This window comes from Gilliamella sp. B3172 (assembly GCF_026536465.1).
Classification (GTDB): domain Bacteria; phylum Pseudomonadota; class Gammaproteobacteria; order Enterobacterales; family Orbaceae; genus Gilliamella.
This window is the reverse complement of sequence record NZ_JAFNOA010000001.1, coordinates 1-230,686: the sequence shown is the minus strand read 5'-3', so window position 1 is coordinate 230,686 and position 230,686 is coordinate 1. Positions and strand designations below refer to the sequence as shown.

At 36.6% G+C, this 230,686-nt stretch carries 199 protein-coding genes, 5 tRNA genes, 1 rRNA gene and 1 pseudogene; 56 read left to right on the top strand and 150 right to left on the bottom strand.

All coding sequences use genetic code 11. The features are described 5' to 3' along the window. Positions 1-32 precede the first annotated feature (32 nt). The 3 genes from focA to J3U37_RS01025 form a co-directional block, all read right to left on the bottom strand. Positions 33-881, bottom strand: a complete 849-nt coding sequence (focA, locus tag J3U37_RS01035) for a formate transporter FocA (RefSeq protein WP_267372997.1) — start codon at positions 879-881, stop codon at positions 33-35. A gap of 200 nt (positions 882-1,081) precedes the next feature. After that, complete coding sequence (mltC, locus tag J3U37_RS01030; RefSeq protein WP_220217987.1) at positions 1,082-2,152, bottom strand: membrane-bound lytic murein transglycosylase MltC; 1,071 nt, start codon at positions 2,150-2,152, stop codon at positions 1,082-1,084. Positions 2,153-2,160: 8 nt separating this feature from the next. Continuing rightward, a complete protein-coding gene (locus J3U37_RS01025) occupies positions 2,161-2,430 on the bottom strand; it encodes an oxidative damage protection protein (RefSeq protein ID WP_220217988.1) in 270 nt (89 codons plus the stop codon). A 217-nt stretch (positions 2,431-2,647) separates the two neighbouring features. On the opposite strand from J3U37_RS01025, the gene argD reads away from it, so the two are divergent. The 3 genes from argD (at position 2,648) to J3U37_RS01010 (ending at position 5,537) form a co-directional block, all read left to right on the top strand. After that, a complete protein-coding gene (gene argD, locus J3U37_RS01020) occupies positions 2,648-3,859 on the top strand; it encodes a bifunctional acetylornithine/succinyldiaminopimelate transaminase (protein ID WP_267329949.1) in 1,212 nt (403 codons plus the stop codon). 67 nt (positions 3,860-3,926) lie between these two features. Then, entirely contained in the window at positions 3,927-4,538 is a 612-nt protein-coding gene (gene yihA, locus J3U37_RS01015; RefSeq protein ID WP_065562307.1) for a ribosome biogenesis GTP-binding protein YihA/YsxC, read from the top strand. A gap of 12 nt (positions 4,539-4,550) precedes the next feature. Then, a complete protein-coding gene (locus J3U37_RS01010) occupies positions 4,551-5,537 on the top strand; it encodes a serine/threonine protein kinase (RefSeq protein ID WP_267372996.1) in 987 nt (328 codons plus the stop codon). Positions 5,538-5,626: 89 nt separating this feature from the next. On the opposite strand, the gene J3U37_RS01005 is transcribed toward J3U37_RS01010, so the two are convergent. The 10 genes from J3U37_RS01005 to J3U37_RS00960 all read right to left on the bottom strand — a co-directional run bounded on the left by J3U37_RS01005 (position 5,627) and on the right by J3U37_RS00960 (position 13,577). Beyond that, positions 5,627-5,923 carry a GIY-YIG nuclease family protein gene (locus tag J3U37_RS01005; RefSeq protein ID WP_267372995.1) on the bottom strand — a complete coding sequence of 99 codons (297 nt, stop codon included), beginning with the start codon at positions 5,921-5,923 and terminating at the stop codon, positions 5,627-5,629. Between the two features lie 83 nt (positions 5,924-6,006). Next, positions 6,007-6,642, bottom strand: coding sequence for a histidine phosphatase family protein (locus J3U37_RS01000; RefSeq protein ID WP_267329946.1), 636 nt, complete (start codon positions 6,640-6,642; stop codon positions 6,007-6,009). Positions 6,643-6,656: 14 nt separating this feature from the next. After that, the gene (locus J3U37_RS00995; RefSeq protein WP_267372994.1) at positions 6,657-7,028 is read right to left on the bottom strand and encodes a hypothetical protein; all 372 of its coding nucleotides are present in this window, start codon (positions 7,026-7,028) and stop codon (positions 6,657-6,659) included. Between the two features lie 82 nt (positions 7,029-7,110). Then, positions 7,111-8,145, bottom strand: coding sequence for a zinc-dependent dehydrogenase (locus J3U37_RS00990; RefSeq protein ID WP_267372993.1), 1,035 nt, complete (start codon positions 8,143-8,145; stop codon positions 7,111-7,113). Then, the gene (locus J3U37_RS00985; RefSeq protein WP_267372992.1) at positions 8,123-9,655 is read right to left on the bottom strand and encodes an FGGY-family carbohydrate kinase; all 1,533 of its coding nucleotides are present in this window, start codon (positions 9,653-9,655) and stop codon (positions 8,123-8,125) included. Before J3U37_RS00985 ends, J3U37_RS00990 begins: the two co-directional genes overlap by 23 nt. A gap of 200 nt (positions 9,656-9,855) precedes the next feature. After that, positions 9,856-11,202 (bottom strand): PTS galactitol transporter subunit IIC, encoded by a 1,347-nt coding sequence (locus J3U37_RS00980; RefSeq protein WP_267330052.1) that lies wholly within the window; start codon positions 11,200-11,202, stop codon positions 9,856-9,858. A gap of 2 nt (positions 11,203-11,204) precedes the next feature. After that, positions 11,205-11,492, bottom strand: a complete 288-nt coding sequence (locus J3U37_RS00975) for a PTS sugar transporter subunit IIB (RefSeq protein WP_220217996.1) — start codon at positions 11,490-11,492, stop codon at positions 11,205-11,207. An 11-nt stretch (positions 11,493-11,503) separates the two neighbouring features. Continuing rightward, positions 11,504-11,962, bottom strand: coding sequence for a PTS sugar transporter subunit IIA (locus J3U37_RS00970; RefSeq protein ID WP_267329942.1), 459 nt, complete (start codon positions 11,960-11,962; stop codon positions 11,504-11,506). 22 nt (positions 11,963-11,984) lie between these two features. Beyond that, positions 11,985-12,833, bottom strand: a complete 849-nt coding sequence (locus J3U37_RS00965) for a class II aldolase (RefSeq protein WP_267372991.1) — start codon at positions 12,831-12,833, stop codon at positions 11,985-11,987. Positions 12,834-12,842: 9 nt separating this feature from the next. After that, positions 12,843-13,577 carry a GntR family transcriptional regulator gene (locus J3U37_RS00960; protein WP_267330050.1) on the bottom strand — a complete coding sequence of 245 codons (735 nt, stop codon included), beginning with the start codon at positions 13,575-13,577 and terminating at the stop codon, positions 12,843-12,845. 529 nt (positions 13,578-14,106) lie between these two features. On the opposite strand from J3U37_RS00960, the gene J3U37_RS00955 reads away from it, so the two are divergent. The 8 genes and pseudogenes from J3U37_RS00955 (at position 14,107) to J3U37_RS00915 (ending at position 22,567) form a co-directional block, all read left to right on the top strand. Then, positions 14,107-14,811, top strand: coding sequence for a lipopolysaccharide core heptose(II) kinase RfaY (locus tag J3U37_RS00955; RefSeq protein WP_220218000.1), 705 nt, complete (start codon positions 14,107-14,109; stop codon positions 14,809-14,811). 190 nt (positions 14,812-15,001) lie between these two features. Next, complete coding sequence (locus J3U37_RS00950) at positions 15,002-15,586, top strand: hypothetical protein (RefSeq protein WP_220218001.1); 585 nt, start codon at positions 15,002-15,004, stop codon at positions 15,584-15,586. A 99-nt stretch (positions 15,587-15,685) separates the two neighbouring features. Continuing rightward, the gene (locus tag J3U37_RS00945) at positions 15,686-16,129 is read left to right on the top strand and encodes a hypothetical protein (protein ID WP_267372990.1); all 444 of its coding nucleotides are present in this window, start codon (positions 15,686-15,688) and stop codon (positions 16,127-16,129) included. A gap of 235 nt (positions 16,130-16,364) precedes the next feature. Next, positions 16,365-16,808, top strand: a complete 444-nt coding sequence (locus J3U37_RS00940; RefSeq protein ID WP_220218003.1) for a hypothetical protein — start codon at positions 16,365-16,367, stop codon at positions 16,806-16,808. Positions 16,809-17,622: 814 nt separating this feature from the next. After that, entirely contained in the window at positions 17,623-18,918 is a 1,296-nt protein-coding gene (locus J3U37_RS00935; protein ID WP_220218004.1) for a 2-hydroxycarboxylate transporter family protein, read from the top strand. Positions 18,919-19,002: 84 nt separating this feature from the next. Then, positions 19,003-20,158: pseudogene (locus tag J3U37_RS00930) on the top strand (NAD(P)-dependent malic enzyme). Positions 20,159-20,277: 119 nt separating this feature from the next. Next, complete coding sequence (gene dcuS / locus J3U37_RS00920; protein ID WP_267372987.1) at positions 20,278-21,918, top strand: DcuS/MalK family sensor histidine kinase; 1,641 nt, start codon at positions 20,278-20,280, stop codon at positions 21,916-21,918. Next, positions 21,896-22,567, top strand: a complete 672-nt coding sequence (locus J3U37_RS00915) for a response regulator (RefSeq protein WP_267372986.1) — start codon at positions 21,896-21,898, stop codon at positions 22,565-22,567. Before dcuS ends, J3U37_RS00915 begins: the two co-directional genes overlap by 23 nt. Positions 22,568-22,678: 111 nt before the next feature. Here the strand turns inward: J3U37_RS00915 and yfbR are convergent, their stop codons facing one another. The 21 genes from yfbR to J3U37_RS00810 form a co-directional block, all read right to left on the bottom strand. Then, the gene (gene yfbR / locus J3U37_RS00910) at positions 22,679-23,269 is read right to left on the bottom strand and encodes a 5'-deoxynucleotidase (RefSeq protein WP_220218008.1); all 591 of its coding nucleotides are present in this window, start codon (positions 23,267-23,269) and stop codon (positions 22,679-22,681) included. A gap of 79 nt (positions 23,270-23,348) precedes the next feature. Further along, positions 23,349-24,263, bottom strand: coding sequence for a UDP-3-O-acyl-N-acetylglucosamine deacetylase (gene lpxC / locus J3U37_RS00905; protein ID WP_220218009.1), 915 nt, complete (start codon positions 24,261-24,263; stop codon positions 23,349-23,351). A 65-nt stretch (positions 24,264-24,328) separates the two neighbouring features. Beyond that, on the bottom strand, positions 24,329-25,456 hold the full coding sequence (gene ftsZ / locus J3U37_RS00900) for a cell division protein FtsZ (protein ID WP_370634068.1): 1,128 nt from the start codon (positions 25,454-25,456) through the stop codon (positions 24,329-24,331). Between the two features lie 92 nt (positions 25,457-25,548). Continuing rightward, positions 25,549-26,802 carry a cell division protein FtsA gene (ftsA, locus tag J3U37_RS00895; RefSeq protein WP_220218011.1) on the bottom strand — a complete coding sequence of 418 codons (1,254 nt, stop codon included), beginning with the start codon at positions 26,800-26,802 and terminating at the stop codon, positions 25,549-25,551. A 21-nt stretch (positions 26,803-26,823) separates the two neighbouring features. After that, complete coding sequence (locus J3U37_RS00890; protein ID WP_220218012.1) at positions 26,824-27,657, bottom strand: FtsQ-type POTRA domain-containing protein; 834 nt, start codon at positions 27,655-27,657, stop codon at positions 26,824-26,826. A gap of 14 nt (positions 27,658-27,671) precedes the next feature. Then, positions 27,672-28,580 carry a D-alanine--D-alanine ligase gene (locus J3U37_RS00885; protein ID WP_267329936.1) on the bottom strand — a complete coding sequence of 303 codons (909 nt, stop codon included), beginning with the start codon at positions 28,578-28,580 and terminating at the stop codon, positions 27,672-27,674. Between the two features lie 2 nt (positions 28,581-28,582). Then, positions 28,583-30,031, bottom strand: a complete 1,449-nt coding sequence (murC, locus tag J3U37_RS00880) for a UDP-N-acetylmuramate--L-alanine ligase (RefSeq protein WP_366518667.1) — start codon at positions 30,029-30,031, stop codon at positions 28,583-28,585. Between the two features lie 169 nt (positions 30,032-30,200). Further along, positions 30,201-31,253, bottom strand: a complete 1,053-nt coding sequence (gene murG, locus J3U37_RS00875; RefSeq protein WP_220218014.1) for an undecaprenyldiphospho-muramoylpentapeptide beta-N-acetylglucosaminyltransferase — start codon at positions 31,251-31,253, stop codon at positions 30,201-30,203. Further along, positions 31,253-32,404 (bottom strand): cell division protein FtsW, encoded by a 1,152-nt coding sequence (gene ftsW / locus J3U37_RS00870; protein ID WP_267329935.1) that lies wholly within the window; start codon positions 32,402-32,404, stop codon positions 31,253-31,255. The genes murG and ftsW overlap by 1 nt, the downstream gene beginning before the upstream one ends. Next, positions 32,401-33,735, bottom strand: coding sequence for a UDP-N-acetylmuramoyl-L-alanine--D-glutamate ligase (gene murD, locus J3U37_RS00865; RefSeq protein WP_267372985.1), 1,335 nt, complete (start codon positions 33,733-33,735; stop codon positions 32,401-32,403). Before murD ends, ftsW begins: the two co-directional genes overlap by 4 nt. A 24-nt stretch (positions 33,736-33,759) precedes the next feature. Then, positions 33,760-34,842: a phospho-N-acetylmuramoyl-pentapeptide-transferase gene (gene mraY / locus J3U37_RS00860; protein ID WP_267372984.1), complete on the bottom strand. Its 1,083-nt coding sequence runs from the start codon at positions 34,840-34,842 to the stop codon at positions 33,760-33,762. Positions 34,843-34,864: 22 nt separating this feature from the next. Continuing rightward, complete coding sequence (murF, locus tag J3U37_RS00855) at positions 34,865-36,220, bottom strand: UDP-N-acetylmuramoyl-tripeptide--D-alanyl-D-alanine ligase (RefSeq protein WP_267372983.1); 1,356 nt, start codon at positions 36,218-36,220, stop codon at positions 34,865-34,867. Then, positions 36,217-37,770: a UDP-N-acetylmuramoyl-L-alanyl-D-glutamate--2,6-diaminopimelate ligase gene (gene murE, locus J3U37_RS00850; RefSeq protein ID WP_220218019.1), complete on the bottom strand. Its 1,554-nt coding sequence runs from the start codon at positions 37,768-37,770 to the stop codon at positions 36,217-36,219. The genes murF and murE overlap by 4 nt, the downstream gene beginning before the upstream one ends. Positions 37,771-37,782: 12 nt before the next feature. Further along, positions 37,783-39,555, bottom strand: a complete 1,773-nt coding sequence (ftsI, locus tag J3U37_RS00845) for a peptidoglycan glycosyltransferase FtsI (RefSeq protein WP_267372982.1) — start codon at positions 39,553-39,555, stop codon at positions 37,783-37,785. Next, complete coding sequence (gene ftsL, locus J3U37_RS00840; RefSeq protein WP_220218021.1) at positions 39,555-39,917, bottom strand: cell division protein FtsL; 363 nt, start codon at positions 39,915-39,917, stop codon at positions 39,555-39,557. Before ftsL ends, ftsI begins: the two co-directional genes overlap by 1 nt. Next, entirely contained in the window at positions 39,907-40,845 is a 939-nt protein-coding gene (gene rsmH / locus J3U37_RS00835) for a 16S rRNA (cytosine(1402)-N(4))-methyltransferase RsmH (protein ID WP_267372981.1), read from the bottom strand. The genes ftsL and rsmH overlap by 11 nt, the downstream gene beginning before the upstream one ends. A gap of 15 nt (positions 40,846-40,860) precedes the next feature. Then, positions 40,861-41,307: a division/cell wall cluster transcriptional repressor MraZ gene (mraZ, locus tag J3U37_RS00830; protein ID WP_220218022.1), complete on the bottom strand. Its 447-nt coding sequence runs from the start codon at positions 41,305-41,307 to the stop codon at positions 40,861-40,863. Positions 41,308-41,678: 371 nt separating this feature from the next. Next, positions 41,679-42,377: a 6-phosphogluconolactonase gene (pgl, locus tag J3U37_RS00825; protein ID WP_220218023.1), complete on the bottom strand. Its 699-nt coding sequence runs from the start codon at positions 42,375-42,377 to the stop codon at positions 41,679-41,681. Between the two features lie 12 nt (positions 42,378-42,389). After that, entirely contained in the window at positions 42,390-43,850 is a 1,461-nt protein-coding gene (gene zwf / locus J3U37_RS00820) for a glucose-6-phosphate dehydrogenase (protein WP_220218024.1), read from the bottom strand. 182 nt (positions 43,851-44,032) lie between these two features. Then, the gene (gene rplY, locus J3U37_RS00815; RefSeq protein WP_220218025.1) at positions 44,033-44,317 is read right to left on the bottom strand and encodes a 50S ribosomal protein L25; all 285 of its coding nucleotides are present in this window, start codon (positions 44,315-44,317) and stop codon (positions 44,033-44,035) included. Between the two features lie 186 nt (positions 44,318-44,503). Further along, the gene (locus tag J3U37_RS00810) at positions 44,504-45,376 is read right to left on the bottom strand and encodes a D-hexose-6-phosphate mutarotase (protein ID WP_267329929.1); all 873 of its coding nucleotides are present in this window, start codon (positions 45,374-45,376) and stop codon (positions 44,504-44,506) included. Between the two features lie 203 nt (positions 45,377-45,579). On the opposite strand from J3U37_RS00810, the gene hemW reads away from it, so the two are divergent. Beyond that, entirely contained in the window at positions 45,580-46,713 is a 1,134-nt protein-coding gene (hemW, locus tag J3U37_RS00805) for a radical SAM family heme chaperone HemW (RefSeq protein WP_267372980.1), read from the top strand. A 241-nt stretch (positions 46,714-46,954) separates the two neighbouring features. Here hemW and J3U37_RS00800 read toward each other — a convergent pair whose 3' ends face one another. Both J3U37_RS00800 and J3U37_RS00795 read right to left on the bottom strand, forming a co-directional pair. Continuing rightward, complete coding sequence (locus J3U37_RS00800) at positions 46,955-47,920, bottom strand: sugar kinase (protein WP_220218028.1); 966 nt, start codon at positions 47,918-47,920, stop codon at positions 46,955-46,957. Position 47,921: 1 nt separating this feature from the next. Further along, a complete protein-coding gene (locus tag J3U37_RS00795; protein ID WP_267372979.1) occupies positions 47,922-48,746 on the bottom strand; it encodes a DeoR/GlpR family DNA-binding transcription regulator in 825 nt (274 codons plus the stop codon). A gap of 333 nt (positions 48,747-49,079) precedes the next feature. Here J3U37_RS00795 and J3U37_RS00790 point away from each other — a divergent pair, with 333 nt between their 5' ends. The 4 genes from J3U37_RS00790 (at position 49,080) to J3U37_RS00775 (ending at position 52,785) form a co-directional block, all read left to right on the top strand. Then, on the top strand, positions 49,080-49,934 hold the full coding sequence (locus tag J3U37_RS00790; RefSeq protein WP_220218030.1) for a tagatose bisphosphate family class II aldolase: 855 nt from the start codon (positions 49,080-49,082) through the stop codon (positions 49,932-49,934). A gap of 8 nt (positions 49,935-49,942) precedes the next feature. Beyond that, the gene (locus J3U37_RS00785; protein WP_267372978.1) at positions 49,943-50,866 is read left to right on the top strand and encodes a 1-phosphofructokinase family hexose kinase; all 924 of its coding nucleotides are present in this window, start codon (positions 49,943-49,945) and stop codon (positions 50,864-50,866) included. 11 nt (positions 50,867-50,877) lie between these two features. Continuing rightward, the gene (locus tag J3U37_RS00780) at positions 50,878-52,281 is read left to right on the top strand and encodes a PTS fructose transporter subunit IIC (protein ID WP_267372977.1); all 1,404 of its coding nucleotides are present in this window, start codon (positions 50,878-50,880) and stop codon (positions 52,279-52,281) included. Between the two features lie 66 nt (positions 52,282-52,347). After that, positions 52,348-52,785, top strand: a complete 438-nt coding sequence (locus J3U37_RS00775) for a PTS sugar transporter subunit IIA (RefSeq protein WP_267329926.1) — start codon at positions 52,348-52,350, stop codon at positions 52,783-52,785. A gap of 156 nt (positions 52,786-52,941) precedes the next feature. On the opposite strand, the gene ribD is transcribed toward J3U37_RS00775, so the two are convergent. From ribD to rpsU, 13 genes are all read right to left on the bottom strand, one after another. Further along, a complete protein-coding gene (gene ribD, locus J3U37_RS00770; RefSeq protein ID WP_267372976.1) occupies positions 52,942-54,048 on the bottom strand; it encodes a bifunctional diaminohydroxyphosphoribosylaminopyrimidine deaminase/5-amino-6-(5-phosphoribosylamino)uracil reductase RibD in 1,107 nt (368 codons plus the stop codon). A 17-nt stretch (positions 54,049-54,065) separates the two neighbouring features. Continuing rightward, positions 54,066-54,518 (bottom strand): transcriptional regulator NrdR, encoded by a 453-nt coding sequence (nrdR, locus tag J3U37_RS00765; RefSeq protein ID WP_220218035.1) that lies wholly within the window; start codon positions 54,516-54,518, stop codon positions 54,066-54,068. A gap of 163 nt (positions 54,519-54,681) precedes the next feature. Then, complete coding sequence (gene thrC, locus J3U37_RS00760) at positions 54,682-55,971, bottom strand: threonine synthase (RefSeq protein ID WP_267329924.1); 1,290 nt, start codon at positions 55,969-55,971, stop codon at positions 54,682-54,684. 112 nt (positions 55,972-56,083) lie between these two features. Further along, complete coding sequence (gene thrB, locus J3U37_RS00755) at positions 56,084-57,022, bottom strand: homoserine kinase (protein ID WP_220218037.1); 939 nt, start codon at positions 57,020-57,022, stop codon at positions 56,084-56,086. Continuing rightward, positions 57,023-59,479 (bottom strand): bifunctional aspartate kinase/homoserine dehydrogenase I, encoded by a 2,457-nt coding sequence (gene thrA / locus J3U37_RS00750; protein WP_220218038.1) that lies wholly within the window; start codon positions 59,477-59,479, stop codon positions 57,023-57,025. Positions 59,480-59,770: 291 nt separating this feature from the next. Next, complete coding sequence (locus J3U37_RS00745; protein ID WP_220218039.1) at positions 59,771-60,100, bottom strand: hypothetical protein; 330 nt, start codon at positions 60,098-60,100, stop codon at positions 59,771-59,773. 146 nt (positions 60,101-60,246) lie between these two features. Continuing rightward, positions 60,247-60,999, bottom strand: a complete 753-nt coding sequence (locus J3U37_RS00740; protein ID WP_220218040.1) for an SDR family NAD(P)-dependent oxidoreductase — start codon at positions 60,997-60,999, stop codon at positions 60,247-60,249. 178 nt (positions 61,000-61,177) lie between these two features. Continuing rightward, complete coding sequence (uspA, locus tag J3U37_RS00735; RefSeq protein WP_220218041.1) at positions 61,178-61,630, bottom strand: universal stress protein UspA; 453 nt, start codon at positions 61,628-61,630, stop codon at positions 61,178-61,180. A 66-nt stretch (positions 61,631-61,696) separates the two neighbouring features. Next, entirely contained in the window at positions 61,697-63,211 is a 1,515-nt protein-coding gene (pitA, locus tag J3U37_RS00730; protein ID WP_220218042.1) for an inorganic phosphate transporter PitA, read from the bottom strand. A gap of 68 nt (positions 63,212-63,279) precedes the next feature. Next, positions 63,280-64,251 carry a bile acid:sodium symporter family protein gene (locus J3U37_RS00725; RefSeq protein WP_267329923.1) on the bottom strand — a complete coding sequence of 324 codons (972 nt, stop codon included), beginning with the start codon at positions 64,249-64,251 and terminating at the stop codon, positions 63,280-63,282. A gap of 64 nt (positions 64,252-64,315) precedes the next feature. Next, positions 64,316-66,154 (bottom strand): RNA polymerase sigma factor RpoD, encoded by a 1,839-nt coding sequence (gene rpoD / locus J3U37_RS00720; RefSeq protein WP_267329922.1) that lies wholly within the window; start codon positions 66,152-66,154, stop codon positions 64,316-64,318. An 83-nt stretch (positions 66,155-66,237) separates the two neighbouring features. After that, positions 66,238-68,019 (bottom strand): DNA primase, encoded by a 1,782-nt coding sequence (dnaG, locus tag J3U37_RS00715; RefSeq protein ID WP_220218045.1) that lies wholly within the window; start codon positions 68,017-68,019, stop codon positions 66,238-66,240. A gap of 134 nt (positions 68,020-68,153) precedes the next feature. Further along, complete coding sequence (gene rpsU, locus J3U37_RS00710) at positions 68,154-68,369, bottom strand: 30S ribosomal protein S21 (RefSeq protein ID WP_024495180.1); 216 nt, start codon at positions 68,367-68,369, stop codon at positions 68,154-68,156. Between the two features lie 183 nt (positions 68,370-68,552). Between rpsU and hemB the strand changes: the two genes are divergently transcribed. The 3 genes from hemB to J3U37_RS00695 all read left to right on the top strand — a co-directional run bounded on the left by hemB (position 68,553) and on the right by J3U37_RS00695 (position 71,638). Continuing rightward, on the top strand, positions 68,553-69,563 hold the full coding sequence (gene hemB / locus J3U37_RS00705) for a porphobilinogen synthase (RefSeq protein WP_267329921.1): 1,011 nt from the start codon (positions 68,553-68,555) through the stop codon (positions 69,561-69,563). A gap of 306 nt (positions 69,564-69,869) precedes the next feature. Then, a complete protein-coding gene (locus J3U37_RS00700) occupies positions 69,870-70,640 on the top strand; it encodes a hypothetical protein (protein WP_267372975.1) in 771 nt (256 codons plus the stop codon). 101 nt (positions 70,641-70,741) lie between these two features. Beyond that, a complete protein-coding gene (locus J3U37_RS00695; RefSeq protein WP_220218048.1) occupies positions 70,742-71,638 on the top strand; it encodes a hypothetical protein in 897 nt (298 codons plus the stop codon). Between the two features lie 31 nt (positions 71,639-71,669). Here the strand turns inward: J3U37_RS00695 and nudC are convergent, their stop codons facing one another. The 6 genes from nudC to epmB form a co-directional block, all read right to left on the bottom strand. Then, entirely contained in the window at positions 71,670-72,473 is an 804-nt protein-coding gene (gene nudC, locus J3U37_RS00690; RefSeq protein ID WP_220218049.1) for an NAD(+) diphosphatase, read from the bottom strand. Between the two features lie 66 nt (positions 72,474-72,539). Beyond that, positions 72,540-74,168 (bottom strand): membrane protein insertase YidC, encoded by a 1,629-nt coding sequence (gene yidC, locus J3U37_RS00685; RefSeq protein WP_220218050.1) that lies wholly within the window; start codon positions 74,166-74,168, stop codon positions 72,540-72,542. Further along, positions 74,168-74,410, bottom strand: coding sequence for a membrane protein insertion efficiency factor YidD (gene yidD, locus J3U37_RS00680; protein ID WP_267373211.1), 243 nt, complete (start codon positions 74,408-74,410; stop codon positions 74,168-74,170). The genes yidC and yidD overlap by 1 nt, the downstream gene beginning before the upstream one ends. 47 nt (positions 74,411-74,457) lie before the next feature. Further along, on the bottom strand, positions 74,458-74,814 hold the full coding sequence (gene rnpA / locus J3U37_RS00675; protein ID WP_255556127.1) for a ribonuclease P protein component: 357 nt from the start codon (positions 74,812-74,814) through the stop codon (positions 74,458-74,460). 11 nt (positions 74,815-74,825) lie between these two features. After that, positions 74,826-74,966, bottom strand: a complete 141-nt coding sequence (rpmH, locus tag J3U37_RS00670; RefSeq protein WP_034944344.1) for a 50S ribosomal protein L34 — start codon at positions 74,964-74,966, stop codon at positions 74,826-74,828. Positions 74,967-75,270: 304 nt separating this feature from the next. Beyond that, positions 75,271-76,296: an EF-P beta-lysylation protein EpmB gene (gene epmB / locus J3U37_RS00665; RefSeq protein ID WP_267372974.1), complete on the bottom strand. Its 1,026-nt coding sequence runs from the start codon at positions 76,294-76,296 to the stop codon at positions 75,271-75,273. Positions 76,297-76,328: 32 nt separating this feature from the next. Between epmB and efp the strand changes: the two genes are divergently transcribed. Beyond that, on the top strand, positions 76,329-76,895 hold the full coding sequence (efp, locus tag J3U37_RS00660; RefSeq protein ID WP_034882790.1) for an elongation factor P: 567 nt from the start codon (positions 76,329-76,331) through the stop codon (positions 76,893-76,895). Between the two features lie 114 nt (positions 76,896-77,009). Here the strand turns inward: efp and trmL are convergent, their stop codons facing one another. The 4 genes from trmL to thiI all read right to left on the bottom strand — a co-directional run bounded on the left by trmL (position 77,010) and on the right by thiI (position 81,215). Next, positions 77,010-77,495, bottom strand: coding sequence for a tRNA (uridine(34)/cytosine(34)/5-carboxymethylaminomethyluridine(34)-2'-O)-methyltransferase TrmL (gene trmL, locus J3U37_RS00655; RefSeq protein ID WP_324170073.1), 486 nt, complete (start codon positions 77,493-77,495; stop codon positions 77,010-77,012). 19 nt (positions 77,496-77,514) lie between these two features. Continuing rightward, positions 77,515-78,891 (bottom strand): envelope stress sensor histidine kinase CpxA, encoded by a 1,377-nt coding sequence (gene cpxA / locus J3U37_RS00650; protein WP_267373207.1) that lies wholly within the window; start codon positions 78,889-78,891, stop codon positions 77,515-77,517. Between the two features lie 38 nt (positions 78,892-78,929). Further along, positions 78,930-79,640 (bottom strand): response regulator, encoded by a 711-nt coding sequence (locus tag J3U37_RS00645; RefSeq protein WP_220218055.1) that lies wholly within the window; start codon positions 79,638-79,640, stop codon positions 78,930-78,932. A gap of 126 nt (positions 79,641-79,766) precedes the next feature. Beyond that, positions 79,767-81,215, bottom strand: coding sequence for a tRNA uracil 4-sulfurtransferase ThiI (gene thiI, locus J3U37_RS00640; RefSeq protein WP_220218056.1), 1,449 nt, complete (start codon positions 81,213-81,215; stop codon positions 79,767-79,769). Between the two features lie 177 nt (positions 81,216-81,392). Between thiI and secG the strand changes: the two genes are divergently transcribed. From secG to J3U37_RS00620, 4 genes are all read left to right on the top strand, one after another. Further along, positions 81,393-81,767, top strand: a complete 375-nt coding sequence (gene secG / locus J3U37_RS00635; RefSeq protein WP_220218057.1) for a preprotein translocase subunit SecG — start codon at positions 81,393-81,395, stop codon at positions 81,765-81,767. A gap of 8 nt (positions 81,768-81,775) precedes the next feature. Further along, positions 81,776-81,860 (top strand) — tRNA-Leu (locus J3U37_RS00630). A gap of 609 nt (positions 81,861-82,469) precedes the next feature. Then, positions 82,470-82,730: an EexN family lipoprotein gene (locus J3U37_RS00625; protein WP_267329916.1), complete on the top strand. Its 261-nt coding sequence runs from the start codon at positions 82,470-82,472 to the stop codon at positions 82,728-82,730. Between the two features lie 198 nt (positions 82,731-82,928). Then, positions 82,929-83,300 (top strand): hypothetical protein, encoded by a 372-nt coding sequence (locus J3U37_RS00620; protein WP_267372973.1) that lies wholly within the window; start codon positions 82,929-82,931, stop codon positions 83,298-83,300. A 295-nt stretch (positions 83,301-83,595) separates the two neighbouring features. Here the strand turns inward: J3U37_RS00620 and J3U37_RS00615 are convergent, their stop codons facing one another. The 10 genes from J3U37_RS00615 to mukF form a co-directional block, all read right to left on the bottom strand. Continuing rightward, complete coding sequence (locus J3U37_RS00615; RefSeq protein ID WP_267372972.1) at positions 83,596-84,834, bottom strand: hypothetical protein; 1,239 nt, start codon at positions 84,832-84,834, stop codon at positions 83,596-83,598. Further along, positions 84,834-85,106, bottom strand: a complete 273-nt coding sequence (locus J3U37_RS00610) for a PAAR domain-containing protein (protein ID WP_220218061.1) — start codon at positions 85,104-85,106, stop codon at positions 84,834-84,836. The genes J3U37_RS00615 and J3U37_RS00610 overlap by 1 nt, the downstream gene beginning before the upstream one ends. Before the next feature lie 23 nt (positions 85,107-85,129). Then, positions 85,130-85,951 (bottom strand): DUF6708 domain-containing protein, encoded by an 822-nt coding sequence (locus J3U37_RS00605; RefSeq protein WP_220218062.1) that lies wholly within the window; start codon positions 85,949-85,951, stop codon positions 85,130-85,132. Beyond that, positions 85,951-86,784, bottom strand: a complete 834-nt coding sequence (locus tag J3U37_RS00600) for a DUF6708 domain-containing protein (RefSeq protein ID WP_267372971.1) — start codon at positions 86,782-86,784, stop codon at positions 85,951-85,953. The genes J3U37_RS00605 and J3U37_RS00600 overlap by 1 nt, the downstream gene beginning before the upstream one ends. A gap of 25 nt (positions 86,785-86,809) precedes the next feature. After that, a complete protein-coding gene (locus tag J3U37_RS00595) occupies positions 86,810-90,496 on the bottom strand; it encodes a toxin VasX (protein WP_267372970.1) in 3,687 nt (1,228 codons plus the stop codon). Between the two features lie 15 nt (positions 90,497-90,511). After that, a complete protein-coding gene (locus J3U37_RS00590) occupies positions 90,512-91,393 on the bottom strand; it encodes a hypothetical protein (protein ID WP_267372969.1) in 882 nt (293 codons plus the stop codon). After that, entirely contained in the window at positions 91,393-93,804 is a 2,412-nt protein-coding gene (locus J3U37_RS00585) for a type VI secretion system Vgr family protein (RefSeq protein WP_267372968.1), read from the bottom strand. Before J3U37_RS00585 ends, J3U37_RS00590 begins: the two co-directional genes overlap by 1 nt. Before the next feature lie 799 nt (positions 93,805-94,603). After that, positions 94,604-99,022, bottom strand: coding sequence for a chromosome partition protein MukB (mukB, locus tag J3U37_RS00580; RefSeq protein WP_267372967.1), 4,419 nt, complete (start codon positions 99,020-99,022; stop codon positions 94,604-94,606). A 2-nt stretch (positions 99,023-99,024) separates the two neighbouring features. Further along, entirely contained in the window at positions 99,025-99,753 is a 729-nt protein-coding gene (gene mukE / locus J3U37_RS00575; RefSeq protein WP_416379969.1) for a chromosome partition protein MukE, read from the bottom strand. Between the two features lie 43 nt (positions 99,754-99,796). Beyond that, the gene (gene mukF / locus J3U37_RS00570; RefSeq protein WP_267372965.1) at positions 99,797-101,119 is read right to left on the bottom strand and encodes a chromosome partition protein MukF; all 1,323 of its coding nucleotides are present in this window, start codon (positions 101,117-101,119) and stop codon (positions 99,797-99,799) included. Positions 101,120-101,513: 394 nt separating this feature from the next. On the opposite strand from mukF, the gene J3U37_RS00565 reads away from it, so the two are divergent. Further along, positions 101,514-102,236 (top strand): DUF4198 domain-containing protein, encoded by a 723-nt coding sequence (locus tag J3U37_RS00565; RefSeq protein ID WP_267372964.1) that lies wholly within the window; start codon positions 101,514-101,516, stop codon positions 102,234-102,236. A 67-nt stretch (positions 102,237-102,303) separates the two neighbouring features. On the opposite strand, the gene J3U37_RS00560 is transcribed toward J3U37_RS00565, so the two are convergent. From J3U37_RS00560 to rbsK, 3 genes are read right to left on the bottom strand one after another with little or no spacing between them, the layout of a single operon-like run. Further along, positions 102,304-103,692 (bottom strand): MFS transporter, encoded by a 1,389-nt coding sequence (locus J3U37_RS00560; protein ID WP_267372963.1) that lies wholly within the window; start codon positions 103,690-103,692, stop codon positions 102,304-102,306. After that, on the bottom strand, positions 103,689-104,645 hold the full coding sequence (locus J3U37_RS00555; RefSeq protein WP_267329907.1) for a nucleoside hydrolase: 957 nt from the start codon (positions 104,643-104,645) through the stop codon (positions 103,689-103,691). Before J3U37_RS00555 ends, J3U37_RS00560 begins: the two co-directional genes overlap by 4 nt. A gap of 21 nt (positions 104,646-104,666) precedes the next feature. Further along, entirely contained in the window at positions 104,667-105,860 is a 1,194-nt protein-coding gene (gene rbsK, locus J3U37_RS00550; RefSeq protein ID WP_267329906.1) for a ribokinase, read from the bottom strand. A gap of 364 nt (positions 105,861-106,224) precedes the next feature. Here rbsK and J3U37_RS00545 point away from each other — a divergent pair, with 364 nt between their 5' ends. After that, positions 106,225-107,757, top strand: coding sequence for a Re/Si-specific NAD(P)(+) transhydrogenase subunit alpha (locus tag J3U37_RS00545; RefSeq protein ID WP_267372962.1), 1,533 nt, complete (start codon positions 106,225-106,227; stop codon positions 107,755-107,757). A 15-nt stretch (positions 107,758-107,772) separates the two neighbouring features. Continuing rightward, complete coding sequence (gene pntB, locus J3U37_RS00540; protein ID WP_220218075.1) at positions 107,773-109,161, top strand: Re/Si-specific NAD(P)(+) transhydrogenase subunit beta; 1,389 nt, start codon at positions 107,773-107,775, stop codon at positions 109,159-109,161. A gap of 369 nt (positions 109,162-109,530) precedes the next feature. On the opposite strand, the gene fabR is transcribed toward pntB, so the two are convergent. Next, positions 109,531-110,175 carry an HTH-type transcriptional repressor FabR gene (fabR, locus tag J3U37_RS00535; protein ID WP_220218076.1) on the bottom strand — a complete coding sequence of 215 codons (645 nt, stop codon included), beginning with the start codon at positions 110,173-110,175 and terminating at the stop codon, positions 109,531-109,533. Between the two features lie 28 nt (positions 110,176-110,203). Next, positions 110,204-111,133 (bottom strand): DNA-binding transcriptional regulator OxyR, encoded by a 930-nt coding sequence (oxyR, locus tag J3U37_RS00530; protein WP_220218077.1) that lies wholly within the window; start codon positions 111,131-111,133, stop codon positions 110,204-110,206. Between the two features lie 418 nt (positions 111,134-111,551). Between oxyR and pcnB the strand changes: the two genes are divergently transcribed. The 6 genes from pcnB (at position 111,552) to sppA (ending at position 120,166) form a co-directional block, all read left to right on the top strand. Further along, a complete protein-coding gene (gene pcnB, locus J3U37_RS00525) occupies positions 111,552-112,880 on the top strand; it encodes a polynucleotide adenylyltransferase PcnB (protein WP_324170080.1) in 1,329 nt (442 codons plus the stop codon). Between the two features lie 75 nt (positions 112,881-112,955). Continuing rightward, positions 112,956-115,304: an LPS assembly protein LptD gene (gene lptD / locus J3U37_RS00520; protein ID WP_220218078.1), complete on the top strand. Its 2,349-nt coding sequence runs from the start codon at positions 112,956-112,958 to the stop codon at positions 115,302-115,304. An 88-nt stretch (positions 115,305-115,392) separates the two neighbouring features. Further along, positions 115,393-116,706 carry a peptidylprolyl isomerase SurA gene (surA, locus tag J3U37_RS00515; protein WP_220218079.1) on the top strand — a complete coding sequence of 438 codons (1,314 nt, stop codon included), beginning with the start codon at positions 115,393-115,395 and terminating at the stop codon, positions 116,704-116,706. Continuing rightward, the gene (gene rsmA, locus J3U37_RS00510) at positions 116,699-117,496 is read left to right on the top strand and encodes a 16S rRNA (adenine(1518)-N(6)/adenine(1519)-N(6))-dimethyltransferase RsmA (protein ID WP_267372961.1); all 798 of its coding nucleotides are present in this window, start codon (positions 116,699-116,701) and stop codon (positions 117,494-117,496) included. Before surA ends, rsmA begins: the two co-directional genes overlap by 8 nt. A gap of 4 nt (positions 117,497-117,500) precedes the next feature. Beyond that, entirely contained in the window at positions 117,501-118,319 is an 819-nt protein-coding gene (apaH, locus tag J3U37_RS00505; RefSeq protein ID WP_220218081.1) for a bis(5'-nucleosyl)-tetraphosphatase (symmetrical) ApaH, read from the top strand. A 29-nt stretch (positions 118,320-118,348) separates the two neighbouring features. Then, positions 118,349-120,166, top strand: a complete 1,818-nt coding sequence (gene sppA, locus J3U37_RS00500; protein ID WP_220218082.1) for a signal peptide peptidase SppA — start codon at positions 118,349-118,351, stop codon at positions 120,164-120,166. Between the two features lie 38 nt (positions 120,167-120,204). Here the strand turns inward: sppA and J3U37_RS00495 are convergent, their stop codons facing one another. From J3U37_RS00495 to moaC, 5 genes are all read right to left on the bottom strand, one after another. Beyond that, positions 120,205-122,034 carry a sulfatase-like hydrolase/transferase gene (locus J3U37_RS00495; RefSeq protein WP_267372960.1) on the bottom strand — a complete coding sequence of 610 codons (1,830 nt, stop codon included), beginning with the start codon at positions 122,032-122,034 and terminating at the stop codon, positions 120,205-120,207. Between the two features lie 179 nt (positions 122,035-122,213). Next, complete coding sequence (locus J3U37_RS00490; RefSeq protein ID WP_220218084.1) at positions 122,214-122,942, bottom strand: Bax inhibitor-1/YccA family protein; 729 nt, start codon at positions 122,940-122,942, stop codon at positions 122,214-122,216. Between the two features lie 56 nt (positions 122,943-122,998). Further along, a complete protein-coding gene (gene moaE / locus J3U37_RS00485) occupies positions 122,999-123,442 on the bottom strand; it encodes a molybdopterin synthase catalytic subunit MoaE (RefSeq protein WP_267372959.1) in 444 nt (147 codons plus the stop codon). Between the two features lie 4 nt (positions 123,443-123,446). Beyond that, complete coding sequence (gene moaD / locus J3U37_RS00480) at positions 123,447-123,692, bottom strand: molybdopterin synthase sulfur carrier subunit (protein ID WP_220218086.1); 246 nt, start codon at positions 123,690-123,692, stop codon at positions 123,447-123,449. Positions 123,693-123,709: 17 nt separating this feature from the next. Continuing rightward, on the bottom strand, positions 123,710-124,189 hold the full coding sequence (moaC, locus tag J3U37_RS00475; protein ID WP_220218087.1) for a cyclic pyranopterin monophosphate synthase MoaC: 480 nt from the start codon (positions 124,187-124,189) through the stop codon (positions 123,710-123,712). Between the two features lie 244 nt (positions 124,190-124,433). Here moaC and priA point away from each other — a divergent pair, with 244 nt between their 5' ends. After that, positions 124,434-126,602, top strand: a complete 2,169-nt coding sequence (priA, locus tag J3U37_RS00470) for a primosomal protein N' (protein WP_267372958.1) — start codon at positions 124,434-124,436, stop codon at positions 126,600-126,602. A gap of 43 nt (positions 126,603-126,645) precedes the next feature. Here priA and J3U37_RS00465 read toward each other — a convergent pair whose 3' ends face one another. The 21 genes from J3U37_RS00465 to accD all read right to left on the bottom strand — a co-directional run bounded on the left by J3U37_RS00465 (position 126,646) and on the right by accD (position 152,433). After that, a complete protein-coding gene (locus J3U37_RS00465; RefSeq protein WP_267372957.1) occupies positions 126,646-126,951 on the bottom strand; it encodes a ComEA family DNA-binding protein in 306 nt (101 codons plus the stop codon). A 162-nt stretch (positions 126,952-127,113) separates the two neighbouring features. Continuing rightward, positions 127,114-128,967 (bottom strand): SurA N-terminal domain-containing protein, encoded by a 1,854-nt coding sequence (locus tag J3U37_RS00460; RefSeq protein WP_267372956.1) that lies wholly within the window; start codon positions 128,965-128,967, stop codon positions 127,114-127,116. Between the two features lie 136 nt (positions 128,968-129,103). Next, on the bottom strand, positions 129,104-131,539 hold the full coding sequence (lon, locus tag J3U37_RS00455) for an endopeptidase La (protein WP_267372955.1): 2,436 nt from the start codon (positions 131,537-131,539) through the stop codon (positions 129,104-129,106). A gap of 186 nt (positions 131,540-131,725) precedes the next feature. Further along, complete coding sequence (clpX, locus tag J3U37_RS00450; RefSeq protein ID WP_267334956.1) at positions 131,726-133,000, bottom strand: ATP-dependent protease ATP-binding subunit ClpX; 1,275 nt, start codon at positions 132,998-133,000, stop codon at positions 131,726-131,728. Positions 133,001-133,010: 10 nt separating this feature from the next. Beyond that, positions 133,011-133,613 carry an ATP-dependent Clp endopeptidase proteolytic subunit ClpP gene (gene clpP, locus J3U37_RS00445; RefSeq protein ID WP_324099773.1) on the bottom strand — a complete coding sequence of 201 codons (603 nt, stop codon included), beginning with the start codon at positions 133,611-133,613 and terminating at the stop codon, positions 133,011-133,013. A 92-nt stretch (positions 133,614-133,705) separates the two neighbouring features. Beyond that, positions 133,706-135,007, bottom strand: coding sequence for a trigger factor (gene tig / locus J3U37_RS00440; RefSeq protein WP_267372954.1), 1,302 nt, complete (start codon positions 135,005-135,007; stop codon positions 133,706-133,708). A 108-nt stretch (positions 135,008-135,115) separates the two neighbouring features. Then, positions 135,116-136,144: a UDP-3-O-(3-hydroxymyristoyl)glucosamine N-acyltransferase gene (gene lpxD / locus J3U37_RS00435; RefSeq protein ID WP_220218094.1), complete on the bottom strand. Its 1,029-nt coding sequence runs from the start codon at positions 136,142-136,144 to the stop codon at positions 135,116-135,118. Continuing rightward, positions 136,144-136,632: an OmpH family outer membrane protein gene (locus J3U37_RS00430; RefSeq protein ID WP_220218095.1), complete on the bottom strand. Its 489-nt coding sequence runs from the start codon at positions 136,630-136,632 to the stop codon at positions 136,144-136,146. The genes lpxD and J3U37_RS00430 overlap by 1 nt, the downstream gene beginning before the upstream one ends. Positions 136,633-136,673: 41 nt before the next feature. Continuing rightward, positions 136,674-139,094 (bottom strand): outer membrane protein assembly factor BamA, encoded by a 2,421-nt coding sequence (gene bamA / locus J3U37_RS00425; protein WP_267372953.1) that lies wholly within the window; start codon positions 139,092-139,094, stop codon positions 136,674-136,676. A gap of 25 nt (positions 139,095-139,119) precedes the next feature. Further along, a complete protein-coding gene (rseP, locus tag J3U37_RS00420) occupies positions 139,120-140,442 on the bottom strand; it encodes an RIP metalloprotease RseP (RefSeq protein WP_267329895.1) in 1,323 nt (440 codons plus the stop codon). 13 nt (positions 140,443-140,455) lie between these two features. Beyond that, on the bottom strand, positions 140,456-141,298 hold the full coding sequence (locus J3U37_RS00415; protein ID WP_267372952.1) for a phosphatidate cytidylyltransferase: 843 nt from the start codon (positions 141,296-141,298) through the stop codon (positions 140,456-140,458). Beyond that, entirely contained in the window at positions 141,292-142,023 is a 732-nt protein-coding gene (locus J3U37_RS00410; protein WP_267334952.1) for an isoprenyl transferase, read from the bottom strand. Before J3U37_RS00410 ends, J3U37_RS00415 begins: the two co-directional genes overlap by 7 nt. Before the next feature lie 59 nt (positions 142,024-142,082). Next, positions 142,083-142,715 carry a cAMP-activated global transcriptional regulator CRP gene (gene crp, locus J3U37_RS00405; protein WP_220219656.1) on the bottom strand — a complete coding sequence of 211 codons (633 nt, stop codon included), beginning with the start codon at positions 142,713-142,715 and terminating at the stop codon, positions 142,083-142,085. 87 nt (positions 142,716-142,802) lie between these two features. Further along, positions 142,803-143,009 (bottom strand): YheU family protein, encoded by a 207-nt coding sequence (locus J3U37_RS00400; protein ID WP_220219657.1) that lies wholly within the window; start codon positions 143,007-143,009, stop codon positions 142,803-142,805. A 259-nt stretch (positions 143,010-143,268) separates the two neighbouring features. Continuing rightward, positions 143,269-144,306, bottom strand: a complete 1,038-nt coding sequence (locus J3U37_RS00395; protein ID WP_220218100.1) for a hypothetical protein — start codon at positions 144,304-144,306, stop codon at positions 143,269-143,271. A 118-nt stretch (positions 144,307-144,424) separates the two neighbouring features. Then, positions 144,425-147,115 (bottom strand): inverse autotransporter beta domain-containing protein, encoded by a 2,691-nt coding sequence (locus J3U37_RS00390; RefSeq protein ID WP_267372951.1) that lies wholly within the window; start codon positions 147,113-147,115, stop codon positions 144,425-144,427. Between the two features lie 461 nt (positions 147,116-147,576). Next, positions 147,577-149,094: an amidophosphoribosyltransferase gene (purF, locus tag J3U37_RS00385; RefSeq protein WP_220218102.1), complete on the bottom strand. Its 1,518-nt coding sequence runs from the start codon at positions 149,092-149,094 to the stop codon at positions 147,577-147,579. A 17-nt stretch (positions 149,095-149,111) separates the two neighbouring features. Further along, a complete protein-coding gene (locus J3U37_RS00380) occupies positions 149,112-149,597 on the bottom strand; it encodes a CvpA family protein (protein WP_366518669.1) in 486 nt (161 codons plus the stop codon). A 76-nt stretch (positions 149,598-149,673) separates the two neighbouring features. Further along, positions 149,674-150,249, bottom strand: a complete 576-nt coding sequence (locus J3U37_RS00375) for an SPOR domain-containing protein (protein WP_220218104.1) — start codon at positions 150,247-150,249, stop codon at positions 149,674-149,676. 12 nt (positions 150,250-150,261) lie between these two features. Beyond that, positions 150,262-151,536, bottom strand: a complete 1,275-nt coding sequence (folC, locus tag J3U37_RS00370; RefSeq protein ID WP_267372950.1) for a bifunctional tetrahydrofolate synthase/dihydrofolate synthase — start codon at positions 151,534-151,536, stop codon at positions 150,262-150,264. 6 nt (positions 151,537-151,542) lie between these two features. Beyond that, positions 151,543-152,433, bottom strand: a complete 891-nt coding sequence (gene accD / locus J3U37_RS00365) for an acetyl-CoA carboxylase, carboxyltransferase subunit beta (protein WP_220218106.1) — start codon at positions 152,431-152,433, stop codon at positions 151,543-151,545. A gap of 293 nt (positions 152,434-152,726) precedes the next feature. Here accD and tmaR point away from each other — a divergent pair, with 293 nt between their 5' ends. Continuing rightward, the gene (tmaR, locus tag J3U37_RS00360; RefSeq protein WP_220218107.1) at positions 152,727-153,047 is read left to right on the top strand and encodes a PTS system regulator TmaR; all 321 of its coding nucleotides are present in this window, start codon (positions 152,727-152,729) and stop codon (positions 153,045-153,047) included. Between the two features lie 61 nt (positions 153,048-153,108). Here tmaR and yciH read toward each other — a convergent pair whose 3' ends face one another. From yciH to tmk, 7 genes are read right to left on the bottom strand one after another with little or no spacing between them, the layout of a single operon-like run. Then, a complete protein-coding gene (gene yciH, locus J3U37_RS00355) occupies positions 153,109-153,429 on the bottom strand; it encodes a stress response translation initiation inhibitor YciH (RefSeq protein ID WP_220218108.1) in 321 nt (106 codons plus the stop codon). Between the two features lie 7 nt (positions 153,430-153,436). Then, positions 153,437-154,141 (bottom strand): orotidine-5'-phosphate decarboxylase, encoded by a 705-nt coding sequence (gene pyrF / locus J3U37_RS00350; RefSeq protein WP_267372949.1) that lies wholly within the window; start codon positions 154,139-154,141, stop codon positions 153,437-153,439. Positions 154,142-154,169: 28 nt separating this feature from the next. Next, a complete protein-coding gene (locus J3U37_RS00345; protein ID WP_267372948.1) occupies positions 154,170-155,345 on the bottom strand; it encodes an SGNH/GDSL hydrolase family protein in 1,176 nt (391 codons plus the stop codon). Beyond that, positions 155,338-156,894 carry a GDSL-type esterase/lipase family protein gene (locus tag J3U37_RS00340; RefSeq protein ID WP_267372947.1) on the bottom strand — a complete coding sequence of 519 codons (1,557 nt, stop codon included), beginning with the start codon at positions 156,892-156,894 and terminating at the stop codon, positions 155,338-155,340. The genes J3U37_RS00345 and J3U37_RS00340 overlap by 8 nt, the downstream gene beginning before the upstream one ends. A gap of 18 nt (positions 156,895-156,912) precedes the next feature. Next, positions 156,913-158,313 (bottom strand): MBOAT family O-acyltransferase, encoded by a 1,401-nt coding sequence (locus tag J3U37_RS00335; protein ID WP_220218112.1) that lies wholly within the window; start codon positions 158,311-158,313, stop codon positions 156,913-156,915. A 52-nt stretch (positions 158,314-158,365) separates the two neighbouring features. Further along, positions 158,366-159,364 (bottom strand): DNA polymerase III subunit delta', encoded by a 999-nt coding sequence (gene holB, locus J3U37_RS00330; RefSeq protein WP_220218113.1) that lies wholly within the window; start codon positions 159,362-159,364, stop codon positions 158,366-158,368. After that, positions 159,361-160,002, bottom strand: coding sequence for a dTMP kinase (gene tmk / locus J3U37_RS00325; protein WP_220218114.1), 642 nt, complete (start codon positions 160,000-160,002; stop codon positions 159,361-159,363). The genes holB and tmk overlap by 4 nt, the downstream gene beginning before the upstream one ends. 342 nt (positions 160,003-160,344) lie before the next feature. On the opposite strand from tmk, the gene J3U37_RS00320 reads away from it, so the two are divergent. Both J3U37_RS00320 and frdD read left to right on the top strand, forming a co-directional pair. Then, complete coding sequence (locus J3U37_RS00320; RefSeq protein WP_267372946.1) at positions 160,345-160,767, top strand: hypothetical protein; 423 nt, start codon at positions 160,345-160,347, stop codon at positions 160,765-160,767. 15 nt (positions 160,768-160,782) lie between these two features. Beyond that, the gene (frdD, locus tag J3U37_RS00315; protein ID WP_267372945.1) at positions 160,783-161,139 is read left to right on the top strand and encodes a fumarate reductase subunit FrdD; all 357 of its coding nucleotides are present in this window, start codon (positions 160,783-160,785) and stop codon (positions 161,137-161,139) included. A gap of 67 nt (positions 161,140-161,206) precedes the next feature. Here frdD and J3U37_RS00310 read toward each other — a convergent pair whose 3' ends face one another. The 5 genes from J3U37_RS00310 to J3U37_RS00290 form a co-directional block, all read right to left on the bottom strand. After that, positions 161,207-162,046, bottom strand: a complete 840-nt coding sequence (locus tag J3U37_RS00310; RefSeq protein ID WP_267334933.1) for a hypothetical protein — start codon at positions 162,044-162,046, stop codon at positions 161,207-161,209. A 64-nt stretch (positions 162,047-162,110) separates the two neighbouring features. After that, positions 162,111-163,835, bottom strand: coding sequence for a microcin C ABC transporter ATP-binding protein YejF (gene yejF / locus J3U37_RS00305; RefSeq protein WP_267372944.1), 1,725 nt, complete (start codon positions 163,833-163,835; stop codon positions 162,111-162,113). Next, on the bottom strand, positions 163,835-164,863 hold the full coding sequence (locus tag J3U37_RS00300) for an ABC transporter permease (protein ID WP_220218119.1): 1,029 nt from the start codon (positions 164,861-164,863) through the stop codon (positions 163,835-163,837). Before J3U37_RS00300 ends, yejF begins: the two co-directional genes overlap by 1 nt. Next, complete coding sequence (locus J3U37_RS00295) at positions 164,863-165,951, bottom strand: microcin C ABC transporter permease YejB (protein ID WP_267372943.1); 1,089 nt, start codon at positions 165,949-165,951, stop codon at positions 164,863-164,865. Before J3U37_RS00295 ends, J3U37_RS00300 begins: the two co-directional genes overlap by 1 nt. 1 nt (position 165,952) lies before the next feature. Beyond that, the gene (locus J3U37_RS00290; protein WP_267372942.1) at positions 165,953-167,905 is read right to left on the bottom strand and encodes an extracellular solute-binding protein; all 1,953 of its coding nucleotides are present in this window, start codon (positions 167,903-167,905) and stop codon (positions 165,953-165,955) included. Between the two features lie 926 nt (positions 167,906-168,831). Between J3U37_RS00290 and J3U37_RS00285 the strand changes: the two genes are divergently transcribed. From J3U37_RS00285 to J3U37_RS00270, 4 genes are all read left to right on the top strand, one after another. Then, a complete protein-coding gene (locus J3U37_RS00285) occupies positions 168,832-168,987 on the top strand; it encodes a hypothetical protein (protein ID WP_267372941.1) in 156 nt (51 codons plus the stop codon). Between the two features lie 161 nt (positions 168,988-169,148). Then, positions 169,149-169,985: a DUF6708 domain-containing protein gene (locus J3U37_RS00280; RefSeq protein ID WP_267372940.1), complete on the top strand. Its 837-nt coding sequence runs from the start codon at positions 169,149-169,151 to the stop codon at positions 169,983-169,985. 48 nt (positions 169,986-170,033) lie between these two features. After that, positions 170,034-170,858, top strand: coding sequence for a DUF6708 domain-containing protein (locus tag J3U37_RS00275; RefSeq protein ID WP_267372939.1), 825 nt, complete (start codon positions 170,034-170,036; stop codon positions 170,856-170,858). A 203-nt stretch (positions 170,859-171,061) separates the two neighbouring features. Continuing rightward, positions 171,062-171,205, top strand: coding sequence for a hypothetical protein (locus J3U37_RS00270; RefSeq protein WP_267372938.1), 144 nt, complete (start codon positions 171,062-171,064; stop codon positions 171,203-171,205). Positions 171,206-171,270: 65 nt separating this feature from the next. On the opposite strand, the gene J3U37_RS00265 is transcribed toward J3U37_RS00270, so the two are convergent. The 9 genes from J3U37_RS00265 to J3U37_RS00225 form a co-directional block, all read right to left on the bottom strand. Continuing rightward, positions 171,271-171,346, bottom strand: a tRNA-Ala gene (locus J3U37_RS00265). A gap of 125 nt (positions 171,347-171,471) precedes the next feature. Next, positions 171,472-172,470 carry a protein translocase subunit SecF gene (secF, locus tag J3U37_RS00260; protein WP_220218136.1) on the bottom strand — a complete coding sequence of 333 codons (999 nt, stop codon included), beginning with the start codon at positions 172,468-172,470 and terminating at the stop codon, positions 171,472-171,474. 9 nt (positions 172,471-172,479) lie between these two features. Next, the gene (gene secD / locus J3U37_RS00255) at positions 172,480-174,336 is read right to left on the bottom strand and encodes a protein translocase subunit SecD (protein ID WP_267329868.1); all 1,857 of its coding nucleotides are present in this window, start codon (positions 174,334-174,336) and stop codon (positions 172,480-172,482) included. Between the two features lie 60 nt (positions 174,337-174,396). Beyond that, complete coding sequence (gene yajC / locus J3U37_RS00250) at positions 174,397-174,729, bottom strand: preprotein translocase subunit YajC (protein WP_220218138.1); 333 nt, start codon at positions 174,727-174,729, stop codon at positions 174,397-174,399. 190 nt (positions 174,730-174,919) lie between these two features. Next, positions 174,920-176,812 (bottom strand): NADH-quinone oxidoreductase subunit N, encoded by a 1,893-nt coding sequence (locus tag J3U37_RS00245; protein WP_267372937.1) that lies wholly within the window; start codon positions 176,810-176,812, stop codon positions 174,920-174,922. 6 nt (positions 176,813-176,818) lie between these two features. After that, a complete protein-coding gene (locus J3U37_RS00240; protein ID WP_220218140.1) occupies positions 176,819-178,363 on the bottom strand; it encodes a complex I subunit 4 family protein in 1,545 nt (514 codons plus the stop codon). A gap of 17 nt (positions 178,364-178,380) precedes the next feature. After that, a complete protein-coding gene (locus J3U37_RS00235; RefSeq protein ID WP_220218141.1) occupies positions 178,381-180,228 on the bottom strand; it encodes an NADH-quinone oxidoreductase subunit L in 1,848 nt (615 codons plus the stop codon). Beyond that, the gene (gene nuoK, locus J3U37_RS00230; protein WP_220218142.1) at positions 180,225-180,527 is read right to left on the bottom strand and encodes an NADH-quinone oxidoreductase subunit NuoK; all 303 of its coding nucleotides are present in this window, start codon (positions 180,525-180,527) and stop codon (positions 180,225-180,227) included. Before nuoK ends, J3U37_RS00235 begins: the two co-directional genes overlap by 4 nt. Before the next feature lies 1 nt (position 180,528). Next, positions 180,529-181,020: an NADH-quinone oxidoreductase subunit J gene (locus tag J3U37_RS00225; protein WP_267372936.1), complete on the bottom strand. Its 492-nt coding sequence runs from the start codon at positions 181,018-181,020 to the stop codon at positions 180,529-180,531. A 349-nt stretch (positions 181,021-181,369) separates the two neighbouring features. Between J3U37_RS00225 and ppc the strand changes: the two genes are divergently transcribed. After that, positions 181,370-184,012 (top strand): phosphoenolpyruvate carboxylase, encoded by a 2,643-nt coding sequence (ppc, locus tag J3U37_RS00220; RefSeq protein ID WP_220218144.1) that lies wholly within the window; start codon positions 181,370-181,372, stop codon positions 184,010-184,012. Between the two features lie 36 nt (positions 184,013-184,048). On the opposite strand, the gene J3U37_RS00215 is transcribed toward ppc, so the two are convergent. The 5 genes from J3U37_RS00215 to aspS all read right to left on the bottom strand — a co-directional run bounded on the left by J3U37_RS00215 (position 184,049) and on the right by aspS (position 189,529). Further along, positions 184,049-185,110: a tetratricopeptide repeat protein gene (locus tag J3U37_RS00215; RefSeq protein WP_220218145.1), complete on the bottom strand. Its 1,062-nt coding sequence runs from the start codon at positions 185,108-185,110 to the stop codon at positions 184,049-184,051. Positions 185,111-185,337: 227 nt separating this feature from the next. Then, the gene (gene ubiD / locus J3U37_RS00210) at positions 185,338-186,801 is read right to left on the bottom strand and encodes a 4-hydroxy-3-polyprenylbenzoate decarboxylase (RefSeq protein WP_267334900.1); all 1,464 of its coding nucleotides are present in this window, start codon (positions 186,799-186,801) and stop codon (positions 185,338-185,340) included. A gap of 77 nt (positions 186,802-186,878) precedes the next feature. Then, positions 186,879-187,298, bottom strand: a complete 420-nt coding sequence (locus tag J3U37_RS00205; protein ID WP_267334898.1) for a hypothetical protein — start codon at positions 187,296-187,298, stop codon at positions 186,879-186,881. Further along, positions 187,285-187,761, bottom strand: a complete 477-nt coding sequence (gene nudB / locus J3U37_RS00200; RefSeq protein ID WP_267329861.1) for a dihydroneopterin triphosphate diphosphatase — start codon at positions 187,759-187,761, stop codon at positions 187,285-187,287. The genes J3U37_RS00205 and nudB overlap by 14 nt, the downstream gene beginning before the upstream one ends. A gap of 10 nt (positions 187,762-187,771) precedes the next feature. Then, positions 187,772-189,529 (bottom strand): aspartate--tRNA ligase, encoded by a 1,758-nt coding sequence (aspS, locus tag J3U37_RS00195; protein ID WP_267372935.1) that lies wholly within the window; start codon positions 189,527-189,529, stop codon positions 187,772-187,774. A 286-nt stretch (positions 189,530-189,815) separates the two neighbouring features. Here aspS and J3U37_RS00190 point away from each other — a divergent pair, with 286 nt between their 5' ends. The 6 genes from J3U37_RS00190 to dusC all read left to right on the top strand — a co-directional run bounded on the left by J3U37_RS00190 (position 189,816) and on the right by dusC (position 194,800). Next, positions 189,816-190,361: a cysteine hydrolase family protein gene (locus J3U37_RS00190; RefSeq protein ID WP_220218149.1), complete on the top strand. Its 546-nt coding sequence runs from the start codon at positions 189,816-189,818 to the stop codon at positions 190,359-190,361. A 52-nt stretch (positions 190,362-190,413) separates the two neighbouring features. Continuing rightward, positions 190,414-191,199: a DUF3100 domain-containing protein gene (locus J3U37_RS00185; RefSeq protein ID WP_267334894.1), complete on the top strand. Its 786-nt coding sequence runs from the start codon at positions 190,414-190,416 to the stop codon at positions 191,197-191,199. Between the two features lie 2 nt (positions 191,200-191,201). Continuing rightward, positions 191,202-191,651, top strand: a complete 450-nt coding sequence (locus tag J3U37_RS00180) for a hypothetical protein (RefSeq protein ID WP_267372934.1) — start codon at positions 191,202-191,204, stop codon at positions 191,649-191,651. Between the two features lie 20 nt (positions 191,652-191,671). Beyond that, positions 191,672-192,991 (top strand): amidohydrolase, encoded by a 1,320-nt coding sequence (locus J3U37_RS00175; protein ID WP_220218152.1) that lies wholly within the window; start codon positions 191,672-191,674, stop codon positions 192,989-192,991. A 76-nt stretch (positions 192,992-193,067) separates the two neighbouring features. Further along, on the top strand, positions 193,068-193,841 hold the full coding sequence (locus J3U37_RS00170; protein WP_220218153.1) for a molybdopterin-synthase adenylyltransferase MoeB: 774 nt from the start codon (positions 193,068-193,070) through the stop codon (positions 193,839-193,841). Further along, positions 193,838-194,800: a tRNA dihydrouridine(16) synthase DusC gene (gene dusC, locus J3U37_RS00165; protein WP_267372933.1), complete on the top strand. Its 963-nt coding sequence runs from the start codon at positions 193,838-193,840 to the stop codon at positions 194,798-194,800. The genes J3U37_RS00170 and dusC overlap by 4 nt, the downstream gene beginning before the upstream one ends. On the opposite strand, the gene J3U37_RS00160 is transcribed toward dusC, so the two are convergent. From J3U37_RS00160 to J3U37_RS00135, 6 genes are all read right to left on the bottom strand, one after another. Beyond that, positions 194,789-195,784: a hypothetical protein gene (locus J3U37_RS00160; RefSeq protein ID WP_267334886.1), complete on the bottom strand. Its 996-nt coding sequence runs from the start codon at positions 195,782-195,784 to the stop codon at positions 194,789-194,791. The two genes, dusC and J3U37_RS00160, sit on opposite strands and share 12 nt — an antisense overlap. Before the next feature lie 320 nt (positions 195,785-196,104). Continuing rightward, positions 196,105-196,995 (bottom strand): L-ribulose-5-phosphate 3-epimerase, encoded by an 891-nt coding sequence (locus J3U37_RS00155; protein WP_267372932.1) that lies wholly within the window; start codon positions 196,993-196,995, stop codon positions 196,105-196,107. Between the two features lie 68 nt (positions 196,996-197,063). Continuing rightward, a complete protein-coding gene (locus tag J3U37_RS00150) occupies positions 197,064-197,708 on the bottom strand; it encodes a 3-keto-L-gulonate-6-phosphate decarboxylase UlaD (RefSeq protein WP_220218157.1) in 645 nt (214 codons plus the stop codon). A 19-nt stretch (positions 197,709-197,727) separates the two neighbouring features. Then, positions 197,728-198,420, bottom strand: coding sequence for an L-ribulose-5-phosphate 4-epimerase (locus J3U37_RS00145; protein WP_220218158.1), 693 nt, complete (start codon positions 198,418-198,420; stop codon positions 197,728-197,730). A gap of 3 nt (positions 198,421-198,423) precedes the next feature. Beyond that, positions 198,424-198,897 (bottom strand): PTS sugar transporter subunit IIA, encoded by a 474-nt coding sequence (locus J3U37_RS00140; protein WP_220218159.1) that lies wholly within the window; start codon positions 198,895-198,897, stop codon positions 198,424-198,426. 21 nt (positions 198,898-198,918) lie between these two features. After that, positions 198,919-200,685: a PTS ascorbate-specific subunit IIBC gene (locus J3U37_RS00135; RefSeq protein ID WP_220218160.1), complete on the bottom strand. Its 1,767-nt coding sequence runs from the start codon at positions 200,683-200,685 to the stop codon at positions 198,919-198,921. A 448-nt stretch (positions 200,686-201,133) separates the two neighbouring features. On the opposite strand from J3U37_RS00135, the gene ulaR reads away from it, so the two are divergent. After that, positions 201,134-201,895 (top strand): HTH-type transcriptional regulator UlaR, encoded by a 762-nt coding sequence (ulaR, locus tag J3U37_RS00130; protein ID WP_267372931.1) that lies wholly within the window; start codon positions 201,134-201,136, stop codon positions 201,893-201,895. A gap of 25 nt (positions 201,896-201,920) precedes the next feature. Then, on the top strand, positions 201,921-202,988 hold the full coding sequence (gene ulaG / locus J3U37_RS00125) for an L-ascorbate 6-phosphate lactonase (protein ID WP_267329851.1): 1,068 nt from the start codon (positions 201,921-201,923) through the stop codon (positions 202,986-202,988). Between the two features lie 798 nt (positions 202,989-203,786). On the opposite strand, the gene J3U37_RS00120 is transcribed toward ulaG, so the two are convergent. After that, a complete protein-coding gene (locus J3U37_RS00120; RefSeq protein WP_267372930.1) occupies positions 203,787-203,984 on the bottom strand; it encodes a hypothetical protein in 198 nt (65 codons plus the stop codon). Positions 203,985-204,651: 667 nt separating this feature from the next. Here J3U37_RS00120 and J3U37_RS00115 point away from each other — a divergent pair. After that, positions 204,652-204,816 carry a hypothetical protein gene (locus J3U37_RS00115; protein ID WP_267372929.1) on the top strand — a complete coding sequence of 55 codons (165 nt, stop codon included), beginning with the start codon at positions 204,652-204,654 and terminating at the stop codon, positions 204,814-204,816. A 99-nt stretch (positions 204,817-204,915) separates the two neighbouring features. On the opposite strand, the gene murJ is transcribed toward J3U37_RS00115, so the two are convergent. From murJ to J3U37_RS00095, 4 genes are all read right to left on the bottom strand, one after another. After that, a complete protein-coding gene (murJ, locus tag J3U37_RS00110) occupies positions 204,916-206,454 on the bottom strand; it encodes a murein biosynthesis integral membrane protein MurJ (RefSeq protein ID WP_220218164.1) in 1,539 nt (512 codons plus the stop codon). A 139-nt stretch (positions 206,455-206,593) separates the two neighbouring features. Further along, complete coding sequence (locus J3U37_RS00105; RefSeq protein WP_267329019.1) at positions 206,594-207,949, bottom strand: citrate/2-methylcitrate synthase; 1,356 nt, start codon at positions 207,947-207,949, stop codon at positions 206,594-206,596. Between the two features lie 19 nt (positions 207,950-207,968). Beyond that, positions 207,969-209,231, bottom strand: a complete 1,263-nt coding sequence (gene icd / locus J3U37_RS00100; RefSeq protein ID WP_267372928.1) for an NADP-dependent isocitrate dehydrogenase — start codon at positions 209,229-209,231, stop codon at positions 207,969-207,971. Between the two features lie 20 nt (positions 209,232-209,251). Then, complete coding sequence (locus tag J3U37_RS00095) at positions 209,252-211,522, bottom strand: aconitate hydratase (protein ID WP_267372927.1); 2,271 nt, start codon at positions 211,520-211,522, stop codon at positions 209,252-209,254. Between the two features lie 410 nt (positions 211,523-211,932). Between J3U37_RS00095 and J3U37_RS00090 the strand changes: the two genes are divergently transcribed. Together J3U37_RS00090 and pepT are read left to right on the top strand one after the other, a co-directional pair. After that, positions 211,933-213,492 carry an AbgT family transporter gene (locus tag J3U37_RS00090; protein WP_267372926.1) on the top strand — a complete coding sequence of 520 codons (1,560 nt, stop codon included), beginning with the start codon at positions 211,933-211,935 and terminating at the stop codon, positions 213,490-213,492. Positions 213,493-213,517: 25 nt separating this feature from the next. After that, a complete protein-coding gene (gene pepT / locus J3U37_RS00085; RefSeq protein ID WP_267329022.1) occupies positions 213,518-214,750 on the top strand; it encodes a peptidase T in 1,233 nt (410 codons plus the stop codon). 127 nt (positions 214,751-214,877) lie between these two features. On the opposite strand, the gene J3U37_RS00080 is transcribed toward pepT, so the two are convergent. From J3U37_RS00080 to znuA, 9 genes are all read right to left on the bottom strand, one after another. After that, on the bottom strand, positions 214,878-216,995 hold the full coding sequence (locus J3U37_RS00080; RefSeq protein ID WP_267372925.1) for a TonB-dependent receptor: 2,118 nt from the start codon (positions 216,993-216,995) through the stop codon (positions 214,878-214,880). Positions 216,996-217,346: 351 nt separating this feature from the next. Continuing rightward, positions 217,347-217,422 (bottom strand) — tRNA-Lys (locus J3U37_RS00075). A gap of 134 nt (positions 217,423-217,556) precedes the next feature. Then, positions 217,557-218,291 carry a tol-pal system protein YbgF gene (gene ybgF / locus J3U37_RS00070; protein ID WP_267336522.1) on the bottom strand — a complete coding sequence of 245 codons (735 nt, stop codon included), beginning with the start codon at positions 218,289-218,291 and terminating at the stop codon, positions 217,557-217,559. A 62-nt stretch (positions 218,292-218,353) separates the two neighbouring features. After that, the gene (gene pal, locus J3U37_RS00065; RefSeq protein ID WP_220218172.1) at positions 218,354-218,836 is read right to left on the bottom strand and encodes a peptidoglycan-associated lipoprotein Pal; all 483 of its coding nucleotides are present in this window, start codon (positions 218,834-218,836) and stop codon (positions 218,354-218,356) included. A gap of 159 nt (positions 218,837-218,995) precedes the next feature. Further along, positions 218,996-220,303 (bottom strand): Tol-Pal system beta propeller repeat protein TolB, encoded by a 1,308-nt coding sequence (gene tolB / locus J3U37_RS00060; protein ID WP_416379968.1) that lies wholly within the window; start codon positions 220,301-220,303, stop codon positions 218,996-218,998. A gap of 435 nt (positions 220,304-220,738) precedes the next feature. Beyond that, positions 220,739-221,548, bottom strand: coding sequence for a bifunctional DNA-formamidopyrimidine glycosylase/DNA-(apurinic or apyrimidinic site) lyase (mutM, locus tag J3U37_RS00055; protein WP_267372923.1), 810 nt, complete (start codon positions 221,546-221,548; stop codon positions 220,739-220,741). Positions 221,549-221,558: 10 nt separating this feature from the next. Continuing rightward, on the bottom strand, positions 221,559-223,886 hold the full coding sequence (mrcB, locus tag J3U37_RS00050; protein ID WP_267372922.1) for a bifunctional glycosyl transferase/transpeptidase: 2,328 nt from the start codon (positions 223,884-223,886) through the stop codon (positions 221,559-221,561). 121 nt (positions 223,887-224,007) lie between these two features. Then, positions 224,008-225,369, bottom strand: coding sequence for a murein DD-endopeptidase MepM (mepM, locus tag J3U37_RS00045; protein WP_267329026.1), 1,362 nt, complete (start codon positions 225,367-225,369; stop codon positions 224,008-224,010). 28 nt (positions 225,370-225,397) lie between these two features. Continuing rightward, on the bottom strand, positions 225,398-226,357 hold the full coding sequence (gene znuA / locus J3U37_RS00040; protein ID WP_267372921.1) for a zinc ABC transporter substrate-binding protein ZnuA: 960 nt from the start codon (positions 226,355-226,357) through the stop codon (positions 225,398-225,400). A 94-nt stretch (positions 226,358-226,451) separates the two neighbouring features. Between znuA and znuC the strand changes: the two genes are divergently transcribed. The 3 genes from znuC (at position 226,452) to J3U37_RS00025 (ending at position 229,684) form a co-directional block, all read left to right on the top strand. After that, on the top strand, positions 226,452-227,234 hold the full coding sequence (gene znuC, locus J3U37_RS00035; RefSeq protein ID WP_220218178.1) for a zinc ABC transporter ATP-binding protein ZnuC: 783 nt from the start codon (positions 226,452-226,454) through the stop codon (positions 227,232-227,234). Continuing rightward, on the top strand, positions 227,227-228,030 hold the full coding sequence (gene znuB, locus J3U37_RS00030; RefSeq protein WP_267372920.1) for a zinc ABC transporter permease subunit ZnuB: 804 nt from the start codon (positions 227,227-227,229) through the stop codon (positions 228,028-228,030). Before znuC ends, znuB begins: the two co-directional genes overlap by 8 nt. Positions 228,031-228,160: 130 nt before the next feature. Beyond that, positions 228,161-229,684 (top strand): YifB family Mg chelatase-like AAA ATPase, encoded by a 1,524-nt coding sequence (locus J3U37_RS00025; protein WP_267329030.1) that lies wholly within the window; start codon positions 228,161-228,163, stop codon positions 229,682-229,684. Positions 229,685-229,688: 4 nt separating this feature from the next. Here the strand turns inward: J3U37_RS00025 and J3U37_RS00020 are convergent, their stop codons facing one another. The 4 genes from J3U37_RS00020 to rrf all read right to left on the bottom strand — a co-directional run bounded on the left by J3U37_RS00020 (position 229,689) and on the right by rrf (position 230,473). After that, positions 229,689-230,027, bottom strand: coding sequence for a DUF413 domain-containing protein (locus tag J3U37_RS00020; RefSeq protein WP_220218181.1), 339 nt, complete (start codon positions 230,025-230,027; stop codon positions 229,689-229,691). A 134-nt stretch (positions 230,028-230,161) separates the two neighbouring features. After that, a tRNA-Trp gene (locus J3U37_RS00015) sits at positions 230,162-230,237 on the bottom strand. A 9-nt stretch (positions 230,238-230,246) separates the two neighbouring features. Continuing rightward, positions 230,247-230,323: transfer RNA gene (locus J3U37_RS00010), tRNA-Asp, on the bottom strand. Positions 230,324-230,357: 34 nt separating this feature from the next. Beyond that, positions 230,358-230,473 (bottom strand): 5S ribosomal RNA (gene rrf / locus J3U37_RS00005). Positions 230,474-230,686 lie beyond the last annotated feature (213 nt).

Sequence of the window (230,686 nt, the reverse complement as noted above, 5' to 3'; positions counted from 1 at the left end):
TCTACTCATACATAAGGGCAGATATTATAAAATCAATGTGGCTTACGTAAATATAAAGCCCAATAAGGTAGCGCTACTGCTAAACCACCCAAAATATTCCCGATTGTCACAGGAATTAAATTATTCAATATAAAATGCTCAACTGTTAATTCTTTAAACGCATCGGGTGAAACGCCAACTGCCGTCCAAAACTCAGGAGAAGCAAAATTATTAATCACAATACCCATAGGGATCATAAACATATTGGCAATACTATGTTCAAAACCACTTGCAACAAACATCGCCACCGGTAATACCATGATTAACATCTTATCTAATAAACTGCGACCAGCATAGCTCATCCAAGCCGCTAAACACACCATTAAATTAGCAAGTAAGCCCAGAAATACGGCCTCAACAAATGTGTGATGTAATTTATGATCAGCGGTCTGTAGTACATTCAAGCCCCACAATCCATTAGCTACCATATACTGTCCGGAAAACCAGATAACTGCAACAAACAGTATAGCACCAATAAAGTTACCAATATACACAAAAATCCAATTGCGTATCATTTTAAACCAACTGACTTTGCGCGTCATTCTCGGCAAAATTGTCAGTACGGTAGAAGTAAAAAGATCAGCGCCACAACAAACAACAAGCATCAGTCCTAACGAGAAACAGATACCACCAACCAATTTTGCTAAACCAAAAGCAACGGTTGCCGTTCCGGTTGTAACAGTGATATAAAAAACAAAAGCGATTGAAATGAAAACACCGGCAATGATGGCTGAAAGAATTGTGCTACTAGGGTGTTTATTTACTTTGTAATTGCCAATCTCTTCGGCAATTTGGGTCATTTGTGCGGGAGATAACGAGTCCACAAGCTTATCATTACTCAAGTTGACATCCTCAAAAAAACTAGGGTTTTATGAGACGCATAGTATACTCAAAATTTGAAGCAGATCACGTTTTTTTTGTTAAAAAACTTTAAAACTTAAAAAAACATTGTGAGAGCGAAAATCAAGGCTCAACCGCATAACCACCTTATCTAACCATGATTAGGGAAGATAAAATGGCTTACGGCGATTACTAGCAAAGATTATCTATTGTCGAGTATCTTACTGACTTTTATTAAATAGTTACGTGACTCTTGAGATACGTGCGATGTTACCAGTTTTCGATACACTTGTTGTGGGGTCATTGAGTTAATTATATTAATAGCCTCATTACGATCACTTGAGAAAGTTCTTAATACACTTCCTGCACCACCATTGTAAGATGTGATCATGGCATATCTTAATGAGATAGGATTATTAATACCGGCTAAATATTTCGTTTTCAGCAATGACAAATAAGCTGTTCCCATATCAACATTATTACGAGGGTCAAGTAAATATTGTCGGCTCGGTTCACCCGATTTACCCCGTAACTTGAAGATATCACGACCAGCGGTATGTTGTTGAACTTGCATAAGCCCTAGCGCATCAGTTCGACTTACCGCAAATGGGTTAAATGCTGATTCAACTTCCATAATAGCTAAAATTAATCGCTCATCAATTAAGTAGCGGTTAGAAGCTTGAGTGACAAGCGGTAGGAATTTTCGAGCACGTTGGTTGATATGGTTGGGAACGAGTTTAATTTCAACGTAAGTGATTCTATGTGAACCGGAGTTACGGGTTTTCATGTTATTGCTTATCAGATAATCAGCAAAACTATTGGCTCGCCCGCTCCAACGTATTGGTTGGCGATCTTGGTCTAATACCTGATTATATAAAAAGGGTTCTTCTGATAAATCTTGGCTAACTTTATCTCGTCGAATAATCTCGACCGGTTCAGGCATCAATAGTGTTGAGACAATTGCCTCTTTTAAATTAATTTCCGGCGTATCGGATAACGTTTCAATGGTAATAACGCCGGAAACAAAGTTAATATGCACCCGTGTTCTTAAATTATCTTCATATTGCACATAATCTTTGGGCCCGGCAATAAGCACTTCTTTTGGTCCCCAAATCTGTTCTATATTATTCGCATATTGACTTATTAAGATATTAAATGCATTGGTATCTTTAACATAATAATCTTCATCTTCTTTCTTTGAATTAGGACCGGGACAAGCGGTTAAAAGACTTACTGTTACCAGCAGTGTAATAATTTTTATTTTATTTTTCATGTTAGCTCTCAATGTTCTGGTTTATACCCATCAATAACGACATCTTCACCTTCAAATAAAAACTTAACCATTTCAGATTCAATTTTTTTACGATGCTCAGCATTCATCATATTAAGTTTGTTTTCGTTAATTAACATTGTTTGTTTTTTAAGCCATTCTTGCCAAGCTGTTTTGGAAATCTCATTGTAGATACGTTTACCAAGCTCACCAGGATAGAGCTGAAAGTCTAAGCCTTCGGCATCTTTTTTTAAATAATGACAATAAATAATACGACTCATATTTAATCCTGTTTTAGAAACTATTATTTGTTAAGCGCTGATTATAACCGAAAATAAATCGAGAAAAGAATAAAATTATTTAATATCTCAATTTATACCGAATCGTTACATAAATGAATTTTAATTCAAAATAAATGAATAAATATTTACTTTACACCCTTATAAAAAGGCATAAAATAGAATAAAAAGGCTTAAAACAGAATATAAGGACTGAATAATGCAATCCAATGTGACTCGAGAATTATTTGATAAAGTGATATTACCCGTTTATGCTCCTGCTCAATTTATTCCGGTAAAAGGAAGTGGTAGTCGTGTTTGGGATCAAAATGGCGAAGAGTATATTGATTTTGCCGGTGGCATTGCAGTTAACGCTTTGGGGCACTGTCATCCACGATTGATTAAAGCTCTACAACAACAAAGTGAAAAGTTATGGCATGTTAGCAATGTGTTTACTAACGAACCGGCTTTAAGTTTAGCCAAAAAGCTTATCGATAATACCTTTGCTGATCGTGTTTTTTTTGCTAACTCAGGTGCCGAAGCCAATGAAGCAGCTTTCAAATTGGCTCGTTATTATGCCACGCAAAAATACAGTCCTTATAAAACCAAAATCATCGCTTTCAATCAGTCTTTTCATGGGCGAACTTTTTTTACTGTTTCAGTCGGTGGGCAGGCTAAATATTCCGACGGTTTTGGACCCAAACCGGCAGATATTATCCATGTACCTTTTAATGATCTTGATGCAGTTAAAGCGGTTATGGATGATCATACTTGTGCAGTTGTACTGGAACCGGTACAAGGTGAAGGAGGTTTAAGTTCAGCAACAACTGAATTTTTAACCGGCGTTCGAGCGTTATGCGATGAATATAAAGCGCTACTGGTATTTGATGAAGTGCAGTGCGGAATGGGACGAACCGGCAGCTTGTATACCTATCAACAATATGGCGTTATACCCGATATCTTAACTTCTGCAAAAGCATTAGGTGGCGGTTTTCCGATAAGTGCGATGTTAACAACCGAAGATATTGCATCAGTTATGCATCCGGGTGTACATGGCACCACTTATGGCGGAAATCCTTTAGCTTGCGCTGTGGGCTGTGAAGCGTTTGATATTATCAACTCACCAGAAGTACTTGCAGGTGTAGAAAAGCGTCGAGCAATATTTATTGAGCATCTTGAAAATATAAATCAACAATTTAACGTATTTAGGGAGTATCGTGGCAAAGGTCTATTATTAGGTGCTTACTTACAACCTGAATATCACAGTAAAGCCCGCGACTTTTTAAATGCCGCAGCTGAATGTAAAGTAATGATTTTAAATGCTGGCCCGGATGTATTGCGTTTTACACCGTCTTTAATTATCAGTGAAAACGAAATTCAAGCCGGAATGGAACGCTTGTCAAAAGCAGTCGAAAAAGTTGTCAATTCCTAAGTTTTTCTATACAGTAACGGCATTTTAAGTGATTAAGTGCCGTTAATGCACTTAAAGGACATTTTTTATGACCGACATTCGACCATTAAACTATGCTAAAACGCATTTTATTTTAAGTGCACCCGATATTTCACATTTACCAATTGATAGTGGCGTTGAAGTTGCCTTTGCCGGCAGATCTAATGCCGGTAAATCAAGTGCACTTAACACATTAACCAATCAAAAATCTTTAGCAAGAACCAGTAAAACACCGGGACGAACGCAACTTATTAACCTATTTGAAGTGGAAGAAAATTGTCGTTTAGTCGATTTACCGGGCTATGGTTATGCACAAGTTCCGGAAGCGATTAAACGCAAATGGCAAAAATCATTAGGCGAATATCTGCAAAAACGAGAAAGTTTAAAAGGCTTAATTGTATTAATGGATGTTCGGCATCCGCTTAAAGATCTCGACCAACAAATGATTGAGTGGGCTGTATCAGTTGATATTCCTGTTATGCTACTGTTAACTAAAGCCGATAAACTTGCTTCAGGCGCATTAAAAAAACAGGTTAACATGGTTAAAGAAGCTATCTTACCTTTTCAAGGTGATATTACTGTTGCACCGTTTTCATCGCCAAAACGTATCGGTTTAGAGCCTTTGAAACAGAAATTAGACCAATGGTTCAGCCAACAATAAAGGAACGTTAAAATGGATAGTTCAGCCTTTTCATTTCAATCATTATCACCCGACGTTATTTTTGCTAGTTTGGCAACCGTTGGTATTCGGGTTGATTCCGGGCTGACTGCTTTAAATAGTTATGAAAATCGTGTCTATCAATTTTCTGATGAGGATCGCATACGATATGTCGCCAAATACTATCGCCCCTATCGTTGGAATCAGGCACAAATTCTTGAAGAGCATCAATTTACTAAGCAACTATCAGAAGCTAATATTCCTGTCGCTGCACCATTAACCTTTAATGGTCAGACTTTGCATGAATATGAAGGCTACCTATTTGCTCTGTTCCCAAGTGTAGGAGGACGGCAATATGAAAGTGATAATATCGAGCAAATGGAATCGGTAGCCACTTTGCTGGGACGTATTCATCAAATTGGTGCAAAACAACCTTTTATTTATCGCCCCACAATTGGACTGGAAGAATATCTTTATCAGCCTAAAGAAGTTTTGTTAACCTCTAATTTGATCCCTAAGAAAATCCATGACGAACTCAAGACCAGTTTAACCCACTTAATACAGATTGTTGAGCAGCATTGGCATACCGATTGGCAACCAATTCGCCTTCATGCTGATTGCCATGCGGGTAATATATTATGGCGTGATAGTGCCATGTTTGTCGATTTTGATGATGCACGTAATGGACCAGCGATTCAAGATATTTGGATGTTACTCAATGGCGATCGAAAAGCGCAACAATTGCAACTTGATAGCATTCTTGAATGCTATCAAGAGTTTTATCATTTTGATATAAACCAACTGAGTTTAATTGAACCACTTAGAGCAATGAGAATGGTGCACTACCTAGCTTGGATAGTTCAGCGTTGGCAAGACAGAGCTTTTCCAATCGCATTTCCTTGGATACTCGATGCTGATTTTTGGTATCAGCAATTAGCTGAATTTAATCGGCAAAGTCAAGCCATTAAAGCACCACCGCTACAATTGATGTCAATGTTTTAAATTGAGCAGTATCAAGAATCAATCACGCCAAATAACCTCTATCGCAAATCGGGACAATGGTATCATTCAATATTCAGCAAGAGAGCAAATCATCGATTGATTAAGGTTAATAAATTCACTAAGTCGGGGGCATTTGCCACCAGTTGCTCTTTTTTCTGTTTTGAAAGCTGTTTTATACGATACTCAAGTTTCAATGCGGTTGATCTGTCACCGACACTGATTTGATAAACAACGGTTAAACTATGATGCCCTTTAAGGTGTTTAGCACCTTTACCATTTTGATGCTGGCGTAAACGCCTGGCGACATCAGTTGTGATACCGGTATATAAAGAGTGTTTAGCCGTTCTGATAATATACAAAAACCAAATAGCAGAATGATAACCCATAACCAAATTTAAAATGCAGATGTAATTTAGATGGATATAATACGCGGTTTAACCAATTTAATCAGTAAAGTCCCGTTCAATTATTAGAGATGATTGGTTTGATTAATCGATGTCAACGTAAAATAACCACACGAGTCAATATCATCTTGTTTATAATTAATAATGCTAATGCTGGTATTTGCTAAAATTTCTGTATTTTGTAAATGTTCTTGCCAATTTCCACCCGTAAGAACATAAATCAGTTGTCTTAACAATGAACCATGCGAAACAATTAAAATATTTCCATGATGATTTTCAGTTATGATATCGTCAATTGCCTGTATGGAACGCATAAATACACTTCTAAAATCTTCTCCTTGATTGTCAGCTATTGAATATTTTTGGGCATCAGTTTGTAAATAGATAAAGTTTGGGTCAGCATAATAATCGGGCACAAATTTACCCTCCCATTGACCAAAATCAATCTCTTTTAATCCTTCATGCAAATTTAAGGAAATATCTCGGTTATTAATAATAAGCTTTGCAGTATCAACAGCCCTCTTTTGTGGGCTTACGTAAGCGTTAACAAAATTCACCTTGTCTACTGCTTTAGCAGTTAATTTTGCTTGATTAATACCATTTAAAGTGAGTTGAGAATCTGATGATCCTTGAAATAACTGTAATTGATTCCATTTTGTTTCACCATGGCGGACAAAATAAAGATTGATGTTTTTAAACATAAAGTTGATACCTTTCAATTTTTTGAAGTAGAGAAATATTTTTTGAGGCTGATTGATTTGATGACATAAATAAATAGTGAAAAATAGATCAAAAAATAAATCATATTGTTACCTGTACCGATTTGCAGTGAAGATAAATAGATAATCTCTACCGTTGTGGTAATTAAGCAAAGAAAAAAGTAAAAAGTGAGATAAATTGGCGTGTTCTGATTTTTTTTGATAATCAAATAAATTAACAGCGCAATACAGCACAGTATGACCAAGTAAAGCAGTGTTGAAAAAACATCTAATTGAGAATGAGCAAAATTCGAATATAAACCATAACTGATAGAATAAAAATTAACCAATAACACGACTAAAATCAGAATAATCGATACTTTTTTCATCTGTTCTACCTTATTAATACTAAATTTTGCTCATCTCATCATTGCCAATGATTGTGCTGTTTTAAACAAAGTAATTGGCTTGTTATAGTTCAGTTTTTATGACAACTTTTAATACTGATTGTTTAGGATCAGTCGATAAATCAATCGCTTCGCTTAATTTATCTAAAGGAAAAATGTGCGTTATCATTTCTTGAGTATTGAGCTTTTTCTTCTCAAGCAGATCTAACGCTTCCGGGAACTCATAAGGTGTCACCGAATAAGTGCCGATAATACTAATTTCATCCTTAAAGAAACGGCTGGCATCAATATTCACCATTTTATTTTTATCAAACCCGGAAAAGACAATGATTTTCCCCGCCCTTCTTACCAGATTAATTGCATCAGACACTAATGATGAAACCCCGGCAGCAATAACAATAACATCAACACCTTGCCCATGGGTGATTTTATTCACTTCTTCAAAAATATTTTTCTCTGCAATATTAATTGTATAATCACATCCTACTTTTAGTGCTGTTTGTAATTTAAATTCAGACATATCACTAATTATGACTTTATTTGCGCCTTTAATTTTGGCTAACTGCGCATGTAAGATGCCGATTGTTCCGGCGCCCATAATAAGTACACTATCATTAGGTCTAATATCTGCTTGCTTAAGACCATGCAAACAACAAGCAATAGGTTCAATTAAGGTAGCTTCTTCATCTGTAACACTATCGGAAACCTTATGGGTCAAATGCTTTAAATGTAATTCGGGAATACGAATAAATTGGGCAAAACCACCGGGATCGATATTATTTGTTCTAAATTGCTCACAAATTGTGTAATGTCCTTTATTACAATAGTGGCAAGTAAAACAAGGAACATGTATTGCGGTGATAACTCTATCGCCTAGCTCAAAACGATCAACGTTTTGGCCTTTTTTAACAATCTCACCGACTACTTCATGTCCTAGCACGGTAGGCTTATTAACACTATCGCCCCTAATTTTTTGAATATCGGTACCACACAAACCACAGGCGAGCATTTTTATCAATACTTCATTATCAGAAATATCAGGAATGGGAAGATCCTCTGTTCTTAAATCGTTTTGTTTATAACATACTGACGCTTTCATCTTTATTGTCCTTTTTACTTTGAAATTCTAAACGGTTTTTTAAATCAAAAAATGGCTGGTAATAGTGTTTAAAAACGGAATTGTAATAGTGATTTATTTGCAAATTGGGGATATACCGAACCATATAGTTATCACTCTGCTTATCTGAATTTTTATCAATATAGTGATTTTGATATCCGGCTAACATGACTGCGCCTTTGCAAACCGCTTCTTTGATATTACACGATATGATTTCTCGACCAAGAATGTCGGCTTTTAACTGCAACCACAGTGGATTTTTTGCCGCCGCACCGATTACCTTTATTATGGGGTGATAGCTTGCGGTTAATTGCTCAATAGTGGTCAAGGTATTTTTTAATTCAAAACACAATCCTTGAAAAACAGCCAATAATATATTTGATAAAGTGCTGTTTTCATCAAACCCATACCAAAGCCCTTTGGCATCAATATTACGCTTAGGTGGTCCACTTCCCCGCAAATGCGGAATAAAGATTGATAGATTTGCTTTGAGGTAAGGTAAATCGGTCAGTTTGCCAAGCAATGAATCGATTAATTGATTAAATTCATCATCACTCACCGAAAAAGATCGTTTAAACCACTCAATGCTATATCCCGCTGACGGAAGCGAAGCATAAAGCGTATATAAATCATCAATAACATATTGCCCATTTGATAGATGACTATCTAAAAAACCGTTGTCAAAATTGGCTTGATTACGTAATAACAGTAATCCTTCAGTGGTGCCGGTTGAGTTTAGAATTTCACCCGGTTTAAGTTCGGCTGCGATCGAACCACACATATGGTCATGACCACCAATTGAAACCATGATTGATTGACTACAATTGAGTTTTTGGGCCAACGCTGGTTTAAGTTTCGCAATATTTTTGCCGGATTGAACAAGATCGCAAAATAGATGATTGAGCGCAAAAGCTGACGCAATTTTTTGTGACCAACAATGATTTTTCAGATCATAAACCAGCGTTCTTGACGCAAGTGAAGGCTCTGCTCTTTTTACATCAGTCAATTTATAAGCAATATATTCGGCAATACATAACCATTTAACTTTATCGATATCCAAATTAATGTTTTTTCGAATCCATAAAATTTTAGTTAAACTATAGTTACTATGCACAGGAATACCGGTAATTGCATAAAGCTCATCATCGGTGAATTTTTGATTAATTTCTGCTACATTTTTCTTAGTTCTGGTGTCATACCAAGTGATTGCCGGGCCTACCACCTCACCTTTTTCATTAATCAGTACACCTGATTCACCTACGCTTGCAATAACGATATTTTTAACATTTTGCGCTTGAGAAGATGAACCAATAAGCGTAATGATAGCCTTTTCAAGCTGGTTATATAACGATGTAATATCAAAGTCCGATCCATATTCTGAAATCACTTTAGGGGTTTGAAAAGCAACGCTATCAACCAGTTTTAGTGAAGGCAATTCAAAAACACATAATTTACAATTTGTTGTCCCGATATCGATCCCAATCGAGTACATATTAACCTCCTTACTTACCCTTTCGCTCGATAGTTTTCAAGCAAATTGAGTGTACACCCACTATAAAATAACAAATTAATCATATGGTTAAATTTATTCATCTTGAAAAAAAGTGTAGCTATCTCCATTCCGATAAGTTGCCTTATCAGATTCATTACCTCAATTAAAAGTGTTATTTATAGTGGGTATACGTTATTTTTTTAGGCTAGATCCCATGTTTTTTTAGTGTGGCGATACAATAAAAGACAAGTGATGAAAATTATTGGAATTAACGCTAAAGCGATATAATTTCCTTCAAATACTTTCACTGCCCAAAAACGGTAGGGATTACCACCATCTAATAAGCTTGAAAATTCACCGTCAGTTTTTACCGGGAAATTAATACTTTTTGCAATGTTGGTAATTATCGGCGCCACTGCTGAAGCAACATAAAGATTCACAATTAAGCAAGGTATGCCGATAATAAATGATCTCACAATATTGCCACGACAAGCCAATACCACCATGGAAATAGGTACCCAAATATTGGTTAAATCGCCAAGTGGTAATAACCTATTACCGGGTAATATGATTGATAAAATCAATCCAACGGGAATAAGTAAAAGTGCAGTAGAAAGCACCGATGGATGCCCAACCGCAACAGCAATATCTAAACCAATGTATAAATTTTTTCGGTTAGGAAATTTTTTATTTAAAAATTGCTTCACTGCATCGGATAATGGTAACAATCCTTCCATGAGTAATTTAACCATTCTTGGCATAATTAACATGACAGCACCAAGATTAATCGCTAAGTTTAAAATCCCTTTAACATCATAACCCGCCGCTATACCAATTGCGCCACCTATGACAAATCCAATCATCATCGGTTCGCCAAAGATACCAAATCTTTTTTGTATCGTTTGAGGATCGGCATGCAATTTTTGTAATCCCGGTATTTTATCTAAGATAAGATTACCTAACACACCAATAGGAAAGAAGATAACAGATGATAGTGTCGGAAGTGATATACCGGGTAACTCAAAATACTTTTGAATCATAGGCGCACACCAGTCAGCCAAAACAAAAGTTATCACAGCAGTAACCCCTGCTATAATCAATCCATAGACAAAGCTGCCAGTACTGCTATAAACCAGCGCACCAACAAAGGTAAAATGCCAGAAATTCCATAAATCGATATCGACAGTTTTAGTCCAATTAACGGTTAACATCACAATATTGATAATAATGGTCATTGGAATCACAAAAGGGGCAATCGGTGAAGCCCAAGCAATTGCTGCTAACGGTGGCCACCCAAGATCAATGACGGGTAAATCAATTCCGGCATGTTCAACTAAATCAGTTGTTGCACTGCCAAGACTGGTTCCTAACAAGTCAAAAATAACAAAGATACCAACAAAGCCCATTCCAATGGTTAATGATGAACGAATTGCCCGCCCTATTTTTACCCCTAAACACAGTGCCATTATAAAGATGACAACAGGTAACATGACGGTCGGCCCGAAGCCCAAAATGTATTGGACAATTTCAAGTAACTTATCAGCCATAATCAATCTCCTTGCAAGATCCTAACGATTTCGGCTAAGACTTCTTCTTCACCTATAGTGGTAATTAAAGGTACCCCATTGATAATTGGTGTTTTCTCTAATTGATAAGACACTTTAGAAGTCACGATAATTAAATCAGCCATACCGTCTTGAGATTGTACAGTTGCAACATCAGACTGAATGTTTTCAACCTCGATACCATGCTCGGCACAATAATTTTTAACTTTCTCAGTTGCAATAGTTGAAGTTGCAATACCACTGGTACAGGCAAAAATGATTCTTTTTTTCATAATAAAGCTCCTTATTTCAAAATATCTTTTAAGATTTTTTTGATTTCAAATTTGTTATTACTTTCAACTATTTTTTGCAAAATCTGATCATTGCTGAACGATGATGCTAATTTCATTAAAAAAGTTAAGTGGGTATCGGATTGTTTTAACAGTAAACCAAATACGATATTGACGGAGAGGTCTTCATCAGTTTCGGCATTTTTAAAAATAATGCCTTGTTTACTGGTCACAACAAACATGCCATCTTTTTTTACAAACTCACTGTCAACATGAGGCATCGCAACATTAAGGGTTTTTAATTTAAATCCAGTTGGATGTTCATTTTCTCGTTCAATAACTTTTTGTAAGTATTGTTCTGTAACATAATGATTTGCTAATAATTCATGGCTAATGGCTTCAAACATTGCTTCTCGGCTTTCAAAGCTTTTGTTTAAAAAAATAATATTGTCATCCAATTGTTCTAATTGCATATTTACCACCTATGACGTTAGTTTAACGATGAATGTTTAATAAATTCATAGATAGTATTTTGTTGTAAACAACTTGCTTCACATCGCCTTTTGCTTTTAACAATACTTTAATAAGATTATATTCATTATTATTAGCGACATATTGTTTACCAATTGAACTAATATAAGCTCTACGCAAATCACCACCAATATTGAGTTTAACAACATTATATTGGCTGATTTTTTGCAAAGTTTGATCATCAATTCCTGAGCCACCATGGATAACCAATGATACGGGAGATATGTCGGATAGTTTGCCAAGTAAATCAAAGTCTATTTTGGGCTGTTGTTCAAAACCGTGCACATTACCAACTGATACAGCCAAAGTTGCACAGCCAGTTCGTTTAACAAATTCTTGAACTTGATTAGGATCGGTTTTGCGATCGGCTTCATTAACTTCATCGTCCTCTTTACCGGTGATGGCACCTAACTCTGCTTCTACCGGAATATTGTATCCACCACAAAAATCGACCACTTTTTTTGTCAATTGAATATTTTCTTCAAAAGGTAAATGAGAGCCGTCAATCATAATTGAGGTAAAACCAGCCTCAACCGCTTGCTTAACATCTTCAAAAGTTTTGCCATGATCCAAATGCAGACAAAATGGTGTCGTCATGGTACTAGCTCGATTACGAACCATATCGACAATATATTTATAACCCGATAACACGATGTTTGTCGGTGCAATCTGCACCATGCTTGGTATGTTGCTCTCTTCAATTGCATCTAATATGGCTAAAGTTGTTTCCAAATTTGTTGTATTAAATGCGCCAGCTAATGTTTTTTGTTTTTTAGCTTCACCTAATAAAGTATACCCATTGACTAATGCCATAACTAACTCCTACTTTCGTCTAAGTGTTGTCCCCAAGTAGTTTACGTTTGATTTTAGCCATACATTACCAAACTCGATTGGTAGACCATTATCAAGGTAAACTAATTGTTCTAAATGAAGAACGGGGGAGATATCACTAATATTTAATATATCTGCCCGCTCCTTACCTACCACTCGGGCTGAATAACGGCAGTCCGAATGATCTATTTTTTTATGGGTAATACGTTCAATTTGGTTAAATAAACTATGTTTGGTAAAATCGACCAGCTCTATTTCAGGACATAAAGCTAAATTGATTCGGTTTTCAATAAACATGATTTTTTCACCATTGACGCTTCTTACCCTTTCCATATAAAAAATATTTGCGTTAAGCGGAACTTGTAATTTTCCACTAATATATTCATTTGCTTTCTCTACTCTTTTGGTGATAACCTCGGTGGTGAACTTGACGTGCTGCATTTCTAACGATTCGGCAAATGACTGTAGTCCATAACCTAATTGATAAGAGATGTTTTCAGCTTTTACATACGTTCCTTTACCTTGAATCTGTTCCAGCACAGATTCATTAATCAGTAACTCTACCGCTTTTCGAACTGTGCCTCGACTAACAGAAAGTAGGCTCATGATCTCGTTTTCCGACGGGATTCTGTCACCCGCTTTTAAATCATTACGATAAATCTGATTTCTTATCCACTCTTTGACTTGTACATAAAGAGGTGTGCTAGAAAATTTGTTGATACTCATTGGTTACCCCAAATATTAGTTAAGTTAAATATACATCCATAGACAACTATGTACAACTATGGACAACTAGTTTTTAAACAAAATGTGAGTTTAATCACATTTTAATATTTATCAATAAAATTTAGATAATTGACTGTATTTAGTTCTGGTATATCTTAAAGATAACAAGATGCTAAATAACAATAAGGAATTGTTGAAGAAATAAAATTATTTTGCAAATAAAAAAGTCATATTTCAAAGCGCTATTTAACGATAAGTTTATTTTTATTCGATAGTCAGGCTAAATTACTTGGCAGATTAAAGATAGATTTAACATTATTAATAGTAAACACACGGAGGCATAAATAAAAACGGCATCCAACAAATGGGTTACTTACCTTTAACAATTTTTAAGCTAATTACATTTGAGCTAGCTAGTAACCGATATCTTTTCGCAAACTTCGCCCGTTAATATCGACTGTTTCATTTACTTTAAGCTTGATAGTGTTTAAGATAAACTCATTTTTGATGTATCTTAGGACTTTAAAACTTGAATAACTTTGCAAACATTATTGAAATCGAGCGCGGCAATATGAAGTTCGCTTACGTACAAAATGATGAGATAAATTATTTGGAACTTTTTGACCAATTTTTGTCCGAAGAAGGACATCATGAGCTACTCGATCCAAGTGATAAAATTGAGAGATATACTTATCTAATTAATCACAATCAATCTAAATTTATTTTCAAAATAGATGGCGGTGTTGAGCATCGTTTAGAACGTCGACTTATTGCTAAAATCACTGGTGATTTTTATTTTAATCTAATTCGTAAGCTGGCTAAAATTTCGTTGGATAAATGCGATATCGCTTATGAACTCTATTTAGTCGCTTTTGATAAAACCACCAATCGCCACTATATGATCTTTAATTTTATAGAAGGACGTTCATTAACATGGGATGAAATGCGTGAATATGGAGAGCAAGTTAAAGCATGTATTGAAAAACTGCATAGTTATAATCTTGTTTCAAACGATGTTCATGGTGGTAACTTTATTTTAACTCCAGAGGGTAAAATCAAAGCAATCGACTTAACTAACTCCGGTTTTATTTGGTTAACTAAAGCCAATGATGCAATCGAATTGCGTGAGCGTTTTGGCATTAAAATTAACGTTCCTTTCCTGGCTATGGCAATTAAAAAATTTACTCACGGATTTAAACGGTTATCACGTAAAATTCGCGGGAAAGAAGATTAATAAATCAAATGGGAGAAAAACAAACTTCTCTCATTTTTCTTTAAAAAATTATAACTAATTCACTATAATAAATAGAATTTTTTTGATAGTTTCTAGTGCTAAAAAATATCTAAATCCTTCTGTTTTAAATACTGGTAAATACTTTTATAACCGTTTAGAATTAAACTAATCAAGCAAAGAAGGATGAGTTATGAGAAAGTTAATTGGTTTTACTGTTTTAGTTGCGTTACTAACTGGTTGTTCTTCTCAGAAAATGCTGTCAATCTATCAAACAGAAGGTGTAGAAATTACTCAAAACACGTCTGGTGTGGATATCATAAATAAATACAGTACTTCACAACCTATTACCGTCCTTCATTCTTCTTTATCACTCTGTATTGCGCAAGAACTTGATAATAGTCCAGTGGTTTTGAACCGTGAAAACTATCTCAGTTCAGCATGGTGGCCATATTATAATATGCCCACTCAACAAGCAATTACGATAAATGGTGGCGATACTATCAAGTTAGTTGAAGGTAATAATGTTGTTGCTAACGCTGTTACCAATTATCAATCACAATCTAAATACTTTGTTAGTTATACATTAACCGCTACTCGCAATGCCAAAAATATCCGTTACCTATTTAGCAATATCAAACAAGCTCAACAATATACTGGTTCTATTGGCAATGAAGGGTTTGAAAATGTAAAAACCTTAGAAAGAGCCCACCCAGATTTAGTTATTGATGCACTCAATAAAGAAGTCGATAAAATTCAAGCTTGTTTATTACATTAATACTGCATCCTCAAAAAAAGTTACAGTTGAGGAACGGTTTTTTTAGTCTAAAATCTATACAAAATTCTTATCAAGACTTTTTAAAAAGTAAAACTCATTATGAAAAAAATTCTTTTTTTATTATTGGTTCCATTTTATGGCTTTGCACAAAATGACATAAATGACTTTTGGAAAAATGATTTTTGGCAAATTAATGAAGTAGTAAATCATGAATTGGATTTATTTGAGTTATCCAATCCCCCCGCTGAAAGATTACAGATACGTTCAGATGGAACGAAATTTATTTACGGTAACTCTTTAACTTTTAATACTAATGGTACTTTCATATCAAAATACTCTGCTGATTGCGGTAACGATTGTTTTACCCGTTCGGAAGGTACTTTTGAAAAAATTGATGAAACACATCTTCGATTACAAATCAATTTATTCGCGCGTTCTGGCTGGTGTGAAGGCGTAGAAGATAGAACACTTCGAGATTTAGGAACTTTTGAAATTAAACCAACTAAAAATGGCTATCAATTAGTTAAATTAAAGGATGAATGAAGACTAGCTATAAAATAATAAGCTAAGAAGCTAATAAGCAAGTAATATCCTTCTTTTCAGTATATTAATTAAACTAACTCCTTAATTTATTATTCCCTAAATTATTATTTATCTATTAGATAAATAATACAAAAATAGTTGATTCATTGATGTATAAAAAGTTGAGGAACGGTTTTTTTTAGTCTAAAATCTATACACAATTCTTATCAAGACTTATTAAAAAGTAAAACTCATCATGAAAAAAATTCTTTTTTTATTATTGCTTCCATTTTATAGCTTTGCACAAAATGACATAAATGACTTTTGGAAAAATGATCTTTGGCAAATTAATAAAGTAGTAAATCATGAATTGGATTTATTTGAGTTATCCAATCCCCCCGCTGAAAGATTACATATAAGTTCGGATGGAACGAAATTTATTTACGGTAACTCTTTAACTTTTAATACTAATGGTACTTTCTTATCAAAATACTCTGCTAGGTGTGGTAACGATTGTTTTACCGGTTCGGAAGGTACTTTTGAAAAAATTGATGAAACACATCTTCGATTACAGATCAATTTATTCCAGCGTTCTGGCGACTGTGAAGGCGTAGAAGATAAAACAGTTCGAGATTTAGGAACCTTTGAAATTAAACCAACTGAAAATGGCTTTCAATTAATTAAAATAAGGGATGAATAAAAAACTTGTCATTCAGTTATAAGTTAACAAGCAAGCAAATATCTTTTTTTTTACATTAATTGAACTAAACTTTTAACTATTTCTACATCTTTCCTAATTACTCATTATCTGCAGGACAAAAAAGCAAAACTGTCGGACATTTGATTTAAAATTTTGCGGTGCATGGTTTTTAAATGATAAATAGGCAAAATTAGGCATCAATCCATTTTTTAATTAAAATGCTTATAACACTCTTTCTTTTCTATTACATTAGTCATTACTAATTTCTTCCATTTTAAAGATAGCTAAAACTTAAAAGTCTCGATAAATCAATCATAAAATTAATAAGACACTTAATTTAATTACTTAACTAATTATACTAACTTTCTTATTTTTATAATTTCTTTCTGCATTGCTTTACTGCATGCTATAAAAAATCGTTTCAGTATAAATTATGGACTAATATGCGTTCTCGTTTCTGATGTTTATCTTTTTTTAAGAAATTGGATAATCTTCCCCATTACCATGTAATAAAATTAATCGAACACCTATGCCACTCTTATGATAAAACAAGTTGGCACTGTCAATATAAATATAGCTTATTGCTCTTTTCCTTTTGCATCTAATAATCAGGCTAATTAAATATTTTTCTGATTTAATTTAAATTTTATACACTTATTAAACCCACTTTAATGACTGTTACTGCTGCTAATTATTTAAACTAACTTACATTAATTACAAAACTAGTTAGTTAACTTTCTTAATCTTCTGATTTCTTGTTCCTTAACTATACTAGATTTGTACTATAAAAAACTATCTTACAAGAGGTTTAGCTATGAGCATGATGCAACAGTTAAAAGAAAACAAAATCTACATCGGATCATTACCCCTACCTATTTTTATCGTTTGTTCAATTATCGTTATCATCGCCGCACAATTAGATATGCTACCAAGAACATTAATTGGTGGTTTCGCGGTGATTTTACCACTCGGTTGGTGCCTAGGTACCTTAGGACAAAATATTCCTTTTTTCAAAAAATTTGGTGCACCTGCAATATTATCTTTAATTGTGCCCTCTTTATTAGTCTACTATGGCGTATTTGATGACAATACCTTAGCAGCAACTAAAATGCTAATGAAGGAATCTAATTTTCTGTTGTTTTATATTGCAAGTTTAGTTTGTGGCAGTATTCTTGGCATGCATCGCGTTATTTTGATACAAGGTTTTATTCGCATGATGATCCCAATGTTGCTCGGCATGTGCTTGGCAGCATTAGTTGGGGTGTCAGTCGCAGTAGCGTTTGGCGATACGTGGGAACATGCTTTTTTCTATACGGTATCACCGGTTATGGCTGGTGGAATTGGTGAAGGTGTATTACAACTTTCTAATGCCTATAGTAATATTTTAAACCAAGATTATGATTCATTTGTCAGTGCATTAATACCAGCAACTGTTGTGGGTAACTTTTTTGCTATCACCTTCACCGCTATTATCAGCCGAATTGGTGAAGTTAAACCTCATTTGAGTGGTCAAGGTCAATTGGTCAAAATCGAATTTGACGGGCTAGCTGATGCCCTAAAAGAAGACAAAACACCATTGGATGCTCGGGCAATGAGTGGGGCTGTTATGATTTTAGCTACACTATTTATTTTTGGTATGATTTTAGAAAAAATCACTCACTTTCCGGGGCCAGTGTTAATGATTATTGCAACGGCTGTGGTGAAATATTTTCGCTTATTACCACAAAGCGTTGAGCGTGGTAGCCAGCAATGGTACAAATTTATCTCAGGCAACTTTACCTTTCCATTAATGGCGGGATTAGGCTTGTTATATATTGATCTAGCAAGTGTAGTTAAAGTACTAACCATCCCATATTTTATTACCATTATCTCGGTTGTATTTACCGTTTCTATGACTGGTTTTGTCTGTAGCTTCTTCTTAAAAATGCATCCGGTTGAAGCCTCTATTATTTCGTCTTGCCAAAGCGGCATGGGCGGAACAGGTGATGTAGCAATACTTTCAACCGCAAATCGAATGAACTTAATGCCTTTTGCACAGGTTGCAACAAGGTTAGGTGGAGCGTTAATGGTGATTTGTACTACTGCGCTATTAAGATACCTACATATGTAATAGCAAAATTTAACAATGTAGATTAAATGTAAAATATTCTAAGCTTGATTAGGATTTATTAAGTGTAATTAGAAGGGAAGAATCATGACAACAGTTCAAGAAAAAGCGTTAGCAATTAGTAAACAAATGCACGGGAAGTTTGAAGTTCACTCAAAAGTACCGGTTAATTCAATGTCAGATCTTAGTGTCGCTTACACCCCAGGCGTTGCAGCGGTGTGTACCGAAATTGCTAAAAATCCCGAATCTGTGTATGAATATACCAGCAAACGTAATTTAGTTGCTGTAATTACTGACGGCTCAGCGGTATTAGGATTGGGTAATATTGGGCCTGAAGCAGCAATTCCGGTTATGGAAGGAAAAGCAATATTATTTAAACAGTTTGCCAATGTTGATGCAATCCCATTATCGCTTAATACTCAAGACCCAGATGAACTTGTAAGCCATATTGCGGCGCTGGCCCCGTCCTTTGGCGGCATCAATCTTGAAGATATTAGTGCGCCACGTTGTTTTGAAATAGAAAAAAGATTGCAGGAAATTCTAGATATCCCTGTTTTTCATGATGATCAACATGGCACTGCAATTGTAGTTTTAGCGGCATTGTATAATGCACTTAAAGTTGCAGGGAAAACGATTGAATCAGCAAAAATTGTGATAAATGGTGGTGGCGCAGCCGGTTTAGCAATAGCTGATATGCTTTTGGCGGCAGGCGTTACCGATTTAAAAATTGTCGATAAAATCGGTATTTTATCGGAGGATGACGCATCGTTACCGCCACACCATTTGGCTATGGCTCGTCGAACCAACCATTCAAAACAAAAAGGCACTTTACAAGATGCCATTAAAGGTGCCGATGTGTTTATTGGTGTCTCTGCGCCGGGTGTATTAAAACCGGAATGGGTATCAACTATGGCAGAAAAATCGATAGTTTTTGCCATGGCTAATCCAACACCAGAAATATTCCCTGAGGAAGCCAAAGCAGCAGGCGCTTTTGTGGTGCACCGGAAGGAGCGATTATCCAAATCAAATCAATAATGTGTTAGCTTTCCCGGGTATTTTCAGAGGAGCTTTAGATGCCAGAGCAAAAAACATCACTTTAGCTATGCAACTAGCAGCTGCTAAAGGGTTGGCCAATATTGTTACTCAAGACAAATTATCCGAAAACTGCATATTACCTAACGCATTTGAACCTAACGTTGCCAAAGTGGTTGCCGAAAGTGTTAGAAACGCAGCGGTAGACTAATCATTACCGACCTTAATTGAACTTGAAAAAAACCTACTGATAAAAACAAATTATTAGTAGGTTTTCTTATCAATCTGTTTATATTAGTATGCATAAGGATTTCGTCTTGAGTTTGTAATATGAACTACTTTTTTAATCGGTTATCGCTTAAAGTCAAATTAATCAGTTTAATTTGTTTGGTTTTTATATTATCAGTTATTGCACAGAATATTTATATTATTCATGTTGTTAACGATGAATACTTAAACCTTTCTCGCCAGCGCACCGAAAATATAGCCACTATCATCTCTACATCAGATAGCATTATTGAAAATTTACAAAATCCGACGGCCAATAATCTTGAATTTATTCAGAACTATACCGAGCAAGCCAGAACATTTGCTCAAGTAGATTATATCGTTATTTTTAATATGCAAGGCATACGATATTCTCATCCAAATAAAGATAAAATTGGTCAACTTATTGTTGGCGGGGACGAGCAAAGAGCGTTACAAGGCGAGTCTTATACTTCGATAGCCAAAGGCACGTTAGGTGATGCGATACGTGCATTTAGCCCTATTTATAATAAGCAACAACAAATTGGAGCGGTTTTAGTTGGGCAAACACTGCAAAAAATTAATCATTTAGTAGCCAGAACAAGTCAGCCTATATGGCTGTCACTTATTGCATCATTAGCCATTGCGATTTTATTAGCCTCATTATTATCCCGTAACATAAAAAAGATATTGTATGGACTTGAACCGTTAGAAATGGCTCAACTTTTTGAAGAAAGAGATGCAATTATTAGAACGGTCAAAGAAGGAATTGTTGTGATTAACCGAGAAGGTTGTATCACTCAAATAAATAATGAGGCAAGAAGAATATTACGTATTGAAGGTAAAAAAGAAAATATTATTGGTCAACAAATTGCTGATGTGATCCCTAATACCCGTTTATACGAAGTTATGATGACCGGCATAGCCGAATATGATTGTGAACAAAATATTAATGGGGTTGTAATTTTAACTAATCGTACTCCTTTATTTGTTAACGATTCGTTAGTTGGGGCAATTGCCTCATTCAGAGATATGACAGAAGTTCGATCACTGGCAGAAAACCTTACCGGCGTCAATCGTTATGCTGATGCTTTACGTTCACAGTCGCATGAATTTAATAACAAATTACATGTAATTTACGGATTGGCATTTAACAATAATAAACAGGAACTTATCGATTATCTTGAAGAGATAATTGGTAACAAACAAGCTGAATCGAATATCATCAGCCAAGCAATTAAAGATCCGATCGTGGCGGGTTTTCTTAATAGTAAATTTAGTCGAGCACGTGAATTAGGTGTGTCATTATCTTTTAATGTGAGTGGGATCTTAGCACCGATTCCCGATTCTCAAGTTACCCATAGTCTGGTGACTATTTTTGGTAACCTTATCGATAATGGCTTAGATGCAGTCCAATTTTTAGATAATAAACAGATTCAAGTAAATTTATCGATTAATGAAGAAGCGTTTATCTTTGAAGTCAATGATAATGGAGAAGGCATTAGCGAAAAAGATATGCAGCATATCTTCAAAAAAGGTTTTTCAACCAAAGGAGACAATCGAGGGATTGGTCTCTACTTAGTTGTAGCTAGTATTGATGAGCTTAATGGTCATATTCAATTATGTGATCAAATTAATAAAAAAGGAACGTGTTTTAAAGTATCATTACCACTTAAACAGCTTTATAGAGGAAAAAACTGTCATGGTAGACGTACTGATTGTTGAAGATGACCCAATGGTGGCAGAATTAAATAAAAAGTATTTGCATATGGTACCGGGTTTTAATTTAGTTGCTAATGTGGTTAATGGTGAACAAGCTTTACATTTTATTCATGATAATCATGTTGACTTAATCTTGCTTGATGTATTTATGCCCAAATTAAACGGGCTTGAGCTATTACAACATATTCGTATTAGTTACCCTAAAATTGATATTATTATGGTAACAGCCGCTTGTAATACCAATGATATTCAAGCAGCTTTACGTCTGGGCGTGATTGATTATATCGTAAAACCATTCACATTTGGCAGGCTCAGAACAGCACTTATTTCTTATCAAGAACGGATACGGTTATTGTCCTCAAGCAAAATATTAAATCAAGATCAGTTAGATGATCGCATTTTTGCCAAACCCGTTAGCCAAAATAAAAGTCTACCCAAAGGGATTGATAGACAGACATTGAAAAAAGTGCGGGAAGTAATCATCGAATATAATAAAGAATTTTCAATGAGCGATATTGTCGAATTAATCCCATTATCTCGTATATCATTGAAAAAATATCTCGATTATTTGGAAGATCTTGGCGAACTGGAAAGCCATTTAACTTACTTATCAATAGGTCGACCAGTTAAATGTTATATTTATCTAAAATAAAGTATTTATGTTGTCAATTTGCCTATGAACGAATTCAATGATAATAATCAGTGATTCAATCAATGACAATTGAATTAACTCGTGGGTAAAATCGCTTATTTAATAGCATATTTATTCCATGCTTATTTCGTCTAATGACAGGCTAAAACTAGGTACAAATACTTCCAAAAAGTAGTCCATTTCCGGGCTATTTCGTTCTGATAATGTTTTTTTCAATCTTTGTTCGGCTAATCGAAATTCATTGTTACCAGCGCTAAGCTCTTCTATAGTCTTTAAATAAGCACATAAGGCATCAGCTTGCTTGACAATACTTTTCTCTGACTCGTCATAATAATCATCATCAATCAACGTTCTAAAGTCGTCTTGTAACTCTTGTGGCAACATATCGATAAGTTTATGTTGTGCAATTTTTTCAATCTTTTTATATTCAGTTGTGATTTGCGGATTGTAATATTTAGTGGGTGTCGGTAAATCACCGGTTAACACCTCTGATGCATCATGATACATAGCAAGCAATGCTATGCGCTCAGGATTGACTTTGCCATTAAATCGTTTATTTTTGATAATTGCTAATGCGTGTGCCACAAAAGCGACTTGAAGGCTATGTTCAGAAACATTTTCAGTACGAACATTTCGCATTAATGGCCAACGGCTAATCAATTTTAATCGTGAAAGATGAGCAAAAAAATGGCTATTATTCATAATAATTATCTCATGCGGTTAAAAATAAAAAACGCCCCCAAATGGAAGCGTTTATATTGTTATCAACGTTATATTTGATTTAGGCTAAAACAAGTTGTTGTGTACCTAATGCCAATGGAACAGGTTGATCTTCTGTAAAAGTAACATATTCCCAAGCTTCTTGTTTTGCTAATAACGCCTGTAATAACTGATTATTCAAAGCATGACCAGATTTATAACAAACCACTTCACCGATCATGTTATGACCACTCATGTATAAATCACCAATAGTATCAAGCATTTTATGACGTACAAACTCGTCTTCAAAACGTAAACCGTCTTCATTTAAAACTTTATAGTCATCAACTACAATCGCACAATCTAAGCTACCACCAAGGCATAAGCCTTTTGATTGCAATGCTTCGATATCACGCATAAAACCGAATGTTCTTGCGCGACTAATTTGGCGAATAAAAGATTCAGATGAGAAATCCAATTGATAACGTTGTGAACTGCTATCGATAGCAGGATGATGAAAATCAATGGTAAAATCTAATCTAAATCCACTATATGGTCTAACTTCTGCCCATTTGTCGCCGTTCTCAACTCGTACAGTTTGTTTAACTCGTAAGAATTTTTTCAGTGCATTTTGTTCAGTAATGCCTGCATCTAACAACAAATAAACAAAAGGGCTTGCGCTACCATCCATAATTGGAATTTCTGGCGCATCAACTTCGATAATAATATTATCAATACCAAGTCCAGCTAATGCCGAATTGATATGCTCAACAGTAGAAATACGCACATTATCTTCGTTAACTAAACAAGTACAAAGCATAGTATCACGTACTGATTTAGCATCAACCGGAAAATCGACATACGGATTTAAATCTGTACGACGATAGATAACGCCTGTATTTTCTGGTGCAGGACGTAATGTCAAAGTAACTTTTTTACCGGTATGTAAACCTACACCAGTTGCTTGAATCGTCTTTTTTAAGGTTCTTTGTTTCACTTTGCACCTACTCTTTTATTTGTTTCTATTGATATTTGACAATAAAAAACCAAATAAGTTCAATACTAATTAGCCTGCTTACGGATGAAAGCAGGGATATCTAAAATCTTGTGTTCTTCAAGAGGAGAAACAGCGGGTTCATTAACCACTTTCGCTAATTTTTCTTCTTGTTGCCCAAGTGTATTACTTTGGGTAAATAATGAGTTATGAGCCATTGGCTTAGAGATTTTTGCTTCCGGACGTTTATCCATGCCAATACCTGTAGCAACAACAGTAACACGAATCTCATCAGACATGTCAGGGTCAAAAGTTGTACCCACAACCACAGTTGCATTATCAGATGCAAACGCTCTCACTGTACTACCAACGGTTTCGAACTCTTCTAAACCTAAATCTAAGCCAGCGGTGACATTGACTAAAACACCACGTGCACCAGATAAATCAATATCTTCAAGTAACGGGCTTGAAATAGCCATTTCAGCTGCTTCTTCGGCACGGTTATCACCGCTTGCACGACCAGATCCCATCATAGCATAACCCATTTCAGACATCACTGTTCTTACGTCAGCAAAGTCAACATTGATATGACCAGGTTTAGTAATAAGCTCGGCAATCCCTTGTACAGCACCTTTTAATACGCCGTTAGCGGCAGCAAAAGCATCAAGTAGTTTAACACCACGACCTAATACTTTTAATAATTTATCATTTGGAATCGTAATTAATGAGTCAACATGTTTTGCTAATTCAGCGATACCTTGTTCAGCAAAAGCCATACGCTTTTTACCTTCAAAACCAAAAGGTTTAGTAACGACTGCAACAGTTAAAATACCGAGTTCTTTAGCAATTTCAGCGACAACTGGAGCTGCACCGGTTCCGGTACCACCGCCCATACCCGCTGCAATAAAAACCATATCGGCACCTTCAATCGCATTACGAATGACTTCACGATCTTCTTCTGCAGAGTTTCGACCAACTTCCGGATTAGCACCTGCACCAAGCCCTTTAGTAACATTAGTACCAATTTGGATAGTTTGACCTACCTTTATTCTTTTCAATGCTTGTGCATCAGTATTTGCCGCAAAAAACTCAACACCCTCAATATGCTCAGCAATCATATGCTCGACAGCATTACCGCCGCCACCACCGACACCAATAACTTTAATGACTGCTGCTGGTTCATCATCTGCAACCATAGGCTCAAACATAACTTATCTCCAAATTTACGATCTAATAACATTGTACAGATAACGGTCTACAATGTCCACGAAGTTCTTAAATATATTAGCTAAAATTCTTTTTTAAACCAACCGGTCAATCGTTTAGCTATCCCTTTTAATGATGATTTATGACTATCTTTAGCATCATCACTTAATAAACTTTGTTTTCCGTAATGCAATAACCCAACTGTTGTTGAACAATAAGGCTTTTGTACATAATCGGTTAAACCAGATATATTTAATGGTTGCCCAATACGAACTTGATTTTGAAAAACTTTTTCAGCACACTCAACCATTCCTTTAATTTGTGCTGCTCCACCGGTTAAAACAATCCCTGCTGCCAATTGATATTTAACATTTTGTTTTTTCAGTTCATCTTGCAAAACAAGTAACTCTTTTTGCACAAGTGAAAGCAACTCAGAATAACGAGGCTCAATCACATCTGCTAATGTTTGTCTTTGTAATGAACGTGAAGGTCGTCCACCAACACTTGGCACATCGATAACTTCATCTTTGCCGACCAATGAACCAACAGCACAACCATAACGAATCTTGATATTTTCCGCATCCATTGGTGGTGCACCAAATGCGTAAGCGATATCACTCGTAACAACATTGCCAGCGTAAGGAATAACCACCGAATGGCGTAATGCGCCACCAGTATAGACTGTAACATCCATTGTACCGCCGCCAATATCAATAACACACACACCTAGCTCTTTTTCATCGTCGGTCAATACAGCATAACTAGATGCCAGACCAGAAAATATGAGCTGATCAACTTTTAGTCCACAACGCTCAACCGCTTTAACAATGTTTCTTGCCATATCGTTATGGCAGGTGATCAAGTGAACTTTTGCTTTCATCCGCACGCCTGAAAGACCAATTGGATTTTTAATTCCTTCTTGCAGGTCGATTGAATACTCTTGGGCTATTACATGTAATATCCGATGTTCATCAAGAATTCTGACCGATTTAGCAGTATGCACGACATTGTCGACATCTTCAGCCGTCACTTCTTCGTCAGCAATTGGCACCATGCCAATTTCGTTTTGGCAACGAATATGTTTACCCGATAGGCTTAAATAAACAGAAGATATTTGACAATCAGCCATAAGCTCGGCTTGGTCAATTGCGCGTTGAATTGACTTGACCACAGATTCAAGATCGTTTACACCACCTTTATCCACACCTTTTGATGGGCAATGACCTACGCCGATAATATTGACAATACCATCAGGAAGAACTTCACCAACAAGGGCAAGAACTTTGGATGTACCAACTTCTAGTCCGACAACCAATTTTTTTTCTGTTGCTTTCATACTTCAGCCTTTATTTATTCCTTACTGCGCTAGTTTTTCTCTTTGCACTGATATACCATTTTCATAACGTAAATCAGCCACCGTGATTTTTTCGTCTACCGGTATTCTAGATTGAATTTCAGGGAATAATTTAATAAATCGGTTATAACGTTCTTCAATATGTTCGCTTCCTAGCATTAATTTAATATCCTGATTTTCTAAACATAAACCGGCTATACATTGTTTTACCATCAGTTGCCATGCATTACGTTCATCTGATATTGCAGCAGTGATTTGTAATGCTAACTGATTATTAGCTAATTTCTTAGAAAGATTTTCTAAACTATAATATGTTTCAAGCATTGACTTAGCCTTACCTTCAGGTCCATAAATCCTTGGTAATGGCAATTCACCTATTCTATCTAGTGGCACACTAAACACATTGCCACTTTTATCTAATAAAAATAAGTCATTCCAATAAAAAGCAGGTTTGTACTCTTCGATGTAAACAACTAATCTATCTGGCCATTGTTTACGAACACTTACTTGTTTTACCCATGGAAATCGCATGACTTCTTGCTGGATATCATCAACATCTTGCCCAATATAGGTATTGGGTAATCCTAATCCTAAAATTGCCTCTCTTAAATCATCTTCGGTTGTATAAGTATGTTCACCACTTAGTGTTAACTGGGACAAAACCATTTGTTCAGGGTCGTCCATCCAATTTTTAAAACTATGTACGACCCAAGTACTGATAAATATAATCATAATAAAGAACAAAAAACCTATCAACTGTTCTGTATTACGAAAAACAAGCAACCGCCGTCTATTTCTACTTTCTCGTCGATGCGCCGCTTGTCTGACTTGTTTCATAAAGATTTAGCCAATTATATTGTTGCCAAATTTAGAATACGATTAACAAGCTCACTGAAAGACCAACCGTGCTGTTTTGCAGCCATTGGTACCAGACTGTGATCTGTCATGCCCGGAGCAGTATTGACCTCAAGTAAATAAGGTTTTTCGTTTTGATCGAACATAATATCTACTCGACCCCAGCCTCGACAGCCTACAGCTTTATAGGCTTCAAGTGCTAATTGGCGTATTTCACGCTCTTTATCTTCAGTTAAACCACTTGGGCAAAAATATTGGGTTGAGTCAGATAAATACTTTGCATCATAATCATAAAAATTTGTAGCAGGCTTAATGTAAATAGAAGGTAAAACTTCTTCACCAACTATTGCTACAGTAAATTCCGGACCGGCTAGAAATGATTCAACCATGACAACATCATCGTATTGAAAAGCAACCTCGATGGCAGCTTTTAATTCAGATACTTCATTTACACGAGTCATGCCAACGCTTGACCCTTCATGACTTGGTTTTACAAATAGCGGTAAATTAAGTTGTTTAACAATAGCATTGACATCTATAGATTGAGACTTGTCTACCATGACATAATCAGCTACTGGCAAGCCTAACGCTTTCCAGACTAATTTTGTTTTTAATTTATCCATTGTAAGCGCTGAAGATAAAACATCGCTTCCAGTATAAGGTATTTTTTGATAAGTTAAAATGGCTTGTGCAATTCCATCTTCTCCACCACGACCATGTAAAATAATAAAGGCTTTAGTATATCCTTCATCTTTTAAACTAGTTATAGGGTGATCTTTAGTATCAATAAGATGTGCATCAATACCATTTGCTAATAATCCTGCTAATACAGCCTTACCCGATTTGAGCGATACTTCTCGCTCAGCAGAGGTTCCACCATACAATACAGCAACTTTATCAACCATTTTTATAAAACCTCTTTTGCAAATAATTGAGAGTTGGCTAATTGGCGAGCAATTCGACCAACACTACCAGCACCTTGCGTAATTAATAAATCGCCACCTTGTAATATTTCTTGCATTATTTCCGGTAGCAGATCTAAGTCAGAAACATAAATAGGATCAACTTTACCTCGATTACGAATCGAACGGCATAATGATCGGCTATCTGCACCAGCAATTGGTTGTTCACCAGCTGAATACACATCTAACATAACCAGCGCATCGACTTGTGAAAGCACTTGCGCAAAATCATCAAATAAGTCTCGAGTACGTGTATATCGGTGCGGCTGAAATATCATTACCAAACGGCGGTCTGCCCAACCATTTCTGGCTGCTTGAATCGTAGCATTCACTTCACTTGGGTGATGTCCATAATCATCAACCATCATAATATCTTTGCCATTAGCATGTGGAAAATGGCCTATCAAATCGAAACGTCGACTTGTTCCGGCAAATTTTGCTAATGCGTTGATAATTGATTGATCATCAATCCCATCTTCAGTGGCGGCAATAATAGCGGCCGCAGAATTTAATGCATTATGTTTACCCGGAGCATTTAATTCAATTTGCAGATCATCACGATCCGGACGACATACCGTGTAATAACTAACCCCACGTTCTTGACGGTAATTTTTGATAACAACATCAGCTTCTTCGCTAAACCCATAAGTAATAATCTTACGTCCAACTACCGGCAATAATTCCCGATTAATCGGATCGTCGTAGCACATAATTGCCAGACCATAAAAAGGAAGATTACGCAAAAACGAAATAAAGGTCTGTTTAAGATTCTCAACACTACCTTGGTAAGTATCCATATGGTCTGGTTCAATATTTGTAACAATTGAGACCATTGGTTGCAAATGCAAAAATGAAGCATCACTCTCATCAGCTTCAGCAATAAAGTAACGGCTTGTACCTAATTTCGCATGCGTTCCAGCCGCTTTTACTAATCCACCGTTTACAAAAGTTGGATCAAGTTTAGCTTCCGCATAAATGGCGGTAACCATTGCGGTTGTTGTGGTTTTACCATGTGTACCTGCAATAGCAATACCATAGCGAAAACGCATTAGCTCAGCTAACATTTCAGCACGTTGAATGACAGGAATACGTGCCTCACGCGCAGCGATGACTTCAATATTATCTTGTGATATAGCCGAAGATATCACAACCACACTTGAATTAAGTACATTTTCCGCTGCATGTCCTATAATGATTTTTGCACCTAAAGTTTCTAAATGTTCTGTTACGGCATTTTGAGCGATATCAGACCCACTTATTTGATACCCTTCATTAGCAAGAACTTCAGCAATACCCCCCATGCCGGCTCCACCGATACCGACAAAATGGATATGTTTGACTCGTTTCATTTCTGGAATAATTGCTCTTAATTCAGCTAATTCCTTTGTATTCACAATCTAACCCCTAATTCGTCTATTTTTGCCTGAAGTTTTCATCTAATATAATCGATTTTGCATTTATAGAATTATTATTTGAGATAACTCAATTTATTATTGACTCAAACATATACTAAACTTGAAATCTTTTGACAAGATTATTACACAAAATTGGATATAAAACTAACTATTTTACCACTGATACCAGTGTTTCCGCCACTTTTTCTGTGGAATCCAGGACAGCCAAACTTTTAGCTTTAACCGCCATTTCAAGCAAATCTTCTCTAGTCAAATTTGCAAGTAAATTAAGTAGTGACTCTACATTAAAATCGGGTTGTTCTATTATTTTAGCTGCACCAATATCGGCCAACGATTTTGCATTCCAAAATTGTTGGCGATCTTTATGCATAAATGGCACAAAAATCGCACCAATACCCACTGCTTCAATTTCACTTACCGTTAAAGCACCACTACGACATATCACAATGTCTGCCCAACTATAAGCCTCTTTCACATCAGTAATAAACTCGGTAACTTTATTATTCGTCATATCACAATGTTGATAAGCTTTAATGACCTCATCAAGCATCCCTTTACCGGTTTGATGCCAGACTATATATTTATCGGACAATTTTGTTATCACTTGAGGTACAACATCATTAATTACTTTTGCACCTTGACTCCCCCCCATAACTAATACACGTATAGGACCTTGTCGCTGTTTAAATCTTTCTGTTGGCTCTGCAACGGTTAATAAATCACGACGCACCGGGTTACCAACGACTTGTGCATTAGCAAACGCCGTTGGGAAAGCTTGTAAAACCTTAGTTGCAATTTTAGCGAGCGATTTATTCGTTAAACCAGCTATCCCATTTTGTTCGTGTAAAACAACTGGTATACCTAACGTTTTAGCGGCTATACCGCCGGGTCCAGATACATACCCGCCCATTCCTAGCACAACGTCGGGTTTATAAGCTTTTAAAATTTTTCTAGCTTGAAAAACCGCTTTTGATATTTTGTACGGCGCTTTTAATAATGCCATTATCCCTTTGCCACGCAGGCCTGAAATTTCTATAAAATCAATATCAATACCATTTTCAGGCACGAGTTGTGCTTCCATTCTGTCAGCGGTACCTAACCACCTGACTTGCCAGCCCTGCTTCATTAAATAATGCGCAACTGCAATTCCTGGAAAAACATGACCGCCGGTACCCCCAGCCATAACTAATAACTTTTTCATTATTTTATTGACCTTATTCTTGCTTGCGCTTGTTGTTGTCTAAATTCAAAATCAATTCGCAATAAAATTGCGACCGCAATACTCATTACAATAAGACTAGAACCACCATAACTAATAAATGGTAGTGTTAGCCCCTTAGTGGGTAACATGCCTGATGTCACACCGACATTGACAAAAGTTTGGAAACCAAACCATATTCCAATTTCACAAGCTAAATAACCGGAAAATTGAGAACCTTCATTGAGTGCGCGGTAACCAATAGCTAGCGCTTTGAATGTCAATAAAAATAATAATGACAATAACGCTACTACGCCAATATATCCGTATTCTTCAGAGATAATTGAAAATATGAAATCTGTATGGCATTCCGGCAAATAACCTAATTTTAGGATAGAATTGCCCATGCCTTGGCCACTTATTCCGCCACTACCTATCGCCATTAAAGAAGCTACAAGCTGATACCCCGATCCGGTTGCATCTTGCCATGGATCAAGAAACGTTAATAATCGTGTTAAACGGTAGGATTCATATAATATAAGGCAAATTACGGCGCCAACGCCTGTTAATAATATTGCAATAAATTGCCATAATTGTGCACCAGCAATAAATAAAATACCAATTGTGACCATAAATAACACAATAACGGTGCCCAAATCGGGTTGTTTTAATAACAAAATAGAAAGAACGGCCATAACCACCATTGGTTTAAAAAAGCCCCAAAATCTATTTTGCACTTCATCTGATTTTCGAGTTAAATAACTGGCTAAAAATATAAATAATGATAACTTAGCAAGTTCTGCTGGCTGAAAATTAAAAACGCCAAGCGGAATCCAACGAGAAGCACCATTAATCGATGATCCAATCCCCAACACCATTACTAACATAATAATGGCGATAATTAATAGTATTGAGCCAAATTGTTGCCAACGTTGCATTGGGATATAGAGCGTAATGAACATTAAAAACAGCGAAATACCCAGCTGAATAAGTTCACGTTGCGTATAAAAGAAAGGGTTACTTTCACTAAATGACATAGACGAAGAAGTCACCATAATTAACCCAAATATCATTAAGCCAATTACCGTCCAGAGTAATTGGTTATCAAAAGGTATATTCGGATTAACTTGTTTTTTGATGGCAAACAGTGTCATTTTCCACTCCTGTGACCGTACTGCTTAGCAAGTTGCGTAAATTGATTTCCGCGATCAATATAGTTTTTGAATTGATCTAAGCTCGCACAAGCAGGCGACAGTAATACCACATCATTTTTTTCTACTTTTTGAGCAATAATTTCTATCGCTTGAGCCATTGTCTCGGTAACTGTGGTGTTATCCGGCAATAATTTGGCTAATAAATTGCGATCTCGTCCAAAACAGAAAATTTCAATATTTCTATTTTGTAAGTATTGGATTAATGGAGAAAAATCAGCCGCTTTCCCATCCCCACCTAAGAGCAAGAAAAGCTTACCATGACACACAACGCTTTTTAATGCGGCTTCAGTACTACCGACATTCGTCGCTTTAGAGTCGTTGATCCAGATAACACCATTGTCTTCAAATACCTGTTCAAAGCGATGCGGTAAACCTTGAAATGAAGCTATTGTTGCCAAGCTTGAAGTGCGAGGAATATTTAATTTATCGCTGATTGCTAAAGCAGCCAATGCATTAAGATAGTTATGGCAACCGATTAATTTCATATCCTTAGTTGATAACACCGGAGATTGTTGAGCAATTAAATGTTGATACTGACTATCTAAGTGGTAATCGCCATGAATTAACCCAAAAGAAACACATTGATGTTGATTCACCGTAGGCACAGTTAGTTTATCATCAGCGTTAATGACACAATATTTTGCATTTTGATAAATACGTTGTTTTGCTTGTGTATATTGCATCAATCCTTGCGGATAACGATCCATATGATCTTCGGTAATATTTAATATTGTTGCAACAGTTGCATGCAAACTATAAGTGGTTTCTAATTGAAAGCTCGATAGTTCAAGCACATATATATCACAATTTTGCTGTAACAATGTTAGAGCTGGTTGACCAATATTTCCACCGACTCCAACTTTAATACCTGCAGATTTGATAATATCGCCAACTAATGTAGTGACAGTGGTTTTACCATTAGCGCCGGTAATTGCCACAATTTTTTTATTGGTTTGAAGATTCACTTCCCGACAAAAAAGTTCAATATCACCGACTATCTCAATTCCCTTTTCGGCAGCTAGTTGTAATTCTGGAGTAGATAAAGCCATTCCGGGACTGGCAATAATTAAATCAGCTTCATATAACCAATCAACATTTAAATCGCCTAAGTGATAAATAACACGCTTATCTAATTGATCTAAACCGGATGGTGATAATCGAGTATCAATTACTTTTGGAATAACATTTTGAGCAAGGAAATAATTAACACAAGAAAGCCCTGTGATACCTAATCCAATAATAACAATATTTTTACCCTGATAACTCACCATGATTCAATCCTACTCTTGTTTTTACTAACGTAGTTTTAAGGTTAATAAACCAATTAGTACCAGCATTAACGAAATAATCCAGAAACGGACAATAACTCGAGGCTCCGGCCAGCCTTTTAATTCATAATGATGATGAATTGGCGCCATTCTAAATATTCGTTTACCTCGTAATTTAAACGAACCAACTTGCAAAATCACCGATACGGTTTCAATCACAAAAATGCCACCCATGATGAATAATAAAAATTCTTGACGCAGTAAAACCGCAATAATACCAAACACGCCACCTAATGCTAATGAACCAACATCACCCATGAAAACCATTGCAGGGTAAGTGTTAAACCATAAAAAACCTAATCCAGCACCAATAATAGCTGTACAAACAATCATTAATTCGCCACTAAATTTGATATAAGGTATATGTAAATAGGCTGCAAAATTGACATTACCCGTCGCCCATGAAACCAAAGCAAAACCGGCTGCAACAAAAACTGTTGGCATAATGGCTAGCCCATCGAGTCCGTCAGTTAAATTAACAGCATTGCCAGCCCCAACTATTACCACGTAAGCTAATAAGATGTACCATAATCCTAACTGTGGCATCACATCTTTAAAAAATGGCACAACCAGTACTGTCACTGAAGTATCTTTACCATAAGCATAAAGTCCAAAAGCAACAATTAATGCAATTAGCGATTGCCAAAAATATTTCCAACGAGCAATCAAGCCATCAGTATTTTTACGAATCACTTTTAAGTAATCATCAGCAAATCCAATAATTCCATAACCGATTAAAACAAATAGCGTTACCCAAACATAAGGATTACGAAGATCTGCCCATAAAAAAACGGATAATGTAATTGACGATAAAATAAGCGTTCCACCCATGGTTGGTGTGCCTTTTTTACTTAAATGAGATTCAGGTCCGTCATGACGAATGACTTGACCGATTTGTAATTTTTGCAACCAATCAATAACTTTTTGCCCAAAGATTAATGAAATGGTTAATGAGGTTAATAACCCTAATATTGCTCTAACAGTTAGATAAGAGAGCACATTAAAAAAGGAAAAATATTTAATTAAATATTCTGAAATCCAAACCAACATAGTTTTAATCCTGACTTATATTTTATTGTTCATTTTTAATTTGTTCTATCACATCTTCCATTTTGGCACTACGAGAACCTTTAACTAACATAGTTAAAGTGGAATGTTGATGTAACAGTGTTAACAGATATTTCACAGCATCTTGTTTGTGGGTAAAATGGTGACCAACACCACTGTAATCACTAATATATTGACTTAACTGCCCGACACTCACAACACAATCAATTTTTTGACGTTGTGCCAATTCACCAATTTGTTGATGATATTTAGCTGCATCATTGCCAAGCTCAGCCATATCACCAACTACTAACACTTTAAATCCTGGTTGAGTAGATAAAACATCAATGGCTGCTGACATCGAACCGACATTGGCATTATAAGAATCATCCCAAATTAGTTGATTTTGTTTTAATCTTATTGGGTATAACCGCCCTTTAACCGGTTGTAATGTTTGTAAACCTTGCTTAATTTGATCAAAGCTCGCCCCGACAGAAATCGCTAAAGCCGAAGCAGCAATAGCATTGGATATGTTATGTTTACCAACTAAAGGTAAAACAATTTCACATTCACCTTGAGGCGTATGTAAAGTAAACCGACTCTTTTCACCAAATTGAATATTGCTAGCATAAAAATTTGCTGCTGAATTATTTAATGAAAAAGTCCATACTGTTTTATCTTTTAACTGATCAAACCATTTATCACTGCAACTATCTAAATTGATAATGGCTATGCCATTTTCTGGTAGTCCTAAAAAAATCTCGCCTTTAGCACTTGCTACACCAGCAAGAGAACCAAAACCTTCAATATGTGCTTCAGCAATATTATTAATTAATGCTGTTTGAGGTTTAACTAGCTTGGTGGTATAAGCAATCTCACCAATATGATTTGCCCCTAATTCAATTACGGCATACTGATCTTGTTTAGTTAAACGAAATAGTGTTAAAGGAACCCCTATATCATTATTAAAGTTGCCTTGTGTATAAAGGGTCGGTCCGCAACACTGTAAAATAGCAGCTGTCATCTCTTTAACCGAAGTTTTACCGGATGATCCTGTCAATGCAACAATTTTGGCTGAGCATTGTTGACGAATATAAGTAGCAATAGCGCCAAGTGCCCAATGGGTATCTTTTACAACGATTTGAGGAATATTACTGTCAATTTTATGGTTGACAACAACAGCTATTGCCCCCGCTTTTATCGCTTGCTCGGCAAATAAATGTCCATCAAAATTTTCCCCGACTAACGCAATAAATAATGATTTAGCAACAATCTTTCTCGAATCAGTGCATATACTATCAATAGCAACGCTTTGATCTTCTATAGCATAACTTTCGCCATTAACGACTGTTATAATCTGCTCAATATTTAAAGGAATCATACTTGATTCTCTACTCCTAAAAGCTGTTTGACTGTTTGTTGATCCGAAAAGTGGTGTTTTGTTTTACCAATAATTTGATAATCTTCATGTCCTTTACCGGAAATTAATATCACATCATTTACATCCGCTTGTGCCAATGTTTGTTTAATCGCTTGAACTCTATCAGTAATCACTTGAACATCTTTTTTAACAGCTTGAAAACCTTGTTCAATATCGTGGATAATTTTCATTTCATCTTCTGTGCGTGGATTATCATTAGTAAGCACAATCTTATCGGCAAACTGTTCAGCCACTTGAGCCATCAGCGGTCTTTTGCCAGTATCTCTGTCACCACCACAACCGAAAATCACCCATAAATTTCCTTTGCAATGAATACGGCTGGCTTGCAATGCTTTTTGTAGTGCATCAGGCGTATGGGCGTAATCAACAATCACTGTTGGACTATTGTTAACATGAATGACTTCCATTCGCCCACAGATAGGTTTAAGAAAAGAAGCCATATTAACAACTGCATAAAATGGGTAATTAAGCGTTAAAAGTGTGGCGACAGCTAATAATAAGTTTGATACATTAAATTCACCTAACAATCGACTATTGATAACTGCATTGCCCCAGCTCGATTCCATATGAATCTTGGCGCCCTTATCATGATATTCAATCATTGACACACCAACATACTCCATATTAAGTGCCTTTAATCGTCGTAATGACTTAGGTTGACATGATACAGCGGTAACCTGTGACAGTTTTTCAATCCAGCGTTTACCATACGGATCATCATAATTGATGATCGGTTTTCCTGAACTTATAACTTGCCTTTCTTTCTCATCCGGACTGAATAATGACCATTTCGCCTTAGCGTATTTATTCATCGTTTTATGATAATCAAGATGATCACGGCTTAAATTACTAAACACAGTCGCACTAAAGTGTAACCCTTTTACTCTATTCATGGATAAGCCATGGGAAGATATTTCCATGGTAGCGACTGTAACATCTTTTTTTACAAAATCAGCTAATAAAGATTGAATATCAACAGCAGATAAAGTTGTGTTAGTGGAAGGTTCAAGTTTATCGTAAATACCATTACCTATCGTGCCCATAATTGCAACTTTTTCATTTAATAATGCTGTACATTGAGCAATCAACTGCGTGATAGTTGTTTTGCCATTTGTTCCAGTCACGCCAATCAATGATAAGTGATTTGATGGTGAGTGATAATAATCATTAGCAATAGTTGAAACTTTTTGAGCAAGACGATAAACACTAATTTGCGGAACCACTGGCTTGTTGTCTTGTTTAATATAACTGATTTTTAAATCATTCAACTTTCTATTTGTTTCAGTTAAAACAACTACTGCTCCGGCTGAAATAGCTTGCGGTATAAAATCCCGACCATCAACGGTGAAACCTTTAATAGCAATAAACACATCATCTTTATTTACATTGCGACTATCTATTTTCAAATTATTGAGTGGAAAATCATTGACCTTGATTTTCTGATTTACACCCAATAATTTAAGTAAATTTTTAAAAGTGTTTATAGCCATCACTACCACCTATTAATATATAATCATTTGCCCATCGACTTGGCGATCGGGTTTTACATTCATTGTTCTAAGTACGCCGCCCATAATACGACTAAATACTGGAGCGGAAACTGAGCCGCCATAATACTGTCCGGCTTTTGGGTTATCGATCACTACCACCAAAGAGTATTTTGGTGCTGAAGCAGGTGCAATACCTGCTGTATAAGCTAAATATTGATTAACATACCTGCCACCCGACAATTTTTTCGCTGTACCGGTTTTTACACCAACGCTGTAGCCGGGCACTGATGCTTTAGTTCCGCCACCAGTTACAGCTACGGCTTCCATTAATTGAACAACCGTTTTAGCAATTTTTTCAGAAACCACCCGTTCACCTTCAACAGGTTGCGTTACTTTTAAAATAGAAACCGGTCGATAAATACCATAACTGCCAATAGTTGCATAAGCTCTGGCTAGTTGCACTGGAGTTACACTTAATCCATAGCCGAAAGCAAAAGTCGCACGTTCAATATCCGCCCATTTACGCGTTCTATCGGCTGCAATTGATCCACTCACTTCGCCACCCAAGCCTAACTCGGTAGGTTGTCCTAACCCAAAGCGACTATAAAATTCGACTAAGTCACCGGACTGCATTTTTAAAGCCAATTTACTTACGCCAACATTACTCGATTTTTCTAAAATACCTGCTAGATTAAGTGATTTCTGATATGACACATCTTTAATTTCATATCGGTTAACTAAAAAAGGTCTGGTATCAATGACAGTATTTAAATCTGCAATTTTTTTCTCTAAAGCTGCCATAACAACAAGAGGTTTAACTGTCGACCCTGGCTCAAAAGCGTCTGTTACGGCACGATTTCTCAGTAAGCTATAATCAATTGATGATCGGTTATTTGGGTTATAAGACGGGCTTGTGGCCATAGCTAATATTTCACCCGTATGCACATCAACTAGTACCGCAGTTCCACTATCTGCTTTATTAAATTCAACTGCTTGGCTAAGCTCGCTATAAACTAAAGATTGCAATCGTTCATCAATACTTAATGTTAAATCAGAAGCTACTTCACTTTCTGTTCGTTGTAGTTCTTCAATAACACGACCCAGTCGGTCACGTCTAACTACACGTTGTCCTGACTCACCAGTTAACCACTTATTAAAGCTTTTTTCGATTCCTTCTGAACCTTTTTCAGTGCCATTTTGATCAATATCGGTTAGTCCAATTAACTGAGCAATATTTTGCGCTGCGGGGTAATAACGTTTTGATGTTTTAGCAAACGAAATTCCCGGTAATTTCAACTTTTTTAAGTAATCCGATATTGTCGGTGTTATTTGCTTAGACAAATAAACAAAACGCATAGAGGGATTGCTTAATTTCTCTTCAAGCGTCGACATAGGTATATTTAATGTTTTTGCTAAACCTTGCCACCTTATATCATCAGCTTTTACACCACCTTTTTGTACAACAATTTTTGGATCTGCCCAAACATCATACATAGGCACACTAACAGCAAGTGCTCGACCATTACGATCGGTAATCATTGCCCTTGGTGCGTCCATTTCCTGATGACGGATTGAACGTTTGTTGCCTTCTGAAATTAACTTCTCCGGCTCAATAATCTGTAAAATTGCCATTCGAACAATCAAGCTAATAATGGCAACTATGATAAAACCGTAAACTATATAAAAGCGATTAGGTGTAAAAAACTGTTTTTTACTGTTTAGTTTATTCGGTTTATTTGTCCTTACTGAGTTCTTATCTTTTTTATGTTTAGTGACAGATTTCATCATTTACTCTTTATCACAATAACGGTTTCATTTTGAGGTGTCACATAAGACATCCCTAATTGATTTTTCGCTTTATCTTCAACTCGTTTTGGATCTGCAAGAACATTTTCTTCAATAACTAAATTTCGCCACTCGCTTTCTAGCACATCCTGTTCTAATAAAAGCTGCTCTCTTTCAAATAATTGTTTACGCACTTGTTGCGTTGTGATTAAAACCGCACCAGCTGAAAGAACAACAAAAATAAGCAATAATAGAGACAATTTTTGGTGACCAAAAAGATCACCTACAATCAAACCAAATAAACTTTGAATTGGTCTTTTTGTGTTGTCTACATAATGACTATTATTTTGATTACTGTTCATGTTTTCTTTCAGCTACCCTCAATATTGCACTACGTGAACGTGGATTATTATCAATTTCAACAGTAGTTGGCTTAATTTTGCCTAGTGAAGCTAACTTAGCAGTACCATATTGTTTTATCTGCTGTTGAGTTAATGGTAATCCCGCAGGAATATCTGGCCCTTTACTCTGTTTATTAATAAATTGTTTAACAATTCTATCTTCTAAAGAGTGAAAACTAATTATGGCTAATCTTCCCTTATCGGCAAGTACGGACAAGCTACTATCTAATGCTTGTTCAACTTCTTCCAATTCACTATTAATGTAAATACGAATAGCTTGAAAACTACGTGTAGCAGGGTGTTTGTGCTTATCTTTTTTGGGTGTTGCTTTCTCAATTAAATTAGCTAACTCTAATGTGCGCGTTATTGGTGTAACTTTGTTTTGTTCCACAATTGCTCGGGCAATACGCTTGGCAAATTTTTCTTCGCCAAATGTTTTCAATACCCATGCAATATCATCTTCATCACTTCTTAATAACCATTCGCTAGCAGTTAAGCCTTTATGATTATTCATACGCATATCAAGTGGACCATCTCGCATAAATGAAAACCCTCTTTGAGGATCATCTAATTGTGGAGATGAGACACCAAGATCGAGTAAAAATCCGTCTATTTTACCGATTAATCCTAAATCATCGAGATATTGATAAATATTTGAAAACTCACCTCGAATAAAATGAAATCGGGGATCATCTATTTTTTCAGCCTCTTGCTGTGCTCGCTCATCACGATCTATCGCAATAAGTTTTCCGTTTTTACCTAGTTTTCCGAGTATAAGACGAGAATGCCCACCACGACCGAAAGTACCATCAACATAAATACCATTTTCTTTGATATTTAATGCAGAAACAGCTTCATTTAATAGTACCGTTGTATGTTGATAATTCATCACGCTTTTACTCTTTTAAATTGTTAAATTTTTTAAATTATCGGATAAGTTTTCAACATCTGCTGATATCGCAGCGATATCATCACTAATTTGTTGATACCAAATCGCTTCATCCCAAATTTCAAATTTGTTAGATTGGCCAACAAACATTGTATGTTTTTCTAATTTTGCATAGGTGCGTAGAGTTGGTGGCAACAATATTCTTCCGGCACTGTCCATTGGGCACTCTGTTGCATAACCGAGTAATAACCTTTTAATTCGCCGTTCAGCTTCAACAACAGAGGATAAAGTTGATAATTGTTTCTCTATTTGTTGCCATTCTGAAAGTGAGTAAAGTGTTAAACATGGGTGGTATAAGCCAATGGTACATACCATACCTTCGGACAAAAATTCACGATAACGAGTGGGAATAGCCATTCGCCCTTTGCTATCTAAATTGACCGAAATTGCACCACTAAACATGAAAGCACCATTTGTTATTAATTTTATTATTTTTAAAATGATTTAAAATCAAACAGTTAAATATTTTTTATATTTTTACCACTTAACCCCACTTTTTACCACAAAAGTAACAAAAATAATAGGTATTTAATCAATTAATTTCAGCCGTTTTATTTATAAAGATCATGATTGATGTTTATTTAAGAAAATTCAAACATAAATTAGAAATTAATTATTTAAAATCAAAATATTACTAAATATCGAATGGCTATTTTATTCAAGATAAAAAATCACATTTTCTTAATAAGAAAGAGTTGGATTAGATTTAATGTTCAATCGAGATAGGAGGATTTAATTTAGTTAGCCGACTTTTGTCGGCTAATCTGACTAATTTATGAAGCAGCCCAAAATCCAATAACATTGACTATATTTTGTTTTATCACTGCACGTATCGGCATCTCATCAATATCATCACCTTTTTCTGCCCGTTCAAGTACATCTAATTTACTTTCACCAACTAAATGTAAATAGATATTTTTACTATCTAAAATTGTTGGTAAAGTTAAGGTAATGCGATCAAGAGGTGCAGTTAATGGAGTCATGCCAATAACTTTTCGACCAGAGTTCATATCCAATCCAGCCATTAAGTTAGCCGCTCCAGGGAATAGTGATGCCGTATGCCCGTCTTCTCCCATACCTAGAATGACTACATCTAAAGGCATTGGCACTTTAGTTAGCTCTTTTTCAGTCAATTGAGCACCATCAAATGGGTTATCGCAACTGTTTTTTAAGCCGACAAAATTAGCCAGTTTTGCTTTATTTTGCAACAGATAAGTCATCACTAATTTTTCATTACTGGCATCATCAGTATCATCTACCCATCTATCATCCACCAAAGTAATAAAAATACGATTCCATTCTAAATCTTGCTCACTGAGCATAGTAAATAAAGGAATAGGTGTTTTTCCGCCAGAAACAGCTAGAGAAGCATGCCCCTTTTCAGCAATCGCTTGTTTTAACGCATTGACAATATGTGAAATAAGGTCTTTATTAAGTAATTGGCTATTATCATATTTATTTAATGTAAACATAGTTATGTTCCTTTATTCAAATTCATGCCATGAATAACCATCTTTAGTAACCAAAGCAACTGAAGCAACAGGGCCCCATGTGCCAGCCTGATAGGTTTTAGGTGATTCGTTATCAGCATTCCACGCCTTAATGATTGAGTCAACCCATTTCCATGCAGCTTCTACTTCATCACGATGTACAAATAGAGCTTGTCGCCCTCGCATTACTTCCAGTAATAAACGCTCGTAAGCATCCGCACTAGGTTGATGGAAAGTCTCACTAAAACTTAAATCCAGTTTAGTTGTTTGAAGATTATGAGTACTATCCAAACCAGGCACTTTATTTAAAATTTCAATATCCATGCCTTCATCTGGTTGCAACCGAATCGTTAGTTTATTTTGTGGAAGCTTAGAATAAGATTCACTAAATAAGTTAAGTGGTAATGGCTTAAAGTAAACGACAACTTCTGAGCATTTGCTTGGCAATCGTTTTCCGGTTCGCAAATAGAATGGTACACCAGCCCAACGCCAATTATCAATATCAACACGAATAGCAACAAATGTTTCAGTATGGCTTTCTTTATTTGCTCCGTCTTCTTCTAAATAGCCCGGAACATTAATACCATTTACAAAGCCTGCAGTATATTGCCCACGTACAACTTTTTCATGAAGATTGCTTTTATTGATCGGCCTTAATGCATTTAACACCGCTATTTTTTCATTGCGTAAACTATCATCGGCAAGATTAGCTGGTGGCGACATAGCAATCATAGTTAAAATTTGTAATAAATGGTTTTGCACCATATCCCGCATTTGACCTGCTTTATCGAAATATCCCCAACGACCTTCAATACCAACTTGCTCAGCAACGGTTATTTCTACATGATCAATTGAGTTACGATCCCAAAAAGAGGCAAAAATCGGGTTAGCAAAACGCAATGCGAGTAAATTTAAAACCGACTCTTTACCCAGATAATGGTCAATACGATAAACTTGTGATTCACTGAAAAATTTTGCCACAGAATCATTAATCTCACGAGAAGATTGTAAATCAAACCCTAATGGTTTTTCCATTACTATGCGATTTTTAGATTGATTTAATCCAGCTTCAGCCAAACCATGACAAATGGTGCCAAATGCATTTGGATGCATAGCAAAATAGAAGATAGCCGGATGATTCTGATCCAGTTTAGTTTTTAATGCTTGAAAACCTGAGGTGTCATTTACATCTAATTTATGAAAATTGAGTCGTTGGCTAAAACGACGCCAAACTGTTTCATCTAATGGTTCTGACATAAATGTCGTTAATGCATCTTTTGCTACTTCAGTGTAAGCAGCTTGATCCCACTCAGCTCGCCCTACGCCTAAAATTTTGGTCTGCTTTGGCAGTTTTCCACATTTTTCTAATTGGTATAGAGACGGTAAAAGTTTACGCCTCGTCAAATCCCCTTTTGCACCGAAAATAACTAAATCGCAGGCTGGGATATCAGACATGGTGTTCTCCTAAAAATGGTATTGATTGACTTATTCTATTATTTTTTGTTACCAGTATACACCCTGTTAATAGTATAAATCATAATAATAGGTATTTGCCCTATTTTACACTAAAACAAAAGGTCACCATTTAGGTGACCTTTACTTGAAGCTATATTGGATAAATTCCAACAAACGGTTGATTAAACGCGCACAAAGTCCATATGAACTAATTTTGGTTTAAATGCGTGGCGTTGAACTGCTTGTACTTTAACTTTGATTTCTTTACCGTCAACTTCAATAGTAAGTACTTCAGAATAGAATTCTGGTTTTTCTTGCATATTGAAAATTTGGTTGTGATCTAACACAACAGAAATCGCAGGCTCAGTTCCACCATAAACAATGGCTGGAAATTGACCAGCGTGACGCAGGCGGCGGCTCGCACCCTTACCATGCTCTTTTCTTACTTCTGCTTTAAATTTAAACATGTTTGATTCTCTTAATAATTTTAAATAAAAAAACCAATTACAGGCGACCCAGTAGTTGGCTATCAATTTGGTGCTTTAAAAGCGCTAGCGATTATAAAGTGTTATGTTGATAAACGCAATCAAATAATCAGCTCATAACAAGATAAAGCTAACCTTTGATTGCGTTAAAAAGCAATGGTAAAACAGTTAAATCAATTCAATCTTAAAGCCATAGGCCGTTTTAGCGTTTGGCGATAATTTTAACGGTTTGTTGATACAACTGGTTTCAACACAAACCATTGATTGATACTCTTCATCAGCAAAATCAGCCATAGCTTTGGCTTTATCGATCCATGGATTCCATGTCACCACATCACTGGCTCCGATATTGGTTAATTCAATGGTTCTTTTACCATCCGCAATAGTTATTTTGTCACTAGGGTGAGTATAAATACGATCAACTTCTTGATTGAAAGTTAACTGACCCGCCGTTGTTGGTTTATTTTCAACCGATAAACGTTCTTGATAGTTTTCACCTAAACCTTTAACCACAACATCATGAATATTATTAATACCAAAATAGGTATGTAATGCGCTTGTTGCATCAAAATCACCTTGACAACTTAGTGTTACATGACAAGTGTGTCCGACATGGATATTTAGCCAAACATGGAAAGGTTGAGTAAAAAATGGTTCGGTTTGCTGATTGTTAGTTAGCGATAACACTAAATCAACGCCATTATCATCCTCATGACACGAATCAAGTTGCCAATCAACTATTCGAGCAAAACCATGAGCAGGATCACCTAGTTGACCAAACCAAGGCCAACAAATCGGCACACCACCTCGAATAGCTTTTTGCTTTTTAAAATGTGTTTTTTGGCTCAACCAGATAACCGGGGAAGATTGGGTTGAAGGTTGCCAAAATAATAGATGTGCGCCTTGTAAGGCAACAGCTGCACGACAAGTTTTGTGAGTAATAACCAATACCGGTAGTTCACCAAATGTGATTTGATTAACCGACGGACTTAATGATTTTTCTGCTGAATGACTCTCTAAAATTTGCTTAATAATACTCATACCTACTCCTGAATAATTTTTACTAACTTTTTTGGCTAACTATGCAAGTTAACTTGAAAAAATAAATTTAAAAACTGGCATTGATTTTACGCTTTTTAGGCACATTATAAAGACGGAATAAATGTAAAACAGCTTTTTTTAGTAAATTAGAGTAATATAGGCGGCTATTTGAATAACATGTCAAAAGATTTCAGGAAAGGTATATGTTTGAGTATAAAATCCCTTTAAGTTTGTATATACATATGCCATGGTGTGTACAAAAATGTCCTTATTGTGATTTCAATTCTCATACATTGAAAGCTACCCCAGACTATGAAAATTACATTGATCATTTAATTAACGATTTAAAACAAGATGTATCACTTTGTCAGAATCGATCTATTCATTCTATTTTTATTGGTGGCGGTACACCAAGCCTCTTTTCTGCCGAACTGATCGATAAATTATTAGCGAACATTAATAAAGTTATTCCTATAGATAGTGATGCCGAAATCACTATAGAAGCAAACCCAAATTCGGTTGATGTTGAGCGATTTAATGGATACCAACAAGCGGGGATAAATCGCATCTCAATTGGTGTACAAAGTTTTCAAGCAGATAAATTGTTAAAGTTAGGACGTATCCATAATCAACAAGAAGCCATTGATGCCGGGAAACTAGCACACAATTTAAATTTACGTAGCTTCAATTTAGATTTAATGCATGGTTTACCAAATCAAACATTAGATGATGCTTTATATGATTTAAAACAGGCAATTGATATTGCCCCACCGCATTTTTCTTGGTACCAGTTAACGATTGAACCTAATACACTGTTTGGATCTAAACCTCCGGTTTTACCTGATGATGATATGCTTTGGGCGATCTATCAAGCAGGTCATCAACTTTTAACGGAAAATGGTTACCAACAATACGAAACATCTGCTTATGCAAAAACGAATTATCAATGTCAGCATAATCTTAATTATTGGCGATTTGGTGACTATATAGGTATTGGATGTGGTGCACATGGAAAAATAACGCAATCTGACGGTAAAATAATTCGAACAGTGAAGACCAAACACCCTAAAGGCTATCTTGAAGGTCGTTATTTAGATAAGCTTAATACCGTTGAACAAGCCGATTTACCATTTGAGTTTTTTATGAATCGCTTCAGGCTATTTGAACCGACCCCGAAACATGAATTTGAACAACGAACTTTTTTACCTTTACAGACTATAGATCAACAAATAACGCAAGCTATTGATAAAAATTATATTATTGAAGATAACCAGCATTGGCAAATTACCGATCATGGGAAGTTATTTCTTAATTCGCTATTAGAGCTTTTTTTATAAATTCACTTGAAAAGTTTTTTTAAATAAGCCAAAAACCAATCTTTACTATAATTTTACATAATAATCGCTTACTTTTTAATCAATCATATGTATCTCTTTACATACTTTTAGAGGAAAAGGGTGCATAATAGTATCCGACAATGCATAAATTCATTGTTTTCCTATTCCTTATGTTTTCCCAATAACTCTGTTATTGGGATTTTTTTTTCGCTAAAATTTTTAAATAAGGAAAACAACTATTTTAGCAGGTTTGATATTTAGATAAGAATGCTTCGATCTCTAACAATGTTGTAGTGCCTTCCATTGGTCCTTTTTTCGATACCGCTAAAGCGCCACTTGCATTAGCATATTGTAAAGCCATTTCAACCGAAAATCCTGCCAACATCAAACTAACAAATGTCGCACAAAAGCAGTCTCCTGCCCCAGTTGGATCAATTGAATCTATCGGAAAACCATCAACATGAAGTTTTTTTAAATTACTATTTTCATCTAAGCCATAGTAATTTGCGCCCTTAGCGCCGCTTTTTACAACGATGTGCTTAACACCACGTTCGAGTAAAGCTCTCATCGTCTGCTCTTCGCTTTCATTATTATGAGTAAAATAGCTGACTTCATTTTCACTAGGCAAAAATATATCGGTATATTCCAAAATGTAATCGAAAGATTGTTCCATTTCTTGAATGTTAAACATCTCTTTGCGTAAATTAGGATCAAATGAGATCGTCCCACCTTTTCTTTTGATTCTATCGAGAGCCTTGCGCATTGCATCAATCGCTCGAAATGAGTAAAGCGATGAACCCATAACATGTAAATGGTTACAATCTTTGAGTAAACCCTCATCGATATGATCAAAGGATAATAAGCCACAAGCACTATTAGGTATATTGAATATGAAATCACGCTCATTATAGTCTTGATAAGTTACAAATGCGCTGCCAGTATTAGCCCGGCTGTGGGATGTGATACCTTCAATATTCACACCATCTTTTTTTAGCCGATTAATACACATCTGGCCAAAGCTGTCCTTACCGACACAACTAAAAAATACAACAGGAAATCCTAATTTAGCCACCTGATCGGCAAAAATTGCTGGTGCTCCACTTGGAAAAGGCCCAATAAACTCACCAGTTTGATCAAAGCGCTGATGTTGTTTTTTAGCTAGAAATTCAACAAGTAGCTCTCCGATTGTGCAAATTTTAAAACTCATATTATGCTCCTGGTAAATTATGATACTTGACGCAATATTTATTCATAGCATATTGTTTAAAATTAGATTTTAACAATTGTTGATGATATTCTGTCACTGCTGGTTTTGATAAGATTGCAACATCCATTTGTTTCAATTTTCCAATACTATTATTATCTTCTGAAATACCTCTTTGCGATAATATGCCAATTGTATGATTAGCATGTTTTAATAATCGTTTATAAATTTCTTTTTGTTCAATGTTTTCAATAATTAATTGATTATTTACACTGATTGCCGCTAACTCAAGAATAAAATGCGTGATAGGATATTGCTCACATATAATCGCTAATTGATTATAACTTTTAATCACAATATCATCATGTAATACACCGCCAATTAAAATCACTTCTGCATCTGAGAACTCTTTCACCAATTGCGCATTATTAATATCATTCATAATGATTCTTAGTGATTTTTTGCTATGTAAAAAAGGGATAAGTTTGCGAATTAAATCGCCATGACTTAAAAAAATAGTATCGCCGTCATTGATATAATTTAAACAAGTTTTAACTAAATCAATATCACCACCCTCAATACCTGAAGGGTAATTTGGCGTTAGGAGAGTTGAGTTATTAGTTATTTTGCTAGGAGAAATATAGATAGCACCACCAAAAGAGCGCTTTAAATATCCTTGCTGTTCTAAATATGTAAGATCTTGTCTAATAGTAACATTCGAAACTTGAAGCTGATCTGATAATTCGTCGACTTTAACTTCACCTTGTTTTCGAACAATTTCTGCGATATCCAATCGACGTTTTAATAGAGTAGAAGATGCTCTAGCCAATTCTCACTTCCTATGTAATTGGTAAATAGTACGAATAAATTTAACATACATGCGGTCAATAACAAACAATCTAGACCTTTAATTACTAAATTATATTATTTTTATATTAATATTTGAGCGCTGACTTTTGTTAAAGGAAAGTAAATTTTTTTTCGATATTTTGTAATCAATCTTTTTTTTTAAACAATAAAAAGTGCAATTTTGTGATCTATATCACTCTAATTCTGCTGGCATAACCTTCATTTTGCAATAATAATTAGACCAAATAACTTTCGATTTGAAAGAGTGTATTAAAATTTAAATAGTATTGACAAAAAGTTAAGGAGTAGCCGAATGTCTATTATTTCAAGCAATAACATGTTAAAAAAAGCCCAAAAGGAAAACTACGCAGTCCCCGCTTTTAATATCCACAATCTGGAAACTATGCAAGTTGTGGTCGAAACAGTCGCTGAACTGCAATCGCCGGTCATATTAGCGGGAACACCAGGAACTTATAGCTATGCCGGGACAGAAAATATCATCGCAATAGCCTACGAACTTTCCAAAAAACATAACGTCCCTTTAGCCCTCCATTTAGACCACCATGAAAGTTACCAAGATATAATCAACAAAATTGATGCTGGTGTTCGCTCAGTTATGATAGATGGATCCCATTTCCCATTTGAAGAAAATATTAATATTGTCAAACAAGTTGTTGAATATGCTCATCGTTACGATGTTAGCGTTGAAGCCGAATTAGGTCGCCTTGGTGGTATTGAAGATGATTTAGTGGTTGATGCAAAAGATGCATTATATACCAATCCACAACAGGCAGTTGAATTTATTGAGAAAACAGGAATTGACTCTTTAGCTATCGCAATCGGTACAGCACATGGGCTTTATAAGTCAGATCCTAAGCTTGACTTTGATCGTTTATCTGAAATTCGTTCAATAGTTGATATACCTCTTGTTTTACATGGTGCATCGGGTGTGCCGGATAAAGATGTACGTGAATGTATCAAGCGAGGGATTTGTAAAGTCAATGTTGCCACCGAACTAAAAATTGCTTTTGCTGATGCGTTAAAAAGTTATCTCATTGAAAATCCCGATGCTAACGACCCACGCCATTATATGAAACCGGCAAAATTGGCGATGAAAGAAATTGTCAAAAAAATCATTACTACCTGTGGATGTGCTGGCAAATTATAGAGGTCGATATGCTAATTTACACATTAACCCTCAATACTGCAATTGATATGAATATACGTTGTGACGGACTCAATCCAAATTGTGTCAACCGCACTTCACTCACGCAATACAGTCCGAACGGTAAAGCCGTCAACGTTTCAATTGTATTACATAAATTTAACAAGCCAACTTGCGCATTGGGTTTCTTTGGTGGATTTTCCGGTAAATACATTGTTGATGAACTAACTAAAATGCAAATTCAAACAATTCCTTGTTTCATTGATGATATTACTCGCATCAATGTGTTTATCAATGACGGACAAAATGAATACAAATTAGTGGGTAAAGGACCGTTTGTTCCGGATGATAAAAAAGCTGAAATGTTAGCCTTGATTGAATCATTAACAGCAGGTAGTTATTTAGTCATAAGCGGGAGTTTGCCAAATAATGTTGAACCAGAGTACTACCAAACAATTTTAGCTAAATGCAGAAACAAAAATATTCAGGTCATTTTAGATATTAGCCATCCAATACTCAGTAACTTGCTGAGCTATCAACCGCTACTAATTAAACCTAATGATGATGAATTAAAAGATATATTTGGTTTTGAATGTAAAACAACACAACAAGTTGTTTCGGCATTAGAGTCTGTTCACGCGAAAGGTGCGCAAAATATCTTATTAACTATGGGAGACAAAGGACTTTATTTTTCAAATGGAGAACACATTTGGTTTTGTAATTCTGTAGCCATAAAGCTGGTCAGTTCGGCCTGCGCAGGCGACTCATCACTTGCGGCATTTCTAAGCGAATGGCTGCCAGATCAAAACAACATTGCCACAGCAATGAAAAAGGCCTCTGCAACAGGTGCTAATGTTGCAGAATCCGACGGATTAGGCCTATTAGATAAAATCAGTACTTATATGGATAAATTGGAAGTTACCCAAATCAAGTAAGGGAGATGACGATGAAAAAAATATTAGCCGTAACAGGTTGCCCTACCGGTATTGCACATACCTATATGGCAGAAGAAGCACTCAAATCAGCGGCGCAAAAAGCTGGGGTTGAGATTAAAGTCGAAACAAACGGTGCTGGCGGTATCGATAATCTTATTACCGATGCTGATATTGCCGACGCAATTGGTGTTATTATTGCCGCAGATAAAGATGTCAATGCGGATCGTTTTAATGGATTACCCGTAATTGAAGTACCCGTTAAAGACGGCATTCACAAAGCAGCAGCATTAATTGAACAAATTTCCTCCGGCAATGTATCAATACGTAATGCAGATAAAGCAAGTATCAAACAATCTAATTCTGCCAATCAAAGCGAAGTAAAAGAGTCTATTGGTCGCCAGATTTATAAACATTTAATGAGTGGCGTATCAAATATGTTGCCATTTGTTGTCGCAGGTGGGGTACTGATTGCAATATCTTTTTTATGGGGTATTTATTCCTCTTATCCAGAAAATGAACAATATAATGAATTTGCCGCATTACTAAAGAAAATTGGTGGACAAGCATTTGATATTATGGTGCCTATTTTTACCGGTTTCTTAGCTTATTCAATTAGTGGTAGACCGGGAATGGTTGCTGGTTTTGTCGGTGGTTTAATTGCCAATATCACTGAAGCCGGATTCTTAGGTGGAATTATTGCCGGCTTCGCAGCAGGTTATTTAATGCTAGCTGTCAAAAAATTATTAGATGGCCTACCACGTTCATTTGAAGGCTTAAAATCTATTTTTATAATGCCACTTATTGGTGTATTTGTGATTGGTAGCGGTATGTTTTTACTCGGTGAACCGATTGCCAGCATTAATAAAGCCATGAAATCTTTCCTTGAATCATTACAATCTGGAAATCCTATTTTGTTAGGTGTTGTTATTGGTGCGATGTGTTCATTTGACTTTGGTGGACCAGTAAATAAAGCGGCCTATGTCACGGGCACAATGTTACTTGGTGAAGGTAATTTCTATTTTATGGCGGGCGTTTCAGCTGCTTGTATTGCCCCTCCATTTGTTATTGCATTTTCAACCACAATATTTCGTGCTAAAGCTTTTAACGAAGAAGAAAGAGCAGCCGGTATTGTCAATTATATTTTAGGATCGACTCACATTACTGAAGGTGCAATTCCATTTGCCGCTAAAGACCCGTTACGAGTTATCCCTATTATGATGTTATCTTCAGCTATTGCATCGGTATTAACTTTTATCTGTCAAATTCAAGTGCCGGCTCCGCATGGTGGTTTTTTAGTCTTACCACTGGTCAATAAACCACTATTATGGGTAGGTTGTATTTTTGTTGGTGCATTAGTCGGCGCAATTTTATTAGGCTTATTACGTATTCATGAAAAAAGAAAGAGCAATGAATAAATTCGCTAGGTAATCAATTCGATATGCTGATTTTATCGGTATATCGACTCAAACAAGGAAGGAAATATGAGTAATTTAAAATTAACCCCCGAAGATATCGCCATTATTGAAGGTGCATACAGCAAACAACAAGCAATTGAATTGGTGTCTAACAATATGATTCAAGCCGGATTCGTGGCGCAAGATTATACTCAAGCAATGCTTGACCGTGATTCACAAATCTCAACTTTTTTAGGAAATGGTATTGCTATCCCTCATGGGACAACAGAAAAGCGTGATAGTGTGCTAAAAACAGGATTGAAAGTTATCTACTTTCCGCAAGGTATCAATTGGGATGAGGACAATAATACTGCATACGTTGTGATTGGAATTGCCGCTAAAGCAAATGAGCATTTAGATATATTACGTCAATTAACCCGAGCTGTGATTGCTGAAGATACGCTTGAAAGAATCAAACGGGTTAAAACACCTGATGATTTATTAGCCATTATTCAAGGTAACTAATAGCCAATAATCCCATGAGCATAATTATTCATACTCATGGGATTTTTTAGTCACATTTCAAATCGCTTATATTTTTTAGTAACCGTTAAAGAAAATATTAAGCTTAAAAATCCCAATCGATACTAGGTTATTTGTTAACTCTCTTAAAGAAGACCGTTATTTTCTTTTCAACATAACACGCAAATCTTCACCAATCATTGCCACTGATTCAAATTGGAAATTTGGCGCCATAGATAACTGGTGTAAATTAGGTAATATACACATATCTTGTGCATGATGACCCAATAGTTTCGGTGCATAATAGATAATAAGTTCATCAACTAAATCTTGCTCTATTAAGGATCCTGCTAAATGAGCGCCAGCTTCAACCCAAACGGAATTAATTTGATTGTCAGCCAATTGCTTGAATAATTGGGTTAAATCAACATGATTATGGTTTGATGATTCAATGATTAACTGAGTATTTGGTTGATTAATGGCAATATCTTGTTTGCGGGCAACCCATGTCTCACCTGGCTGCTGAAAAATATTTTCATCGCCAGTTAGTTGGTTTTGACTATCGATAATAACGCGAATGGGTTGTCTGATGTTTTCCGGCTGATAGATCTGTTTAATATCGTTAGGCAAATCGGCATAGCGTACAGTGAGGCTAGCATTATCGGCTTGCACTGTTGCACGGGTGCTTAAAATACAACTTGCTTGCGCTCTAAATTGCTGTACATCTTGCCTTGCAGCTATCGATGTTATCCATTGACTTTCACCGGAAGCCATTGCGATCTTACCGTCTAAAGATGCGGCAAGTTTGAGTTGTACATAAGGTCGACCTGTTCGCATTCGTTTTAAAAAGCCTTTATTAAGCGCTTCGGCTTGTTCGGTCAAAACACCTAATGTTACCAAAATTCCCGCATCAACCAACCGTTTTATGCCTTGACCGGCAACGGTTGGATTAGAATCTTGCATCGCAATAACAACACGAGCCACTCCAGCTTTAATAAGAGCATCAGCACATGGTGGAGTTCGTCCATAATGGCTACAGGGTTCTAACGTGACATAAACAGTTGCACCTTGCGCCGCTTTGCCCGCCATTTTAAGCGCAAACACTTCGGCGTGTGGCTGCCCTGCTTTAAAGTGGTAGCCTTTACCAATAATCTGATCGTGTTTAACGATAACGCAACCGACATTTGGATTAGGTGTCGTTGTAAAGCGCCCAAGCTTAGCAAGTTCGATAGCTTGCTGCATGTAATGCTGATCTTTCTCGCTCATAAGTGTCATATTGCAGTTTATTTCTGTTGTAACTTGGCAATTTCATTACTAAATTGTTCAATATCATCAAAGCTAAAGTAGACAGAAGCAAAACGGATATAAGCCACTTTATCAAGACTTTTTAGCTCTTCAATCACATAATCACCGATCAATTTAGCTGGAATTTCACGTTCGCCAGTTGCACGCAGTTTTGATTTTATACGGGTTATTGCATCTTCAATTGCATCAAAACTTACCGGGCGTTTTTCTAATGCTCGTTTGATACCATTACGTAATTTATCTTCATCAAATGGCTCACGAACTTTATTGCTTTTGATGACATTAGGCATAATTAATTCAGCTACTTCAAATGTGGTAAAACGTTCATTACATACCACACATTGCCGACGACGACGCACCTGAAATCCTTCACCGACCAGGCGTGAATCAATCACCTTGGTATCATCTGCATTACAAAACGGACAGTACATAATAATATCCTTATAATGACATAATTGGCATTACAATAGCTGAAAATATAGATTTAAACAAGATTTCAGTTATCTAATGCACATCACATTAGTTTATTCAACGTTTGTTTGAATGGTGATAATAAAAAAAACGCCGCTAAATTAGCGGCGATCTCAGAGTAATCTACCAATCTAACTTAATTAGAAAATCGCGTAATTTGGTAAAATCATCGGACATATAATGCGAAAGTAATGGCATATCAGCACGCTCAGCAAGTTCTTTCGGTAGTGGTATTGATTGCCCCAAAATCTCTTCCACAACCTCTTTAAATTTAGCCGGGTGAGCTGTACCTAAAAATAAACCATATTCACCTTCTTGCAGCTGGTCACGAAGTACACGATAAGCAATGGCGCCATGTGGCTCAGAGAGATAACCTTTTTGGGCTAATTCACGGACACTTTGTTTGGAAACCTCATCGGAAACGGCAGCGTGTCCTAATGATTTTAACACCCAGTTTTCTCTTTTGTAGATTTCTTCAATCCGAGGCCAATTGTTTGGTTGGCTCACATCCATAGCGTTAGACAAAGTTGCCACAGTAGCATGAGGTTCCCATTTACCCGTGTCTAAATAGCGTGGAACAGTATCATTAGCATTGGTGGCAGCAATAAAACGTTTAACTGGTAATCCCATGGTTTTCGCCAATAAGCCTGCAGTTAAGTCGCCAAAATTACCACTTGGCACCGAAATAACTAACTGCTCACGCTGTTTTGGCGTTAACTGAGCATACGCTTCAAAATAATAACAAATTTGCGCTAATAATCGACTGATATTGATAGAGTTAGCTGAGTTTAACCCTATAGCTGATTTTAATGCTTCATCATCGAACGCTTGTTTAACTAATGATTGGCAAGCATCAAAATCGCTTTGAATTGCGATTGTATGAATATTATCACCGAGGGTACAAAATAGTTTCTCTTGAAGTGGGCTGATTTTACCTTCAGGGTATAAAATAACGACCCGAATATTTGGTAAATGATAAAATGCATGGGCAACTGCCGCACCGGTATCGCCAGAAGTGGCGGTTAAAATAGTGATTTTTTTGTCGGCAGCTACTTGAACTAAGGCTTGCGCCATAAAACGCCCACCAAAATCTTTAAATGCTAAGGTAGGGCCATGGTAGAGTTCCAACGTTCCGATATCTTCTTCAACTGATTTGACTGGTGCGGGAAACTCAAAGGCATTTTTGACTAATCGTTGCATATCTTCATGACTAATTTCATCGCCAATAAAAGCAGATAAAATTTTGGCACTTCGAGTAACAAAATCAAGTTTTAACAGAGACTCTATTTCATTAGCTGAGAATTTTGGTAATTGCTCAGGGAAAAATAGACCTTGATTTTTTCCTAGCCCTTGCTCAACCGCTTGGGCAAAACTAACTTGCTGACTGTGATCTTTTAAGTTATACAATTTCATAATATGTTCCGATTATCTTTATACTTTAATTGTGGGTTGTTTGGGATTTCAACTTCACCAAAAACCATTGGAATCTTTTAATTTCACTAATATTTTGTTTTCTTAATCAAGCTTAAATAACTCTTGCACCTTGCGTATCGATTTTACAAATATGTGTAAAACCTTCATCATTTTGCAAATAGTCACTTTTCAGTAATGATTCTACTTGCTCAGCTGTATCAAGATTATCCGTAATGACAAACATGGTTGGTCCTGAGCCGGAAATACCCGAAGCAAGTGCGCCAAGTTGTTTCACCCGTTTTTGTGTTTCATCAAAGTTTGGTAATAATTGTTTACGGTAAGGCTCGGCAATGTTATCCACTAACATAGCGGCGGCCAATTTTGGTTGCTGAGTATAACAGGCATGTAAAAAACCACCGACATAACGACCATGCGCAACACAATCTGCTTTTTGATACTGAGCAGGTAATATGGCTCGTGCTTCTGCTGTCGATACTTTAATGCCGGGATAAGCCATTACCCAATACCAATTTTCAAAATGTGGAATGGTTTGGCTAATGATGCCCATTTCATCAAGGATAAATTGCATGCCACCTAAGTAACAAGGCGCAACATTATCATAATGCACACTACCGGATATCCGTCCTTCAAGTTCCCCCATCATTGAAAGCATTTCAAACTCATTAAAAGGTTTATCGAAAAACGTATTTAAAGCAACAAATGCCCCGACAACAGAACAAGCGCTCGACCCCAATCCAGAACCAATTGGCATATTTTTTTCAAGTGTGATGCTCACCGGTAACGTTTTCCCCATTGCTTTACAAAAACGCTGCCAACATTGATAAACAATATTGTATTTAGGATCACGAGGCAGTTTTTTTACAAATTGCCCTTTGCTAATCAAATTAAATTCATTAGCCGATTCAACCGTTATACAATCCCCAAGCATTGCCCCACTAATCGGATTAATGGCAGCACCTAAAATATCAAAACCAACACTAATATTAGCCATTGATGCAGGTGCGTAGACAGTTATAGATTTATGGCTCATTTATCCTCCAATTTTACCTGATGTTGTACGTAAAATATCCGCAAAAACACCTGCTGCGGTAACATCATTGCCAGCACCATAGCCACGTAAAACCAGTGGAATTGGTTGATAATATCTTGTATAAAATGCCAATGCATTTTCGCCATTTTTGACTTTATAAAGAGGATCTTCACTATCCACCGCTTCAATCTTAACGCTACATTGATTACCATCAATACTGCCGACATAACGTAATACTTTTCCCTCTTTGGCTGCCTGCTCAGATTTTGCTTTAAACTGAGCATCAAGCTGAGGTAATTTTGCCATAAATTCATCAATGCTACCTTGCGCATACTCTGCAGGTAAAACAGATTCGACATTGATTTGATCAAGTTCTAACTGTAATCCTGCTTCTCGCGCTAGAATTAACAATTTTCTTGCCACATCGGTGCCCGATAAATCATCACGTGGATCAGGCTCTGTAAAACCTTTTTCCTTAGCTAATTTGGTAGCTTCAGACAATGACATCCCTTCGTCAAGCTTACCGAAAATAAACGATAATGACCCAGATAAGATACCTGAGAACTTAATCAATTCATCACCAGCGTTAAGTAAATTTTGTAGATTTTCAATAACCGGTAAACCAGCACCTACATTGGTATCATATTGGAACTTACGCTTACTTTTTGCCGCTTCTTGACGTAAGCGTAAATAGTAAGCCATGGAGCTGGTATTGGCTTTTTTATTAGGGGTGACAACATGAAAACCGTTTGCTAAAAAATCAGCATACTTATCGGAAACTTCATTACTGGAAGTACAATCAACTAATATAGGATTCAGTAATCGATTATTTTTCGCAAACTCTATAATACTGTCTAATGTATAAGGTATTTGACTCTGTTTTATCTGCTCACGCCAATTGGTCAAATCAATACCATCACGATTAAGTACGCTATGTTTAGAGTTAAATAAACCACAAACACGCAGATCGACCTGTTTGTTTTTGAGCCATTGTTGTTGGCGACCAATTTGATCAACTAAGGCACCGCCAACACCACCAACACCCACCACAAAAACATCTAACATTTTATCGGTGCCAAATAACATTTGATGAGTGACCCGAACGCCCATTACCGCCACATCATTATCGACAACAACTGAAATAGAACGCTCAGAAGACCCCTGCGCTATAGCAACGATATTAATGTTTGCTCGAGCTAATGCGGTAAAGAAATTAGCTGACAGACCACGTAAAGTACGCATTCCGTCACCCACGACAGAAATGATAGCTAATTTATCAATCACCTCAATTGGCTCAAGTAAACCGTCTTTAAGCTCTAAATAAAATTCATCACTTAATGCTTCTTCCGCTCGATATAGCTCAGTTTGTGGAATGCAAAAACTGATGCTATATTCGGATGATGATTGGGTAATAAGTACAACAGAAATACCCGCATAGGACATGGCAGAAAAGACACGGGCTGACATGCCAACCATACCTTTTAATCCCGGTCCGGATACATTAATCATTGCCATATTGTTGAGATTAGTTATACCTTTTACCGGTGTTGTTGAATCAACAACATTTGCCCCAATTAATGTACCGGGTGCATCAGGATTGTTGGTATTTTTAATTAAACAAGGAATTTGGAACTGAGCTATCGGTAAGATTGTTCTTGGATGAAGCACCTTAGCACCAAAATAAGAAAGCTCCATTGCTTCTTGATAAGACATTGTTTTTAATAATTTAGCATCAGGCACAATGCGAGGATCACAAGTGTAAACGCCATCAACATCTGTCCAAATTTCGCAGCAGCTTGCCCGTAAACATGCAGCCAACACGGAGGCTGAATAGTCTGAACCATTACGACCAAGCACGACTAATTCACCTTTGTCATTACCCGCTGTAAAACCAGCCATTAAGATAATATTTTCAGGTGGAATATGCATTTCACTAATTCGATGCGATGACTCAACAATATCGACTGTCGATTCAAGGTAATCGCCTTGAGCAATTAACATGGTAACCGGATTGATGACCGTTACGGCATGACCTTTTGCTATTAATAACTGTTGCATAATAGCAATAGAAAGTTTTTCACCACGACAAATGATTGAAGCATTAATACTGTCAGGACACTGACCTAATAGTCCAATCCCCTCTAGCAATTGTTTGAGGTTATTAAGCTCATTTAACGCAAAACGTTTCATTTCGTCATAGGCAAAATTAGGTACTGCTTTTGAGATACCTTCTAATAGATCGGCAAAAATTTTCTCTGCATCATAAATGTTAGTTTCAACATCCTGCCCTGCGACCGTTTTTTCGACCATTGCAACCAAATGGTTGGTAATTTTAGCGGGTGCCGATAAAACAGTTGCTGTCTGCTCTTGCTTTGCATTATTTTCAATAATCTCTGCAACACGCAAAAAACGTTCTGCGTTAGCGACAGATGTACCTCCAAATTTTAAAACTTTCATATCACACCTTTACTTATTATCCTAATTTATGCCAGTTCTTATTCAAAATATTAGTTTATAACTTTTAAGATTTTGAACCTATTTTGTATATAAAGTAAAAAACCCGCCTTTTTTGGCGGGTTTTTCAATATTTTTAAGGAAAAATCAACCCGCCCTATATTTAATAATAGTGCCTGTGGTGCCAATCATGCTAATAATGGTCATGATAATGTTCATTATTTTTCCTTGAATAAAATTCTATATTAAACTTAAAACAAAACAGCCCGACATTTTCATGTCAGGCTGTATTAATTAAAAAACTTTTTTGCTGTTTTCGTACTCATTGACTACCTTGTTTAAAGCTTGGTAGATACTTTGAGCATCTTGTTTCTTTAATGCTTCATCAAGAATATTGAGATACGATAACATCAATTTTTGATTATCTTCGGCAAACTGTGGCGAAACTTCCTGATCTTCATATAACATGACATAAGTGCGAGCAAAGCCAAAGATCAAAAAATAGACCGATGCATTTTTTGGATCTTCTTGAATTAAAGTTCGCATAGCTTTACGCAGTTTTACATAACTGTCTGTACCTGGCAAACTTGTCGCAAATGTATTTGTTACTTCAGTAAATGTCATTACCCATAAACCTCAATCAAAATTACAAGAAGAAAGAATATCAATCCATTAGCATAAGTGCAAGTCTATTTTGTTGACAAAATCCATTTTTTTACGATTTAACAGCATCGAGATCCATAATCTCAATGCCAATGCTGGTTTGACTATTACAGTGATTTACTCACCGCTAACCCTGCCGAAGCTTGTGCAACAGGCATAATTTCAATGGAATTAACATTAAAATGTGCAGGTGTGTTAACCAACCATGACACCGTATTGGCAATATCTTCCGGCGTGATGTAATCAACACCTTCATAGACAGCTGCGGCTTGTTCATTGTTACCATGGAAACGGACATTAGAAAACTCAGTGCCACCACATAACCCCGGCTCAATATTTGTCACTCTGACTTTTTTTCCCAAAAGGTCAGTACGTAAATTTGCACTAAATTGTTTAACAAATGCTTTGGTAGCGCCGTAAACATTACCGCCTTTATAAGCGTATGTTCCGGCTACCGATCCAAGATTAATGATATAGCCAAAATTACGCTCAACCATACCCGGTAAAATTTGATGAGTTAAATGAACTAAACCAATAATATTGGTTTCAATCATGGTTTCCCAATCATCATAATTAGCTTGATCAGCTGTTTCTAATCCTAAGGCTAACCCTGCATTATTAATCAGGATATCAACTGGCTGAAACTCTTTAGGCAATTGTAATAATATTGTCTCAACCGAATCTTTCTTTGTGACATCTAAAGATAATCCAAAAAAATTGGTACCTAACTCTGTTGCCAGCTTTTGCAATTTATCTATACGCCGAGCAGCACCGACAACTTTATAACCGTCAGCAATAAGCTTACGACAGATTGCTTGACCAAACCCTGAAGATGCACCGGTAACTAAAGCGATATTCATACTCAATCTCCTTGTATATTAAGAATTATCTGAGTATTTTTTAGAATACTTTACTGGTTAACTAGAAAATTATTCTTTAAATTATACTCAAACGTATAGTATTTCTGAAAGTTCTTGACAAAAATATTATCTTTTTAATAAAAAAACCCGCTTATAAAGCGGGTTGATGTTTAACATTTCATTTTGCTGGCTCTTGCGCAGGCTCATCATCTTTTAACGGCACGATTAATGTGTCGATGTGAGTATTATTGATGAGTTGGCGAGCAGAAGACATTAATTTGCTCCAAAAATCTTGGTGATGACCACAAACAACTAAATCAACCCCATATTCGTGGATAGCTTCAATTAATACTTGACCAAATTCACCATTTCCGGAGAGGGTATGTGCAATTGGATAACCTGCTTCATCAGCCAATTTATTTAAAGCAATGTGCGCATCTTCAGTAATACGATCTTTCATATCATTCATATTGATATCAACTAAACCGGTGTAAAGATCTGAATAATTAATACCAACGTGAATCAATGAGATTTGAGCATTATATGGTCGGGCCATAGAAACTGCTTTTTCGACAAGCACTTCACTTTCTGGTGATAAATCAACTGCGACTAATATATGTTTATAAGCCATGATACTTTACTCCTTCCTATTTTTAACTTCCTAGTTAAATTGATAATCAGTACTCTATTTTTACTACTAAATCAATTTTTGAGCAAGCCAAAAAAGTGACCCAGATAACAAAATTGATATTGGAAGTGTTAAAACCCATGTCAGCGCAATATTTTTTATTGTCTTACTTTGTACACCGCCGCCGTCAACAATCATAGTACCTGCTACTGATGATGAAAGCACTTGAGTTGTCGAAACCGGCATACCGGTATAACTTGCAATCCCAATTGATAAAGCAGTGGTAATTTGTGCTGAGACGCCTTGTGCATAAGTCATGCCTTTTTTACCAATTTTCTCACCTATGGTAATAGCAACACGTCGCCAACCAATCATGGTACCAACAGCCAGCGCTGATGCAACAGCAATAATGATCCAAATTGGCGCATATTCAACAGTTTTAAGTAAATCATTGTTTAATGATTTTAAGTATTGCTTATCTTGTGAAGACACATTAGGTTGTTTAGCCACATGTGATACCGTATCAGATAAACATAGTAAAATGCGTCTGGTTTGTGAACGTTGGTCTACTGTTAGCGTTTCATAATCATTGAGTTTATTAAATAAGTTATTAGCAATACCTAAGGTGGTAAAAGAGCGAGAATAATCGCAATGATATTTATTTAAATCAGTTTCAGGAATAGTTGTATCAACAGCAGTTTGTGAACCAATCACTGAATTAAGCTCTTGGTTATGCGTGACAAAATACTCTTCAATATTATGGATAGCATTACGAGTATTGGTAATGTCATAAGTAGAAGCCTGCATATTAACAATAAAGCCGGCCGGCGCAATACCCATTAATACCAGCATTAATAAACCAATCCCTTTTTGTCCGTCATTAGCGCCATGAGAAAAACTCACTCCCGCCGCCGAAATAATTAGCATAATACGGATCCAAAATGGCGGTTTCTTTTTACCATAAAGCTTTTCACGCTGTTCAGGCGTCATGAAAATACGTTCTCTTTTTTTGCGGCTCTTTTTACTTTGACCTTTGCGAGTCCAATATTTTCTCAGTAAAAAGATCATCAACCCGGCAATCACAAGCCCAACAACAGGGGAAATAATCAATGATAAAAAGATTGAAATCATTTTAGGTATATTAAGTGCATCAATGATCGATGTATCTGTAATAAAAGCATTAGCCAGTGCCACACCGATAATCGATCCAATTAAGGTATGTGAACTTGATGCAGGAATACCTACATACCAAGTGCCTAAATTCCAAATGATTGCGGCAAATAAGATGGAAAATACCATCGCAAGCCCGTGCGCTGAGCTTACGTTAAGTAAAAGATCTGTCGGTAAAAGGTGAACAATAGCATAAGCGACACTCAGCCCGCCGAGCAATACGCCAAAAAAGTTAAACATACCTGCCATAAAAACGGCAAGTTGTTCTTTCAATGCCCTTGTATATATTACTGTTGCCACAGCATTAGCTGTGTCATGGAAACCATTAATTGCCTCATAAAAAAGAACAAAAAATAGTGCCAAAACTAATAATACAATGGTTGTAAATTCTAAATCAGCAAATAGATGAAACATAATATATCTTTCTGTTGTTAATAGCCCAGCTATTATCCTTGAGAATCAAGCAATGAGCAAAACAATTTTTACATTTTTCGCTTTGCATAACGTGCAGCCAGTACAGCACAGATCATGAGTTGTACTTGATGAAAAATCATTAAAGGCAAAATCATAATGCCCATTATCGACATTGGGAAGATAACACTTGCCATTGGAATGCCACTAGCAAGGCTTTTTTTCGAACCACAAAACACAATGGTAATCTCATCTTCTTTATTAAAACCTAATAGTCGCGACCCATATGTGGTCGCCAACAATACAATGGTTAATAAGACGATAGAATAAAAGATAATCTCTATAAGTGATAGCAAACTAATTTTAGACCAAATCCCGTTAGCAACCGCATCACTAAAGGCAACATAAACAACTAACAAAATGGATAAGCGATCTGTTTTAGCAATCACAGTTTTATATTTATCGACCCATTTACCAATAAATCGCCGTGAGAGATGACCGAGTACAAATGGTAACATCAGTTTGAGCATAATTGATGAGATAGCATCAAGCAAATTCATTGATCCTGCCGCTTGAGTATGCATAAGTAAACCCACTAATACAGGCGTTATAAATACCCCTAATAAAGTAGATGCTGATGCACTACAAATTGCAGCCGCAACATTACCTTTGGCTATGGATGTAAAGGCGATTGCTGATTGAACAGTGGCGGGTAAAACACAAAGATAAACAAATCCAAGATAGAGTTCATAAGGTAAGAAAGTAGGGACTAAAAATTGCATTAGTACGCCTAAAATAGGGAAAAGAATAAAGGTCGTAGCAAAAATGAATAGATGCAGTCGCCAATTTTTAATCCCGACAACGATGGCCTGAAATGATAACTTAGCGCCATGCATAAAAAATAATAAGCCAATAGCAAACGTTGTTAGGTATTCAAAAACAACTTTAGTTTGCCCTTCACAAGGAAATACACTGGCAGTCAGCACCACACAAATTAAAATTAATAGAAACGGATCGATTTTAAAACGTTGTAGTAGGTTCATGGCTTCAAGCGTGATAAGTTAAAAAAAATCGCCACAAAAGTGGCGATAGATAAGATAGTAAGATTTATTCTAAGAAACTGCGAAGCACATCAGAACGGCTTGGATGACGTAATTTACGTAATGCCTTAGCCTCGATTTGACGTATACGTTCACGTGTAACATCAAACTGTTTACCGACCTCTTCAAGTGTATGGTCAGTATTCATATCAATACCAAAACGCATACGTAGTACTTTCGCTTCCCTCGGTGTTAATCCTGATAAGATATCACGAGTTGCGCTTCGTAAACTCTCTGATGTCGCTGCATCTAATGGTTGCTCAAGCGCTGTATCTTCAATAAAGTCACCTAAGTGTGAATCTTCATCATCACCGACCGGCGTTTCCATAGAAATTGGCTCTTTGGCAATTTTCAGCACTTTACGTATTTTCTCTTCTGGCATCTGCATACGCTCAGACAACTCTTCTGGAGTTGGCTCACGCCCAATCTCTTGTAACATTTGACGAGAGATTCGGTTTAGCTTATTAATTGTTTCAATCATATGCACCGGAATACGAATCGTTCTGGCTTGGTCAGCAATAGAACGAGTAATGGCTTGTCTAATCCACCATGTAGCATAAGTTGAGAATTTATAACCACGACGGTATTCAAATTTATCAACAGCTTTCATCAAACCGATATTACCTTCTTGAATAAGATCTAAGAATTGTAATCCTCGATTGGTGTATTTTTTCGCAATAGAGATAACCAAACGTAAATTCGCTTCAACCATCTCTTTTTTAGCCCGACGAGCTTTTGCTTCACCAATAGACATACGTCGGTTGATATCTTTAATCTGTTCTATAGATAAATTAGTTTCCGTTTCAATTTGCTGCAAACAATTAATTTCAGCTTCAATAGGCTCTTCAAACTCTTTTAAATTTGCGGCAAAAGCACCCTTAGCCGTTAAGGCTTTTTTAAACCAGCTCATGTTATTTTCATTGCCGGTAAAATGGGTCATAAACTGTTTTTTCGGCATCTTGCACTGCTCAACGCAGATCTTCATAATCACACGCTCATGTGCTCTTACGCGATCCATCATGCTGCGCATATTATTTACAAGAATATCGAATTGTTTACCCACTAAACGAAATTGTTTAAAGATTTCGGATAGATTTTCGATCTCTTGTTGTGCTTTTTTATGTGCACGTCCATATTTTTTGATAGCGGCTGAAGTTTTATCGTGCTGTTCTTTTAATTCAGCAAACTTAGCTCTGGCAACTTCCGGATCGATAGAGACATCATCATCAGCAGAATCACTGTCTTCCTCTTCGTTTTCATCGTCGCTATCATCAATTTCGATCTCTTCTTCGTTATCATCTAACTCTTCCGGTAACTCTTCTGCTGATTCTTCAGCATTCGGATCAACAAAGCCAGTGATAAGATCAGACAGACGTACTTCACCACTTTCAATTAAATTATATTGTTCTAAAAGATAAGTAATCGCTTCTGGATATTCTGAAACAGAGGTTTGAACTTGGTTAATCCCATCTTCAATACGTTTTGCGATGTCAATTTCGCCTTCACGGGTTAAAAGTTCAACCGCCCCCATTTCGCGCATGTACATACGCACAGGATCGGTAGTTCGACCTATTTCTGATTCAACATTAGAAAGTACCAATGCTGTCGCTGCTTCAACAGCTTCTTCATCAGGAACATTATCTGAAAGTAATAACTCATCAGAATCAGGGGCTTCTTCAAGAACTTGAATCCCCATATCATTGATCATTTGGATAATATCTTCAATCTGATCTGAATCAATAATTTCTTCTGGCAAGTGATCGTTGACATCAGCATAGGTCAGGTATCCCAGTTCCTTACCTCGAATGATCAGAAGTTTTAACTGTGATTGAGAATTTTGCTCCATAAAAGGTATCCACATTTAGTTATTCGGTAATGTATAATATATATGTAAGACAAAATGATATTGTCTCCATATACCCTATATATTTAGTCTTTTTTTGATAAAACAAGTATTAGTGTCGCTAATTCTTTTTTCTCTGCGGTACTTAAGCCGGAGACTCTCTCTTTTGCGATCAGTTCATCTTGCCTTTGGGCGAGTATATTATCATATAACTCTTTTAAAGTATGAGAAAATATTGTGCTTATTTCATCATCTTGATAATGGTGTTCCCAGCTTGCTAGACGATTAAGTTGCTTATAAAACGGTCTATCAATACATTGCGTTAATATCTGGGCTGTAGTTATATTTGGGTAATGTTGGCATAATTCAAGTAATTCAATAAAAATATCAATCCCCGCTAACTTGGCTTGACGCATAATATTGATATCCGAGACTTGTTTAGCAAGGTTTGGATACTGTATTAACAAACCAATTAAAATACGCATAATTGTTAATTTCATTTGAATTGAAGGCTTAACTTCAGCCGTCTTATCTTCACTTTTTTGACGATTATCACGAATTAATTGTTCAATTTGCGCAACATCAAGTAAGCCTAAATAACGCCCCAGTTGTTGAAGTAAATTTAACCTGAAAGCTTTCGCTTTTACTTGCTCAAGCATTGGTATAGCAAGTGCACTCAATTTTGCTTTGCCTTCAGAACTACTTAAATCAACTTGTTTTAATAATTCATCAAATAAAAATTGAGATAAGTTAGGCGCTGATTGTAAATGCGATTCAAAACCTTGTTTGCCCACTTTACGTACAAAACTATCCGGATCTTCATCCTGTGGCAAAAAAACAAATGTAATTTGTTTACCGTCAATCAAGCAAGGCAGTAACACATTAAGCGCACGCCAAGCTGCACTACGACCCGCTTTATCACCGTCATAACAAAATATGACAGAATCAGTTGCCCTAAATAGTAACTTGATGTGCTGTTCTGATGTTGATGTTCCTAATGCTGCCACAGCATAATCAATGCCATATTGCGCTAGCGAAACAACATCCATATACCCCTCAACCACCATGAGTTTATCGGGGTTACGATTAATCTCTTGTGCTTCATAAAGCCCATATAATTGGAATCCTTTATGAAAGATTGGGGTTTCTGGCGAATTGATATATTTAGCCGAATCATTGATTATCGTGCGCCCACCAAAAGCAATCACATTGCCTTGCCTGTCTCGAATAGGAAACATAATTCGACCACGAAAACGATCATATTGATTACCACCGTCACTGGTCACTAACATGCCAGCTTGATCATAAAGATGAGTTTCCGCTTTCGTTTTTGCCACACTTTGGAAAGTTGAACGCCATTCGTTAGGTGCGTAACCTATTTTGTACCGAGCAATAATTTCACTGTTAAGCCCTCGCTGTAAAAGATACTGTTGCGCATCTTTTGACGTGGTTAATGTTAATTGCTGCTGGTAAAAATTGGTGATTTTTGCCATTAGTGTATAAAGGTCACGGCGAACATTACGCGATTCAATCTGTTTTGAATTATCAAGTTGGCTGTTATCGCTATCAGTATAAGGAACTTGTATCCCTTGCATGCTAGCGATTTCTTCAATTGCTTCGGGGAAAGATAAACGGTCGTACTGCATAAGAAAATTCACTACCGAACCGGATGCACCACATCCAAAACAATAGTAAATTTGTTTTTTTTCATTTAGTGAAAAAGAGGCGGTTTTTTCATCATGAAAAGGACAACAACCAAAGTAGTTATTTCCTTTCTTTTTCATTTTAACGCGTTTACTGATCACATCAAGAATACTTGTGCGAGCAATTAAATCTAAAATAAAATCATTAGGAATACGACCTTTCATGATAAAATTCAACCAATATTGGTATTACCCAAAGACAACAAGCCGTATCGAAATGTACGGCTTGTTAAAATCTCTTTATATTAAAAATAGATAAAATTGATAGTTAGTATCAATTAAAATTTTCAGTATAAATCTTAGTATAGACGAGTGCGACGAGCGTTTTCTCTTTCTAATTTTTTAGCATGGCGTTTAACAGCTGCTGCTTTTGCGCGTTTACGAATAGTTGTTGGTTTTTCGTAAAATTCACGGTTACGAACTTCAGCTAAAATCCCTGCTTTCTCGCAAGAACGTTTGAAACGACGTAATGCTACATCGAAAGGTTCATTTTCACGTACTTTAATTACTGGCATGTGCCTCTCACCTCAAATTTGTTTAATATCACAAAGGACTAAAAATTAGTGCGCAATTTTACCTCTAATCGATATATGTTGTAAAGTAAAATATCGAATAATTACCACAGAGCAAATTAATTTGCTAATCTACAAGCTCAGTCAGATAATAAACGATAGTTATTCAAAATAAATAGGTGTTTTATGTCATTATTTTTTACCGGTCAATACCCTCAACGCCGCTTACGTCGCAATCGAGCACATGATTTTAGCCGCCGTCTAGTTGCTCAAAATCATTTAACAGTTAATGATTTAATTTACCCTGTCTTTATTGTTGAAGGTAAAAACATAACTCAATCTGTTTCCTCAATGCCTAATGTTAATCGCATGAGTATCGATGTATTATTAAAAGAAGCAGAAGAAGTGGTTAAATTAGGCATACCTGTTTTAGCGTTATTTCCGGCTATCGATGCATCAAAAAAATCATTATTGGCGCAAGAAGCTTATAACGAAAATGGCTTAGTTCCCCGAGCAATTAGCGCCCTAAAAAAAGCCTTTCCCCAACTAGGCATTTTATCCGATGTTGCGCTCGATCCTTATACTACACATGGGCAAGATGGCATTATTGACGATCAAGGCTATGTTCTAAACGATATTTCAGTCGAAACGTTGATTAAGCAAGCCTTAGTTCAAGCGCAAGCTGGCGTCGATATTATTGCACCTAGCGATATGATGGATGGTCGCATCGGCGCTATACGTAATGCGCTTGAATCGCATGGATTTGTGAATACCCAAATTATGGCATATTCAGCCAAATATGCATCAAGCTTTTATGGCCCTTTCCGTGACGCAGTCGGATCAGCATCGAATATAAAAGGTGGCAATAAAAAAACTTACCAACTCGATCCCGCTAACAGTGATGAAGCACTACAAGAAATTTATCAAGACTTGAGCGAAGGCGCGGATATGGTAATGGTTAAACCAGGGCTGCCTTATCTTGATATTGTCACGAAAGTTAAACAAACTTTTGCCGTACCTACCTTTGCTTATCAAGTATCCGGTGAATACGCTATGCTCAAAGCTGCCATTGAAAATGGTTGGTTAGATGAAAAATCGACTATCATGGAATCGTTACTATGCTTTAAACGAGCGGGCGCTGATGGCGTGCTAACCTATTTTGCCAAACAAGCAGCCCAGTGGTTACAAAACCCATAATATCATCAAGTTATAAACTAAAATCGACTGGCTAAAACCCTGTCGATTTTTTACATAAATTAACTAAATTTGTCTAAAAAGTGTTTATTATTTATGATTAAATTTTAGACTGACCATTATTAACATTATCCATTCAACATTTTTAAATAAATAACCCACCAATAGCTGCCCTAAAAGTCAAATTAGTTAATGACCTAAATTTAATAACGATCTGGCAGTTCTAAATGTAAAAAAGTTTCAGTAAAACTATATGTTTGTGTAAAAATCTGATAATATTTACAAAGTTAAGCGATTTGGGAGTAGAAAATGATATATGAACTTGTTCCAATTGAATTGCATGATGAACTGAATAAATTTCGTCATGATTTAGAAAAAATGGCTTCACAACATATAGAAGTTTGTCCTTTTTGCCAACAAAATGAATTCTATCTGATTCGTTCAAAACCAACAAATACCTATCGTTGCAAAGCTTGTGACAAATATTTCAATGTAGCATCTAACACCTCTTTTAATCGATTATCACCATTTGATTGGTTAGAAACGATATTTACTAGCCGTATAGCGAACAAAAGTTACCAAACTATTGCAAAAAAATTAGGCTGTACGTTAGAAAAAGTCATGCGGCGAGATCAAGCTATTGTTGATCATTTGAAGTCTTACTATCCATTACTAAACAAATGGTATACCGGTGCAAAACAATTAAAAATCACCCCGACACTTACCAAACAACATCAAACACTGATTGAAAAAGTCACGTCTTTATTAAATGAACAATCGCCAGTTTGTTTATATTGTAGTTCAACAGAAACAACCAAAGTTGGTAAACGCACTTGTTATCGTTGTAAGCGTTGCCGACGTAGCTTTAACATTTTAAGTGACACAATTCTTAATCGTCTTCCTAAGTCTGAACTATGGATTGAATTTATTAATTTGGTTGTTTCCGGAAAAAATAATATGCAAATCCAAACTGAATTAGGTTTTAATGGTAATACAGTAAATCATTGGCGAAACGCATGGTGTGAAATGATGAAACGTTGGAACTTAGAAGATTTGGCAAATTGGTGTCAATGCCATTAATAAATGCCATTAATAGAAGTAACATAATAGTGAACTAGGTAAAAAATCTACGTTTAATCACATTCATTTTCTTACAATAACATGAAATAGAAGCCTAAATTATGAATAAATCATTATTTTATTTATCAATATGTTCATTAAGCTTTTTATTAGTATTAACAGGATGTGATGAAGAACAGTCATCCCAGATAGCATCTTCATCTCAAACAAACAACAACCAAAATAATAATTTAAATGTTGATAGCCTAAGTTCAGACACGTTTGATGAAGAGGTTCAATCCCTGTCATACTTACCTGTTACAATAATCAATAGTTATCTTTTCCATAATGAACCGGAATTACTACCAAATCATAAATTAATTAAACAACAAAAAATTGAAGGAGCATCAGATAAGCTCATCAATTATAATGAACAAGGTTATGTTGCTAATTATGATTTAGAAGGTTTTTATGGCGAACTCGATTATAAGAACGCTAAATATTTTTACGGAACAAAAGAAAACCGCAATGATTATAAAATCACATTTGATGCCAGCAAAAATATACTCGGTATGAAAAATAGCAAAGGCGATATTGTTGCAAGAAATGAATTTGATGAAGATGGTCGTTTGGTTGAAATGACACTATCGCATTTTGCAGAAAATAATGTCATTTTTAATAGTAAAATTGTTTATGACCAATATGATCGCGTTGAGCTAGTTTTATACAGCGCATATGTGCCAGTTGATAATAAAGTCAATTTCCCTATTTTGCTACAAGAGAAAACTTTAGTTTATAGTAATATTAATCAGTTAGAAAAATCGATTACAAAAACATTTAAACTTTCATCAAGTGGTGAAATTATTGTAAACGATAAAAATGAACAAGAAGTTGAAATCAATGAAACTTGTTCATATTCTGATTATACCGTCTATAGCGACTGGACTAAGGCCGTTTGTGTAACAACCGGTGATGAATCAAAAACAACAAATTTAATCCGAACTATCGACTATCAGTAAACAAATTCGGCTATTAATTTCGTGAATATGATTAGTCTTCACCAAACTCATCATATTCACGGCATAATACAATCGTATCTTCAATTAAGCGCCTTGCTATCGTCCCATACTCTGGAATTTTAGGTAACTGAGAATAATGGAACCAATCAGCTTGTACTAACTCATTTTTGTCGATACAGATTTCACCGCTCTCGTAATCAGCCAAATAAGCCATCATTAGTGAATTAGGAAATGGCCAAGGTTGCGATCCTACATACCGGATATTTTTAATTTTGATTTTTGACTCTTCATATACTTCACGTTCAACAGCATTTTCCATTGTTTCACCTATTTCAGTAAAACCCGCTAAAACCGTATATAAGTCATCTTGATTATGTCTGACATGCTTAGCCAATAAAATTTTATTTTGATGTCGGATTGCAACAATAATAGAAGGTGATATCTGAGGATAATAACGTTCTTTGCAGTTATGGCACAAACAACACCATTCTGAACTACTAATATACATTTGATGACCACAATAGCCACAATATTTGTGGGAGCGATAAAACTCAGCCAATTGCACCGCTCGACCGGCCATATTAAATAGCGATTGATCAGTTTTATTAAGCAGTGGACGTATGACACTCATCGAGCTTTTCATTTCATGACAAATCAGCCAAGCAGTTTGACCATTCCATTCGCCAATTGGCTGAGCTAATTGGTTAGTAAAACCAAACTCTTTAGCATAACCCGTTGGCACTTCGCCATTAGGTAACCACAATCGTCCATTGGCGCTGACAAACCAGTATCCGGTTTCATTGCCGGTTAAATTAAATTGTTGCTGTATATTCATTTCCATTCTTACCTAAAAGCAAAACAAAAAAGGAGGGTTTAACACCTCCTTTTTCTAATACAATTTCTATTTCTTTTTCTTTTCGTGAAGTCCCTTTTTCTCAAGCTCCCAGTAGATAATACGTTGCTGAGCAATGGTAAATAAATTACTCACGATATAGTATAAAACCAGACCTGACGGGAACCATAAGAAGAACACAGTGAAAATTAACGGCATAAAAGTCATTAATTTTTGTTGTAATGGATCTGTGACCGCTGTTGGTGACATCTTCTGTATTAAGAACATCGTCGCACCCATTAATAACGGGAATATATAATAAGGATCTTGCGCTGACAAGTCATGAATCCATAACGCAAATGGTGCATGACGAAGTTCAACGGTATTACCTAACATATAAAATAGCGATAAGAAGATAGGCATTTGAATAATCAATGGCAAACAACCACCCAAAGGATTAACCTTCTCTTGCTTATAAAGAGCCATTGTTTCCATACTCATCTTCTGTCTATCATCACCATAACGCTCTTTTAATGCTTGTAAACGAGGTTGTAATAACTTCATTTTAGCCATTGAACGATATTGCGCACGTGTTAACGGGAATAAAATTCCACGCACAATAAAGGTAATAATAATAATCGACACACCCCAGTTACTGACAAAACCTTGAATAAATTTCAATAAGTAAAATAGCGGTTGTGACAAGAACCATAACCAACCATAATCAACAATCAAATCAAGATGATTTGCCGTTTCTTTCAATTGACTTTGGATTTCCGGACCTAACCATAGCTTAGCGCCAATTGATTGGCTAGCACCTGCAGGGATAACAGTTGATTGACCTTTGAAACCAATAGTTGCTTGAGTATTTTTAGCAGTTACACGTGAATAAAAAAGGTTATTTTGATCTTGTGTCGGCACCCATGCTGAAGCAAAATAGTGTTGCAACATAGCAATCCAACCAGTTTGCGTTTCTACCGCTAATGCTTTATCTTTAATATCATCAAAACTATATTTGCTATAATTTGTACTTGAGCTTGAATATGCAGTTCCACGGAATGCGCTTAATCCAAGTCCGCCCCCACCTTCAGTGACAGCATCTTCTGGTAATTTGATAGTTTGTTTCAATTGACCATACATCGCGACATCAATCGGCCCATTACTTTGGTTATTGATATCATATTGCACATCAATAGCATAGTTACCACGTTGTAAAATGTAGTATTTAGTATAAGTAATGCCATTAATCTGATAAGTTAACGGAACACGTAATTCATTTTGTCCGTCAGCTAACACATATTCTGTTTGCGCAGTTTGGTATACCGGACGTTTCGCATCTTGAATAGCGTTATCAGGTCCGTCTTTACCTGTTAAACCACTTTCAGCAATATAAACAAAATCAGGACGAGATGTTAATAATTGGAAAGGTGTACCTGAATGAAGCGTTTGATCATATTTCAATAATTGTGCTGCTTGAACATCACCACCATAAGTATTAATTGTGAGTAACAATACGTCAGACTTAATGGTAATGGTTTTACCTAAAGCTAAATTGCCTGTTGAATCATCATCACTTATTTGTTGAGTCATTTGGTTAGTCATTGGTGGTTTAGGTGCATGATCATCCACCCATGCCTTCCAAATTAAAAAAGAGACAAAAAGTAAAGCAATGACTAAGATATTACGTTGAGATCCCATTAATGTTTTTCTCTATTGGTTTTAGTTTTTGGAGGAACAAAATCTTCTCCTCCTTCATGTAAAGGATGACATTTTAATACACGTTTGACCGTTAGCCAACCACCTTTTACTAATCCAAAGCGTCGTAGTGCAATTATTGCATACTGAGAGCAAGTAGGTGTGAAGCGACATTTAGGACCAAACAACGGGCTTATAATCCGTTGATAAGCGCGAACAAATAAAATAAAAAAATTAATTATCAATGATTTAGCCGCATAGACATGCTGTTTGATAATCAATTTAAGTTTATTCAAACTTTTTGTTTGGCGATAATTCGTTGGCATAATTTATCTAATGTTGCAACTAACTGTTTATTATCCAATTCGATAACAGAATGTTTAGCCATTAAAATAAAATCAATATTAGGAAGCTGATGTTGATGAAGACGAAAATATTCTTTCGTTAAACGCTTAATACGGTTGCGCTCATGTGCACGCTTAACCTGTTTTTTTGCTATAGCAAATCCTAAACGAGGATGATCTAAATCATTTATTCGTGCAACTAATGTAAGAAAGGGTGAGCCAGCTCTAACGGACTCTTGAAAGACATAATTGAAATCAAAGGGAGTTAACAAACGTAACTCCCGAGGAAAAGTGAAATTAATCACTCAACTTAAAATCAGCTAGCAACAGTTAAACGAGCACGGCCTTTAGCACGACGGCGAGCAAGAACTTGACGACCGTTTTTAGTTGCCATACGAGCACGGAAACCGTGAGTTCTATTGCGTTTTAATACTGATGGTTGAAATGTGCGTTTCATGACGATTTATATCCAAATCTAATTTATCAACAGGTTGCAGAGTAAAAACTCTACATCATTAATTAAAGAGGTCGGAATTATAGAAGCTATTTTATTTTTCGTCAATGAGATTTTCAAAGTTAAGTGTAACAGATACGATATAAAATTTATTTATAGCACAATAATATAAAAACTGACGATTGAATAATACCTAATCAATAAATGTCGGTAAGTGCTAACCTGCATGGACGATCAGCAGCGCGACAATTGAACAAATCATCATCCAATCAACACCAGATTATTTGATACCATAAGTAAAACAAAATCAATCAGCAACAGCAAGTACCCGCTTACTTTTTTCTCCACCAATCTCACGAGCCAGTTTTGGCACTAAATAACCGGATACTTTTTCAGCAAGCTGTTTCATCAATTGTTTGGCGGTTTTATCATCAACGAAAAAATGTGCAGCGCCTTGAACTTTATCAAGCAGATGAATGTAATAAGGTAAAATACCGCTATCAAACAGCTTATTACTTAATTGGGCTAAAATCTCAACATTATCATTAATATTTTTTAACATCACGCTTTGATTAAGCACTAATACATTACTTTGTTTTAATTGCCAAATCGCACGGGTAACTTCATTATCAATCTCATTGGGGTGATTAATATGTGTAACCACAATTATCTGTAATCGACTTTGCGCAAATAATCGAGATAATTGTTGGGTTATTCTTGACGGAATCACTACTGCCAAACGAGTATGAATGCGTAACCGCTTGATATGTGGAATCTTTTCTAATTCACTTATCAAAAATGCGATCTCATTATCTTTCGCCATTAATGGATCGCCGCCCGATAAAATAATCTCATCGAGTTCAGGATGAGTGGCAATATAGTTAAGCGCTATATTTAAGTTTTTTTTGCTGCTCTGGTTTTCATGATAAGGAAAGTGACGTCTAAAACAGTAACGGCAATTGATCGCACAAGCGGTTTTAGTTATTAACAGTGCTCGATTATGATATTTATGCAGTAATCCCGGGATTGCATTATTTTGCTCTTGTAACGGATCATCACTGTATCCCGCGACTTGCAACATTTCGTTATCATCACAAAGCACCTGCAACAAAAGAGGATCATGACTATCGCCCTTTTTCATACGATTAATAAAAGCTAAAGGCACACGCAGCGGGAATTGTTTCTTTGCTTGTAACATAGACAAAGAAATCGTATCAGGATCTAAATCTAAACAACGATAGAGGGTTTTAATATCCGTCACAACGTTGGCAAGATCAAAAATCCATGCTTCTTTATTTGGTTGTTCAACTTTTTGCTGTATAATGTGGCTCATTTTTGTAATTCAGAATGATAGTTGGAGCTTTTATGGCATCTTATAGTACTAATGAGTTTAAAGCCGGTCTTAAAATAATGCAAGATGGCGAGCCGTGTGTAATTGTTGAAAATGAGTTTTATAAACCAGGTAAAGGGCAAGCAATTAACCGCGTTAAAATTAAAAAATTACTTTCAGGTAAAACTGTTGATAAAACATTCAAATCAGGTGAATCTGTTGAAGCTGCTGATGTTGTTGATATGAATTTAACTTACTTGTATACCGACGGTGAGTTCTGGCATTTTATGAACAACGATACTTTTGAGCAACTTTCTGCCGATGCAAAAGCAGTTGGTGATAATGCTAAATGGTTAGTCGATCAAGCTGAATGTATTTTAACATTATGGAATGGTCAACCGATTGCTGTTACGCCACCAAACTTTGTTGAACTTGAAGTTATTGAAACAGATCCGGGCTTGAAAGGTGATACAGCCGGAACTGGTGGTAAACCCGCTACACTTTCAACCGGTGCCGTTGTACGTGTTCCACTATTTGTACAAATTGGTGAAGTGCTTAAAGTTGATACACGTTCAGGTGAATACGTTTCACGTGTAAAATAAACGTGTTTATTATCAATATCACGCTTATTGCACGACAAAAAGAGAGGAATTGACTTACCTCTCTTTTTGTTATCTAACTGCTATCTATTATTGACCTAAAAATATCAAAGCTATTTACTTAGCCCCGGCATAATTAAGCTGACGCCAAGATTCATATACAACTACCGCTACTGAATTGGATAAGTTCATACTACGACTGGTTGCTAACATAGGAATGCGGATTTTATTATCCTGTGGTAACGCATCGAGTATTGCAGCTGGTAGACCTCGTGTTTCAGGCCCAAACATTAAAAAATCATTTGATTGATAATTCACGGCACTATGCGGCTTTTGACCTTTTGTAGTCAATGCATAAACCTGTTTAGTCAAATCCAATTGATTAGCATCTAAGAACTGTTCAAGATTTTTGTAACGTTTGACATTGACAAATTCTTGATAATCCAGCCCTGCTCGCCGTAGTTTTTTATCATCCCAATAAAATCCCATTGGCTCAATAATATGCAAATTATATCCTGTATTAGCACACAGACGAATAATATTGCCAGTGTTCGCTGGAATCTCTGGCTCAAACAGTACAATATTCAATGCGGAATTTGACACAATGACTACTCTTTATTTTTTAATGTTTTTGACTTGTCGGTAATACTATCACAATTCTCAGCCCACCTAAGTGACTTTTCTGTGCTTTAACAGTTCCGTGATCGCGAGTGATCGCATTCGCTACAATGGCTAATCCTAGTCCGGTACCGCCCGTCTGGCGATCTCGTGCTTCACTGGTTCGATAAAAAGGTCTGAAAATTTGTTCTAATTCGTTATCAGCCACACCGGGACCATCATCATCAATGGTAATTGTCATTTGTTGTGGTTGTTGACTAAAATTAATCACAATTTGGTGTTTAGAATAACGAAATGCATTGCGAATAACGTTTTCCAGTGCGCTACATAAAGCAGTCGGATAACACAACACAACATGATTAGTTGGCGGATTTTGAATTAAAAATGTTTTGCCAATTTGCTCCGCTTCAAACGTAGCATTATCTAATACATTTTTAAATAAAACATTTAATTTTTGATAGTTGCGAACTTCATTATTATCATATTGATGACGGGCTAAAGAGAGCAACTCACCAATCATTGCATCAAGTTTTAATGCTTCATCATTAATACGAATCACTTCATTACTTTCGCCCTGTTTGCGGCGTAATAATGATGTGGCTAATTGCAAACGAGTCAAAGGCGTGCGTAATTCATGAGAAATATCAGAAAACAAGCGTTGTTGTAACTCCTGCATCCGTTTTAATTCCCTTAACATATGATTAAAACTCGCTCCGGTTGCTTTATACTCATAAGATCCGATTTTTTCTAACTCAGGCCATTGTTGCAAATTCCCTTTGGCAACTTGTTCGGCTGCCAGTTTTAAACCACGTGCAGGTTTTGCAATACTCCAAGATAACCAAAGCAAAAAAGGAGAGCTGGCTAACATTGTTAGTGTTAATAATAAAAAGGGATGATCAAAGATTAAGTTAACAAATTGAGATTGAATATCTGATGCTGGTTGCAATAAGTATAATTGGTAATCTTCATTAGCATAATGAATCAGAAAAGGGCCTATAATCTCTTGAGATTCGTAAATTTTCTTTGCCGGATCAGCGACATTATTAGATTTTTCACTAAAGTTTCTAACTAAATCAATATTTTTAGTATCAGCGGTAATTATTTGTTTGTTGGGTGTGAAAATGAATAAAAATTGCCCGGGTTTTTGGTGACCGTCCATCACCACGATAAAACGCATCCACCAACGAAAACTATCTTTAGGTACATTTGAAAGCTCTTTTTCTATTTGATTAGCAAGCACATTGCCTGCTTCTTTATCTTTATTTGCTAAATAAGTTAAATTTCGAGCGTCAAGATTAGGCAAAGCCATAATCAACATTAGAAAAAAAGCGATAGTAAGTAAAAATATTGTGAAAATTCTAATAGTTAACCTGTCAAAAATCCACATATAATTTTACCTTTATAAGATGTATTCGACCCTTAATGTACATTATCATTTTGATCGACAACAAACAGGTAGCCTTTCGATCTCAATGTTTTTATCCAGGGTAACCCATCACTGCGTGGTGGCAATTTTTTTCTCAAATTAGACACATGAACATCAATTGAACGAGCCAGCGGAATAAACTCTTTACCAAGTACAGTTTCACTTAAAGTATCTCGGGAAATTGTTTGACCAGCACTTTCAAGCAGTTTAAGTAATACTTGGAACTCAGTACCCGTTAATTCGAGATACTGGTCATCAAAAAAAGCAGTTTGTTGCTTTCGATTAACCGTTAGTTTATCAATAGTAAGTTGAAGCGGTTTTTCTTCACTTTCTTCTGAGTTATCCCAACGGGTTCTTCGTAGCAAGGCATTGATTCGAGCAACCAACTCTCTATCATTAAAAGGTTTAAGAATATAATCATCAGCCCCTAACTCAAGTCCAATCACCTTATCAAATTCGTCGTCTTTAGCTGTCAGAAAAATAACCGGAACAGTAAAGTCATTTCTTAATTTAGATAACATACTAAGCCCGTTCATCTCCGGCATCATTATATCGAGCAATATAAGATCAATGGTACTATCGAATTTTTCTAAAGCTTGTACTCCATTATTTGCTGTTTCAACGTCAAAACCTTCTAATTCAAGTAATTCACGTAATAATGAGGCTATCTCAGGATCATCATCAACTACAAGTAATTTACTCATTGCCTTCCTCTTTAACTTAATTAAATCATTAATTTGTAATTATTTTGATTATAAAAAATATCTGATCTTATCAAATCATGATTATAAAAGCCAAATACTACCAATATCATAACTATTTGTTAAGTATTATATTTTAAAAATTTTCACATTCGAAAACCCTTGCTCAATCAGATAGAGTGCTTGTAACTTGCTCATAACGCCTTTAGCACAATAAAGAAGATATTGTTTTGATTGATCTAAATCGCCAAATTGTGTAGCCAATTTATAAAATGGAATGACTTTAATATCAACATTATTTAATTCCAGCGGTTTATCTTCCTGCTCTTCCGGCGCACGAATATCAATTACAATTTGATTATCACCCAATGAAGTCACAGTATCAACTTGAATAACCGTGTTACTTGCTTGTTTGGCAATTTCACGAATATCAATATTTTCTGCCTCTTCCACTGCTTTATCTAAAATTGAGAAATCAAAATTAAGCTCTTGTTCCTCTATTTTTTCTTTAACGGCTTTGACCGTTGGACTTTTCGAAATTACACCACAAAATTCTGGCATGGTTTTAGCAATATCTTCAGTCCCTATCTGACGAGCCAGATTAATAATCGTTTCTTTATCATGAGTAATTAGCGGACGTAAAATTAAGGTATCACTCACATTGTCAATCAAACGTAAATTAGTCAACGTTTGACTTGAAACCTGACCTAGTGCTTCACCGGTTACAAGTGCTTGAACATTATATCGTTGAGCGATTTTGGAAGCGGCACGTATCATCATCCGTTTTAAAATAACGCCCATTTGGCCATCCTCGATTTTTTCAAGAATTTCACCAACAACATCTGAAAAATCGATCGCAATAAAACGCACTTTATGAGAACTACCAAAGCGCTCCCATAAATAATGTGCCATCTGCTTAACACCAATTTCATGGGTTTTACCGCCCAAATTAAAAAAGCAGTAGTGAACCCGGCTTCCCCGTCTAATTAGCTTATAACTCGATACACCAGAATCAAATCCGCCGGATATAAGAGAAAGTACATCTTCTTGTGTACCTGTTGGAAAGCCACCTATCCCAGCATGACGCTCTTTTACCAGCAATAATACATCTTTCTCTATTTCTAAATTAACAGTAACCTCAGGGCGGGTTAATTTGACTTTAGATGAGGCAACAAACTGATTAAGCCCACCGCCCACATAACGTTCAACATCGATTGAAGAGAAATCGTGCTTACCTCGGCGTTTAACACGTACACAAAAGGTTTTATTTTCAATTAAAGGCGCATAATGCTCACGAGCTTTTTCATAGATATCGTGCATATCAACAAAAGAGTGCTCTTGAACAACCAAAATATGATGGATACCAGGAATACGGGTGAGTAATTGTAAAATCTGAGTTTCGCTATTTACAACTTTAGGGCGTACTTCAATAAAATCCCAATGACGTATAACAGCGACATCTTCGATATGATGTTTTAAGATATTACGAATATTGCTGGTCAATATTTTTATAAAACGTAATCGAACAGATTCACTTTTAATGGTAATCTCAGGAAAAAGCTTAACAATGAATTTCATACAACTAAATTTACTAGAATAAAAATGGCGACATTATACTGGTTTTTCCTTAAAAACGAACAATTGATTACGATAAATACAGAAAATCACAAAATCTTCTTGCTTGTTGCTCACTCTTTCGCTAATATTTCGCATCAATAAATTCTGTTGTATAACTTATAAAATTGACAGGTTGAAATGTATAAACTTTTAATTCTAGGTTATTTACTTATCGCTGTTGTGATAATCGTTTTAGTGCTAATACAGCGCGGTAAAGGTGCCGACATGGGTTCATCTTTTGGTGCTGGAGCATCTGCGACGTTGTTTGGCTCATCAGGTAGTGGGAACTTTTTAACACGTTCTACAACCATACTTGGGGTTTTGTTTTTTATACTAAGTATCGTTTTATCGAATCTTGGTAGTCGTAGTGCTATAAATTCTAGCGATGAATTTACAAATTTCGATGATATACCGCCTGCAACGACTCAACAAAACACAGGTGAAACCGCACCGACAACAGATCCTGTTATACAACCGGAATCGGTAAATCCTACATCGGATATTCCTGAATAAATAACGGCGCCGTGGTGGTGAAATTGGTAGACACGCTATCTTGAGGGGGTAGTGCTTCACGGCGTGCGGGTTCAAGTCCCGCCCACGGCACCAAATCAATATTCAGAAATATTCTTTCAATTCCTTAAAATCATATCAAATTAAAAAAGCTAAGGCGCAAAGCCTGATTTGTTATTTTCAAAATATCCAATAAGCATATTTATAACCGCATGTTTTTGCTATATGCTTCGAATATATCTATATTCTCTATACCTAACTAGGACTACCACTATTGCAAATGCGCAAAATTAAGCTAGTGAACTGTTAACACCACTACGCACATCCTATTTGATTTACATTTTCAATAATTAAAAGTATCCCCTCCTCTAATGAGAGAGCGTCTTTTTACAAAAAATACTTTTTTATTAATGTAACTACATCTGACTGATTAGGATTATAATTTTGTCAGTACATAAAAAAGCAATGGTACTATATAGCTTGAGAATTTAGAAATACGTTAGGAAAGAATGAAGCAAAAAATCAAAAGATTAATCGTTATTTTCAAGGTATACCAAACATAAGGTTAATTGTATTGATTAAACAATCAATAGATGATGAAATAGACTGTAATATTAAACATAATAGAAGTCATCCAGCCAATAAAAACAGTTCTGAGTTTGTCAGATTGGCGATGATTGAGAACCTGAATAGAGATATTAATACATGAAAAAATTTAATTTATTTTTAGTAATGAGTATTTTTCTTATTGGGTGTGGTGAAAAAATATATTCAGTTGAAGAATTCATAAATGACCGTCAATTGAGAAATAAATATTTAAAAAAATGTTTAGATGAACAAGGAATATTTCGTTCTAGAAATTGTAAAAATCTTTCAAAGGCTTTTTTTAGCTCTGAAATAAAAATTTTTCCAGATACTTATGAAGAATGGAAAGAATGGTTAAATGAATATGATTCAGAAAAATAAAAATTAAATATAAAAAATTCGAAGGAAACATTTTATTGGTTAGATCACGAAAAGTATGATAATTCACTTAAAGCACTAGATTTATATCAATAATGCGATTTAATAGTGACAAGAATGGATATATTGAATTATACCTAACAAGAAAACTTCAGTGAATATATATCGCCATGCGTGGCAGCAATAAAAGATAACTCTATTTTGAATATTGAATCAGATTGTAAGAATTCAGAGTTATATTACCCTAGCCCTGTTAAATTGTTAGATTATTCTGATTTAGGGGCTGAATTTTTATCACATCCAATCCCTTCAATGAAAAAAAAGACATATAATAAAGCGTTTTTATCGGCAACGCTTTTTCTTGATAAGTATCGCGAATGGCTTAACAGTCAAGATGAGTGCCCAACATTTTGGGATTATATTGATGAGCAGCAAAGATTCCATTGCGAGGATTATGGAACTGCTTTTTTAAAAATTGATTTATCGGCAACGGATAAAAACTATTATGGAATAATTAACGCAGGCGCTAGTAGTCATGAGGGAAAATTGAAATTTAAGCCCTACAAAAAATAACACTTTAATTGATATGAGTTGGATTTACAAAAAACGAAAAGCGGAACTCATCAAGTTATCACAAAACTACAAGCTTCAGTTATGAGGTTAACAAGCATAAAGATCTAACAAATCTATTAAAGCAATTTTAATGCCCTAGCAATAGGGCATTCTATTCAAACATTAAATAATTATTTCAGCGCTATCTATCACACAATTAGAATAGATAGAGCACAAGCAAAAGGCTTGTAAAAAAAATTATCCCCACTTGGGTTTACATTTTAGTTAACTTTCAAATTTACCTATCTGAAAAATGTTAAACATTTCTATTATTGTTACTGTTTCTATTACTTTGTTGTAAACAAGAAACAGCAGAAGCGGTAACTTCTGGTTTGCCTATTACTATCAATTGGTTATTTTTAGACAAAAATGCATTTTCAATTGCTAAAGACAAACCTAACCAATAGGAACAAAGCCCCGCATACCCAAAAGCACCTTCAATATTCATAAGATTCTTTGGCTTAAATTCAATTTGATTAAAATGATTAACAATATTATTTTTCAACTCAGAAGATACACCGTTATACCACATGGTATCATAACTTGTATTGTCAGTACTACCCCATAATAGCGCATTGTTGATAGTTTGATTTAAAGATGAAGTTTGTTCACTACGATGCACTTTAACTAATGTTGGTTCTCGGTGCAATAACAATTTAGGGTTCACTTTTTCACCCGCTAAAAAAAACCATGCAGCAAATTCACCTTCATTTTTTGTAGGAATATCGAACAAGTGTAGGGTTAGTATTAAGAGTAAATCGTTACTATATTCCTCATTATCTAACCATGATTCTATAAATGTATTCGAATTACCTGGCTCATCAAATATAATGCTAGCCGGATAAGGAATAACCGTTCCGATTGTTTCAGCCCATAAAGTCTTTAATCTATCTACTTCTGCACTTTTACCTAATTCAATAAACAAACGAACGTGAATATTTTTATGTGATAATAGGTTAGAAAATTGATTTTTGATATCTTTTTTCCATTGATTAAATAGAGAAGCTAAATATCCATTAATATCATTGATATCAATTTCGCTATTGAAAAATAAAGAAGTATGAGGAATAACAGCTGCGCAAGTAGGATATGGCTTTGAAGTTATTAAAAAACTGTTATTGATTAAAGCAGCCGCATTCCCCTGCCTTCCTCTTTCCGTTGTAAGAGAATACCCCAAAACATATAGCCCTTGTTGGCCTTTATCTATCAGTTCCTGCCTACGCTGTTGTTGAAATAAATTCAATTCTTGATGATAAGTCTTGCGATATTTATAGACAAAAAAACAACATACAAATAGCACACTCCAAATAAGAACAGGAAAACCAACTACACCGGATAAAAAAAGCTCATTTGGCATACTATGAAAAAAACTTAGCGTACCGGTTATAATAAATCCCAACAAAATAAATATAATTAGCAATAGTCCCCACAACCACAAATTCAATTTTTTAACTTTGGGCGCCGACTTTGTAAATGATGATAAATCTATAGACATTATCCTATTCCTACTTCTGATAATGAAGAAATTAAGGAACAACCACATGCACTTTTATGTCCATCTAATGCAACTTGTTTACCTTGGTCAGTAAAAGCTGTCTGACCTTCAATAATAGGATTAACGCCATGACCTTTAATAGGGCAAGAAACTAAATCACCCACCCGTGCAACAGGTTTACCTAAAACTGTCATTGTGGATGAAGCTGTAATTACTGTACCACCGTGATCTGTCGAATCCCCTAATCGAATAATTCCTTTTAAACTTATCATTTTTATTTCCTGCTTATTAATACTTAATTTTTATACTCACCATTGATCCGGTTATAATCTTCAAGTGAACTGGCTTTAGATTTCTTATCTATTTCTTCTGGCCAATTAACTTTTATTGGCCATGAAAATTCTTCCTCTGGCATGAATTCCGCATCCAAATTATTATCTGAAAATGCCATATAACTATTTATCCACATCCATTCGTCATAATATAAACTGTTATGAGTAGACAAAATAAAATGATCGACTATATGGTTACTATTTGGTTCACATACCACACATTCGATACGATAAGTTCTAACCATACCACCACTGGCTAAAGACATAGATACTGAAGTCATTACACCTTGAATATCTATCCAATCAAACTCTTTAATAGTTATCTCTTTGGCTCTAAAAGGTGAACGAAGAAAGGTAGACCATGAACCAAAATATAATAAGAAATGATCATAAATATAAACCTTACCCGTCTTACGATTTAAACGAATTGGGAAATCTGTAGGAGCGAAAAAAATATTTAAAGACATTGAAAGAAAAAAATGAATAATAAATATTGCAACAAAACCACATGGTAAAAACATGAGACTATATTCTTCACCGACAACAATATCACGTATTACCATGTATAATCCAAAAGTCGATATTAAAATTATTCCGGAAGCAATAGTTATCATAAGTAGACGAAGTAAAGGGTTCATTCCAGTTAATCGCCTAGAGAATTCACAATAATCATCATTTGCATAACGTAATCTTTCATTATTACCTAAATGCAATTGTGTTGTATAAATCCCTTTATACAAATCCTCGCGCCAGCATGATAATTGTGGTTGGTACTTTGACGGCATTAATCTTCCTTAATTTTTTTATATTCATCATCAATTCGTTGATATTCTTCAAGTGAGCTGGCTTTAGATTTTTTATCTATTTCTTCTGGCCAGTTAATTTTTATTGGCCATGAAAATTCTTCCTCTGGCATAAATTCCGCATCCAAATTATTATCTGAAAATGCCATATAACTATTTATCCACATCCATACGTCGTAATTCAAAGCGCTACCTGTATCCAATAAAAAATGGTCGATAACATAAGTAGTATTAGGTTCGCATACTACGCACTCTATACGGTAATTTCTAACCATACCTCCACTGGCAATCGGTGCAGAAACAGAGGTCATTACGCCTTGAATATCTTTCCAATTAAACTCTTTAACGGTTATTTCTTTAGCTCTAAAAGGTGAACGTATAAAGGTTGACCATGAACCAAGATATAAGATGAAATGATCATAAATATAAACTTTACCGGTTTTACGATTGAAGCGAATAGGGCAATCAAAAGGAGAAAATACAAAATTCAACAAGATTTGAGAAAAAGCCTGAAGGCATATTATTAATATGAAGATAAAAAATGTAAATAATACTTTATTTTCATCAATGAATAACAAAAAGTATATTAGCATTCCTAATATACCAATCCCTATACCTAACAATACAACGGAAAAAAAAATAATACTTGATCGGGTTATTGTTCTCATTCCAACTGTTTGTCTTGAAAATTCACAATAATCATCGTTAGCATAACGCAATTTTTTGTTATTTGTTAAAGCCAATTTAGTTGTATAGACACCTTTACGCAAATCTTCGCGCCAGCATGATAATTGAGGTTGATATTTTGAGTGCATTTCTATTTCTCCTTTTTTAATTCTTTTAATCAATAATATGTTCAATACGTAATGGTGATTTTGCGTCTTTTCCTTGCCAATAATGTAATATTCCTATGACCTTTCTTGCTTTAGACTGTAATTCAGCAACTTTTTGATCTACTACCAAGGTTGATAAATCAGTTTGCTTGTTAATGGGGTCTGAGATAATTGGATAAGCTTTCGATTCCACCCAGCGTACTTGGTTATGATCACATTGATTAGATTCTATCTCAACTTGCAAATATTGATTGTCTTTACCTTGCTGGATTTTGACTCTACCTGATTGGCCACTATTGTCAGTTACAGAGACCAGACAAGTGTAACGACTTTGCGCATCAAAATTGGGCAGTTTGAGATGTACATGCAGCCCACCAGTATATAATAAAATAGAGTTTTCATCAGAATCAGATCGTATATCTTCAATAAATAGCCCTATATCATTTGAGTTATAATTTAAAGCTAAATAAACTCCTGAAAGATAGGCAAAATAGTCATTTAACACCATACTAGTACCAACAGCTGTAAGAGGATAAGGTACTCCTTTTTCTTGATGTTTTTGTTGACCAAAGTAGCAACGGTTAAACCAAATTTCCATAGGTGACCAACGATCTGCTTCAGAACCAATATAAATTAAAATAGCACCAATAACGGCAATCACGATAGCAAGACACGCAAACGGCAGTATAAGAGATCCACTAGCACCAATATAAGATAAATATCCGGAACCCATTGTCAGAAAACCACCAAAGACCAAATAAGCTGCATCTGAACTGTCCCCATTTTTCCCGTAACAATATCCTTTATAAATACTTGCCACACCCTCAAATATCGTGATAATTGCTAAGGCTCTTCCCGTTATTGTTAAAAATTTGTCACAGTTTGGTATCATTGTATTAAAAATATTTATTTTTGGTAGAGTACCGACTAATTTAATTGTATAAGCTACAACTTCAGCTGATATTAATGATAAAATTACACAGGATTTGGCGATATCAGCTTGAATTTGTTCTTTTACTTCTTGCCGCAAATCATTCCCTTGTTCGTTTAGCATTTGCATATTTTCACCGACTAAATAGCCTTGCAGAAAAATCATTAACGCATTAATAGCTACATTTTTAGTAGAATCAAAACGAATTCTTTTTCGGTGTTGAGAAATCGCTGCTTCAAGATCAGCTATCGTTAATTCTCCGCTAAATTGGTGAGCGTGCTTGATTTCAGCCCCTAACACTTTTTTGATTTTAGCAAGTGTTGTTTCTTTCAAGTTCCCCCCCTTTTTTAAAGTATTAATCATTTCATCCATTGAAGCAATATCATCTGCCACAATCATAAATTCCATATTTACAGTTTTTTCAAGCTGTGATTTAGTCATTTCGCTTTCGAATTGCCAGCGCTTATCAGTATCAGATACTCTTGATAGTTCATACAGTTTGGAATTTTTTTCGATACTGACAGATGATACATCCGAATTATCCATTAAAAATTCATAAACTTTGGGCAAATTTTTAATTCTTACCGGCACTTTCATCACCCTATGCTCCACACCGGAATAAATTTTAAGTTGTTCTAAGCTTTGCTCTTTCATTAATACTTGATTAATTAGCTTAGCGTTTTGAACTCGATTAGCAAAAGCGGCTGTTTTCCAATCAAACAATTCTTCCATTCTCTCAACAAAAAGGGTTGTATTTTTAGCATCAATCGGAAGATCCATAACATCATTTATAGTGCTAACTACATCATATAAACTACTTACGTTACTATTTTTATTTGCAGAATTTTGATTTTGCTGCATTTCATCGATTCGTTGTTTTAGCAGCAATTCATAAAGATTATTATCCTGACCTTTTAACACATAAAAGTAGATCGAGTTCTCATCCCTAAATAAGCTGTCCCATAAACCAAACTGTTCCGGTAAATTTGCCATGGAAATATTCCCTTGAAGCATAGTGATAATATCTTCCATATAGCCTAGGTGATCTTTAGAATAGTCGTTTTCTTGTTCATATTTCCAAAACTCAACTTGATTATAGTCAGTCAGTTCAGAAGGTGCATATTGAGAAGGTTTATCTTTGGAACCAAAAAGCCATGTCACATATATTAAATAATCGATAGATATTTTACGGATATCTTCGATGATTTCTTTAAATTTTTGATTATCATCCTTACAAAATTGCTCTAGTTTTTTTAAGTCTAATCGCGCTTCAAGTTTAGCCCATTCTTTGTCGAAGTTTGATTGTATTATGCCTTCTTTAGACAACAAAAATCGGTGAACATCATCATATTTAATAGTGTAATGATTTTTCTGCTTTAATAATGATGTTTTTTCTTCATCGGATAAGGCAATTTCTTTCCAACCTTGTGATTTCAACTGTCGAAGCCTATTAAAGTATGATTCCCATGCGAGAGCTGATTCAGGAGTTGCGGCTATTATTGGTTGAAATAAATCTTCACATTGCGATTCATCATATGCACCGGTTAATTCATTTTCTTTATTTATTTTATTAGCAAAATGATTTTTTAATCCCTTTTTGTAACTCTCTATACAAGAGACAATCCTACGTTTGTAAGCTCGCTCTCTGGAAAAGTATTCATGAATATATTTTTGATCATGTTCATTAGGTTTAAGTGGAACTGATATTGTTTGCGCTTGTGATGTGTCACTTTGATCGTTATCAATGTTTTGAGTAAATATGCTTTCGAAATAACCTTTAGCATAAGGAAATAAGTCTTGACTTTTATCAGGCGAGGTTAACCACTCGTCTGAAGGAGTAAAATCAGCTATTTTTTCATTGAAGGCATCGGTTAATTCTTTTTCTATTGCTCGTTCGTGCTCTAAAAATGCATTATTGATTGGATCAAAATTTCTTAAGCGTTGAGCATTAAGCTCTTCGGCTATGCCAAAAGTGTCTTCTAAAACAATACAACCTATTTTACATTGATATTTTTCTTCCATTGTTTCCGACACCTGTTTTATTGCTGCTAAATCATCTTTATGCGAATAGTCATAAAATTCGTGAGCGCTCGGAAATCTGACATCAAAATCCTTTTTTTGGAATATAAATTCAGGCAAATAAGGGGCAGAATTATTGTTTAATAAATCGCTGAAAGCAAAACTTCGCCCTTCGGTTAATAAAGTTGGATCTTTACGAGTATTGTCATTTACAGTGACTTTGGTAAAACGTTTTAAGTTAGCTTCGGGAGAACGATAATAATCTTCCACATTTTTTGACCATGCACGGCGACTATAGGCTATCCATACCGTAGAATTTAAAATATCAACATTGGCAAAAATGGCCGGAACATAGTGGTTTATTGCTGTACACTGTTCAGCAAGATCTTCAATTTCATGCTTTTTCATATAATAAATGGAGCGATGTCGTAATGCGCCTTTTGAAGTCACTTCATAGCCAAGTAATTTTCTTTCACCATCTTTTTCCATTAATACATAAACATAACCTTTACGTAACATTCTTAGTGCATACTTATGTTGTTTTAATTGTGCAGAAGGTTGCCTACCCGTTAATTGGGGTACACCTTCTGACCAGTCTTTACTTGTATCAATCCTTGGGTTAATTACCGATTGGCGAACTAAAAAAAATGGCATGCCGTTACGTTGACAAGTTCCGCACCCGTTTTTTGTCATACCTGAAGCATTCTTGGCTTCTCCCAAAATATTAATATCGAACTTTTCCATAAAGTATTCCTTACATTATTCTGCTATGTCTATTTCACTTAAATAATTCGCTAAAGTGCCAGGCTCTTCTTTCGCTTTTTCGATTGCATCTTTTAGTTTTGTTTGCTTAGATAAGTTTGGATAACTTATCAACGCTAACGCTAAAGAAAATCTGTCGTAAGTATCCTCAAGTCCCGATATTTTTGCTGTCTTATAAAATTCAGCTAATTGTATAATGTCATCATCTGTTACATTTTTATTTTTTCTCTCACATAAATTTTTCCATGCGATAGCTAAATGATATAAATTGCTTGATTCTTTCAAATAGAATTTAACTTCTTCGGTAACAAAAATATCTTGTGGTTTCGGGGTGTAGGTTAATGATTGGATTACATATAAATGATTGGTAAATGAGGTAAAACAATATGTACTACAGCAACCGAATAAAGTTGATAACCACTCAGGACAAATTTTGTTACCTTCTAGCATCAGAAATGTCTTGAATGGTTCATAAAATGGTACAAAATTGGTTTGAATTAATTTCGCTAACTTTAATCCTATATTAATCAATTGTTCGCTTAACTTTTTCGGATCATTTTTACTGACAATACACGCCGAAATATAGCGTTTTTCAATCGATCCATCGTCCAGCATTTCATTACTAATATGGTGCAATAATTTTTTGTTTATAGGTTCATTGGGTTTCGCAATAACAACAAGTTTAGGGCAATGAGCCAAGTCGTGCGCAAGATCAGTTCTTGGCACCACTTCGACAGCTTCCTTTCCTAAATTTTCTTGCAAACTTTGAATCGATAATATATGAAAATAGCTAAGAGATACTAAATTATCAATGAGTAAATATCGATATTGTTTCCGTGCGTCTGGGTTATCTAATAAGTTTAATAATTGTTTTTCCATTATGCTGATTCCGAACAATTTTTCCCTTCAGGTAATTTAACTTTTGGTACATCATAAGTTGATGGGCTAAATACGCCAAAACTTGCCGCTTCTACTTTTACATCCCCCGGAGCGAGTATCTTTACTCCACCACCTTCAATGATAATAGCAGCCCCATTACATTCTAAGGTGAGCTTTTTCTTGGCTGATATGATTACTTCACTGTCAGTACTAGTGATTTTCATGTCTTGCTTAGAGCTTAATAACATTTCATTATTCTGTGCTTGTAAATCGACATTACCTTTTGAGGCTGTGATTTTTATGCCCAATTTATTAGCAAATAAACTTATTGTGTTGCCAGCCGTTACGATAAAACGTTTAAAGGCGCTGACATCAATATTATTTTGTGCGGTTTGGATGATATTCTCACCTGCGGTGTGTTGAATTGAGTTTGGTGTCACATCAGCCATGCCTGCAGGTGCATAAGTGAGAATACCGGGTTGTTTTAATTGTTTTAAACTTTGTTCAAATAGCTGTTTTTGAACTTGTAGATCCGCAAGCTCAGTTTTAGCTGCTTGAGCAAGTTCATTGAGCCTTTTTACCATTTCACAGGCTTGCGCGAGCTCTTTTACAGCATTGTCCATTTGCAACTGCAAACCACCAGCTTGTGTCTGTTCTTCACTGGTGATATATAGGCCTTTACCCGCTCTTATAGCCCCCCAGTCATCGGTGCGAAGTTCTACCCCTTCGCCTCGTTTTTCTTTATTTTTATTTACTAAATGCCCAATGTTAAGCTGAGTTTTACCGTATTCAGTGGCAAGTTTTATATGCTCTTGATCACGTTTGTCATCCATCCGTAATTTGTTATTGGCAGGAGTACGAATCACGTTTCGATGTTTGTTAAAAGCAGAAACATGATCAGGATGAGCACTATCGTGCATGGCATGAGCAATATATGGCCGATCAGGGTTACTGTCTGTAAAAGCAATAGCAACTTCGGTGCCATCTATTAAGGGAAAGTGGAAACCATATGTGTCCCCAGCATAAGGTTTGGCAAGCCGAACCCATAAACTTTCATTGCCTTTTTTCCAGTTTTTTAAATCAAAATTAAATTTTACCCGGTAGCGTCCTTGGGTATCGATATAGCCATAGATATCATTGTCGGGGCTTGTTACTCGTGCGGGTAATGTTCCACCAATTTGTGGATATGCAATTGGTATTGGACGATACGGTTTTAATACATTAAACGGAATGGCGGTAAAACTAAGTTCATAAGCATCGGTGCGATTCCCTTTACCCGTTACACTTAAAACGATGATACCTTCATCTATATTGGTTAACTGATTATCAGTAATACGAATCACTTGACCGGGTTCTAAATTATAACGATTAGTTTTACCGGTAATAACTATCTGCTTACTTATTGCATATTCGTGGCGAATACGTGCATACCAACTGCCACTTTCAGCGGTAATATTATTATCTTGATTACTCGAATTAGAACTATTTAAATTTTTATGATTTTCACCATAACGATAGTTAGTACCATAAGTTGTATGGTCGTCAGGTTGTGAGTTTTCTGAGGTGAGTAAATCGGTTCGTGCTTTTCGATAGTTGTAATCCTGCACTTGTACCGACGACTCGACCATCTGACTTTGCATAGAAAGATCCCAGACACTTTCTGTTTTGCCGTCATGCGTGCCGCTTGGTAGTTTGTAATCAATCTCTGCAACGTGTTCAAATCCTTGTTCATAATCACTAATGACCATGACCTCGCAATCATGTTCAGCATGGCTTTCGAAACGGAACCATATTCCAACATCAGCCATCAATCTTTGGATAAATTCAAGATCACTTTCTTGCCATTGGGTGATAAATTCTCTTGTTGGATATTGTTCCTTCAGTTCCAGCCGATAGTCTATGCCAGTAAATTCATGGCTTCTAAGTACCTCTTCAACGACGCTAACAACATTTTGATTTTGAAATATTGCGCAATTTCGATTAAGCCTTAATCTGGCAACTCTTGGAGATAATACAACTTGATAATGCGCTTCGTCTTTATTGACCGATATTTGACTAAATTCAGTGATGATCCCATAAATCTTACGGCCATTGTCATCATCTATAAAATCCCCTAAAGCTCGTAAAGCGGCATTTAAACTTAACGCTTCGCTCATAACCGGATTGAATGAAAACGATGCCTTTTTATTTAAAAAGCTATCAACTGATATTGTTTTATCGACACTGGTAAAAGTAATAGTATAACGCCATGGGTGGTTTAGTTGTTCTTCACCGGTAACATTCAAAATAGAAATGGGAGAATTGAGCTCATCGACTGTTAATGTATACCTATTATGGCTAATAGAAGCGATTGATTGGTTTATTAAGCTATGACCGATTTGGTCAATAATTTTATTTATTCCTTTTGCCATTATTTAATCCTTTAATTCACTTTCTTCACCTTAAATTATGGTGAAACTCCTTGTGTATTTATTATTGATTAACGATTTTCAGACATGGTCAATCAATGGCTATTTAAAATAAAAAAAGATGAGTCGCAAATTTGTTTAGCAATAAACAAAGAAGGGATATTAATGTTAGTTGGTTATAAAGTTTTTAAATTAATTAGAGTTTAATGCAATACATTGAAAAATCGACAGACTAACGATTTGAATATCCTTATTTTATGGCTGACTCAAGTTTAGTTAATTTTATAACACCCAAATATTTTATAGTTGATTCGATAACCCGAAATGATAACAAAAATAGTATATAAGAGTTATATGCTTTTCATTTACTTTTCAATTCTAAATAAAAAGATATCTTAATTAATTGATATGAATCATTTGGTAAAGATTAGTCTAAATTTCAGTTTAAAGTAACTTTAGAGTTTACTTATAGTTGAAAAGCATTATAGAAATGCTTTTATAAAATAAGCGGACAATGGGTTAGGACATGCCGATTTTATACTTAAACACCTATATTTTCTGAAACTTCTTGTCAAGGTTGGATTATTTTATATTGGGAAGAATGCATTATTATTGGTTGATAATAACAGAAGTAAGTTACCTAGTTTTTATACTTAAACACCTATATTTTCTGAAAGTTCTTGTCAAAGTTAGATAACATTAATAACGCTGTTTTTATGAATTATAAAACTAATGCCTACATATTAATAATCCGCCGACAAATGTCGGCGAATTTATACCATAAACAATAAGTTTAATTAAATTAAGCAAAGCCTTTTAGACCAACTACATGCACATGTTCTTGGTTATTCATGACTTTACGTACCAGTTTATAGGTTGTGCCTTTTTCCGGGCTGATATTTTCCGGCGCTGCAATAATAAGTTGCATCTCTAATCTTTCACAAAGTTCAAAAAGCGTTGCAATTGATTTGGCATCAAGTCGGGCTGCTTCGTCTAAGAATAATAGACGGCATGGTGAGATATCTTTATTACGCAAGCGTTTAGATTCTTCTTCCCAACTTTGAATAACCATTAAGAGAATTGACATACCGGTACCGATTGCTTCACCAGTTGATAGTGCTCCACTTTCTGCCCGTAACCATCCATCGGCACCACGATTCACTTCAACATCGAGCTCGAGATAGTTTCGGTAATCAAGCAGCTCTTCACCGATATTTTGCGCTGTACGTTGTCCCATATCAATATGCGGGTTTAAACGCTGATAAAGTTTTGCTAACGCTTCAGAGAAGGTAATGCGATTGTTACTAAACAGATCTTGATGCTCATTTTGGTCATCGGCTAATGCCGCTAACAGTGTGGAGTGAGCTTCACGAATGGTGACATTTAGTCGTACGCCATTAACCTGTCCAAATGCAACCGCTTGTAAACCTTGGTTAAGCATACGGATACGGTTTTGTTCACGCTGAATGGTTTTACGAATAATATTGGCCACACTTTTTGAGCTGATAGCTAATTGCTGTTCACGTGAAGTTAACTCTTCAGTTAAGCGTGATAATTCAATTTCCATTTGCTCAATAGCTTCAATTGGATCATCTGTTTTCACAATATCTTGGCGAATTCGTTCACGCAGATGCTTGTAAACGGCAATATAAAATTGAATTTTACGTTCCGGTCGTTTTGGATCTTCAGATAATCTTAATACATCACGTAAGTGCTCATTGTCGTTGACAGCTAAACGTAGTGAACCTAACGCCTTATCCGACATAGAACGCAGTTCATCAGCACTTAAATAAGCAAGCTCCCGACGGTGTAATCGGCGTTCAACACTGTTTTCTTTAACCAGACGCAAGACTAAGCACCACCCTGCTTTAGCTTCAACTACTTGTTCTCGTAGTTGTTTATAATCACGCAGTGTTTGTGTTAAGCGTTTTTGCAGTTGTGTCATTTCGCTTTCACACATGATCAATTGTTTTTCAAGCGAGGTACAATGTTGACGGTTGTTATTCAGTTTTTGATGAATTTCATCCCGACGAACTCTGGCACGCTCTTCGGTGATTGCATCAGCTTTAACACCAATTTGATCAATCTCTTTATGCAGTTCATTGAGCATATCACGTTTGGTTTCAAAAGCACTTTTTAATGAAGCAAACGTTTGATTATATTGATTATACTTATCTTGATATTGCATCATTTGGCGGCGAGACTCAGTTCGCTGAGCTTCAACCACTTCTAATCGAGCACGCAATTTTTCATTCAAATCGCTGTTTTCATTTAACATTCCCGCTGAATCTTCGTAACTAAAATGCGCCCGGCGCTGCATCACTTCGGTTAACGCAAAGACTTGTTGGCGAAGAGTTTGTTGCTCAGCTTTAACAGTGTTGTATTGTTCACGTAAGGCATCATTTTGCTGCGGATCGCTTTGTAAAACAGCAACAATTGGCTCAAGCTCACTAATTGTATGTTGATGACGGCTAACGTATTGGGCAGCGTCTTGTGCTTCGGCTGCTTGTTCACGTAAATCATCAACCCTGTCAGCTAAGTCATCATCAGCCAATAAATGCATATGAGCAACTAACCGATTGACGGTTGCCAGTTGCTCTTTACAATTAGCCACTTGCTGTTGATTTTGTTTATCAATGGTTTCTTGTGATGATAATTGACGTTCAATATCATTACGTCTTGCTGCTAATTTTTGTGCTTGAGCTTCCGGATCAATATCAAAGGCGACTGATAGGTATTGTCCTATAAATTGACCTACATTTTGCTCAATTCGTTGCAATTTTTGCAAATCAAATGAGATAGTCGCATAACGTTCATGCAGTTCGTCTCGTTCAGCGGATAGTTTTTCAAGGTGAACTTCTCGAGCCGCACGCCCAAATAATGGCACTTTTGGAAAACTTGAGAAACGCCATTGGCGATCACCCGTTTTGACCAATACGGCTTTGTTCATCTCTTCACTATCAAATACGCTATCATCGAACGATGACGGATCACCTTCAATAAAATAGATATCTTCAGGATAGTCTTCTTCACTTGCGGTTAAGTTTTCAAGTTGTGCTTTAACTTGTGATAAATCCGGCACCACAATAGCTTGTCGAGACGGACCATATAACGCTGAAAAGTAAGGTGCGTCATCAATGGTAACATCTTCATAAATTTCAGAAAGTAATATGCCATTAAATCGTTCTGCTAATGCCGATAAACGACCATCATCAACGCCACTTGGTTGATTTAGTTGCTCAATTTGGCTATCTAATTGCGTCCGTTTGAAATTGATTTGATCTCGCTCTGCAACTAACGCCCTTTCTTGTTCAAGCAGTTGTTGCATGTGTTGGGTGACAGCTTGGCTGTGTGTAAAACTTTGCCCGGTTTGTTCTTGCAAAGCAATCAGCGCATCTTGCGCTTTTAACCACATTGGTGCTTTTTGGCGATAGTCGGCAATCTTTGATTGGATTTGTTCAAGTTCTTGTCTAAATTCAATGCGTTTTTCACTCGATTCATTTGCCATTGCCGCATTTTCATCAAGTTGCATTTCAAGCTCTTGTTTCAACTCGTCAAGCTCATCATACTCAACCTGACGTCCAATACGTTTACAAAATTGGCTTAACAGTGACTCGGCTTCTTTTTGTTCAAAAAAGCGTTGTTCCAGTTCATCAAGTTGCAGTTGTAATTGTTCAGCTTGCTGAGCTTGGTAACATTGAGAAGGCCATTGTCTTAATGCTTCTTTAGCCGCACGCCATGCTTCACTACGTGCCACATCGCCGACCAGTTTAACAACTAATTGATAAGCACGGTCAAATTGATTAATCGCCGCATCAGAGACGCTTAATCGTTGTTCCAACTCTAAAACTTGCTCAGTAATCTGTTTTTGTTTCTCTTCAAAAATCGCAAAGTGATTTTCGATATTACTGATACCTAATTTAGGCAACTGACATAAAGACTGGGCGTTTTTCAATGCTTGTAAAGCTTGTTGATATTGAATGGCTCGAGTTTGCTGTACATCAAGCGCTTGCTGATAATCTGCTAACTGAGTTTTAATTTCATCAACTTCTTGTTCGGTATGTTCAGCCTGATCACGATAGGTTTGATATTGTTCATTTGCTTCAATGACAACTTCATTTTGCTCTTCAAGTTTAACATTCAAATCGTCTAAATCCGCTTGATAACGGTCGATCTTCTCTTGTTGGCGCAGCGCTGTTTGCGCTAAATTAAGGTGATCATTTGCCGCTTGTAAGTCGGTCTCTAAGTCGTTTTGTGCATCTTGATACTCTTTGAGTTCTTTTGCCATTTCAACTTGTCGGAACTGATTACTAATAAGCAAATCTTGTGTTTTAAACATATCACGACGCAAACCTAGTACCGATTCGATATGCACTCGACGTTCGTTAGCATGGCGCATATAATCGGCCGCAACATAATCGGTTGATTCAGTGATAAGATGTTTAAATAAGTCTCTGTCAGATTGCGTAACACGAATGGCTTCTAGCGTCATTCGGTTTTCACGTAGAGCGGCTTCCATATCCTGAAAAGCTTTACGAACACCACTGTTTTCCGGTAGTAAGTAATCACGTAAAGACCGGGTAATGGCACTAGAAATACCACCATAAAGCGATGCTTCAATCAATCGGTAATACTTGCTACGATCAGAAGATGAACGTAAACGCTTAGGTAGTACACCAAAGTCAAACATCACCGAATGATAATCAGTGATTGAGTTAAATTGTTTAAAGATAACGCCTTCCATTGATTCGACTTTATCTTTTAATTCCGGTAACGACAAAATTCTTGCCTGTTTGTCATTTAATCGCTCAGTGACCAGTTCAGTTGGGCTGATTCCTACCGGTAAACCTTGTATTAAAAAAGGTTTAATATCCACTTTTTTATCACGACCGGCAACTTGCTGTAAGCGGACGCCGCAAATAATTCGTTGGTTACGTGAATTAATCACATCGAGCATTGAATAACAAACACCCGGTTTTAATTTACCATGTAAACCTTTATCTCGTGAGCCGGATGTTGCACCAGCTTCGGTGGTGTTGCGAAAGTGTAATAACGTTAAATCCGGAATGAGCGCTGTGACAAAAGCTGCCATAGTGGTTGATTTACCTGCCCCATTCCCCCCCGATAGTGTGGTAACGAGCTGATCTAACTCAAATGTTCTGGCAAAAAAACCATTCCAGTTAATTAGGGTTAATGAGTGAAACTTACCGTGTCCAATCATAATTATTCAATCTCCTCATTAACATCGTCTTCTTGTTCTTCATTATTATCATCGAGCATAAGCGATGATTCGATTTTGATTGCTTCGCCATCTCGGATTAAGCGTAATTGCGCTTCTTGTGCATCATCACTACTGCGCACATCAGCACCAAAACGGAAAATCGATTCGTTGATGCGAAAACGGCTACTGTCATTGCCCAAAATAAAAAATATCATTCCTAATCGACGTAAACGATTAAGCGCCGTTTTAACTTTATCGAAAAGTTTTTGTCGATCTAAATCCGAACCGGTTGAACGTTGATTAACTAATTTAAGTAATTTACTTTCATCGGCTAACGAAACAAGCTCATCAAACAGTTCTTGTAAGGTAAAAATACCTTCATGCGCAAGCCGTTCAGGACTTAAATATAAATAGCAAAGTACTTTACCAACCAGCATATCGAGTTCAGATAAAACCGAACGTGGAATTAAGGTTGTTGAACGTGGGCGAAGATAGAAAAAACCTTCCGGCGCACGAATCAATTCAACATTATAGCGTTGATAAAATTGTTCAAGCTCGAGTTGAAAGTCCATTAAAAATGCATGATTATCAAGCTCATCTATGCCAATATGGCGCCCGGAACGTAATAAGCTATCAAGCTCTGGAAAAAGAGGATTAGCAATTGCTTGCGCCAATTTAACTGGCATATATTTATCGATAGCAGCTTGAGAGCTGGCCGCAATGCGCCCCATGACTTCATCAAGATGATGAGCGGTTTGTTCTATTTCTAAATCTTTAATATCTGTTGATGACATGTGCTTGTACCTTAGCTCCATAATCGTTAATAGGTTTCCATTCAGCAGGAATACCGAGCAAATCTTTTTCGGCAATACCTAGACGAATAGCCTGATCGATAAATAACCTCGCAATATCAAAATGTTGTTCGCGAGGAAACTGTGCTAAATAACTATGAATGGCAATACTCATATCGAGTGGTTTATTTTCTTGTTTGAAGATCAATAAGTTTTGTTCAATGTGAGCAATAATATGTTCTTGAATCTCTTCTATCATTTCAAATTCAAGTTCGGACGGCAATTCTCCGGTCACTTCAGCTTCGTGTAGTGCTAACTCTTCATCCCGCATATCAAGTAGCCGTTCAGCATTGGCAAAAGTGAGCGACCATGGTAAATCAAAATAGCTTTGTATCGATTTACGTAAGCGCTGAGAAAAGACCCTATTTTTATCTAAATCGATTGCTGTACGGATAAATTTATGAACGTGCCGATCGTAGCCTATCCAAAGGTCAATGGCTTTTTGCCCCCAACCAATAATTCGATCTAATTTACTTTGTAAATCAATAACCACATTGTTAATTTTATCCAGCTCCGGATTATCAAGCGTTGCATCTTGAATCAGTAACAAACTGGCTTGAAGTTTATCGCCGGCAGCAGCTAATGTATCTTGCAGTTCACGTAAGGTTTGTGATGTTTCAGTCAATAGACCTTCACAACTACTAATAGCCGCTTGCCAATCTTGACTTAGTAAGGCTGAGATATTTTGTTTTACATCAGCCTGCTGCTCATCCATTACCCGTTGGGTAATATCAATGCTATCAAAAATTTCCGCTACCGAATATTTTAAAGGTGCAAAAACATTGCGATGCCAATGTAGATCATCGCCACCCTCAAGCGCTGCATCGGCCGCTCGTTTTAACTCTTGAGCAACGATAGAGAGCTGTATTGATAAGCGTAATGTCGAAAATTCTCGCTGACGGATATAGTAATCTGAAATACCTATTCCTAAAGGCGTTAAACGATAGATAGAATAGCCGTCAGTCATCTCACTGGCAAAACGAGTAATCAAACGCTGGCGAACTAAGTCGTTAATCGCATTATTAGCACGCACCGAGATAGTATCATCGCTTTGCTCGAATATTTGTGATACATGTCTGAAAGCATCTATTAGCTCAGATTCCGTCATTTCACCATCGAAACGTTCGCTATTTAATACGGCAATGGCTAATAAAAAAGCAAGACGTTCAACTGGTAAAGCGATCGAAAAATCATTCTTTTTTGCCCAAGAGACCAGTTCTGGCACTGATTGGGAAAAATCCATCATAAGGGTTCCTTATTTAAAGATATTAACGCAGCAGAAATATCTTAAAAACAATTTGATAAACACAATATATAGTGTTAAAAACAAAATATTTCCGATTATATAACAATTTGTAGTAGTTAAAAATAGCTAACTTTAACAATAGTTAGTCTATAATAGGGTGAATTTCATGAAAAAAGTTTCTCATCATTTAAAACTTTAGTTTTATTTTACAAGTTTAGTCATTTTTTCTGTAGGAAAGATTTTAAGTACCATAAAATTTAGCAAATGATACCTGATATAAACTTTAAATGATTTTCTCGTCTAAATAAATACCCGCTCAATAAATATACAAATTTCTTGACTTTTCTTTGGCATTCAAATAATAATGATTCTCATTTTCAAAAAGGAAGGTTATATGCGTAAATTAATATTCGTGGCATTATCAGGATGCCTAACTTTAATGGTTTCAAATTCCGTATTGGCGCATGGTATTTGGATTGCTAATCGTGTTGATCAAAAGCAGATTGTTTTAGGTGAAGGCCCTTTAGATAATGGTTATAACCCCCAAAATGTCCAAAAAGTTCGAGCTTACAATAGTAATTGGTCACCGCTGTCTATTTCACAAAAAGCCAATAAAAATTTTGTCACCATAACCCCATCTGAAAAAACAGCCGTTGTGGCAGTTTGGTTTGATTATGGCTATTGGACTAAAAATTCGCAAGGAAAATATGTCAATCTTCCAATGAATAAAGTAAAAGGCGCAAGTGCTGGCACACATGCAATCAAATACAGCGTTAATTATTTATCTTCAGTTGAACAGCCGAAAATGATTGAAGACATCCCGTTACAAATTGTCCCGGCTTTGGATCCGACCCAATTAAAACGCGGTGACAATTTACCGATAACTGTTTATAAAGATGGTAAACCGCTAACTAACACGCCTGTTATTGTCGATGTTATTAATAATTTAGATAAAACGGTCAATACCGATGATAAAGGTCAAGCAACAATCACCATTCCAAATCAAGGATTGAATGTCATTGGTGTGGAAATTGGTTTTCCACTTGAACCAAACAAGTTAGCCACTCAAGATAAGTTTTTCACAACCTTAACCTTTACCCTACAGCCGGAAGAGTAAAAAGCGTGTCTGTTTAGCATTAACCCAAAAAAAGCGGGATAAGTATTATCCCGCTTTTTGATTAAAATTAAACCTCAGCATTCGTCGGTCTTGGAATCAGAAAACTACACAGTAATGCTAAAATAGTAATGATTAATCCTAACAACATACCATTGAAGTATCCATCCATTGAGTTTCCATTCATCATTTGAATTGCAGGCAATAACGCAAAACTCAAACCGGCACCTAAGTTAAATGCACCAGCATTCATACCCGGTAAGAATCCCGGATTTTCTGTTGGTGATAAAACAACGCCTAATCCATTTAATATGATATTAGCCATGCCGGCATAGAAGATGCCTAGTACAATCACACCTACCGATAAAATAGGTAAATAGTGAATACCATAAAACATAATTAGCAAAATACCGATAATACAACCGACTAAACCTAATTTAAGTACTTTGTTATAGCCCATTGTTGGTGCTAGCCTTCCGGAAAATGGCCCGACAAACCAACCAATTAAAGCATAAGGGGTAAGAAAGATTAATGATGCCCAATCCGCTTCTAAGCCAAAACCTATCTCGTGATTTTGAGCAATTGACATGACTAAACCATTAACAATGGCAAAAACCCCTGTCATGGTTAATGTGGTGGTTAATAATAACGCCCAAGTGGCACGCTTTTTCAAATGATTGGTGGTAACTAAAGGTTGTTTATTGCTTTTTTCCACCTGCCAAAACAAGAAAAAACAGAAGATAGCAAATAGTGTTAATCCACTAATAATCAACCAATTAGCATTACCGAGTTTACCCGCTTCATTAAGCGCAAGTAATAATGCTGCTATGGTTAAAACGATTAACAACACGCCTAACCAATCCATTTTGGTACCTTCAGATGGCTTAGATTCTGACGCAAAACGATGAACACAAAAAGTTGAGATTGCGGCAACAACTGCAATAACCCAAAATACAGACCGAAAACCGAAATAAGTAGCAAGGAATCCACCTGCAATAGCATCCACACCAGCAATACCGCCATTAACGGCTGTGATTATGCCCATTAACATACCGTATTGTTTTACATCTTTAACTTCATAACTTAGCATTATCAAACATAATGGCACAACTGGTCCCGATACCCCTTGAATAATCCGTGCGGCATATAAAACTTCAATATTTGGCGCAATAGCGGCTAAAACCGTACCAATAGTCATGATAAGCAGCATGCCGGTTAGTACTTTTTTTCTTCCTTTTATATCACTTAATCGTGGCAAAAATAGTGAAAATAGCGCTGCTGCGGTAAAAAAAGAAGTTTGGGAGAGCCCTACCGCCGCATCATTTGTCCCTAATTCTTTTGCAATGGTAACTAATACGGGGCTTAACATACTTGCATTGAGTTGGAAAGCAACACATGCAGCCAGTAAAGCGAGCATTAGGGTAAATATATTTGATTTAGCTTTACTCTGTTCAATCATACATTTACCTCACCAATTCGTTTTAGGGAATCAACAATTAAATCCCAAAAACCGGTATGATCAAGTTCTGTTGCAACTTGAGTATGGCAACGCTCATCAGCAGGAAAACGAAAATCAGCAACTGTCATTCCCAAAGTTAAAGTCCCTGTCAATTCAATATCAACCGGTACTCGTTTAGTTTTGATTAATTCAGGATTAATGACATAAGCCACGGCACAAGGATCATGCACTGGAGGATAAGTAAAACCTTGAGCTTGTTTATACATTTTTCCGAAGAACTCTAACATCTCCAATACAAATTTAGCTGGTTTGGTTTTGATTGCAGCTATTTTCTCAATTACTTCAGGCGTGGCTAATGCTTGATGAGTCAGATCTAATCCAACCATCGTCAATGGCCATTTTTCATTAAATACTATATGCGCTGCTTCAGGATCTATTTTGATATTAAATTCTGCCACAGCGCTCCAGTTACCGACATGGTACCCGCCCCCCATTAACACAACTTCTTTAACACGTTCAGCAATTTTAGGTTCTTTACGTACCGCCATTGCAATATTGGTTAACCCACCAGTTGGAACTAGCGTGACGGTTTTAGGCGGATGAGACATGATTGTGTCAATGATTAAATCAATAGCATGCCTGTTATCCAACTCAATGGTTGGTTCAGGTAATACCGGGCCATCAAGTCCAGAGTCGCCATGGATATCCGGTGCAATTTCAATATTTCTCACTAAAGGCCTTACTGCACCAGCCGCAAAAGGTACATTAGTGATATTTGCAATTCGTGCAACAGATAATGCATTACGTGTTACTTTATCTAATGTTTGATTACCAACAACTGTGGTTACCGCAAGCAATTCAATATTAGGATTGCCATGAGCTAACAATAGTGCGATAGCATCATCATGACCGGGATCGCAATCAAGAATAATTTTTTTTGGCTGATTTATCATAAATCGGTTCCTCTACTAAATTTATTTATTTGCCATTCGTTTAAGCACATTTTGATGAGATGGCATATTTGATGCACCTTCACGCTCAACAGCTAAAGATGCAAAAGCCGAAGCATATACTGCGGATTGATAAAGCGTCTCGCCTTTAGCCAATGAAGCACAAAAAGCCCCATTAAAAGCATCACCTGCACCGGTTGTGTCAACAGGAACAGCTAAGAAAGGCTTAATATGTTGATGTTGTTTACCATCAAATATGAGTGCGCCTTTACTCCCCAAAGTAATAATGACGGTTTGTATTCCAAATGAGTATATTTTTTCCGCTGCAAGCTTAGCTTTATCCAAATCATTAACTTCAATTCCAGACATTAAACTTGCTTCAGTTTCATTGGGCGTAATGATATCAATATAAGTTAATAGCTGTTGAATATCTTGAGAATAAGGAGCCGGGTTAAGCACAACTTTAACCCCGATAGCTTTAGCTAATTTCATCGCATTTAAAACAGCATCAATATTATTTTCAAGTTGCACTAATAGAATATCAGATTGTTTAAGATAACTTTCCAACATTACAATTTCTTTATCAGTAATTGTTAAATTTGCACCAGGATAGATAGCAATCATATTTTCGCCATTTTCTTCAGAGACATAAATAACCGCACTGCCCGTTGGCTCTTTATCGGATTGATACAAAGTAAACGAATTAATTTTTGACGAGGATAGATGTTCATGGGCAAATTGACTAAATTGATCAGTGCCAACTTTTGCAACAAAATGTACCTTAGCATCGGCGTAACTTGCGGCAAGCGCTTGATTTGCCCCTTTACCACCAGGACCAATCATACTTTTTTGAGCAAGGATTGACTCTCCCCCTTTTGGAAATCTTGCTACTTGAGCAACAATATCAATATTAAATGAGCCTAAAATACAAACGTTACCGTTCATTACTTCTCCTCGTATTTTACTTTTCTGTTTTTCATATCCCGTCAGTAACGAGGAAATACATTCTTTATCAGTAATATTACTCACTAATCTGTGCCTTTTAATAATGGCACCACCGTGACAACGAATAACGAACAATTGCTGAGCGAGCGTTGCAAGATCTTTTCTAATCGTCTCTTTAGATACTTTAAATATTTCTGAAAAATATTGGACACTACCTTTTTCATGTTTATCTAAATAAGCTAAGATAGCTTTTTGTCTTTCTTCTAAGAACATCAAGTAATCCTCTAAATGATTGATTCAAAGTATAGCTTGCTTGAATCATAAAAAGAGTGATGATAATCATATCTTATGAGATAAAACAGAAGCAAACGGAACCATGGCAGGTCACGATCGAGCGCTCTAAAAATAATAAAATTTAATAAAAAACCATTAATTTTATTACTGCCTAATCGATTATTAATCGTTATCAACAAAACAACGCTATTTTAAATTTAAATGATAAATGTGCAGCAAGTTATCATAAAAAATTATAATAAGATTTCGATAATAAAATATAAATTCCCTACTCGCACTGACGCTAATTTATGCTAAAATCGGAAAACATGAAAAAACTCACTTAACATAAGGATGTAACGCAATGCATATCGGTATACCTAAAGAACGGTTAGCCAATGAAGCAAGAGTTGCAGCAACACCACAAACTGTTGGACAACTGTTAAAACTTGGATTTACAGTTTCAGTAGAACAAGGTGCTGGACATGCTGCCAATTTTGAAGACCAAGCTTTCATTGATGCAGGAGCCACAATCGAAAACACCCAAGATATTTGGAAAAATGATTTAATCTTAAAATTTCATGCACCTAATGATGATGAAATCGCTCTGATGAAAGAGGGTTCAACCCTTATCAGCTACATCTATCCTGCGCAACACAAAGATCTGTTAGAAAAATTAGCTAATAAAGATATTAACGTTATGGCAATGGATTGTGTTCCACGTATTTCCCGTGCGCAGTCTCTTGATGCTTTAAGTTCAATGTCTAATATTGCTGGCTATCGTTCTGTTATTGAAGCAGCTAACCAATTTGGTCGATTCTTTACCGGTCAAGTTACCGCTGCCGGTAAAGTACCACCAGCAAAAGTATTAGTCATTGGTGCCGGCGTAGCTGGACTTGCTGCTATTGGGGCAGCTGTGAGTTTAGGCGCTATTGTTAGAGCTTTTGATACTCGACCTGAAGTTGCCGAACAAATTAATAGTATGGGCGCTGACTTCCTCGAGCTCGATTTTGAAGAAGAAGCAGGCTCTGGGGACGGTTATGCTAAACAGATGTCAGCTGCTTTTATTGAAGCTGAAATGGCACTATTTGCTGAGCAAGCAAAAGATGTTGATATCATCATCACAACGGCTTTAATTCCGGGCAAACCTGCGCCAAAATTAATTTCTAAAGAAATGGTCGAATCAATGAAACCAGGCAGTGTTATCGTTGATTTAGCGGCTTTAACTGGCGGTAACTGTGAATTAACAAAACCTGGTGAAGTGTTTGAAACAGATAATAATGTGAAAATTGTTGGTTATACTGATTTAGCTAATCGCATGCCAGCACAAGCATCTCAATTATACGGTACTAACATTGTTAATCTTCTAAAACTGTTAACCAAAGAAAAAGACGGCCATATCGATATTAATTTTGATGATGTTGTTCTTCGTGGTGTGACGGTCGTGAAAGATAAAGAGATCACCTGGCCAGCACCGCCAATTCAAGTATCTGCTCAACCACAACAAAAAGTGGCTGCACCTGTTGCTAAGCCTGAACCAAAACCAATGGATCCGCAAAAAAAATACGGCATTTTAGCCTTACTTATTTTTGCTTATTTTTGGCTGGCAGACTCAGTGCCTGAAAGCTTCTTAGGTCACTTTACTGTCTTTGCCCTGTCTTGCGTAGTTGGTTACTATGTTGTTTGGAATGTGACACACTCGTTACATACACCACTTATGTCAGTAACAAATGCGATATCGGGTATTATTTTAGTCGGCGCTATATTGCAAGTCGGTGATGATAATGGCCTAACGACAGCGATTGCCTTCGTTGCTATTTTAATTGCTAGCATCAATATTTTTGGTGGTTTCTTTGTTACCCAAAGAATGCTGAAAATGTTCCAACGTGGCAAGTAAAGGAGGAGATCACTAATGTCAGGAATTATTCAAGCAGCTTATGTTATTGCTGCATTACTATTTATTTTCAGTTTACGCGGTCTTTCTAATCAAGAGTCAGCCAAATCGGGGAATATCTACGGTATGATTGGTATGGCAATTGCGCTTATTGCAGCAGTTGCAAGTATCAAAGGTGGATTACACTGGATCATTATTGCAATGATTATTGGTGCGGCAATTGGCTTATATCTTGCCAAAAAAGTTGAAATGACACAAATGCCGGAACTTGTGGCGTTACTGCACAGTTTTGTCGGTATGGCTGCGGTACTAGTCGGTTTCAATAGTTTCTTGGATCTCAATACCCATTTTATTCCAAAAAATGAATTAACCGTACATCTTGTTGAAATATTTGTTGGTGTCTTTATCGGTGCGGTAACTTTTTCCGGCTCGATTGTTGCCTTCGGTAAATTAAACGGTCGCATTAGTTCAAAGGCATTATCTATTCCAAATAAACACTACTGGAATTTAGCCGCTATTGTTGCTTCTGTTATTTTAATGTTTATTTTTATCAAACAAGAAAATGGCGCAGGTGCGAGTTTTTGCTTAATTGCAATGACGGTGATCGCCTTTGTGTTTGGTTTCCATTTGGTTGCATCCATCGGCGGTGCTGATATGCCGGTTGTAATATCAATGCTTAACTCATATTCTGGTTGGGCTGCTGCTGCTGCCGGCTTTATGTTAGAAAATGATCTGTTAATTGTGACCGGTGCTTTAGTTGGTTCTTCCGGTGCGATCCTTTCATACATTATGTGTAAAGCAATGAATCGTTCATTTATCAGTGTTATCGCTGGTGGATTTGGTAGCGACGGTACTTCAGCAAGCGCTTCTGATGAAGAGCAAGGTGAATATCGTGAAATGCAACCAGCTGAAGTTGCTCAAACATTAAAAGAAGCACGTTCAGTAATTATCGTACCGGGTTATGGTATGGCTGTTGCTCAAGCACAAGGTGCGGTAAGCAATATTACTGAAAAACTTCGTGGTATGGGTATAGAAGTCCGTTTTGGTATTCACCCGGTTGCAGGGCGTTTACCTGGGCATATGAATGTATTATTAGCCGAAGCTAAAGTACCTTATGATATTGTATTAGAAATGGATGAAATCAATGATGACTTCCCTGATACAGATGTTGTTTGGGTAATTGGTGCAAATGATACCGTTAACCCAGCGGCAGAAGAAGATCCAAATAGCCCTATCGCTGGTATGCCTGTTCTTGAAGTTTGGAAAGCAAAAACAGTTATTATTTCTAAACGTTCAATGAATACGGGCTATGCCGGAGTACAAAATCCACTATTCTTTAAAGAAAATAGCTATATGTTATTTGGTGATGCTAAAGATAGTGTTGAAAAAGTTCTACAAAATCTTTAATAACATTATGTTATTAATAGCAAAAATTACTGCGGTTTATCCGCAGTAATTTAATAAAAAGATAATTGTCTCAAGGCAAATTGTGCTCAGTTTAAAAATTCGATATTAACTCTATTGCTTTGTGATATATCTCGTTTTTGCTTTTACTCGCATCAGCCTAACAAATAATGCCCTTTCCTTTCGATACTTGCTTTAAATTCTCTATTGCTTCTGTTTTACCAACTTGTATAAAACCAATGTGAATTACATCTGAAATAACAGGCTAAGATGATCACAACTTTCATAAAAATCGTTGTAAATAGTCTATCTTAATCAAGGTGATATAATGGGGTGATTGTAAATTAAGCTACCGATTTCAACTTATAATAATTATTCATTATCATTTTTGATTTTTTCTTTATGATAAAGATAAAACGCACCACGTGAAACCATACGAAGTTGGAATATCAGATCTTCAATCAGTTCTTGACGTTGTACGATGTCAAAATCAATTGCTTCCGCACCAGCATTAAATGCAATAGTTACCATTGCTTCGGCTTGAGCTTCATTATAATGATGTGGCATTTGATTAGCATTATCTAAATAATCAACAAGCTCGACAATAAAGTGCTGTATTTCACGTGCGATTGCCGATCTGAATGCGGAAGAAGTCCCGGCTTTTTCTCTAAGCAGTAATAAAAATACTTTAGGGTTTTTATCAATAAATTCAATAAATGTGGTTACTGAAGTTCGAAGAACACTTCCCCCTTTTTCAATACGCTTTCGAGCTTGGCGCAATAATTGACGAAGTGTTAAACCACTTTCGTCAACCATCGCTAAACCTAACTCATCCATATCACGAAAATGGCGATAAAAAGAAGTTGCGGCTATCCCCGCTTCTCGAGCAACTTCACGTAAACTTAAACTTGCAAAACCTTGCTCAGCATTGAGTTGGTTAAAGGCCGCATCAATCAACGATCGACGAGTCCTTTCTTTTTGCTGAGCTCGAACTCCACAGTTTTTTACATTTTTCATGCTGTTACTTTAACTTAAGTAGATTTAATTATTTGTTGGTTTGCTCTAATAATCGCTCTTTTTCGGCGAACACTTTTGGCATATGATCACGAATTGTTTTGGCGATAGTTTCATAACGCGCACGTAATGGAGACCCAGGTCGATAGATAAGCGCTATACTACGGGTTGGCACAGGATCGGTACAAGGAATGTAACAAATATTATCCCTAATACGTTCATTTGGTGCAGCAAGTTCAGGGAATAATGTAATACCTCTTCCTGCTGATATCATACTTCTTAAAGTTTCAAGACTGGTCGCTTTAAATTGCTTATCTTCATCAATGCCTACTTGGAAACAATATCCCATAGCATGTTCACGTAAACAGTGGCCGTCTTCTAACATTAAAAATTTCTGACCTTTTAGCGACGAAAGTTTAACTGTTTTTTGGTTAGCTAATTCACTATTAGCCGGAACAGCTAAAAACATCGGCTCATCAAATAAAGGAAGTTCGATAAATTGTGATGTTTCTTTTACTTGAGCAACAATTGCACAATCGAGCTTACCGCTTTCTAATTGCGCAACAATATTGGCTGTTTGCGCTTCATGTAAATAGAGTTCTAATTGTGGAAAAGACTCATGTAATACAGTAATTACGTGAGGTAACAAATAAGGGGCGATTGTGGGTATTAATCCAATATGCATCGGACCAGACATCTCTTCACCTTGACGACTGGCCATCTCTTTTAATATTTGAATATTACGTAAAATTTCTTTAGCTTGTTCAACAAGCATCATTCCAGTTTGTGTAAATAATACCTTGCGACTAGTACGTTCTAATAGCATCACGCCTAGTTCATCTTCTAGCTTTCTAATTTGACCACTTAATGTTGGTTGACTTACATTACAAGCATCAGCTGCTTTACGAAAGTGCCGAAATTCAGCTAACGAAACAAAATATTCCAAATCTCGAATATTCATAATGTCCCCAATAAGTTATCGTTAATGGTATATACTTAAGTAACTTATATCTAAGATTAAAGTAATAAATAACATCAAATATTTTTAAACTAAGTGAGTTTTAAAAAAATTATCAAATAAGAATACTTAGAGTATATGTGTTGTTAATTTTTAATTAGCTAGTTAAATTACAGATAAAATATATGCAATATCGATTCTGTTACCTTAAAGCCAATATGGTCAATTGTACTATATAAATTGCTATTGTTGATAATTATGTTCAAAAAATCAAATAGAATATTTAAGTGATCTAACAAAAACTGACCATTGCAACCACCGCTTAAACGGCGGTTAACAAGAAAAATGGAAAGTTAAAAGTAATTGCGATATAATCCCGCGCTAGATTGCAATTAAGACAATTAAAATTCTGAGGTGAACTATTTTTAAACAAGTTTCTCGATTTTGTCGTAGAATTTTTCGCAATGAACAACAATCAGACTATGTTTCCATATCCCGTAAAGAACACAATATCTCTCGTAAAGACATAAGTGAAAACGCGCTAAAAGTTCTTTATCGATTAAATAAACAAGGATATGAAGCTTATCTAGTCGGAGGTTGTATTCGAGATCTTTTATTGGGTAAAACCCCCAAAGATTTTGATATTGCAACAAACGCTACGCCAGAACAAATTCAAAAAACATTTCGTAATTGCCGATTAGTTGGTCGACGTTTTCGTCTTGCCCACATTATGTTCGGAAAAGAAATTATTGAAGTAGCGACTTTTCGTGGTGATCATGGTGCTCAAAACGAGCAAACGAATGTATCTAAACGTTCGCAATCTGGAATGTTATTAAGAGATAATGTTTACGGAACAATTGAGCAAGATGCTATCCGTCGTGATTTTACGATGAATGCGCTTTATTATAGTATTAAAGACTTCACTATACGTGATTATTGTGGCGGTTTAAACGATTTAAAAAATGGCATAATCCGCTTAATTGGTGACCCTCAAACTCGCTACCGTGAAGATCCGGTGCGAATGCTCAGAACGATTCGTTTTGCCGCTAAACTCAACATGAAAATTGATAAAGCGACACTTGAACCAATCGAATCACTGGCACCATTACTCAAAAATATTCCTTCAGCACGACTTTTTGATGAATCGCTAAAATTATTACAGTCTGGAAACGGTTTCAAAACCTATGGCTTATTAAAAGCGCATCATCTGTTTGAGCAGCTATTTCCGGTGATTGAGCGATTTTCAACTCATAATCAAAATAGTTATTTAAATAAAATCGTCGAACAGGTTTTAAAAAATACTGATTACCGTATAGCAAATAATCAAAGAGTGAATCCGGCCTTTTTATTTGCATCATTTTTCTGGTATCCAATTATCGAACAAGCGCAATTAACTTGCCTTGAAAGTGGCTTACAGTTTCATGATGCTTTTGCAATGGCAATCAATGATATTTTATCTGAACAGTGTCGTATCATTGCTATACCAAGACGTTTAACAACCATTATGGGTGATATTTGGCGTTTACAATTACGGATGAAAAGGCGAGAAGGTAAACGAGCTTTCACAATTTTAGAACACCCAAAATTCAGAGCAGCTTATGACTTACTGGAAATGCGAGCTTCCATTGAGAAAGGTGAACTGCTTGATCTGGCTAAATGGTGGGATGAATTTCAACATACATCGGTTGAAAAAAGAATAACAATGGTTAAACATTTAAACAAAACCAACAAGCGAAGAGTCAAACGTTAATTTTTCATTCGCACTTTTATAAATAACCGCTATAATATCGTAATTAAAATAATCATAAAGACATTTTAATCATTGATGAAAAAACTAGCGCCTTCACTTATTGCTATAGCGGTTACATTTTCTTTATATGCTTATAACCATCCCAGCTATGCAATAGGCTTACCTAAAAATGATACCACTAACCCTAAGTGTCTAATCAATATACCTCGATTTGAAGGGGCTTTAGCCAATGGCGACATCAATTCCCTACCCGTCAATGCCGAAGCCGATCGTTTTGAAGGAATTTATCCGGATATGGCAATTTATGAGGGTGATGTGTCTGTAATACAAGGCAATCGTACCGTTCTTGCCAATAAAGTTACCATTGATACTAAAGATAAAAATAATCGCATCGTCACCATACACGGCAATGTTACTTATCAAGATAATTTGATTAAAATGAAAGGTGAAGATGCATCAATGAATTTAAATAACAATGATGCCAATATCAAACCGAGTGAATATCATCTTGTCAATCGACTTGGACGTGGTAATGCCGATGAAGTAAAACTGGAGAAAAGCCGGTATATTATTTTAAAAAATGGCAGTTTCACCGCTTGCCCGGTAGATGATAGTAGTTGGAGTATAAGAGGAACAACAGTTATTCACGATAATCAAGAAGAGCTTTTAGAAGTTTGGAATGCAATATTTAAAGTGGGTAACATTCCAGTATTATACTCCCCTTACCTACAATTACCGACAGGTGATAAAAGGCGTTCAGGTTTGTTGATGCCAAATTTTGGGTATGACAGTGTTGATGGCGTGGATTTTTCTTTGCCGGTATATTGGAACATTGCACCAAATTACGATGCGACGATTACCCCAAGATTACTACAACATCGAGGATTACAGCTACAAACTGAATTTCGCTACTTAAACGAATTAGGCTTAGGTACGTTAGCATTTGATTGGTTACAAAATGATAACCGGTATCGTCATGATAGAAAAAAACATTTAAACGGTTACAATTATGACAATAACAGTAATCGATGGTTATTCTATTGGAAAAATGATGAGTTAATTAACTACAATTGGCGTTTTTACACAGATGTTACACGGGTAAGTGATAATAAATATTTAACCGACTTAAACTCTCGTTATGCTTCGCAAACGGCTGGATATTTAACACAATTTTATAAAGTTGGTTACAATGATGAAAATTGGGATATCGCCTTAGGTTATCGACACTTCCAATCATTTTATACTGGCGCCATGCTGTATCAAACTGAGCCTCAGTTAGATATCAATTACTATAATTATGATTTTGGACCATTTAAATTTAAAACTTTTTCTCAAATTTCGCATTTTATCAGTTCAGAAAAAGGCCTTCCAAAAGCTTGGCGGGTACATTTGGAACCAACCTTAAATTATACTTATACAAATTCCTGGACAACCTTATCGACGGAAGCCGGTTTTATGGCTACGCACTATAATCAGGATAATATCAAAAAATTCCATGAATTAGATAAAACGGTAAACCGATTTTTACCTAAATTTAGTATTGACGGTAAAGTGGTTTTCGAACGTGATACCCACATCAATGGCTACACTCAGACATTAGAACCTAGGGTGAAATATATTTACATCCCTTACCGGGATCAATCGAATATAGAAATCTATGATTCTACATTGCTACAATCAGATTATATAGGGCTATTTAGAGATCTACCTTATAGTGGTTTAGATCGCATTGCTTCAACGAATAAAATAGCCGCAGGTATTACAACTCGCCTATACGATAGCAATAAAGTCGAAAAATTCAATTTGTCAATCGGGCAAATTAACTATTTCTCTAAATCAAAATCAACAGCGAATAACTCCGAATTAGATAAAAATTCAGATACAGGTAGCATTACTTGGGCTGCTGATAATTTTTGGCGTATATCTGATGACATTATCTTCCGAAGTGGTATCCAATACGATACTCGGATTAATACCGTTTCTTTAGCTAATACCGCATTAGAATATCGCCCGACTGGCAACAAATTATTACAATTGTCCTATCGCTATGCTAATCATAAATATATTAACACCGTTGATTATCGACCATTAGACAAACGCTATAAACAAGATATTTCACAAGCGGGAATTACTGTTGCTTGGCCTATTTCTGATACGCTTAGTGCAGTAGGTACCTATTATCACGACGTCAAATTAGGGCAAATGGCTGATAGTTCAGTTGGCTTGCATTACAGTGATTGTTGTTGGGGTGTGTCAGTGCAATATGGTAGAAAATTAACCGATTGGAATACTATTTCAAATGAAAGTAAATTTAAAAATAAACTTTCAATCAATTTTGAATTACGGGGCTTAGGATCGAATCGTGATGCCCAAGCAAAAATGCTCAATTTTGGTAAATTACCATATAACACCATTTTTGAATAAAATATAATAATAATAACTTACTATTACATTTAATGTACATTTAATACAGCCAGTTTGATGCTGTAATAACACAATGAGTTGATCAAATATGAAATTATTAAAACTTTTTATTGCTTTAAACTTAAGTGTAAGTATAGGACTTATTACACCTTTATCAGCGACTGCGGCGCCTAGAGTTGTCGAACAAGTTGCGGCAGTTGTTAATAATAACGTTATTTTAGAAAGTGACGTTAATGACATGCTCAAAACGATTAAAGCAAGCACCGATCCCAGTAATCTACCTAATGATAAAGTGCTTAGACAACAAATTATCGATCGATTAATTACTGAAAATTTAATCTTGCAAAAAGCAGCAAAAGCCAAAATCACAATTAGTGATGAAGATGTAACTAATGCTATTGGTAGAATCGCTGCCGAAAATGGTATGACCATTGATGAGCTAAGAAGTAGACTATCAACAATGGGGATAAGTTATGCTAACTACCGTGAACGTATTCATAAAGATATGTTGATTGAACAAGCTCGCATGAATGAAGTGAGACCAAGAATCAAAGTATCTGAAAAAGAAGTTGAAAATTTAACTAAGACAATTGCAAAACAACCAACCAATAATATTGATGTCAAAATCAGCCATATTTTGATTTCAATCCCGGAAAAAGCAACTAAACAACAAGTTGATAATGCAACTAGCAAAGCCAGAGATATTATTAACCGTGCGAAAAAAGGGGAAAATTTTGCTAAACTTGCAACTTCTTTTTCAAATGATGATCTCGCTTTAAAAGGTGGCTCCATGGGCTGGAATAAACTGAGTGAGTTACCAACTATTTTTGAAGAGCGACTTTTGCGTGCACCTAAAGGAAGTGTTATTGGACCAATTCGTTCAGGTGTTGGCTTACATATCATAAAAGTTGATGATTCCCGAACTGAAGCACCGAAAAAAATTACACTTCAAGAAGTTAATGCTCGCCACATTCTAATCAAAACAAATGTATTAGTGACTGACCAAGTTGCAAAACAAAAATTAACTGATATTCGAAAAGCGATTACCAGCAAAGCCACAACATTTGCAGCCGCTGCTAAAGCAAACTCAGACGATCCCGGTTCAAAAGATAAAGGTGGAGAATTAGGTTGGAGCAGACCCGAAATGTACGATCCAGGATTTAGAAATGGCTTAATGCAACTGAAAAAAGGTGAAATCAGCCAACCAGTGAAATCGTCTTATGGCTGGCATTTAATTCAGCTAATCGATTCAAGACAAACTGACGGCACGGAATTAGTTCAAAAAGATCAAGCATACCGACTTATTTTTAATCGTAAATTTGCTGAAGAAGCGCAAGTGTGGATCCAAGAAATAAAAGGCGATGCATATATTAAAATTACAGGTGAAAACAAAAATGAATAACCGTGTTCACCAAGGACATTTTGCCCGTAAACGTTTCGGGCAAAATTTTTTACATGATGATTACATTATCGAAAGTATTGTTGCAGCAATACAGCCTAAACCAGACCAAGCGCTTGTTGAGATAGGACCCGGCCTTGCAGCCTTAACCATTCCGGTAAGTAAACATGTTGATCATCTTACCGTCGTTGAAATTGACCGTGATTTAGCGAGTCGATTAATTGAAAACCCATTTTTGAAAGATAAAGTCACTGTCATTGAACAAGATGCTTTAACATTTGATTTCAATCAACTTTCTGAGCAATTGGGAAAACCGTTACGGGTTTTTGGTAATTTACCTTATAACATATCAACCCCGTTAATGTTTCATCTGTTTGAATTTGCCAATACCATTACAGATATGCATTTTATGTTACAAAAAGAAGTTGTCACTCGATTAGTGGCCGCTCCGAATAGTAAAGATTACGGCAGGCTTAGTGTCATGGCTCAATACTATTGTCAGATTATTCCTGTGCTTGAAGTGCCACCGACATCATTTAAACCAGCTCCTAAAGTAGATTCAGCTGTTGTTAAACTTATACCATACCAACAAAAGCCTTATCCTGTTAATGATGTAAAAATACTTTCACGTGTTACCACAGAAGCATTTAATCAACGCCGTAAAACGATTCGAAACAGCTTAAGCAATATGTTTACTGCTGAACAATTAGCTCAATTAAATATCGATCCTAATTTACGTGCTGAAAACTTAACAGTCGAGCAGTACTGCCAACTGGCAAACGCATGGAAATAGTGTTATGGCAAACCTACTTATCGGAGATATTCATGGTTGCTATGACGAGTTTATGCGCTTACTTGAAAAAGCTAAATTCTCATCATCTGATACATTGTGGCTTACTGGCGATCTTGTCGCCAGGGGCCCAAAATCATTACAAGTGCTTAGATTTGTAAAAGAAAATATCAACCAAATCAGATTGGTATTAGGCAATCACGACCTTCATTTGCTCTCGATTTATGCCCGTGTTACGCCGCCCAAAAAGAAAGATAATCTTGAAGAAATTATTCAAGCACCGGATTATGATGAATTGATGAATTGGCTGCGTAAGCAACCTCTTGTTCAAATAGATGATGAATTAAAATTGATTATGACCCATGCGGGGATCTCCCCACAATGGGACTTGCCAACCCTAAAAAAATGTGCGCATGACTTACATGTGATGCTGGCCAGTGATTCTTACCCGCTCTTTCTTGATAAAATGTATGGTAATTTCCCTGATGAATGGTCACCCCAATTACAAGGTTTAGACCGTTTACGTTATATCGCCAATGCATTAACTCGTATGCGTTTTTGCTATGAAGACGGCAGGCTGGATTTTTATTATAAAAAACCACCCGATCAAGTCCCTACAAAACTTAAACCTTGGTTTTTACTACCAAGTAAGATCCCGGCAGAATATAGTGTTGCTTTTGGTCATTGGGCAGCGTTAAATGGAAAAGGTACCCCGGAAAATATTTATGCCCTTGATACAGGATGTTGCTGGGGAGGAAAGTTGACATGCTTAAGATTTGAAGACAAAAAATATTTTAAAAAACGAAATAATGCGGCTAAAAATTAGAAAATCAAAACTTATAAGGACTATTTATTATGTCTGTACTTAACGTTATAAAATCAATTTGGAAAATCATTAATCTGATAAGAGAAATATTTCTCAATCTAATATTCTTAATCATTATTATTTTAATTTTCAGCGTCATTGCATTAATTAAAGAAGCACAAACTGAAGAGATTACTCCGCAACAAGGCGCTTTACTTGTCGATCTTGAAGGGGTAATTGTTGATAATACATTCTATAGCGATGAAATTTACGCCTTACAAAACAAAATTTATGGCAAAAAGGTGAATACGTCTCGCGAAAATAGTTTATTTGAATTAACCGAAAAAATAGCACAAGCAACAACTGACCCCAACATTGACAGTATAATTCTTAAACTGGATAATTTTGTGGGGACTGACATGAGTTCGCTTCAATATATTGGAAAATATTTATCCAAATTTAAAGCAGCTAACAAACCTATCTACGCTATTGGTTCTAACTTTAATCAGAGTCAATATTATTTAGCAAGTTATGCTGACAAAATCTATTTAACCCCTCTAGGGGCGGTGAATGTATATGGTTTATCCGCTAACAATTTATACTATAAAACGTTACTGGATAATTTAAAGGTTAACACTCATGTTTTCCGTGTTGGTACCTATAAATCAGCAATAGAACCATTTATTCGTAATGATATGTCGGATGAAGCAAAAAGCAATACCAGCCGTTGGCTTAATTTAATGTGGGATAACTACCTAGCTGATATCTCAACATTAAGAAAAAAAGCGGCTTCACAATTAGTGCCTGAGCCTGATGTTATGTTGTCGCAAATAAAAGCAGCTGGTGGCAGTATGACTAATTATGCTTTATCTAATGGCTTAATCGATAACATTGCAAGTTATTACGAGTTTGAGGGTGAAGTCGATAGCCAAGACACAGTAAGCATTTATGATTATAAACTTAAAAACAATCAACAACAGACAGCTAAAAAACCACGAATAGCCGTTGTATTTGTTAATGGTACGATTACTGATAGTGGCAATAGTAGTGGTGTTGCAGGTAGTCAAGATATTGTTGAACAACTCAGATATATTCGTCAAGATTTGAATAAAAACAACATACAAGCTGTCATTTTACGAGTAAATAGTCCGGGCGGTAGTGTCGATGCGTCAGAAGCGATTCGTAGTGAACTCGAAGCATTACAGGATTATGAAATTCCTATCGTTGTTTCAATGGGTGGCATGGCTGCTTCCGGAGGGTATTGGATTTCTACAGCGTCGAATTACATTGTCGCAAGCCCAAATACGATTACCGGCTCTATTGGTATTTTTGGTATTATCCCAACATTTGAAAACTCGTTATCACATATTGGTGTTTACAGCGACGGGGTATCAACATCACCTTTAGCTAACCAAAATATGGCTCAAAATCTTCCTGATGAATTAAATCAACTTATGCAACTCAATATCGATAATGGCTATAACTCATTTATTTCTTTGGTTGCTAAAGCACGAAATATGACAACCGAACAAGTCGATAAAATTGCTCAAGGACAAGTTTGGTTAGGTGTTGAAGCCAGCAAAAATGGACTAGTTGATAAATTAGGTGATTTTGATGATGCCGTTGAAATGGCAGCAACATTGGCGAATTTAACCGATTATGAAATAGATTGGCAAAAACCGGAAGGGAGCTGGTTTAGTGATTTCTATACAGGCTTAATAGCAATGTTACCTAAATCGACAGCAGAAGTAGTATTTGAACAATTGCCACAAGCTAAACAGCTACGAGAACAAATTTCTTTATGGGATAAGTTCCACGATACTCAAAACCGTTATATTTATTGTTTAAATTGTGCTGATGTGCGCTAATTGTTGTTTGAATATATCCACCCTATTGGGTGGATATATTAGTCACGCTTTTCGGAAGATCGGAAAAAATAACGCATACTCTTCATCGCTTCTTGAATATAATGATAATTAGGTGTTTGATCCACCTCATTATTATGCACATCCATATAATGGCTTACACCAATGCGGTTGACAAAATAGATATTATCGGGCGTTCGAACGGCATAAGAGCTATAGTTTGACATCAATAGCCAATTACGATTGAGTATAGGGCTAAACAGATCATATCCAGTTGAGTAATCACTGATATCATTTTTTACATGCAGATAATGCTTCATTAATGTTGGCACCACATCTTCATGACTCGTCAGTTTATTGGCGTTATTTTTAAGATTTTCCAGTTCATTAGCACCTATAATAATGAACGGCACCTTTGTTTGAGCATCGGTATAGTTACCGTTATGCCCCCAAAAACCCAGTTTATTATCATTCATTTCCTGCGAATGGTCACCGGTGATGATTATAAGTGTATCATCTAAAGTTCCCGACTTTTCTAATTCTTCATAGATGTTTTGCAATAAGAAATCAACATAATATACACTTTGTTTATAACGATTAAAAATAGGTAAAGGATCGGTCTCATTATTTAGCGTCATATAATTTAGATCGCCTATTGGTTTAAATTTAACCGGGAAGTCATCCGGAAAATCATAAGCATGTGGCGCATCATAAAATAAGAATGAAAAGCTTGGTTTAGATGCATCACGATTTTTATACCAAGCCAACCAATCATCGGTAATTTGTTGGTCACGACTTGCTGCTGTTCCATCTTTACTACTAATTCTTAAGTTTTTAATTGTGACAAAAGCCGTTCTATCAAATTCCGGCGCAGTAATTTTAGCTGAGGTAAAAATGCCAATATTATAATTTTCTTTTTGCAATGTTGTGACAAATAATGACGGTATACTATTACGTAAAAATGCATCCCAATAAGTACCAGCTATACCATAAAATAAGCCAAAAATACCGGTACGTGTCGCATTACCCGTTGAGTAATGATTATCAAAAATAACAGCGTTATGTTTTAACGCAAAACGATAACTATTTGGAGAAATAGTTTCATTGAACGTATCATACCGCCAAGAATCAAGCACAATAAACACAATGTTCTTCAATTTTTGATTTTCAGGATTGATAACCAGCGCCTTTTTGGGATAGCTGATGCTATCATGTTTGTTATCTATTTCGAAAATAACTTTACGCTGGCCTTGCTTATCAAAAAAGCCCATTATTTTTTTGGAAGTAAATGGACGATACAACGGAATATACTCTTTTACCACCATAATTGGAGAATAAGCATAATAAAAAGCTACCATATGAACAAGATGGCTAATAATTAATGAACTCGATAGGAAAAGAGTAAAAAACAAAACGGCTTTCGATCGCCTTTTTTGGCGTGTTGTTTTTTTATCAAGCAAGTAAAGAAGAAAGTATTCAAGACTAAAAGAGACAATGATCAAGCTAAACATCAGCAAGTAAGTAACTAATGAAAAATCGACAACCTGACCAGAAAACACCATAGATAATACCGACTCATTGACATGAAATCGGTATTGCTCAAAGACAATAGTATCAATGTATAACCCTATCTGAAACAGACCAAACAATATAGCAAGTAGGATATTTGCAAAAAATTTCTTTAACTTAACTAAAGGCAGGCAAATAATGAAAAGTAACAGGTAGGCTAAGAAAAAATGACCAAATACGGCAAATATTGAAAAAACGCTACTTATTACGGAAAGTGATGCTCCCGGCACTAAAAAAAACCGAACGGAAATCAGCGATGAAATAAATACATTTATTAAAACAAAACAATAGAGTTTTTTCATTATTATTCTCTAATAGAGAGAGCGGCAATGGATATATCATAAAATGATATAATATTTTATATTGAAACATAGTGCTTTTCTGAAACTTTTTAACAAAATAACACTATATTGTGATGATGCTTAAATAATTAATAAAAAGGGCTCATAAAAAGAGCCCTTCAAGTCATTTATAAATCAATTTATCGTCTATCAGCAAAGATTCTTAATAGCAAAATAAATAAATTGATAAAATCAAGATATAGCGATAACGCACCTAAAATAACATAGCGTCTAAATACATTTGCATCATCCTGTGATAGATGTTCGCCAAACTCTTTTAACTTTTGGGTGTCATATGCAGTTAAACCAGCAAAAATAAATACGCCAATATAGGTAATTGCCCACATTAATGCCTGGTTACCCATAAAGAAATTAACAATCGAGGCAATAATAATTCCAATTAACCCCATATATAAAAAACTACCCCAACTCGTTAAGTCACGTTTAGTGGTATAACCGTAAAAAGCTAAAGCAGCAAACATTCCTGCTGTAATAAAAAATACACTTGCAATAGAAGAGTGTGTATAACAAATAAAAATCGAACTTAATGTTATACCATTTAATACTGAATATAGCATAAATAGGGTCGTGGCGGTTTTTCCTGAAAAACGATCAATCATAGGTGATAAGCAAAATACTATGGCCAATTCTGCAACTATTAACGCTATAGATAAAAATGAAAGAGAGACTTGCCCTCGGCTATTAATATCAAATAGTAGATTTAATAAAGATGAATTGGCTGTATACCAACTAACTAAACCAGTTAATAATATACCTACTGCCATCCAACCATATACATGACTCAAATATGTTTGTATTTTGCTATTTGATTTTTCAATAATTGAGCCATTTGGCGTAAAACTTGTCATTTTTACCTCTCATCAAAAAATTAGACAATTCGTAACTATTATATAGTAAATAGTTATTAATACCATTTTTTCAACAATTCTGTATCAGATTTTTTAACTTCAACCCATTTTTCACCATTAATCGTTCGCTCTTTCTTCCAAAAAGGCGCTTGATTTTTTAATATATCCATGATGAATTGAGCCGCGGCAAAGGCATCTGAACGATGCGAACAACTCACACCAACAAATACAATTTTTTCATTAGTTTTGATATCGCCAACCCGATGAATAACGGCAACCTTGCCAAGTTGCCATTTACTGCGTGCTTGAGCAATAATATTGGTTAATACCTTTTCGGTCATACCAGCGTAGTGCTCTAAATAAAGCCCAATTGTCGGTTGTTCTAAACAACGAACTTTACCCATAAATGTCACTACAGCACCGTCTTCGGAGCGCTCACTAAGCCAATCGATATATCTTTCGACATCAATAGAATCTTGACTAACTTCAATAATGTTCATCAAGTTAACCTCCTGTCACGGGTGGAAAAAATGCCACCTCATCACCCGGTTGAATAAGATAATTAAAATCAACCAGTGATTGGTTAACCGCACAAAGCACTACTTTTTCTTTTAATGCTAAAGACCATTTATCACCCCGTTTGCTTAGTTGTTCAAGAAGATCTGCAACCGTTAGTTGTTGAGCATCTAAAAGAAGGGAATCAGTATCAATTAACTCTCTAATTTGAGCAAAAAACATAATTTTATTCATTTTGTCACAACTATTATTTATTTAGCAGAATAATCACCCGATTTACCACCGACTTTGGTCAGCAATCTTACTTGTGTAATAACCATATCTTTTTGAACCGCTTTACACATATCATATATTGTTAATGCCGCTACCGATGCGGCAACTAAGGCTTCCATTTCAACACCGGTTTGCCCATTTAACCGACATAGGGACTTAACCCTTACACAATGGTTATCAATGTCTGCTGTGATATCCACCTCTATTTTACTCAAAAGTAGTGGATGACATAGGGGAATAAGTTCCGAAGTTTTTTTTGCGGCTTGAATGCCGGCAATTCTCGCTGTTGCAAACACATCACCCTTATGATGTTTACCTTCAAGAATCATGTTAAGTGTTTGAGCATTCATTAATACCAATGATTCAGCACTTGCTTCACGAGTGGTAATTTGTTTATCTGAAACATCTACCATGTGCGCATCACCATGTTGATTAATATGCGTGAATGAATCTGACATCTTAAGTTCCTATGAAAAATGATAATTTATTTTCAATATTCAAGATAACAAATTTTGCATTGGGATACTACCGCCAGTCAATAAAGTTATGCAATGTAATTAACCTTGAAGATTGAGTTTAACAAAACCAATTTTCAAAGCTCAATCTATCTAAAAATACCACAATAATTAGGTAAGATTTTGCGAGTTAGTAAAAAACTGCGTACAATAGAGATAATATGTTAACTGCAATTGTGACCGTTTAATGCTTATTGCTCATATCGCTTTACCTGTTCCACTTTATCAACTTTATGATTACCGTTTAACACAACCTGCCGAAGTAGGCATGCGGGTAAAGGTGCCTTTTGGTAAACGTGATGCTATAGGCGTTATTGTTAGTATTGATCAACAAACCGATGTCCCAATTGAATGCCTAAAAGATATTAGTGAAATCATTGATAATGAGCCACTATTTACACCAGCTGTTTGGCAGCTGCTTAAGTGGGCTGTAAGTTATTATCATTTTCCAATTGGTGAAGTCATATTTCACGCTATGCCTGTATTACTTAGACAAGGAAAACAAGCAAGCAAAACAGAGATCAAACAGTGGCAATTAACCGAACTTGGTAAGAATTGTGATTTGAAATCATTGTCTCGATCATATAAACAACAATTACTGTTAACTTCTTTGAAAAACAATACGTTTTCTGAAAATGATTTCAGCGCCAATATTTTTCATCAATTAGAAAAGAAACAATTAATAAAACAAGTCAGTGTCACTCCTGATACAGTTGAATGGCAAAGTCATTTTTCAACCAATCCAACATCAATTAGACTAAACGAAGAACAAACCAAAGCCATAGCTTCGGTTAATCAACAAAATCAACAGTTTAACGTATTTCTACTAGAAGGTATAACCGGTTCAGGTAAAACCGAAGTCTATTTAAATATCCTTTCCGATATATTATCTGCTGGCAAACAAGCATTGATACTTGTGCCGGAAATAGGTTTAACACCCCAAACAATCAAACGTTTTAAACAGCGTTTCAATGCGCCAATAGATATTTTGCATTCCGGGCTAACCGATAAACAACGGTTTGAAGTCTGGCTTAGAAGCCGGTCTGGAGAAAACGCCATTGTTGTCGGCACTCGTTCTGCACTTTTCACTCCTTTTAAACATTTAGGCATGATTATTATTGATGAAGAGCATGATAATTCTTATAAGCAACAAGAAGGCTGGCGTTACCATGCCCGTGATCTTGCGATTATCCGGGCAAAAATTGAAAATATTCCCATTATATTAGGTTCAGCAACGCCATCACTTGAAACGTTAAATAATGCACAAAATCAAAAATATCAGTTATTACAGCTAACCCAAAGAGCTGGTGATGCTTCGCTTGCTCAACAATCTATTTTAGATATTCGTGGGTTAGTGCTTTGTGCTGGTCTATCTCAACCACTCATTGATCAGATAAAAAAACATCTATCAAACAACAATCAGGTCATGCTATTTTTAAATCGACGTGGTTTTTCACCGTCTATCATTTGTCATGATTGTGGATGGATTGCCGAATGCCCTCGCTGTGATATGCCTTATACTTATCACCAAAAACAGCATAAACTGATATGTCACTATTGTGATACACCAAGAGCCCTGCCTCATCAATGCCCAAAATGTGGGTCGACACATTTGATTCCAATTGGGTTTGGTACCGAACAACTTGAAAAGCAACTTGAAATTCTGTTTCCTAATATCAAAATTAGCCGTATTGACCGTGACACTGTGAGTAAAAAAGGCGCATTGGATAATTACTTAAAAGAAATACAACAAGGCGGCGCTCATATTCTAGTTGGCACACAAATTTTAGCGAAAGGTCACCATTTTCCCGATGTCACATTAGTCGGTATTGTCGATGTTGACGGTGCATTATTTTCCAGTGATTTTAGAGCGACAGAGCGGTTTGCTCAGATTTATACACAAGTATCAGGTAGAGCGGGTCGGGAAGCGAAAACCGGCGAGGTGATTTTACAAACTTATCATCCCGATCATCCTTTGCTTAATGTCTTACTGTCGAAAGGCTACCAAGAATTTGCTAAATTCACACTTCAAGAGCGCAGGCAGACACATTTACCACCATTCAGTTATCAAGTTATGATAAGGGCTGCAGATCGCAATAATCACCATGCGCCAAATTTTTTACAACAAATCCATGATTGGTTAAAAAGTTTAGATAATCATCGCTTATGGCAACTAGGCCCAATGCCATCAAATCACCCCAAAAAAGCGGGGTATTATCGCTGGCAACTACTTTTACAACATACGCATCGCCAGCAATTACAACAAATTTTAGACCAATTAATCATATCTATCGACAAGTGGGGTGAGACATCTAAAGTCCGATGGAGCATAGATGTTGATCCTATAGATAATTAGTTGCAGGTAATATCCACCAATATTTATTGGCGGATAACACTTACTATAAAGTTATTTTTCCTGCATTTTTATCTAATATTGCTTGCCCGATGCCAGAAACTTCCTTCAATTGTTCAATTGATACAAAAGGTCCAAATTTTTCCCGATATTCGACAATTTTTTGCGCTTTATTTGCGCCAATTCCATTTAATGCTTTTGTTAACTCTTCTGCTGTTGCAGTGTTAATATTGACTTGATCTAGCTGCTTTTGTTGTTGCTGGGCAGTAGCGGGAGGAGCAGATTGAGCATAACTAAAACCGGAAAAGGTAAAGCTTAATAATAAAAGACTTAAAATTGATAATAATTTCATATATTTAACCTCAAAAGTTGTTTAAAATAAATAGGCAAGTAAGTTTGCGCTATCACTATCTCACTTCATCAGTTAAAAATGTTTTATGACTTACAGAAATGCGAAAAGCCACCTAAGTGGCTTTTCATTTTTACTTAAATTACAGTGATTTTTCGAAATACATCACAAATTAGAATCTGGCATGATTTCAATTTTAGCCTTGGAACGAATATCAGCTGTAAGATAATAATAAGTATTGTTAATAAATAACGGTGTTAATTCCGATGAAATATCTTGGCGCTCCGGCGTATCAACTTTGATTAGCGAGACAATATAAGCTTGATTTTTTTTGAAAATTTCAGCGCCAAATTCATTTTTATTTTTCTGTGGCGGCTCTAATGAGAAAATCATATCAATGACAGCCGGCTCAAAATCGGTTGAATTTCGTGTTACAGTATAGCGTTGGCCAAATGAGACCTTATCTGAACGACCAGATTTTCTTAAATCATCTAATACATTATCCACTGTTGATTTAAAGCGATTATCTACAATTTCATTAACCATTTTTTGATGAATATCATCTTTGACTTCTTCAAATGGCGCTATACCTTCCGGACGATAATCAGTCACTTGAACAACAAATTCATACGTACCATAATTTCGTTCAACCGGAATTAACTCAGATATGTTATTTGTTGCATGATCATCAACAATCATTTCATTACTAAAAACAACATCCCTAACTTCAGGATGAGAAAGAATTGTGGACGGTTGATTATAGTAAGTCCAATCAGTTGTAAATACCTCAAGACCTGTCTCCTGTGCTATCTCTTCGATAGATTTAGGAGAATGACTTAAAGCTGCTTTGATTTTATCTTCGATAGCCTCAAAATCTTGTTGTACTTTCTGATTTATAAGTTTTTCATATATCTTAACTTTAGCGAAGTCAAAATCCATCACTTCTGATTTCTTCATACCATCAAGTTTGATAAAAACATAACCGCCGTCAGCTGCAATTGGCGCAGAAACTTGACCAATTTGTGTTAAATGAGCTTCTTTAAACACTTCTGGTAGTGAATCATCTTCAACAAGCCAACCAATAGAACCATTTTTACCATATGGCGAAACTTTATTATCTTGATTCATCTTTTTGGCAATCGTATCAAAATCGACAGAAGAAGCAAGATCACTCGCTATTTTATCTGCCTGTTCCTTATCGTTAACGTAAATTACACTATAGGCATTTTTAGCAGGATATGTATAGGTTTTGATCTCTTTTTCATATTCTTGTTTAACTTCATCATCACTCACTTTAACACTTTTTCTAACTGCCTCTAAAGTATTACGAATGAACTTAAGTTTTACGCGTTCTTTTTTGAAAAATTCTTTTGAGTGTTCATCATAATATTTTTGCTCATCTTCTGATGTTATGTTTATATCATCAACATTATCTATAGATGAATCAACTAATGTTGCGTAAACCGTACGAGTTTGATTTTTAAGTGAGGATATATCAGAATCAACAGGCAATACAAAACTGGTTTTAACTAACGCCTCGATAACTTGCTCTTGCTGTAATGCCGATCTCAAGACTTCTGCATAACTTTCCGGTGTGAATTTATTTTCAGCAAGTAAAGCTAAATATTTTTCTTTATCAAATTTACCGTTAGTAAAAAATACTTTTTGTTGCTGGATATATTTTTTAATATGTGAATTGCTAACAGCTGATTTAATTTTTTGCGAAAACTGATAAGCTAAGTAATTATCAATCTGTTTTGTTAGGACATTACGACGTACTGTTTTAATAAACGAACTATCGCCTAAAGAATTCGCTGTTGCCATTTTTGCTTCTGCTTCAAATTGTTCTCGGCTAATACCTTCACCATCAACTTTGGCAATGTATAGTTGCGCATCACTCGCACTATTACTACCAAAGCCTAAAAAACCAACGCCTGTAAAAATGAAGCTTACCATAATTATTGCAAAAATAATTTTAACAACAATATTGTTTGCAGCTGTTCGGATTGTCTCCATCATTGTTTAAGATTCTCCATATACCTAATGTTGAATCACGCAAGTATAGCATATTTAGCTAAATTCGCTATTGCCTGAGTGTGACGTATAAAAAAAAAGATCAACATAGTTATGTTGATCTTTTAAATAAAATTGAAATTTAATTTAAGCTGGTTGGTATTTCAACACTTGTTTTTACTTTTTTTAGCGCTTTTTTGGTAGGTTGTTTTAAAGCAACTTCTCCGGTAATAACTTCCATACCAAACGGATTATTCTGTAAAGCAATAGCAATCACTTCATCAATCCATTTGACCGGCCGAATGTCCAGTTCAGCTTTTACATTATCCGGAATTTCTTCCAGATCCTTCACATTATCTTTCGGAATTATTACCGTTTTAATTCCACCTCTATGAGCGGCTAACAGTTTTTCTTTTAAACCACCAATTGGTAGGACTTCGCCTCGTAATGTGATTTCACCTGTCATTGCGACATCAGAACGTACAGCATTCCCGGTTAATGTCGATATTAAAGAGGTACACATTGCAATGCCGGCACTAGGACCATCTTTTGGTGTGGCACCGTCCGGAACATGCACATGAATATCTCGTTTTTCATAAAAATCACTATTAATACCTAGCTTTTCCGCACGAGAGCGTACGACTGTTAAAGCTGTTTGGATAGATTCTTGCATGACATCACCAAGTGAGCCAGTATAAGTCAATTTACCTTTACCCGGTACACTTACCGACTCAATTGTAAGTAAATCACCACCAACTTCTGTCCAAGCCAAACCGATAACTTGCCCTATGCGGTTTTCATTATCTGTTTTACCATAGTCAAAACGTTGTATACCTAAATAATCTTTTAGATTATCTTGATTAACAGTCACTTTTTTCAATTTAGGATCTAATGCCAATTGTTTGACAACTTTACGGCAAATTTTGGCAATTTCTCGCTCTAAACTACGAACACCTGCTTCACGGGTGTAGTAACGGATAATTCCGATGATTGCAGAATCATCAATGCTTATTTCTTTCGCTTTTAAGCCGTTATTTTCGATCTGCTTAGTGATTAAATGTTGCTTCGCTATATTCAATTTTTCATCTTCGGTATAGCCAGAAAGCCGAATCACTTCCATTCTGTCTAATAATGGCGCAGGTATATTCATCGAATTTGCTGTAGCAACAAACATAACATCCGATAAATCATAATCAACTTCTAAATAATGATCACTAAATGCATTATTTTGTTCCGGATCAAGCACTTCTAATAATGCTGATGCAGGGTCGCCACGCATATCAGATGCCATTTTGTCAATTTCATCTAATAAAAATAATGGATTTTTAACGCCAACTTTTACCATACGTTGGATTAATTTACCCGGCATTGATCCAATATAAGTCCGTCTATGGCCACGAATTTCAGCCTCGTCACGCACGCCACCAAGTGCCATACGCACATATTGGCGACCGGTTGCTTTGGCAATAGACTGACCTAGTGATGTTTTACCAACACCCGGTGGTCCAACCAAACATAAAATAGGCCCTTTAACTTTATTAACTCGACCTTGTACGGCGAGATATTCTAAAATACGGTCTTTTACTCGCTCAAGCCCATAATGGTCTTTATCCAAAATCTTTTGCGCTGCACCAATATCTTTTTTAACTTTACTGCGCTTATGCCAAGGTACCTGTAACATCCAATCAATGTAACCACGAACTACCGTTGCTTCCGCCGACATTGCTGGCATCATTTTTAATTTATTAAGTTCAGCTAATGCTTTTTCGGTAGCCTCTTGAGGCATTTTAGCTTTAGTAATTTTTTCTTTTAACTCTTCATACTCATCAGGTTTATTATCGATATCACCTAATTCTTTATGAATGGCTTTAATCTGCTCATTAAGGTAATACTCTTTTTGAGCTTTTTCCATTTGCTGTTTAACACGTTGTCGAATATTTTTTTCAACTTGCAGTAAATCAATTTCTGCTTCCATTAACGAAATAAGCAGTTCAAAACGCTTTTCCAGATTCGTTGTAAACAAAATTTCCTGCTTTTGATCAACTTTTAAAAATAGCGTTGCTGCTATCGAATCGGCTAATTGTGATGGTTCTTTAATTAAGTGAATTGAATCGACAACTTCTTGTGTGACTTTTTTATTCAGCTTTGCATACTCATCAAAATTAGATAAAACAACCCGAATCATTGCTTGACTAACGTCATTGTTTCTTTTCGATTCCTTTGACGGTGCAATATTTGCAATTAAAAAATCATCTTCTTTACGTTCAACAATATCGACAATTTTTGCTCTCTCTACGCCTTCAACCAGCACTTTTACCGTTCCGTCAGGCAATTGAAGCAGTTGTAAAATGTTCGCAATCGTACCCACTTTATATAAATCATTCACATCAGGTTCATCTTGAGAAGGATTTTTTTGCGTAACAAGAAAAACTTGCTTATCCATTTCCATTGCGCTTTCAAGGCAACGAATCGATTTATTTCGACCTACGAAGAGAGGAATTACCATGTGCGGAAAGACAACAACATCACGTAATGGCAAAATAGGCATAATTAATTGGTTAGTTTGTTTTGTTTTCATTTTATTCTCTCTACTAGTACAAACCCATTAAATAAATATGAGGGTCATTTTTAGATATTCAAGCCTATTTTTTCAGTTAAACATGCACTATTACTAAAACATGACAATATTTATGAGAGCTTTTATTTTTATATTAATATGGGGCAGTGCAACTTGCCATCTTACTACAGATGGCAAGGTAATTTATCAAGCAGAAAGTTCCGCATTTTGCCGATGAATTAACTTCGGTGCTTGATTTTTATCAACAGTATTTTTTCGAACAATAACTTTTTCAACATTATCCATTGATGGTAAATCATACATTGTGTCTAATAGTATATTTTCAACAATTGAGCGTAATCCTCTGGCACCGGTTTTACGCTGCATCGCTTTTATCGCTATAGCCTCAAGCGCTTGTTTGTCAAACTCTAATTGAACGCCATCAAGTTCAAACAATGCTTCGAATTGTTTAGTTAATGCATTTTTCGGTTCAGTTAAGATATTAATTAAAGCATCTTTATCAAGTTCAGATAACGTACCAATTACTGGTAATCGACCGATAAATTCAGGTATTAAACCAAATTTAACTAAATCCTCAGCTTCAATTTGCGCCAATAATTCAGATTCTGTCGCTTTATTTTTAGCGCTTTTTACATTAGCACCAAAACCAATTCCTGTATTAGTTGAAATACGGTTTTCAATCACTTTATTCAGACCACTAAATGCACCACCACAGATGAAAAGGATTTTAGAGGTATCAACCTGTAAAAACTCTTGTTGTGGTAGTTTTCGTCCACCTTTTGGTGGAACTGAAGCAATTGTGCCTTCAATAATTTTTAATAAAGCTTGCTGCACTCCCTCTCCCGAAACATCTCGAGTTATAGAAGGATTGTCCGATTTTCGTGAAATTTTATCGATTTCATCAACATAGATGATACCACGTTGAGCTTTTTCAACATCGTAATCACAATTTTGCAATAATTTTAGAATGATGTTTTCTACATCTTCGCCAACATAGCCCGCTTCAGTTAAGGTTGTGGCATCAGCCATTGCAAAAGGTACATCTAAGAATCTAGCCAAAGTTTCGGCTAATAATGTTTTACCACTTCCTGTAGGGCCAATTAATAAAATATTACTCTTACCTAACTCAACATTATTACGACTGGCATAATTGCGTAAGCGTTTATAGTGATTATATACTGCAACAGATAATACTTTTTTTGCTCGATCTTGACCTATTACATATTCATCAAGGTGTTGTCGAATTTCATGTGGGGTTGGTAATGGTTTTCCCATAAACTCTTCATGAGAAAGGAAGTTTTTTGACTCTTCTTTCAAAATATCATTACATAATCCAATGCATTCGTTGCAGATATAACTAGATGACGGTCCCGCAATGAGTTTATGAACTTCACGCTCACTTTTACCACAAAAAGTACAATAGTGTAATTTTTCTGAATTTTCATTATTCACTTTTATCACCTACCTAAATTTAAGATCGTTTATCATATATGGCATCAACTAATCCATATTCAACCGCTCTTTCCGCTGACATAAAATTATCACGATCTGTATCTTTTTCAATTACACTAATATCTTGCCCGGTATGGAATGCCAAAATATTATTTAATCGACTTTTAACTTGTAAAATCTCTTGAGCATGAATTTGAATATCAGAAGCTTGCCCTTGGAAACCACCTAAAGGCTGATGAATCATAACTCTTGCATTAGGTAAACAATAACGCTTGCCTTTTGCTCCAGCGGTTAAAAGCAAAGATCCCATAGAACAGGCTTGTCCTAAGCAGATTGTACTTACATCCGGTTTAATAAATTGCATTGTGTCATAAATTGCCATACCGGCCGTTACCACACCACCAGGAGAATTAATATACAAATAAATGTCTTTTTCGGGATTTTCAGCTTCTAGAAATAACATTTGAGCAATAATAAGATTAGCCATATTATCTTCAACCTGACCGGTCAAAAAGATAACACGCTCTTTTAATAGTCGAGAGTAAATATCGTAAGCTCGTTCGCCACGAGAATTCTGCTCAACAACCATTGGAATAACACCCATGTATGGTTCTAAAGGCATTTTCATCTCCTAATTAAATAAAACAGCCCAAACAATTAATCCTTATTTGGGCTTTAATAACAATATTTTGATTAATTAAAACAGCGAGTGAACTAAGATGCTTGCTGGTTCATTAATTCAGAAAACGAATAGTTTTTATCTGTTACTTTAGCACTCTCTAATAAAAGATCGACAACTTGATCTTCTAACGCAACAGACCGAATATTATCCATTGCTTTTTTATCGTTACGATAATATTCAGAAACTTCTTTCGGGTCTTCGTATGCAGTTGCAATGTCATCAATTAATGATTGAACACGTGCATCATCGGCTTTAAGTTTATTGCTTTCAATGATTTCACTAAATAATAAACCAACTGATACACGACGTTTAGCTTCTGCTTCAAATAACTCTTTAGGAAGATCCATAGATTGCTTCACATTACCGCCAAAGCGTGACACTGCTTGCTGACGTAATACATCAACTTCACGGTCAACTAACGCTGAAGGAATATCGATTTCGTTGTTTTTAATTAAACCGTCGATAACTTGCGCTTTAATTTTATTACGAATAGTTGCTTTAAGTTCACGAGCCATATTTTTACGAACTTCGTTACGTAAGCTGTCAATTGTACCGTCTGCAATACCAAATCTTTTAATGACTTCTTCAGTCAATTCCGGAAGTTCTAACTCTTCTACTTTTTTCAACGTTGCTGCAAATACTGCTGGTTTACCTTTTAAATTCTCAGCATGGTAATCTTCCGGGAAGGTAACGTTAATATCAAACTGATCTGAAGCTTTGTGCCCGATAATAGCATCTTCAAAACCAGGAATCATTCGACCTTGACCTAACACTAAAACAAAATCGTTTGCTTTGCCGCCTTCGAATTCTTCGCCATCTACTTTACCAACAAAATCCAATGTTACTCGATATTGTTCTTTAGCTGGTTCATTAACTTCTTTCCAAGTGCCTTGTTGTTTACGTAATGTTTCAATCATAGTATCAACATCGGCATCAACAACTTCAGCAACTGGTTTCTCAACTTCGATTTTATCTAAATCTTTAACTTTTATTTCAGGATAAACTTCAAACTCAACAGTAAAAGTGTAATCTTCTCCATTTTTATATTCTTTTGGAGTATAAACAGGTGCACCTGCCGGGTTTAATTTTTCTTGAATAATTGCTTCAACGAAATTTCGTTGCATTAAATCACTTAATGCATCTTGTAAAATAGAAGCGCCATAACGTTGTTCAACAATTTTTAAAGGTACTTTTCCTTTACGGAAACCATCAATACGCACTTTTTTGGCGGTATTAATAAGCTCTTTATCAACCGCTTTTGTAATGTCTTCTGATTTAATTGTAATTGATAAACGACGACCTAAACCTTGTGTTGTTTCAACCGAAACTTGCATCTTTATACCTCGAAATTATTGAATAATATCTGCTCGTAATTATTTTAGAATGATAATTGAGCTAAAAAAATTTATAAAATAGGCAAGCATTATACTCACCGTTAACGCCTACGTCGAGACATTTAATAGTTTCTTCTCAAGCGCCTTCAAGCGTTTATTCATTTGATCAATATGTAATACTAACGAAGCCGTTTTTCGCCATACTTTATTTTCTTGCAGTGGAATACCTGAAGAGTAAACACCCGGCTCTGTTATCGGCCGCATTACCATTCCCATACCGGTCACAGTAACTTGATCACATATTTCCATATGCCCGTTAATCACACTCGCTCCACCGATTAAGCAATGGCGGCCAATGGTTAGACTACCGGCCATAATAACGCCACCAGCAACTGCTGTATGGTCACCAATGATATCGTTGTGAGCAATTTGACATTGATTATCGATAATAACCCCATTACCGATAATGGTGTCATCTAATGCCCCGCGATCGATAGTTGTCGATGCACCAATTTCAACATCGTTGCCAATCACAACTCGACCTAATTGAGGTATTTTAATCCATTTACCTTTATCATTAGCATAGCCAAATCCATCAGCACCAATTACTGTAGAGGATTGAATCAGGCAGTTATCACCTATTACACAGTTATGATAAACGGTGACATTAGCCCATAATTTTGTATTGGCACCAATTACAGTATTTTTACCAATAAAACAACCCGCACCAATAATACAATTATCGCCTAGCACTACACCGCTTTCGATAACTGCATTTGCACCAATAGAAACATTGCGACCTAACTTAGCCGTAGAATCAATAACAGCCGATACAGCTATATCTTCAGCCGGCTTGGGCGTGGTATCAAGAAGTTGAGCTAATTTTGCATAAGTAAGATAAGGATTTTTTACAACCAGTGCAGCGCCGTGCCAATGGTTAAGACTGTCTTCAGTCATGACAACAGCAGAAGCGTTACATTGTGATAATTGATTTTGTAATTTTTTATCAGACAAAAAAGTAATTTGTCCGGGTGCGGCACTTTTCATTGATGCAATACCAGTGATGGTTAAATTACCATCACCATGTAACGTTGCATCAAGTTGCTTAGCTAGTTGCTCTAAACGAAAAGCAAACATTATTTTTTAACCTTTTCCAATACTTTATCTGTAATATCAACAGCATCTGAAGCAGATAATGTCGCTTCAGCTTTTAATACAAGATCGTATTTTTCTGTTTCAACAATCTCTTTGACGGCATCTTGAATTTTTTTCAACAATTTGTTAGCTTCTTCAGCTTCAACTTTACGATACTCTTCAGTAAATGCTTTAGCTTTATTTTCAAAATCAGAAACAACTTTGTTTAGTTTTGTTTTTTCAGAAGCTGACAATGTTAAACCGTCTTTTTTAAGACGTGCTAATGCATCATTAGCTTTCTTTTCTTCTTCTGCTAATGCCTTGGCTCTTGATTCAAATTTCTTGTTCAGATCATTGCTAACTTGTTCACGTTGTGGCATTTTTTGCAAGACAGTCATTACATCAATTACGCCAATTTTAATTTCAGCATTTGCCATACCAGTAAAGAGTAATGCAAAACTAATCCCCAAAATACTAATAATTTTTTTCACTTTTTTCACCTATGTGTATTTTATTTACTTATAACATGGAATTACCATGTTGAACCTATATTAAATTGAAATTGTTGTGCTGAATCACCATTATATTTCTTCAATGGTTGAGCATATGAGAACACCAATGGCCCTAATGGAGACATCCACTGAACAGCAACACCTGCTGACATTCTAATATCAGAAGGAGAACTATAGTCAGGAAGATTACGTCCTTTCAAGTCCCATTGAGTATCCCACACAGTACCGGCATCAAAGAAAACTGATGTTCTTAGACTATCCGAATACTTCTCGCCTGCAAATGGAGTCGGCACAATTAATTCCGTACTTAAAAATGCAATCGCATTACCGCCTACGGCATCTTTTGAGCTTTCACACCCTTTGGTATCACCTAAATTACGACAACCATTGCGATTCAAGTAAACAGCTTTAGGACCAACTGTATTGGACTTAAATCCACGTAAAACGGTTGAACCACCAGCATAGAAGTTTTCGTAGAATGGTAACTCTTTACCACCGAATCCACCACCATAACCTAATCGACCACGAGTTAAAAATATCCAATTATGATCATTATCAAGTGGATAATAGTAAGATGCATCACTTATGAATTTATAGAATCGATTGTCGAAAACTGGCACAGTCACTTTAGCACTTGCCGTCATTTTCAAACCTTCCGTAGGGAAAAAGCCACGATCTAATGAATTATATGTCCAATAAGCATTTAATAATAAATCGTTGGTATCAAAAGATAACGAGTTTTTATCTTTGGTTTTTTCGCCCATTTTATCGAAATAACGCCACATACCATACTGAGGTCTCATATCAGATAATTTATGGTTAGCATATTCTGTACCAAAGCGAAGGAAATTATTTTCACTGATTGGAAAACCTAAGTTTGCTGAAGCACCCCAGGTTTTACTTGAATATTCAGATTCATCATCATCGTCATCGGCTTTATAAGTGTTATAATAAACACTTCCACCTAAGCTAACGCCATCGATAGTAAAGAATGGATCAACAATAGATAATGATGCTGTTTTATCACTACTGGTGGTATTTATATCGAAGGAAACGCTATTACCTGTTCCTAACCAGTTGTCTTGAGTGATACCGGCATTAAAACTAATACCACTGTCTGAACCAATACCGACACCTATTTTGATAGTACCGGTATTACGCTCCGAGACTTTATAAATGACATCTACTTGATCATCGATGCCTGGTACACGTTCAGTACTTGCTTCAACACTATCGAAAAAGCCTATACGATTTAATCGATCTTTACCCAGTTCAACTAAACCATTACTTAACCAAGAACCTTCCATTTGGCGCAGTTCTCGCCGAACTACCGTTTCGCTCGATATGTTGTTTCCACTAATTTTAATATTACGCACATAATAACGTTGACCAACATCAACCATAACGATTAAATTAACCGTATGGTTCTCATCATTTATTTCCGGTTGAATAGAAACATGAGGATAAGCGTAACCAAAGTTAGCAAGTAAACGTTTGATACTATCTTCAATTTCAGTGATTTTTTTACCATTATACAGTTCACCGATTGATACCTTATCTTGCGCTATTTTGGCAATCGCATCTTTATGGCCGGCAAAATTACCCTTAAAATCCAATTCGGATAGTTTATATTGTTCACCTTCATGAATATTTATTGTAACGTAAATGCCTTTTTTATCTGGCGTTAAACTGACTTGAGTCGATTCAATATTAAAACGTGCATAACCACGATTTAAATAAAAACTTTGTAATTCATCTAAATCAGATGCTAATTTTTGTTTTTGATATTTGCGATCACCAAGCATGTTCCACCAAGGCACTTCATCTCTTAAAGAGAAACGTGAAATTAACTCTTCAGATGAGAAAGCTTTGGCGCCAACAATATTAATTTGATCAATCAAAGCTGATTTGCCTTCAGCAATCTCTAGCTTTAAATCAACGCGATTACGAGATAACGGTGTGACAACAGCCTTAATTCGGGCATTATATTTACCCACACTGTAATAAAAATCTTCTAGCCCTTTTTCGATAGCGGAAAGCATTGTACGATCTAATGCATCCCCTTCCCGAATTCCTGTGCTATCAAGATTTTTCTTGAGCATGTCATCTTTAACAGATTTGTTACCCACGAATGTTATACTTGAAATTGTTGGACGCTCTTCAACAGTAATAATTAATCTATCTCCATCACGAGATACAGTAATATTGTCGAAGTTACCACTTGAGTAAAGTGACTTGATAATATGCCCTAAATCGGATTCGTTAACATAGTCACCAATTTGGATTGGCATTTCAAGCATTGCAGCGCCGACAGTAACACGCTGTAATCCTTCAAATTTAATATCTTTTACAACAAAATCATCCATACAAAATGCATTGGAACTATACACAGCTGTTGTACTAAACAGCAAAGATGCTATAAGTAATTTATTTATTTTCATCGTAAATGTTTATAACCTCATCCCATCACAATCGTAAAAAATCATTAAATAGTGCAATTCCCATTATTACCATTAATAAAACCAAACCAGCACGAAGAAAACGCTCTTGTGCTTTATCTGATAGGGCTTTTCCTCTTATCTTTTCAAAAAACAGAAACATAAGATGCCCACCATCTAACATTGGTAATGGAACAAGATTGATAACCCCTAAACTTATACTAATAAATGCTAGAAAATATAAGTAAGGAGTAAATCCATAACTTGCTGTTTGCCCTGCGCTTTTTGCTATTGTTATTGGTCCGGATAGATGTTTTAAACCAATAACACCTGTTACTAATTGATAAAGTGAACGTACAGTTAACTGAGTTGTTAATGCTGTTTGTCCTAATGCTTTATCAAATCCTTCTAAAAAACCATACTGCGTTATAACTGCATCAGATGTTGGATAAAACCCTGCAACACCTTCACCATTTTTTTGAACTTTTGGTACAAGCTTTAGATAAATATCTTCATTATTTCGATTTACTTTTAAATCAATAGTACCCGCTTTTTTTATTGTATTTGTAAAATCAACCCAATTTGTACATGGATGCTGATTATAGCTGATAATCATATCGCCTACTTTTAAGCCGGCTTGTTCAGCAGCGGAACCAGGTATAATTTTACTCACAATTGGATAAATTTCCAATGTTTTAGGTATAAACCCAAAAGCGGTTATGGCTGAATCTTTTTCAATATCAAAATGCCAATTGCTAATGTTAACCATTTTATGCACTTCTTGATGATTATCATCATTAACTGCATTATCAATATAAGAAAAATCAACCTGAGATTTTCCCATAGCTGAAATCAACGCTAGGTTAACATCATTCCAGCTTTCAACCTTCACATTATTAACTGTTTTTAACTCTGCTCCAGCGGGTACGCCAACTGTCGCCACAGGAGTAGAAGGTATTATATCTCTTATTTTAACAGGATAAGTTGCTACGCCCATTAAAAATATAATCCAATAAATTATCAGCGCTAATATAAAATTAGCGAAAGGCCCGGCAAATACAATTGCTGCTCGTTGCCAAATCTTTTTTTTATCAAAAGCAAATTTTTCACTATTTTCTGATAATTGAGCTGTTCTTCCGTCAAGCATTCTAACATAACCACCAAGCGGAATCATAGCAATTACCAATTCTGTTCCACTTGAAAATTTATGTGACCATAGTTTTTTGCCAAAACCAATGGAAAAACACTCTACTTGAACACCACACATACGGGCAACCAGAAAATGCCCATATTCATGTATGGTCACCAATATACTGATAGTTACAATAAATAACAACAATGACCAAAGCAAAATCAATAACCCTTTATAATAGATACAAAGATAAAGTAGCAAATACAGGAATGGCAGCGGTTAAACTATCTATACGGTCTAAAATTCCACCATGGCCAGGTATAAGGTGCCCACTATCTTTTATTCCCGCTTCTCTTTTAAACATGCTTTCAGTTAAGTCACCCAAAACGGAGACTAGAATGGCGCATAAAGAACTAATCAAAAATAAACTGAATGAAATTTTAAAGAAAAATGAAAAGTAAGCTATAACACAAATTATTGTGGACAAAACTACGCCACCAATGAAGCCTTCGATAGTTTTTCCGGGTGATACTTTTGCCGCTAATTTTCGTTTACCAAAAGTACGACCTGCAAAATAAGCACCAGTATCAGTTGCCCATACTAGCACAAATACATACAGCAACCAAATAGCCCCATGATAAGAGTTAAAAACATAATTAATCGATCGTAATTGAATCATGCCTATAAAAAACGGAACTAAAGTGAAAAACGCAAATAATAACTTTATGACATTACAATCAGACCAATATTGGGTACTTTTAGGGTATGTAGCAACCAGGCATAATGCAACTAGCCACCAAATAATCGATAAATACAATATCACTTTATATAGACTCGCTTTAAATGTTAATGAGTCAGGCATAAAATAAAGTACACTGAGCAAAACAATAGCAAATAACGTAAAGATTAACTTTGATTGTTTTTGATCAATATGTAGAAATTGAGTCCACTCCCATGCAGCAAGCCCACAAACCAAAATGATTATGCAGGAAAATACCGATAGTGGTGCAAAAAATAAAATAATGATTACAAGTGGGATAAGCACAAGTGCCGCTAAAATACGGTGAATTAGCATGTATGATCCTCATTACGAACGCCACCAAAACGCCGTTCTCTATTGTTAAATTTGTTGATCGCCTCATCAAATAAGCTCTGAGTAAAGTCAGGCCATAATACATCTGTAAAATAGAATTCAGAATAAGCAATCTGCCATAATAAGAAATTACTTATTCGATATTCACCACCGGTACGTATGACTAAATCGACATCAGGAAACTCACTCATGCTCATAGCGGAATTAAAATGATCTTCTGTAATATCATCGACACTGATTTTACCTTCTACCACTTGCGTTGCCATTTTTTTTGCTGATTGCAGTATATCCCACCGGCCGCCATAGTTAGCTGCGATATTAAGTACCAAACCGGAGTTATCTTTGGTTAACTGCTGAGCTTTAATAATCATATTTTGTAGCTCATCATTAAAACGTGAGATATCACCAATGATATTCAATCGCACATTATGACTGTTGAGTTTTTTGATTTCTCGATTTAAAGCATAGATAAAAAGTGCAAGTAACGCTGAAACTTCTTTTTCCGGGCGTTTCCAATTTTCACTGCTAAAAGCATACAAAGTCAGTACTTTTATATTGATACTTGCCGCATACATAACAATTTTTCGCACTGCTTTTAAGCCTGCTCGATGGCCAATAGTTCGTAATTGATTACGTTGTTGAGCCCAGCGACCATTACCATCCATAATTATAGCCACATGACTTGGAATACATCGTTCTTTTGTCATGTAATATCTCGTAATATATCATTCATTGTTCAAATTATGTTTTATTAATGTCGATTCGACTAACGGGTACCATAAACGACAATTGTTTTGCCATGGGCAGATATTAAGTGCTGATCTTCCAGCATTTTCAATATTCGCCCAACGGTTTCACGGGAACAACCAACAATTTGCCCAATTTCCTGACGGGTGATTTTAATCTGCATTCCATCGGGATGAGTCATTGCATCCGGTTGTTTAGCTAAGTTTAATAAAGTCTGTGCTATGCGTCCAGCAACATCTAAAAAAGCTAAGTTACTTACTTTTTCAGAGGTCACCTGCAATCGGCTGGCCATTTGGCTGGCTAAACGCATAAGGATATCGGGATTGACTTGAACAAGTTGTTTAAACTTTTTGTATGAAATTTCGGCAACCTCACAGCTGGTTTTTGCTTTCACCCAAGCTGTTCGCTCAGTTCCTTCTTCAAAGAGACCAAGTTCACCAAGAAATTGATTTTGGTTTAAATAAGACAAAATCATTTCATTGCCGTCATCATCTTTAATTAATACAGCGACAGATCCTTTTAAAATATAATAGAGAGTTTCGGCTTTTTCTCCTTGATGAATGAGGGTGCTTTTAGCAGGATATTTATGAATATGGCAATGAGATAAAAACCATTCTAATGTCGTATCCGTTTGCTGTTTACCAATCATTATGCCATCCTCTCCATTTTACTGACTTCTTGCACACTATAACAAAGTTACACAATAAATTATATAATAATATACAATCATTTTAAGTCGTTATCTGACAAGTTTGATATCAATTGTTTGATGAAGTTCAGACCAAAAGATTGCCGCTCTGCCATCTACCAATTGTTGCTTAACATCATTAACTTTATCTTGTAGGGATTTTTCTTCTAACCCATAATCAGTCCCTTCACGTAACACAAAGTATTGTATAAGATTATTTAGAGTTTCAGGTTCAAGATCCTGCCAAGAAATTTTCATCATTGATTGAATTAAGTTAAATTTTCACTATTTTATAACATAAGATGAGCAATAAAAAGGGTGAGTTTACGTTGAATAATCAGACAGAAATAACAAATGTAAAATTTACGATCAAATATAGGTTTAAGGGTTAAAATAATAAAAGGCTCATTATTTAAGTTAAACAAGATACCTTAACACTAATGCTCATTAAAAATAATATAATCATAAAAAAAACCACTCTTTCGAGTGGTTTTTAATTTCACAACATGATTTAAAATTATAAACCAGTAGCTTTAAGATTGAATCCTTGCGCACCAGCTTGATAACCATTAGTTGATGTTGCATAAATGGTGTTGTTCTTACCACCAGCAGGATCACCTAATAAGATTGTATCGCCATTAGCTCCTGATACACCTTGAGTTGCAGTTAATGCGTCATTAGATGCAGTTACACCAGCATAAGTACCGCTTAATGTCCATGTTATAGTATAGTTAGCTGTTTTTTCTGATTCACCATTATTTGGTAATTCATCACCATTATCATCGTTCCATACTACAGCAGCAAATCTTTCGCCGTATTTAGGTGCTGGAGCGCCAGCAACGGTATAGTTAACACTTCTATCTATATTACCACTAGCATCGGTTTTAAAGATACCTAACTTAGTATCATTGCCTTCGATAGGACCTGTACCGTTGTTAGCATCGTCAGTATCACCCGGACCGAATGGACCACCGGTAACAGTGTCTAACTCTACTTTATTATCTTGATGATCAGGAGCTGTATTGGCCCAAATATCGTTTACATATAACCATTCGTTTGCATCTGGTAAACCATAGGTAGTTTTTTCTTGAAGACGGTAACCAACTACTTCAGCACCGGCAAACTCACTAGTAATTTGGAAAGAAATCTCACCTGCTTCACCAGAATTATTTGTAGAAAAAGTTACGTTATTAACTTTATCCCAAGTAGCGCTAGTTCTATCTTTTTTGATATAAACTTCAAGTGTCGCTTTTACTGCTTCAGAGGTATCTTCATCACCATCGACATCATGTAAATCATATTTAACATGAACCCAGTCGCCCACTTTAACTTTATTTTTATTGCCATTAGTAGAACCAACAGGGTTAGCGCCAGCTTGGTCAGTAGTTACACGAAGGGTCATGGTATGATCATTTTGAGTACCCTTAGAATACATTACAGGCTTATTACCTTGGATAGAGCTTGATGCAGTACCTTCTACGGCATAAGCACTACTTGCTGTAAAACCAGCGATAAATAAGCCTAATGCCACTTTTTTAATTGTTAGATTTTTCATGTTTAACTTCCTATTTTTCTTTAAATTAACATGTTGTATTTATATAAATACACCATTTTCGGGTGTTCCCTATTAGGTTACCTAAGTATTTGATGTACCAGGTAACCGAAACTTATTATTAATTAACGCTAACTTGCAATTTAAACCCTTGGTCGCCAGCACATGCCGGTAGCGAGGTATTAATTGGAGTCCAATCTATGTATGATGGTGCCCCATTAACTGCACTAATACTTGTTCCGGATGAAGCATAACTATTCATGTTAAGGCTTCTAATTGTATAGTGAGCATTTATCCCCATACCTACGTTAAACCATGGACCGGTAGGATTATCAATTGCGTTTGGTAGTGCAGCTGTTGTTGCATTCCCCGGACAAGCAGAACTATTATCATCAACCAAAGACCACACTACAAAAGGATCAGTGATTTCAGTTGTACCATCTACACTATAAGCTTTGACATAGTATTCATTGCCAACTTTCCATTCATTTGGACCACTTGGTTCAAATTGAAGGGTATTACCAACGGTGCTCGCAACTAATACGCCGTCACTACGATAAACTTTAATTAAACCAGCTTGGCCACCAGCAAAGTCTACAGACGCTTTATTAAATGATGTACCATATTGATCCAATGCAACTGTAAAATCTACGACGCCAACAAAATTGGATGCAACGTCAATGGTGTAAGTATCACCTAATGCTTCAGCACCTGCGGCAGTCGAAGCTTTATCAGAAATCTTACCGCCCTTCTTAACTTGTTCAAATGATTTAACAATAATACAAGGCTCTTTTGACGGACAAGAATTTACATTGCCTGAAGTACCATCAATCAAGTTTACTTTCGTACCGTTACTTGTAGCTGTCCATAAATTTAAAACTGATGACTGGAATGTTTTACCAATTTTTTGCATCAGTAAAGCATCACTAAAACCGTCAAAATCATCTGCTAAGCTCCAACTTCTTGTCGCACCGGATTTAGGTTTTACTAAACTAGCTAATAACGTTACGCTATTATGTCCATCAGCATCCTGATTAATTAGTGAAGTTGGATTACCTGTTTGATCTATCGCCCATACACCAACTTTACGAAGCTCAGGGTTAGGTAATACCTCAAACGAAACTGAATTAGATGTTGCTGTTTTACCACGGCTATCCGTTACCGTTACCGATAATGAATATTTACCATTAGTTCTAACCGGATGACGGTCACCATTATCATCTAAATAGTTAGGCGCAGTAATTTTCCAGTTATCAAGTTCAGCCGGTGGATTTGCCCATGTAGAAGTTGTACAAATTCCTACATTAGAACATAAGAAACCGCCTCCGGCATCAATGTCTAACATATCGCCTGACCATGTTAATTTAGATAAGCCTTTAACATTATGAGCACCAATTGTGACACCATAGCTATGTCCTTCAATCAATTGAACTGCTTCAAGCCCTAAATCAACTGTCATTTTCTTGTCTTTATATTCAAGAACAATGTAGTTATTACGATCGACTAAATCATAACGGCTACCTTTTAAGGAGCGTGCAAGTTGAACCATATCAGGATCAAGTTGGTCTTTCAGTGGCACGCCAATACGATAATCAAGTGTTAACTGCGCATTAGTAGCTTTTTTACTATCTTGACCATGCTTGTGTTCCGCTTTAATTGTAAAAAGAGGAACTGGCGTATAATCAACACCAAAAGTTAAAGCACTCGGATTTTTTTGTAGATTATCTTTACCAAATAGCGCAACTTTATCACCAAAGTATTTTTCATACATAAGTGAACCACCTAAATGTGGATACTGAGGTAAATAGCCTTGGAAACGGACATCATAACCTTTCGCTGCTCTTTCTAAGTAATCATCAAAATCTTTGGAATCTTTCCAATCAGATAGTGGATGATAATAGTTCACCGCTAACTTCATGTAATCACTCCAAGCTTCGGCACCAATACCTAAACGATTGTGCGAACGTTGGAAATCATGATCTAAAAATACGTTATAGCCAAGTAACCATTTATTATCTGCCACATCCCAACGTTGACCGATACCAAAGTTACCTATACGTCGATTGTGTTCATATTCCTGAAATGACAACTGAGTAAAGATTAATGTACTGTCAGTATCATACCAAGGACTAAACAATTTAAGATTAACGTTATCGAAGCTGCCTTTATCACTTAAGTTAAATTGTAATTGAGCTTTACCAAAACGACCTAAGAAGTCTTGTACAGTATTGCGTACCGGATCGACAACTTGATTTTTAACGCCATTACGAATGTAATCTTCGGCGTATTGTTTACCTTTATTTCTTAAATGGCCTGATAAACCACCATTTTCTGCAGAAGTAATTGATTTCCAATCTTGTGATGCTAACGTTTGTAACGTTGAAGCGATTTGAGTTGCAAGCGCATCTTTATTTTGCTTAGGATCATAGTTATCATCAGAACCTAGACTAGGTAGATTTTCATACTTATCTATTTTATTACTGTTTGTAGTAAGTGCAGGTAAAACTTGTGAGTTTTCAGGTAGAACTAAAAGTTCACCAACTTCAACAACATCTTTTTTATCAAATCGACCAGCATTCATTTCTCGCAACTCAGAAACAGAAATGCCACTTATAAGTGCGATTTGATATAAGCTACGTTGTTCATTATTGATCATCTCACGAGCTTTTACGCCGTTTTTCAATTCAAACACTTTATTACTATCAACAGTATTTGACGACACTTTGGTATCCACTGCATTAGCAACTGATTGCCAACCCAACGCGGCAATAACAAGTGCTGATATTACTGTAAAATTAAGATTCTTTCTCATCTTAATTATTCCTTATATTCCACTGACAAGCGTATGAAACAAAACTTTTAATTCTGATACCGCATCGTCGTTATTAGTTGTGATTTTTAAAAATATTACCAAAATAGTTTATTGTTTTTAATATTACTATTTTTTGTTCTTTAAATTTCTTTACAAAAGTAATTAAAGTTACGGAAATTTTATTACAAAAAAGTCATTTAGCAAAATATTTTATTAGTTTTTTTTAACATTTTTGTAAAGATATTTTTTATCTTTAATTATCAATATGTTATAAAACAGAAAAAAACAAAAAAAGTAACAGTTTTGAGTAATTTATTGAAAATAATGACATTAACAATAACATCAAAAGAGAAAAAATTGAAAAAAATGTCATGTTAATTGTCATTTAGGTAAAAAAAAACTTGAAATTGATACTTCAAGTTTTTTTCCATGTTTGCTGTTCGATATCAAGACAATTAAAGTCATTGTTCTTCGTTATAAATTTCCAGATTTTCAGACTCTTTAAAGGTAGGCGAATTTTTGATTGTACTTCTTTGCTGTTCTAAAGAAGAAAAATAACGGCTATCAATTCCTTCCGTAATATATTTACCATCAAATACTGAACACTCAAAATGTTCAATTTTCGGGTTTTCTTGTCTAATTGCATCAATTAAATCAGTGAGATCTTGAAAAATAAGTTTATCAGCACCAATGTCATGAGCGATTTCATCAACTGTTCGATTATAGGCAATAAGTTCACTTGCTATTGGCATATCAATACCATAAACATTTGGATGTCTGATTTCCGGCGCAGCGGAAGCTAAATAAACTTTTTTGGCACCCACTGAACGCACCATTTCTAAAATTTTTTCCGAAGTAGTTCCCCGCACAATGGAATCATCGACTAACAGAACATTTTTACCTTCAAACTCAATACGATTAGCATTGAGTTTTCTTCTAACCGATAGTTTGCGGGCGCTTTGACCCGGCATAATAAATGTTCGACCAATATAACGATTTTTAACAAATCCTTGCCGATAAGGTTTATTTAATATTCTTGCGATTTCTAAAGCTGCATCACAGGAAGTTTCGGGAATAGGAATAACAACATCGATATCAATATCTTTCCACTCTCTGGCAATTTTTTGTCCCAGCTTTTGCCCCATTGAAATGCGAGATTGGTAAACCGATACCCCATTCATTAATGAATCAGGTCTGGCAAAATAGACATATTCAAATATACATGGATAGTATTGAGGATTATCAGCACATTGTTGAGCGTAAAGTTGGCCATCTTGAGTAATGTAAATCGCCTCACCGGGCTCGACATCTCGCATAAACTCAAAGTCAAGAATATCGAGTGCAACACTTTCCGATGCAACCATATATTCAACCTTTTGATTTTCAACCACCCTTTTACCAATCACTAATGGACGGATGCCATAAGGATCACGAAATGCGACTAAACCATGTCCAATAATCATTGCAACACATGCATAAGCACCTTTTATAATATTATGCAAATTATGTATTGCTGTGAAAATATTATCTGCACTGAGTGGATAAGTGGGAAACTTATCTAGCTCGCTGGCAAAAACATTAAGTAAAACTTCTGAATCTGAATTGGTATTGATATGACGTCTGGCAAGTTCGAATACTTTATCACGCAGTTGATCAGTATTAGTTAAATTACCATTGTGAGCCAGCGCAATGCCGTAAGGGGAGTTGACATAAAATGGCTGGGCTTCAGAGGGACTGGAGCTACCAGCAGTCGGATAACGAATATGCCCAATACCTAATTTGCCTTGTAAACGCTGCATATGATGTTCTTGAAACACATCTTTAACTAAACCATTTGCTTTGCGCAGGCGAAAACGATTTTGCTCATCGATAGTCACAATACCGGCCGCATCTTGCCCCCGATGTTGTAAAACCGTCAGGGCATCATAAATTGATTGATTAACAGTGCTACATCCTACAATACCTACCACACCACACATACGATGCTCCCTAAGACTTACTGTACTAAAAATGAAGACGATTGTTGGATAAAATCAAAAAACCACCGAATAATAAAATGGAAGTGTGGAATTAATTGTGATTGAGTCCAATATGGTGATTGGGATAAAGGCGTAAAGGTATCGACAAAAAAGAGTACTGCCGCTACCACTAAAATGCCACGCAAAACCCCAAAACAGATACCTAACACACGATCAGTTCCCGACAGCCCGGTTTTTTGAACTAATTGAGCGATGATATAAGAAACAATCCCACATACAATTAATGTCGCAACAAAGAGAATAGCAATTGCCACCGCAATACGGATAATATCGCTTTCAAAAAAGGTTAGATAGCCAGTAATATAGACATAAAAACGGCTAGCAATAAAAAACGCTAAAACCCAACTGATTAATGATAATGCTTCACGAACAAAGCCCCGCACTATACTAATCAAAGCGGAAAAAACAATCACACCGATAATCGTAAAATCAACCCAATTCATCATAATAACTCACAATTTTATTTAAATAATTTTTATTTTAATTACAGTCAATACCCATAATGGGTATCAGAAAATTTTAATTAGGGACAATAATACCTTTTAACTTTGTTAAATTATTTAAGCTACTAATGACTTGCTCTGCTTGTTCTTTTTTAGCATAAGGCCCCACTTGTAGTTTAATCAACTGATTTGGTTCGGGATTTTTAGGTATTACTATTACGTTATAATTATTAAGTCTTAATAAAGCAACTAACTCTTCAATTTTTTGTCTATTTTTAAGCGCAGTTAGTTGTATCATGTACGGTTTAACTTCTTGCTCAGTCGAGGTTGTAGTCGATGTTGCTGTAGAAGAATCGGTATTATCATCGGTAATATCAGACGGCGGTATTGAGTTGAGATTTTGGTCTGAATCCGGCGTGTATGACACATCATAATTATTAGTCACATTATTATCGGTAAATGTCACTTCTTGATTCTGCTGATTGACAACTTCGGGCTGTAATATTGGAATAGTTGAAGTGTGTTGATTCGATTTATCTGTAATAATTAACGGCGCAACAGCTGCAATTATAAGCAGTAATGTTGCAAAACCCACAAGCTGATTTCTAATTTTATTTTGATTGCTGTTATTGTTTTTTTGATTTTTAGTCATAATAAAAGTCACTTAACAGTCAAATTCAGCTAAAACATCTGATACAGTATAAAATGAACCACAAACAACAATAATATCATCTTCTTGTGCATCTTGCACCGCCTTTTGATAAGCATCAATGACGGTATCAAACGTCAAAATATTGTGCTCATGATTGTTTAATAAATAGTGTTTCAATACTTCAGCCTCACAACCTCGCTCACCATAAAGTGATGCACAATACCAATTATCGCCATTTAATACCGCTAAAGTACTTTTGATATCTTTATCTTTAAGCATACCAATAACAAACCGTACTTTACCTGCTATTGCTCGCTCTTTTTTCAAATTTGCTAGCTGTTTAGCTAAGTAACTTGCAGCATGTGGATTGTGGGCGACATCTACAATCACAAGTGGTGAATTTTGAATAATCTGAAATCGCCCCGTTAAACTAGCATCAGCAAGACCTTGTGATATTGCTTCTTGAGTAATGTTGATAGAGGAATAAGTTAATGCCGCCACCGCTGTTGCAGCGTTTGCTAAAGGAACGTTGGGCATAGGGAGATGTTGATATTGTTTGACTGGGGAGTCAAATTGCCACAAGTTTTTATCGATCTGCTTGTAACGCCACTCTTGATTTACTCGATAATATGGACAGTTTACTGATTTTGCAACATCTAAAATTGATGCCGGTATATCCGGCTCGCCAATAATAGCAATGCTATTTGATTTAAAGATCCCTGCTTTCTCACGCCCGATACTTTCACGATTGTCACCTAAATAATCGGTGTGATCAATATCGATTGAGGTGATAACAGCCACATTCGCATCGACAATGTTGGTTGCATCAAGCCGACCACCAAGGCCAACTTCTAAAATGGCAACATCGAGTTTAGCTTGTTTAAACTGATAAAGTGCCGCTAACGTACCATATTCAAAGTAAGTTAACGAAATATCCCCACGTGCTTTTTCAATTTCAATAAATGCATTAATGGTATCTTGATCTTTTGACTCGTGATTATTTATCCGAACTCGCTCAGTAAAACGCAACAAATGCGGTGAGCTATAAACTCCAACTTTTAAATTAGCGTTTAGCAGCATCATTTCAAGCGTGCGACAGGTCGTCCCTTTGCCATTGGTGCCGGCAACGGTAAATACATAAGGAGCAGGTTGCAACAATTCAAGCCGCTTTGCGACAGTTTTAACCCGTTCAAGTCCAAGTTCAATCGTTGCCGGATGCAATTGCTCTAAATAACAAAGCCATGTCTTAAGATCTGACATGGCATCTGGTTTTTTATGTTGTTGCATGCTCAATTAATCTGTCTCGTAATTGCTGACATCGTTAAAAGGATTAGGCAATTTCATTAATTTTGCCAGTAAGCTAGCAATTTTCGGTCGCATATCTTTGCGATGAATAATCATATCAATTGCGCCTTTTTCAAGCAAAAACTCACTGCGTTGAAAGCCTTCTGGTAACGTTTCACGAACAGTTTGTTGAATAACTCGAGGACCAGCAAAACCGATTAACGCTTTAGGCTCGGCAATATTGATATCACCAAGCATAGCAAGGCTTGCTGAAACCCCACCCATGGTAGGGTCAGTCATTACTGAAATATAAGGTAACCCTTCATCTTGCATTTTGGCCAAAATAGCACTGGTTTTTGCCATTTGCATTAAAGAAAATAGCGCTTCTTGCATTCTTGCCCCACCACTGGTGGAAAAACAAATTAACGGGCATTTATCTTCAATTGCTTGCTCAGCCGCTCGAGTAAATAATGCCCCCACAACAGATGACATTGAACCACCAATAAAAGCAAATTCAAAACAGGCAACAACAACCGGAATACCGTGTAATGTACCTTTCATTACGACCATCGCTTCTTTTTCGTGTGTCTCTTTTTGAGCGGCAGTTAAGCGATCTTTATATTTTTTAGTATCTTTAAATTTTAAGATATCTTTTGGTGAAAGTTCAGAACCGATTTCAACATCAGATCCTTCATCTAAAAATCGATACAACCGCACACGGGCAGGTATATGCATATGGTGATCACATTTAGGGCATACTTCTAAATTACGGTCTAATTCCGCTTGATAAATAATTTGTTCACAATTACTACATTTAGTCCAAACACCACCTGGAATATTCGCCTTCTTATGATCTGACGATATGTTATTTTTACTTAGAATTTTTTCAATCCAGCTCATTATGATTCTCTCATTCTGGTACGCTTTATAAATATCAGCGTATTGTATAATAATTTGTACTAATTCTTAATAGTTGTTTTTGTTTTTATCCCATTTTGTCAAAAACTTTCAGAAATAGTATACGTTTAAGCAAAAAAAATATTTTAAATTTACTAAAATAATAAGGATTTATAAATAATTTAAAATCCCACTTTGGTAAATAATAAAATATAATTAATATGACCTTAAAAAATTATTGGTATATAATTAGTTTAAATTATTTTTTCCATTTTTTTAGAAATAAGGGGTTATAGATGGACAAGGAAAAATCAGCCGCACCTACGTTTCAAGATGTACTTGAATACATTCGTTTATCACGTCGTTTAAATAAATTAAAACGTGAAATTTCCGATAACGAGAAAAAAATACGTGACAACCAAAAACGAGTGTTATTACTTGAAAACTTAAGTGATTATATTAAACCTGATATGACTTACGACGAACTTCAAGCGATTATTGCCAATATGAAAAGCGATTATGATGATCGTGTTGATGATTATATTATCAAAAATGCTGAAATTTCTAAAGAACGCCGCGATATCAGCAAAAAAATGCGCAGTTACCGATCAAACTAATTTGATCAAGTTAACTCCCACTTTCAAATTAAATAGTGGGAGTTTTTAATATAAAATCTTATCAGCCCCCGGCTAACTTCACTTTAAATCCTTTATCTTCAAGTAGTGTCTTTAATAATTCCCGTTTATCGCCTTGAATTTCTATCGAGCCTTCCTTTACCGATCCACCGCAACCGCAACGCTTTTTGAGTTCAGCAGCCAATTGCATTAATTGGCTATCGTCTAAATCAAAGCCTGATATGACACACACACCTTTACCTTTTCGACCAGAGGTTTGGCGTTGAATTCGAATAACACCATCGCCTTTTGGTCGAGTCGGAGCTGCTTTACTGGGGGTAACTCTACCTTGCTCGGTTGAATAAACAATTGGATTTTCAGACATAATTAACTTAACTCTTACTTAAATCAAGTGTTGATAAAATAGCATGTAATGCTTTAGTTGGATCTTCGGCTTGAGTGATAGGGCGTCCAATCACTAAATAATCAGAGCCGGCAGCTTGCGCACGCTGTGGCGTCATGATTCGGCGTTGATCATCGGGATTAGAGCCTGCTGGTCTGATACCGGGTGTGACGAGTTTGAAATCACTGCCCAAGCGAGTCCTAAAACTTTGCACTTCTTTAGCTGAACATACAACGCCATCGAGCCCACAATTTTTAGCCAGAGACGCCAATCTTGTCGCTTGCTCTAATGGAGATACATTAATCCCTATCTCTTGAAGATCGGCAGATTCCATACTGGTTAATACCGTTACAGCGATTAACAATGGCGCATCTTTACCATAGGAATTAAGCGCATCTTTTGCTGCCGTCATCATTCTTGAACCACCGCTAGCATGAACATTAGTCATCCAAACGCCTAAATCAGCCGCTGCTGCAACTGCTTTTGCAACAGTATTTGGAATATCATGAAATTTGAGATCTAAGAAAATATCAAAACCTTTATGTTTAATCTGTCTGATAAAATCGGGACCTGCATGAGTAAACAGCTCTTTACCGATTTTAAGACGACAATCTTTTGGATCAACTTGATCAATAAAATTCCATGCCGATTTAACATCTGAAAAATCTACCGCAACGATAATTGGAGATGACATAACCTATATTTTCCTTCTTAAGCTTAAATTACTTATTCTTTCTAACAAATTCATTTAAATCAGTATAAAAAATCTGGGCGCTCTTTTTATACCCTTTTAAGGTTTGATGAACTAAATCTGGACGAGCAAGCCCCTGCTGGCGCCACTTCTTAACAGCATTTTCACCGCCCATAGCGAGTTGCCAATTCCAAAATAGTGTCTTTTCCGATTTAGCAACCTGTTTTTGAATATCCATGACCGTTTTAAACGATTTAGGATAATCCTTTTCATTCACCATGGTGTCCGGAGGCGACATTAATAAGATTGCAGCGCCTGGAAGCGATTTGCGAATTTGGCGAATACTGCTTATCAAGTTTTGGCGATAAGCATCGGCATCTAATGTTTCATCAAAACTCTCATTAGTGCCGTACTCAATGATGACTAAATCACTATTAGAAGAGGCTAATTGTTTTAACCAACTTGCTCCCCATTTTTGCCAAATTGTCTGTTTGGCACCATTCGAGGCTATCGCCGAAACAACAACGCCGGATTGTTTATTGCGAGTTAACCACATTCCAGCCAATTCTACATTATGTTGGCCTTTAATGACTATTGGCAGTTTAGAAATTATTGACGAAGTTTGCCACACATTGATTTTTGGTGAATCAGTCAAATTGATTTTCTTATCATTCACATCATAAACACTTAGCGTATTGTCCGTATTTTTGGTCTTTTTAAATGTTAATTTAACCTGCCAATCTGAATTGGTTGCCGTTTTTGGGGTAATTTTAATCGTTGCGGAATCTTTTGTTGGTACGGCAATAAAACCGCCGATTGGAAAATCAGGGTTACTCATAGTACGGCTATTTAAAACTTCCCAATTTTTAGTATTCCAACTGACTGCGACATGATTTTGACCTTTTATAGCAACAGGCGGTATCCAACCAATACCGGCATTTCCATATTTTTTTTGCATCAACGTTCTAAATTCACCGGTAAAAAAGTCAGCAGCAGTATGTGAATCGCCGATTTGGGTGATGTTAACGACCTGATTGCTTTTCTTATTTTTTATTAATGAATTTAATCGCATCGACAATTTTTTCGCATTAGGATCACCAAAATCAACAACGCTCGATACAGTACTAGTCTTGCTTTCTGCCACACTACAACCAACGGCGATAGTGACAGCAATAACTGTAATAATAAATTTAAAAAATCTAATCACTATGGTTATCCTCTAATAATTTGAAAGTGATTTTATCCATAATTGCCTTGGCCAGAATTTTTTGGCCTGTCGGAGTAAAATGAATTCCGTCATCAGTCCTGACTTTAATTTTTTTATTTTCAGACTCAATAAAACTATTGTAATTTGTATAGGTACAACCCAATAAATTATTAGTAGTTAAAAAATGTTGCTGTGCTTTTTTAAGTTCAGATATATATAACGTATTAAGGTAAACCATACCATCATTTAATTTTGATTTACTCATACAAGGTGCTGCAAGCCAAAGCACTTGAACATCATGCTCTCTGGCACTATTGAGAATGCTGGCAATACGTAAACGATATTGCTCTTCCCATAATTCAGATTTGAATTTAGCATATTTACTGTAACCTTTAACCGGAAAGTCCCAAGAATCATTGGCACCTAAAAAAACCACAAGTAATTTGATAGAAGGATCGTTAGCTAAATTAATTTTGATTGTTTCGGGCCAATCAAAGGCCTTAGGGTAAGAAAGTCCTGTACTTTGTTTACTCAAATTAATGCTTTCTATTTTATATTCTTTAAAAAGCATTTTTTTAACATATGGTGCAACCCCTTGCATTAATGAATCACCAGCAAAAAATACTTTATCATTTTCAGTCAATACAATGGGTAACGGCTCATTATTTAAAGCACTAGTGTGCAAATGAGTTACCGGCACTTTTGGTGAATCGAGTTGCTTAATCTCATCTAAAGTAAAAAATTGCTCTAACGGGTCTAATTTATTAGGATTCTGATTCTTTAATGACGAGCCTGATGATGACTCATCTTTAGGTTGATTGACCTCTTCAACTTTCACGGCTTGTAAAGGGGTATTGCCCAATTTTGCATTAGATTGAGATTTATTGAGCGACGATAAATCAATTTTAGACGATTTAGCCGTTCCGATATCGACATCAGGTTGCTGGATGGCTGATAGATTGCCGTCACTTTGGTTAACCCCTTGAATATTCGATTTTTCTGATACCCCATTTTGTATCATTTGTTCTGATTTTTCTCGTCTATGTGCTGCTTGTTGCTGTAATTCCTTTTCCCGTAATTCTTGTTCCCGTAATTCTTGTTCCCGTAACTCTTGTTGCCGTAATTCTTGTTCCCGTAACTCTTGTTGCCGTAATTCCTGTTCCCGTAATTCTTGTTCCCGCAACTCTTGTTGCCGTAATTCCTGTTCCCGTAACTCTTGTCCCAGTAATTTTTGTTCCGGTTTTAGTTCTTCCGGATCGATTTCCTGAACAAGGCTTTGTGAATTGACTAAATCAAAATGATATGTTTGCTGCCAATAAATAAGCACTGATTTATAATAAATGATTATTAATGCTATAGCAGTCACCAATAGCAATACAAAAACATACCAAGCGGACAATGTTCTTTGGGTATATGCAGTAGCATAATCGAGTTGGCTTGTGTTTTTATTTTGAACAAAAACGTCGTCTGCCAACGAGTCATGACATTGCTGTAAAATATTTAACTCATCTTCCGGGTCATTTTTTGAAATTAATTTTTTACATTTCATATTAATTAAACGTCATACTCAAAAGTTAGCATAAATGAAGTTTGGTACACCAGAAGGTGCAAAATAAATAATTAGCCACAATACATAAATAATCACGAAAGGCAAAAAGTACTTATTGATATTGCTAATGTTCCATGCAAACCAATTGGGAATATCTTTAACTATCGGATAGATTAAAAATAATATACAGAAGCATAAAAATGGTTCCACATAATGTGATTCAATCAAAAAATTTTGAGATAATGCTGTCAAATAATCTGATGCATCAAGCAGACTTTCACAATTAAAAAATATCCAAGCGAAGCATACATAATGAAAGGTAAATAGCCTTGCTATTATCGGTAAGCGCTGCGATAACCAATTTCTTCCAAATAAACGGTCCCCAATATTAAGCGCCACAATACCCAGCCCATGGCATCCACCCCAAATGATAAAATTAATCCCGGCACCATGCCATAAACCTGATAATAACATAGCTAACATGACATTAATTTGAGTACGACTAAAACCTCGACGACTGCCACCTAGTGGAATATAAATATAATCCCGAATCCAATGAGATAAACTAATATGCCAGCGATCCCAAAAATCCCTCAAATTTAGCGCCAGATAAGGAAAATTAAAATTAATGGGTAAGCGAAAGCCCAATAACAACGCAATGCCCGTCACTAGATCCGTATAGCCCGAAAAATTGAGATAGATTTGCACGGCATAAGCATAAAGCCCGACTAACAAATCAATGAAGCTAAATTCTAACGGATTGGCAAATATAGGATTGACCCAATGTTCACTTATTAAACCACCTAAACAATAAACTTTTAGTACCGCTAGCATGATCAACGTAAATGCTCGATAAGGCTCTAATATTTCACGAGGATGAGTAATCGCAATTTGCGGCAAAAAGTCTTTAGCTCGATTAATCGGACCGGCAATCACACTAGGGAAAAAAGATAAAAATAAGGCAAAATCCCAGAATTTAGCGATCGGAATCTCTTTACGTTTTACTGATACCAAATAGCTTATTGAATGAAAAGTATAAAACGAGATACCGATAGGGATTACGACAGTTATAACCGGTAATAATACGGTTAAATCAAGAAAATTTAACAGTGCTTGTAGTTCATAGCGAAAGAAATCAAAATATTTAAATAACGCCAGATTAATAATCGATACGCATAATCCCAATATTAACCAAAATTTGGCATGGCGTTTTGAGGCGTTTATCAGCAAAGCGAATAGATAGATAACACAAGTATAACTAAATAAAATCAGTGCAAATTGCCAACTATAACTAGCAACAATAACGTAACTAAAGACCAATAGCAGCATATTTTGTACTTTAGGTAATAAGCTGCAAGCCCAATAAAAGGCAAAAAAAGCGACAAACAATATCCCGAATTCAATAGATAAATAACTCACCGCTATTCCTTTTTACTTAAACATAGTCTATTTCTGAAACTTTTTCACAGCATTATTTGTTATCACCACTGCAAATAAGTTCAGATTGTGCCAACACATTGTAGATTATTAATTCTTTATTTAGCCCGGTTATTGTCAACAACTGGTTTCTTGCTTGTAACCAAATTTGATAAAGTGCAGATATCTCTTGATGACTTTTGGTTGCTAACAATCTGACGAGTGGAACTTGATCACGATTAACAATAAACCGTCCTACTTTTTGTTTAGCTTTTAATGCATCACTTAATAAGGCACAAAACCAGATAATTCTCTCTAAAAAAGCTTCGTTATCAATAGTTTTTGCTAATTGCCAAAAATCGTTTTGTGCAATGACTGCTGATAAATTTTCACAAAACGCTTTCCGTTGTAGCCACTTCTCTTGATCGAGTAAAGCTAAGGCTGTTAACGGCGCATTTTCGCTCAATAAAAGCGCAGAGGCAAGCTCATTATCGCTATAATGTTGACAATGCTGCTTTTTTAACCATTTAACTGAATCATCTAATTCCGGTACCGGTAAAAAGTAGGAAAAACAACGACTATATATGGTCGGTAACAAGTGACTGTTATGATCATCACTCAAGATAAAATAAGTGTTTTGCGGTGGCTCTTCTAATGTTTTGAGTAAAGCATTAGCCGCCGCTTCTGTCATCAAAGCAGCGTGTTTAACCCAAATCACTTTATTACCACCTTGCTGTGATTTTTCGTAAACTTTGGATGTGATACTACGAACTTGATCAATGCCAATTGACTGTTTACCTTGCTCATTAGTCAAAACATAATAATCCGGGTGATGATGCGATAAAAACAGTTGGCAACTATGGCATTTTAAACAGGGTTCAAGTTGCGATGAAGCTTGACACAACAAACGGTTAGCCAACATTTGTACAAGTTCATCTTCGCCACTTCCTTGAATATAATTGATGAGTAAAGCATGGTGGGCACGGTTATGCAAAATCGCTTGAGCCAATTGCTGATAAGGCGATATTAACCATGGATAATCATTGAAAATCATTGCGTAATAACCTGCGTTGCTAACCATGAAGTTAAAATAGTTTGAATTTGCATAGTGACATCATCAATCGATTTAGTCGCATCGATAACAGCAATGGTACTATCTTGCTGTGCAAGCGCTAAGTAGCGATCTCGTATTCGCTCAAAAAATGGCAAAGATTGCTGTTCAATACGATCAAGTTCACCTCGTGATCTTGCCCGCATTAAACCAATTTGCGGCTCCACATCTAAATATAAAGTAAGATCAGGTTTGAAATCACCTAGCACTTGTGTTTTTAACGTTTCAATAAATACCTTATCTAACTGACGACCACCACCTTGATAAGCTTGAGTTGATAAATCGTGCCGATCACCAATCACCCACCGCCCGGCTTTCAGTGCAGGTTTAATTACATTATCAATCAGTTGGATTCGAGCAGCATATAACATGAGTAATTCAGCCTTATCCGTTAATGGCTCATGATCTAAACCATTTTTGATAATATTGCGCAGCGCTTCAGCAATTGGCGTTCCGCCAGGCTCGCGTGTGAACTGCAAATCACAAATATTATTTTGATTTAAAATAGTTGCTACCGTCCTAATTGCGGTTGTTTTACCTGCACCTTCAAGACCTTCGATGACAATAAATTTTCCTGTCATACTTATTTCCTAAACTGTTGATGATGAATCTACGTTGAATATCGCAATATTGTACGCTATTTTTCCCTATTATTTTAGCCAGTAATGTAATTACTTTTATCCAGCAAAAGATAACATCAATTAAAAGCAAAAAAACACATACCAGCCTTAACATTATTTGATTATACTCATCCATGCCATGGTTAACGCTTGACGCACATTATGCCAATCCTTAGATCACTAAAACCCCTATCATGTACTGCTTTAGATTAGCGACAAAAACATGCTTTACCTCTATAATTAGATTTAAAATAAATTCAATAAGCAAAACTATTGCCATAACCAATACCAATTGAGAAATTTATGAATCAAACCAATAATAATCAAAATTTAAATAATCAAAGTAGCGATACTTATTTTGGTGAACTGCAATCAAACACAAAACCACCATTGTTAATTTCGATTCTAATAAAACTTAGGCCGTTTTCAATGATTTGGGTAAGTATGGTGTTAATGTATGGGGTAATTTGTATGTATACCAATGGCCTTGGACAAGACGAGTTTTACCGTTTTATCTTTTTTTTACGTAGCCCATTAGCCGTTATAATAAATTGCCTTGCTCTTTTCGTTATGCTCTTTCATTGTTTAAGCTGGTTTAACTTGTTACCCAATGCTATTTTTTCGCCAAGTCGTCATAATAAAGCTAAAATCTATCTAATAACATTGGGTTTATGGTTAATAATGATTGCGATATCGGCCTGCCTATTATGGTTAGTTTTAAAATAAAGTGGTATTAAATCAATGACAACAAAAAAAGATCATTCAAAACAAAAAACGGGTAAAGTAATCAAAGGGTTATATATTGTAGGTAGTACTTGGGCAGCGATTTTTTCACCAATTGTACTGGTCATTTTAGCCTTTATCATTCCATTTGGTGATGCAATTACACGCTCCTATATTCTTAAATTGGCAAATACTCAAGTGGGTAAAATATTTCTATTTCTAACCATTTCATTACCAATTTGGTTTGCATTACAACAGATTTTAACGCTATTACATCAATATAATATCTACCCTAAACGAGAAAAAGGATTAACTTACCTCTTAGCCTTAGCATGGACAATACATGCTATTTACGTTTTGTTTGTACGATTATAGTTCGCACGTTTAAGCATAATAAAGACAAAAGCGTTAACTTTATGTTAACGCTTGTTTTAAAACATGATTAATAATAAGTAATTGTTCTGACAGTAGTGAGTTGGTTTACATTTTGAAGACTTACCGTTGCGTGGAGCCAATCATTTTTATCATTAAGCCCTGAAAATTCAGTTATTACAGTACCGTATTTGGCGTCAGCTGATGATGTATTTAATTTTATTTCTTTTAACCGCTGAAGATGATCAAAGAGATATGAATAGTGATCCATACGGCTTGTTCTACCGGTACTGTTATAGGAAACGTCTCTTAGATGTTGGTTTTCATAAGTAAAAGTATAAGTAGAATCGCCTTTTGGGCTGTCCACGTTATTGTTATGTTTTATTTCAACGTCTTCAATTTTCCATGTTATTTGTTTTCTCACTAAGCAGTTATTATTATCAAATTGGTAACTATCATTTTGGCTAAAAACAAAATCATCCGATTTTTTAATTTGTTCAGACTCAATAATCTTACCTTGTGCATCAACTTTAAAATTGATAATCGTATGTGTCTTATCAGATTGGTTTTCGATAATAGTTTGCCAACCAAAATCCTTTTTTTGTAAACTTTCAGTATAATCAAGCTGATTGTTTTTTAAATAGAGGTCATATTGGCTTTGAGTGAATAAACCCTTTTCATCATAATCAATGATTTGTTTAGCCATTAATCCATTATTATATTGCAAAGTTCGAGTCTCTTGCTTAATGCCTTTAGCTGGAGTATCGATAAAATCATCGACTTTTAAAATATAGTTGTTTGCTAGAACCACATTTTGTGAAGGATTATCAGTACACATCAACGCCAAAACATCCATTGATGTTATAGATAAACATGTTGCGAATAAAATAGATTTTATTTTTTTTTGCATACTAACCTACTTAGTTGATCGTTATATTAACTTTATAGAACTAACCCTTTATCATTATTTAACATTACTGCTTTCTCATTAACAGTGCATCTGCCCAGTTAATGGCTGAGACTTTCGTTGATTCTGTTTTGTTATCATCCGATTGATCATCATTTTCAATCTTATCTCCATGAATTAGGGTTTTACTCACTTTTCGTGGCGGCTTGTCCAAAAATGAAAGCAGCATCTTGGTATAGTCAGATTCTGGCGAAGAGAAGATCTGCTCACGCGATCCTTGTTCAATAATTTCGCCATCTTTCATCACCACCACTTGATGACATATTGAGTAAACTAAGGCTAAATCATGACTAATAAACAAGTAGCTTAGCTGGTACTTTTCTTGCAATGATTTGAGCAAATTAATAATTTGCTTTTGTATAGAATGATCTAATGATGACGTTGGTTCATCTAAAATTAATAATTCCGGTTGTAAAATCAGTGCTCTGGCAATAGCAATACGTTGCCGCTGCCCTCCTGAGAACTCCGTTGGGTAACGAAAACGCATCTGCGGATCTAGCCCAACTTCTTGCATAATATCAATCACGGCTTGTTCAATTTCACTTTTAGTTAATTTCTTATGAGCCGTTAACCCTTCGCTAATTATTTGCTCAACATTAAACCGAGGATTGAGAGACGAGAACGGGTCTTGAAAAACAACTTGAATACGACTGCGAAAAGGCAGTAATTTTTTACCGGTCAAATTATGGATAGGGTAACTATCAAATAAAATATCACCTTGAGATTTAATCAGTCGCAACACGGCCAAAGCTGTCGTGGTTTTTCCGGAGCCAGACTCACCGACAATTCCAACTGTTTCGCCTTGATGTACCGCAAAACCGATGTTGTTGACAATTTTCTTTTTTTGACTGGTAAATAACTGTTTCTTGGTAACAACTTCAACATCCAAATGGTTGACATTAAGCAAGATACCCGGCGTTTCAGGCAACGGAACGGGGTCACCACTTGGCTGAGAATTTAGCAATGTTTGAGTATATTCATGTTTAGGTCGTAAAAAGATACGATGCTTATTGTTATATTCAACAATTTCACCATGTTGCATCACAGCAACTTTATCAGCTAATTTTTTAACAATGCCTAGATTATGTGAAATAAACAACATGCTCATGTTGAGTTCATTTTTTAGATCTTTAAGTAGCTGAATAATTTGTGCCTGTACTGAAACATCTAATGCGGTTGTTGGCTCATCGGCAATTAACAATTTAGGATGAGTTAATATTGCCATTGCAATCATGACACGTTGTCTTTCGCCACCGGATAGCTGATGAGGATAAGATGAAAGTTTACTTTTAGCATCTTTAATACCTACCCTGTCAAGATATTGTAATATTTCCGAACGAGCGACATTTCGACTCATTCCACGATGTAACGCCAGTACCTCATAAAGCTGCTTCTCAACAGTATGTAATGGATTGAGTGAGACCATAGGCTCCTGAAAAATCATACTGATTTGATTACCACGAATTTTACGTAGCTGTTTTTCTGGCGCGTTCAACAATGATTGCGCCTCAAATCTGATATCGCCGGTTGGATAAGTCACCTGCTCTTTACGCAATAAACGTAATATCGACAATGCGGTAACACTTTTACCGGAGCCGGACTCGCCAACTAATGCTAATGTTTCTTGCTCATGAATATCAAAACTTACCCTTTTGACAACTTCAGATTCAATGCGTGAACCACGTTTGAAGGCAATGCTTAAATCATGGACGGATAATAAAGGAGAACTCATTAGCACACTCCTTTGTTTGGATCGAACGCATCTCTTACTGCTTCACCAATAAAGATTAATAGTGAAAGCAAAGTTGCAATAATTAAAAAAGAACTGATACCTAGCCACGGAGCTTGTAGGTTATTTTTGCCTTGTAACAGTAATCGCCCTAGTGACGGTGAATCGATAGGTAAACCAAAGCCTAAAAAATCGAGCGAAGTTAACGTCGTAATCGCCCCACATAAAATAAACGGTAAATATGTTAATGTTGCCACCATAGCATTAGGTAAAATATGGCGAAACATAATTTTTCTATCGCTTACGCCCAATGCTTTAGCCGCACGGACATAATCAAAATTACGCGTCCGTAAAAATTCAGTACGCACCACGCCCGATAATGACATCCAACCAAATAAAACGGTTATGCCTAATAACCACCAGAAATTAAGGGGTAAAATACTGGCTAATAAAATAATCATAAACATTTGCGGCAATCCACTCCAGATCTCAATAAATCTTTGTCCGAGTAAATCAATCTTACCCCCGTAATAACCTTGAATGGCGCCAATCACAATTGCAATAATTGAGGTTATCGCCGTTAAAAAAATGGCAAACAGCATTGAGAGGCGAAAACCGTATAACATATTAGCAAACACATCAAAACCGGCATCTGTCGTTCCCAGTAAATGAGCGCTGGAAGGCGGTGTTGGGAATGTCCTTTGTGTATCATAAATTAAGGTATTGTAGCTAAAACGAAAAGGCGGCCACAAAATCCAACCGTTATCCTCAATTCGTTTTTGGACAGTCGGATCTAAGTAATTAGTCTGTGTCTCAAATTGCCCCCCGAATGTGGTTTCGGGATAAAAATGAAAAATTGGCGAATAATAGTTATTTTGATATTTAATGAAAATCGGCCGATCATTCACAATAAAATCTGAAAATAGACTGATTAAAAATAACAAGGCAAATAACAAAAATGAGTAATAACCACGACGATTTTGTTTAAATCGTTGCCAACGTTGTCGATTAATAGAATAGTTGTTGGTCATTAGTTGCGTGCCTCAAAGTCAATACGGGGATCAATAATCATATAAGATAAATCAGATATTAATTTAGTAAGAAGCCCAATTAAGGTAAAAATATAGAGTGAACCAAAGATCACCGGATAATCTCGCTGTAAAATGGCTTCATAACCTAATAACCCAAGCCCATTAAGCGAGAAAATAATCTCAATTAATAACGAACCGGTAAATAAAATTCCAACAAAAGTAGCCGGAAAACTCGAAACAATCAGTAAAGTTGCATTACGAAAAACATGACGGTATAAAATTTTCCTTTCAGTTAATCCTTTTGCCCGAGCAGTAAGCACATACTGTTTGCGTATTTCATCTAAGAATGAATTTTTGGTCAACATGGTCAAAGAAGCAAATCCTCCGACAACCATGGCAACCGTCGGTAAACAGATATGCCATGCGTAATCTTTCACTTTGCCCCAAAAATCAAGTTGATCAAAATTGGTTGAAATCAGCCCTCTTAGTGGGAATATATCCCAATAACTGCCACCGGCAAAAAGCACAATCAATAAAATCGCCAATAAAAAAGAGGGAATAGCATAACCAATAATAATTAATGTACTAGACCAAAAATCAAACGCCGAGCCATCTTTTACCGCTTTACGAATACCTAAAGGAATTGAAATAATATAAACAATTAACGTACTCCAAAGCCCCAGTGAAATAGAAACAGGTAAGCTTTTAATAATCAAACCAACCACAGATTCACTTTTAAAAAAACTATCACCAAAATCGAATAAGATATATTTTTTCAACGTCTCAATATAGCGTTCTAATATCGGTTTATCAAAGCCATATTGCTTTTCAATCATCGCAATCACTTGCGGATCAAGCCCACGAGCACCGCGATAATTCGATTCGTTTTTAGGTTGCTGTGATTGAATCGACGCACTATTTCCGGAAGATAGTAACCCTTGTCCGGACTGTGGTCCCATTTCGATTAAGGCTAAAGCTTGATCAACCGGCCCACCCGGCGCAATTTGTACAATAAAAAAGTTAATTGTTAAAATAACAAACAGTGTTGGAATAATCAGTAATAATCTTCGGATTAAATAATTTAGCATATCAATGTTCCCGATTTTTTGGCAGGCTGGCTGCTTTATCTGCATCATACCACCAACTATCAATCCCTATCGCATATGTAGGCTCAATCGCTGGTTTCCCAAATTTGTTCCAATATGCATAATAAGTTTTACTGTTATACCACATTGGGATCATAGGATATTCTTGGGTTAAAATACGATCGAGCGCTCTGCCCAAAGGAATTAATGTTTTCTCATCATCGATGTTTTCGTTAATTGCATCAATAAGGTTATCAATTGCTTGATTATGTAACCCCGAACCATTCCAGGATGAATTGAGATATTGGCTACCCCAATAAACTGATAAATTAGAGTTAGGATAATTCATTGCATAATAAACTTGCGGCATCATATCATAATCACGCTTACGCAAACGGCGTAAATGCTGTGACGAATCTAACAAACTAATTTTCATGGTAATCCCTAAACGGGCTAAATTTTGTTGAAAAGGAATTGCATATTTAACATCATCACCCACATAAGCGGTGAGTTCAAATTCAAATGGCTGGTTGGTCTTTTCATTAATTAGTTTGCCTTCTTTTATTACCCAGCCGGCCTGTTTTAATAGCTCCGCTGCTTTTAACAAATTATCACGGTTAAAACCTTGTCCATCACTTTTCGCAACAAAATAGGCATCATCAAAAGCTTGCTGCGGAATGATATCTTTATACGGCATTAACCATGTCAATTCTTGCTCTGTTGGTTTACCAATTGCGGCATAAATGGTGTTTTCAAAAAAACTATAAGGGCGTTTATAGCTGTCATAATAAAAAGCATGATTTAGCCATTCAAAATCAAAAGCTAATGTTATTGCCTGCCGAACTCTAATATCTTTAAACAGATCTTTTTGCAAGTTAAATGCCAGCCATTTGGTATTGGTAGCCGTGGTAACCGGGCGTTCTTGCTTGATAATATTTTTAGCATCAAAGTGTTGCCCTTGATATTGAGTAAACCAATTTTTAGGCTCTGACTCTTCACGTATATCATATTCACCAGCTTTAAAAGCTTCTAAGGCAATACTATTATCCATATAGTATTCAATACGTTTTTCATCAAAATTATTTAACCCTTTATTAATTGGCAAATCTTTTGCCCAATAATCAGGATTAAGTTTATAAACAACATATTGCCCGAGTTTATAATCACTTATATAGTATGGACCACTGGCTAATGGCGGAGTACTCAATGGCTCAGAAAAGTCATGGTTTTGCCAAAAGTGTTTAGGAATAACTTTCATCGAACCGGCGAACGACAACAATTTAGTACGGTCTTTTTCCGGTAATTCAATGCGCACAAGATAAGTGTCAATTGCTTGCACAGTTACCCCTTCATAAAAAACCCGATAGGACGGCACACCTTCAGTCATAAATTTATGAAAGGTGAATTCAACATCTCGCGCAGTTATTGACCGACCGTCTTGAAAGCGAGCGTTAGGGTTAATTGTCACTTCAGCCCAGCGGTAACTATCTGAATAGGTAATAGAGGTGGCAATTAAAGGATAAAAACTTTGAATATCATCTGAAGAGTTAGTAAAAAGCGTATCGTATAGCGCTCCCGAATTTCGCTCAGGCGCTCCACGGCTTGCAAAGCGGTTAAGATTATCAAATGAACCTATTTCAGCAAACTTAATTACTCCACCTTTGGGCGCATTAGGATTAACATAATCTAGGTGTTCAAAATTATCAGGGTATTTAGGTTCACCAGAAAGTGAAAAAATCGTTTTGTGATAAATTATTTCACTGGGTTGGCTTGTATCAGTAGCATCAATCTGATCATCTTGTGTTAATGGCTCCACTGAATCAACTTCCGTTTGCGTTTCAGTTGAAATCGTATCGGGTTTAGTGTCTGCATAAATTGGCACAGAACATATGACTAATCCACTCAGGCAACATGAGATAAGTGTTGTTTTTATATTTTGTTTAATTTGCCCAATCATCCTAATTTAGTTCCTACTTGAATTAACAAAAGATTGTGTATCTCATTAACGGGTTATCAAACTACCCCAACCACTTAATAAGAGCATAATACTTGTTTGTTAAGCTCACTATTTTGCCAAACTTCAAACCAATGAGCAAAACCTAATTAATCACCACGAAAGTAAAAATTATTATAACACTAATCATATCGTTATTGATTTGGTCTTTAATCATTTTCAATTAAACAATCTCATTTCGTCAATAAAATCTTGTCAAGAACTTTCAGAAAATATATACGTTTTAGTATAAAACAGATCGCCATATTACTAATAACATCGATTCAAAACGCCATAAAACAACGTTTTATTTATTGGCTCATCATTATTTTTATACCTTTGATAAAAATTTATGACTAAATCAGATCAATTGACTAAAGGCTTATGAGCTTAAAAATGACTTTTCGCTATCAAAGCGAACTTTTAGACTATAAAACTCATCTTAAACAGTCAATGTCTGAATTTAACATACCCCATTACTTTTATTTATTTTCATCGAATTTGTTAAATTAGTGTATAGAAATTGAAAATTTGATTAAAAATGGTCTTTTTTATATACTACTTAGATAATCATTACTGATTAAAAAGTGTTGGAAAGAATTTAATAAAATTAAAAAATTTTAGTTACTCGTAAGAGTAAGGAAATAAAAACCACCGAATGGCAATTACCCACATGATGTAATTGCCTATCGATAAGATTAATAAAAATAAGCGTTATTATTTCCTGCCATGATTAGGTTTAGCCATTGATACCACTAATATTATATCAATGCCTCCAAATCACCTCAATTTTATTAGCTATCTAGTCAACAACACGCTAAAGGAATAATCGATAATAATTCATAACTCATAGTAACTTGAGTTAAAAAAAGGAATTTGTAGGAGAACACATGGCTAGTGGTTTAAATAAGATCATCAATCAAGTTGGTGAGCACTTAATTAATGGATTATCGGGGGCGGTTGCACAAAATCGCTATATTCTCACCATAGAAGAACTTAATTCACCGATCTCTATATTAATGATTAAATGCGAAGAGCAATATTAAAAAAAGAGATTATCTAATGACAAGGTTGGCCTGAATGGATAGTTGAAGCATTCAATGCTACAACGCTAGATGAGTTAGCCGAAATCAAACGAAAGCACCATGTTAATGCGTGATAACAAGCTAGGATATAAAACAAATAAAAGAAGGAATCAGAAGTTAACATGCCATCAAAATACCAACCCCAAATCCTTGGCTGGATAGGCGATTTAGATAAAGGCGGTAATTATTTAACAGGAGCCGATGAACGTTTATTGTATGCCAATGATAACTACTGTGCTTTTAGAAGACAGGTATTGTCTGATAAAATTTTTTATATATTTATCTATACAATAGCAGTAATTTTGGGAATTGTAATAATAATCCTATGTTTAGACTTGATTATTCATTTCAATTCAGATACAGATACAGATACAGAACAAAACATATTGAATTTAGGAATATTTATTTTTTTTGCAACTTGGTTTGCACTGTATATCGTTATTCCATTATTATACCAAACGATATTTACTCACAAAGGAAGCCCCATTATTTTCAACCGTAAAACCGGTAAAGTGTATATCAATGAAAGTTATTTTTTCAATTTTAAGGTATTACGCAATCCATTAACTTTTTTACACCCCAATAAAAAGCGTATTAAAGAATACGATTGGGCGGATTTACACGGGGTGGTAGTGCATAACTTTTCCCGATATTCCCTCAACTCCACCATTTTAATGGTTTGCAAACCTAATACCCATAAAACCATTGACCATATTATGTTAGATCCGATACGCAATGGCATTGGTAGTTATCAGGTCTGGGGTTGGGTCAATAATTTTATGTGTGCGAACGATTTAATCAGCTTTAATGACGGCAAATATAAATGGGAACAAGAAACCCAATTCAAAAAAGAGATTATTAAAGGACAAGGTTGGCCTGAATGGATGGTTGAAGCATTCAATGCTACAACGCTAGATGAGTTAGCCGAAATCAAACAAAAGCACCATGTTAATGCGTGATAACAAGCTAGGATGTAAAACAAATAAAAGAAGGAATCAGAAGTTAACATGCCATCAAAATATCAACCCCAAATCCCTGGTTGGATAGGTGATTTAGTTAAAGGCGGTAATTATTTAACCGGAGCCGATGAACGTTTATTGTATGCTAATGATAATTTTTGTGCTTTTATTCGAAAAACTAAATCAAATCAAATTTTTTATTTATTTATCAGTTTGATTGGAATTACTATGTTAATTCCTTCAATGGTTTTATTAGTACTTTTATTATTTGTATACAATACTGAAAATGAATCAGAAATAGCAAATCTAGCTATTGCGTCATTTATCCTTTGTTTTCTTGCAATTTACCTTCTTATTCCTGAATTTTATAACAACTTGTTTACTCGACGTGGCAGTCCCATTATTTTCAACCGTAAAACCGGTAAAGTGTATATCAATGAAAGTTATTTTTTCAATTTTAAAGTATTACGCAATCCATTAACTTTTTTACACCCCAATAAAAAGCGTATTAAAGAATATGATTGGGCGGATTTACACGGGGTGGTTGTGCATAACTTTTCCCGATATTCCCTCAATTCCACCATTTTAATGGTGTGCAAACCCAATACCAATAAAACCATTGATCATATTATGTTAGATCCGCTACGCAATGGCATTGGTAGTTATCTGGTCTGGGGTTGGGTCAATAATTTTATGTGTGCGAACGATTTAATCAGCTTTAATGACGGCAAATATAAATGGGAACAAGAAACCCAATTCAAAAAAGAGATTATTAAAGGACAAGGTTGGCCTGAATGGATGGTTGAAGCGTTTAATGCCACTTCATTAGAAGAGTTAGCCAATATCAAACAAAAATTTAATATTAATGAATAATTACAAAATTACATATCATCATTCAATAATGAGGAGGATCATCATTTTTTTAGCCAAGATCTTATATGCGATAAATTTGACGATTCAATCGAAGTACTAATTGAATGGATGCAGGTATTAATAGACACTTTTTAATATTTATATTCGTAAGTTTTAAAGTAATTTAGAACTACAAGCAAATTTTAAACACGGAAAAGTTAAACATGAGCAATATTAATACCGGAGTAAAATGGGTTGCCTTCTACCGTGAAGCGCCAATAATTCCCGATTATATCACCGTGATCCATACCGAAATAGAAAAAAATAAACCCACACCTGCAATAGGTAATACCACGGAATGGGGGTAAAAATAAGTTTTGCCCGCTGAGAGCTTTTGACTAAGTAGAATTTAAAAGATGATTAAATCTTAAATTGGTGGAGCCAAGGGGGATCGAACCCCTGACCTCAACGCTGCCAGCGTTGCGCTCTCCCAGCTGAGCTATGGCCCCAAAATGAAATGAATAAAACTGCGGCTAATAATATGCAACTAAATGGTAGGTGTCAATCGGTTTGATGTTGTTTGTTTGAAAAACAACCGAATTAAACGCTACCGATAAACGGTAGCGTTCAGATATTAACGCAGAATAGCTGGTTGATCTGCACCTTCTACTTCTACTTTTGGTGGCATAAAGTGTTCACGTTTAACGCCTAATTTAAGTGACATATAAGCCGCCACATAAATTGAAGAGATTGTACCAAGAACAATACCAACCCCTAACGTTTCTGAGAATCCTTTTAACATCGATCCGCCAAAAATATACAGAATGATAACAACCGCAAGTGTAGTACCTGAAGTCATTAACGTACGATGTAATGTTTGAGTTAACGAGATGTTAATCACATCGTAAGGTGATGCACGACGAATTTTTCTGAAGTTTTCACGAATTCGGTCAAATACCACGATAGTATCATTTAGCGAGTAACCAATTATCGATAACATCGCCGCAATAATGGTTAAATCTAACTCACGTTCAAATAATGAAAGATAACCGGCTGTGATAATAACATCGTGCGCTAAAGCCACAACAGCACCGGTACCAAATCGCCATTCAAAACGAAATGCAATATAGATTAGGATACAGACTAAAGCGGCGCAAATGGCTAAAATACCGTCTTGTGCAAGCTCAGCCCCGACGGTTGGTCCAACAAATTCAATGCGTTTGATTTGAGCATTTTCATCGATGCTTTTATGTATCAAATTAGAGATTTGTGAACCTAACGCATTATCAATCGCCGCTGAAGCGCCATCTTCTTGTTTAGCAGTGGCTAAACGAATAATGATGTCTTTACTACTGCCATAATATTGCACCACTGGCTCATGATAACCAGCTTGACGCAAACTATTACGCAGATCATCAAGGTTAACCGATTTAGTTACCGTCAGCTCAATGGTTGTTCCACCAGTAAAATCTTGCCCAAGATTAAAGCCTTTGACAAAGATAACAACAATAGAGGCAACAACCAATAGCATTGAAATGACAAAAGCAATAAAGCCGTATTTTAAAAAGTCGAGGACTCTGCGGCCATGATTGAGCTCTCTAACATCATGATTTTCTTTTTTATCAACACTCACAATAAACCTCTAAATTGATAACTTATCAACACGGCGTCCGCCATAAACAAGATTGGCTAATGCTCGAGTTCCGACAATGGATGTAAACATCGATGTTAAAATACCGATTCCTAATGTAATGGCAAAGCCTTTAATCGATCCTGTACCAACGGCATAAAGAATAATAGCAGTAATTAATGTGGTGATGTTGGCATCAAAAATACTACTCCAAGCGCCAGCATATCCTTCATTAATAGCATGTTGTACCCCTCGCCCGTTACTGAGCTCTTCTTTTATCCGCTCATTAATCAGCACGTTGGCATCAACCGCCATGCCTACCGTTAAAACGATACCGGCTATACCTGGCATACTTAACGTTGCTCCCGGCAATAAGGACATCGCCCCAACAATAAGAATTAAGTTAGCCACTAACGCTAAACTTGCAAACACACCAAATAGGCGATAGACCACTAACATGAAGATAACAGAAATGAGTAATCCCCATATACACGATTCTAAACCTTGAGTGATATTTTCTTGCCCCATTGACGGCCCAACAGTGCGCTCTTCAATAATTTGAATTGGCGCAATGAGTGCACCAGCTCGTAGTAATAGCGACAAATTTTTTGCTTCATCAATACTTTTAATATTCGTCACCTGAAAACGATCGCTGAATATACCTTGAATAGTTGCAACATTAATAACTCGCTCTTGTTTTTCAAGAACTGGTTTATCATTTTCATCGCGTTTGCCGGTATCTTTATATTCAACAAATAGCGTTGCCATTGCTTTTCCCAAATTCTTTTGGGTGAAATCAAGCATCGTTTTGCCGCCCGCACTGTCTAAATTGATACTCACCTCTGGTCGGCCATATTCACTAACTCTGGATGAAGAGTCAGTAATATGATCACCGGTTAATACAATTCGTTTAAACAGTAGCACCGGGTAACCGTCTTCCATATATTTCAATTCCGATCCATATGGCACACGCATATCACCATTGATAATAGCGGCAAGGTTTTTTGATCCTTCTTCATTAACTTGTCTAAATTCTAATGTAGCTGTGGCACCTAAAATACGTTTTGCTAATGCCGTATCTTGAATTCCCGGTAACTCGACCACAATACGATCTGCACCTTGACGTTGCACTATTGGTTCAGCAACGCCCAATTGGTTAACACGGTTACGTAAAATAGTGGTATTTTGCTGAACAGCATCATTTTTTGCTTGTTGTAAACGCTGGTCGCTGACATTGATTACGATACTGTCATCAGTTTGGGAAGTTAATTTAAAATCTGGTAATACGTTAAGCTTTGTAATCGCTTTATTGCGATCGTCAGTATTATCAAATTGCATAACAATTTGTTGATTGTTATTTTTATTAAGAGATTTGTACTTTAAATTGCTATTTTTAAACTCAGTTCTTATATTTTCAACCGATTGCTCAGTGAGTTTACTTAATGCAGTTGTCATATCCACTTCCATTAAAAAGTGAACACCGCCTCGTAAATCTAAGCCGAGTTTCATTGGTTCGGCACCTAATACCCTTAGCCAAGCAGGTGTTGCAGGTGCTAAGTTTAAAGCGACGACATAATTATCACCTAAGGCTTGAGAAATTAATTCTTTAGCTTTAAGTTGAGTATCATTATCACCAACACGAATTAAGATAGATTTATTTTCAAACACCAATGATTTGGGTTCGATTTGATTATCACTTAAAAGCTTTTTGATATTATCTTGTGTGGTAACATTAATTTCAGCACCATTAGACGCTGAAATCTGTATAGCGGGGTCTTCACCATAAATATTTGGAAGCGCATAAAGTAGGCCGGCGCAAATTACGACGACCAACATAATGTACTTCCACAAAGGATAGCGGTTTAACACGACATATTCTCTTGTGGGTTTAGGTAATAAACACAATGAACTATAATAGCTAACACACTATTATAATGATTTCATTGTTCCTTTTGGTAAAACAGATGTGATAAAGTCACGTTTGATAACAACCTCAGTTGTATCGTTTAACTCTAACGCAATATAACCATTGTCATTCACTTTTGATACACGACCAATAAGTCCACCATTGGTTAATACTTCATCACCTTTAGAAATTGATGCCATTAACTCACGATGCGCTTTAGCACGTTTTTGTTGTGGGCGCATAATCATAAAATAGAAAAATAACCCAAACACAACAAGCATTATAGGTAAGAAATAAGGATTGTTTTCGCCTGCTGCCCCTTCAACGGCATACGCATTAGAAATAAAAAAGTCCATATTTGTCCTCTTGATATAAATAAAATATTAAAGGTCAGAATTATAACACAATAAATAAATCTGTTATTAACTATTTCTTGTCAAGATCTTTCAGAAATTACCTACGTTTGAGCAAAAAACATACACCTCTTAATAAAGATCTAGGTGCAAAACATTCCGCCTATCAAATGATGAAGGCGGAAAATGGTGGTTATGTGGTTAAATATTGAGCCATGCTAACTAAGTTAAACATCCATTTAGGATATACGCCACAAATTATGGTTAGCAGTGCTGATAAAACAATAAATAACTCACTAAATTTAATATCACGCCATGTTGATTTGCTAACGTTTTGATTGCTATTGAGATCATCACGTCCTACTGGTCTGATATATAAGTTGATAATAAGTCGGGCATAAAAATATAAGCCTAATGTACTACCAAGAACAATAGCGGCATTTAACCACCATAATTCTGCGGTCACACCTAACATTAATAGTAGAAAACGACCAATAAACCCTGCGGTAAGCGGCACGCCAGCTAAAGACAATAACCCCACGCCCATAGCAAGTGCAAGAATTGGGCGGCGCCAGAATAAGCCGGAAAGATCTATTTCGTTTTCGTGATCTTGGAGTTCATCAGAATGTGATTCCAAACTAATCACACCCAATACACAAATGTTAGCTAAAATATATCCAATTAAATAAACGCCAATGGTTTCTAATGCCAACACTTGATATTGCACTGCAATTAATGCAACAAGTAAATAACCAAAATGGGCAATCGATGAGTATGCTAATAAGCGTTTTAAGCTAGTTTGCATTAAGGCAAATAAGTTACCCCATAAGATTGAGCAAAATGCCATACAAACTAAGATAATACGGATCGTTTCATTATTCACAATCGGCGCCAACAAAAATAGTCTGGCAATGGCACAAAATACTGCCACTTTTCCAACGGTTGATAATAGCAACGCAACTACGGTTGGCGCACCTTGATAAACATCAGGTAACCATAGTTGAAAAGGAACTAAAGAGAGTTTAAATCCAATACCAACTAACATCAAACACACGCCCATGAGTAATAATGTACTTGGGTAAGACATTGTTGAGAGTTGATAACTTAAACCACTAAAAGTTAGCTCACCGGTTGTAGCATAATAAAAAGCAATCCCCATGATTAAAAATGCACTGGCTATCGATGATAAAATCATATATTTAACCGCCGCTTCTAACGAGTGCGTCTGAGAATATTGATAACCGATTAAACCAACAAACGGTATTGAAAGCAGTTCAATACCAATAAAAAAGGCGATTAAATGACTGGCGTAGACTAATGTCACCCCACCTAATGCCATGAAAAGTAAAATGACATAAAATACCCCATGATGAATTTTCTCATGAATAAACCAACGATAAGCTAAGCAAGCAACCACAATAGCAACAATTAAAATCAAGCTGCTATATAGCAATCCATATCCGTCACAGGTAAAAAGTGCAGTAATTTGACGGGCTTTCCATCCGTCATCTGAATCATCTGCCGCCGATTGCTCCTGCGTTGCTGTGGCTTGTGCCGCATTGTTGCTATCTTGAATATTTTCTTGAGTGCTTTCTTGGGTATTATTTTGAGAACTTTCTTGAGTATTGTCTTGATTGTTATTTTGATTAGCAACGTCATTAGCATTTTGGTTGCTATTTCCGTTACTGTTTACATTACTATTTTCATTAGTATTGGTTTCATTGGTATTCGTTTGGTTAGTATTACTTTCCTCAATACTGCTATTTTCACCATTATCTGACGGTTGGTTGGCGTCCTCAGTAGAGTCAGCATCAACGGCAATTGTCTCTTCGCTTGACGGTTGCTGATCTTGAGCGGGTGCAGGCGGTGCAACCGATAATTGCATGTTATCATTACTAATATCAGTAATGGCTTGAGTATTGAACGAAATTTTATAGCCGATGATTGACGAACAAAGCAGCGCACAGCTAAGCGCTAACACCGTTAAAATTGTACATAATTTGGTGCCAATCTTGAAATAAAAGAGAGCAATGAGCAAAACAATGATGGCAAAGCTTAATACAAATATTGGCGATAAAGCTATCATAAGTTATTACTCTCCTACTCGTTCTGATGTTATATACTGCTGGGTTTGATTGACAATAGAATAAGACATATCTAACACCACTTGCGGATATAAACCAATAAAAATAAGCACTAACAACACACTCGATAACAATAAAATATCAATTTTACTGAGCAGATGTTTAGTTACCCCGGCTTTATCCACGACGCCATAAAATATCGGTTGCATACGGATAATAAACGAAATAGACAGTAATAATAAGCCAATCACTAACATAATAGTATAGTAAGAAAATGATGAAGAACTGCCTAATAACATCATATAATTACCAATAAAATTGGCAGTACCGGGGATGCCTAACACCGCCAAAATAAAAAATAGCGTAAATGATGATAGATATTGCACTTGTTCTTTTAAGCCGGTGAACTGATTGATGTTTCTTGTCGAATAACATTCAGCTAATAAACCACTGACCATAAACATGCCTACGATAGCAAGATTAATGGCTATCATTTGAATCACCACACCTTGATAAGCAACGACCGAGCCACTGTAAATAATTGCGGTAACAAAACTCATTAAGGCAATATGAATATAAGCAATGAGTTTTTTTATATCTGTTTGATTAAAGGCGAGTAAAGCGGCATAAACAACAGTAAAGAGCGCTAAAGCCAATATAAATGGCATAATGACGAGCGTTGCATTTGGGAACAGTGGCACCACAAAGCGTAATAATCCAAATGTTGCGGTATTAAGTAGTAAACCGCTAATCATCATCGAACCGGTGGTTGACGATTCAATATGTGCATCAATAAGCCAGCTATGGAATGGCACAAATGGGATTCGTACAATAAAGGCCGCTAAAAAACCTAGCATAATTAAAAATTCGGTATGGCTCGAAATGGGTGTTTTAGTCAGTATTTGATAATCAAAAGTCCAATGCCCGGTCAAATTCCAGTTAATTAAAGCTAATGACACAATCGAGATTAACATCATTAAACTACTTACTTGGGTATAAATTAAAAATTTACTGGCACCATTAAAGCGTAATTGTGAACTTGAATCCCGTCGACCCCATAAAGAGATGATAAAGTAAATCGGAATGGCAACCGCTTCCCAGAAAAAGAACATTAAAAACAGATCGGTAATGACAAACAACATCATAACCGCTGACGCCATAAATAATAGGCATAGATAAAATAAACCACTGTTAGTCAGGTTTTCTTTACAAGAATAAACAATAGTGAGCAAAACGATGAATAGCGAGGAGGTAATAACAATCATCGATAAACCGTCTAACACTAAATGGAAATGAATGCCCAATAATGGGATCCATTCAAGATTGACTTCCTCAGCCCAACTAGCGCCTTGCTCAATAGTATTTATCGCATGTGACCATAAAGTAATTGCCAATATTAAAGTTATTAATATGGTAGTGAAAGCAACCATCATAGGCAATTTTTGCCAACGTACTTGTAGCTGGTTAGTGTTGACAGTTCTTTGCAAAAACATATGGCATAACCAGCCAACAAATCCGCCTAATACCGGTAAAAAAACAAGCCATAACAACATGAAAGTTCACACCTTTATCAAATAAAAATCAGTAACATTAAAATCATAATGCTACCTATGACAATTGACACCATATACCATCTAATATGCCCATTTTCTAAGCTGACAATATATGCATTTATTTTTTTAATTCCCAACATGATCCAATTGTCCCATATGGCTAATGGATCAAGTTTTAACAAGTTAGCTAAATAGATATAAGGTTTAACAAATAGCGTGTGTAATAAATAGTCAAAGTGCCAATCGCTTTTACATAATCTGCCAAAGAATTTAACCATTGGCGTATTAAGCACTTCCTGCACTTCACTATTAGGATGCGCATAAAAGAAGTAAGCGATCACAAAACTCAATAACGTTACAGCGGCTAGTAACAACTGGAATGTTATTCGACCTTTTGTGTCAATATCGGCAATAGGTATAATGCCTTGAATCGGAAATGGAAAATAGATAAATAGCGCTGTAGGAAATATCAATAAGATAAAAATAGGCAAATAATATATCCAGCTAGTTTTGGTTAACTTGCGATGTTTAGATTTATGGTAAAACACCATAAAAATTAAGCGCCAAATACAAAGACTAGACAATAAGATACCAATCAGACCAATCGTACCGGACATTAGACTATCTTGCGCCATAAGTCCCCAAATAATATCCCCTTTGATATAAAATGACGCTGACACCCATGGCATGGCACTTAACGACAGCATAATTAACAAAAATACAACAAATAAGGTTGGGTTAGTCTTGTGTAGACCACCTAATTTAGTGATGTCACGCTCGCCTTGACAATTTCGAATTAAAATTGCTGAGGCAAGTATTAACAGCGTGCTGGTAACAGCATAGTTGATTAAGCAATTAAGTGATAAGTCCCAGCTTTTGGTTGAAAATGCATAGAACAGGTAGCTTATCTGAGCCAGATTAATATAAGTTACGATTCGTTTGATATCATTTTGTACCAACGCTATTGAGCTGGCAAATAACACCGTGAGGGAAGATATCAACATCATGATAGAAAGCGTATCAGATGACATCATAAACAAGTTACTTAATCTTAAAACCAGATAAACGCCAGCAAAAATAACGGTAGAACATTGCATTAAAGCAATTGCCGGCATTGGTGCAAGTGTGGTTTGGGCAAACCATGAATGCATTGGGAAAAGAGCTGATTTACTCATCGCACCCAAAAATAGCATAAAGGTTATCCAAAAGATGATATCAGAATCAATAGCTAAATTTTCGTGCGCTTGGGTTAAAATATCATGAATATTTAAAGTTTCGACAGTCTGATAAAGTAAAAAGATACCAATGATCAAAAAGATATCCGTTAAATGCATCATCACAAATGCTTTAACCGCCGCATAACCGTTTCGAGCTTGTTGGTAATAGATCCCAATTAGCAAGTAAGTACTGATGCTCACCCCTTCCCAACCGAGTAACATAACAAATAGATTATCCACCAGTACCACAGTTAAAATACTTGCAATTAATAAGTTACTGTAGGCATAGAAGGTATAGATATCTTGTCTTGATTTTAGATAACAAGCGGCAAAAAAGTAGATTAATATGCCAAAAAAAGAAGTTAAAACTAAAAAGATTAACGATAACCCATCTAAAGTTAATGAGAGAGGCACAACAAAATCACCGACCGAAAACCACGTCCATAAAGATCGGGTATAGACTAAGGTCATATCCGGCACTGTATTGGAATTAAAATCAATACATGAAAAAACGGTAATTAATGCTATAAGCAACATGGTACTGTTACCAAAAATAATAACATCAATTGAACGAATATGCCTTCCCATAAAAACCAGAATTAAGAAAGATATTAAGGGAATAATGATTGCTAAATAAAGTAAATTCATCCTTTCATTTCACTCAGTGAGTCAATATTAGAGATTTTGCGACGGTAAATTAATTTCATAAGTAGAGCAAGACCAACGCAAGCTTGAGCAATAACAGTTATTACAGCTAATAAAGCGAGCACTCGCCCGTCTGATTGTTGCCATGAACTACTTGCAGCAAATAAGGCAACGATTACGCCATTATTCATAATCATCAGGCTGAGTAATAAAAAATATAAATTACGTCGAATCATCACGCCTAACAGTCCGATCACAAATAGAATAGACGCAAGAATAAGACAATGCATAAGTGGTATCATATTATTTCTCCAACAAAAGTCGATGCATAAAATGATAAGCAATTACACCGGCACCTAATAACAGAAAAATAGCTAATTCGACCATTAAAATGTAAGCATATACTGACATTTCATGCATCAATTCGTGCGATTCTCGAAGTTGAGAATAGTCAGTGCTTACAACACCATAAATGAGTATAACCAGTAAAATAAACGCTAAAATGAGTGGACCTAACCAAATTTTAGGGCTAATACCACGCTGACCATTTTCGACATTATCAACCTTAATTTTAAGGAGACTTGCAACCGACATAAACAGCACGATTGCACCACCAATAAAAAAGATCATATACAAAATAGCCGAAAGATAGATTTTAAGCAGAATAAATATCGATGCTGTAGCAAAAAGTGAAATAGCTAGGTACAAAATAGCTTTATCAACACGTAAGCAAATAATCACTTTTATACTGGCAATAACAGCAATAATTGACGCAATATAAAAAATAGCGTTCATTTAATAACCCAATATACATTCACAATTCCCTTAGTATATACCCAAATGCTTATAAGATACAGTTTACTGACAATCTGTTCATGGAAAAACAGACATAAAATAAACAAAAAGGTAAAAAAAACGAAATTATTAGCAGGGTTTGATTAGCTTAACATGGGTATCAACTATAATAAAAACAGTAAAATTAATAAAGTCCATAAAATTTTATTATTTAAATTCAACGAAACATTGTTATAAAGTATATAACCTGAGCATATTAACTCATATTTAAACCTAATTCTTTAAATTGTCATTTTGGTCATACAGCTTAAAGGCGCTTAGGCAAAATATACATAAAAACGAGAATAGAATGAATAGTAAATACTCATCAATGCGAAGCAACGTCAACATGTTAGGCACATTATTAGGTGATGCAATTAAACGTGCCACCGGTAATCAGACATTTGATTTAGTTGAACAAATAAGACAACTATCTAAATCAGCTCAACAAGGAAATAAGCAAGCGCATAGCGAATTGCTTAAATTAATTGAGAATCTTAATGATCATGATTTACTGCATGTTGCACGGGCATTCAATCAGTTCTTAAATTTGGTTAATACTGCTGCCGAATATTATGGCATTTCACCGCATGGGGAAGCATCGAGCAGTCCTAAAAAAATGACAGAGTTGTTTAATTCGCTCAAAAACTTAAATTTTTCCAATGAAACCATAACGCAAGCAATTAACGATCTGTCTATTGAATTGGTATTAACCGCTCATCCAACTGAAATTAATCGCCGCACTATGATTAATACTTACACGGCGATTAACAGCTGTTTATCACAACTGGATCATAATGATTTAGCCGATTATGAAGTTGAACGCATTATGCGTCGATTAAAACAGTTAGTTTGCCAAGCATGGTATACCGATGAAATTCGCAAAAAACGCCCAACGCCGCTAGATGAAGCAAAATGGGGATTTTCCGTTATCGAAGACAGTTTATGGGAAGGTGTGCCACTGTTTTTACGGGAATTTAATGACCAGCTGGTTGATGCCTTTAATCAAGAATTATCGGTTGAACATGTACCTATCAAATTTACGTCATGGATGGGGGGCGACCGGGACGGTAACCCGAATGTTACGGCTAATGTGACCGAAAGAGTCATGTTACAAGCCAGATTAAAGGCGATCGAACTATTTTTAGCTGATATCCAAATACTAGTGCGTGAATTATCCATGACTGAATGTAGCCAATCGGTGATTGATCTATTAGATGAACCGAATAAATCAGCCTCAGAACCCTATCGCATGGTGATGAAGCAACTACGTTCACGCTTAGTAAAAACCCATAGCTATATTGTTTCATTATTAAATAATGAACAAGTCTTAGCTCCCCATGATATATTGCTTAAAAATGAACAACTATGGACACCGCTTTATACCTGTTATCAGTCATTGATTGAAAACGGAATGTCAACCATTGCGCATGGTCCACTGCTTGATACGCTACGCCGTATTAAAAGTTTTGGTCTTCAATTGGTAAGATTAGATATTCGTCAAGATAGCTCAGTGCACACAGAAGCACTCGATGCATTAACCAAAGAGCTGAATTTAGGCAGCTATGCGCAGTGGTCGGAAGATGAAAAGCAGGCATTTTTATTAACCGAATTGCAATCCAATCGCCCACTACTTCCCTACAACTGGCAACCAGATGAAATGGTGCAAGAAGTATTAGATACTTGTCGGGTAATTAAAAAAGCAGGCGAAGAATCAATTGCATCTTACGTCATCTCAATGGCCAAAGCACCTTCAGATATTTTAGCGGTCTACCTGTTATTAAAGATAGTTGACTGCCAAAAAAATATCCCTGTTGCCCCGCTATTTGAAACCCTTGAAGATCTAAACAATGCCAAATCTGTCATGCAAAAGCTGTTAGATATTCCTTGGTATCGCCAACAGATCAAAGGTAAACAAATGGTCATGATCGGCTATTCTGATTCCGCCAAAGATGCCGGCTCACTGGCTGCCTCCTGGGCACAATATCGCTCACAAGAAGAGCTGGTCAATTTGTTTGAAAAATACCATGTCAACTTAGTACTATTTCACGGGCGAGGTGGTTCAATTGGCCGAGGTGGCGCACCAGCGCACGCCGCCTTACTTTCTCAACCACCGGGATCATTAAAAGGTGGACTTCGAGTTACAGAACAAGGCGAGATGATCCGTTTTAAACTTGGTTTACCGGAAGTGGCGTTAAGTAGCTTAATGCTCTACGCTTCAGCAATATTACAAGCCAACTTATTGCCACCACCTCAGCCAAAACAAGCATGGCGAGATATTATGGATGAAATGTCCGACGTTTCCTGCCAATGTTACCGAAGCTACGTTCGTGAACGTGCTGAATTTGTTGACTACTTTCGCGCGGTCACGCCTGAAGCAGAATTAGGCAGATTACCATTAGGTTCAAGGCCACAAAAACGGCGAACTGGCGGTGGTATTGAAAGCTTGCGCGCCATTCCTTGGATTTTCGCATGGACACAAAACCGCCTAATGGTACCTTCATGGCTCGGTGCAGGTAGTGCGTTAAGATTAGTGATTAATGCCGGTAAAAAAGATCTGCTACAAGATATGTATCACAACTGGCCATTTTTTAATGCCCGATTAGGGATGCTGGAAATGGTATACGCCAAAGCCGCACCAAATATTCATGAATATTATGAACAAAGGCTTGTCGACCCTATCTTATGGCCGTTAGGCGAAGAGTTACGGACTTTATTAACCGAAGATATCAACACCGTATTAACTATTACTGATGATATTAGTTTAATGGCAGATTTACCATGGATTGCCGAATCAGTCGCTTTACGCAATATCTATATTGAACCGCTGAATTTATTACAAGCGGAGCTATTGAATCGTTCACGCAAACATAGTGATGAAAATAGTGTTGTGGAGCAAGGGTTGATGATAACGATATCAGGTATTGCCGCAGGTATGCGTAATTCCGGATAAATCACATAAATAAAAAAAGGGCGTTGTGCCCTTTTTTTATTTTTCTACAGTAAGCTCTTCTAAATAATTTTTTGCATCCGGATCACCTTGTTCACTTGCTTTAGTGAACCAGTATATAGCTTTCTTTTTATCTTTCTCTAAACCTTGACCCTGTAAATATTTAACGGCTAAATTATATTGTGCATCGACACTACCTTGCTCGGCAGCTTTGAAATACCACTCAACCGCTTTTTTCTCGTCTTTTTCAACGCCACTACCGACGTCATACATCACAGCGATATTATACTGCGCTTCGGCATTACCCGCTTCGGCAGCTTGAGTAAACCAATAAGCAGCTTGTTCATTATCAGGGCGAGTACCGCTACCGGTTGCATAGATAATCCCTAAATTAAACATCGCTAATACGTGGCCATGTTGAGCTGCTTGAGTAAAAAAGTAAGTGGCAGCCACATCGTCTTTCGTTAACCCATCACCTTTTTGAGACATTAACCCCAGATAATATTGTGCTTCAGCGTTGTTATCTTTAGCAGCTTGACTAAACCAGTCAGCAGCCGTTATCCGATTTTCCTCTACCCCGTCACCAAAATAGTACATAATACCTAAATTAAGATAGGCATCATACACTCCGCCATCACCGGCTTGGGTCAGATAGTCGATAGCCGTTTGGATGTTTTTTTCGACCCCTTCACCATTTTTATACATCATCGCTAAATTATACTTTGCTAAAGCATAATTTTGATCAGCAGCCATTTTAAAATACTTAATTGCTTGAGGTAAGTTGCGTTTGGTACCTAAGCCATTGAGATACATATAAGCTAAATTATTTTGCGCTTTAGCTAACCCTTGTTCAGCCGCTTTTCCATACCAAAACAGCGCTTTTAAATCACTACTTTGATCACCGGAAGCTTGTTTATAAATAGTGGCAAGTGAGTATTGCGATTCGGCATTACCTTTTTCCGCAGAAAGTTGTAAAGAAGGAATTAATGCATTAGGATCGCTTACCTTTATTTCGGTATCGGTCTGCACTTTGGCTTCATTTGCTGTTACCGTAAAAGTTATCGATAATAGCAAAGCTAATAAAGTTTGTATTTTTCTCATAATTTTCTATTTACCATAACATGGCAGTGATTATACATAATTGCGTCACAAGGCAATAGTTTTTGTTTATAAAACAATAAAGATAACTCAGTTATATCAATTAACTGGATAAAAACCCGTATCATTGTATATACAACTTAAAGCTATCTTTAATTCTCTAGCAACACTTTTTTAACTAAACCAAATGGCATTGAGGTAATAACTAAAAACAGTATTGATAAAACAGACTAAAGACCAAGTTCATCCCAAATATCGTCAATATGCGCAATTATTTTAGGATCTTTTTTAATTATTTTTCCCCATTCACGATGGCTTTCACCCACCCATTTATTGGTCGCATCTAACCCCATTTTAGAGCCTAATCCCGAAACAGGCGAGGCAAAATCGAGATAATCAATCGGTGTATTATCAATAAATGTAGTATCACGATGCGGATCCATACGGGTAGAAATTGCCCACATCACATCTTTCCAGTCCCGGGCATTAATATCATCATCACACACAATAACAAACTTAGTATACATAAATTGACGAAGATAAGACCAAACCCCCATCATAATTCGTTTGGCATGACCGGGATACTGCTTTTTAATCGTAACGATAGCAATACGATAAGAGCACCCTTCTGGTGGTAAGTAAAAATCAACAATTTCGGGAAACTGTTTTTGTAATATGGGAATAAACACTTCATTTAATGCCAATCCCATAACCGCAGGTTCATCCGGTGGTCTGCCAGTGTAAGTGGAGTGATATATCGCATCTTGACGACGAGTCAAATGGGTAACGGTAAATACAGCAAATTGCTCAACTTCGTTATAATAACCGGTATGATCACCAAACGGACCTTCCGGCGCCATTTCATTTGGATCAATATACCCTTCTAAAATAATTTCAGCGCTGGCAGGGACATCCAGTTCGTTGGATAAAGATTTGACAACTTCCGTTCGCCCGCCTCGTAGTAATCCAGCAAAAGCGTATTCTGATAAGGTATCAGGTACCGGGGTTACCGCCCCTAATATCGTTGCCGGATCGGCACCAATTGCGACACTAACCGGAAACTTTTCATTAGGGTATGCTTGTTGCCATTCGGCAAAATCAAGGGCGCCACCACGATGTGACAACCAACGCATAATTAACTTATTTTTTCCTAATAACTGTAAACGATATATCCCTAAGTTTTGCCGATCTTTATAGGGGCCTTTGGTAATCGTCAGTCCCCAGGAAAGCAGTGGCGCCACATCTTCCGGCCAGCAATGCATAATAGGTAAACGATTTAGATCAACTTCGTCATCTTTAAAAATCACTTCCTGACAAGGTGCAGATGATCGGCGTTTAACCGGCATATTTAACACTTGCTTATATTTAGGTAATACATTGAAAAATTGACGAATGCCTTTAGGCGGATCCGGCTCACGTAAAAAAGCTAATAGTTCGCCAATTTCACGCAGTGCGGTGGTATCTTCCCGCCCCATTCCCATAGCAACACGTTTGGCAGTACCAAATAAATTACAAAGTACCGGCATATCGTAACCGATAGGGTTTTCAAATAATAGCGCCGGACCTTGCTGACGTAATACCCGATCAGCAATTTCCGTCATTTCAAGATAAGGATTAATAGGGTAAGTTATTCTTTTTAACTCACCTTGCTGCTCAAGATAAGTTAAAAATTCACGAAAAGTAGAAAAATGCATGATTACTCCCTATTAGTCCCGACACTTTTTTTAATTATATTCAAAGTTGATGTGAATAATCCAATTTTGACTATTGATTAATCAACATCGAAATTCAAACTGTAAATAGGCTGTTGTTTATCAGCATTACACTTAACTATTTTGGCTAAAAGAAATTGATATTGATTTTGGTCAAGCTCAGTAAACTCATCTTTATCAACTTGATACAATAGATAGCTTTTATGTTTATCTTCAAATGTAAATGAAGCTATCCAATCATTACGATCTTCATAATAATCGTTAGTATAGATTTCCACAATCGTGTCATCTTTCAGATCCGGATTGTTGGCGAATTGGTGATCTACAATATTTTCAGAAATGACATTATCGGACTCATTAAACACTAAATAATCATGCGGATTTGTCCTACACTCTTTAATGATGATGGTATCGGCATGGCTATTAAAACTAAAAAAGAACAAACTGCTTAAAACAATAGCGAACTTACTTAATTTCATTGTTGACCTCTTCATTATGTTTCATGATGCTATCAATTTTACCGATCGCCTCAGCATTGTTTGGCGATAAAGTAAGATTTGCAGCGTTTTTTATTGTCATCCATTGATAAGATAAATGTTCAGATAATATTGGGGTTACCTCAGAGGAAATTGGCAGATAAAACCAATGTTCTTTATTTATTTTAACATTTGGAGCATATCTATGTATAAATTGCGGGAAAATCTCAAATTCAACACTATAATTAGCGTCAATTAACTTTAGCTTTTGACCGATTATATCGATACCTGTTTCTTCCATAACTTCACGAATTGCCGTATCTTGCGGCAATTCGTCATCTTCCATACTACCTGTGACCGACTGCCAAAAATTCGGATCGTCTTTGCGTTGCAACATCAAACAGCGTTTGGTTGTTTGACAAAAAATAACAACTAAGACAGATTCCGGTTTTTTAAACATTCGCATCAAATTATCGCTATTTTTTACTGACTTCAATGCCAAGTTCGACCAATGCGGCAGGATTAGCCGGGCTTGGTGCATCAGTTAATAAACAGGTTGCCGCTGTAGTTTTAGGGAAGGCAATAACATCACGAATATTATCAGTGCCCGATAACAGCATAGTTAATCTATCTAACCCAAATGCTAAGCCTGCGTGTGGTGGAGTACCATATTTTAATGCATCAAGTAAGAAGCCAAACTTTTCACGTTGATCATGTTCATCAATCCCCAAAATAGAGAATACGGCTTGCTGCATTTCACTACGATAAATACGCACCGATCCACCACCAACTTCATAACCATTAATCACCATATCATACGCATTTGCCACCGCCGCTTGTGGATTATTGATAAGTTGCTCCGGTGTAAAATCTTTCGGTGAGGTAAATGGATGATGCATTGCACTCAGTCCGTCATCCGTCTCTTCAAACATCGGAAAATCAACCACCCAAAGCACCGCCCATTTACTTTCGTCGGTTAAAGCTAAATCTTTACCAATTTTTAAACGTAAAGCGCCAAGTGCATCACTGACCACTTTATAGCTATCAGCACCAAATAATAAAATATCACCGTCTTTGGCATTAGCACGATCAAGTAACGCTTCCATTTGCGATTGATTGAAGAATTTCGCAATCGGGCTTTGTACCCCGTCTAAACCTTTGCTACGCTCATTAACTTTGATCCAAGCCATACCTTTAGCGCCGTAAACTGAAATAAATTGCGTATAATCATCTAACTGTTTACGTGTTAACTGCGCACCATTAGGTACACACAGCAAAGCAACCCGACCTTTGGCATCATTGGCTGGCGCAGAAAATACTTTAAAATCGACATCTTTAACCAAATCTGCCACATCAATAATTTCCAGCGGATTACGTAAATCCGGCTTATCACTTCCGTAACGGCGCATTGCTTCAGCATAAGTCATTACCGGGAATTTACCCAGATCGACATTTTTGACATGTAGCCAAAGTTCGCGGATCATCTGTTCCATGATTTCACGAACTTGTTCAGCAGTCATAAACGATGTTTCAACATCAATTTGAGTAAATTCTGGCTGGCGGTCAGCACGAAGATCCTCATCACGAAAACATTTAACAATTTGATAATAACGATCAAAACCTGACATCATTAACAGTTGTTTAAACAGTTGTGGCGATTGTGGCAGCGCATAAAACTCACCATGATGAATACGACTAGGTACTAAATAGTCACGAGCACCTTCCGGCGTTGCTTTGGTTAACATCGGTGTTTCGATATCTAAAAAGCCGTGCTCATTCATAAAAGCGCGCACAAAAGCCGTGATTTTCGCTCGAGTTTTAAAAATGGTAGACATTTCCGGGCGACGCAGATCGATATAGCGATATTTCAAGCGCTGCTCTTCACTGTTATTTTGATTAAAATCGAGTGGTAAAACATCGCTGCGATTAAATATTGTCAATTCTGTCGCCAATATCTCAACTTCACCGGTAGCCATATCTTTATTGATTTGTCCTTCCGGTCTGGCTCGCACTTTACCTTTAATTTGAATACAAAATTCATTACGAAGTTCGCCAGCAAGTTGATATGCTTGTTGATAATCGGGATCAAAAAAGACTTGCACAATCCCTTCACGATCACGCATATCAATAAAAATCATACCACCTAAGTCTCGACGTTTATTAACCCAACCGCATAAAGTGACTTCTTGATTAATATAATTTGCATTGAGTTGCCCGCAATAAATTGTTCTCATTAAAATATCCTGTGTACTATTGCCAAAAATGCTAGTTATTATAGAGCAATTTATCCGGGTATAAAGACTATGATAAAAATAATCATCATTTAATTTACTTATACTCAGTTTTTGATAATAAATTTACTTTATAAATAAGTTATATAAAGTAAATGAAATTCAAAAAGATACCAATTATTCCTTTATAGTACTGACAAATCTCATCAAAACGGCTAATGAAAATCACTTGTCATATCATATATTTATTAATAAGCTTTAACTTTCTTAGCTAATTTGTTTACTTTATATGAAAGCTTTAATTTCAATTGATTACACTAACGATTTCGTTGCAGACAATGGTGCTTTAACGACCGGGTCAGTTGGTCAACATATTGAGTCTGAAATAGTAAAAGTAACGCAATCATTTATTAAAGATAACCATTTTGTCGTTTTCGCCATTGATGCGCATGATCCTTCAGATAGCTATCATCCGGAAAATAAACTCTTTCCACCACATAATCTTATTGGCACTAGTGGGCAACAATTATTTGGCCGTTTAGATTCGCTATATCAAAAACATAAAAATAGTGATCACCTCTATTGGATCAATAAACGTCACTACTCTGCCTTTTGTGGCACAGATCTCGATTTACGCTTACGTGAAAGACACATTAGTGAAATCCACTTAACCGGCGTTTGTACGGATATTTGCATATTACATACCGCCGTCGATGCCTACAATTTAGGTTATAACATCGTGATTCATCAAAATGCGGTAGCTAGCTTCGATCCCGTTGGTCATCAATGGGCTTTGAATCATTTTAAAAATACGTTGGGAGCAACAATAGTTTAAGATAGATAGTTTAAAAAAATTAGACTAATAGCAATAAAAATAAGGAGTTAGGATGGAGGTTTTAAAAGACTATAGAGTGCATTTTCTTGCACTGCTTGTTGTTTTATTATGTGAGTTTATCGGTAAGCAATCAATTTGGACAATTGTGGTTTACCCAATGCTGTTTGCCATGATAATTGGCGGCATTATTAGTTTACCGAAATTGAAGATACTGAAAATTAAAAATATGAATCATGCCAGCACCGTGATGATTATTACCTTAATGCTACTGGTTGCCAAACTTGGAGTATCAGTGGGTCCCAAAATTGATATGATTTTACACGACGCAAAACTCGCTTTGATTTTTCAAGAGCTGGGACATTTCGCCGGTACCATATTATTAGGCTTACCGCTGGCAATGATGCTAGGGATGAAACGAGAAGCGGTTGGCGCCACTTACTCGGTTGCGCGTGAACCCAATATTGCGATTGTTGCCGACAAATATGGCCTTGAATCGCCGGAAGGACGTGGTGTGATGGCAATGTATGTTTGTGGCACACTTTATGGCGCAATATGGATGAGTATTCTTGCCACTTTAATGGCTAAATTTAATATTTTGCATCCTTATGCTTTAGCCATGGGCGCTGGGGTTGGAAGTGGCAGCATGATGGCCGCCTCCCTTGCACCAATCAGCGATCTTTACCCGCACATGGCGAACGAAATTAAAGCTTATGCCACAACCGCTAACCTAATGTCGAGCATTGTTGGCATCTATATTTATACTTTATTTTCTCTACCATTTGCATCATTTTTGTATAACACACTTGCCCGTTTTCGACGCAATAAAGAGGGCGCATAATTATGAAGATTTTAGAAACACTTTTTTTACTTATTTTAGTTGCAATTATCATGGCCGCTGGCAACTCAGTCGGTTATCACATTGATTTTATGGTTTCACTACAAGCCATGGCTATTTTAGTCGCGATATCCATTGTCGGCTTTTTTATCAGCAAAATTCCGGTGCTCAATAAACTACCGGTTATTTTATGGGTATCAGTTGCCGCTGCGGTGGCGTCCTCCCCGATCTTTCCATTTAATGAGCAAGTGGTATCGATAACCAATGAGGTCTCTTTGCTAGCGGTTTGTACACCGGTGCTTGCCTATGCAGGATTAGCAATCGGTAAAGATCTTGCTTTATTTAAAAGTATATCGTGGCGAATCATTCCGGTATCGCTAGCGGTATTTTCGGGCACCTTTATTTTTGCGGCAATTATTGCTCAAATCACATTACAATGGGAAGGCGTTATCTAATTTAGATAAGGATGATATTGATGACAAAAGAAGAACTTAAAAAACAGGTTTGCCAAGCGATTGCCAACCGTAAAGCAGATATAAAAACCCTTGCTGAAGCGATTTGGGCTGAACCGGAGCTGGGCTATAAAGAGCATAAAACCGCCAAAAAAGTTGAACAAGCGTTTGATGCGCTCGGCGTACCGTATAAAAATAAACTGGCGGTAACTGGCGTTAAAGGCCGCTTAAAAGGGGGTAAAGGTAGCCAATACAGCGTTGCTGTCATTGGCGAACTCGATGCGATTATTTGCGCTGACCACCCGTCCGCAGATGAAACATCCGGTGCTGCGCATTGTTGTGGTCATAATGCCCAAATTGCCAACATGATGGCGGTCACTATGGGATTAATTGACGCCGGCGCCATGCAGTTTTTAGCCGGCGATGTGGTGCCATTTGCTGTACCGGCCGAAGAGTATGTTGAAATTACTTACCGAAATCGCCTTATTGAAGAAGGCAAAATTAAATATATCGGCGGTAAACCGGAACTGATTTCACGAGGTGAATTTGATGATGTTGATATGGCATTACAAATCCATTTAACCAGTGTACCGACCGAACAACAAGACGGATTTATCGAAATCTCAACAACCAGTAATGGTTTTATTGGTAAATTAATCCGCTACAAAGGGGAAGCAGCTCATGCGGCAGCTGCACCACATGCCGGCGTCAATGCATTAAATGCCGCCATGATGGGCATGATGGGCGTTCATGCGATTCGTGAAACATTTCAGGAAAAAGACTATATTCGTTTTCACCCAATCATTACTCAAGGCGGCGATTTGGTCAATGTGGTACCTAGTGATGTGCGTATGGAAAGCTATGTAAGGGCTGGTAACGTTCCGGCGATGATTGATGCCAATGAGCGAATTAATCAAGCCTTAAAAGCCGGCGCAATGGCGGTAGGAGCAACGTGTGAAATTAAAGATCTACCCGGTTATCTACCTTTGCATAATAACCCAACATTAAATACGCTTTTAAAAGCCAATGCTGAAGCATTAATTGGCGAAGAAAATGTATCTGTTGCGCCGCATATGACGGGTAGCACCGACACCGGCGATTTATCACATATCATGCCGGTTAGTCATCCATGGATTGGCTCAGTCAGAGGCGTACTGCACGGTAAAGACTACACGGTATTTGATGAAGATATGGCCTACATCCGCCCCGCTCAAATGATGGCATGTACCATTATCGATCTGCTTTATGATGACGCCAAAACGGCACAAACATTATTATCCAACTATAAACCATTGATGAGTAAAGAAGAGTATTTAAGCTTCTTGTCGAAATTCGATAAATAATGTTTTTCACTTGGCACAATGTTTGTGCCAAGTTTCTGCTATAATAGCGATTTTTTAACAACCAACACAACTTTCTATGCAAGCGCTAACCGATCAAGAACTCTATCGTTATGACAGACAAATCACTTTACGTGGTTTTGATATTGATAAACAGCAGATCTTAAAAAATAGCGCTGTGTTAATAATTGGTCTGGGCGGATTAGGTTGTGCCGCTTCACTCTATTTAGCCAGTGCCGGTATCGGTAAATTAACTTTAGTCGATTTTGATACCGTGTCCGCATCTAACTTAAACCGGCAAATTTTATATACTGCACAGTCAATCAACAAATTTAAAGTGGATGAAGCCAAACAAGCATTACTTAACATCAATGCGGATATCGAAATAACTGCAATCAATGATAAAATTGAAGATGAGAAGTTAATGGCATTAATTCAACAACACGACATTGTCATCGACTGCACCGATAACTTATCCACCCGGGAACAGATTAATGGCAACTGTTATCAGCTTAAAAAACCGCTAGTTTCTGCTGCGGCTATACGAATGGAAGGGTTATTAACAACCTTTACTTATCAAGCTAATACGCCATGTTACCACTGTTTAAGCCGACTGTTTGGGCAAGATCAACTAAGTTGCGTTGAAGCCGGTGTCATGGCGCCATTAGTCGGCATGTTTGGATCGATGCAAGCACTCGAAGCTATTAAAGTTTTAACCGATTATGGCAAGCCATTAGTGGGTCGGGTGCTGATGATTGATACCATGAGTATGCAATTTAATCAGGTTGGACTTTCAAAGCAGCCCGATTGTCCGATCTGTGGTGAAAGCGATAAAAATCGGGTAACACAATGAATATTAATCGAATTATATTAGCACCAATGGAAGGTGTATTGGATTATCATGTCCGACAAATCTTAACTGAAATAAATCAATTTGATTATTGCGTGACGGAGTTTGTGCGCGTCACGCATCATAAATTATCCAATCGAACCTTTTATCGACTTTGCCCAGAGCTTAACCATGGCGGAAAAACCACATCGGGCACACCTGTTCGTGTCCAAATACTGGGACAATCACCGCAATGGATGGCAGAAAATGCGCTCAAAGCGATCGAATTAGGCTCCTATGGCGTGGATATTAATTTTGGTTGCCCGGCTAAAACCGTGGTTGGCAGCCATGGCGGCGCCTATTTATTACAATATCCACAGCAGATCTTCGATATTGTTCAACACGTCCGACAAGCGATTGGCAACGAGCAAATATTATCGGTTAAAATTCGTCTCGGTTGGCATGATAAATCTCTTTGCTATGAGATTGCGCAAGCCATTGCCAGCGCCGGAGCCACTGAATTGGTAGTTCATGGTCGAACAAAACAGGACGGTTATCAAGCGGACAAAATCGATTGGCAGACCATAGGCCACATAAAACAAAAAGTGACCATTCCGGTCATAGCCAATGGTGAAATCTTTGCTATTGAAGATGCCCAAAATTGTGTCAATCAGAGCCAAACCAGCGATATTATGCTGGGTCGGGGAATATTAACCATTCCTAATTTAGCCAATATGATACGCTTTAAACAAGCACCGTTAAGCTGGCAAGACGTTTTACAAATATTAAGTCGCTACGCAAGCAGCCATGTTGCCGATGCCAAACCGTTTTACCATTCTGCTCGAATCAAACAATGGCTGGCATATCTACGACAACATTATCAACCGGCAGCATCATTATTGCGCAATATTCGAACGCTTAAATCACAACAAGAGATCATTGGTTTTTTAGAGCGAGAACAACAACAATCATTACTTAAATAACATATGCCCTTTTGTGGAACCGGCAAAGTAATAACGGGTAATTGAAGCGACAATAAAGCACGGGCAAATCATCGATATCAATAACGTTATTAAAGGTAGAATATAGCTAAAATGCGATCGCAAGTTATTTGCCCAATAAATTAATCTAGTATTATTAAACAATAACGCCAGACAAAGCAGATTGAAAATCACCGTAAATAGATTAATTAACAGCGCACTTTTAATAATTCTATCGGTCTGTAGCACTACAAAAGTTTGTTTGAACTGTTTTCGACTAATTAATATAACCAGCAATAAATTAATCAAAAAAACCATAAGTGGGAAGATCTCATTTAACTCACTTGCATGATAATAGTTAGAAATGGTTAGGGTGGTGAACAATAATAAAGCGGTAAACACAACAAACAAGAACATATATAGCGCAATAAACAACACAAAGTGAATACGAGTGCTATTTTGTTGGTTAAGCTCAAAAACCTGTTTACTTTTATCAAACCATGGACTCATCAGTTTAATATAAAAATAGATAATCAGACCGATTAAGGTCAGCTTAAGCACATTATAGCTGATAGCCGCCGTCACAATCCCGCCACTTGAATTAGGCGCGATAAACCTTGCCAATAAGTCACTGTTAACAAAAATGTGATCAAATATTAAGTCAAAGATTTTGACTATAACTACATTGATTTCTAACAGAAGGAGATTTTTCAGCGTGAAAATATGAATATTACATCGATTTAAAGCGAAAGCCGAAACAATAAAACTTAATAAAGCAACCGGAATTAAATTATAAAATTCATTATGCAAGTAGAGGATATAATCGCTAATAATTGACCATAATAGATAAAAATGGTCAATTACCCCAATAAATGGATATAAAAATAACCATAGAATAATAAGCACACTGAAAATAAAAAACAGTGCAACAAAAGTAAGAGGTAATGTAAAAAAAGATAATTTTTTTGAAACAATGCTTAAAGTCATTTAATACCTTATTTTTATTTCAATTTGGAAATTTAAAATCTGGTTAAAACACGACCTTGAAACATATAATATAGATTAGACAGCATAACCAAAACCGATAAATAAAATACCACAAGCGCAAACAATCACCAATAATATTTTTAATATCCGCCTTGTTTATTAAGGGTTAAACAGTGAAAAACAGTTTATGAATCAATTGGTTAAAAATAATCGTTAGCTGTTTAGCCTTAGTGATAATAATAAGCGTGTAAACACGCTTCACCAGCTTGAAGGGGGTGAAGCAATGTAAAAAATGAGTGGAACAATTAACCTAAACCCGATTAACTAAATAGTGGGAAATCGGCTTGTTGAGCAATATCCGTTAAGCGCTGTTTAGCCGTCACGATATTTTGTTTCCAGTTTTGATCTTGTGCCCACATTTCAATTACCAATGGTGCGGTATAATTCATCTGTTTGAGCGTTGTGAAGATCGCAGCAAAATCGACTTCACCTTCACCGATCACTAAATCACGAAACTGTCCAGCGTAATTGGGTTTAACTTTGTAAGTATCTTTTAGATGTATTTGCACAATATGTTCACTGCTGAGTAATAGCTCGGTGCACACATCATAGTTCCAACCGGTAATATTACCCACATCCGGATAAGCCATAAAATAAGGGGAGTTGACTGATTTTCGTAAAATCTCAAATTTACTGAGCGAGTTGAGATAGTTGGTATCCATTATCTCAACTGCTAACATCACGCCCCTTCGCTCAGCTTGTTTGGCGCTCCATTGCATTCCTTCAATAAAACGCTGATGAGTCTCTAAATTAGCCGGTTCGTAATAAACATCATAGCCCGCTAACTGAATCACTCTCACGCCTAACTTATAAGCAAGCAAAATGGCTTTATTCATAATGATTTTAGCTTGTTGTCGAATACTCTCCTGCGCTGAGCCAAATGGGTATTTACGGTGAGCGCTTAAACAAATGGAATGAAAATAGATGCCGGTTTGTTCACATAATCGCTTTAAGCTGAAAATCTCTTCATCTGACCAATCGAGCCTTGCTTGACGTTCATCAGTTTCGTCAATCGACAGTTCGATAAAGTCGAATCCTAATGATTTCGCTTGGTTAAATTTTTCTTGCCATGAAAGCGTATTAGGAAGTGCTTTTTCATAAAGACCGATCAAAGGCGATGATTTGATGATATTGATTGAACTTTCTGTCATAGTTTAAACCTAATAGTGATTAAATAAAGCTTGATGCAGTCACTAATTAAGTGACTGCATCAATCCGCTTACCAATATTTAGCAATTTGATCTCTCAACGCTTGCGCCGTTTGTTGACCGTTTTCATTGGCTAGTGCTCGACCAGCGATAAATGCTTTGGTTTTAATTCCTTTGAACAGATGTATATCTTCCGGCACAATGCCACCGGTGATGGATAACTCTAACCCCAGATCAGAAAGTTGGCGCATTTTAACCAGATCTTCTTCGCCCCAACCAACCCCTGCCAATTCGGCATCTCGTGAGCGATGATAGATCGCTTGTTTGATGCCTAATTTACGCCACGCTTTGGCATCTTCAAGCGTCCAATGACCATACAGCTCAATTTGAATTTCACCGTTATACTCATCAGCCACTTTTTTACAAGCTTCAATGGTTGCAATATGCGCCGCTGCTGAAACCGTGAGCCAATTTGCGCCAGCAGAAAACGCCATTTTCGCCAAAATAGCACCGCCATCGGTGGTTTTTAAATCACACACTAAAATATGATTAGGGTGCTTTTCTCTTAAGGTTTTCACACCAATAATGCCGGCACCAAATGCCAGAATCGTTCCTACTTCGATAATATCGACAAATCCGGCAACATTCTCTGCTACCTCTAAAGCCGGCTTTAATTCTGTTTGATCTAAGGCTATTTGTAACATAGGTTTTGTCATTTTACTTCCCCTTTAAATTCTATTTTTGACCATAATAAGCATTGGCACCATGCTTACGGAAATAGTGTTTATCTGATAAAGCTTGTTGAATATGAATGGTTGGATTAAGCTGACGAGTTGACAGCGCCATTTTAGCCACCTCTTCGAGTACCACTGCGTTATGTACTGCATCAATGGCATCTTTTCCCCAACAAAATGGCGCATGTCCTGAAATTAATGCGCCAGGCATAGCAACCGGATCAAGACCACGACGCTTGAACTCCTCAATAATCACTAATCCGGTGTTTTTTTCATAATCTGACGCAATTTCATTTTCAGTCAATCGCCTTGTACAAGGTACATCGCCATAAAAATAATCCGCATGCGTTGTGCCTAATGCCGGTACATCTAATTCTGCTTGCGCCCAAATGGTGGCAAAAGGTGAATGAGTATGCACAATGCCACCAATGTTGCTAAACGCTTTGTAAAGCTCAAGATGCGTTGCGGTATCGCTTGACGGGTTTAATCGTCCTTCGACTATCTCACCTTCTAGTGACAAGACAACAATGTCTTCGACCTTCATATTTTCATACTCTACGCCGGAGGGTTTAATCGCAATCACCCCTTTAGTACGATCAATTTGCGAAACGTTACCCCAAGTAAAGGTCACTAAGTGATGTTTGGGCAGGGTTAAATTAGCTTGTAATACTTTCTCTTTTAAAGCCTGATACATAAATCAACCTCCCATTAATGCCTTATCGATGACGGCATAAACATCTTCTTTGGTTTTACACGCTCTTAACTTATCGAGATCAACACCTGTTTCACTGTTTTCATCATCGAGTACTTGTGTCACTTCCATTAACCCTTGCATATGCTCATCTGAAGTACTGCCCGCTAACGTGATAAGCACATCAACCGGTTCCGGTTCGCCGTCAAAGTAGACCGGTTTATTGAGTGTGACTAAAGCAAATGCTGTTCGATTCACGCCGTCTTCGGGTCTGGCGTGTGGCATGGCAAAATTAGGGGCGATAATAATGTAAGGACCCATGGTTTTTACGCAGTGAATAATCGCCTCATAATAAGAGGGTTTAATCGCTTGAGATGCAACAAGCATATCCGTTCCTAACTTGATAGCTTCCTGCCAAGTGGCTGCATCAGCTTTAAGTAAAATAGAGTTGTTTTCAATCAATGATTCTTTCAAAGCCATGTTGCGCTCCTTTTATATAATTTACTGGGCAAGAACTTTTTTAATCAGTTCAATAAGTTCATCACCAAATGTGTTTGGATTTAGCATATTTTGTACACCTAAAGCATGTTGTCCTTCGTTGACTTCAATCTCGTGGATCAGATGCTTAGAGGCAACGATAATATCGACATTAGGTAAACGGGATTTGTAATCGGTAACTGCACATGAATCCATAACATTGGCTATGCCTTTCTTATCTAAATAATTGGCAATTTTCATTTTCATCATCATTGAAGAGCCTTGACCACTGCCGCATACCGCTAAAATGCGCACCGGTTTACCTTCACTAATTGCCACTTCTTCCATTTTTTCAACGACCGCTTCGTTAACATCTTCAGTTGGATCATCCACCAGCGGTCTATTTTTTTGTTCTGCTTCTTCTTGACGTAACTGTTTAGCCGCAAAGAACATATAGACTAAAGCTAAAGCGATAAGTACATAGATGAATAAGTAAGAGAAAGATAATCCTTGTAAAATAGGCGGGAACAAGATAGCCCAGTCAGCCATACCCATCCAAGAATCGATTGGTGTACCATTTTGCGCAAAGATATGAATCACCCAGGCAGAGCCAAATACTTCAATCATGCCCATAACAAAACAGATCTTCATCACCGCTTTCCAGCCACCAAAATGGTTAGAAAATACGCCAATGGTCGCATTAGAGAAGAACATCGGGATAAAGCCCGGAATGATCATAATCGGCGATTTAAAGACCAGTAATAAAGCAATAGCTAAAAATTGCCCTAATGCACCCCAGATAAAACCAAACACCATTGCATTAGGTGAAAACGCATAAATCGCCGCACAGTCAATGGCGAGTACCGCATTAGGAATTAATTTTTCAGAAATACCTTTAAAGGCTTCAGATAATTCGGCAACAAACATTCTCACGCCGCCAACAATAACTTGAATTGCCACCGCAAATTTAAGCCCTGTCTCTAAAATATAGATTGTCCAATGGGTTGAACCGGCCATTGTTTGTAAATTATCTAAACCGAAAGAAAGTAGAATAATGCCAAAAAAGATGGTCATGACAATTGCGGTTGCCGCAATGCTATCATGGAAAATATGCAACCATTTCGGAAGTTTTAGATTATCCACTGAATCATTTTTATCACCTAATTTCGGCGCTAATTTAACCGCAATCCACGACCCTAATTGTTGCTGATGACCAATTGAAAACCCAGCTCCACCGGTGACGGCCTCAGTTGGTTTAAACATCATATTGGAAAAAATTCCCCAATAGAGCGCCGTAATAACAGCTGAGTAGATGATTGTTTCCCACATGCTAAAACCAAATAGGAAATAAAATAGTGCAATTAAGCCCACTTGTTGGAACATGATATGTCCGGTAAGCATAATTGTCCGAATTCCGGTTATACGGCGGAAAATAACCAATAAAATATTAATCGCAAGCGCTAATAGTACCGCATAGCCTACCCATGAATAATACTCACCCATGCCTGTCTCAACCGCCACCATTGAGGCATAAGTATCGATAATTGATCCTTTGATACCATGATATTCAGAAAGTTTGGCGATAACCGGTTTAAAGGTCGAAACCAAAACGCCCGAACCAACTTGCAATAACATGAAACCGACGATAGTTTTAATTGTTCCTTTTAAAATAGTGGTGATATCTTTTCTTAAAAGGCAATAGCCTAACATTGTCACTAACCCAAGTAACAAAGGCGCCTTTGTCATCACTTGGCTATAAAAAATATAAAATATGTTATAGATTACTTCCATAGACCCCTCTCAATGGTAATGGACACTACTGCTTCAATTATTCGAAGAACTGACAACAGATAGATGAATAAATCATCAAAATGTCTCTTATATGGTTGTTAATGATGAAGTTAATTTTGAGATAAATTTAAACTTCATTGGTTAATCAATCGCAAATGACTCAATTAACCGACATCATCTTTTCACAATCACAATTAATCACTCAATGATTATTTATGATTAATTTGACCAAGATCACCTTTCTAATTCATTCGACTTAATATCTGTGATTGTGATCACACTTTTGTTAAAAAAACCGTTCCAAACAAATGCAAAAGTTATTTTTTTACAATATATTAAAGAAATATCCATGGAATAGGATTTTTAAAATAATTGACAATATTGTGAATGAAAACTATTATCACAAATAATCAAATTTAATCAAAAAATGGACAACTTGAGGCGATAAATGAACGAAATAACTCGACATAATGAAATTGTTGCTTTAGTGAGCGAAAAAGGGATGCTCAAAGTGACAGAATTGATCGAACTTTTTTCGATCTCACCGGCTACAGCCCGTCGTGATATCACAAAATTAGATCAAGAAGGGCGAGTAAAAAAAGTTCGTAATGGCATTATGCGATTAGAAGAACAAAAAGCGATTTGGGTGCCAATTGACATCAACAACACCGAAAACTATCACGAAAAAGCACGCATTGCGATACGAGCGGCAAAGCTATGCAGTAACGATGAAAATGTGGTGATTAATTGTGGATCAACCGCTTTTTTATTAGGACGTGAATTGTGTGGCAAGCAGGTTTCGATTATCACAAACTACTTTCCACTGGCTTGTTATTTAATTGAGCATGATCATGAAAATGTCATCATTATGGGTGGTTTATATAACAAAACACAAAATATCATCCTCAACCCAATTGCCAGTATCACAGATTCCTATGCCGGTAAATGGATGTTTACCAGTGGCAAAACCCTTACGCCAACAGGCCTTTATAAAAATGAAATATTAAGCGCTGTAGCTGAACAGCAAATATTAGAAAAAGCGGAAAAATTGGTAGTGGTGGTCGATAGTTCAAAAATCGATACCAAAGCAAATTCAGGCATGCTTTTTTGCCCAGTAAATAAAATTGATATCTTAATTACCGGTAAGCAAGCAAACAAGGAAGTAATTGAGAGCATCAAAAAACAAGGTGTAGAAGTGATTTTAGTCTAATTATTATTGTTAAAAGGAACATAGTATGAGTAAAGTGAACGAAATTACCCGTGAATCGTGGATATTAAATACGTTTCCTGAGTGGGGAACTTGGCTTAATGAAGAGATTGAAACAACCGAGGTTAAACCCAATACGTTTACCATGTGGTGGCTTGCTTGTACCGGGATTTGGTTAAAATCGGCTGGTAATACAAATATCTCGGTGGATTTTTGGTGTGGAACAGGTAAAAAAACTCATGCCAACCCTTTCATGAACAAACAACATCAAATGATGCGTATGGGCGGCGTGCGTGAGTTACAACCCAATTTAAGAACCAGCCCTTTTGTGCTTGACCCTTTTGCGATAAAAGAGATCGACGCAGTAATGGCAACCCACGATCATGCTGATCACATTGACGTTAATGTGGCAGCGGCGGTAATTCAAAATTGTTCACCGAAAGTCAAATTTATTGGTCCTAAAGCTTGTGTCGAATTATGGAAAAGCTGGGGCGTGCCGGAAGATCGTTGCATCGTTGCCAAAGTGGGCGATACCATAGAAGTGGGTGATATCACCATTCGTGTGCTTGACTCATTTGACCGAACTTCTTTAGTAACGCTACCTAAAGGCGTCTCTTCAACCGATAAATCGATTTTAGACGGTATGGATGATAGAGCGGTTAACTATCTGTTTGAAACATCCGGCGGATCACTTTATCACTCTGGCGATTCTCACTATTCTAACTACTATGCGAAACATGGTAACGATTATAAGATTGACGTGGCGTTGCTTTCTTACGGTGAAAACCCACGTGGTGTAACCGATAAAATGACCTCATCAGACATTTTACGTGCAGCCGAATCACTTAATACTAAAGTCGTGATTCCATTCCACCACGATATCTGGGCAAACTTCCAAAGTGATCCTCGTGAAATTGAAGTGTTATGGGAAATGAAAAAAGATCGCCTTGATTACCAATTCTCGCCATTCTTCTGGCAAGTCGGTGGGCGTTATACTTATCCAACTGATAAAGGTAAAATGCATTATCAGCACTATCGTGGCTTTAGAGATATCTTTACTGACGAACCGGAATTACCTTACCGTTCGTTTTTATAGTCGATGTAGCGGCCTGTCAATTTGACAGGCCAGTTTGTCAAATTTTGGTTAATGTCATTTGATTAAATAAGCTTTTATTTAGTCCTTTGGGTCGGTTAGTTTAACGGCCCCTTTTTGTTAATATCCTTTCTATTTAAGCGTTCGCTGGATTATTTAGTGTTTTGAGTTTTTGGTTGAGGTTATTTAGATTTTATACTTAAACGTGGGTGTTTTCTGAAAGTTCTTGTCAGTGGTTTGTGTTTTTTTGCTTAAACGCCTATATTTTCTGAAACTTCTTGACAAGTTTTTTACTTTCTTTGAAAGTTGTAGGTTTTTTGTCTGCAGGTTTCGGACGCTGTGAATTAGTTGATATTTTCATTTCGGTGTCTGCGTCCGAATAGGGGGATTTTATGCGAAATCCCCCTATACCCCCTCGCAGCACCACCCAAAGCGGTCTGGCGACTGCCCTCCGCCTTCGTTCGGTCTTAACGCACCGGAGCTGATTTGTTCCGGACAAAGCAGCGCCTCGCCAAACACCCCTGTTTGGCGTGCTAACCTCTCTCAGTTGTCGGCGCTTTGTGAAGGTGCGGGTTGGTGCACTTGTTTGCTTTTGTGGAAGGTAATGGTATGGGAATTTGGATATTTTAAACAATATCTTAAAATTTTGTTTTTATACTTAAACGTATATGTTTTCTGAAAGTTCTTGTCAGTGATTTGTGTTTTTTACTTAAACACCTATATTTTCTGAAAGTTTTTAACAGGATTTTATGGGTGATGAAAGTCATAGGTTTTGGATCTTTAGGTTTCGGACGCTGGAAATTAGTTGATATTTTCATTTCGGTGTCTGCGTCCGAATAGGGGGATTTTATGCGAAATCCCCCTATACCCCCTCGCAGCACCACCCAAAGCGGTCTTCGACTGCCCTCCGCCTTCGTTCGGTCTTAACGCACCGGCGCTGATTTGTTCCCGACAAAGCAGCGCCTCGCCAAACATCCTTGTTTGGCGTGCTAACCTCACTCAGTTGTCGGCGCTTTGTGAAGGTGCAATCTGGTGCACTTTTATGATTTGGTGAAAAGTTACCATTTAGGTTTTGGGATATTTTGAAAATATCTTAAAAATTTTGTTTTTATACTAAAACGTGGGTATTTTCTGAAAGTTTTTGGCAAGGGTTATGTTTTTTACTTAAACACCTATATTTTCTGAAACTTTTTGACAAGATTTTATGGGTAATGAAAGCCATAGTTTTTTAATCTGTAGGTTTCGGACGCTGGGAATTTGATTGATTTTTTCCTAATGATGTTAGCGTCCGAATAGAAGGACTCTGTGCATAATCCGCTCCCTCTCCGTACAACATTGCACTAAGCGGTTTTCCAATAAACATAAAAATTTTTGACAAGAACTTTCAGAAAATACCTACGTTTAAGCATAAAGCAGCCACTTTAACTAGTTTTAAAAACCCACTAATTCGGATGCTGAGATCGTATTGAAAAAATCGACCTAATAACAGCATTTGAATGCCTGCAATTTTCAAGATCCTATAAAACTTTGTCAAAAACTTTCAGAAATCATAGATGTTTAAGTAAAAATTTTAGCGTTTAAAAAATATCCTAAATCCCCTACCGCTTCTTTTCCCAAAAGCAAACAAATGCACCAGACCGCACCTTCACAAAGCGCCGACAACTAAGTGAGGTTAGCACGCCAAACAAGGATGTTTGGCGAGGCGCTGCTTTGTCCGGAACAAATCAGCGCCGGTGCGTTAAGACCGAACGAAGGCGGAGGGCAGTCGAAGACCGCTTTGGGTGGTGCTGCGTGGGGGTTATTAGGGGGATTTCGCATAAAATCCCCCTAATTCGGACGCAGACATCGTATTGAAAATATCGACTAATTCACAGCGTCCGAAACTTGCAGATCAAAAACCGACAGATCAAAACCCGACAACTTCTTACCCCTAATCAATCCGTTTTATAAAATGTTTTATTTTAAATCCCATTGCCATTAATGCGGCAAAATAGATGATTATGCCGGCGATTACCAATAAGAGTAATCGTCCTACACGCATTAGCATTGTTCCGGTTGACCAATTTGGTAGGAGTTGGGCGCCAAACCATAATACGGCTGACATGAGTATGACTGCGATGATCACTCGGGTTAAGAATAGATACCAACCCGGTTGCGGCTGGTAGAGTTGCTTTTTGCGTAATTGCCAGAAGAGTAATCCGGCATTAAAACATGCAGCCAGTCCGATTGATAAGGAGAGTCCGGCATGCTGTAGTGGTCCAATAAAAATCAAGTTCATCAGTTGGGTTAAGATAAGGGTTATTATGGCTATTTTTACCGGTGTTTTGATATCTTGTCGGGAATAGAAAGCCGGCGCCAGTACTTTGATTAATATCAGTCCAAGCAAACCTATTGAATAGGCAACTAATGCCCGTTGTGTCATTAAGGTGTCAGTTAAGGTGAAGTGTCCGTACTCAAATAGGGTTGAGATTAATGGGCCTGATATGACCCCTAAAGCGACAGTACTAGGTAGAGCGAGTAAGAAGCATAAGCGTAATCCCCAATCTAATAGCTCGCTGTATTGCTTTTGATCGCCGTTTGTGAAGCTTTTTGCTAATGACGGTAATAGTATTGTGCCTAACGCTACGCCGAGTACGCCTGCGGGGAATTCCATTAATCGGTCGGCATAATACATCCACGAAACTGATCCCGATACTAAAAACGAGGCGAAAATGGTGTTGATAATCAGTGAGATTTGCCCCACTGAAACGCCTAAAATCGCCGGTCCCATTTGTTTTAAAACTCGCCATACACCGCTGTCTTTAAAGCTGATGCGTGGCAAGACTAACATGCCTATTTTTTTCAAATAAGGGAGCTGATAAAGGAGTTGTAATATACCTCCAACCCCAACAGATACCGCTAATGCCAATACTGGCGGATCGAAATAAGGGGTGAGGAAGAGCGTGAAAATTATCATGCTGATATTAAGCAGCGTGGGCACAAAGGCCGGAACTGAAAATCGATTCCAGGTGTTAAGAATTGCCCCAACCAGCGATGCTAGCGAAATAAAAAAGATATAAGGAAAAGTGAGGCGTAGTAAGGTGGTGGCAAGTTCAAATTTTTCGGTCGAATCTTCCAAAAATCCCGGCGCAGTTAACATTATGATAAAAGGGGCGGTGAGCACACCAATTAAGGTGACCAGCGCCAGTACCAGTGTTAATAAGCCTGATACATAAGCGACAAAGGTGCGGGTTGCGTCGATGCCTTGCTGATTTTTATATTCCGCTAAGATTGGCACAAATGCTTGCGAAAAAGCGCCTTCAGCAAAAATACGTCTTAATAAATTAGGCAGTTTAAAAGCAACAAAAAAAGCATCAGTTGCCATGCCGGCGCCAAAAAACCGGGCGATAATTGCATCACGCACAAAGCCTAATACTCGTGATACCATTGTCATTGAACTGACTGTTGCTAAAGATTTTAAAAGATTCATAGATGATTTTTATACAATCTTAAAGGGTTGGAACAGATAATGATACATAGTCTACAAACTATTGCTTTAAAGCACCATGCTTTTTTTATAAGCGCTGGTTTCGATTTTACCGTCAGCAGTGTGCTGACGGCGGATAACATTAACGATCTTCAAGAGGAATAAATGGTTTAAGCTGACCGATGTTTTTATAGGCAGGTCGAATAATTCGGCGGTCATCAAAATTGAGCTCTTCAATTCGATGTGCACACCAACCGACAATTCGGGACATGGCAAATAACGGGGTGTAGACCTCTTTCGGTAAGCCAATCATGTCATAGACAAATCCGGAATAAAAGTCGACATTAGCGCAGACCTGTTTTTTGGTTCGGGCGTTTTTTCGATTAACAATGGCATTAATGGCACGTTGTTCAAGCAAGTTTAAAAAATCATACTCTTTTACTCGTCCCTTCTCTTTAGCCAGTTCGTACGCCATTTCTTTAAGTAACACGGCTCGTGGATCGGATACGGTGTAAACCGCATGTCCAATGCCATAAATCAGCCCTTTTTGGTCGAACACTTCTTTATTTAAGATGCGTTTTAAGTAGTTATCAATTTCGGTAACATCAGTCCAATCTTGGATCTGTTGTGCGAGGTGTTTGAGCATTTTGCCGACTTGCAAATTTGCCCCACCATGCAAGGGTCCTTTTAACGAGCCGATACCGGCAGCAATTGAGGAATAAGTATCGGTGCCGGTTGAACTGGTCACCCGTACGGTAAAGGTTGAGTTATTCCCGCCGCCATGTTCGGCATGAATAATCAAGGCGAGATCTAATACTTTCACATCAAGTTGCGTATAACCTCCGGAGCCTTTCATCATATATAAAAAATTTTCAGCGATAGAAAAATCTTCATGCGGGTGGCGAATATGTAACGATTTGCCTTTGGCGCTATGGCTTAACATGTTATAGGCATAAGCAATAATCGCCGGAAATTTGGCAATTAAGTCAATTGATTGGCGCATTAAATTGTCTCGAGAAGTGTCATCCGCTTGTGGGTCATGGGTGTACATTTCCAGCACTGTTCTTGCTAAGATGTTCATCACATCGTGACCTTCGAGCTGCATAATGGCAATTTTGGTCTGTTTTTCCAGCGCCATTGATTCACAAAGTAATCGGGAAAAGTCACGCAGTTCTTCCGCATCCGGTAAATAGCCGGATAAAAGCAGATAAATGGTCTCTTCGAAGCCTGTGCGCTGCTCTTTTTGAGCATTATGTACCAGATCGTCAATATTAATCCCACGATACAATAATTTTCCGTCAATCGGTTTTAATACACCATTATCTAACCGCTCATAGCCTAGCACGTCGCCGATTTTAGTTAATCCAACCAGTACACCTGTGTGATCAGCATTACGTAAACCACGTTTAACATTGAATTTTTCGAATAGCTGCGACTCAATTTTGCTGGTGTTTTTAATGGTTTCAGATAATTTATAAACCAAAAACTTCTCTTTCATTTTGTTTACCACCCTTGTTTTATAAGTTATCAATTACCGCTTGGGTAAATTGACTTGTGGATAAGGGTTGCCCATTTTGCATAAAGCGGGCTAAGTCTGTTGTGGCTTTTCCTTGCTGAAATAATTTTTCCATAGCTTGAGTAATCAGTTGCCCTACTTCATACCAACCTAGATAATCAAACATCATCACACCCGATAATAACAGCGAGGACGGATTGGCTTGATTTTGCCCGGCAATATCCGGTGCTGTGCCGTGCGTTGCTTCGAAAATCGCATGTCCGGTCAGATAGTTAATGTTTGCCCCCGGTGCAATGCCAATGCCACCAACTTGAGCGGCAAGTTGATCGGAGATGTAATCACCATTAAGATTTAAGGTAGCCACAACGCTGTAATCTTGTGGCTTAAGCAGCGTATTTTGTAGAAAGGCATCACAAATCACATCTTTTATAATCAGTTTGCCGGATGATTTGGCCGCTTGTAAGGCTTCATCGGCAAGAGCTTGACCATTAGCTTTGGCCATTTTGGCATATTGATTCATGGTAAATACTTCATTGGCAAACTCGCTTTCGGCTAAGGCATATCCCCATTGTTTAAATCCACCTTCGGTAAATTTCATAATGTTGCCTTTATGCACTAATGTGACTGACGGTAATTGATGTTGTAAGGCGTATTTTATCGCTGCACGGATTAATCGCTGCGATCCCTCAATCGATACCGGTTTAACCCCAAATGATGAGGTTTTCGGAAATCGCACTTTGTTAACGCCCATTTGTGTCGATAAAAATTGATAGAATTTTTCGGCTTCGGGGGTACCTTGTTGCCATTCGATGCCCGCATAAATATCTTCGGTGTTTTCCCGAAAAATGGTCATATTGACCTTTTCCGGATGTTTAATCGGTGATTCTACCCCTTTAAACCAGCGCACAGGTCGTAAACAGACATACAGATCTAATTCTTGCCGTAATGCCACATTAAGTGAACGAATTCCTTCACCAACCGGTGTCATTAATGGACCTTTGATACCGATAAGATAGTGTTTAAAAGCATTGATAGTCTCTTGCGGAAGCCAGCTACCGATGAGGTTGTAAGCTTTTTCGCCCGCCAGCACTTCGCACCATTGTACGCTTTTCTCGCCGTGATAAGCTTTTTTAACGGCAGTATCAAATATCGTTTTGGCCGCTGCCCATATCTCTTTGCCCACGCCGTCACCTTCAATAAAAGGAATGGTCGGATGATTTGGTACGATTAACTGTCCATTTTCAATCAAAACTTGCTGTTTCATCGGGTTTCTCCCTGTTATGTTTAATTGTGGTTAATTTGGGCTTTTAGCTTATTTAGGGCACTGCCTGCTTTATACCACTCAATTTGTGCTTGATTGTAAGTATGCGCAACGGCAAAACTGTCAGTGGTGCCGTCTTGGTGGTGAAGCGTTAAGGTTAGATTTTTGCCCGGCGCAAAATCAATTAAGCCGGTAATACTGATTTGGTCATCTTGCCGAATTTTGTCGTAGTCATTTTTATCAACAAAGGTCAACGCTAACATGCCTTGCTTTTTAAGGTTGGTTTCATGAATGCGAGCAAATGATTTAACCACAATAGCTTTTACATTTAAAAAACGAGGCTCCATAGCAGCGTGCTCACGTGAGGATCCTTCGCCGTAGTTTTCTTCGGCAACAACAATCGAGCCTAAACCTTGGGCTTTCAATTTTCGGGCTAAGGCCGGAACGGGCATATACTCGCCGGTTTGTGCATCTAATACACAATTGGTTTTTTGATTAAAGGCGTTAACGGCGCCAATTAGCATATTGTTAGCAATGTTATCTAAATGCCCTCGGAATTTAAGCCATTGACCAGCCATTGAAATATGATCTGTTGTGCATTTGCCGGCGACTTTAATTAACAGCGGTTGCGATACAATATCTTGTCCGTCCCAGGGTAAAAAAGGCGCTAATTGCTGTAACCGCTCTGAATTTGGGGCGATGTGAATGGTAATGTGACTACCGTCAGCTAGCGGCTCAATATAGCCGGCATCATCAACGGCAAATCCCTGTTTGGGTAGTTCATCCCCAAAAGGCTCCGGCAGTTTAACTTGTTGTCCTTGTTGATTAACAAGGCTATCAGTGAGTGGATTGAAGCTTAGCTTGCCGGCAATGGATAATGCCACCACAATTTCCGGTGAACAGACAAAAGCATAGGTATTTGGGCTACCGTCATTACGTTTGGCAAAGTTACGATTGAATGACGTAACAATGGCATTTTTATGTTCATCTGCCACATCATCACGCCGCCACTGACCGATACAAGGACCACAAGCATTTGCCATAACTGCCGCCCCGGCTTGCTCAAAACGCTGTAAAATGCCGTCTCGTTGTGAGGTATATTTTACTTGCTCTGAACCGGGATTAATGATCAATTTCGCTTGCACTTTAAGCCCTAATTGATTAGCGCTATCAAGCACTGATGCCGCCCGCATCATATCTTCATACGATGAGTTAGTACATGAGCCAATCAAGCCAACTTCCATGTTATCGGGATAATTGTGCTCAGCCACAGCAGCGGCTAAGGTTGAGATCGGATAGGCCAGATCGGGGGTAAATGGTCCATTAACATAAGGCTCGAGTTCGGACAGGTTGATATCGATGACCTGATCATAGTAGTTTGCCGGTTGCGCTAACACGGACGGATCGGCATTAAAGCAGTCCATTAAATCTTGAGCTAAATCCACCACCTCTTGACGCCCTGTCATCGCTAAATAGTCGGCTGATTTTTGGCTATAAGGAAAAATTGAGGTGGTGGCGCCCACTTCGGCGCCCATGTTACAAATAGTCGCTTTGCCAGTTGCCGATAACGATGATGCACCTTCGCCAAAATACTCGATAATTGAGTTGGTGCCCCCTTTTACCGTTAAGATCCCAGCCAGTTTTAAAATCACATCTTTAGGTGAAGCCCAGCCGGATAATTTACCGGTTAGCCTTACGCCAATAATTTTTGGCATTTTTAGTTCCCACGGCATGCCCGCCATAACATCAACAGCATCCGCCCCACCAACACCAATAGCTATCATAGATAGCCCACCGGCATTTGGGGTATGTGAATCAGTGCCTATCATCATTCCACCGGGAAAGGCATAATTTTCAAGAACAACTTGATGAATAATGCCGGCATCGGGTTTCCAAAAACCGATGCCGTATTTGTTTGATACATCCCGTAAAAATTGATAGACCTCTTGATTATTGCTTTGCGCAACAATCAGATCATCATAAGCATTTTTGTAAGCTTGAATAAGGTGATCACAGTGAACGGTAGAAGGCACAGCAACTTTGTTACGCCCGGAAGTCATCAATTGTAAAAGCGCCATTTGTGCTGTGGCATCTTGCATTGCCACACGGTCGGGGGAAAAATTTACATAATCCTCACCTCGCTGATAAGCTTTGAGTTTCTCTCCTTCGGCAAGGTGGGTATAGAGGATCTTTTCGGTTAGGGTTAAGGGGTTTCCGATAGTTTGGCGGATGTGGTCAAGTTTTTGTGGATAGTGCTGATAGATGCGTTTAATTAAATCGAGATCGAAAACCATAATAAAAACCTCACTGCTTATATATCATACTTCGTGAAATATCATTTATTTTCAAACTGCATATTTATGCCATTTTTATGACTAAATATTCACACACTATAGCACCAAATTTTTTTAATGCAATCGGCCTCAATGAAAATTTATTATTATTGACGAGCAACGGTTTAATCGCTGAAATTGAGCCAATACCAGCATTTACACCGCCTTGAGAAATATACTATCGAATTATTGAGGATTAAGCTCATCAAAGAAAATATAAAAATAGGCTTTTTCATAAGTAATAATAATGTAAAAAAGTTTCAGAAATCACCTACGTTTGAGTATAAAAAAGCCGCTCAAAGCCTTGTTTGCCTGTATAATTAATCTATGCTAAATTGTCATTCCGAACACTATTCAAACGTACTTTTTTTATGAATCAAACAAAAAATCAATCGCCAATACCTAGTGGCGGTTTTTTAAATACTATTGAACGAATTGGTAATAAAATTCCGGATGTCACAACGCTGTTTTTCTACGCTTTAGTTATCTGTTTTGTGGCTTCTTGCCTCCTGTCTTTTGTGAGCTTTGACTACATCAATCCGGTTACCCAGCAAAAAGTAGCAGTCGTTAATATGCTATCGCCGGATCATCTGGTGGTGTTTTTAACCAAAATGGTGAACAATTTTGTCTCCTTTCCGCCACTCGGTATCACTATCGTTGCCACTTTAGGGATTGGTATTGCCGAAAGTAGTGGCTATATTCATGTGCTACTTAAAAAGTTGTTAGCGGTCACACCCAAAAAATTAGTGACCCCGTCGGTTATTTTTGTCAGTATGGTATGCCATATTGCATCAGATTCGGCTTATGTGATTTTAATGCCGGTATCAGCAATGATGTTTTATGCAACCGGCCGTCATCCACTTGCCGGTATTGCCGCTGCATTTGCCGGATTAGCCGGCGGTTTTAGTTCGAGCTATACGCCGTCAATTATCGATCCCATTATGCAAGGCTTTACGCAAAGTGCGGCGGAAATTATTGATCCTAGTTATCAAGTCAATGTGCTTTGTAACTACTTTTTGAGTTTTGGTGGGACGTTTTTTGTCTTAATTGCTTGTTGGTTTGTCACCGATAAAATTGTTGAACCACGTTTGCAAGCAACCATGCCATTAAATAAAGATCTACAGTTAGATAATATTGCAGATTCACCGGCAATCACGCCAATTGAAAATCGTGCTTTTAAAGTCGCTTCAGTAGTTTTTTTAATTATCGCCATTGGCTTAGTTTTACTTTTATTACCGAAAAACTCGTTATTACGTGCGCCGGACGGCAGTTTGACCAGTAACCAAGCGCCGATCATGCAAATTATCGTTCCGCTATTATTTGTCTTTTTTGCGATTCCGGGCTTGATTCATGGGTTTACCACTGGCGCCTTTAAATCGTCACGTGATATTGTAAAATCAATGGAAAATATTATTAAATCACTGATTCCATTTATTGTGTTTGCCTTCTTTTGTGCCCAATTTTTATATGTGTTTTCACTCTCTCAAATCGGGACGTTAATTGCTATCGGCGGGGCTGAGTTTTTAAAAGCATTACATCTGCCTTCAGTTGTCACCATTTTTGGGGTGATTATTTTAACCAGTATGCTTAATGTATTAATTACATCAGCATCGTCAAAATGGGCAATTTTAGCGCCAATTTTTGTACCTATGTTGATGTCAGTTGGCATATCGCCGGAATTGACGCAAGCCGCTTATCGCATCAGTTCAGCGGTTAATGTCAGTACGCCAATGTTTGCTTTTTATCCGTTAATCATTGCTTATTGCCAACAGTACTGCAAACAAACCGGCGTGGGTACATTAAGTTCGATGATGATCCCTTATACCGCAGCCTTACTGATTGCTTTGACGATAAACTTACTGCTATTTTGGTTTTTAGGTATTCCAATTGGTTTTGACAGTGGTTATGTCTATCCGCCAATCGAAAGTTAATTATTGATAAGGACGCAAACAAATTATGAATATGACTGAACAATTAGTTGAACGTTTTTTACGTTATGTCAGCATTCCCAGCCAAAGTGCAGCGGGGTGTGCTCATGTTCCTTCAACACCAGGACAAACACAGCTTGCCAAATTACTTGAGCAAGAGTTATTGCAACTGAATTTACAAGATGTGCATCTTGATGAACACAGTATTGTTACAGCAAAATTAGCCGGCAATGATCCTTCTGCCCCAAATATTGGTTTTGTCGCCCACCTTGATACCGTTGATGTGGCGCTTTCAGATAAGATTAATCCTCAGCGTGTTACTTTCACCGGTCAAGATATTTTATTAAACAAAGAAAAAGCGATCTGGTTTTGCGTTGATGAGCACCCTGAATTGATGAAATATCTTAATCAAGAGTTAATTGTCACCGACGGCACAAGTGTACTTGGGGCGGATAATAAAGCCGCTATTGCCGTGATAATGACCATGTTAGATCAGTTACAACAACAAAACCGCCCGCATGGCGATATCTATGTTGCTTTTGTGCCTGATGAGGAAGTGGGGCTTAACGGTGCCAAAAAACTTGATTTAACACGTTTTAAACCTGATTTTGCTTATACCATTGATTGTTGCGAACTGGGTGAAGTGGTGTATGAAACCTTTAATGCAGGTTCAGCAACTATTGAAATTCAAGGGGTATCAGCTCACCCTATGTCAGCCAAAAATGTGTTGGTCAATCCAATTCGAGTCGCTAACGATATTATTAACTGCTTTGATAGCTTCCAGACGCCTGAGCACACTGAAGGTAAAGAGGGCTATTATTGGTTTAATGATATTGTTGGCAATCAAAGCACCACTACGTTAAAAATGAGTATTCGAGACTTTGATTTAGCCAGCTATCAAGCTCGTAAAGCCTATATTCAAGAGGTGATTAAGTTAATTCGGGTTAAATATCCAAAAGCCAAAATCGAATGTCATATTACCGATACCTATAGCAATATTGCTAACTATTTAGGTGAAGATCGCCGTTGTATTGATCTCATTTATCAATCCTTTGAGTTGCTCGGTATTAAGCCTAATACCATTGCCATGCGAGGAGGAACAGACGGTTCAGCGTTATCAGCACGTGGGTTAACGACACCAAATTATTTTACCGGTGCACACAATTTCCACTCATGTTTTGAGTTTTTACCGCTATCTTCTTTTTTGAAATCGTTTGAAGTCACAATGAAAATCATTGAGCTGTCTGCAAAAGGGCAGTAATCTTATCGGCAATAATCTTCTTAAAGAGGGAAGCACTTCCCTCTTTGTTTATATTAATTGTTTGAAACGTCATGGGTAGTTTAAAGCGATTTGATCTTTAGATAATCACCTTAAGACTTTTTAGATGTTATAGCTTGTAACTGGCTGTCAGCAAAAAGGCTCTTGGTGTGCCGGGCATGCTATTTGAGCGCCAATACTTTTTACCGAATAAATTAGTCACAGCTAGCGTAATATCGTACGATTTGCTTTGATAACCGATAGCACCATTCCATAAGCCATATCCTGCTCGCTTATAGAGATTTTTGTCATCGTTATACATTGAGCCTTTATAATTAAACTCCAGCTCGGTAAACCAATTTTCGGCAGGTAGGTATCGAACGTTGACATAACCGCTCTGTTTGGCTGTATTGGATAAATATTTGCCTTTATTAGCCGGGTTTTTGTTATCTTTATGCACTTTCGCCTGCTGATAGCCTATACCGCTATTGATATACCATGATGAGCTGAGTTGACCAATTAGGCTAAACTCCACACCTTGGCTTCGATCGCTACCTCTAACCTGCCAATTATAAGGATCGTTGACTGCATCAGGTTGATAGCGCACATTGTAAAGTTCAAGATCATAAAGGGCGATTTGAGATGAGAGCTTATCACCTAACCAATCGCTTTTAATGCCAATTTCATATTGGCGTGAATATTGGGGTTTATCATCATAAACCGTTTTGGGGTCAGTAGAGAGGGTAATTAATCCACGTCCACCATACGGCGAAAAGTTTTTACTGTAAGAGGCGTAAAGGCTTTGTGATTCGATTGGTTGCCAAATCAAACCAACTCTTGGGCTTAATGAATGACCGCTATAGGAGCGACGTTGATGTTTTAGTTCATCATTGGAGGCAAATTCATAATTATCATAACGCAATCCGGCAAGTAACTTCCACTGGGTTGTAAAGCTGATTAAATCTTGCCAATACAGCCCTTTAGAAGTCGCTTTGTGATTCGTTTTTGTATTCAATTTATTATAATGTGACTTTTTTGAGTACCAGTGAGGATGAAATGGATCGACCACTTCCGGATAAGCACTGGTTAAAGCAAGTCTGGGTTGGCGTTTTTCAATGTTGTATTCAATCCCAACTAACATTTCATGCTCAATACTAGCGGTGTTAAACTTGCCCATTAAATCAAGCGTATTACTATAGGTTATGTTAGCCGTTTCTTGCCATGCTCGTCGAAATTGTAATTTACCGGGATAATTGCAGGCTTTACCATTACTCAATTGACCATTTACCGAACAATAACTCCCACCATAAATATGGTCAAAATTTTGTGAAGCTTTGCGGTATTGATTGGTTAATTTAAGCGACCAATCATAATTTAATTCAAACCCCAGGACTGAACGTAATGAACGATAATTATCTTTCACATAATCATCCGGGTGCGCATAAGCAGTTTTTATCGATACGCCTTTCGGTAAATCATAATATGCCGGTGCTCTATCCGGACGGCGCCATAAATTATCATGGGTATATTGTACTAACCAACTAAACCCGCCGAGATTATCATACAGTATACTTGGCGATACCATGGTATCTCGTTGCTTAATGCCTTTACGGAAACTATGGTCAGTTTGATGATCGATAGTCATCCGTATTGCCAATTTGTCGGTTAACACCTGATTGATATCAACCATACCGCCGTATTTATCCCATGAACCGCCACGTAAACTCAATGTGGTGGGAGAATCGAAATTAGCTTGTTTACTAATCATATTTACAATACCGCCACCGGATCCACGCCCATAAAGCACAGAGGCTGGACCTTTTAATATTTCTACACGTTCAATATTGGCAGTACTTTGTCTGACCTGACCACTGGCTCGAACACCGTCACGATAAATATCACCCGAACTTGCCGAAAATCCCCTAATTTTTATGCCTTCATCACGCATATCATAAGTGGTATCAACACCGGGCAATTTATTCACCAGCACACTTAAATCGTTTTGCCCATAAATTTTTTCTTGTTCAAGGTTAATACCGTTTATTGTTTGAGGAATATCTTTGATATCAAGAGGCATTTTGGTTGCGGTTGCTGATTTTTTTAGCCGTTGATCATGACTATCGGTAATGGTGGCAACAACTTTCATTGTTTCAATCTTAGCCTCATCTTCCTGTTGGTCTTGTGCAGTTGCGATAAAAGAGGCTGTACCTAATACCCCTAATACGGTTAATTGATTAACTAATTTCATTGTTTATCCTATCATCGATTGTTATAAGTGATTTCATTCACGACTTGATTCGCAATTAATGATAATGATTATTATTTGCATTGCAACTTATTTTATATTTTTTAACCAATTCACTATGCAGTGTTACGTTTAATTTATTGATATAAAATATTATTTTGACATGGCTGTGGTAAATACAAAAATGCGGGAAGTTTTATAAGATATCATTAACCAGCAAAGAATTTAGCATTGGTTTATATGACAGGTCAGCAAGCGATATACCATTCGTTTTAAATAAAATGACAAGAGAACTCGCTTTATCACAATAATTTTTATCGTCGCTTGATAATGTAAAATATTGAAGGAGGAAAGTGGTGGGTCGTGAGCGATTCGAACGCTCGACAAACGGATTAAAAGTCCGCTGCTCTACCGACTGAGCTAACAACCCATTTTTGAATAGAATTACTGACGTCTTATTGATTAAGGCTTCAAGCAATTTCGGGTTGCTATAATACTTATAATTATCAAGCTTCGCAACCCTTTTATTACTATTTTTGTTTGATAGCTGGTTATTTATACACTTTATTTCAACGAAGCGAGTTTCTTTCTCGCTAAATCAGCGATATTTTTATCTTTAGCGTATTTACTAACGACTTGTTGAAAAACAGCTTTTGCATTTTTCTTATCACCTTTATCAAGTAAAATTAACCCTACTTTATAAAGGCTATCAGCAGCTTTAGCTGAAGTTGGAAAATCTTTTACTACAGTTGCATAGTAAAATGATGCATTATCTTTGTTACCTTGTTTATAGTTAAGCTGCCCGAGCCAATAATTGGCATTAGCTCGGTAATTAGACTTTGGGTAAGCTTTTAAAAACCTTTCAAATGCAATAATGGTGTCATTAGTTTGTTGGTTATCATTAACAAATTTAACGATAAAATTGTAATCTGTTTTATCATTCCCTGAAGTTGTCCAACCTACAACACCTGAAGCATCATTGGGAATAGCACTTGAAGTTGGTTCGCCATCATTGGACTGTGAAGAAGTGTTGTCACCAGAAGAGAATCCGGAACCATTTGTCATTTGCTGTAAAATCATTTTCTGACGTTCTATGGTCTGATTCAGTTGATGTCTGGTCTCTTCTAATTGACCGCGAAGCATATCGACATCAGCCTGTAAATCACTTATTTTTTGTTGATTCTGTATAAGTAATTGACCTTGTGCTTGAACTGTTCTATCGATATCTGAGCTACCTGCAGCACAACCATAACCTGCAAATGAAAGAAATAAGAACAACGTGAATATTCTTTTATACATATTATATCAACTCGGTGTGAACTTAAGAAAAACGGCTGAAAATCAGCCGTTATATAGTGGTATTAATAAGCTTGGTATACAATTACAGCACGACGGTTTTTAGCATAAGCTGCTTCGTTGTGACCTAACACTGCTGGTTCTTGTTTACCATATGATCTAACGGTGATTTGAGAATCAGAAACACCATTACCTTGTAGGTATGCTTTAACAGCATTAGCACGACGCTCACCTAATGCGATATTGTATTCTGGTGTACCACGCTCATCGGCATGACCTTGGATTTGTACAGAAACTTGAGGCCAAGTACGTAAGAATACTGAATGCGCATTTAATAATGTTGTATAATCAGGTTTAACATCATAACGATCGTAATCGAAATATACTGTGTTAACTTGTTGTAATTTTTGAAGTTGCTCTAAAGCTTGTTGTGTTAAAGTAGCGTTAGCATTACCACCATTTTTGTTGCTGCTATTAGATGAACATGCAGTTACAGCGATTAATGGTAAAGCAATCGCAGCTACTTTAAGAAATTTAGAAAATTGCATTGTATTAACTCCTTTGTGTTTGAATAAATTGTTACTTATTATTTTTTAATTCTAACCAACTTCAAAGTAATCGATGTTACTAACTAGAAAGATTAGAGCTATATATTATAACGACCTTAAGCTTTACACAATTTTAATCATTATAATATTGAATAAATTTTAACCGTTCTCTAATAAATAAGGTGACCATGCCGGGAATGTTACTTGCCCGTCAGTTGCCGGTAGTTTTGCTTTAAAGTTACCATCGGTCGAAACAAGATTCAAAATTGTCCCTAAACCTTCAGATGAACTATATATAATCATCGTACCATTTGGCGCTATACTTGGTGTTTCATCCAAATAAGTATCAGTTAATCGTTGATAAGTACTGGTTGCGAAATCATACCGAGTAATATGTTGCTCACCATTATTGGTTGAAATCAAAGCGAGAAACGAACCGTCCGGCGCCACACGTGCATTTTGATTTTGGGTATTTTCCCAAGTTAAACGTTGCGATTCACCGGTATTGATATTAATTGTATAAAGCTGTGGACGACCGGCCTGATCAGAAGTATAAACGATTGTTTGATTATCTGGCATCCAAGATGGCTCAGTATTATTACTACGGCCTGATGTGATACGCGTGATTTTCTTCGATCTTAAATCCATTACATATAAATTCAAGCTACCGTCTTTAGATAACACCAATGCTAATTTGCTGCCATCCGGTGAAAATGCCGGTGCGCCATTGTGTCGTGGGAACGAAGCGAGAGTTTCAACCGATCCACTACCTAGTGTTTTTAATACTAAAGAAGTGCGATTATTTTCAAATGTTACATAAGCTAACTTTTTACCGTCCGGTGACCATGTTGGTGACATGAGGGGATCTTTTGAACGATGTACCGTAACTTGATCATACCCATCATAATCTGATACCCGTAATTCATGTTTGAATTGACCTTTAGTTGTTTTCACTACATAGGCGATTCGAGTTCTAAAGGCACCTTTGATACCGGTTAACGATTCAAAGATCTCATCACTAGCAGTGTGAGCGGCATAACGAAGCCAGCGTTTTTCAATAGAAAACTCATTGCCAGCTAAAACTTCACCAGGACGATTGACGGTATCAATTAATTGGTAGTTAATTTTATACTTGCCCGATGCATCAGGTTGAATCGAACCAACGACAACGGCTGTAATACCAATATTACGCCAAAGCGCCGGATTAACTTCTGAGGCAGTAGTTGGTCTTTGAGGCATTGAAGCAATATCAATTGGGTTAAATTTACCACTATTACGCAAGTCAGAAGCAATAATATCATTGATAACTTGTGGAGGTTCTCCACTTCCTATCCATGTAAAGGGAACAACAGCGATTGGTTTTGCAGAACTTATACCATCAGTTATAACAATCCTTACTTCTGCATTAGACATCACTGTATAAAATAAAACAAAACAAGTTATCAAAAAGCGAGAAGCAAATTTGATCATCTTAAATTCCTTAATAAAAACGAAATACATTGATTTAATAAATTAAAAACGCAATTAAATGTAACATCAAATTGTTAAAAAAATTAACATATCGCATTCATTATTAGCTGTTATTACCCTTTATCATATATAAATATTTTTTCAGCGAGAAAGATAGCCGATATTGAGTAACAAGTCTAGAGTATTTAAAACAAAAAATTACGATATGTTTACAGTTTTTTGTGGTACTAACTTTTAACAGTCTAGAATTTGATATTATTATTTTAATTTATTTGCTTATACTAATCTGATTTAAGTCAGGTTTAAAGTGTTTAAGAAGATATTTTTTTAAAAATCTGTAATAAAAAATAGAAACTTATAAAAAAATTAATTGAAGCTATGAAGAAAATTGATCGGTATTGCTTAATATAATAAAAATAGACATCACAAATATTACTTTTGGCAAGTTTCGCAATAAAAGGTATTACGCTGTCCTATACGCTTTGATTTTATTTCAGTTTTACAGTTTAAGCACGCTTGTCCTGAGCGCCCATAAACTTGTAGTTCTTGAGCAAAGTAACCCGGTTTACCGTCAGATTTTAGAAAATCTTTTAACGTCGTACCACCTTGCTCTATAGACTGATTCAAAACCTGTTTAATTGCCACAACTAATCTTTCAAATTCTGCCCGTTTTAAGGTATTCACTTTTCGATTTGGATTAATATGTGCCATAAATAGTGACTCAGAAGCATAAATATTGCCAACGCCAACAACGATATGGTTATCCATTATAAAGTTTTTGATTGGCACTTGGCGATTTTTGGCTTTGTCTAATAAATAGTTAGCACAAAATTCATCACCTAATGGCTCGGGTCCTAAATGTTTTAACTGAGTCACATCATCGATAGATTCAGCCCAAAGCCATGAGCCAAAGCGACGTGGATCAGTATAGCGCAAAATTACGCCATTATCTAATACCAAATCGACATGATCATGTTTTTGGACAGTCTGTTGATTTTGCAAAATACGTAAGCTACCTGACATTCCTAAGTGAATCACTATCCAGTTATGCGTTAACTTTAATAGCAGATACTTTGCTCGCCGTTGCACATCTAAAATAACTTGCCCATGCGCACCATTTATCGCCTCATCGATAGGCCACCGCAATTTGGGCTGCCTAACAATGATTTGTTTGATAGTTTGCCCTTTTAAGTAAGGCAATATACCTCGTCGGCTTGTTTCAACTTCTGGTAATTCAGGCATAATATTCCACTTAGTTGTTAAACATATCCGTTACCCACGATGGCGCTTGTTGTGTCGGCGTCAATTTATTATTGGCTGAACATAAGCTTTGCGGGTTGGTTGTCCATACCGGTAAAGTACGTCCTCCACTGCTACCGTCGCATTGCCATTGACCATTACTGTCGATAGGCATGGTAAAGATATTTTGCGGTAACGGTTGCAGCAATTTTTTCGGTGGATTGTTTTGTAAGTATTCACTATAAATTTTTAGTGCACCCGTCGCACCGGTTAATTTCATTGGTGTATGATCATCAAGCCCTATCCAAATGACCGCAACATTTTTGCCGTCAATCCCGGTAAACCAGCTATCACGTGAATCATTACTTGTGCCGGTTTTAGCCGCTAAATTAAATGAGCCATATTTAGCTTTCAATGATCGAGATGTTCCCGATACGACCACTTGTTGCATAGCATAAGTTGTTAGATAAGCCGACTGTTGAGATACCGCTTGAATTTGTTGTGGGTAGCTTTGATAAACAAGTTCGCCTTTATCAGTCAATACATATCTTAAAATTGTTAATGGTGAGCGCTTACCATTATTCGCGATAGTTTGGAACATTTGTGCTGTTTCAAGTGGTGTTAATTCCAATGCACCAAGTAATCTTGACGGTAAATTAGGGATCCTGTCAGACGGTACGCCCAACGATTGAAGTGTATTTTTGGTCGCATCAAGCCCTAATGCCATACCGAGATTTACCGTTGGTACATTAAGAGAAAGTGCTAAAGCATCAACCAACATCACTCGATCACGAAATTTACGGTCGTAGTTTTTAGGTTGCCAATAAGAACCATTATCGAGCTTAATTGATAACGGGCTATCATCAAGCCAAGTGTTAAGTTGATAATGGTCGGGTTGCCCAAGCGCAGTTAAATAGGTTGACGGTTTTGCCAATGAGCCTATTGCTCGTCTTGTTAACCAAGCACGGTTGTAACCAGGATAACGAGGCTCAGCACTACCAATAATAGACCGAATTTCACCGGTTTCACGGCTGACAATCACCATAGCTGTTTGTAAATCTTTGCTGGTCGATTTACGTAATGTTTCAATCTGATTGGTGACCGCTTGTTCAGCTGAAGCTTGTGCCACTGGATCGAAGGTGGTGAAAATTTTCATTCCGGAGAGATGATCTGCTTTATCCCCTAACTGTTTTCGCAGTTCACTTCGAACAACTTGCATAAAGGCAGGTTGTGGAGAAATCACCCCGCCTTTAGGTAAAACCGAAAGTGGGCGCTGACTTAATAAATTGTATAGCTCTTCATCGATAATACCTTGTTGCTGAGCCAGTTTTAACACCACATTACGGCGTTCGGTAACTTGTTGTGGTTGAGTCCAAGGATTATATACCGATGCTCCTTTGACCATACCCACTAATACCGCTTGCTGATCTAAAGTTAATTCATTAACCGGGCGGCCGAAATAGTAAAGACTGGCTAACGGAAATCCGTGAATTTCCTCAGCTCCAGCTTGACCAAAATAGACTTCGTTAAGATAGAGTTCTAAAATACGCTCTTTGCTATAACGCGCATCTAAAATTAACGCCATATAAGCTTCACGTAATTTACGACTTAAACTCCTTTCATTGCTCAAAAACAGATTTTTAACTGTCTGTTGGGTTAAGGTGCTACCACCTTCGGTGCGACCGGTGGTTAAATTCACATAAATAGCCCGACCAATGGAGTATAGACTTATACCATGATGCTCATAAAAACGCTTATCTTCGGTGGCAATGAGTGTTTGTAACAACGAATCGGGAAACTGTTTTAATGGCACAAATAGCCGTTGCTCACCATTAGGCGAGTGCATCATGGTGATTAATTTAGGATCGATTTTGAGTAAACCAAAATCTCGTCCGGTATCTAAATTTGTGATGCGGTCGATGCGGTTATCATAAAAGGTAATTCTAACGCGAAAAGCTTGCTCTTCACCGTCAGGGAACATGAATGGTCGGCGATAAATTTCTACCGCATCATTAGATACAATGAATTCACCGGGACGAGTTGCTTTACTATCTTGCTGACGATATTGTGCGCCATTAAGCATGGTCACAACATCACTTAAACTGTAATCACTATCCGGTTCAAGGTCGATAATTTGCCCATATACTGCCGCAGGTAATTCCCAAACATTACCTTCAATACGCTCTTTAATTTGTTGATCAAGATAGATGCCGTAAATGACAGTTACGGCCATAAAAATCAAAAAAAGTTTGAAGATTAATGACCAAAATCGACGCCATAAAGATCTCTTTTTATTTTTTGATTTTTTCTTAGCTGATTTTTTTTGGGTTGATTTATTCAAACTACACCTAACAATTACACTGTATAAAATTAGCTTATAATAACACAGTTTTTTAGCCAGATATCTGCAAACTTTTTGTAAAAAAGTGGCACGCCCACACTATATTATCTATAAGCCAAAGTTAAAACGTTAGTTGCGATTGGATCTGTTTCACTTTTGCTAAGAACGCTTTTTTAGATTTACCGGTTAAACCTTCATTGATCGGTAAACTTGCCGTTAATGGGTTAACAGGTTTGTTGTTAATATGCAGTTCAAAGTGTAAATGAGGGCCGGTTGAACGCCCAGTATTGCCGGATAGACCAATTTTATCACCCTGCTTCACTTGTTGCCCTTGTTTCACCAAAATTTTATCTAAATGCATGTAAGTTGTCATATATTGGCGACCATGTCGAATAGCCACATAGTTACCAGCTGAGCCGCTATATTTAGCGATAACAACTTCACCATTTCCCACAGATAAAACAGGAGTGCCCCTTGATACGGCAAAATCGACACCATTATGAGGTGTGACAACTTTGGTTACAGGATGTAAACGTCGAGGATTAAAGCCGGAAGATACCCGAGCTTGTTTTGCTAGCGGATAACGGAAAAAGCTTTGTGATAAACTTGCACCATTGACATCATAGTATTTGCCGTCGTCAGCTAAAATAGCATAATAATCTTTAGTGCCATTTTTGAATCTAACGCCCAGCAGCTGACTTTTGGATAAGCGATCACCGTGCTTTTCACGAGTTAAGACAACTGAGAATTTATCGCCGATTTGCAGTTTGCGAAAATCCAATCGCCACTGTAATGCACGTGTGATAATACCAATTTCATTACTGGTTAAGCCACTTTTACGCGCATCAGCCACAAAACTGGATTTGATAACCCCGGTTATGACTTTATTTTCTTGTGAAACGTTTTCTGCTGTCTCGGACGTTTCAACGAATTTATCACCTGATTTCTCATAAACTCGGATGTTATTGCTGGAAATTGCCCATGTCAGATTTTGTAAATTATGATTATCATCCGTTGTCCAACTGATTTGCTGCCCTATTCTTAAATTGGCCAGTTGTTTATATTTATTGGTCAGCAAAAATACATCTTTTTTGCTAACATTATAACGTAACAAAATCGCATGTAAGGTATCACCACGAGAAATCGTATATTGAACAGTATTATTATCTTTGCCATCAATAATTTCATCAATTTCATCTGGAGCTATCTGATCTTCCGGTTCATCTGAGGACTCAGTTACATTGTCAGAGTTTGATTGAGCTTCGGCAATTTCAACTCGCCCTTCACCAACATCTATCGCAGATTTATCAGTAACGGTTGTTTGTGCCTGAGAATTTAAAGGAACATAAACAGTACGTCCAAAATTTAATGGGCGCCATAATAGGATGAATAAGATAATAATAACCAGAGACCCTAATATTGAAAAATAAGGAATTTTAAATTTATTCTTTTCAATATTAAGTGATTTAATCTGCCGTACCAAAATTAACCTTAACTATTTATCATCTAAATTATTTATCATTCAAACAATCCAACAGTTGCTCAGTTAATTTTAATAAAAATTGTGAATAAGCATCTTTTGTTATAGCAATGCCTGTTCCTAATGGATTTAATTCTCCAATTCGTACATCAGTTCCATTCACTAACTTTTCAATAACTGCAGGGCTAAACTGTGGTTCTTTAAATATACATACTGCTTGGTGTTCTTTTAACTCCTGTTGAATTGCATACAATTTTTGAACACCAGGCTGGACTGCTGGATTTATAGTAAAACTTCCTAGATTCTTTAATCCGAACTGTGATTCAAAATACCCATAAGCATCATGAAACACAAAATATCCTCTATTTTGTACGTTAATTACTTTTTTTGCAATGATTTGTTCTGTATCTGCCAGTTTTGTTGTGAATTTGTTTAGATTTTCATCAATTAATACTTTTTTATTGGGATATAACTTAATAAGTTGGTCATGAATGGTTTGTGCAATCACTCTAGCTATCTTTGGCGATAACCAAATATGTTCATCATACTCGCCACGATGATGATGTTCTGACAGGTCGTCTTCTGCATGATCGTGATCATGGTCATGCTCTTCATGACTGGTACGTAATAACGGTTTAATTTGTGCAATATCCATAAGTTCAATTTGTTTTTGCTTATCGATATTTTTTAATACGGTAGGCATAAATGTTTCCATATCTTCGCCAACCCAGATAATTAATTGCGCATTTTTAATTTTTAGCAGATCTGAAGGCTTTAATGAATAAGTATGCGGGGAAACACCGTCGGGCAATAAAATTTCGGTATCAGTGACATTCCAAGCGATGGCTTCTGTGATAAACCCGATAGGTTTAACAGATGATATAATTTTAGCTTGAGCGTAAGTGGTCATTGCGCCAATAGCAAAGCTAAAACCAACGATCATCAAGTAATTTGCTAATTGTTTTATGTTTTTATTGATATAATTTTTCACATCATTATCCCATATTTATAAAATATGATAGAATAGATTCCCATAATTGTTATAATATAACATAACATTTAGATCAGCAAGGGCTATCAATAATATGACTCAATTAATCAAGCTTGATAATGTGTCGGTCGAAATAAACCACCAAAAGATATTATATGATGTTTCATTATCGATTAGTCTTAATCAAATCATTACGGTACTTGGCCCAAATGGTGCAGGTAAATCAACCCTGGTTAAAGTGATCTTGGGGTTAATGGATCAGACTTCCGGTACCATTGAACGCTTGCCTAATTTAACCATTGGCTATGTTCCTCAATCAATTAACTTAAATCCAACTTTACCCATTACCGTTGAGCGTTTTATGCGCTTAAATAAGCAATTAAGCAAAAACGACATTGTAGAGACTTTATCTTTGGTCAAAGCTGAATACTTAATTAAGCGCTCAATGCATCAGTTATCGGGTGGTGAACTTCAGCGGGTTTTGCTTGCGCAAGCATTAGCAAAACGGCCTAAACTGTTAATTCTTGATGAACCAACTCAAGGGGTCGATGTTAATGGGCAAGTTTTGTTATATGATCTTATTGCTGATGCGAAAAATGTATTTAATTGCGGTATTCTTATGGTTTCTCATGATCTGCATTTGGTTATGGCTAAAACCGATGAGGTAATTTGTTTAAATCATCATATTTGCTGCTCCGGAACGCCAGCTATTGTCTCTAACGATCCTGAGTTTATCTCCTTGTTCGGTCAACATGGCGCATCACAAATTGCTTTATATAAACATCATCACAATCATCAACACGATTGCTGTAAACAACCTGTTGAACAGACTAAACAGATAAAGTTACCTGATTTTGGAAGGAAAAATAATGATTGAGTTACTGCTCCCGTCTTTATTAGCTGGTTTGTGTTTAAGCTGTGTAACGGGCTCATTAGGAACCTTTGTTGTTTGGCGAAGGATGTCCTATTTTGGTGACACATTATCGCATGCAGCTTTACTTGGTGTAGCGTTTGGATTCTTGCTGAATATCAATCTTTTTTATGCCATTATTTTTGTTACGCTGATTTTAGCTTTAGGATTAATGTGGTTGGAATCACAAAAACAACTACCGATTGATACCCTACTTGGCATTTTGGCGCATAGTGCATTATCACTAGGTTTGGTGGTCATTAGTTTAATGGATAGTATCCGTATCGATTTAATGGGCTATCTATTTGGTGATCTATTAGCTGTCACCATGTTCGATGTATACCAAATCTTAATTTGTGTTTTATTTATTGGTTTAATGCTGTTGTGGCGTTGGAATCATTTTCTATACATAACAGTCAGTGAAGAGTTAGCCTTTACTCAAGGTATCAATATACAATTTACTAAACTGCTGTTAACACTATTATTGGCTTTGACGATCGGCATAGCAATGAAATTTGTCGGGGCTTTAATTATCACTTCATTATTAATCATTCCCGCTGCCACCGCAAAATATTATGCTAAAACGCCTGAAGCAATGGCGCTTATTGCGATTATTATCGGTATGCTTTCCGTTATAGGTGGCTTAGTTTTTTCGCTTATTTATGACACACCGACAGGCCCTTCAGTGGTATTGAGTGGTACTTGTTTATTTTTTATTTCGTTATTTTTAGCTAAGTTTTTATTAAGCGAAAAAAACCAATAAAAATAACCAATAAATAAGAAAAAACAAAACATTTTTTGCGAGCAAAGTCGCATTTATCATTAAGTTGAACTTAATATTTATCTAAACGCGATAAATTAAAGAAAGTTTTTTATACTTAATGGTGCAAATTATGTCTCTTGCGATTGTCTCAACCCGTGCTTCTATCGGAATACAAGCACCGCAAATCAATGTCGAAGTACACATTAGTAATGGATTGCCTGGTTTTGTGCTGGTAGGGCTACCTGAAGCAACGGTGAAAGAAGCAAAAGATCGGGTTAGAAGTGCCATTATCAATAGTGGCTTCACGTTTCCGGCAAAGAAAATCACCGTTAACCTTTCACCCGCTGATCTTCCTAAAGAAGGAAGTCGTTTTGATTTACCTATAGCTATCGCTATTTTAGCTGCTACAGAACAAATTCCGGTAGATAATCTGGCGCAGTATGAGTTCTTAGGTGAGTTAGCGCTTTCGGGCGATATAAGAGCGGTTAAAGGCGCAATTCCGGCGGCAATAGCATCAAAGAAAAATCATCGTGTTTTAATTATTTCAGCTGAAAATCAATCTGAATTATCTTTGATTCACCATAACAATACATTAATCACCACTAATTTATTACAACTATGCCAATATTTATATAATGAAATCAATTTGCCCATGGTTGAATATCGTGATCATAACGATACTGGAAATCAAGTGGAAAAATTGGAGGATATTGTCGGTCAGGAACATGCTAAAAGAGCGTTGGAAATTGCCGCTGCTGGTGGTCATAATCTATTATTAATTGGTCCTCCCGGAACAGGTAAAACAATGTTAGCAACACGTTTAACTTCGCTTTTACCGCCGTTATCAGACGATGAAGCGTTACAAAGCGCTGCAATAACGAGCCTTGTAAGTCCTAATGGCTCGATAAAAAATTGGCGTCAAAGACCGTTTAGAGCGCCTCATCATAGCGCATCAACCGCAGCCTTAGTCGGTGGTGGCTCAATACCTAAACCGGGGGAAATTTCATTAGCACATAATGGCGTACTATTTTTAGATGAACTACCGGAATTTAATCGTAAAGTGCTTGATGCCTTAAGGGAACCGATTGAATCGGGCGAAATAGTGATTTCAAGAGCTAATGCGAAAATAAAATTTCCTGCCAAATTTCAACTTATTGCCGCTATGAATCCAAGCCCAACTGGTCATTACCAAGGTACGCATAATAGAACAACGCCACAACAAACTATGCGTTATTTAAATCGGCTATCGGGGCCATTTTTAGATAGGTTTGATATCTCTATCGAAGTGCCATTATTACCTAAAGGGACACTTAGTCAGAAAAATATCGCAGTTGAATCAACACAGAGCGTAAAACAGCGAGTATTTAAAGCAAGAGAAATACAATTAGGAAGGAATAACAAGCTTAATAGTCAGCTAAGCGTAAATGAGATAAAACATTATTGTCTGTTATCGGATGAGAATAACGAGTATTTGGAACAAGCTTTGATTAAATTAGGTCTTTCAGCACGAGCATGGCACCGAATTTTGAAAGTCTCACGTACTATTGCGGATTTAGATTCATCAGTTAATATAGAACGACAACATATTTCAGAAGCATTAAGTTATCGTTCTATGGATAGGTTATTAATTCAATTACATAAAAACATTGGGTAATCAATTAGTCGTCACTATCGACAAAATCATCGTTCACATCAACTTGAGGTTTCCCGCCTGATAGTGTGTGAAAACGTTTTGGTTTGTTGATACGAGAAAGGTATTTTAACCATGTTTTTTCAAAATCAGTAGATGCGTCTTTTTTGCCTTTGCAAACCGCAACAAAAGACTTTTCTTCAGCTGTAACAGGTTTTTTAGTTTCTGCATCCAGATCTCTAAAAGCACATCCATATTTCTCTAAAATCTGCGCTTCTTTAATCGTAAAATCACCGTGACGGGAAAATCCTCTCGGATAATTCTTATTATCAAAAAAGCGTTGTTGACTTATAAAACTTTCAGCCATGTTATATCCTCTAGATTGTAAAAGTAGTTGGGCGGGAATTATAATTGACTAAGTAAATCTGTAAACAAAATTCTTTTATTTGCTAAGATAAAAATGAACGAACGACTAAAATTAAGACAAAGCTATCATATTTATGGCAGGGGCGGAGAGTCTCGAACTCCCAACACCCGGTTTTGGAGACCGGTGCTCTACCAATTGAACTACGCCCCTAAATAAAGGTGGCGGAACGGACGGGGCTCGAACCCGCGACCCCCTGCGTGACAGGCAGGTATTCTAACCAACTGAACTACCGCTCCACCGTATTTGGTATGTATATATATAAAATTAAAAGTCTGGCGGCACCCTACTCTCACATGGGTAATACCCACACTACCATCGGCACTACGGCGTTTCACTTCTGAGTTCGGCATGGGGTCAGGTGGGACCACCGCGCTATTACCGCCAGACATATTCTGTCTTCTCTTTCTTCAACTGATGCGCATTATCGCATGTCTGCATCAATCGCTCAATCCGGAACAAACTGTTTTATCAATCTTTCATCACCTTTCGATGATTTCTTACTCTTTCAACTTCACGTAACCCAAAACAACTCCGAGTTGTAAGGTTAAGACTCTCGGTTCATTAGTATCAGTTAGCTCAATGTATCACTACACTTACAC

Bases quoted from the DNA above. Each gene is read 5' to 3' on its own strand.
- mukE (WP_416379969.1), bottom strand. From the start codon at position 99,753: ATGGGGCGCATTGCGGCCAGCTCTCAAGCTGCTATCGATAAATATATG.
- rplY (WP_220218025.1), bottom strand. From the start codon at position 44,317: ATGTTTAAATTTAAAGCAGAAGTAAGAAAAGAGCATGGTAAGGGTGCG.
- J3U37_RS00785 (WP_267372978.1), top strand. From the start codon at position 49,943: ATGCTAATTTACACATTAACCCTCAATACTGCAATTGATATGAATATA.
- J3U37_RS00160 (WP_267334886.1), bottom strand. From the start codon at position 195,784: ATGACTTTAAGCATTGTTTCAAAAAAATTATCTTTTTTTACATTACCT.
- J3U37_RS00175 (WP_220218152.1), top strand. From the start codon at position 191,672: ATGACAAAAGAAGAACTTAAAAAACAGGTTTGCCAAGCGATTGCCAAC.
- folC (WP_267372950.1), bottom strand. From the start codon at position 151,536: ATGCAACAACATAAAAAACCAGATGCCATGTCAGATCTTAAGACATGG.
- tmk (WP_220218114.1), bottom strand. From the start codon at position 160,002: ATGACAGGAAAATTTATTGTCATCGAAGGTCTTGAAGGTGCAGGTAAA.
- rpoD (WP_267329922.1), bottom strand. From the start codon at position 66,154: ATGGAGCAAAATTCTCAATCACAGTTAAAACTTCTGATCATTCGAGGT.
- mukF (WP_267372965.1), bottom strand. From the start codon at position 101,119: ATGATGGATTTTTCCCAATCAGTGCCAGAACTGGTCTCTTGGGCAAAA.
- yihA (WP_065562307.1), top strand. From the start codon at position 3,927: ATGACCGACATTCGACCATTAAACTATGCTAAAACGCATTTTATTTTA.
- pyrF (WP_267372949.1), bottom strand. From the start codon at position 154,141: ATGTCATCTCCAATTATCGTTGCGGTAGATTTTTCAGATGTTAAATCG.
- dcuS (WP_267372987.1), top strand. From the start codon at position 20,278: ATGAACTACTTTTTTAATCGGTTATCGCTTAAAGTCAAATTAATCAGT.
- J3U37_RS00600 (WP_267372971.1), bottom strand. From the start codon at position 86,784: ATGCACTCAAAATATCAACCTCAATTATCATGCTGGCGCGAAGATTTG.
- secG (WP_220218057.1), top strand. From the start codon at position 81,393: ATGTATAAACTTTTAATTCTAGGTTATTTACTTATCGCTGTTGTGATA.
- J3U37_RS00190 (WP_220218149.1), top strand. From the start codon at position 189,816: ATGAAAGCTTTAATTTCAATTGATTACACTAACGATTTCGTTGCAGAC.
- J3U37_RS00590 (WP_267372969.1), bottom strand. From the start codon at position 91,393: ATGGAAAAACAATTATTAAACTTATTAGATAACCCAGACGCACGGAAA.
- ribD (WP_267372976.1), bottom strand. From the start codon at position 54,048: ATGAGCGAGAAAGATCAGCATTACATGCAGCAAGCTATCGAACTTGCT.
- J3U37_RS00080 (WP_267372925.1), bottom strand. From the start codon at position 216,995: ATGAAATTAGTTAATCAATTAACCGTATTAGGGGTATTAGGTACAGCC.
- J3U37_RS00205 (WP_267334898.1), bottom strand. From the start codon at position 187,298: ATGAAATTAAGTAAGTTCGCTATTGTTTTAAGCAGTTTGTTCTTTTTT.
- znuB (WP_267372920.1), top strand. From the start codon at position 227,227: ATGATTGAGTTACTGCTCCCGTCTTTATTAGCTGGTTTGTGTTTAAGC.
- murF (WP_267372983.1), bottom strand. From the start codon at position 36,220: ATGATTCCTTTAAATATTGAGCAGATTATAACAGTCGTTAATGGCGAA.
- clpP (WP_324099773.1), bottom strand. From the start codon at position 133,613: ATGCCTTTAGAACCATACATGGGTGTTATTCCAATGGTTGTTGAGCAG.
- sppA (WP_220218082.1), top strand. From the start codon at position 118,349: ATGTCTGTACTTAACGTTATAAAATCAATTTGGAAAATCATTAATCTG.
- J3U37_RS00215 (WP_220218145.1), bottom strand. From the start codon at position 185,110: ATGAGAAAAATACAAACTTTATTAGCTTTGCTATTATCGATAACTTTT.
- accD (WP_220218106.1), bottom strand. From the start codon at position 152,433: ATGAGCTGGATTGAAAAAATTCTAAGTAAAAATAACATATCGTCAGAT.
- J3U37_RS00645 (WP_220218055.1), bottom strand. From the start codon at position 79,640: ATGAGTAAATTACTTGTAGTTGATGATGATCCTGAGATAGCCTCATTA.
- pntB (WP_220218075.1), top strand. From the start codon at position 107,773: ATGTCAGGAATTATTCAAGCAGCTTATGTTATTGCTGCATTACTATTT.
- yejF (WP_267372944.1), bottom strand. From the start codon at position 163,835: ATGAGTTCTCCTTTATTATCCGTCCATGATTTAAGCATTGCCTTCAAA.
- J3U37_RS00135 (WP_220218160.1), bottom strand. From the start codon at position 200,685: ATGGAAGTAATCTATAACATATTTTATATTTTTTATAGCCAAGTGATG.
- nudC (WP_220218049.1), bottom strand. From the start codon at position 72,473: ATGAATATACAGCAACAATTTAATTTAACCGGCAATGAAACCGGATAC.
- zwf (WP_220218024.1), bottom strand. From the start codon at position 43,850: ATGTCTGATATCCCAGCCTGCGATTTAGTTATTTTCGGTGCAAAAGGG.
- purF (WP_220218102.1), bottom strand. From the start codon at position 149,094: ATGTGTGGTGTGGTAGGTATTGTAGGATGTAGCACTGTTAATCAATCA.
- fabR (WP_220218076.1), bottom strand. From the start codon at position 110,175: ATGAAAAATGTAAAAAACTGTGGAGTTCGAGCTCAGCAAAAAGAAAGG.
- J3U37_RS00605 (WP_220218062.1), bottom strand. From the start codon at position 85,951: ATGCCGTCAAAGTACCAACCACAATTATCATGCTGGCGCGAGGATTTG.
- J3U37_RS00935 (WP_220218004.1), top strand. From the start codon at position 17,623: ATGAGCATGATGCAACAGTTAAAAGAAAACAAAATCTACATCGGATCA.
- mukB (WP_267372967.1), bottom strand. From the start codon at position 99,022: ATGATTGGACACGGTAAGTTTCACTCATTAACCCTAATTAACTGGAAT.
- yciH (WP_220218108.1), bottom strand. From the start codon at position 153,429: ATGTCTGAAAATCCAATTGTTTATTCAACCGAGCAAGGTAGAGTTACC.
- J3U37_RS00155 (WP_267372932.1), bottom strand. From the start codon at position 196,995: ATGACAGAAAGTTCAATCAATATCATCAAATCATCGCCTTTGATCGGT.
- J3U37_RS00340 (WP_267372947.1), bottom strand. From the start codon at position 156,894: ATGAAATGTAAAAAATTAATTTCAAAAAATGACCCGGAAGATGAGTTA.
- J3U37_RS00025 (WP_267329030.1), top strand. From the start codon at position 228,161: ATGTCTCTTGCGATTGTCTCAACCCGTGCTTCTATCGGAATACAAGCA.
- moaD (WP_220218086.1), bottom strand. From the start codon at position 123,692: ATGAATAAAATTATGTTTTTTGCTCAAATTAGAGAGTTAATTGATACT.
- mltC (WP_220217987.1), bottom strand. From the start codon at position 2,152: ATGAAAAATAAAATAAAAATTATTACACTGCTGGTAACAGTAAGTCTT.
- J3U37_RS00415 (WP_267372952.1), bottom strand. From the start codon at position 141,298: ATGCTAATTCACCGTATTTTAGCGGCACTTGTGCTTATCCCACTTGTA.
- J3U37_RS00780 (WP_267372977.1), top strand. From the start codon at position 50,878: ATGAAAAAAATATTAGCCGTAACAGGTTGCCCTACCGGTATTGCACAT.
- pgl (WP_220218023.1), bottom strand. From the start codon at position 42,377: ATGTTTACATTAAATAAATATGATAATAGCCAATTACTTAATAAAGAC.
- J3U37_RS00150 (WP_220218157.1), bottom strand. From the start codon at position 197,708: ATGACAAAACCTATGTTACAAATAGCCTTAGATCAAACAGAATTAAAG.
- J3U37_RS00890 (WP_220218012.1), bottom strand. From the start codon at position 27,657: ATGAAACAAGTCAGACAAGCGGCGCATCGACGAGAAAGTAGAAATAGA.
- J3U37_RS00950 (WP_220218001.1), top strand. From the start codon at position 15,002: ATGAGAAAGTTAATTGGTTTTACTGTTTTAGTTGCGTTACTAACTGGT.
- moaC (WP_220218087.1), bottom strand. From the start codon at position 124,189: ATGTCAGATTCATTCACGCATATTAATCAACATGGTGATGCGCACATG.
- J3U37_RS00585 (WP_267372968.1), bottom strand. From the start codon at position 93,804: ATGGCAAAAGGAATAAATAAAATTATTGACCAAATCGGTCATAGCTTA.
- J3U37_RS00095 (WP_267372927.1), bottom strand. From the start codon at position 211,522: ATGGTTTTCGATCTCGATTTAATTAAACGCATCTATCAGCACTATCCA.
- thiI (WP_220218056.1), bottom strand. From the start codon at position 81,215: ATGAAATTCATTGTTAAGCTTTTTCCTGAGATTACCATTAAAAGTGAA.
- nuoK (WP_220218142.1), bottom strand. From the start codon at position 180,527: ATGATACCACTTATGCATTGTCTTATTCTTGCGTCTATTCTATTTGTG.
- murJ (WP_220218164.1), bottom strand. From the start codon at position 206,454: ATGAATCTTTTAAAATCTTTAGCAACAGTCAGTTCAATGACAATGGTA.
- J3U37_RS00295 (WP_267372943.1), bottom strand. From the start codon at position 165,951: ATGCTAAATTATTTAATCCGAAGATTATTACTGATTATTCCAACACTG.
- ybgF (WP_267336522.1), bottom strand. From the start codon at position 218,291: ATGTATAAAAGAATATTCACGTTGTTCTTATTTCTTTCATTTGCAGGT.
- priA (WP_267372958.1), top strand. From the start codon at position 124,434: ATGCTTATTGCTCATATCGCTTTACCTGTTCCACTTTATCAACTTTAT.
- pitA (WP_220218042.1), bottom strand. From the start codon at position 63,211: ATGTTTCATCTATTTGCTGATTTAGAATTTACAACCATTGTATTATTA.
- ftsW (WP_267329935.1), bottom strand. From the start codon at position 32,404: ATGACACTGTTTGCCATCAAAAAACAAGTTAATCCGAATATACCTTTT.
- J3U37_RS00980 (WP_267330052.1), bottom strand. From the start codon at position 11,202: ATGGCTGATAAGTTACTTGAAATTGTCCAATACATTTTGGGCTTCGGG.
- pepT (WP_267329022.1), top strand. From the start codon at position 213,518: ATGAATATGACTGAACAATTAGTTGAACGTTTTTTACGTTATGTCAGC.
- J3U37_RS00495 (WP_267372960.1), bottom strand. From the start codon at position 122,034: ATGAAAAAACTCTATTGTTTTGTTTTAATAAATGTATTTATTTCATCG.
- J3U37_RS01005 (WP_267372995.1), bottom strand. From the start codon at position 5,923: ATGGGTTATCATTCTGCTATTTGGTTTTTGTATATTATCAGAACGGCT.
- J3U37_RS00460 (WP_267372956.1), bottom strand. From the start codon at position 128,967: ATGATGGAGACAATCCGAACAGCTGCAAACAATATTGTTGTTAAAATT.
- J3U37_RS00595 (WP_267372970.1), bottom strand. From the start codon at position 90,496: ATGGAAAAGTTCGATATTAATATTTTGGGAGAAGCCAAGAATGCTTCA.
- J3U37_RS00725 (WP_267329923.1), bottom strand. From the start codon at position 64,251: ATGAACCTACTACAACGTTTTAAAATCGATCCGTTTCTATTAATTTTA.
- holB (WP_220218113.1), bottom strand. From the start codon at position 159,364: ATGATTTTCAATGATTATCCATGGTTAATATCGCCTTATCAGCAATTG.
- J3U37_RS00105 (WP_267329019.1), bottom strand. From the start codon at position 207,949: ATGAAAGAGAAGTTTTTGGTTTATAAATTATCTGAAACCATTAAAAAC.
- lpxD (WP_220218094.1), bottom strand. From the start codon at position 136,144: ATGTTTGCTTTTCGTTTAGAGCAACTAGCTAAGCAACTTGATGCAACG.
- dnaG (WP_220218045.1), bottom strand. From the start codon at position 68,019: ATGAAAGGTCGTATTCCTAATGATTTTATTTTAGATTTAATTGCTCGC.
- rpmH (WP_034944344.1), bottom strand. From the start codon at position 74,966: ATGAAACGCACATTTCAACCATCAGTATTAAAACGCAATAGAACTCAC.
- znuC (WP_220218178.1), top strand. From the start codon at position 226,452: ATGACTCAATTAATCAAGCTTGATAATGTGTCGGTCGAAATAAACCAC.
- J3U37_RS00555 (WP_267329907.1), bottom strand. From the start codon at position 104,645: ATGATAAATCAGCCAAAAAAAATTATTCTTGATTGCGATCCCGGTCAT.
- J3U37_RS00275 (WP_267372939.1), top strand. From the start codon at position 170,034: ATGCCATCAAAATATCAACCCCAAATCCCTGGTTGGATAGGTGATTTA.
- hemB (WP_267329921.1), top strand. From the start codon at position 68,553: ATGTCATTATTTTTTACCGGTCAATACCCTCAACGCCGCTTACGTCGC.
- J3U37_RS00700 (WP_267372975.1), top strand. From the start codon at position 69,870: ATGATATATGAACTTGTTCCAATTGAATTGCATGATGAACTGAATAAA.
- rsmH (WP_267372981.1), bottom strand. From the start codon at position 40,845: ATGAATTATCAACATACAACGGTACTATTAAATGAAGCTGTTTCTGCA.
- J3U37_RS00395 (WP_220218100.1), bottom strand. From the start codon at position 144,306: ATGAAAAATCTAACAATTAAAAAAGTGGCATTAGGCTTATTTATCGCT.
- J3U37_RS00225 (WP_267372936.1), bottom strand. From the start codon at position 181,020: ATGAACGCTATTTTTTATATTGCGTCAATTATTGCTGTTATTGCCAGT.
- J3U37_RS00545 (WP_267372962.1), top strand. From the start codon at position 106,225: ATGCATATCGGTATACCTAAAGAACGGTTAGCCAATGAAGCAAGAGTT.
- ulaG (WP_267329851.1), top strand. From the start codon at position 201,921: ATGAGTAAAGTGAACGAAATTACCCGTGAATCGTGGATATTAAATACG.
- murD (WP_267372985.1), bottom strand. From the start codon at position 33,735: ATGGTGAGTTATCAGGGTAAAAATATTGTTATTATTGGATTAGGTATC.
- pal (WP_220218172.1), bottom strand. From the start codon at position 218,836: ATGCAATTTTCTAAATTTCTTAAAGTAGCTGCGATTGCTTTACCATTA.
- J3U37_RS00245 (WP_267372937.1), bottom strand. From the start codon at position 176,812: ATGATAGCTTTATCGCCAATATTTGTATTAAGCTTTGCCATCATTGTT.
- J3U37_RS00975 (WP_220217996.1), bottom strand. From the start codon at position 11,492: ATGAAAAAAAGAATCATTTTTGCCTGTACCAGTGGTATTGCAACTTCA.
- ftsA (WP_220218011.1), bottom strand. From the start codon at position 26,802: ATGAAAGCAACAGAAAAAAAATTGGTTGTCGGACTAGAAGTTGGTACA.
- thrC (WP_267329924.1), bottom strand. From the start codon at position 55,971: ATGAAATTGTATAACTTAAAAGATCACAGTCAGCAAGTTAGTTTTGCC.
- J3U37_RS00790 (WP_220218030.1), top strand. From the start codon at position 49,080: ATGTCTATTATTTCAAGCAATAACATGTTAAAAAAAGCCCAAAAGGAA.
- nudB (WP_267329861.1), bottom strand. From the start codon at position 187,761: ATGCGAATGTTTAAAAAACCGGAATCTGTCTTAGTTGTTATTTTTTGT.
- ubiD (WP_267334900.1), bottom strand. From the start codon at position 186,801: ATGCATTTTTCTACTTTTCGTGAATTTTTAACTTATCTTGAGCAGCAA.
- J3U37_RS00140 (WP_220218159.1), bottom strand. From the start codon at position 198,897: ATGGCTTTGAAAGAATCATTGATTGAAAACAACTCTATTTTACTTAAA.
- J3U37_RS00970 (WP_267329942.1), bottom strand. From the start codon at position 11,962: ATGCAATTAGAACAATTGGATGACAATATTATTTTTTTAAACAAAAGC.
- rpsU (WP_024495180.1), bottom strand. From the start codon at position 68,369: ATGCCAGTAATTAAAGTACGTGAAAATGAACCTTTCGATGTAGCATTA.
- J3U37_RS00995 (WP_267372994.1), bottom strand. From the start codon at position 7,028: ATGAAAAAAGTATCGATTATTCTGATTTTAGTCGTGTTATTGGTTAAT.
- J3U37_RS00285 (WP_267372941.1), top strand. From the start codon at position 168,832: ATGGCTAGTGGTTTAAATAAGATCATCAATCAAGTTGGTGAGCACTTA.
- J3U37_RS00300 (WP_220218119.1), bottom strand. From the start codon at position 164,863: ATGACCAACAACTATTCTATTAATCGACAACGTTGGCAACGATTTAAA.
- J3U37_RS00180 (WP_267372934.1), top strand. From the start codon at position 191,202: ATGAAGATTTTAGAAACACTTTTTTTACTTATTTTAGTTGCAATTATC.
- J3U37_RS00375 (WP_220218104.1), bottom strand. From the start codon at position 150,249: ATGACTAAAAATCAAAAAAACAATAACAGCAATCAAAATAAAATTAGA.
- J3U37_RS00985 (WP_267372992.1), bottom strand. From the start codon at position 9,655: ATGTACTCGATTGGGATCGATATCGGGACAACAAATTGTAAATTATGT.
- thrA (WP_220218038.1), bottom strand. From the start codon at position 59,479: ATGAAAGTTTTAAAATTTGGAGGTACATCTGTCGCTAACGCAGAACGT.
- J3U37_RS01000 (WP_267329946.1), bottom strand. From the start codon at position 6,642: ATGTTTAAAAACATCAATCTTTATTTTGTCCGCCATGGTGAAACAAAA.
- J3U37_RS00145 (WP_220218158.1), bottom strand. From the start codon at position 198,420: ATGTATCAGGCTTTAAAAGAGAAAGTATTACAAGCTAATTTAACCCTG.
- mraY (WP_267372984.1), bottom strand. From the start codon at position 34,842: ATGTTGGTTTGGATTTCAGAATATTTAATTAAATATTTTTCCTTTTTT.
- rsmA (WP_267372961.1), top strand. From the start codon at position 116,699: ATGAATAACCGTGTTCACCAAGGACATTTTGCCCGTAAACGTTTCGGG.
- J3U37_RS00090 (WP_267372926.1), top strand. From the start codon at position 211,933: ATGAATCAAACAAAAAATCAATCGCCAATACCTAGTGGCGGTTTTTTA.
- J3U37_RS01010 (WP_267372996.1), top strand. From the start codon at position 4,551: ATGGATAGTTCAGCCTTTTCATTTCAATCATTATCACCCGACGTTATT.
- ftsL (WP_220218021.1), bottom strand. From the start codon at position 39,917: ATGAACAGTAATCAAAATAATAGTCATTATGTAGACAACACAAAAAGA.
- J3U37_RS00020 (WP_220218181.1), bottom strand. From the start codon at position 230,027: ATGGCTGAAAGTTTTATAAGTCAACAACGCTTTTTTGATAATAAGAAT.
- moaE (WP_267372959.1), bottom strand. From the start codon at position 123,442: ATGAACATTATTGAAGTTAGTCAAGATTCTATTGATGTCGAAAGATAT.
- J3U37_RS00915 (WP_267372986.1), top strand. From the start codon at position 21,896: ATGGTAGACGTACTGATTGTTGAAGATGACCCAATGGTGGCAGAATTA.
- mutM (WP_267372923.1), bottom strand. From the start codon at position 221,548: ATGCCTGAATTACCAGAAGTTGAAACAAGCCGACGAGGTATATTGCCT.
- frdD (WP_267372945.1), top strand. From the start codon at position 160,783: ATGACAACAAAAAAAGATCATTCAAAACAAAAAACGGGTAAAGTAATC.
- J3U37_RS00800 (WP_220218028.1), bottom strand. From the start codon at position 47,920: ATGAGTTTTAAAATTTGCACAATCGGAGAGCTACTTGTTGAATTTCTA.
- murE (WP_220218019.1), bottom strand. From the start codon at position 37,770: ATGGCTATAAACACTTTTAAAAATTTACTTAAATTATTGGGTGTAAAT.
- J3U37_RS00400 (WP_220219657.1), bottom strand. From the start codon at position 143,009: ATGAAAATTTCTTGGCAGGATCTTGAACCTGAAACTCTAAATAATCTT.
- J3U37_RS00960 (WP_267330050.1), bottom strand. From the start codon at position 13,577: ATGAGTATCAACAAATTTTCTAGCACACCTCTTTATGTACAAGTCAAA.
- aspS (WP_267372935.1), bottom strand. From the start codon at position 189,529: ATGAGAACAATTTATTGCGGGCAACTCAATGCAAATTATATTAATCAA.
- hemW (WP_267372980.1), top strand. From the start codon at position 45,580: ATGTTTGAGTATAAAATCCCTTTAAGTTTGTATATACATATGCCATGG.
- J3U37_RS00625 (WP_267329916.1), top strand. From the start codon at position 82,470: ATGAAAAAATTTAATTTATTTTTAGTAATGAGTATTTTTCTTATTGGG.
- uspA (WP_220218041.1), bottom strand. From the start codon at position 61,630: ATGGCTTATAAACATATATTAGTCGCAGTTGATTTATCACCAGAAAGT.
- J3U37_RS00560 (WP_267372963.1), bottom strand. From the start codon at position 103,692: ATGATTGAACAGAGTAAAGCTAAATCAAATATATTTACCCTAATGCTC.
- rbsK (WP_267329906.1), bottom strand. From the start codon at position 105,860: ATGTTCTTAGAAGAAAGACAAAAAGCTATCTTAGCTTATTTAGATAAA.
- yidC (WP_220218050.1), bottom strand. From the start codon at position 74,168: ATGGGATCTCAACGTAATATCTTAGTCATTGCTTTACTTTTTGTCTCT.
- J3U37_RS00185 (WP_267334894.1), top strand. From the start codon at position 190,414: ATGGAGGTTTTAAAAGACTATAGAGTGCATTTTCTTGCACTGCTTGTT.
- J3U37_RS00740 (WP_220218040.1), bottom strand. From the start codon at position 60,999: ATGAATATCGCTTTAGTTACCGGTGCATCTTCAGGGTTTGGTCAAGCA.
- J3U37_RS00270 (WP_267372938.1), top strand. From the start codon at position 171,062: ATGAGCAATATTAATACCGGAGTAAAATGGGTTGCCTTCTACCGTGAA.
- J3U37_RS00745 (WP_220218039.1), bottom strand. From the start codon at position 60,100: ATGACATTTACTGAAGTAACAAATACATTTGCGACAAGTTTGCCAGGT.
- J3U37_RS00810 (WP_267329929.1), bottom strand. From the start codon at position 45,376: ATGAGTATTATTAAGCAAATTTTAGAGAGTCATTCAGCAGAAAAATCA.
- J3U37_RS00320 (WP_267372946.1), top strand. From the start codon at position 160,345: ATGAATCAAACCAATAATAATCAAAATTTAAATAATCAAAGTAGCGAT.
- J3U37_RS00390 (WP_267372951.1), bottom strand. From the start codon at position 147,115: ATGAGAAAGAATCTTAATTTTACAGTAATATCAGCACTTGTTATTGCC.
- yfbR (WP_220218008.1), bottom strand. From the start codon at position 23,269: ATGAATAATAGCCATTTTTTTGCTCATCTTTCACGATTAAAATTGATT.
- tig (WP_267372954.1), bottom strand. From the start codon at position 135,007: ATGCAAGTTTCGGTTGAAACAACACAAGGTTTAGGTCGTCGTTTATCA.
- lon (WP_267372955.1), bottom strand. From the start codon at position 131,539: ATGAAAACAAAACAAACTAACCAATTAATTATGCCTATTTTGCCATTA.
- yajC (WP_220218138.1), bottom strand. From the start codon at position 174,729: ATGGACTTTTTTATTTCTAATGCGTATGCCGTTGAAGGGGCAGCAGGC.
- argD (WP_267329949.1), top strand. From the start codon at position 2,648: ATGCAATCCAATGTGACTCGAGAATTATTTGATAAAGTGATATTACCC.
- icd (WP_267372928.1), bottom strand. From the start codon at position 209,231: ATGAAACAGCAAGTTTTGATTGAAAATGGACAGTTAATCGTACCAAAT.
- J3U37_RS00610 (WP_220218061.1), bottom strand. From the start codon at position 85,106: ATGATAAGTTTAAAAGGAATTATTCGATTAGGGGATTCGACAGATCAC.
- J3U37_RS00410 (WP_267334952.1), bottom strand. From the start codon at position 142,023: ATGACAAAAGAACGATGTATTCCAAGTCATGTGGCTATAATTATGGAT.
- J3U37_RS00465 (WP_267372957.1), bottom strand. From the start codon at position 126,951: ATGAAATTATTATCAATTTTAAGTCTTTTATTATTAAGCTTTACCTTT.
- J3U37_RS00240 (WP_220218140.1), bottom strand. From the start codon at position 178,363: ATGTTGTTATGGCTTGTTTTTTTACCGGTATTAGGCGGATTTGTTGGC.
- J3U37_RS00490 (WP_220218084.1), bottom strand. From the start codon at position 122,942: ATGACAAGTTTTACGCCAAATGGCTCAATTATTGAAAAATCAAATAGC.
- J3U37_RS00990 (WP_267372993.1), bottom strand. From the start codon at position 8,145: ATGAAAGCGTCAGTATGTTATAAACAAAACGATTTAAGAACAGAGGAT.
- ppc (WP_220218144.1), top strand. From the start codon at position 181,370: ATGAATAGTAAATACTCATCAATGCGAAGCAACGTCAACATGTTAGGC.
- J3U37_RS00940 (WP_220218003.1), top strand. From the start codon at position 16,365: ATGAAAAAAATTCTTTTTTTATTATTGCTTCCATTTTATAGCTTTGCA.
- J3U37_RS00235 (WP_220218141.1), bottom strand. From the start codon at position 180,228: ATGAATTTACTTTATTTAGCAATCATTATTCCCTTAATATCTTTCTTA.
- tmaR (WP_220218107.1), top strand. From the start codon at position 152,727: ATGGACAAGGAAAAATCAGCCGCACCTACGTTTCAAGATGTACTTGAA.
- ulaR (WP_267372931.1), top strand. From the start codon at position 201,134: ATGAACGAAATAACTCGACATAATGAAATTGTTGCTTTAGTGAGCGAA.
- J3U37_RS00290 (WP_267372942.1), bottom strand. From the start codon at position 167,905: ATGATTGGGCAAATTAAACAAAATATAAAAACAACACTTATCTCATGT.
- apaH (WP_220218081.1), top strand. From the start codon at position 117,501: ATGGCAAACCTACTTATCGGAGATATTCATGGTTGCTATGACGAGTTT.
- surA (WP_220218079.1), top strand. From the start codon at position 115,393: ATGAAATTATTAAAACTTTTTATTGCTTTAAACTTAAGTGTAAGTATA.
- nrdR (WP_220218035.1), bottom strand. From the start codon at position 54,518: ATGTACTGTCCGTTTTGTAATGCAGATGATACCAAGGTGATTGATTCA.
- J3U37_RS01025 (WP_220217988.1), bottom strand. From the start codon at position 2,430: ATGAGTCGTATTATTTATTGTCATTATTTAAAAAAAGATGCCGAAGGC.
- J3U37_RS00775 (WP_267329926.1), top strand. From the start codon at position 52,348: ATGAGTAATTTAAAATTAACCCCCGAAGATATCGCCATTATTGAAGGT.
- J3U37_RS00885 (WP_267329936.1), bottom strand. From the start codon at position 28,580: ATGGTTGATAAAGTTGCTGTATTGTATGGTGGAACCTCTGCTGAGCGA.
- J3U37_RS00170 (WP_220218153.1), top strand. From the start codon at position 193,068: ATGCAAGCGCTAACCGATCAAGAACTCTATCGTTATGACAGACAAATC.
- ftsZ (WP_370634068.1), bottom strand. From the start codon at position 25,456: ATGGTTGCAGATGATGAACCAGCAGCAGTCATTAAAGTTATTGGTGTC.
- efp (WP_034882790.1), top strand. From the start codon at position 76,329: ATGGCATCTTATAGTACTAATGAGTTTAAAGCCGGTCTTAAAATAATG.
- dusC (WP_267372933.1), top strand. From the start codon at position 193,838: ATGAATATTAATCGAATTATATTAGCACCAATGGAAGGTGTATTGGAT.
- epmB (WP_267372974.1), bottom strand. From the start codon at position 76,296: ATGAGCCACATTATACAGCAAAAAGTTGAACAACCAAATAAAGAAGCA.
- J3U37_RS00695 (WP_220218048.1), top strand. From the start codon at position 70,742: ATGAATAAATCATTATTTTATTTATCAATATGTTCATTAAGCTTTTTA.
- J3U37_RS00565 (WP_267372964.1), top strand. From the start codon at position 101,514: ATGCGTAAATTAATATTCGTGGCATTATCAGGATGCCTAACTTTAATG.
- J3U37_RS00965 (WP_267372991.1), bottom strand. From the start codon at position 12,833: ATGGCATTAGTCAATGGGTATACTTTATTAGGTGAAGCTAAAAAACAA.
- J3U37_RS00280 (WP_267372940.1), top strand. From the start codon at position 169,149: ATGCCATCAAAATACCAACCCCAAATCCTTGGCTGGATAGGCGATTTA.
- J3U37_RS00310 (WP_267334933.1), bottom strand. From the start codon at position 162,046: ATGCAAAAAAAAATAAAATCTATTTTATTCGCAACATGTTTATCTATA.
- mraZ (WP_220218022.1), bottom strand. From the start codon at position 41,307: ATGTTTAGTGGTGCAATTTCGGTCAATTTAGATAGCAAAGGGCGAATG.
- J3U37_RS00945 (WP_267372990.1), top strand. From the start codon at position 15,686: ATGAAAAAAATTCTTTTTTTATTATTGGTTCCATTTTATGGCTTTGCA.
- murG (WP_220218014.1), bottom strand. From the start codon at position 31,253: ATGAAAAAGTTATTAGTTATGGCTGGGGGTACCGGCGGTCATGTTTTT.
- oxyR (WP_220218077.1), bottom strand. From the start codon at position 111,133: ATGAATATTCGAGATTTGGAATATTTTGTTTCGTTAGCTGAATTTCGG.
- lptD (WP_220218078.1), top strand. From the start codon at position 112,956: ATGAAAAAACTAGCGCCTTCACTTATTGCTATAGCGGTTACATTTTCT.
- ftsI (WP_267372982.1), bottom strand. From the start codon at position 39,555: ATGAAATCTGTCACTAAACATAAAAAAGATAAGAACTCAGTAAGGACA.
- bamA (WP_267372953.1), bottom strand. From the start codon at position 139,094: ATGAAAATAAATAAATTACTTATAGCATCTTTGCTGTTTAGTACAACA.
- J3U37_RS00380 (WP_366518669.1), bottom strand. From the start codon at position 149,597: ATGAATTGGGTTGATTTTACGATTATCGGTGTGATTGTTTTTTCCGCT.
- J3U37_RS00615 (WP_267372972.1), bottom strand. From the start codon at position 84,834: ATGTCTATAGATTTATCATCATTTACAAAGTCGGCGCCCAAAGTTAAA.
- thrB (WP_220218037.1), bottom strand. From the start codon at position 57,022: ATGAGCCATAAATCTATAACTGTCTACGCACCTGCATCAATGGCTAAT.